Source organism: Pseudomonas sp. RC2C2, from assembly GCF_018390435.1.
Classification (GTDB): Bacteria; Pseudomonadota; Gammaproteobacteria; order Pseudomonadales; family Pseudomonadaceae; genus Aquipseudomonas; species Aquipseudomonas donghuensis.
The window spans coordinates 1,029,453-1,259,352 of the sequence record NZ_JAHBAX010000002.1 but is presented as its reverse complement, the minus strand read 5'-3'; the positions used below and the strand labels follow the sequence as shown (position 1 = coordinate 1,259,352).

The 229,900-nt window shown below is 62.6% G+C and carries 188 protein-coding genes and 8 pseudogenes (1 of these 196 running past the window's edge); 88 read left to right on the top strand and 108 right to left on the bottom strand.

Annotated elements, in window-relative coordinates:
• Positions 1 to 34: 34 nt before the first annotated feature.
• Together KHO53_RS24430 and KHO53_RS24425 are read left to right on the top strand one after the other, a co-directional pair.
• A complete protein-coding gene (locus KHO53_RS24430; protein WP_010226863.1) occupies positions 35 to 1,411 on the top strand; it encodes an L-serine ammonia-lyase in 1,377 nt (458 codons plus the stop codon).
• A gap of 114 nt (positions 1,412 to 1,525) precedes the next feature.
• Positions 1,526 to 2,824, top strand: a complete 1,299-nt coding sequence (locus tag KHO53_RS24425; RefSeq protein ID WP_026001545.1) for a serine/threonine transporter — start codon at positions 1,526 to 1,528, stop codon at positions 2,822 to 2,824.
• 20 nt (positions 2,825 to 2,844) lie between these two features.
• Here the strand turns inward: KHO53_RS24425 and KHO53_RS24420 are convergent, their stop codons facing one another.
• The gene (locus KHO53_RS24420) at positions 2,845 to 4,503 is read right to left on the bottom strand and encodes an alkaline phosphatase D family protein (protein ID WP_036997101.1); all 1,659 of its coding nucleotides are present in this window, start codon (positions 4,501 to 4,503) and stop codon (positions 2,845 to 2,847) included.
• Between the two features lie 174 nt (positions 4,504 to 4,677).
• On the opposite strand from KHO53_RS24420, the gene KHO53_RS24415 reads away from it, so the two are divergent.
• Positions 4,678 to 5,085, top strand: a complete 408-nt coding sequence (locus KHO53_RS24415; protein WP_100783101.1) for an OsmC family protein — start codon at positions 4,678 to 4,680, stop codon at positions 5,083 to 5,085.
• Here KHO53_RS24415 and KHO53_RS24410 read toward each other — a convergent pair.
• Positions 5,082 to 5,759: a DUF3313 domain-containing protein gene (locus KHO53_RS24410; protein ID WP_100783100.1), complete on the bottom strand. Its 678-nt coding sequence runs from the start codon at positions 5,757 to 5,759 to the stop codon at positions 5,082 to 5,084. The genes KHO53_RS24415 and KHO53_RS24410 overlap by 4 nt on opposite strands.
• A 161-nt stretch (positions 5,760 to 5,920) precedes the next feature.
• Between KHO53_RS24410 and KHO53_RS24405 the strand changes: the two genes are divergently transcribed.
• Both KHO53_RS24405 and KHO53_RS24400 read left to right on the top strand, forming a co-directional pair.
• The gene (locus KHO53_RS24405) at positions 5,921 to 6,421 is read left to right on the top strand and encodes a GNAT family N-acetyltransferase (RefSeq protein ID WP_051636828.1); all 501 of its coding nucleotides are present in this window, start codon (positions 5,921 to 5,923) and stop codon (positions 6,419 to 6,421) included.
• Between the two features lie 304 nt (positions 6,422 to 6,725).
• Positions 6,726 to 7,028, top strand: coding sequence for a DUF6124 family protein (locus KHO53_RS24400; RefSeq protein ID WP_213571120.1), 303 nt, complete (start codon positions 6,726 to 6,728; stop codon positions 7,026 to 7,028).
• A 120-nt stretch (positions 7,029 to 7,148) separates the two neighbouring features.
• Here KHO53_RS24400 and KHO53_RS24395 read toward each other — a convergent pair whose 3' ends face one another.
• From KHO53_RS24395 to KHO53_RS24385, 3 genes are read right to left on the bottom strand one after another with little or no spacing between them, the layout of a single operon-like run.
• Positions 7,149 to 7,895: an enoyl-CoA hydratase gene (locus KHO53_RS24395; RefSeq protein WP_036997104.1), complete on the bottom strand. Its 747-nt coding sequence runs from the start codon at positions 7,893 to 7,895 to the stop codon at positions 7,149 to 7,151.
• 24 nt (positions 7,896 to 7,919) lie between these two features.
• Positions 7,920 to 8,525, bottom strand: a complete 606-nt coding sequence (locus KHO53_RS24390) for a helix-turn-helix domain-containing protein (RefSeq protein WP_213571118.1) — start codon at positions 8,523 to 8,525, stop codon at positions 7,920 to 7,922.
• Positions 8,526 to 8,571: 46 nt separating this feature from the next.
• Positions 8,572 to 10,521 carry an oxidoreductase gene (locus KHO53_RS24385; protein ID WP_213571116.1) on the bottom strand — a complete coding sequence of 650 codons (1,950 nt, stop codon included), beginning with the start codon at positions 10,519 to 10,521 and terminating at the stop codon, positions 8,572 to 8,574.
• 184 nt (positions 10,522 to 10,705) lie between these two features.
• Between KHO53_RS24385 and KHO53_RS24380 the strand changes: the two genes are divergently transcribed.
• From KHO53_RS24380 to KHO53_RS24290, 19 genes are all read left to right on the top strand, one after another.
• Positions 10,706 to 11,743, top strand: coding sequence for an ABC transporter substrate-binding protein (locus KHO53_RS24380; RefSeq protein ID WP_213571114.1), 1,038 nt, complete (start codon positions 10,706 to 10,708; stop codon positions 11,741 to 11,743).
• 75 nt (positions 11,744 to 11,818) lie between these two features.
• Positions 11,819 to 12,574, top strand: a complete 756-nt coding sequence (locus KHO53_RS24375; RefSeq protein ID WP_213571112.1) for a class II aldolase/adducin family protein — start codon at positions 11,819 to 11,821, stop codon at positions 12,572 to 12,574.
• 124 nt (positions 12,575 to 12,698) lie between these two features.
• Complete coding sequence (locus tag KHO53_RS24370; RefSeq protein WP_010226876.1) at positions 12,699 to 13,343, top strand: TetR family transcriptional regulator C-terminal domain-containing protein; 645 nt, start codon at positions 12,699 to 12,701, stop codon at positions 13,341 to 13,343.
• A 69-nt stretch (positions 13,344 to 13,412) separates the two neighbouring features.
• The gene (locus KHO53_RS24365) at positions 13,413 to 14,129 is read left to right on the top strand and encodes a response regulator (RefSeq protein ID WP_213571109.1); all 717 of its coding nucleotides are present in this window, start codon (positions 13,413 to 13,415) and stop codon (positions 14,127 to 14,129) included.
• Positions 14,130 to 14,133: 4 nt separating this feature from the next.
• On the top strand, positions 14,134 to 14,907 hold the full coding sequence (locus tag KHO53_RS24360) for a substrate-binding periplasmic protein (RefSeq protein ID WP_159388713.1): 774 nt from the start codon (positions 14,134 to 14,136) through the stop codon (positions 14,905 to 14,907).
• A complete protein-coding gene (locus KHO53_RS24355) occupies positions 14,904 to 17,171 on the top strand; it encodes an ATP-binding protein (protein WP_213571107.1) in 2,268 nt (755 codons plus the stop codon). Before KHO53_RS24360 ends, KHO53_RS24355 begins: the two co-directional genes overlap by 4 nt.
• 202 nt (positions 17,172 to 17,373) lie before the next feature.
• The gene (locus KHO53_RS24350; RefSeq protein ID WP_100783094.1) at positions 17,374 to 18,777 is read left to right on the top strand and encodes an amino acid permease; all 1,404 of its coding nucleotides are present in this window, start codon (positions 17,374 to 17,376) and stop codon (positions 18,775 to 18,777) included.
• 146 nt (positions 18,778 to 18,923) lie between these two features.
• Positions 18,924 to 25,169 carry a hypothetical protein gene (locus KHO53_RS24345; RefSeq protein WP_213571105.1) on the top strand — a complete coding sequence of 2,082 codons (6,246 nt, stop codon included), beginning with the start codon at positions 18,924 to 18,926 and terminating at the stop codon, positions 25,167 to 25,169.
• A gap of 244 nt (positions 25,170 to 25,413) precedes the next feature.
• Positions 25,414 to 26,205 carry an enoyl-CoA hydratase/isomerase family protein gene (locus KHO53_RS24340; RefSeq protein WP_213571103.1) on the top strand — a complete coding sequence of 264 codons (792 nt, stop codon included), beginning with the start codon at positions 25,414 to 25,416 and terminating at the stop codon, positions 26,203 to 26,205.
• A gap of 31 nt (positions 26,206 to 26,236) precedes the next feature.
• The gene (locus KHO53_RS24335; RefSeq protein ID WP_115086548.1) at positions 26,237 to 27,397 is read left to right on the top strand and encodes an acyl-CoA dehydrogenase family protein; all 1,161 of its coding nucleotides are present in this window, start codon (positions 26,237 to 26,239) and stop codon (positions 27,395 to 27,397) included.
• Positions 27,398 to 27,411: 14 nt separating this feature from the next.
• Positions 27,412 to 29,502 carry an acetate--CoA ligase family protein gene (locus KHO53_RS24330; RefSeq protein WP_213571101.1) on the top strand — a complete coding sequence of 697 codons (2,091 nt, stop codon included), beginning with the start codon at positions 27,412 to 27,414 and terminating at the stop codon, positions 29,500 to 29,502.
• 10 nt (positions 29,503 to 29,512) lie between these two features.
• The gene (locus KHO53_RS24325) at positions 29,513 to 31,120 is read left to right on the top strand and encodes a 5-guanidino-2-oxopentanoate decarboxylase (RefSeq protein ID WP_213571099.1); all 1,608 of its coding nucleotides are present in this window, start codon (positions 29,513 to 29,515) and stop codon (positions 31,118 to 31,120) included.
• A 28-nt stretch (positions 31,121 to 31,148) separates the two neighbouring features.
• Positions 31,149 to 32,339 carry a pyridoxal phosphate-dependent aminotransferase gene (locus KHO53_RS24320; protein ID WP_213571097.1) on the top strand — a complete coding sequence of 397 codons (1,191 nt, stop codon included), beginning with the start codon at positions 31,149 to 31,151 and terminating at the stop codon, positions 32,337 to 32,339.
• Positions 32,332 to 33,747: an aldehyde dehydrogenase family protein gene (locus KHO53_RS24315; protein ID WP_213571094.1), complete on the top strand. Its 1,416-nt coding sequence runs from the start codon at positions 32,332 to 32,334 to the stop codon at positions 33,745 to 33,747. The genes KHO53_RS24320 and KHO53_RS24315 overlap by 8 nt, the downstream gene beginning before the upstream one ends.
• 50 nt (positions 33,748 to 33,797) lie before the next feature.
• Positions 33,798 to 34,499 (top strand): NAD(P)H-dependent oxidoreductase, encoded by a 702-nt coding sequence (locus tag KHO53_RS24310; protein WP_159388704.1) that lies wholly within the window; start codon positions 33,798 to 33,800, stop codon positions 34,497 to 34,499.
• Positions 34,500 to 34,659: 160 nt separating this feature from the next.
• Positions 34,660 to 35,763: a polyamine ABC transporter substrate-binding protein gene (locus KHO53_RS24305; RefSeq protein ID WP_036997128.1), complete on the top strand. Its 1,104-nt coding sequence runs from the start codon at positions 34,660 to 34,662 to the stop codon at positions 35,761 to 35,763.
• A gap of 31 nt (positions 35,764 to 35,794) precedes the next feature.
• Positions 35,795 to 37,213 carry an aminotransferase gene (locus KHO53_RS24300; RefSeq protein WP_213571092.1) on the top strand — a complete coding sequence of 473 codons (1,419 nt, stop codon included), beginning with the start codon at positions 35,795 to 35,797 and terminating at the stop codon, positions 37,211 to 37,213.
• Between the two features lie 134 nt (positions 37,214 to 37,347).
• Positions 37,348 to 38,169: a LuxR family transcriptional regulator gene (locus KHO53_RS24295; RefSeq protein ID WP_036997140.1), complete on the top strand. Its 822-nt coding sequence runs from the start codon at positions 37,348 to 37,350 to the stop codon at positions 38,167 to 38,169.
• A gap of 23 nt (positions 38,170 to 38,192) precedes the next feature.
• Positions 38,193 to 38,948 (top strand): phytanoyl-CoA dioxygenase family protein, encoded by a 756-nt coding sequence (locus KHO53_RS24290; protein ID WP_213571090.1) that lies wholly within the window; start codon positions 38,193 to 38,195, stop codon positions 38,946 to 38,948.
• A 3-nt stretch (positions 38,949 to 38,951) separates the two neighbouring features.
• Here KHO53_RS24290 and KHO53_RS24285 read toward each other — a convergent pair whose 3' ends face one another.
• From KHO53_RS24285 to KHO53_RS24260, 6 genes are read right to left on the bottom strand one after another with little or no spacing between them, the layout of a single operon-like run.
• Positions 38,952 to 39,848, bottom strand: coding sequence for a universal stress protein (locus KHO53_RS24285; protein ID WP_213571088.1), 897 nt, complete (start codon positions 39,846 to 39,848; stop codon positions 38,952 to 38,954).
• Between the two features lie 45 nt (positions 39,849 to 39,893).
• Positions 39,894 to 41,030, bottom strand: coding sequence for an AI-2E family transporter (locus KHO53_RS24280; RefSeq protein WP_213571086.1), 1,137 nt, complete (start codon positions 41,028 to 41,030; stop codon positions 39,894 to 39,896).
• A gap of 30 nt (positions 41,031 to 41,060) precedes the next feature.
• On the bottom strand, positions 41,061 to 41,600 hold the full coding sequence (locus KHO53_RS24275) for a PqiC family protein (protein ID WP_100783085.1): 540 nt from the start codon (positions 41,598 to 41,600) through the stop codon (positions 41,061 to 41,063).
• Positions 41,601 to 41,616: 16 nt separating this feature from the next.
• On the bottom strand, positions 41,617 to 43,269 hold the full coding sequence (locus KHO53_RS24270) for a PqiB family protein (protein ID WP_213571084.1): 1,653 nt from the start codon (positions 43,267 to 43,269) through the stop codon (positions 41,617 to 41,619).
• Positions 43,262 to 43,888: a paraquat-inducible protein A gene (locus KHO53_RS24265; RefSeq protein WP_010227113.1), complete on the bottom strand. Its 627-nt coding sequence runs from the start codon at positions 43,886 to 43,888 to the stop codon at positions 43,262 to 43,264. The genes KHO53_RS24270 and KHO53_RS24265 overlap by 8 nt, the downstream gene beginning before the upstream one ends.
• On the bottom strand, positions 43,885 to 44,484 hold the full coding sequence (locus KHO53_RS24260; protein WP_010227115.1) for a paraquat-inducible protein A: 600 nt from the start codon (positions 44,482 to 44,484) through the stop codon (positions 43,885 to 43,887). Before KHO53_RS24260 ends, KHO53_RS24265 begins: the two co-directional genes overlap by 4 nt.
• Positions 44,485 to 44,877: 393 nt before the next feature.
• Here KHO53_RS24260 and KHO53_RS24255 point away from each other — a divergent pair, with 393 nt between their 5' ends.
• From KHO53_RS24255 to KHO53_RS24245, 3 genes are all read left to right on the top strand, one after another.
• Positions 44,878 to 45,393 carry a DUF4142 domain-containing protein gene (locus KHO53_RS24255; protein ID WP_010227117.1) on the top strand — a complete coding sequence of 172 codons (516 nt, stop codon included), beginning with the start codon at positions 44,878 to 44,880 and terminating at the stop codon, positions 45,391 to 45,393.
• 202 nt (positions 45,394 to 45,595) lie between these two features.
• Positions 45,596 to 45,946 carry a DUF3302 domain-containing protein gene (locus tag KHO53_RS24250; protein ID WP_010227119.1) on the top strand — a complete coding sequence of 117 codons (351 nt, stop codon included), beginning with the start codon at positions 45,596 to 45,598 and terminating at the stop codon, positions 45,944 to 45,946.
• Positions 45,947 to 45,949: 3 nt separating this feature from the next.
• A complete protein-coding gene (locus KHO53_RS24245) occupies positions 45,950 to 46,909 on the top strand; it encodes an HlyD family secretion protein (protein WP_010227121.1) in 960 nt (319 codons plus the stop codon).
• A 763-nt stretch (positions 46,910 to 47,672) separates the two neighbouring features.
• Here KHO53_RS24245 and KHO53_RS24240 read toward each other — a convergent pair.
• Genes KHO53_RS24240 through KHO53_RS24220 form a run of 5 tightly spaced genes read right to left on the bottom strand, consistent with a single transcriptional unit; the run spans position 47,673 to position 55,971 of the window.
• Positions 47,673 to 49,076, bottom strand: a complete 1,404-nt coding sequence (locus KHO53_RS24240; protein WP_036997147.1) for an ATP-binding protein — start codon at positions 49,074 to 49,076, stop codon at positions 47,673 to 47,675.
• Complete coding sequence (locus KHO53_RS24235; RefSeq protein WP_010220141.1) at positions 49,043 to 50,884, bottom strand: DAHL domain-containing sensor histidine kinase; 1,842 nt, start codon at positions 50,882 to 50,884, stop codon at positions 49,043 to 49,045. Before KHO53_RS24235 ends, KHO53_RS24240 begins: the two co-directional genes overlap by 34 nt.
• Entirely contained in the window at positions 50,881 to 51,840 is a 960-nt protein-coding gene (locus tag KHO53_RS24230; protein ID WP_036997149.1) for a cytochrome-c peroxidase, read from the bottom strand. Before KHO53_RS24230 ends, KHO53_RS24235 begins: the two co-directional genes overlap by 4 nt.
• A gap of 10 nt (positions 51,841 to 51,850) precedes the next feature.
• Complete coding sequence (locus KHO53_RS24225; protein WP_213571082.1) at positions 51,851 to 53,725, bottom strand: putative bifunctional diguanylate cyclase/phosphodiesterase; 1,875 nt, start codon at positions 53,723 to 53,725, stop codon at positions 51,851 to 51,853.
• Positions 53,722 to 55,971 carry a GGDEF/EAL domain-containing response regulator gene (locus KHO53_RS24220; protein WP_010220138.1) on the bottom strand — a complete coding sequence of 750 codons (2,250 nt, stop codon included), beginning with the start codon at positions 55,969 to 55,971 and terminating at the stop codon, positions 53,722 to 53,724. Before KHO53_RS24220 ends, KHO53_RS24225 begins: the two co-directional genes overlap by 4 nt.
• A 209-nt stretch (positions 55,972 to 56,180) precedes the next feature.
• Here KHO53_RS24220 and nosR point away from each other — a divergent pair, with 209 nt between their 5' ends.
• Together nosR and KHO53_RS24210 are read left to right on the top strand one after the other, a co-directional pair.
• Positions 56,181 to 57,524 carry a response regulator c-di-GMP phosphodiesterase, NosR family gene (gene nosR / locus KHO53_RS24215; RefSeq protein WP_213571080.1) on the top strand — a complete coding sequence of 448 codons (1,344 nt, stop codon included), beginning with the start codon at positions 56,181 to 56,183 and terminating at the stop codon, positions 57,522 to 57,524.
• Positions 57,525 to 57,642: 118 nt separating this feature from the next.
• Positions 57,643 to 58,092 (top strand): YMGG-like glycine zipper-containing protein, encoded by a 450-nt coding sequence (locus KHO53_RS24210; RefSeq protein WP_010220135.1) that lies wholly within the window; start codon positions 57,643 to 57,645, stop codon positions 58,090 to 58,092.
• A gap of 54 nt (positions 58,093 to 58,146) precedes the next feature.
• On the opposite strand, the gene KHO53_RS24205 is transcribed toward KHO53_RS24210, so the two are convergent.
• Positions 58,147 to 59,046 (bottom strand): LysR family transcriptional regulator, encoded by a 900-nt coding sequence (locus tag KHO53_RS24205; RefSeq protein WP_213571078.1) that lies wholly within the window; start codon positions 59,044 to 59,046, stop codon positions 58,147 to 58,149.
• Between the two features lie 226 nt (positions 59,047 to 59,272).
• On the opposite strand from KHO53_RS24205, the gene moaB reads away from it, so the two are divergent.
• On the top strand, positions 59,273 to 59,812 hold the full coding sequence (gene moaB / locus KHO53_RS24200; RefSeq protein WP_213571076.1) for a molybdenum cofactor biosynthesis protein B: 540 nt from the start codon (positions 59,273 to 59,275) through the stop codon (positions 59,810 to 59,812).
• 78 nt (positions 59,813 to 59,890) lie between these two features.
• On the opposite strand, the gene KHO53_RS24195 is transcribed toward moaB, so the two are convergent.
• A complete protein-coding gene (locus KHO53_RS24195; protein WP_213571074.1) occupies positions 59,891 to 60,790 on the bottom strand; it encodes a bestrophin family protein in 900 nt (299 codons plus the stop codon).
• Positions 60,791 to 60,796: 6 nt separating this feature from the next.
• On the bottom strand, positions 60,797 to 61,801 hold the full coding sequence (moaA, locus tag KHO53_RS24190; RefSeq protein WP_010220131.1) for a GTP 3',8-cyclase MoaA: 1,005 nt from the start codon (positions 61,799 to 61,801) through the stop codon (positions 60,797 to 60,799).
• 342 nt (positions 61,802 to 62,143) lie between these two features.
• On the opposite strand from moaA, the gene KHO53_RS24185 reads away from it, so the two are divergent.
• The 9 genes from KHO53_RS24185 to KHO53_RS24145 all read left to right on the top strand — a co-directional run bounded on the left by KHO53_RS24185 (position 62,144) and on the right by KHO53_RS24145 (position 73,129).
• On the top strand, positions 62,144 to 64,468 hold the full coding sequence (locus KHO53_RS24185) for an FdhF/YdeP family oxidoreductase (RefSeq protein WP_213571072.1): 2,325 nt from the start codon (positions 62,144 to 62,146) through the stop codon (positions 64,466 to 64,468).
• A gap of 98 nt (positions 64,469 to 64,566) precedes the next feature.
• Positions 64,567 to 65,943: a cytochrome ubiquinol oxidase subunit I gene (locus tag KHO53_RS24180; RefSeq protein WP_036997164.1), complete on the top strand. Its 1,377-nt coding sequence runs from the start codon at positions 64,567 to 64,569 to the stop codon at positions 65,941 to 65,943.
• 14 nt (positions 65,944 to 65,957) lie between these two features.
• Positions 65,958 to 66,974, top strand: a complete 1,017-nt coding sequence (gene cydB, locus KHO53_RS24175) for a cytochrome d ubiquinol oxidase subunit II (protein WP_036997167.1) — start codon at positions 65,958 to 65,960, stop codon at positions 66,972 to 66,974.
• Positions 66,975 to 67,076: 102 nt separating this feature from the next.
• Positions 67,077 to 67,394 carry a DUF2388 domain-containing protein gene (locus KHO53_RS24170; protein ID WP_010220126.1) on the top strand — a complete coding sequence of 106 codons (318 nt, stop codon included), beginning with the start codon at positions 67,077 to 67,079 and terminating at the stop codon, positions 67,392 to 67,394.
• 134 nt (positions 67,395 to 67,528) lie between these two features.
• Positions 67,529 to 69,787 carry a sigma 54-interacting transcriptional regulator gene (locus KHO53_RS24165; protein ID WP_159388690.1) on the top strand — a complete coding sequence of 753 codons (2,259 nt, stop codon included), beginning with the start codon at positions 67,529 to 67,531 and terminating at the stop codon, positions 69,785 to 69,787.
• A 45-nt stretch (positions 69,788 to 69,832) separates the two neighbouring features.
• Positions 69,833 to 71,029: an S-methyl thiohydantoin desulfurase domain-containing protein gene (locus KHO53_RS24160; RefSeq protein WP_159388689.1), complete on the top strand. Its 1,197-nt coding sequence runs from the start codon at positions 69,833 to 69,835 to the stop codon at positions 71,027 to 71,029.
• Complete coding sequence (locus tag KHO53_RS24155; protein ID WP_010220123.1) at positions 71,029 to 71,745, top strand: aspartate/glutamate racemase family protein; 717 nt, start codon at positions 71,029 to 71,031, stop codon at positions 71,743 to 71,745. The genes KHO53_RS24160 and KHO53_RS24155 overlap by 1 nt, the downstream gene beginning before the upstream one ends.
• A 178-nt stretch (positions 71,746 to 71,923) precedes the next feature.
• Entirely contained in the window at positions 71,924 to 72,610 is a 687-nt protein-coding gene (locus tag KHO53_RS24150; protein WP_010220122.1) for a RhiA family protein, read from the top strand.
• A gap of 75 nt (positions 72,611 to 72,685) precedes the next feature.
• On the top strand, positions 72,686 to 73,129 hold the full coding sequence (locus KHO53_RS24145) for a hypothetical protein (protein ID WP_010220121.1): 444 nt from the start codon (positions 72,686 to 72,688) through the stop codon (positions 73,127 to 73,129).
• A gap of 36 nt (positions 73,130 to 73,165) precedes the next feature.
• Here KHO53_RS24145 and KHO53_RS24140 read toward each other — a convergent pair whose 3' ends face one another.
• Positions 73,166 to 73,789, bottom strand: a complete 624-nt coding sequence (locus KHO53_RS24140) for an FMN-dependent NADH-azoreductase (protein WP_213571071.1) — start codon at positions 73,787 to 73,789, stop codon at positions 73,166 to 73,168.
• Positions 73,782 to 74,243: a GNAT family N-acetyltransferase gene (locus tag KHO53_RS24135; RefSeq protein WP_010220119.1), complete on the bottom strand. Its 462-nt coding sequence runs from the start codon at positions 74,241 to 74,243 to the stop codon at positions 73,782 to 73,784. Before KHO53_RS24135 ends, KHO53_RS24140 begins: the two co-directional genes overlap by 8 nt.
• Positions 74,244 to 74,330: 87 nt before the next feature.
• Here KHO53_RS24135 and pdxR (KHO53_RS24130) point away from each other — a divergent pair, with 87 nt between their 5' ends.
• Positions 74,331 to 75,743, top strand: coding sequence for a MocR-like pyridoxine biosynthesis transcription factor PdxR (gene pdxR, locus KHO53_RS24130; RefSeq protein WP_010220118.1), 1,413 nt, complete (start codon positions 74,331 to 74,333; stop codon positions 75,741 to 75,743).
• A gap of 29 nt (positions 75,744 to 75,772) precedes the next feature.
• Here the strand turns inward: pdxR (KHO53_RS24130) and KHO53_RS24125 are convergent, their stop codons facing one another.
• Positions 75,773 to 77,164, bottom strand: a complete 1,392-nt coding sequence (locus tag KHO53_RS24125) for an aldehyde dehydrogenase family protein (protein ID WP_010220117.1) — start codon at positions 77,162 to 77,164, stop codon at positions 75,773 to 75,775.
• 103 nt (positions 77,165 to 77,267) lie between these two features.
• Here KHO53_RS24125 and ptrR point away from each other — a divergent pair, with 103 nt between their 5' ends.
• Entirely contained in the window at positions 77,268 to 78,155 is an 888-nt protein-coding gene (gene ptrR, locus KHO53_RS24120) for a putrescine utilization regulator PtrR (RefSeq protein ID WP_010220116.1), read from the top strand.
• Here the strand turns inward: ptrR and KHO53_RS24115 are convergent.
• Positions 78,133 to 78,438 carry a hypothetical protein gene (locus tag KHO53_RS24115; protein ID WP_010220115.1) on the bottom strand — a complete coding sequence of 102 codons (306 nt, stop codon included), beginning with the start codon at positions 78,436 to 78,438 and terminating at the stop codon, positions 78,133 to 78,135. The two genes, ptrR and KHO53_RS24115, sit on opposite strands and share 23 nt — an antisense overlap.
• 132 nt (positions 78,439 to 78,570) lie before the next feature.
• Between KHO53_RS24115 and KHO53_RS24110 the strand changes: the two genes are divergently transcribed.
• The 3 genes from KHO53_RS24110 to KHO53_RS24100 all read left to right on the top strand — a co-directional run bounded on the left by KHO53_RS24110 (position 78,571) and on the right by KHO53_RS24100 (position 79,899).
• Entirely contained in the window at positions 78,571 to 79,308 is a 738-nt protein-coding gene (locus KHO53_RS24110) for a TraX family protein (RefSeq protein WP_213571069.1), read from the top strand.
• 89 nt (positions 79,309 to 79,397) lie between these two features.
• Positions 79,398 to 79,544 carry a hypothetical protein gene (locus tag KHO53_RS24105; RefSeq protein WP_213571067.1) on the top strand — a complete coding sequence of 49 codons (147 nt, stop codon included), beginning with the start codon at positions 79,398 to 79,400 and terminating at the stop codon, positions 79,542 to 79,544.
• A gap of 82 nt (positions 79,545 to 79,626) precedes the next feature.
• A complete protein-coding gene (locus tag KHO53_RS24100; protein WP_010220113.1) occupies positions 79,627 to 79,899 on the top strand; it encodes a PepSY domain-containing protein in 273 nt (90 codons plus the stop codon).
• 18 nt (positions 79,900 to 79,917) lie between these two features.
• Here KHO53_RS24100 and KHO53_RS24095 read toward each other — a convergent pair whose 3' ends face one another.
• Positions 79,918 to 82,302, bottom strand: coding sequence for a DUF3772 domain-containing protein (locus tag KHO53_RS24095; RefSeq protein ID WP_213571065.1), 2,385 nt, complete (start codon positions 82,300 to 82,302; stop codon positions 79,918 to 79,920).
• A 278-nt stretch (positions 82,303 to 82,580) separates the two neighbouring features.
• Between KHO53_RS24095 and KHO53_RS24090 the strand changes: the two genes are divergently transcribed.
• The gene (locus KHO53_RS24090) at positions 82,581 to 82,991 is read left to right on the top strand and encodes a VOC family protein (RefSeq protein ID WP_036997178.1); all 411 of its coding nucleotides are present in this window, start codon (positions 82,581 to 82,583) and stop codon (positions 82,989 to 82,991) included.
• A gap of 70 nt (positions 82,992 to 83,061) precedes the next feature.
• Here the strand turns inward: KHO53_RS24090 and KHO53_RS24085 are convergent, their stop codons facing one another.
• From KHO53_RS24085 to KHO53_RS24055, 7 genes are read right to left on the bottom strand one after another with little or no spacing between them, the layout of a single operon-like run.
• Positions 83,062 to 84,420, bottom strand: coding sequence for a sensor histidine kinase (locus KHO53_RS24085; RefSeq protein ID WP_100783070.1), 1,359 nt, complete (start codon positions 84,418 to 84,420; stop codon positions 83,062 to 83,064).
• Positions 84,417 to 85,079: a response regulator gene (locus tag KHO53_RS24080; RefSeq protein WP_036997182.1), complete on the bottom strand. Its 663-nt coding sequence runs from the start codon at positions 85,077 to 85,079 to the stop codon at positions 84,417 to 84,419. The genes KHO53_RS24085 and KHO53_RS24080 overlap by 4 nt, the downstream gene beginning before the upstream one ends.
• 11 nt (positions 85,080 to 85,090) lie before the next feature.
• Positions 85,091 to 85,738 (bottom strand): tetratricopeptide repeat protein, encoded by a 648-nt coding sequence (locus KHO53_RS24075; RefSeq protein ID WP_036997185.1) that lies wholly within the window; start codon positions 85,736 to 85,738, stop codon positions 85,091 to 85,093.
• Entirely contained in the window at positions 85,735 to 86,544 is an 810-nt protein-coding gene (locus tag KHO53_RS24070) for an SDR family oxidoreductase (protein ID WP_036997188.1), read from the bottom strand. Before KHO53_RS24070 ends, KHO53_RS24075 begins: the two co-directional genes overlap by 4 nt.
• A complete protein-coding gene (locus tag KHO53_RS24065; RefSeq protein ID WP_036997190.1) occupies positions 86,531 to 87,205 on the bottom strand; it encodes an iron-containing redox enzyme family protein in 675 nt (224 codons plus the stop codon). Before KHO53_RS24065 ends, KHO53_RS24070 begins: the two co-directional genes overlap by 14 nt.
• A complete protein-coding gene (locus KHO53_RS24060) occupies positions 87,202 to 88,683 on the bottom strand; it encodes an AMP-binding protein (protein WP_213571063.1) in 1,482 nt (493 codons plus the stop codon). The genes KHO53_RS24065 and KHO53_RS24060 overlap by 4 nt, the downstream gene beginning before the upstream one ends.
• Positions 88,673 to 89,350 (bottom strand): thermostable hemolysin, encoded by a 678-nt coding sequence (locus KHO53_RS24055; RefSeq protein WP_036997194.1) that lies wholly within the window; start codon positions 89,348 to 89,350, stop codon positions 88,673 to 88,675. Before KHO53_RS24055 ends, KHO53_RS24060 begins: the two co-directional genes overlap by 11 nt.
• 222 nt (positions 89,351 to 89,572) lie before the next feature.
• On the opposite strand from KHO53_RS24055, the gene KHO53_RS24050 reads away from it, so the two are divergent.
• Together KHO53_RS24050 and KHO53_RS24045 are read left to right on the top strand one after the other, a co-directional pair.
• Positions 89,573 to 90,007 (top strand): YeeE/YedE family protein, encoded by a 435-nt coding sequence (locus KHO53_RS24050; protein ID WP_159388681.1) that lies wholly within the window; start codon positions 89,573 to 89,575, stop codon positions 90,005 to 90,007.
• Positions 90,008 to 90,009: 2 nt separating this feature from the next.
• Entirely contained in the window at positions 90,010 to 90,429 is a 420-nt protein-coding gene (locus KHO53_RS24045) for a DUF6691 family protein (RefSeq protein ID WP_213571061.1), read from the top strand.
• Position 90,430: 1 nt separating this feature from the next.
• On the opposite strand, the gene KHO53_RS24040 is transcribed toward KHO53_RS24045, so the two are convergent.
• From KHO53_RS24040 to KHO53_RS24030, 3 genes are all read right to left on the bottom strand, one after another.
• Positions 90,431 to 91,672 (bottom strand): MgtC/SapB family protein, encoded by a 1,242-nt coding sequence (locus KHO53_RS24040; RefSeq protein ID WP_026001125.1) that lies wholly within the window; start codon positions 91,670 to 91,672, stop codon positions 90,431 to 90,433.
• Positions 91,673 to 91,765: 93 nt separating this feature from the next.
• Positions 91,766 to 91,960: a hypothetical protein gene (locus KHO53_RS24035; protein WP_081492750.1), complete on the bottom strand. Its 195-nt coding sequence runs from the start codon at positions 91,958 to 91,960 to the stop codon at positions 91,766 to 91,768.
• An 18-nt stretch (positions 91,961 to 91,978) separates the two neighbouring features.
• The gene (locus KHO53_RS24030) at positions 91,979 to 93,052 is read right to left on the bottom strand and encodes an NAD(P)-dependent alcohol dehydrogenase (protein WP_036997196.1); all 1,074 of its coding nucleotides are present in this window, start codon (positions 93,050 to 93,052) and stop codon (positions 91,979 to 91,981) included.
• 269 nt (positions 93,053 to 93,321) lie between these two features.
• Between KHO53_RS24030 and KHO53_RS24025 the strand changes: the two genes are divergently transcribed.
• Positions 93,322 to 94,248, top strand: coding sequence for a universal stress protein (locus KHO53_RS24025; protein WP_213571059.1), 927 nt, complete (start codon positions 93,322 to 93,324; stop codon positions 94,246 to 94,248).
• Between the two features lie 54 nt (positions 94,249 to 94,302).
• Here the strand turns inward: KHO53_RS24025 and KHO53_RS24020 are convergent, their stop codons facing one another.
• From KHO53_RS24020 to KHO53_RS24005, 4 genes and pseudogenes are all read right to left on the bottom strand, one after another.
• Complete coding sequence (locus KHO53_RS24020; RefSeq protein ID WP_010220096.1) at positions 94,303 to 94,872, bottom strand: GNAT family N-acetyltransferase; 570 nt, start codon at positions 94,870 to 94,872, stop codon at positions 94,303 to 94,305.
• A 76-nt stretch (positions 94,873 to 94,948) separates the two neighbouring features.
• Positions 94,949 to 95,245 (bottom strand): annotated as a pseudogene (locus tag KHO53_RS24015) (aminotransferase class I/II-fold pyridoxal phosphate-dependent enzyme); the annotation flags it as partial.
• A gap of 13 nt (positions 95,246 to 95,258) precedes the next feature.
• On the bottom strand, positions 95,259 to 95,822 hold the full coding sequence (locus KHO53_RS24010) for a histidine phosphatase family protein (RefSeq protein WP_036997200.1): 564 nt from the start codon (positions 95,820 to 95,822) through the stop codon (positions 95,259 to 95,261).
• 57 nt (positions 95,823 to 95,879) lie between these two features.
• Positions 95,880 to 96,269 (bottom strand): MerR family transcriptional regulator, encoded by a 390-nt coding sequence (locus KHO53_RS24005; protein WP_036997202.1) that lies wholly within the window; start codon positions 96,267 to 96,269, stop codon positions 95,880 to 95,882.
• Positions 96,270 to 96,342: 73 nt separating this feature from the next.
• On the opposite strand from KHO53_RS24005, the gene KHO53_RS24000 reads away from it, so the two are divergent.
• Positions 96,343 to 97,419: an SDR family oxidoreductase gene (locus tag KHO53_RS24000; protein WP_036997204.1), complete on the top strand. Its 1,077-nt coding sequence runs from the start codon at positions 96,343 to 96,345 to the stop codon at positions 97,417 to 97,419.
• 21 nt (positions 97,420 to 97,440) lie between these two features.
• Here the strand turns inward: KHO53_RS24000 and KHO53_RS23995 are convergent, their stop codons facing one another.
• Both KHO53_RS23995 and KHO53_RS23990 read right to left on the bottom strand, forming a co-directional pair.
• Positions 97,441 to 98,166, bottom strand: a complete 726-nt coding sequence (locus tag KHO53_RS23995; protein WP_213571057.1) for a hypothetical protein — start codon at positions 98,164 to 98,166, stop codon at positions 97,441 to 97,443.
• Positions 98,167 to 98,294: 128 nt separating this feature from the next.
• A pseudogene (locus tag KHO53_RS23990) lies at positions 98,295 to 98,696 on the bottom strand (GNAT family N-acetyltransferase); the annotation flags it as partial.
• A gap of 375 nt (positions 98,697 to 99,071) precedes the next feature.
• Here KHO53_RS23990 and eprS point away from each other — a divergent pair.
• The 3 genes from eprS (at position 99,072) to KHO53_RS23975 (ending at position 106,622) form a co-directional block, all read left to right on the top strand.
• Positions 99,072 to 102,071: an autotransporter serine peptidase EprS gene (eprS, locus tag KHO53_RS23985; RefSeq protein ID WP_213571055.1), complete on the top strand. Its 3,000-nt coding sequence runs from the start codon at positions 99,072 to 99,074 to the stop codon at positions 102,069 to 102,071.
• Positions 102,072 to 102,262: 191 nt separating this feature from the next.
• Positions 102,263 to 105,262 carry an autotransporter domain-containing protein gene (locus KHO53_RS23980; RefSeq protein WP_213571282.1) on the top strand — a complete coding sequence of 1,000 codons (3,000 nt, stop codon included), beginning with the start codon at positions 102,263 to 102,265 and terminating at the stop codon, positions 105,260 to 105,262.
• Positions 105,263 to 105,455: 193 nt separating this feature from the next.
• Positions 105,456 to 106,622, top strand: a complete 1,167-nt coding sequence (locus KHO53_RS23975) for a M50 family metallopeptidase (protein WP_213571053.1) — start codon at positions 105,456 to 105,458, stop codon at positions 106,620 to 106,622.
• On the opposite strand, the gene KHO53_RS23970 is transcribed toward KHO53_RS23975, so the two are convergent.
• A complete protein-coding gene (locus KHO53_RS23970) occupies positions 106,549 to 107,580 on the bottom strand; it encodes a hypothetical protein (RefSeq protein ID WP_213571051.1) in 1,032 nt (343 codons plus the stop codon). The genes KHO53_RS23975 and KHO53_RS23970 overlap by 74 nt on opposite strands.
• A 238-nt stretch (positions 107,581 to 107,818) precedes the next feature.
• On the opposite strand from KHO53_RS23970, the gene KHO53_RS23965 reads away from it, so the two are divergent.
• The 3 genes from KHO53_RS23965 (at position 107,819) to KHO53_RS23955 (ending at position 111,231) form a co-directional block, all read left to right on the top strand.
• Entirely contained in the window at positions 107,819 to 108,430 is a 612-nt protein-coding gene (locus KHO53_RS23965) for a dTMP kinase (protein ID WP_010220085.1), read from the top strand.
• Between the two features lie 187 nt (positions 108,431 to 108,617).
• A complete protein-coding gene (locus KHO53_RS23960) occupies positions 108,618 to 109,478 on the top strand; it encodes a CAP domain-containing protein (protein WP_213571049.1) in 861 nt (286 codons plus the stop codon).
• Positions 109,479 to 109,764: 286 nt separating this feature from the next.
• A complete protein-coding gene (locus KHO53_RS23955; RefSeq protein ID WP_010220083.1) occupies positions 109,765 to 111,231 on the top strand; it encodes a glycosyl hydrolase family 18 protein in 1,467 nt (488 codons plus the stop codon).
• Positions 111,232 to 111,318: 87 nt separating this feature from the next.
• Here KHO53_RS23955 and KHO53_RS23950 read toward each other — a convergent pair whose 3' ends face one another.
• A complete protein-coding gene (locus KHO53_RS23950) occupies positions 111,319 to 113,172 on the bottom strand; it encodes an ABC transporter ATP-binding protein (protein WP_213571048.1) in 1,854 nt (617 codons plus the stop codon).
• A gap of 134 nt (positions 113,173 to 113,306) precedes the next feature.
• Between KHO53_RS23950 and KHO53_RS25745 the strand changes: the two are divergent.
• The 4 genes and pseudogenes from KHO53_RS25745 to KHO53_RS23940 all read left to right on the top strand — a co-directional run.
• Positions 113,307 to 113,402 (top strand): annotated as a pseudogene (locus KHO53_RS25745) (RNA polymerase sigma factor); the annotation flags it as partial.
• Between the two features lie 28 nt (positions 113,403 to 113,430).
• Positions 113,431 to 113,526: pseudogene (locus KHO53_RS26085) on the top strand (hypothetical protein); the annotation flags it as partial.
• Positions 113,526 to 115,094: an SNIPE associated domain-containing protein gene (locus KHO53_RS23945; RefSeq protein WP_249684652.1), complete on the top strand. Its 1,569-nt coding sequence runs from the start codon at positions 113,526 to 113,528 to the stop codon at positions 115,092 to 115,094. The pseudogene KHO53_RS26085 and the gene KHO53_RS23945, both read left to right, overlap by 1 nt.
• A gap of 169 nt (positions 115,095 to 115,263) precedes the next feature.
• The gene (locus tag KHO53_RS23940) at positions 115,264 to 115,611 is read left to right on the top strand and encodes a hypothetical protein (protein WP_100783060.1); all 348 of its coding nucleotides are present in this window, start codon (positions 115,264 to 115,266) and stop codon (positions 115,609 to 115,611) included.
• A 152-nt stretch (positions 115,612 to 115,763) separates the two neighbouring features.
• Here KHO53_RS23940 and KHO53_RS23935 read toward each other — a convergent pair whose 3' ends face one another.
• The 3 genes from KHO53_RS23935 to KHO53_RS23925 all read right to left on the bottom strand — a co-directional run bounded on the left by KHO53_RS23935 (position 115,764) and on the right by KHO53_RS23925 (position 118,839).
• Positions 115,764 to 116,039, bottom strand: coding sequence for a type III PLP-dependent enzyme domain-containing protein (locus KHO53_RS23935; protein ID WP_244993519.1), 276 nt, complete (start codon positions 116,037 to 116,039; stop codon positions 115,764 to 115,766).
• A gap of 169 nt (positions 116,040 to 116,208) precedes the next feature.
• Complete coding sequence (glyA, locus tag KHO53_RS23930; RefSeq protein WP_010220079.1) at positions 116,209 to 117,447, bottom strand: serine hydroxymethyltransferase; 1,239 nt, start codon at positions 117,445 to 117,447, stop codon at positions 116,209 to 116,211.
• Between the two features lie 186 nt (positions 117,448 to 117,633).
• The gene (locus KHO53_RS23925) at positions 117,634 to 118,839 is read right to left on the bottom strand and encodes a benzoate/H(+) symporter BenE family transporter (protein WP_213571046.1); all 1,206 of its coding nucleotides are present in this window, start codon (positions 118,837 to 118,839) and stop codon (positions 117,634 to 117,636) included.
• A 349-nt stretch (positions 118,840 to 119,188) separates the two neighbouring features.
• Between KHO53_RS23925 and KHO53_RS23920 the strand changes: the two genes are divergently transcribed.
• Together KHO53_RS23920 and KHO53_RS23915 are read left to right on the top strand one after the other, a co-directional pair.
• Complete coding sequence (locus KHO53_RS23920; RefSeq protein ID WP_010220077.1) at positions 119,189 to 120,577, top strand: aminotransferase-like domain-containing protein; 1,389 nt, start codon at positions 119,189 to 119,191, stop codon at positions 120,575 to 120,577.
• 276 nt (positions 120,578 to 120,853) lie between these two features.
• The gene (locus tag KHO53_RS23915) at positions 120,854 to 121,054 is read left to right on the top strand and encodes a hypothetical protein (RefSeq protein WP_100783058.1); all 201 of its coding nucleotides are present in this window, start codon (positions 120,854 to 120,856) and stop codon (positions 121,052 to 121,054) included.
• A 72-nt stretch (positions 121,055 to 121,126) separates the two neighbouring features.
• On the opposite strand, the pseudogene KHO53_RS23910 reads toward KHO53_RS23915, so the two are convergent.
• Positions 121,127 to 121,412: pseudogene (locus KHO53_RS23910) on the bottom strand (isochorismatase family protein); the annotation flags it as partial.
• A 112-nt stretch (positions 121,413 to 121,524) separates the two neighbouring features.
• Here KHO53_RS23910 and KHO53_RS23905 point away from each other — a divergent pair.
• From KHO53_RS23905 to KHO53_RS23895, 4 genes and pseudogenes are all read left to right on the top strand, one after another.
• A pseudogene (locus tag KHO53_RS23905) lies at positions 121,525 to 121,832 on the top strand (IS66 family transposase); the annotation flags it as partial.
• A 53-nt stretch (positions 121,833 to 121,885) separates the two neighbouring features.
• Positions 121,886 to 122,281 carry a VOC family protein gene (locus KHO53_RS23900; RefSeq protein WP_010220075.1) on the top strand — a complete coding sequence of 132 codons (396 nt, stop codon included), beginning with the start codon at positions 121,886 to 121,888 and terminating at the stop codon, positions 122,279 to 122,281.
• Positions 122,282 to 122,364: 83 nt separating this feature from the next.
• Positions 122,365 to 122,580 (top strand): annotated as a pseudogene (locus tag KHO53_RS25740) (metalloregulator ArsR/SmtB family transcription factor); the annotation flags it as partial.
• A gap of 20 nt (positions 122,581 to 122,600) precedes the next feature.
• Positions 122,601 to 122,693: pseudogene (locus KHO53_RS23895) on the top strand (arsenate reductase/protein-tyrosine-phosphatase family protein); the annotation flags it as partial.
• 9 nt (positions 122,694 to 122,702) lie between these two features.
• On the opposite strand, the gene KHO53_RS23890 reads toward KHO53_RS23895, so the two are convergent.
• Positions 122,703 to 123,593, bottom strand: a complete 891-nt coding sequence (locus KHO53_RS23890) for a LysR family transcriptional regulator (RefSeq protein ID WP_010220074.1) — start codon at positions 123,591 to 123,593, stop codon at positions 122,703 to 122,705.
• 166 nt (positions 123,594 to 123,759) lie between these two features.
• Here KHO53_RS23890 and KHO53_RS23885 point away from each other — a divergent pair, with 166 nt between their 5' ends.
• The 5 genes from KHO53_RS23885 (at position 123,760) to KHO53_RS23865 (ending at position 130,760) form a co-directional block, all read left to right on the top strand.
• Positions 123,760 to 124,842 carry a 4-oxalomesaconate tautomerase gene (locus tag KHO53_RS23885; RefSeq protein WP_010220072.1) on the top strand — a complete coding sequence of 361 codons (1,083 nt, stop codon included), beginning with the start codon at positions 123,760 to 123,762 and terminating at the stop codon, positions 124,840 to 124,842.
• Between the two features lie 43 nt (positions 124,843 to 124,885).
• Complete coding sequence (locus tag KHO53_RS23880) at positions 124,886 to 126,217, top strand: dicarboxylate/amino acid:cation symporter (RefSeq protein WP_100783057.1); 1,332 nt, start codon at positions 124,886 to 124,888, stop codon at positions 126,215 to 126,217.
• A gap of 139 nt (positions 126,218 to 126,356) precedes the next feature.
• Positions 126,357 to 127,661, top strand: a complete 1,305-nt coding sequence (locus KHO53_RS23875; protein WP_010220068.1) for a CitMHS family transporter — start codon at positions 126,357 to 126,359, stop codon at positions 127,659 to 127,661.
• A 91-nt stretch (positions 127,662 to 127,752) separates the two neighbouring features.
• Positions 127,753 to 129,006 carry an OprD family porin gene (locus tag KHO53_RS23870; protein WP_036997213.1) on the top strand — a complete coding sequence of 418 codons (1,254 nt, stop codon included), beginning with the start codon at positions 127,753 to 127,755 and terminating at the stop codon, positions 129,004 to 129,006.
• Positions 129,007 to 129,086: 80 nt separating this feature from the next.
• Entirely contained in the window at positions 129,087 to 130,760 is a 1,674-nt protein-coding gene (locus KHO53_RS23865; RefSeq protein ID WP_213571044.1) for a methyl-accepting chemotaxis protein, read from the top strand.
• 28 nt (positions 130,761 to 130,788) lie between these two features.
• Here the strand turns inward: KHO53_RS23865 and KHO53_RS23860 are convergent, their stop codons facing one another.
• The 4 genes from KHO53_RS23860 to KHO53_RS23845 form a co-directional block, all read right to left on the bottom strand.
• The gene (locus KHO53_RS23860; RefSeq protein ID WP_502937795.1) at positions 130,789 to 131,040 is read right to left on the bottom strand and encodes a hypothetical protein; all 252 of its coding nucleotides are present in this window, start codon (positions 131,038 to 131,040) and stop codon (positions 130,789 to 130,791) included.
• Complete coding sequence (gene tcuB / locus KHO53_RS23855; RefSeq protein WP_213571042.1) at positions 131,037 to 132,194, bottom strand: tricarballylate utilization 4Fe-4S protein TcuB; 1,158 nt, start codon at positions 132,192 to 132,194, stop codon at positions 131,037 to 131,039. Before tcuB ends, KHO53_RS23860 begins: the two co-directional genes overlap by 4 nt.
• Positions 132,181 to 133,632 (bottom strand): FAD-dependent tricarballylate dehydrogenase TcuA, encoded by a 1,452-nt coding sequence (tcuA, locus tag KHO53_RS23850; RefSeq protein ID WP_213571040.1) that lies wholly within the window; start codon positions 133,630 to 133,632, stop codon positions 132,181 to 132,183. The genes tcuB and tcuA overlap by 14 nt, the downstream gene beginning before the upstream one ends.
• A 173-nt stretch (positions 133,633 to 133,805) precedes the next feature.
• Complete coding sequence (locus KHO53_RS23845) at positions 133,806 to 134,741, bottom strand: LysR family transcriptional regulator (protein WP_010220063.1); 936 nt, start codon at positions 134,739 to 134,741, stop codon at positions 133,806 to 133,808.
• A gap of 804 nt (positions 134,742 to 135,545) precedes the next feature.
• On the opposite strand from KHO53_RS23845, the gene KHO53_RS23840 reads away from it, so the two are divergent.
• Complete coding sequence (locus tag KHO53_RS23840) at positions 135,546 to 136,067, top strand: hypothetical protein (RefSeq protein ID WP_213571038.1); 522 nt, start codon at positions 135,546 to 135,548, stop codon at positions 136,065 to 136,067.
• A 245-nt stretch (positions 136,068 to 136,312) separates the two neighbouring features.
• On the opposite strand, the gene KHO53_RS25735 is transcribed toward KHO53_RS23840, so the two are convergent.
• The gene (locus KHO53_RS25735) at positions 136,313 to 140,566 is read right to left on the bottom strand and encodes a DUF5801 repeats-in-toxin domain-containing protein (protein ID WP_249684651.1); all 4,254 of its coding nucleotides are present in this window, start codon (positions 140,564 to 140,566) and stop codon (positions 136,313 to 136,315) included.
• Between the two features lie 423 nt (positions 140,567 to 140,989).
• Here KHO53_RS25735 and KHO53_RS23830 point away from each other — a divergent pair, with 423 nt between their 5' ends.
• From KHO53_RS23830 to KHO53_RS23820, 3 genes are read left to right on the top strand one after another with little or no spacing between them, the layout of a single operon-like run.
• Positions 140,990 to 142,231, top strand: coding sequence for a type II and III secretion system protein family protein (locus tag KHO53_RS23830; RefSeq protein WP_100783234.1), 1,242 nt, complete (start codon positions 140,990 to 140,992; stop codon positions 142,229 to 142,231).
• A gap of 26 nt (positions 142,232 to 142,257) precedes the next feature.
• Positions 142,258 to 142,995 carry a tetratricopeptide repeat protein gene (locus KHO53_RS23825; protein WP_010227155.1) on the top strand — a complete coding sequence of 246 codons (738 nt, stop codon included), beginning with the start codon at positions 142,258 to 142,260 and terminating at the stop codon, positions 142,993 to 142,995.
• A gap of 2 nt (positions 142,996 to 142,997) precedes the next feature.
• A complete protein-coding gene (locus KHO53_RS23820; protein WP_159388659.1) occupies positions 142,998 to 143,258 on the top strand; it encodes a DUF3613 domain-containing protein in 261 nt (86 codons plus the stop codon).
• 87 nt (positions 143,259 to 143,345) lie between these two features.
• On the opposite strand, the gene KHO53_RS23815 is transcribed toward KHO53_RS23820, so the two are convergent.
• The 12 genes from KHO53_RS23815 to KHO53_RS23760 form a co-directional block, all read right to left on the bottom strand.
• Positions 143,346 to 144,314 carry a type II secretion system F family protein gene (locus tag KHO53_RS23815; protein WP_010226140.1) on the bottom strand — a complete coding sequence of 323 codons (969 nt, stop codon included), beginning with the start codon at positions 144,312 to 144,314 and terminating at the stop codon, positions 143,346 to 143,348.
• A 27-nt stretch (positions 144,315 to 144,341) separates the two neighbouring features.
• Positions 144,342 to 145,328 (bottom strand): type II secretion system F family protein, encoded by a 987-nt coding sequence (locus KHO53_RS23810; protein WP_213571037.1) that lies wholly within the window; start codon positions 145,326 to 145,328, stop codon positions 144,342 to 144,344.
• A gap of 2 nt (positions 145,329 to 145,330) precedes the next feature.
• Entirely contained in the window at positions 145,331 to 146,764 is a 1,434-nt protein-coding gene (locus tag KHO53_RS23805) for a TadA family conjugal transfer-associated ATPase (RefSeq protein WP_010226136.1), read from the bottom strand.
• Positions 146,765 to 146,767: 3 nt separating this feature from the next.
• Complete coding sequence (locus KHO53_RS23800) at positions 146,768 to 147,985, bottom strand: AAA family ATPase (RefSeq protein ID WP_213571034.1); 1,218 nt, start codon at positions 147,983 to 147,985, stop codon at positions 146,768 to 146,770.
• On the bottom strand, positions 147,979 to 148,482 hold the full coding sequence (locus tag KHO53_RS23795) for a TadE/TadG family type IV pilus assembly protein (RefSeq protein ID WP_100783273.1): 504 nt from the start codon (positions 148,480 to 148,482) through the stop codon (positions 147,979 to 147,981). The genes KHO53_RS23800 and KHO53_RS23795 overlap by 7 nt, the downstream gene beginning before the upstream one ends.
• Complete coding sequence (locus KHO53_RS23790) at positions 148,482 to 148,952, bottom strand: TadE/TadG family type IV pilus assembly protein (protein WP_010226131.1); 471 nt, start codon at positions 148,950 to 148,952, stop codon at positions 148,482 to 148,484. Before KHO53_RS23790 ends, KHO53_RS23795 begins: the two co-directional genes overlap by 1 nt.
• Before the next feature lie 8 nt (positions 148,953 to 148,960).
• Complete coding sequence (locus KHO53_RS23785; RefSeq protein WP_081839659.1) at positions 148,961 to 150,304, bottom strand: TadE/TadG family type IV pilus assembly protein; 1,344 nt, start codon at positions 150,302 to 150,304, stop codon at positions 148,961 to 148,963.
• A 109-nt stretch (positions 150,305 to 150,413) separates the two neighbouring features.
• The gene (cpaB, locus tag KHO53_RS23780) at positions 150,414 to 151,214 is read right to left on the bottom strand and encodes a Flp pilus assembly protein CpaB (RefSeq protein ID WP_010226127.1); all 801 of its coding nucleotides are present in this window, start codon (positions 151,212 to 151,214) and stop codon (positions 150,414 to 150,416) included.
• Positions 151,215 to 151,230: 16 nt separating this feature from the next.
• A complete protein-coding gene (locus KHO53_RS23775) occupies positions 151,231 to 152,559 on the bottom strand; it encodes a DUF8689 domain-containing protein (protein WP_036995609.1) in 1,329 nt (442 codons plus the stop codon).
• A gap of 14 nt (positions 152,560 to 152,573) precedes the next feature.
• On the bottom strand, positions 152,574 to 153,092 hold the full coding sequence (locus KHO53_RS23770) for an A24 family peptidase (protein WP_010226125.1): 519 nt from the start codon (positions 153,090 to 153,092) through the stop codon (positions 152,574 to 152,576).
• 29 nt (positions 153,093 to 153,121) lie between these two features.
• A complete protein-coding gene (locus KHO53_RS23765) occupies positions 153,122 to 153,313 on the bottom strand; it encodes a Flp family type IVb pilin (protein WP_010226124.1) in 192 nt (63 codons plus the stop codon).
• Between the two features lie 661 nt (positions 153,314 to 153,974).
• On the bottom strand, positions 153,975 to 154,166 hold the full coding sequence (locus KHO53_RS23760) for a Flp family type IVb pilin (RefSeq protein WP_036995610.1): 192 nt from the start codon (positions 154,164 to 154,166) through the stop codon (positions 153,975 to 153,977).
• A gap of 179 nt (positions 154,167 to 154,345) precedes the next feature.
• Here KHO53_RS23760 and KHO53_RS23755 point away from each other — a divergent pair, with 179 nt between their 5' ends.
• Both KHO53_RS23755 and KHO53_RS23750 read left to right on the top strand, forming a co-directional pair.
• Entirely contained in the window at positions 154,346 to 155,221 is an 876-nt protein-coding gene (locus KHO53_RS23755; protein WP_036995611.1) for a response regulator transcription factor, read from the top strand.
• Positions 155,222 to 155,378: 157 nt separating this feature from the next.
• On the top strand, positions 155,379 to 155,696 hold the full coding sequence (locus KHO53_RS23750; RefSeq protein WP_010226121.1) for a hypothetical protein: 318 nt from the start codon (positions 155,379 to 155,381) through the stop codon (positions 155,694 to 155,696).
• A 7-nt stretch (positions 155,697 to 155,703) separates the two neighbouring features.
• Here the strand turns inward: KHO53_RS23750 and KHO53_RS23745 are convergent, their stop codons facing one another.
• Positions 155,704 to 157,320 (bottom strand): ATP-binding response regulator, encoded by a 1,617-nt coding sequence (locus tag KHO53_RS23745; protein WP_213571032.1) that lies wholly within the window; start codon positions 157,318 to 157,320, stop codon positions 155,704 to 155,706.
• Positions 157,321 to 157,435: 115 nt separating this feature from the next.
• On the opposite strand from KHO53_RS23745, the gene KHO53_RS23740 reads away from it, so the two are divergent.
• Together KHO53_RS23740 and KHO53_RS23735 are read left to right on the top strand one after the other, a co-directional pair.
• Positions 157,436 to 158,047, top strand: coding sequence for a LuxR C-terminal-related transcriptional regulator (locus tag KHO53_RS23740; protein ID WP_010226118.1), 612 nt, complete (start codon positions 157,436 to 157,438; stop codon positions 158,045 to 158,047).
• Positions 158,048 to 158,267: 220 nt separating this feature from the next.
• Positions 158,268 to 161,786 carry a P-loop NTPase fold protein gene (locus KHO53_RS23735; RefSeq protein ID WP_213571030.1) on the top strand — a complete coding sequence of 1,173 codons (3,519 nt, stop codon included), beginning with the start codon at positions 158,268 to 158,270 and terminating at the stop codon, positions 161,784 to 161,786.
• 84 nt (positions 161,787 to 161,870) lie between these two features.
• On the opposite strand, the gene KHO53_RS23730 is transcribed toward KHO53_RS23735, so the two are convergent.
• From KHO53_RS23730 to KHO53_RS23695, 8 genes are all read right to left on the bottom strand, one after another.
• Positions 161,871 to 163,346 (bottom strand): TolC family protein, encoded by a 1,476-nt coding sequence (locus tag KHO53_RS23730; RefSeq protein WP_213571028.1) that lies wholly within the window; start codon positions 163,344 to 163,346, stop codon positions 161,871 to 161,873.
• Between the two features lie 52 nt (positions 163,347 to 163,398).
• Positions 163,399 to 171,486: a DUF4347 domain-containing protein gene (locus tag KHO53_RS23725; RefSeq protein ID WP_213571026.1), complete on the bottom strand. Its 8,088-nt coding sequence runs from the start codon at positions 171,484 to 171,486 to the stop codon at positions 163,399 to 163,401.
• A gap of 93 nt (positions 171,487 to 171,579) precedes the next feature.
• On the bottom strand, positions 171,580 to 172,119 hold the full coding sequence (locus KHO53_RS23720; RefSeq protein ID WP_100783240.1) for a phage tail protein: 540 nt from the start codon (positions 172,117 to 172,119) through the stop codon (positions 171,580 to 171,582).
• A 38-nt stretch (positions 172,120 to 172,157) separates the two neighbouring features.
• Positions 172,158 to 172,502, bottom strand: a complete 345-nt coding sequence (locus KHO53_RS23715) for a DUF6916 family protein (RefSeq protein WP_100783241.1) — start codon at positions 172,500 to 172,502, stop codon at positions 172,158 to 172,160.
• Positions 172,499 to 172,999: a GNAT family N-acetyltransferase gene (locus tag KHO53_RS23710; protein WP_213571024.1), complete on the bottom strand. Its 501-nt coding sequence runs from the start codon at positions 172,997 to 172,999 to the stop codon at positions 172,499 to 172,501. Before KHO53_RS23710 ends, KHO53_RS23715 begins: the two co-directional genes overlap by 4 nt.
• A 114-nt stretch (positions 173,000 to 173,113) precedes the next feature.
• Positions 173,114 to 175,213 (bottom strand): efflux RND transporter periplasmic adaptor subunit, encoded by a 2,100-nt coding sequence (locus KHO53_RS23705; protein WP_213571022.1) that lies wholly within the window; start codon positions 175,211 to 175,213, stop codon positions 173,114 to 173,116.
• The gene (locus KHO53_RS23700) at positions 175,210 to 176,529 is read right to left on the bottom strand and encodes an efflux RND transporter periplasmic adaptor subunit (protein WP_213571020.1); all 1,320 of its coding nucleotides are present in this window, start codon (positions 176,527 to 176,529) and stop codon (positions 175,210 to 175,212) included. The genes KHO53_RS23705 and KHO53_RS23700 overlap by 4 nt, the downstream gene beginning before the upstream one ends.
• A complete protein-coding gene (locus KHO53_RS23695; RefSeq protein WP_414867812.1) occupies positions 176,526 to 177,266 on the bottom strand; it encodes an efflux RND transporter periplasmic adaptor subunit in 741 nt (246 codons plus the stop codon). The genes KHO53_RS23700 and KHO53_RS23695 overlap by 4 nt, the downstream gene beginning before the upstream one ends.
• A 263-nt stretch (positions 177,267 to 177,529) precedes the next feature.
• Here KHO53_RS23695 and KHO53_RS23690 point away from each other — a divergent pair, with 263 nt between their 5' ends.
• Positions 177,530 to 179,296, top strand: coding sequence for a GMC oxidoreductase (locus KHO53_RS23690; RefSeq protein WP_036995613.1), 1,767 nt, complete (start codon positions 177,530 to 177,532; stop codon positions 179,294 to 179,296).
• 61 nt (positions 179,297 to 179,357) lie between these two features.
• On the opposite strand, the gene KHO53_RS23685 is transcribed toward KHO53_RS23690, so the two are convergent.
• The 7 genes from KHO53_RS23685 to KHO53_RS23655 all read right to left on the bottom strand — a co-directional run bounded on the left by KHO53_RS23685 (position 179,358) and on the right by KHO53_RS23655 (position 190,367).
• Positions 179,358 to 181,004, bottom strand: a complete 1,647-nt coding sequence (locus KHO53_RS23685) for a fatty acid--CoA ligase (RefSeq protein ID WP_100783274.1) — start codon at positions 181,002 to 181,004, stop codon at positions 179,358 to 179,360.
• Positions 181,005 to 181,015: 11 nt separating this feature from the next.
• Positions 181,016 to 182,788 (bottom strand): acyl-CoA dehydrogenase C-terminal domain-containing protein, encoded by a 1,773-nt coding sequence (locus KHO53_RS23680; protein WP_213571018.1) that lies wholly within the window; start codon positions 182,786 to 182,788, stop codon positions 181,016 to 181,018.
• On the bottom strand, positions 182,781 to 185,255 hold the full coding sequence (locus KHO53_RS23675; RefSeq protein ID WP_100783247.1) for an efflux RND transporter permease subunit: 2,475 nt from the start codon (positions 185,253 to 185,255) through the stop codon (positions 182,781 to 182,783). Before KHO53_RS23675 ends, KHO53_RS23680 begins: the two co-directional genes overlap by 8 nt.
• Positions 185,256 to 185,270: 15 nt before the next feature.
• Entirely contained in the window at positions 185,271 to 186,299 is a 1,029-nt protein-coding gene (locus KHO53_RS23670) for a YCF48-related protein (RefSeq protein ID WP_213571276.1), read from the bottom strand.
• A 78-nt stretch (positions 186,300 to 186,377) separates the two neighbouring features.
• Positions 186,378 to 187,736: a DUF1329 domain-containing protein gene (locus KHO53_RS23665; protein WP_010226092.1), complete on the bottom strand. Its 1,359-nt coding sequence runs from the start codon at positions 187,734 to 187,736 to the stop codon at positions 186,378 to 186,380.
• A gap of 22 nt (positions 187,737 to 187,758) precedes the next feature.
• Positions 187,759 to 189,714 carry a DUF1302 domain-containing protein gene (locus KHO53_RS23660; RefSeq protein ID WP_213571016.1) on the bottom strand — a complete coding sequence of 652 codons (1,956 nt, stop codon included), beginning with the start codon at positions 189,712 to 189,714 and terminating at the stop codon, positions 187,759 to 187,761.
• Between the two features lie 86 nt (positions 189,715 to 189,800).
• A complete protein-coding gene (locus KHO53_RS23655) occupies positions 189,801 to 190,367 on the bottom strand; it encodes an RBBP9/YdeN family alpha/beta hydrolase (RefSeq protein WP_026001482.1) in 567 nt (188 codons plus the stop codon).
• A gap of 276 nt (positions 190,368 to 190,643) precedes the next feature.
• Here KHO53_RS23655 and KHO53_RS23650 point away from each other — a divergent pair, with 276 nt between their 5' ends.
• On the top strand, positions 190,644 to 191,660 hold the full coding sequence (locus KHO53_RS23650; RefSeq protein ID WP_213571014.1) for an AraC family transcriptional regulator: 1,017 nt from the start codon (positions 190,644 to 190,646) through the stop codon (positions 191,658 to 191,660).
• Between the two features lie 199 nt (positions 191,661 to 191,859).
• Here the strand turns inward: KHO53_RS23650 and KHO53_RS23645 are convergent, their stop codons facing one another.
• The 7 genes from KHO53_RS23645 to KHO53_RS23615 all read right to left on the bottom strand — a co-directional run bounded on the left by KHO53_RS23645 (position 191,860) and on the right by KHO53_RS23615 (position 198,219).
• Entirely contained in the window at positions 191,860 to 192,870 is a 1,011-nt protein-coding gene (locus KHO53_RS23645; protein WP_213571012.1) for a YeiH family protein, read from the bottom strand.
• Entirely contained in the window at positions 192,867 to 193,193 is a 327-nt protein-coding gene (locus KHO53_RS23640; protein WP_010226083.1) for a Rieske (2Fe-2S) protein, read from the bottom strand. Before KHO53_RS23640 ends, KHO53_RS23645 begins: the two co-directional genes overlap by 4 nt.
• Positions 193,190 to 193,843: a DsbA family oxidoreductase gene (locus KHO53_RS23635; RefSeq protein WP_010226081.1), complete on the bottom strand. Its 654-nt coding sequence runs from the start codon at positions 193,841 to 193,843 to the stop codon at positions 193,190 to 193,192. Before KHO53_RS23635 ends, KHO53_RS23640 begins: the two co-directional genes overlap by 4 nt.
• Positions 193,840 to 195,156, bottom strand: a complete 1,317-nt coding sequence (locus KHO53_RS23630; protein WP_010226079.1) for an MFS transporter — start codon at positions 195,154 to 195,156, stop codon at positions 193,840 to 193,842. Before KHO53_RS23630 ends, KHO53_RS23635 begins: the two co-directional genes overlap by 4 nt.
• A gap of 122 nt (positions 195,157 to 195,278) precedes the next feature.
• A complete protein-coding gene (locus KHO53_RS23625; RefSeq protein WP_159388648.1) occupies positions 195,279 to 196,331 on the bottom strand; it encodes a beta-keto acid cleavage family enzyme in 1,053 nt (350 codons plus the stop codon).
• Between the two features lie 45 nt (positions 196,332 to 196,376).
• The gene (locus KHO53_RS23620; protein ID WP_010226075.1) at positions 196,377 to 197,225 is read right to left on the bottom strand and encodes a TauD/TfdA dioxygenase family protein; all 849 of its coding nucleotides are present in this window, start codon (positions 197,223 to 197,225) and stop codon (positions 196,377 to 196,379) included.
• A gap of 13 nt (positions 197,226 to 197,238) precedes the next feature.
• Positions 197,239 to 198,219, bottom strand: a complete 981-nt coding sequence (locus KHO53_RS23615) for a quinone oxidoreductase family protein (protein WP_010226073.1) — start codon at positions 198,217 to 198,219, stop codon at positions 197,239 to 197,241.
• A 189-nt stretch (positions 198,220 to 198,408) separates the two neighbouring features.
• Here KHO53_RS23615 and pdxR (KHO53_RS23610) point away from each other — a divergent pair, with 189 nt between their 5' ends.
• The 3 genes from pdxR (KHO53_RS23610) (at position 198,409) to KHO53_RS23600 (ending at position 202,365) form a co-directional block, all read left to right on the top strand.
• Positions 198,409 to 199,905, top strand: a complete 1,497-nt coding sequence (pdxR, locus tag KHO53_RS23610; RefSeq protein WP_213571010.1) for a MocR-like pyridoxine biosynthesis transcription factor PdxR — start codon at positions 198,409 to 198,411, stop codon at positions 199,903 to 199,905.
• 104 nt (positions 199,906 to 200,009) lie between these two features.
• On the top strand, positions 200,010 to 201,074 hold the full coding sequence (locus KHO53_RS23605; protein ID WP_010226069.1) for an IolE/MocC family protein: 1,065 nt from the start codon (positions 200,010 to 200,012) through the stop codon (positions 201,072 to 201,074).
• A gap of 34 nt (positions 201,075 to 201,108) precedes the next feature.
• Positions 201,109 to 202,365, top strand: a complete 1,257-nt coding sequence (locus KHO53_RS23600) for an MFS transporter (protein WP_213571008.1) — start codon at positions 201,109 to 201,111, stop codon at positions 202,363 to 202,365.
• An 8-nt stretch (positions 202,366 to 202,373) separates the two neighbouring features.
• Here the strand turns inward: KHO53_RS23600 and KHO53_RS23595 are convergent, their stop codons facing one another.
• From KHO53_RS23595 to KHO53_RS23585, 3 genes are all read right to left on the bottom strand, one after another.
• Positions 202,374 to 204,275 carry a potassium transporter Kup gene (locus KHO53_RS23595; RefSeq protein ID WP_036995628.1) on the bottom strand — a complete coding sequence of 634 codons (1,902 nt, stop codon included), beginning with the start codon at positions 204,273 to 204,275 and terminating at the stop codon, positions 202,374 to 202,376.
• A gap of 260 nt (positions 204,276 to 204,535) precedes the next feature.
• On the bottom strand, positions 204,536 to 205,285 hold the full coding sequence (locus tag KHO53_RS23590) for a carbon-nitrogen hydrolase family protein (RefSeq protein WP_213571006.1): 750 nt from the start codon (positions 205,283 to 205,285) through the stop codon (positions 204,536 to 204,538).
• A 24-nt stretch (positions 205,286 to 205,309) separates the two neighbouring features.
• Positions 205,310 to 206,191, bottom strand: a complete 882-nt coding sequence (locus KHO53_RS23585; protein WP_213571004.1) for a Dyp-type peroxidase — start codon at positions 206,189 to 206,191, stop codon at positions 205,310 to 205,312.
• Positions 206,192 to 206,318: 127 nt separating this feature from the next.
• On the opposite strand from KHO53_RS23585, the gene KHO53_RS23580 reads away from it, so the two are divergent.
• Complete coding sequence (locus KHO53_RS23580; RefSeq protein ID WP_213571002.1) at positions 206,319 to 207,212, top strand: bile acid:sodium symporter family protein; 894 nt, start codon at positions 206,319 to 206,321, stop codon at positions 207,210 to 207,212.
• Positions 207,213 to 207,261: 49 nt separating this feature from the next.
• On the opposite strand, the gene KHO53_RS23575 is transcribed toward KHO53_RS23580, so the two are convergent.
• The 8 genes from KHO53_RS23575 to KHO53_RS23540 all read right to left on the bottom strand — a co-directional run bounded on the left by KHO53_RS23575 (position 207,262) and on the right by KHO53_RS23540 (position 215,522).
• Positions 207,262 to 209,247 carry a hypothetical protein gene (locus KHO53_RS23575; RefSeq protein ID WP_213571000.1) on the bottom strand — a complete coding sequence of 662 codons (1,986 nt, stop codon included), beginning with the start codon at positions 209,245 to 209,247 and terminating at the stop codon, positions 207,262 to 207,264.
• A gap of 134 nt (positions 209,248 to 209,381) precedes the next feature.
• Positions 209,382 to 210,191: an AraC family transcriptional regulator gene (locus tag KHO53_RS23570; RefSeq protein WP_036995635.1), complete on the bottom strand. Its 810-nt coding sequence runs from the start codon at positions 210,189 to 210,191 to the stop codon at positions 209,382 to 209,384.
• On the bottom strand, positions 210,192 to 211,109 hold the full coding sequence (locus KHO53_RS23565; RefSeq protein ID WP_010226056.1) for a pyridoxal-phosphate dependent enzyme: 918 nt from the start codon (positions 211,107 to 211,109) through the stop codon (positions 210,192 to 210,194).
• Entirely contained in the window at positions 211,106 to 211,582 is a 477-nt protein-coding gene (locus KHO53_RS23560; RefSeq protein ID WP_213570998.1) for a RidA family protein, read from the bottom strand. Before KHO53_RS23560 ends, KHO53_RS23565 begins: the two co-directional genes overlap by 4 nt.
• A 138-nt stretch (positions 211,583 to 211,720) precedes the next feature.
• Positions 211,721 to 212,185 (bottom strand): sterol desaturase family protein, encoded by a 465-nt coding sequence (locus KHO53_RS23555; protein ID WP_010226054.1) that lies wholly within the window; start codon positions 212,183 to 212,185, stop codon positions 211,721 to 211,723.
• 54 nt (positions 212,186 to 212,239) lie between these two features.
• Positions 212,240 to 213,181, bottom strand: a complete 942-nt coding sequence (locus tag KHO53_RS23550) for an HlyD family secretion protein (protein ID WP_010226053.1) — start codon at positions 213,179 to 213,181, stop codon at positions 212,240 to 212,242.
• A gap of 3 nt (positions 213,182 to 213,184) precedes the next feature.
• Positions 213,185 to 213,385 carry a DUF1656 domain-containing protein gene (locus tag KHO53_RS23545; protein WP_010226052.1) on the bottom strand — a complete coding sequence of 67 codons (201 nt, stop codon included), beginning with the start codon at positions 213,383 to 213,385 and terminating at the stop codon, positions 213,185 to 213,187.
• On the bottom strand, positions 213,375 to 215,522 hold the full coding sequence (locus KHO53_RS23540) for an FUSC family protein (RefSeq protein WP_100783258.1): 2,148 nt from the start codon (positions 215,520 to 215,522) through the stop codon (positions 213,375 to 213,377). The genes KHO53_RS23545 and KHO53_RS23540 overlap by 11 nt, the downstream gene beginning before the upstream one ends.
• 463 nt (positions 215,523 to 215,985) lie before the next feature.
• On the opposite strand from KHO53_RS23540, the gene KHO53_RS23535 reads away from it, so the two are divergent.
• Positions 215,986 to 216,693 carry an MgtC/SapB family protein gene (locus KHO53_RS23535; protein ID WP_213570996.1) on the top strand — a complete coding sequence of 236 codons (708 nt, stop codon included), beginning with the start codon at positions 215,986 to 215,988 and terminating at the stop codon, positions 216,691 to 216,693.
• On the opposite strand, the gene KHO53_RS23530 is transcribed toward KHO53_RS23535, so the two are convergent.
• On the bottom strand, positions 216,690 to 216,905 hold the full coding sequence (locus tag KHO53_RS23530) for a hypothetical protein (protein ID WP_010226049.1): 216 nt from the start codon (positions 216,903 to 216,905) through the stop codon (positions 216,690 to 216,692). The two genes, KHO53_RS23535 and KHO53_RS23530, sit on opposite strands and share 4 nt — an antisense overlap.
• Before the next feature lie 192 nt (positions 216,906 to 217,097).
• Between KHO53_RS23530 and KHO53_RS23525 the strand changes: the two genes are divergently transcribed.
• Entirely contained in the window at positions 217,098 to 218,009 is a 912-nt protein-coding gene (locus KHO53_RS23525) for a LysR substrate-binding domain-containing protein (protein WP_010226047.1), read from the top strand.
• Positions 218,010 to 218,078: 69 nt separating this feature from the next.
• Here KHO53_RS23525 and KHO53_RS23520 read toward each other — a convergent pair whose 3' ends face one another.
• The 8 genes from KHO53_RS23520 to KHO53_RS23485 all read right to left on the bottom strand — a co-directional run bounded on the left by KHO53_RS23520 (position 218,079) and on the right by KHO53_RS23485 (position 227,155).
• Positions 218,079 to 219,119 carry a gamma-aminobutyric acid-binding protein gene (locus KHO53_RS23520; RefSeq protein WP_213570994.1) on the bottom strand — a complete coding sequence of 347 codons (1,041 nt, stop codon included), beginning with the start codon at positions 219,117 to 219,119 and terminating at the stop codon, positions 218,079 to 218,081.
• A gap of 54 nt (positions 219,120 to 219,173) precedes the next feature.
• Entirely contained in the window at positions 219,174 to 220,556 is a 1,383-nt protein-coding gene (locus KHO53_RS23515) for an aspartate aminotransferase family protein (RefSeq protein ID WP_036995642.1), read from the bottom strand.
• On the bottom strand, positions 220,553 to 221,992 hold the full coding sequence (locus KHO53_RS23510; RefSeq protein ID WP_213570992.1) for an APC family permease: 1,440 nt from the start codon (positions 221,990 to 221,992) through the stop codon (positions 220,553 to 220,555). Before KHO53_RS23510 ends, KHO53_RS23515 begins: the two co-directional genes overlap by 4 nt.
• Before the next feature lie 85 nt (positions 221,993 to 222,077).
• Positions 222,078 to 223,571, bottom strand: coding sequence for an aldehyde dehydrogenase (locus KHO53_RS23505; protein ID WP_213570990.1), 1,494 nt, complete (start codon positions 223,569 to 223,571; stop codon positions 222,078 to 222,080).
• 16 nt (positions 223,572 to 223,587) lie between these two features.
• Positions 223,588 to 224,751 carry an acetylornithine deacetylase gene (gene argE, locus KHO53_RS23500; RefSeq protein WP_010220458.1) on the bottom strand — a complete coding sequence of 388 codons (1,164 nt, stop codon included), beginning with the start codon at positions 224,749 to 224,751 and terminating at the stop codon, positions 223,588 to 223,590.
• Positions 224,744 to 225,418 carry a DUF1028 domain-containing protein gene (locus KHO53_RS23495; RefSeq protein ID WP_213570988.1) on the bottom strand — a complete coding sequence of 225 codons (675 nt, stop codon included), beginning with the start codon at positions 225,416 to 225,418 and terminating at the stop codon, positions 224,744 to 224,746. The genes argE and KHO53_RS23495 overlap by 8 nt, the downstream gene beginning before the upstream one ends.
• Positions 225,419 to 225,428: 10 nt before the next feature.
• Positions 225,429 to 225,839: a RidA family protein gene (locus KHO53_RS23490; RefSeq protein ID WP_003201555.1), complete on the bottom strand. Its 411-nt coding sequence runs from the start codon at positions 225,837 to 225,839 to the stop codon at positions 225,429 to 225,431.
• Entirely contained in the window at positions 225,839 to 227,155 is a 1,317-nt protein-coding gene (locus KHO53_RS23485) for a flavin-containing monooxygenase (protein ID WP_036995647.1), read from the bottom strand. Before KHO53_RS23485 ends, KHO53_RS23490 begins: the two co-directional genes overlap by 1 nt.
• Before the next feature lie 328 nt (positions 227,156 to 227,483).
• Between KHO53_RS23485 and KHO53_RS23480 the strand changes: the two genes are divergently transcribed.
• Complete coding sequence (locus KHO53_RS23480) at positions 227,484 to 228,005, top strand: GNAT family N-acetyltransferase (protein WP_213570986.1); 522 nt, start codon at positions 227,484 to 227,486, stop codon at positions 228,003 to 228,005.
• Here the strand turns inward: KHO53_RS23480 and KHO53_RS23475 are convergent.
• Positions 227,990 to 228,961 carry a DNA-binding protein gene (locus KHO53_RS23475; RefSeq protein ID WP_213570984.1) on the bottom strand — a complete coding sequence of 324 codons (972 nt, stop codon included), beginning with the start codon at positions 228,959 to 228,961 and terminating at the stop codon, positions 227,990 to 227,992. The two genes, KHO53_RS23480 and KHO53_RS23475, sit on opposite strands and share 16 nt — an antisense overlap.
• A gap of 178 nt (positions 228,962 to 229,139) precedes the next feature.
• On the opposite strand from KHO53_RS23475, the gene KHO53_RS23470 reads away from it, so the two are divergent.
• A protein-coding gene (locus tag KHO53_RS23470; protein ID WP_010220464.1) for a site-specific integrase crosses the window boundary here: on the top strand, positions 229,140 to 229,900 show its 5' portion. It continues 199 nt past the right edge of the window; the window shows 761 of its 960 coding nt (coding positions 1-761); its start codon is at positions 229,140 to 229,142; its stop codon lies beyond the right edge, outside the window.

Here is a 229,900-nt window from a genome sequence, read left to right as displayed (position 1 = left end):
GTGACATGGAATGTTACCTCGGTCAGGCATTAGCATGGCTATCAGTGTTTTCGACCTTTTCAAAATTGGCATCGGGCCGTCCAGCTCCCACACCGTAGGGCCCATGCGTGCAGCGGCAACCTTTGCCCGGGCGCTGCGTGAGCACGGTGTGCTGGAGCAGGTGAACCGGGTCGAGGTGCGCCTGTACGGTTCATTGTCGGCCACCGGCGTCGGCCACGCCACCGACCGGGCCTGCCTGCTCGGGCTGATGGGCGAATGGCCCGACCAGATCGACCCGCAGAGCATCGAGCCGCTGATCGCGCAATTGCAGCAGAGCCAGGTACTGATGCTCGACGGCCGCCGGGCGATCCCGTTCGACTGCGCTACCGACCTGCTGCTGCTCGACGAAAGCCTGCCGTATCACCCCAACGCCATGACCCTGGAAGCCAGCGGTGCCAGCGGCTCGTTGCTGCAGCAAACCTATTACTCGGTCGGTGGCGGTTTTATCGTCGAGGCGGCGCAAGTGGGCGAGGCGGGCAACAGTGCCGAGCAGGTGCAGTTGCCCTATGACTTCGACAGCGCCGCCGAGCTGCTGGCGCTGTGCAAGCAGCACCAACTGCGGGTCAGCCAGGTGATGATGGCCAACGAGTTGGCCTGGCGTGAAGAGGCCGAGGTGCGCAGCGGCCTGCTGAAATTGTGGGCGGCCATGCGCGAGTGCGTCGACAACGGCCTGCGCAACGAGGGTGTCTTGCCCGGCGGGCTCAAGGTCAAGCGCCGCGCCGCCAAGCTGCACCGCAGCCTGCAGGAACTGGGCAAGCCCAACGTGATCGGCTCGACCCTGAGCGCCATGGAGTGGGTCAACCTGTTCGCCCTGGCCGTCAACGAAGAGAACGCCGCCGGCGGGCGCATGGTCACCGCGCCCACCAATGGCGCGGCGGGGATCATCCCGGCGGTGCTGCATTACTACATGAAGTTCAACCCCGATGCCTGCGACAACGACGTGGTCGACTTCCTGCTCAGCGCCGCCGCCGTGGGCATCCTGTGCAAGAAGAACGCGTCGATCTCCGGGGCCGAGGTGGGTTGCCAGGGCGAGGTCGGTTCGGCCTGCGCGATGGCTGCTGCCGGCCTTGCCGAAGTGCTCGGGGCAACGCCGATGCAACTGGAAAACGCCGCCGAGATCGCCCTGGAACACAACCTCGGGCTGACCTGCGACCCGGTTGGCGGCCTGGTCCAGGTGCCGTGCATCGAGCGCAATGCGATTGCTGCGGTGAAGGCCATCAACGCCGTGCAGATGGCCTTGCGTGGCGATGGCGAGCACTTCATCTCCCTCGACCGGGTGATTCGCACCATGCGCGACACCGGCGCCGACATGCATGCCAACTACAAGGAGACTTCGCGCGGCGGCCTGGCGGTCGCGTTCGTCGAGTGTTGATCCCATCGCGGGTCAAGCCCGCTCCTACATGTGGGAGCGGGCTTGACCCGCGATAGCTGCACCCCTGTTCCAAAGTTATTCATACGCAACAAAAACAACTACAAGGCAATATCGATGACTGATTTAAATAGCACCACGACCGTTCGTGTGGACTCGGCCGCGCCTGCGCAAAGCCGTGCCTGGAGCCGTCACGACACCACCTGGGTTCTGGGCCTGTATGGCACCGCCATCGGCGCCGGCACCCTGTTCCTGCCGATCAACGCCGGGGTAGGGGGCTTCTGGCCGCTGCTGGTGTTGGCGGTACTGGCCTTCCCGATGACCTTCTATGCCCACCGTGGCCTGACCCGCTTCGTGCTTTCGGGCAAGCGCGGCGCCAGTGAAGACATCACCGAAGTGGTCGAAGAACACTTCGGCGTCGGGGCCGGCAAGCTGATCACCCTGCTGTACTTCTTCGCCATCTTCCCGATCCTGCTGGTGTACAGCGTTGCCCTGACCAACACCCTGGGCAACTTCATGGAACACCAACTGCATGTGACCCCGCCACCGCGGGCGCTGCTGGCCCTGTTGCTGATCTGCGGGTTGATGATCGTGGTGCGCAGCGGCCAGGGCATCATCGTCAAGGTCATGAGCCTGCTGGTCTATCCGTTCGTTGCCGCGCTGTTGCTGCTGGCTCTGAGCCTGATCCCCAACTGGAACGGCGCCTTCTTCGCCCAGGCCAGCGAAGGCATGCCCCTGGACCTGTTCTTCAAGACCTTGTGGCTGGCCATCCCGGTGATGGTGTTCTCCTTCAACCACTCGCCGATCATCTCGGCCTTTGCCGTTGACCAGAAGCACCGCTACGGCGAACAGGCCGACGCCAAGAGCGGCAAGATCCTCGCCAGTGCCCACGTGATGATGGTGCTGACGGTGATGTTCTTCTGCTTCAGCTGCGTGTTGGCCCTGAGCCCGGCGGATCTTGCCGCAGCCAAGCAACAGAACATCTCGATCCTGTCGTACCTGGCCAACCACTTCCAGACCCCGGTGATCGCCTTCGTGGCGCCGTTGATTGCCCTGGTGGCAATCACCAAGTCGTTCCTCGGCCACTACATCGGTGCCAGCGAAGGCTTCCAGGGCATGATCGTGAAAAGCCTGCGCAGCCGCGGCAAGCAAGTCTCGGCCAAGCGCCTGGAGCAAATGACCGCGCTGTTCATGGTCATTACCTGCTGGGCCGTGGCGACCCTGAACCCGAGCATCCTCGGCATGATCGAGAACCTCGGCGGGCCGATCATCGCCTGCCTGCTGTTCCTGATGCCGATGTACGCCATCCACAAGGTGCCGGCGCTGCGCAAATACTCGGGCAAGGCCTCGAATGTGTTTGTAGTACTGATCGGCTTGATTACCCTGTCGGCGATCCTGTACTCGTTCTTCGCTTGACCCGAGCACCAAGCGCCGGGTTACTTGAGCACCACCCGGCGCTTGGTCAGCTCACCATCCTCGCCACTGGGCCAGTGCAGCTCCACCAGCACTTCGGTCTGCTGGCCATCCAGTGACGGGCGCACGCTGAGCAGGGCGAAGTTCTTAGCGCCGGCCATGGCGTACCAGCGCTCGCAGACCATGTTGGCAATGCCCGGCATCTCGCCACCGCCGCTGATGGCCATCTTCAGCATGTCCGGCGCCGGTAGGCGCGAGATGGCGCTGGAGGTGACCTGGAACACCTTGGCCGCCGGGTATTGCTTGTGCAACAGGCGAAACACCGCCGCGCAGTGCACGTCACCGCTGAGAAACACCACTGGCTTGGCGCTTTTGCCCAACGCCGCATACACCTGATCGAGCAGTACCTTGCGTTCGGCCAGGTTGCTCTTGTGGTCCCACTCATCCATGCAGTCATCCTTCAGCGAGCCGAAATCGGCGCCGTTGGTGACTGCGTTGTTCCAGTGCATCACCGGCACCGGCGAGACAATGAACACCGCCTTGGCGCTCTGCACCACGGCACTGTTCAACCAGTCCTTGAAGCGCTTCATTTGCGCGCTGCCGAGGATCTTGTGCGGGTCGTTGGCCTCGATATCGTGATGGCCGCGCATGTCCAGCACATAGAAGGCCGAGCCGCCTTGCTCGAAGGCGTAGTCCCAGTGGCAGTCGTCGGGCTTGTCGAGGTTGATCGAGGTCACAGGGTTGTGGCTGTGCTCGTATTCATAATAAGCGCGGCAGGCGGCGCGCCACATGAGGTCGACGAGCATCTGGTTGGTGGGGCCGTTGCTGGTGCTTTCAAACAGCAGCGAGATGCGTTTTTGCCGCTCCTTGTTGGTCAGCGAGCCCCAACCGTCCATGATCTCGTGATCGTCCCAGATCATGTACTGCGGGAACTGCTCGTACACCTCGCGCAGGGTGGGGATGTTCCAGTACACCCGGTAGTACCAGCGGTAGATGTTCAGCAGGTACTGCTCGATGCCGGGTTTGTCGTAGCTGTTGCCTTTCTTGTAGTGGGCCAGCAGGGCCTGCTTGTTTTCTTTCAGCCATTCCCAGATATCCAGGAAGCCGTTTTTCTTGTTGGTGTCGACGTACATCTGGTCGCCACCGCCGATGACGAACTGCGCGCGCTGGTCGATCAGTTGCTGGTGCAGCAGCGGCCAGGCGCCGGCACTGCCGTCGGCGCTGATCGGGTCGTGGCAGCTGTAGAAGCCGAAGGTCAGGGTTTCGGGATTGATCGCCGGGGTGATGAAGTTTTTCGGCGAGTCGGCGCCGATTTCGGTGCGCCGACGGATGATCAGGTGGTCGGTTTCGCTGCTGATCAGGGCATAGTAATAGGTGCTTTGCGCCTTCAGGCCAGTCACTGCAAAGACACCGGTGAGGTCGCTGTCGAAGCTGAATTTTTGCGCCTGGACGAACACCGGCTTGATCTTGTGTTTTTTCAGGAAATCGGCCACGGGCAGCTCATCCAGGCGCTGCAGGTCGCCGCTCAACGGCGTGGTGGTGACCACCAGCACCCACTCGCCGGGCATGTACACGCGAAACCACAGGCGCACGCTGGTCGGCGTGATCGCACCGATGATCGCGGCGCTGGCAAGCTTGGCGTATTTGCTTTCATTGGAGGTGGGGTCCAGGAGCTGGGACATGGTCGATTTCCTTATCAGGTTGAGTGGTTGTCCCGACAAGTAAAGTGCATGGGCGCGGGGTTGCCAGCCTCGATCGTTCTGCCGGCAGGACGCTGAAGTTCAATGGCGCGACTGGCGATGATCGGTGTCGAGCGCTAGGGTAGGCGGGTGTTCCCATCCCCGATAAGGAAGCTCATGAGCGCATCAACCGTTTACGCCGACCTTGGCGATGTCCCGTATCAGGTGAGCCTGTCTGCTGGTGCCCAGCAGTGGCTGGCCGATGAGCGCCGCGAGCTGGGCGGCCATGACAGCGGCCCCAACCCGCACCAATTGCTGCTCTCGGCCCTGGGGGCGTGCACCGCCATTACCTTGTCGATGTATGCACAGCGCAAGGAATGGCCGCTGCGCCATGTGCATGTGCAGCTGGATATCCTCAGCGAAGTGAAAACCCCTGAGGCGCGCACCGAGATCAAGCGTGTGATCGAACTGCACGGTGATCTCGATGCGCCTCAGCGCGAGCGGCTGCTGGCCGTGGCCAATGCCTGCCCGGTGCACAAGCTGCTCAGTGGCAGCATTGTCATCGACAGCGAACTTAGCAGCTAGCGCGACTCGCTCTTGAGCTTGGCAAAGCTTTTGCGCAGGTCACTGGCCCAGCCGTCGAGCACCGGCTTGACGTTTTCCAGGGCCAGCTTGGCGCTGTCATTCTCCAGGGCCTTGCCGCTGCCTTTGCGTACCACCTGGGCCACCACCTTGTTGCTGCCACCGTCGAGGAACGCCGCCTCGGTGGCGATGTCCACTTCCTGGTCGCGACCGCCGGCGGCGGTGTTGACGGCGGCGGCCACCAGGGCGATCGGGATCACTTCGTAAGGCTTGAGGCCTTCGGTCTTGGTCGACACCGCGGTGATGGCCGGGCGCACCACCAGCACGCCAGGCCCCGGCCCCTGGGCCAGTGGCAACACGGCACCGAGTTCACGCTTGAGCGCGGTATTGTAGTACTGGGTGATCTGGCCCAGGGCTTGCGCCGAGATCACCGCGGTGGGCTGTGGCTTGGGGTAGAACTGGCTGGGTTCGATATACACCTGGGTGAAGCGCGCGGCTTTCACCTGCGGATCGATCCAGCGCATCACCGGCTGGCCGGAGATGCTTTCGGCGGGCTTGAGGCGGCTGTAGTCCTGGAGGAACCCGGAGTACTGGCTGGGGTCTACCCGGGAGCTGGCGCAGCCAGCCAGCACGACAAGGGCGGAGCAGAGCAGGGTGGAGCGCAAGGTGGGCTTCATCGACTTTCGTATCCTTGGCAATGACCGCACGGGACAGGGAGTTGATCGCCTGAACAACGCTAGCAGCTCTTGGCCGGGCCGCCAGCGATCGAGCGCAAAGCGCTCGTAAAGGATAGGTCTATGCAATACTTGTCGGTCCTTACCCATCCCAGGACCCCGCAATGGACTTGCCCCGCCGCCTGCGCAGCAAACAGCTGAAACTCCACGCCCCGGAACTGACCTTTGCCGCGCAACTGCAGGCTGTGCTCAACGCCAACTACGGCTTCCACCGTGAATTCCTGCCCTGGGCCCGCGACGACTGGACCCTGGAGCAGGCGCGGCAAAGCCTGCTCCAGGCCCGGCAGAACTGGGCAGCGCCCCAGGGCGAAAAACGCTACTACCTGTTCCTGGCCAGCGGCGAACTGATCGGCTGCCTGGGCGTGCGCCCGGATGCCCAGGGCAAGGTCGGCTTGGGCTACTGGATCGCCGAGGTCCATGCCCGGCAGGGCTTGATGACCGAGGCGCTGGAAACACTGCTGCCGGTGCTGGAAGGCTCGCTGCTGTGGCTGACCACGTCGCCGGCGAATGTGGCCTGCCAGCGGCTGGCGGAGAGGTTGGGGTTCCGGCGGGTGGCTGCGGCGGGTGGGGCGAATGCGCGGTTGCGGTATGAGTTGAGGTGCTGATTCAAAGTCGGCGTTGCCTGGGTTTACGAGCGCTTCGCACTCGATCGCTGGCAAGGCCAGCTCCCACAAGTTCAGCGTTACGCCGGCCACTGTGGGAGCTGGCTTGCCAGCGATGAGGCCGGCAAAGCGCTAGCCAATCTCAGGTCCTAGGACCTATCCTAACCATTACGCTCTATGGTGGCTGTGCGCGGGAGGGCTTCGGCCCTGCCGGGTTCCTAACTTACCGGTTCGCCAACCCGCGTACAGCTGCCACCCATTTGTTTGGCGACGAAAGCGTGGCGGCTCCACAAGTTAGGAGTTGACCATGAAAAAGCTCGTCCCCGATCCCCCAAGCCTGCACCTCGCTGAAACCGTCGAAACCCCTGTCAACAGTTGCCCGGAGCACCCACCCTTGTTCAGCGTGTGCGCAGGTGTCAGCGCCGAAGACGCGCTGGTGCATGCCTTGCTGTACCTCAAGAGCGCCAGCGCCACTATTGGCCAGGCGGTGCAGCACTGCAGTGAGGAAGGACGAGGGTTTGTCTGCTCGGCCCAGCAATCGGTGGAGCTGGCCAGGGCACTGGTGGATGCGTTGTTGGACGGGATTGAGTGGAGGGTGCTGAAAGACTGACTCGGTGTCGCCTGAATTTACGAGCGCTGCGCACTCGATCGCTGGCAAGCCAGCTCCCACAGGGTCAGCATGTGGGAGCCGGACTTGCCGGCGATGGGCTGCAAGGCAGCCCCGGGAGCGTCAATCCTTGACCAGTGCCCGCAACGCCGCTTTCGCCTCTGGCGTGTGCAGCCGCTCGATAAACAGCAAGCCTTCACGTTGAACAGTGACCTCCAGCTCCTGCCGATGGGCATCCTTGAGCAAGCGCTTGCTGATCCGTAGCGCATCCTGGGGCAAGGCCTGCAGGCGCTGGGCCAGTTTGCGTGCGGCCGCCAGGCACTGTTCGCCATCCTCATGCAGTTCATTGGCCAGGCCCCACTCGACGGCCTGTTCGCCCGTGAGCAGCTCATTGCACAGCAACAGTCGCGCCGCCCGCGCATGGCCGAGCAGCCGTGGCAGCAACAGGCTGGAACCAAATTCCGGGCACAAGCCCAACGGCACGAACGGCAGGCGCAGTTTGGCCGAGCGGCTGACCAGCACCTGGTCGCAGTGCAGCAGCAGGGTGGTGCCGATGCCGATGGCCGGCCCCGCCACCGCAGCGATCAGCGGTTTGTCCAGGGCCATGATCACCCGCATCAGGCGAAACACCGGGCTGTCCATGGCAGTGGGCGGGTTGTCGAGAAAATCCTTCAGGTCGTTGCCGGCGCAAAAGCACTGTGGGCCACCGGTGAGCAGGATCACCTCGACTTGCGCATCCTCGGCCGCTGCCCGCAACTGATCGCCCAACTGCGTGTACATGGCCGTGTTCAGCGCATTGAGCTTATCTGGGCGGTTGAGGGTCAGGGTCAGCAGGCCCTGGTGCAGTTCGCGTGTGATCAACTCGTTCATGGCGTGCCTGTGTTGTTGTAGGTATCAGAACGTCGGCGGGGTGATCACCCAGATCACCACCGCATCCACCTTGCCAGGGTTGCCGTAACGGTGCGGCTCCTGGCTGGAAAAACTGAAGCTGTCGCCTTCGCTCAGCTGAAAATGCCGCTCGCCGACCCACAGCTCGAAACTGCCGGACAGCAGGTAGCCGGCTTCTTCGCCATCATGGCTATAGCTTTGCTGGCTGTAGGTGCCCGGTGGGAAGCGCGAGTGAAGAATCTCTAGTTGGCGGTTGGGTTGCGGGGTGAGCAACTGGTCGACGATGCCGTCTTCGTAATGCACGCTCAGGCGGCTGTTCTTGCGTACCACGTAACCGTTGTCTTCCGGGGCGGTGCTGGCTTCGCTGGCGAAGAACCACTGGATGGTCACGCCCAGGCTGCGGGCGATGTTGAACAGCGCCGGGATCGACGGGAAGGAGAGGTTGCGCTCCAGCTGGCTGATGTAGCCGGCGGTGAGCTCGCTCTGTTCGGCAAGCTCGGCCAGGGTCATGCCGCGGCGCTTGCGCAGGCCGCGGATGCGGGTGCCGAGAAAATGCGGGGCGCTGGCACCTTCCTGGCTGGCGGCGGGCGGCGTCTTGCTGCTGTTGCTCATGGCGTGCTCCGAACCGCACTGTCAAAGCCCCGGAGTATAAACAGCCTTACAGGCTCCAGGCGACCTTCAAACCGTCGTAGACGGCTTCTTCAACCGTGCGCGGGGCCAGGCAGTCGCCGATGCGTTTTACCTCGACCAGGCCGTGCAGTTGCGCCGCCAGGGTATCGACCGGCTGATGGCCCTGGCACAGCACCAGGGTGTCGATGTCTTCAAAGATCATCGGCTCGCCGCTGGCGGTGTGTTGCAGGTACACGGTGTTGTCGTCGCAGCCGTACAGGCGTGCATAGGGGGTGATCGGGATGCCCAGCTTGTGCAGTTCGCCAGCCATCTGGTCGCGTACGTACAGCGGCAGGCTTTCGCCGCAGTGGGTGCCGTTGACCGCCAGTTGCACCTGGTGGCCTTCACGCACCAGGCGCTCGGCGATGCCCGGGCCGATCCAGTCGCAGCGCCAGTCGACCACCAGCACCGAGCGCCCGGGCTTGGCCTCGCCACGCAGGATCTGCCAGGCATCGACCACCTGCAGGTCGCCGCCGCGCTCGAAGGCCGGCCAGTAAGGTTCGGCACCGGTGGCGACGATCACCAGGTCAGGCTGCTCGCGCTCGACCAGGGCGCGATCCACGCGCGTGTTGCGCACCACCTTGACCCCGGCCAGGTGCATCTCGCGCTGCAGGTTGGTGCTGGCGCCGCCGAACTCGGCCCGGCGCGGCAGCAGTTGCGCGAGCAGCACCTGGCCGCCGAGCTGGGCGCTGGCTTCATACAAGGTGACGTCATGGCCACGGGCTGCGGCCACCGCCGCGGCCTTCATGCCGGCCGGGCCGCCACCGGCGATCATGATGCGCTTGCGTGTAGTCGCCGCCTGCAAGGTGCCGAACTGTTGCTCGCGCCCGGTTTCCGGATGCTGGATGCACGAGATCGGCAGGCCCTTGTGAAAATGACCGATGCAGGCCTGGTTGCAAGCGATGCAGGCGCGCACGTCTTCGACGCGTTCGCTGCGGGTCTTGTTGGGCATCTGCGGGTCGCAAATCAGCGCGCGGGTCATGCCGCAGACATCGGCCTGGCCACGGGCGAGGATCAGCTCCGCTTCCTGCGGCTGGTTGATGCGCCCGGTAACGAACAGCGGAATGTTCAGCTGTGCCTTGAAAGTCCCGGCCTCTCGCGCCAGATAGGCCGCCTCGATGGCCATGGGCGGGACGATGTGCACCGCACCACCGAGCGACGCCGAGGTGCCGGCGACGATGTGCACATAGTCCAGCTCGGACTGCAGCATTTTTACCGCCGCCAGCGATTCGTCCTCGGTCAGGCCCTCGGCATCGCGCTCATCGGCGCTGATGCGCAGGCCGATGATGAAATCGTCTGCCGTTGCCGCACGTACCGCGGCGATCACTTCGCGGACAAACCGCAGCCGTTGCTGCAACTCACCGTTGTAGCCATCGCTGCGGCGGTTGACCCGTGGGTTGATGAACTGCGCCGGCAGGTAACCGTGGCTGGCAACCACCTCGACACCGTCGATGCCGGCCTGGTGCAGGCGCCGGGCCGCGGCGGCGTAACCGGCGACGATCTCGTCGATCATGCCCTGGTCGAGCGCCCGCGGCATCACCCGAAAACGCTCGTTGGGCACTGCCGACGCCGAGTAGGCCACCGCCAGCAGGCCATCGCGGGATTCCATGATTTCCCGCCCCGGGTGAAAGATCTGCGACAGCACCACGGTGCCATGGGCATGGCAGGTCTCGGCCAGCTGGCGGTAACCCTCGATACAGGCGTCGTCGGTGGCCATCAGCACGTGGGAGGTGTAGCGGGCGCTGTCGTGCACCCCGGCCACCTGCAGCACGATCAGGCCGACGCCACCGGCGGCGCGGGCCTGGTGGTAGGCGATCAGGCGCTCGTTGACCAGGTTGTCGGTGGGCATCGAGGTGTCGTGGCCGCTGGACATGATGCGGTTCTTCAGGCGTTTGCCCCGGATTTGCAGCGGTTCGAACAGGTGCGCGAAGGTCGACATGCGGGTCAGGCTCCAGCGGGGTGTTGTTATTATTTTTCTATAGAAGTGTACCGCCAGTAAAAAATCAACTTTTTTTTTTACTCGCCTTTGACTAGTTTGCAATCACCCCCGGGTCCTGGGGCACACTTCACAACAACAAGAAAACGGGCCACGCATCACGTGGTACCGGCAAGAGGAACCATTGATGAAATCGAACCTGCTCAAGCGCTCTCCCTGGCTGTTCGCCCTTGCTGTCGGCGCCGTCCAGGCAGCACCGGACATGGTCGTGGTCGCCTACGGCGGCGCCGGCCAGAAAGCTCAGGATGCGGCGATCTTCAAGCCGTTCAGTGCCCAGGACGGCAGCACGTTGATCCAGAGCGAGTACAACGGCGAAATGGCCCGGATCAAGGTCATGGTCGATACCGGCAACGTCGACTGGGACCTGGTGCAGATCGAAGGCCCGGACCTGATGCGCGGCTGCGACGAGGGCATGTACGAGCGCCTCGACTGGACCCGGCTCGGGCGTGCCGAGCAGTTGATCCCCGATGCCGCTCAGGAATGCGGCTCGGCGGTGCTGGTGTGGAGCGTGGCGATCGCCTACGACCGCAACAAGCTGGCCCAGGCACCGACCTCATGGGCGGATTTCTGGGACGTGAAAAAAATCCCCGGCAAACGCGGCCTGCGCAAGCGGGCGGTGTACAACCTGGAGTTCGCGCTGATGGCCGACGGGGTCAAGGTCGAGGACGTGTACAAGGTCCTGGCCACCCCCGAGGGCGTCGACCGCGCCTTCAACAAACTCAGCGAGCTCAAGCCCTATATCCAGTGGTGGGAAGCCGGCGCGCAACCGGCGCAGTGGCTGAGCGCCGGCGATGTGGTGATGACCTCGACCTACAGCGGCCGGGTCGCCGTCGCCGCTCAACAGGGCAGCCCGTTGGCCCTGGTGTGGCCGGGCAGCCTATACGGCATGGATTACTGGGCGATCATCAAGGGCTCCAGGCATGTCGAGCAGGCCAAGCGCCTGATCGCCTTCGCCAACCAGCCCGACACCCAGGTGCGCTATGTGAAGGAGATTCCTTACGGGCCGACCAACATCCAGGCCGCCGCCGAGCTTGATCCGCAGCTGGCCAGCTGGGTGCCGACCTCCAGGCAGAACCTTGAAGGCGCGCTGTCGATGAACGTCGAGTTCTGGGTCGATCATGGCGATGAACTGGAAGAGCGCTTCAACGCCTGGGCCAGCCGCTGAACCCTCGCCGAGGCTGGACATCGCACGATGTCCAGCCCTATTGTCTGGCCAGCCTTTCGCCTGAGGACAACAATAATGACCGAGACCGAAATCCACCTGCGCCAGGAGCTGGCCGCCTGCTACCGGTTGATCGCGCACTTTCGCATGACCGACCTGATCTTCACCCATATCTCGGTGCGCATTCCCGGCCCCGAGCATCATTTTCTGATCAACCCCTACGGCTTGATGTTCGATGAAATCAGCGCCTCCAACCTGGTCAAGATCGACCTTGAGGGCAACGCGGTGCAAGCGTCGCCGTACCCGGTCAACCCGGCCGGTTTCGTTATTCACAGTGCCATTCATGGCGCCCGCGAGGATGCCCAGTGCGTGCTGCACACCCACACCAAGGCCGGTTGCGCGGTGGCGGCGCTCAAGTGCGGGTTGTTGCCGGTGAACCAGATTTCCATGGAGTTCCATGGCAAGGTTGCCTACCACGATTACGAAGGCATCGCCCTGGACATGGCCGAGCAAGCGCGCCTGGTCGATGATCTGGGTGACAAGGCGGTGCTGATTTTGCGCAACCATGGCTTGCTCAGCGTCGGGCGCAGTGTCAGCGAGGCGTTCCTGCGCATGTATTACCTGGAAAAAGCCTGCGAGATCCAGCTGACGGCGATGGCTGCCGGCGAGCTGGTGTTGCCGACGGAAGAGGTTTGCGCCCACACCGAACGCCAGTTCAACGAACCGGCGCGGCCGCTGAAGGAAGGTGAGCTGAGTGACCCGGATGGCATGCAACTGGCCTGGTCGGCGTTGCTGCGCCTGCTCGATCGGGTGGCGCCGGGCTATCGCGACTGATCGGGACTTGTTGTACAGTTGTTCAACAGCATCGCGGGGCAAGCCCGCTCCCACCGGAATTGCCCATCCCCCTGTGGGAGCGGGCTTGCCCCGCGAAAAGTCTCCCACCCGAAGAGAACCGCCAATGAGCCAGGAAGCCCGTTACAGCCGTATGGTCCCGGAGTTGCGCAAGGCCAACCTGGTCGAAGCGACCCTGGTGTGTTTGAAGCGGCACGGCTTCCAGGGCGCCTCGATCCGCAAGATCTCCGCCGAGGCCGGGGTCTCGGTGGGGCTGATCAGCCACCACTATTCAGGCAAGGACGAACTGGTCGCCGAGGCCTACATGGCAGTCACCGGCCGGGTCATGGGCCTGATCCGCGAAGCCATGGCCCAGGCCGCGCCCAATGCCCGCGAGCGGCTGTCGGCGTTTTTTCGCGCCTCGTTCTGCGCCGAATTGCTCGACCCGCAGCTGCTCGATGCTTGGCTTGCGTTCTGGGGCGCGGTGAAAACCGCCGAAGCGATCAACCAGGTGCACGACCACTCCTACGGCGAATACCGCAACGAACTGGGCCGGCTGCTGGCGGACCTGGCCAAGGAGGAGGGCTGGCAGGCCTTCAACGCCGACCTGGCAGCCATCAGCCTGAGCGCCTTGCTCGACGGCCTGTGGCTGGAATCCGGGCTCAACCCGGGCACCTTCACCCCGGAGCAGGGCGTGCAGATCTGCGAGGCCTGGGTCGATGGCCTGCAGGCCGGTGGCCGCCGGCGCTTCACCCTGACCGAGGGCTGTTGATCGGTCGTTCAGTAATGGGTACGCTGCTGTCGTGAGTCATACAACAATTCCTATAAGAGACAACACGCAATGACGCCTCGGGTACTGGTCGTCGATGACGATCCGCTTATTCGCGACTTGCTGCACGCCTACCTGTCCCAGGAAGGCTACGACGTGCACTGCGCCACCACCGCGGAGCAGGCCGAGCATGTGCTCGCCGAGCAGGCCGTCGACCTGGTCATGCTCGACATCCGCCTGCCGGGCAAGGACGGCCTGACCCTGACCCGCGAACTGCGGGTGCGCTCGGAGGTCGGCATCATCCTCATCACCGGCCGTAATGACGACATCGACCGTATCGTTGGCCTGGAATGCGGCGCCGACGACTACGTGATCAAACCGCTGAACCCGCGCGAACTGGTGTCGCGGGCCAAGAACCTGGTGCGCCGGGTCCGCCATGCCCAGGCCGGCAAGCCGCCCAGCGCCGGCAATCACCCGCTCAAGCAATTCGCCGACTGGGCCCTGGACACCGACCGTCGCCGCCTGATCGATGCGCAAGGTGGCGAAACCCTGCTGACCCACGGCGAATTCCAGCTGCTCAGTGTGTTCCTGCGCAACAGCGGCCATACCCTGAGCCGCGACCAGCTGATGGACCAGATCCGCAACCGCGAGTGGGTGCCCAACGACCGCTCCATCGACGTGCTGGTCGGCCGCTTGCGGCGCAAGCTGCATGACGATCCGGCCGAACCGCAGCTGATCATCACCATTCACGGCGCCGGTTATCTGTTTACTGCCAGCGTGGCGGCCTGATCACATGTGGCGGCTGCTCTGGCTCGCCATGCTGATGCCCGGCGCCCAGGTCCAGGCGGCCGAGCGCATCCGCTATTGCGACTACCCGGTGTACCCGCCGATTTCCTGGAGCGACGGCAAGCAGGTGCGCGGCCTGGCGCCGACCGTGGTGCGCCAGTTGTTCGCGCGCCTGGGCTATGAGGTGGAGATCGTCGTGCTGGGCAACTGGAAGCGCTGCCTGCTCGACGCTGCCGCCGGCCGGGTGGATGTGGTGCTGGCCTACAACAGCGATCAGCGCGACCAGGGCATGCGCTTTTCCACGGTGCCGGTGCTGCGCGAGGAAGTGGCGGTGTTTTTCAATCGCCAGCGGCCGGTGACCTTCGAGCGCCTTGAAGACCTGGCCAGCTACCGCGGCGGGCTGTTGTTCGGTGAAAGCTACGGCGCGGACTTCGACCGCTTCGTGGCCCGTCACCAGAACATCGAGTGGGTCTCCGACAGCCAGCAGAACTTCGGCAAGCTGATTCGCGGGCGTATCGACTTCGTCATCCAGGAGCGGCGCACCGGCCAGCTGTTCGTCGAGCATTTGCCCGGCGCCGAGGATATCCAGGCCTTGCCCACCGCGCTGAGCGTTGACTACCTGCGGGTGGCGGTGTCGCGGCATTCACCCTTGAGCCAGCACATGGCGCAGATCGACGAGCAACTGCAGCGCATGCGCGACAACGGCGAGATCCAGCGCTGGCTGGAGCAGAGCGAAGTCACCTACCGCGACATGGTCAACCTGCCGGCAGACGCCAAATGATGCGCCTGCAACCCGGTGGCCTGCTGCGGCGCCTGCTGCTGTTCATCCTGTTGTTCAGCCTGTGCTTTACCGTGCTGGCCAGCACCGTGCAGCTGTATTTCGAGTACCGTCGCGAGATGCGCGACATCGACGCGCGCATGGCGTTGATTCGCGCCGGTTACCTGGCAAGCCTTGAACGCAGCCTCTGGGACCTCAACCAGGAGCAGTTGAACGTGCAGCTGCGCGGCCTGGTGGACTTCTCCGATGTGGCGCGGGTGCGCCTGAACAGTGCCGACTTCGACTTGCTGCAGGGCGAAGCGACGCCACAAGGGCCGCTGCGCATCGAGCGTTTCGCGCTGGACTATCAACCGCCTTCGGGACCGTTGCGCCACCTGGGTGAGCTGGAGATCAGCATCGACCTGGGGGCGGTGCACCGGCGCCTGTTCGCCACCGGGCTGACCAGCCTGCTGTGGATGAGCGTGTTCCTCTGCGGCCTGGCGGTGGCGTTGTCGGGCTTGTTTTACCGCCTGGTCACCCGCCACCTGCAAGTGATGGCCGAGTTCGCCCGGCGCATCGGCGCGGGCGACTGGCAGGAGCCGCTGCGCCTGGACAAGCGCCGCTCAAGCCGCGAAGACGAAATCGACACCGTGGCCCACGCACTGGACGACATGCGCAGGAATATTCTCAGCGACATCGACCGCCGCGAAGTCGACCGCCTGGCCTTGCAAGGCAAGCGCGACGAACTGCAAAAGAGGGTCGAGCGGCGCACTGCCAGCCTGATGCGCGCCAAGGAGGATGCCGAAGCGGCGAACCTGGCCAAGTCGCGCTTTCTGGCGACCATGAGCCATGAACTGCGCACCCCGCTCAATGGCATCCTGGGGATGGCCGAATTGCTCCGCGAAGCGGATTTGGACGCCCGCGACAGCAAGCGCCTGGATGCCCTGTACAAGGCCGGCGAAGGCTTGCTGAGCATCCTCAACGAAGTGCTGTACTTTGCCCGCCTGGAGGAGGGCGAAAGCCACCCGGAAGCGGTGGATTTCTCCCTGCGCCAACTGTGCGACGAGGTCATGACCCTGCTCGAACCGCGGGCCCTGAACAACGACACGGTGTTGCGCTGTCGTATCGATACGCAGTTGGCGCCACGTCAACACGGCGCCGAACAGTTCCTGCGCCAGGTGCTCAGCAACCTGCTGGCCAATGCCATCAAGTTCACCGAGGCCGGTGAGGTGAGTGTCGAGGTCCAGGTGCTGGGCCAGGAGCAGGGCCTGCAGCAGGGCCTGCAGCAGTTGCGGATCAGTGTTAGCGACAACGGCATCGGCATCGCCCCGGCGGTGCAAGGGCGGATTTTCGAGCGTTTCGTCCAGGCCAGCGACGCTGTGGCCCGCCGCTATGGTGGCACCGGCCTGGGCCTGGCGATCTGCAAGCACCTGGTGGAACTGCTCGGCGGGCGCATCGGCCTTGAAAGTGTCGAGGGGCAGGGCAGTTGTTTCTGGTTCGAGCTGGAGCTGCAAGCGGCGGCGGCCGAGGCGCCGCCGCTGCTGCCGGCAGCAGCGATCCAGGCCCTGGATATCCTTGTGGTCGAAGACGTCGAGCTCAACCGCGAGGTGGTGCGCGGCCTGCTGCAGCGCGACGGGCACCGCCTGTGGATGGCCGAGGACGGTGAACAGGCGCTGGAGCTCTGTGCCCAGCGACGCTTCGACCTGATCCTGCTCGATGTGCACCTGCCGGGTATCAGTGGCGTCGAGCTGTGCCGGCAGATCCGCCGCACCCCCGGGCCGAACCGCGCTTGCCGGATCCTGGCGCTGACCGCCAGCGTGCAGCCGGCGCTGGTGCGCGGATTCCTTGCGGCCGGCATGCAGGGCATCCTCGCCAAGCCGCTGAAGCTCGACAGCTTGCGCCAGGCTTTGGCGCAACAGGGGCAGGTGATCGAGGCCGCAGCGGCCGGGCAGGGCATGGACTGGGCGCTGCTCGATACCCATCGCAGCCTGCTCGGTGAGCAAAAGCTCCAGGGCTTGCTAACAGTTTTGCGCGATGCCATCGAACAGCACCAGGGCGCGCTGGCCGAAGCGCTCAAGGCCGGCGACTGCACCGAGGTCGCGCACCTGGCCCATCGCCTTGCCGGCAGCAGCGATTCCCTGGGTTTTCGCGGACTGGCGACGGTACTGCGCGCGCTGGAAGAAGCAGCGCTGGGTAAGCACCAGGCGACCCTGAACGCCCTGCAAGTACCCTTGGCCGAGCAGATACGCCTGGCCGGCGAGACCCTGAAACAGCTGATCCAGTGCTGACGTACAAAAAACTTACGACTTTTTACATCTTCGATCTTCAGGTACAACGCCACCTTACATCGCTTTCCAATAATCGACGGCAACCGCTGCCCGCGGTCTTCGAAGCTTATTGGAGATAATAATAATGAACTGCCGTAAAGCTCAGCCGTCCCCGCACCACCGCCTGTCCCTTCCGCGCTTCAACCACTGTTGAGGTGCCGACATGACTGACTCTACCGAACGTAAAGGCATCCACCTCACCCGTGCGCTGAAAAGCCGGCATATCTTCATGCTGTCGCTGGGCGGGGTGATCGGCACCGGGCTGTTCATGGGCTCGGGGGTGACCATCAACCAGGGCGGGCCCATGGGCGCGATTCTCGCCTACCTGGTGGCGGGTTTCCTGATGTACCTGGTGATGGTCTGCCTGGGCGAACTGTCGGTGCAGATGCCGGTGTCCGGCTCGTTCCAGACCCACGCCACCAAATTCATCGGCCCGGCCACCGGCTTCATGATCGGCTGGGTGTACTGGATGAGCTGGGCGACCACCGTGGGCCTGGAGTTCACCGCCGCCGGCATGCTGATGGTGCGCTGGTTCCCGGAGGTACCGATCTGGTACTGGTCGGCGCTGTTCGTGGTGGTGCTGTTCGGCCTCAATGCCCTGGCCACCCGCGCCTTTGGTGAAGCCGAGTATTGGTTCTCGGGGATCAAGGTGGCGGCGATCCTTGGTTTTATCATCGTCGGCGTGCTGGTGATCTTCGGCGCGATTCCACTGACCAGTGGCGCGCCGGCGCCGATGATGAACAACCTGATCGGCGACTCGATGTTCCCCAACGGCCTTTCAGCGGTGTTCGCGGTGATGATGACCGTGGTCTATGCCTTCCAGGGCTGCGAGATCATGGGCGTGGCCGCCGGTGAAACCGACCAGCCGGAAAAGAGCATCCCGCGCGCGGTGCGCAACGTGGTGTTCCGTGTGCTGATCTTCTACGTGCTGGCCATTGTCGTGCTCTCGGCGATCGTGCCGTGGCAGCAGGCCGGCCTGATGGAGAGCCCGTTTGTGCAGGTGTTCGACATGGTCGGCATTCCCTACGCGGCGGACCTGATGAACTTCGTCATCCTTACCGCGATTCTGTCGGTGGGCAACTCCGGCCTGTATGCCTCCACGCGCATTCTCTGGGCCATGTCCAAGACCGGCATGGCGCCGAAAAGCCTGTCGCCCTTGAGCAAGCGCGGCGTGCCGTTGCGAGCGCTGAGCATCACCCTGTGCTTTGCCCTGGTGTCGCTGATGACCAGTTTCGTCGCCGCCGATACCTTGTTCATGGTGCTGATGGCGGTGAGCGGCATGTCCGGTACCGTGACCTGGATCGTCATTGCCCTGGCCCAGTACAAGTTCCGCCGCGCCTACCTGCAGGGCGGCGGCAAGCTTGCCGACCTCAAGTACCGCGCGCCGCTGTTCCCGCTGGTGCCGCTGCTGTGCATCGCCCTGTGCAGTTCGCTGTTCGTGTTCCTGGCGCTGGATGAGACCCAGCGGCCGTCGCTGTATTGGGGTTTTGGTTTCATCGCAGTGTGTTACGCGGCGTACTTCATCATTCACCGCAAGCGCCAGGGGGTGTTGGCGCCGTCGGTGTAAACCCGGCCACCTAGCATTTTTGTCAGTTGTTGGCCTCGATAACGAGGTATTGAATAAGGGTCGACTTTAACCAGGTCGGCCCTTTTTCATGGCGGTATGCACGCAGGGCCGAAACGCTGTTCCCCCTGCTACTGAGGCTGTTTGCCATGAATGACTTGCAAACCGATACCATCGAATCCACGACCACCAGCGAGCTGCCGGCACTGTCCCTGTTCGCCTCGGTCGCGCCGGTCAGTGGCTATGACGCGGGCGTCAACCTCCATACTCTGAGCACCGACGAGCGAGGTGTGCTGGCGACCGTGCCGCCTTTCACCAACGTGCGCGGCGGTGACGAACTGCGGGTGTACATGGATGCCGACAGCATGCCGGTCGTCGCGCCGCTGGTGCTCGAAGGCTACGACCTCGGCCGGGCCCTGCTCCTGCACCTGCCCGCCGAGCGGTTTACCCCGGGCGCGCATACAGTGCACTACCGCTTCAGCCGCAACAACATCGAGTATGGCACTTCGCGCGACCTCTCGGTTCTGGTCAAGCTGGATCGCCCGGGCGGTTCCGAACCCGGGCACCAGGGCCTGGTCGCGGCAGATGTCGGTGTCAATCCGGTCACTGCTGAACACCTGGAGAACGGCGTCCAGGTGCAGGTCTATTTCTACGAGCACCGCGCCGTTGGCGATGTGATCCGCCTGAGCTGGGGCGGGGTGATGCTGAGCTATACCCTGGTCGAGGCCGACCTCAACCAGCCGGTGGTGTTCACGGTGCCCGGCAGTGTCATTCGCCAGGCCGGCGACAGCCCCAACCTGGTGGTGACCTGGGAAGTGCACGATATTGTCCACAACACCAGCCAGACCTGGGCTCCGCATGTATCGGTGGTGGTCGACACCGGTCATGCGCAATTGCCGGCCGTTTCGGTACCGGGGCTCGATCATGAGGGCTATATCAATCTCGAGGTACTGGGTAGCGATGACCTGCTGATTCAGGTGCAGGCCAGCGCACCGGCGTTCGCCATCGGCGACACGGTCAGGTTGCGCTTTACCGGCTACATCGATTCGGGCCTGCCGACCCATATCGACCTGGACCAGACCCTCCGCGGGACCTTGCCGCAGACCCTGACGTTCACCATTGCCAATGACAAAGCCTGGGCCCTGGCCAGTGGCCTGGCGGTCGTGGGCTACAGGCTGGTGAAGGCTGGCGGCGAGCAGCACTCGCAGCGCCTGAGCATCGGTTTCAAAGGGCAGCCCAAGGCGTTGACTGTGCCGAGAGTGGCGCAGGCGGAGGAGGGCGTACTGGCCTACGATATTGCCCGGGCTGCGGTGATGATCCCTCATTACCAGGGACGTACGGCGGGCCACCAGATTACTCTGGTGTGGCAAGGCACCCAACTGGATGGCAGACCGACCCTGCATGAGGTTCGGCGTGTGGTGACCGCCTCGGAGGGGGCAGGGGACCGCGAGGTGGCGATCAATGTCGGCACGGAACACATCCGCCTGCTGGAGTCGGGCACGGTCAAGGTCTACTACCAGGTGCGCATGCTTAGCACGCGCAGTGTCGGCTTTCGGCAATCGGACCCGCTGGAGCTGCGCATCAGCGCCGCCGGACTGTTGCCGGCGCCGGAGGTGGACGAGCCGGTCAATGAACTGGACCCGCATTTCTACCCTCTCGGGGTCCAGGTGACAGTCAACTACCCGGGCAAGCACGTAGGCGACAAAGTCACGTTCACCTGGCAAGGCGCCGGACCGGAGAGCAGCTACAGCGAAGCCAGGACAGTCGACAGCAGCGGTGCGCTGCCAGCGTTCCGGGTACCCCAGGCCATCGCCAACGCCGGCCTGGGTAGCACGGTATTGATGCGCTACGAGGTCGAGCCGGCGCTGGGCGGGCGGCCGTTGCCGTCCCAGGAGCGGGCGCTGGCGTTGCGCTCGGTCGCGCCGGTGCCTGAACTGGCGCAACTGCTCGGTATGCAGGATGGCAGCTACGACCCGATGCTTGGCTTGCATGGCGCCCAGGTGCTGATCAGCTACCCCGGCATGCGCGCCAGTGACCGTATTGTCTTGTACTGGAAAGGCGCTGCGGGCGCCGGCTCACCGGTACTGCCTGAGCGCCCGGGCAGTGATACCGGCAGCATCACCATCAGCGTGCCGGCGGCGGCGGTGGCGGCGAACTTCAACGGCGCGGTGCAGTTTTACTATGAGGTGCTGCGCAATGAACTGGCGGCGCTTGAGTCGCCCAGGCAAACCGTGCAAATCGGCGCGCCGAGCGCCGATGATTTACCACGCCCGAGGATCGATGAGGCTAACGGCAGCGAACTGGACCTGGACCTGTTCGAGGGCAATGCCCACATCAGCGTCAGCGCCTGGCCGTTCATTGCCCTGGGCCAGCGGCTGTGGCTGGAGGTGCGCAGCGCCAATGCCACGCTGCCCTTGTTGGTGGACAGCCCGGTAGAGCAGGTGTCGGGGCTGACCGTGGCGCTGCCGCGCGAGTTTCTCGACGAGCTCGACGATGGCAGCGCGTTGTCGCTGCACCTGAGGGTCAACTTCGGCGGCGCTGCGACGCTGGATTTCCCGGTCAGGACCTACACCGTGCGCCAGGGGCAACTGCACATTGGTGTCTCCGATTCGGGCCTGGCCAGTTCCGCGTTGCCCGAGGACTGGGCGCTGCCGACCCAGACCTGTGCGGTGAACCTGGTCGGGCGGCCGGGCGCGCAAGGCAGCCTCAGCGTCAATGGCTCGGCACAGTTCGACAACGACAGCCAGCAGTTGGACTTCACTCTGGATGCCAAGGGTGAGTTCACCGCCTGGCTGGGCGACCGCTATGCCGAGACGGTGCTGGTCAGCGCGGCGATCGGCACCGGCCAGGCCCAGCATGTGCCGGTGCGCTTTAGCGATGTCTTCCCGTTCGATCAACAGCAGGACGATCAACACGTACGCGCCCGTGCGGCCAGCGGTGCGCTGGCCAACGGCCGCGCCGCCAACCGCGTATGTTTTGAGGCCGACGGCTTCACCGATGCCACTTACGTGCAGGTTGAGCTCAGCGGCAGCGCACGGATTGTCGGCCACCCCGGCCAGGTGGTCAGCCTGCCGTTGACCGAGCTGACCGGTGATTGCCAGTTCGACGTGGTCGACAACGTCGCCGAAGAAGTGACGCTGACCTTTCAACTACCCCAGGGCGGCAGTTGGACCCGCTTCAGCAAGACCCTGTACTTCTCCAGCCTGGCTTCACGCTATGCGGCCCGGGGGGTGGCGGCCGACGGCATTCCCTGGTTCATGCGCGTCAACCAGATCACCAGCGTCGAAACCAGCCATGTGCGCATCCCGCACATGCGCGAGTTCAGCGATCATCCCGCAGGCCTTGATGGCGGCATTGGCGTGCGGGCCATGGAAGCTGACCGCAAGGGGTTGCTGGTGCTGGTCGAGCCTTACCTGCAAATGGCCGCCGGCGACAAGATTCACGTGCACTTTGGCGACGAAGAGGTGCCTGCCACGCCCTTGCCGATCGTGGTATTGCCCGAGGAAGTGAACAACCTGGTCACCCTGTTCGTGCCCGCTGCCCGCATTCCCAAAGGCGTCAGCGAGGTATGGTTCACGGTCGAGCCGCTCAGCGGCAACAAACGGGCGTCGGCGCGCTTGCGGGTCAAGGTCAAGGTCACCTTGCCCGGCGGCCCTAATCAAATGCCTGGCAGCCCTCATAATGCCAACTTGATATCGCCGGACGTGCCCTTCGGCCTGATCGACTGGGAGATGGCCCAGGACGGCGTCACGGTGTATGTCAACCGCTGGCGCTATATGGAAGTCGGCGACACCCTCAACTTGAGCTGGGGCGGGGCCAAGGTCACTCACGTCGTCCAGGAAGGCGAGGTGGGCAAGACCATACCGGTATTCGTCGACTATGCCACCATCGAGGCGGGCGGCGATGATGAGCGCCTGCTGGTGCTGTACTGGCTGGAAGACGAGGTGGGCAACGAGTCCGATGGTGCCTCGTTGCCCAGCTATGCCTTTGTTGAAGTCAGCCTGGTGTTGTTGCCACGGCCAGGGGTGGCCGGGATTGACGAGGAAGGTTTCCTCGACCTGGGGGCTCTGCAGGGCGCCGATGTCGAGATCTCGGTAATTGCCGATCGGCTGGATTTTCGCGTTGGCGATCAGGTGGTTTTCACCTTCCGCGGTTACACCGAAGACGTGGCGGCGATCCCGCCACATGTCTCCCCCGCGTACCCGGTGGGCATCATTCCACCCCCGCGGACCATTACCCACAAGGTGCCCAACAGCATCGCCGAGTCGATCGCCGGTGGCCTGGCCTATGTCTCCTACAAGGTCACCCGCGACGGGCAGCAGGTACCGTCCAGAACCACTGCCGTCGGCGTGCGGGGCAAGGCGGCCGAGTTGCTGCCGCCGGATGTCGACGATCGCCAGGAAAACTTCCTGCCCGACACATTGCCGCAAGCCGTAGTGTGGATTCCGCCGTGGGTGGGCATGTTCGCCGGTCAGCAGGTACGCCTGGTCTGGCAGGGCAAACGGGCCAATGGTCACACCTACGCCTTTGTGCGCGACTGGAACCTGACCGGGTCCCAAGTGGACAACCCGGTCGTGCTTATCGTACCGGCCGAGCATATTGCCGCGCTGTCGGGCGGTAACCTGGAACTGTTCTACCGGGTGTACTTCGGCAGCAGCGAGCCGCGGGAGTCCCAGGTGTTGCCATTGTGGGTCGGTGAGCCGGCGCCCGAGCTGGTCGCCCCGAACGTGCCGGAGGCCGAGAACGATACCCTCGACCCGATCGGCATCGTCGTGGCTACCGTCGAGGCTCCCCTGTACGAAGGTATGGCCCCTGGGCAGACAGTGTGGATGGAGTGGCTGAGCCCGGTCGCGGGGGCGGACATCATCGACTTCTTCCCGGTGCAAGTTGCCGATGATGTGGCGTTTTCCGTCTACGAGGAGGATATCGTGCCCAGCCTGGGGCACGAGGTGCGTATCCGCTACTATGTTAGCGAGCCTGCGGAACGCCGGCGCTATTCGGACTTCCTGCACCTGGGCATCGGCCCGGTGCTGAGCAACCCGCCACGGCCACGAATCGAAGAGGCCAATGGCGATGTGCTCGATTTGCTGAGTTTTCAGGGCGATGCGCTGGCGACGGTGGCGAAATGGAACGGGATCAACGAGCGTCAGCGTTACTGGTTTCGTTGCCGTGGAACCGATGCACAAGGTAATGCCAAGACTATCGTCCTGGCTGAAGGGCAACGGGTGTCCGCAGGGGAGGTCAACCTGGGTGTACGCGCTACGCTGAACCGGGCCGATTTGCAGGCATTCGCCCATCAGAGCCGGATCACCCTGGAGATGGCGGTGGCGCTGCGTGAGGATGCCGAAGAATCGCAAGCTATCAGGTTCCCGGTGCGCGAGTACCAGATCCTTCAGGTGCAGATCAGCCTGACCGATCCTAAAATTCTCGAGGCGAGGGGCCAAGTGCTGGAACTGGCCGCCTTCTCCGGTAACGCCACCTTGAGGATTGATCGCTGGCAGGGGATTGTTGCAGGTCAGCAGGTCTGGGTGACGCTTGAAGGCAAACTTCAAAGTGGAGGAGACTGGACGCTACCGCTGCTTGTAGCGCATCCGGTGTCTCCGGCTGAGGTGACGGGCGGCATTACTCGCCCGATTTCGCGCTCGGACCTTGAAAAGCTCTCTGACCGTTCGCGTTTGAACATCCACTTGCGCGTGGAAAACATCGAAGCGCCGGTGATTGCTTATGAGATGCGGGTGCGCAGTACGGCGGCGCTGGCGGTCTCTAACGGAGGCTATACCCGTAATATGGTGCCCTTTGTTTTTGAAAAGGGCCCCGAATCAAATGGTGTAACGGTCTTGGGAACACCGGGACAGCGAGTGACACTGCGTGTCAATCCTCCAGCGGGTTTTGTTGGCGGCGCAATCCAGAAAGATGTCACCTTGGACGGGTATGGCGAATGGCATGAAAAGGTTGGTATTCACGGTGCTACCAGCACGACATTTACCGCCGTGCCCCATGGGGGCGTTGCGGTCACCGCGCAGTTGCACTTCCGAGATAAAATGCCCCCAGACATAAGTAACTCCTATCTCCAAGCCTCTGGGGGCTCGGCTAATGGGGCAAGAGCCGACGGTCGAAGCTCGAATCGGGTCTTTTTTTCTAAATTTGCCTACCCTAATCGTCCGGACACCCATAGACGTTTTGTCACCGTCACAGTCTCGGGGGGAGCCAGGATTATCGGGCATCCCGGATCCACTGTGGTAATGCCGCTGTATCAAACGGGGACGGGCACCGGGCAGTACGGCCTATGTTGCGAATTTGACGTTACCCATACTCGAGCTGAAGAGGTTGTCATCACCTTTGGAGTATTCGACGGTGTATGGGGGTCGTTTAGTAAAATTATGAGGTTTACTTGATTTAAGCCAGCGCGTGCTGGTGAAGGCCGCCCATTGAGGCGGCCTTTTTTGCCTGTAGCGAGTTGTTCGAAGTTGTAACAAGTATAGGGTAAGTAATAGGTGAATATTACTATTAATCATTTATAAACAAAGTGTTATAGGTACTTTTTAGGTTTTTACATTAAGATTGGTCGCACTCTTTTCGCTTGTTGAACACTCGTTTAGTATGGCCTCACGCCCCACCCCTAATAATTCGAGGCCACCCATGACCCCTCCTGCGTCGCTGCTCAGCCAGGTCGAAGCCGGCATTGCCTGGATCACCCTCAACCGTCCGGATCAGCGCAACGCGCTGGACATCCCCAGCCTGAAAAACCTGCATGCCTTGCTCGATGCCCATAACGCCGACCCGGCGGTGCGCGTGGTGGTCTTGACCGGCACCGGCCGCAGCTTTTGCGCAGGCGCCGACCTTGCCGAGTGGGCCGAAGCCGAAGCCCGCGGCGCCCTGGAGAGCTACGGCTGGACCGAAACCGCCCACGCCCTGATGCAGCGCCTGCACAGCCTCGACAAACCGACCATCGCCGCCATCAACGGCACTGCCGTCGGCGCCGGCATGGACCTGACCCTGTGCTGCGACCTGCGCGTGGCCGCCGCCTCGGCGCGGTTCAAGGCCGGCTACACCAGCATGGCCTACAGCCCGGATGCCGGCGCCAGCTGGCACCTGCCACGGCTGATCGGCAGCGAACAGGCCAAACGCCTGCTGTTTCTCGATGAGCTGTGGGGGGCCGAGCGCGCCCTGGCGGCCGGGCTGGTGGGCGAGGTGTGCGCCGATGAGCAGTTGCTGGCGGTGACGGCCGAGCTGGCCGGGCGCCTGGCCAAGGGCCCGACCTTCGCCTTCGCCCAGACCAAACGGCTGATTCGCGACGGCGCCCAGCGCACCCTGGGCGAGCAGCTACAGGCCGAGCTTGCCGCCGGGCTGCTGTGCGGGCGTAGCGAGGATGGCGCCGAAGCGTTGCGCGCCGCTGTCGAAAAACGTGCAGCTAAATTCGTTGGTAAATAAATACTTACACGCACTTCTTCAGGATCGACTCATGAATTTCCAACTGACCCAAGAACAACAAATGTTGGTGGAAGCGGTACGCAGTTTTGTCGCCAAGGAGTTACTGCCCCATGAGGAGGCCGTCGACCGCGCCGACGAAGTCTCGCCGGAGCTTGCCGCACAGATCCGCGGCAAGGCCATCGCCGCTGGCTTCTATGCCTTCAACATGCCCGAGGAAGTCGGCGGCGGCGGCCTCGATTACCTGTCCCAGGCGCTGATCGAGCGCGAGCTGTCGAAGGTGTCGTGGGCCCTGCATGTGTTTGTCGCGCGGCCGTCGAAGATCCTCATGGCCTGCAAGGACGAACAGATCAACGATTACCTGCTGCCGTGCATCCAGGGCGAGAAGACCGACTGCTTTGCCCTTACCGAGCCGGGCGCCGGCTCCGATGCCAATGCGATCAAGACCCGCGCCGTGCGCGAGGGTGACAACTTTGTGCTCAACGGCAGCAAGCACTTCATCAGCCATGCCGGGCATGCCGATTTCGCCATCGTCTTTGCCGTCACCGACACCTACGAGCACAACGGCAAGACGCGCAACGCGGTGACCGCCTTTCTGGTCGACCGCGGCACCCCGGGCATGACCATCCGCCGCGGGCCCAAGTGCGTGAGCAACCGCGGTTATCACACCTTCGAGCTGTTCTTCGATGACTGCACGGTGCCGGCCAGCAAAGTGCTGGGTGAAGTCGGCAAGGGTTGGGAAGTGGCCAACGCCTGGCTCACCGCCGGGCGGGTGATGGTCGCCGCTAACTGTGTTGGCCAGGCCCAGCGCGCCCTTGACGTGTCGCTGCAGTGGGCGGCCGACCGCAAGCAGTTCGGCCAGCCGATCGGCACTTACCAGGGTATCTCGTTCAAGCTCGCCGACATGGCCACGCAGATTCGCGCCGCCGAGCTGTTGACCCTGCACACGGCCTGGAAGATGGACCAGGGCACGATGACCGATGGCGAGGCCGGCATGGCCAAGCTGTTTGCCAGTGAAGTGCTCGGCAAGGTTGCCGACGAGGCGGTGCAGATCTACGGCGGCATGGGCCTGATGGATGAAGGCCCGGTCGAGCGGATCTGGCGCAATGCGCGCATTGAGCGGGTCTGGGAGGGCACCTCGGAGATCCAGCGGCACATCATTTCCCGTGAACTGCTGCGCCCGCTGTTGCGCTGATCAGGAGCCTGCTCATGTTACGAGACAATCTCAAACGTCTGCTCGCCCCGCGTCACCTGGCGTTCGTCGGCGGGCGCAGCATGGCCCGGGCGCTCAAACGCTGCGCCGAGGGCGGTTACCAAGGGCCGATGTGGCTGGTCAACCCGCAGCACGACAGCCTCGACGGCGTGCCGTGCGTGCGCAGCGTCGCCGAGCTGCCCTGTGCGCCGGATGCGGTATTTATCGCCACCAACCGCGAGCTGACCCTGACCTGCGTGGCCGAGCTGGCCGCCAAGGGTGCCGGCGGAGCGATCTGCTACGCCTCGGGCTTTGCCGAAACCGGCGCCGAAGGCCTGGCCCTGCAGCAGCAACTGCTCAAGGCTGCCGGCCACATGGCGCTGCTGGGCCCCAACTGCTATGGCCTGCTCGACTACCTGCACAGCTCGGCGCTGTGGCCGGTGGCCCATGGCGGCAAGGCGGTGGAGAAGGGCGTGGCGGTGCTGACCCAGAGCGGCAACTTTGCCTACAACCTGTCCATGAGCGACCGCTCGCTGCCGGTGGCCTACATGGCCTCGGTGGGCAACCAGGCGCAGATCGGCATCGCCGAACTGATGGACGCGCTGCTCGATGAGCCGCGGGTGACTGCCATCGGCCTGCACCTGGAAGGCCTGAAGAACGTGCCGGGCTTTGCCCGCGCCGCGCACAAGGCGCTGCAGCTGGGTATCCCGATCATCGCCCTGAAAACCGGGGTGTCGCAAATCGGTGCGGAACTGGCGCTGAGCCACACCAGCTCGCTGTCCGGCTCCGATGCGCTGTACGACAGCCTGTTCGAGCGCCTGGGGGTGATCCGCGTCAGCGGCCCGGTGAGCTTTGTCGAAACCCTCAAGGCCGCTGCCTGCGGCCACTTGCCCAAGGGCGGCAGCCTGATCGCCCTGGCTTGCTCCGGTGGCGATGCCGGGCTGATCGCCGACTATGCCGAACGCAACGATCTGAGCCTGCCGAAGCTGGAAGACGGCCAGGTCCGCGAGCTGGCCCAGGTGCTGCCAACCTATGCCAACCTGGTCAACCCGCTGGACTTCACCACGGCGATCTGGGGCGATGCCGCCGCGCTTGAGCGCATGCTCGACAGCGCCCTGCGCACCGAGGCCGATGCCGCCATGCTGGTGCTCGACTACCCGGCCGAGTTTACCGGCGAGCGCAAGGAGTGTGACCTGCTGCTGGAGCTGTACTGCGCGGCGCTCAAGCGTCATGGCAAGAGCGGTTTTGTCACCTCGGCCTTGCCTGAACTGCTGCCGGCCGTTGCCCGCGAGCGCCTGCATGCCCATGGCATCGCCGCGTTGCAGGGCGTCGAGGACGGCCTGGCGGCCTGGGGGCGGATTGCCGCTTACCAGGGCAAACGCCAGGCGCTGCTGGCGCTGGGCGAGTCGGCGTTGCCGCCGCTGTGCCCGCAGGCGCTGCAGGGCGAGGGCACACTGCTCAACGAGTGGCAATCCAAGCAAGCCTTGCAGGCGTTCGGCCTGCCGGTGCCCACGGGCGTGTTGAGCACCCCGGAACAGGCACTCAAGGATGCTGAAAGCGTTGGCTACCCGCTGGTGCTCAAGGCGGTCAGTGCGCAACTGCCGCACAAGACCGAAGCCGGTGCCGTCGCCCTCAACCTGCGCGACGCCCAGGCCCTGGGCGCGGCGCTGGAACAGATGCGTACGCGGATTGCGGCCTATGCGCCCGGTGTAGCGTTCGACCAGGTGCTGCTCGAACCCATGGCCAGCGCGCCGCTGGCCGAGCTGATCGTCGGTATCAAGCGCGAGAACGACTTCGGCCTGGCCCTGGTGATCGGTGCCGGCGGCATCCTCGTCGAGCTGCTCAAGGACAGCAAGAGCCTGTTGCTGCCGACCACCGACGGCGCCATCCGCAAGGCCGTGCTCGGCCTGCGCAGCGCCGCCTTGCTCCAGGGCTTTCGCGGCCGCCAAGCGGCTGACCTGGAGGCGCTGGTGGCAGCGATCCGTGCGGTCGCCGACTACGCCTGCGAAAACGCCGCGCAATTGCTGGAACTGGATGTGAACCCATTAATGGTCAGTGCCCAGGGCACCACCGCGGTCGATGCGTTGATTCGCCTCGGCCAGGTATAAGGAGATGAACATGCACAACAGCCCATTGACCGGTGGCCAGGCCCTGGTGCGCCTGTTGGCCAACTACGGCGTCGATACCGTGTTCGGCATTCCCGGGGTGCACACCCTGGAGTTGTACCGTGGCCTGCCCGGCAGCGGCATCCGCCACGTGCTGACCCGCCATGAACAGGGCGCAGGCTTCATGGCCGACGGTTATGCGCGGGTCAGCGGCAAGCCTGGGGTGTGCTTCGTCATCACCGGCCCCGGCGTCACCAACGCCGCCACCGCCATCGGCCAGGCCTATGCCGACTCGATCCCGATGCTGGTGATTTCCAGCGTCAACCATACCGCGAGCCTGGGCAAAGGCTGGGGCTGCCTGCACGAAACCCAGGACCAGCGCGCCATGACCGCGCCGATCACGGCGTTTTCCGCCGTGGCCCTGAGCGCCGAGGACCTGCCTGAACTGATCGCCCGTGCCTACGCGGTGTTCGACAGCGAACGCCCGCGCCCGGTGCATATCTCGGTGCCGCTGGATGTGCTGGCCGTACCGGTCGCCCGCGACTGGAGCACTGAAGTGGTGCGCCGCCCGGGCCGGGGCGTGCCGGCCAGCAGCGTGCTGGATCAGGCTGCCGGCAAACTGGCAGGTGCCAGGCGGCCGATGATCATCGCCGGTGGCGGCGCCCTGGCCGCTGCGCAGGAGCTGCAACAGCTGAGCACCCGCCTGGCCGCGCCGCTGTTCACCAGCGTTGCCGGTAAAGGTCTGCTGCCACCGGATGCGCCGCTCAATGCCGGTTCGTCCTTGTGCGTGGCGCCGGGCTGGCAACTGATCGCCGAGGCCGATGTGATCCTCGCGGTCGGCACTGAAATGGCCGACACCGATTTCTGGCGTGAACGGCTGCAGCTCAACGGCGAGTTGCTGCGGGTGGATATCGATCCGCGCAAGTTCAACGACTTCTACCCCTGCGCGGTGGCTTTGCAAGGCGATGCCCGGCAAACCGTCGCCGCCTTGCTCGAGCGTTTGCCGCACGCGCCGCGCGATGCTGGCGCCGCCATGGATGCCGTCGCCAGCCTGCGCCAGGCGGTCAAGGCCAGCCACGGCCCGCTGCAGGCGATCCACCAGGCGATCCTTGACCGGGTCGCGGCCGAGCTGCCGGCCAATGCGTTCATCAGCACCGACATGACCCAGCTGGCCTATACCGGCAACTATGTCTATGCCAGCCGGGCCCCGCGCAGCTGGCTGCACCCGACCGGTTACGGCACCCTCGGTTACGGCTTGCCCGCCGGTATCGGCGGCATGTTCGCCACAGAGGACCGCCCGGGCCTGGTGCTGGTCGGCGATGGCGGCTTCCTCTACACCGCCCAGGAACTGGCCACCGCGGTCGAAGAGCTGGAGCGCCCGCTTGTGGTACTGCTATGGAACAACGATGCCCTGGGACAGATTCGCGACGACATGCTCGGTTTGGATATCGAACCGATCGGCGTGCTGCCGCGCAACCCGGACTTCATCGGCCTGGCCCGGGCCTTTGGTTGCAGCGTGGCGCAGCCGCAAAACCTGGATGACCTGCAACGGGAACTGCGCAGCGGCTTTGCCCGCAACGGCGTAACCCTGATCGAGCTCAAGCACGCTTGCGCGCGCTGAACTTCAACCGCTTTTTTGGGAGACTGCCATGCGCTTTTCCGATCTGACCCAACGTATCGCCGGTGACGGCGCCGCCGCCTGGGACATCCATTACCGCGCCCTGGAACTGCTGGACAAAGGCGAAGACGTGCTGCTGCTGTCGGTTGGCGATCCGGATTTCGACACCCCGGCGCCGATCGTCCAGGCCGCCATCGACAGCCTGCACAACGGCCACACCCATTATGCCGACGTGCGCGGCAAGCTGGCCCTGCGCCAGGCCATTGCCCGCCGCCATCAGCAGCGCAGCGGCCAGCCGACCGGCGCCGATCAGGTGACGGTGCTGGCCGGGGCACAGTGCGCGCTGTTCTGCGTGGCCCAGTGCGTGCTCAACCCTGGCGATGAAGTGATCGTCGCCGAGCCCATGTACGTCACCTATGAAGCGGTGTTCGGCGCCTGTGGCGCCACGGTGATCCCGGTCCCGGTGCGCCCGGAGCACGGCTTCCGGGTGCAGGCCGAAGATGTCGCCGCGCGCATCACCCCCAAGACCCGTGCCCTGGCCCTGAACAGCCCGCACAACCCCTCCGGCGCCAGCCTGCCGCGCAGTACCTGGGAGGCGCTGGCCGAGTTGTGCATTGCCCATGACCTGTGGATGATCTGCGATGAGGTCTACAGCGAGCTGCTGTACGACGGCGAACACATCAGCCCCGGCAGCCTGCCGGGCATGGCCGAGCGCACGGCGACCCTCAACAGCCTGTCCAAGTCCCATGCCATGACTGGCTGGCGGGTCGGCTGGGTAGTGGGCTCGCCAGCGCTGGCCACGCACCTGGAGAACCTGGCACTGTGCATGCTCTATGGCTCGCCGGATTTCATCCAGGATGCGGCGGTAGTAGCGCTGGAGCAGCAATTGCCGGAGCTGGCAGCCATGCGCGAAGCCTACCGCCAGCGCCGCGACCTGGTCTGTGAGTGCCTGGCCGACTGCCCGGGCCTGCGTGCGCTCAAGCCCGATGGCGGCATGTTCGTGATGGTCGATATCCGTGAAACCGGCCTCAGCGCCCAGGCGTTCTCGAATCGCCTGCTCGATCACCATGGCGTGTCGGTGCTCGCTGGTGAAGCCTTCGGCCCCAGCGCCGCCGGGCATATCCGCCTGGGCCTGGTGCTCGGCGCCGAACCGCTGCGCGAGGCTTGCCAGCGCATTGCCCGTTGCGCCGCCGAGCTGATGGAGGGCAAAACCCATGCGTGACTATTCGCGGCTGTTTATCGATGGCAGCTGGCAGGTGCCGTCGGGCCAGGGCCTGGCCGAGGTGATCAACCCGGCCACCGAAGCAGTGGCAGGCCGGGTGCCGCTGGGCGACGAGCAAGACGTCAACCGGGCGGTGGCAGCGGCTCGCCACGCATTCGGCCGCTGGTCGCAAACCCCGTCGAGCGTGCGCGCCGGCTACATTCGCGCCCTGGCCGAACAGCTCAAGGCCCGCGCCGATGAGATGGCGGCCGTCATCACCCGCGAGCTGGGCATGCCGGTGCAGTGGTGCCGGGCGGTGCAGGTCGATGGGCCGATTGTCGGCCTTGAGCAGTACATTGAACTGGCCGGGCTGATGGACGAGGTGCGTGAAGTCGGCAACTCGCGGGTGGTGCGCGAGGCGGTCGGTGTCTGCGCCTTCATCAACCCCTGGAACTACCCCCTGCACCAGTTGATCGGCAAACTGGCCCCGGCGTTGGCCGCCGGTTGCACGGTGGTGGTCAAACCGAGCCAGGAAACCCCGCTGCACGCGTTTTTGCTGGCCGAAATGATCGAGGCCATTGGCTTGCCGGCCGGGGTGTTCAACCTGGTCAGCGGGCCGGGGGCCAAGGTCGGTGAGGCATTGGCTCGCCACCCGCAGGTGGACATGGTCTCGTTCACTGGCTCCACCGGCGCCGGCGTGCGCGTGGCCCAAGCCGCGGCGCCGACGGTCAAGCGCGTGTGCCTGGAACTGGGCGGCAAGTCGCCGCTGCTGATCACCGCCGACGCCGACCTCGACGCCGCGGTGCGTTATGGCGTGCAGGACGTGATGATCAACTCCGGGCAGACCTGCACGGCCCTGACTCGCATGCTGTTGCCGGCCAGCCGCTATGAAGAGGCCGTGGCAATCGCCCTGGATGAAACCCGCAAGCTGGTCATGGGCGACCCGCAAGACCCGAACAGCTTCCTCGGACCCATGTGTTCGGCGGCGCAGCGGCGTACCGTGCTGGACTACATCCGCATCGGCCAGGAGGAGGGCGCACGGCTGCTGTGTGGCGGTGACACGGGGCCGGGCTTTGAGCGCGGCTTCTATGTGGCGCCGACGCTGTTCGCCGACGTCGATAACCGCATGCGCATTGCCCAGGAAGAGATCTTCGGCCCGGTGCTGTGCCTGATCCCCTATGCCGATGAAGCCCAGGCGCTTGCCCTGGCCAACGACTCACCCTTCGGTTTGTCCAGCGCGGTGTGGGCGGCGGACCGCGAGCGGGCCCTGCAACTGGGCCGGCAATTGCGGGCCGGGCAGTGCTTCGTCAATGGCGCGGGGTTCAATTACCAGGCGCCGTTTGGCGGCTACAAACAGTCGGGCAACGGCCGCGAGTGGGGCGAGGAAGGCCTGGCCGAGTTCGTCGAAGTTAAAGCGATTCAGTGCTGATGAGCCTGAAGGCGTCCCGTATTGCTGTGCACACCGTTTAAGGACTCCCCATGAATGTACTGATCGTTCACGCTCACCCCGAGCCGCAATCCTTTACCGCCGCCTTGCGTGACCAGGCTATCGAAACCTTCACCGCCCAGGGCCATCAGGTGCAGGTCAGCGACCTGTACGCGATGAACTGGAACCCGGTGGCCAGCGCCGATGACTTCGTCAGCCGCGAGAACCCCGATTACCTGGTGTATGCCCTGGAGCAGCGCCTGGGGGTCAAGAGCCAATCGATTGCCGCCGACATCCAGCAGGAGCTGGACAAGCTGTTGTGGGCCGACCTGCTGGTGCTCAACTTCCCGATCTTCTGGTTCTCGGCACCGGCCATGCTCAAGGGCTGGATCGACCGGGTGCTGGTCTCGGGGGTGTGCTATGGCGGCAAACGCTTTTACGACCAGGGCGGGTTGGTGGGCAAGAAGGCGCTGGTGACCGTGACCCTGGGCGGGCGCGAGCACATGTTTGGCGACGGGGCGATTCACGGGCCGCTGCAAGACATGCTGCGGCCGATTTTGCGCGGCACCCTGGCGTACGTTGGCTTCGAGGTGCTGGAGCCGTTTGTGGCCTGGCATGTGCCATATATCAGCGATGAGGCGCGCAAGGACTTCTTGCGTAGCTACCGGCAGCGCCTGGCGCATTTGTCCGATGACCAGCCGCTGGAGTTTCCGCGCTTGGCGCAGTTTGATGAGCAACTGTATCCATTGGCTTGAGGGTGGCTGTAGCGGCCTCATCGCCGGCCTTGCCGGCGATTGGCCGCAAGGTAAATGCTGCGCACCTACCCATTCGGGGTATGGTCCCCATTACCGGCTCCCTCGATAGTAACCCCGTCGGCTCACACCGAGCAGATCCTGGTGACACGACGGAGTGGCTATGCGAAAGACACTGAAGGTGATTTCCAGTCTGTTGCTCGCGCCCCTGGCAACGGCGGCGCTCGCCGCCGAGGGAGAGGCGGCCAACACACTCAGGCTGTACAACTGGACGGATTACATCGGCGAAACGACCCTCGCCGACTTTGAAACAGCCACCGGCATCAAGGTGATCTACGACACCTTCGACGGCTACGAAACGGTGCAGACCAAACTGCTGACCGGGCGCTCGGGCTACGACCTGGTGGTACTCAACGCCTCCCTGGTACCGCCGCTGATCAAGGCGCAGGTGTTCCAGCCGCTGGACAAAACGCAGCTGCCAAGCTGGAGCAATCTCGACCCGCAGGTCGTGAGCAACCTGCAAGGCTACGACCCGGGCCTTGCCTACTCGGCGCCCTACACCTGGGGCAGTTCCGGGGTGACCTACAACGTCGACAAGATCAAGGCACGCATGCCCGACGCGCCCATCGGTTCGCTGGCCATGCTCTTTGACCCCAAGATTGTCTCGCGCTTTGCCGACTGCGGCGTGACCCTGATGGACGCGCCCAGCGAAGTGATCCCGCTGGCCCTCAAGTACCTGGGGCGCGACCCCAACAGCGCCACAGCCGATGACCTTGAAGCCGCCCAGGCGCTGCTGCTCGGCGTGCGGCCATTCATCAAGAAATTCGACTCGGTCAATTACCTGACCAGCCTGCCCAATGGCGATACCTGCCTGGCCCTGACCTGGTCCGGCGACTACGCCACCGCACAGGCGCGGGCAGAGGAGGCGAACAAGCCCATCAAGCTGGCGTTCTTCATCCCCCAGGAAGGCTCGCTGATCTGGTTCGACAACTTGTACCTGCCCAGCGACGCGCCGCACGCGGCCAACGCCCATCGCTTCATCGAGTTTTTGCTGCAGCCGCAGAACATCGCCAAGGTCACCAACTACATCCATTACGCCAACAGCAACGCCGCCGCCACGGCGCTGGTGCAGGCCGAGATTCGTGACGACCCGGCGATCTACCCGGACGCCGCCACCCGCCAGCGCCTGTTCGCGCAGAAGACCCAGAGCGGCAAGGACATGCGCGCCATTACCCGGGTCTGGAGCACGGTCAAGACCGGTAGCTGATTGCCATTTTCCCCTCGCCAAGGACACTGCCATGGCCACCCCAAACAAAACCTTTTCAGCACCCGCCGCCAATGATTGCCTGGTGGCGGCCGACAAAGCCCACTACATGCACGGTTACCACGTGTTCGATGAGCACGCCGAACACGGTGCGCTGAACATCGTCGAAGGCCAGGGCGCCTATATCTACGACACCGATGGCCAGCGCTTGCTTGATGCCGTCGGCGGCATGTGGTGCACCAACATCGGCCTGGGCCGTGAAGAGATGGCCCTGGCCATCGCCGACCAGGTGCGCCAGTTGGCCTATTCCAACCCGTTCTCGGACATGGCCAACAACGTCGCCATCGAACTGTGCGCAAAGCTCGCCAGCCTCGCGCCGGGCGATCTCGATCATGTGTTCCTCACCACCGGCGGCTCGACGGCGGTCGATACCGCCTACCGGCTGATCCAGTACTACCAGAACTGCCGCGCCAAGCCGCACAAAAAGCACGTGATCGCCCGCTACAACGCCTATCACGGCTCCACTTGCCTGACCATGTCGATCGGCAACAAGGCCGCCGACCGCGTGCCCGAGTTCGACTATGGCCATGAGTTGATCCACCACGTCTCCAACCCCAACCCGTACCGGGCACCGGATGGCATGGACGGGGCGGCGTTTCTCGACTTTCTGGTGGCCGAGTTCGAAGACAAGATCCTGTCCTTGGGCGCCGACAATGTCGCGGCGTTCTTTGCCGAGCCGATCATGGGCTCGGGCGGGGTGATCATCCCGCCCAAGGACTACTTCCTGCGCATGTGGCAGGTGTGCCAGACCTACGACATCCTCTTCGTTGCCGACGAGGTGGTGACGTCCTTTGGCCGCCTGGGCAAGTTTTTTGCCTCGCAGGCGCTGTTCGGCGTGCAGCCGGACATCATCACCACCGCCAAGGGCCTGACCTCGGCCTATTTGCCGCTGGGCGCGTGCATCTTCTCCGAGCGCATCTGGAAGGTCATCGCCGAGCCGGGCAAGGGCCGCTGCTTTACCCACGGTTTTACCTACAGCGGCCACCCTGTTTGCTGCACCGCGGCGTTGAAAAACATCGAGATCATCGAGCGGGAGAACCTGCTGGCCCATGTCGATGAGGTCGGCGGCTACCTGGAGCAGCGCCTGCAGAGCCTGGCCGGGCTGCCGCTGGTGGGCGAGGTGCGCTGCATGAAGCTGATGGCCTGTGTCGAATTCGTTGCCGACAAGCGCAGCAAGGCGCTGTTTGCCGATGAGGTCAACATCGGCGAGCGCATCCACCGCCGGGCCCAGGCCAAGGGCTTGCTGGTACGGCCGATCATGCACCTGAACGTGATGTCGCCGCCGCTGATCATCACCCATGCCCAGGTGGACGAGATCGTTGAGACCTTGCGCCAGTGCATTGTCGAAACGGCAGAAGAACTGGTCAGTGAAGGCCTGTGGGAGCGGGCTTGACCCGCGATGAGGCTAGTCCATTCAATGCATCAAGTGTTGGCTGGACTACGACCGCTTCGCGCTCGATCGCGGGTCGAGCCCGCTCCCACAGGTCCGGCTACACAAACCCGCTGTGGGAGCCTAGACTGCCGGGCATGAGCCGAGCCACCGCCGACACCCCGATCTGCCTGTCTTTCTCTGCCCTGCAGCAATGGCATGCAGCGCTGCAGCACGCCTTTGCCCGCAGTCACGAGACGGACGCCCTGGCAACCCTCGCTGCCGCCCTGAGCCAGTTGGTGGCGGTCGAGTCGATGATGATCAGCCTCGAACGCCAGGGCCAGCCGCCGCAGCTGCTCTACCAGCAAGGCATCCCCGAGCGTTACCGCGATGCGATCCTCAACCGCTACTTCACCGCCGGTTACCTGCTCGACCCGTTCTGCCTGGCGGTGGAGAAGGGCCTGGCGCAAGGCTTTTACCACCTGCAGGAGATCGCCCCGGACCACTTCTTCGACAGTGACTACTACAAGACCTACTACCTGGGCACGGGCTGCACCGAAGACAGCTACTACATCGTCGACATCGACCCACACAGCAAGATCTCCCTGAGCCTGTTCCAGGGCTACGGCGCCAGCCCCCTGAGCGTTGAGCAACTGCACCTGCTGCAGGCGGTGGAGCCGATGGTGCGTGAACTGATCAGCCGCTTCGCCCAGCACGGCCTTGCGCAAACCCGCGAAGCGGATAGCCAGGGCAGCGTCCAGGCGGCCTTCGACAGCTTTGGCTGCCAGGTGCTGACCGAGCGCGAGCGCGAAGTGGCGCAGATGATCCTGCGCGGTCACTCGGTGAAGTCCACCGCCGGCGAAATGGGCATCTCCCCGGAAACCGTGCGCATGCACCGCAAGAACCTCTACCTTAAACTGGAGATAAACTCCCAGTCCGAGCTGTTTGCGCGCTTTATCGACTGGTTGCGCCAAGGCTGACCCTCGGCCTTGTGGAGGCCCTGATGAACCGCACTACCGCGCAGCACCTGCAGGCCTTGAGCCGCGACGGCTTCGTGGTGTTGCCGGGCGTGCTCGACAGCGCGCAGGTCAACCTGCTGCGTCACGCCATCGACCGGCTCAAAGCGTTTCACTGGGATTACAGCGGCGGCCTGATCGAGCACTACAAGTGTGTGTTCAACCGCGACCCGCTGTGGCTGGCGTTCCTCGATCTGCCCGGGGTGATCGAACTGGCCGAGGGGGCGTTGGGTGAGGATTGCCATATCATCGGCCAGACCGCCTGGCGCTGCCATCCGGGTTACCAGGGCATGCTGTTGCACCTGGACTACCTGATGATGGAGGCCGCCCCGGCGCTGATGGCCGACCCGGCCTTTGAGCTGCCGATGCAGATCTGCACCGTGCAGTTGTACCTGGATGACATCGACGCCGACCTGTGCCCGACCCGGGTGATTGCCGGGAGCCACAGGGCAGGGCGCGCGCCACGCAAGGATGAGCACAGCTGGCAGGGCCGTCCCCCGCAGCCGGTGCTGTGCCAGGCCGGCGACGCCCTGGTGTTTCGCAGCGAGCTGTGGCACGCCGGTAGCGACAACCGCAGCGCAGAGCGCAGCCGTTACATGCTGCAGGTGCACTACGGCCGACGCATGGTCGCGCAAAAATTTTCGCCCTACCTGCACTTTCAGTTCAACCCGGCGGTGCTGGCCGCCGCCACGCCGCGCCAGCGCCGCTTGCTCGGCGACCACGCCGAAGCCGAGTACGACTGAAGCTCAAGCCGCGCCGCGGATCGCCAGCACGTTGCACAAGCGCTGTTCCAGCACGTGCTCGGTGGTGCTGCCGGTCAGGCGTTCGAGCAGCTTGCGCGGGTGATTGCCCATTACCAGCACGTCGGCGCGGCTGTGGCTGACGAACTCGGCGATGCTGCGAGTAATAGGCGCCGACAGAAAGTGCTGGCGCTCAACCGGTACCGCGTGGCGCTCGGCCAAGCGCTCGAAGGCTTTGTGAATCGACTTGCGCACATCATCGCCAAAGCCCGGCATGGTCACGGTGCCAGCACCGAAGTCGGCCATGTGGGTGTGGGCGCTGTCGCACACATGCAACAGGTGCAACTCGGCGCTGCATTGGCGAGCCAGGTCGGCTGCGGCCTGGATCACGCTTTCATTGAGGTCGCTGTGCGGGTGTTCGGGGTGGGTCGGGTCGACAGCGGCGACAACAATGCGCGGCAGCGGGCAATGCACGTCGGTGACCAGGTGCACCGGGCACGGGCACTCGCGCAGCAGTTGCCAGTCCAGCGGCGCCACCACCAGGCGCTTGAGCAGGGCTTCGTGGTGTACATCCTTGATCAGCAGGTCCGGGCCGATTTCGGCCACCTGGGTCAGTACCGCTTGCAGCACCTCCCGGGCCAGGATCACGTCGGTGGTGACGCGGATGCCGTTTTCATGCAGCAAGGTGGCTTCATCGGCCAGCCACTGGCGGTTGTCCTGCATCAGCTTGTCCAGGTGCTGCTCGTCGCCGCTCATCAGGCCCAGGGTATCGACCTCGTCGATAAAGGCGCAGATATGCAAGGCGGCGCCCGTGGCGTGCGCCAGGGCGGCGGCACGTTCCAGTGCCGGGGTGTGGCGCAGGTCGCAGCCGACCATCAAGAATAGGCGTTGGTACTGGCTCATGGGCACCTCCGGTAGCGTTGTGTTGCCAGCCCCCGTGCTTGAAGTCTAGTCCATGGTGCTGCCCGAAGCGCCTGGCGGCTCCAGTGCAGGCTCCTCGGCCGGGCTGTCGGCGGCCAGCGGCTGCGCCACCCAGCTCATGAACAGCTCGTAGCCCACGGCCAGCACCACCGGGCCGATGAACAGGCCGATGATGCCGTTGGTCAGCATGCCGCCAAGCGCCCCGATCAGCACCACCGGCATCGGCACGGCAACCCCGCGGCCCAGCAGCAACGGTTTGAGGACGTTGTCGCACAGCCCGGCGAGCAAGGTCCAGATGGCGAAGATCACCGTGCTGACGCCAACCCCGTCATGGGCAAACACGTAGATCACCACCGGCAAGGTAACCAGCAGTACCGGCAGTTGGGTGATGCCCAGCAGCAGTACCAGCAGGGCCAGCACGCCGGCCGCGGGTACGCCCATGACCACCAGGCCGATGCCAACCAGCAGCATCTGCACAAAGGCGACGCCGACCACGCCCTGGGCCACGGCGCGAATGGTCGCGGTGCACAGCGCGGCCAGTTGCTCGCCGCGCTGCGGCCCGGAAATGCGCTTGGCGATGGCCACGGCCGTGCGCTGGCCATTGTCGCCCTTGGCCATGATGACCCCGGCCACCACCAGGGCAACCACGAACACCAGGATGCCCGAGCCGATTCCGGCCAATTGGGTCAGCAAGGTCTTGCTCACGCCCTTGAGGTGCGGGGCCACCTGCGACAGCGCCCAGCTCAGGTCGCTGCTGGCATGGGCCCAGATACCGTACAGCGGCGCGCCGATCAGCGGCCAGTCGCGCACGTTGTCGGGCGGCGGCGGGATTTCGATGTGTTGGTCCTCGAAACCATGGATGCCCTGCTGCACAGTGTCGGCCACCGAAGTACCAAGCAGGCTCAACGGCCCGATCAGGCAGGCCAGGCCAATGATCACCAGCACTACCGCCGCCCAGCCCGGGCGCCCGCCAAGCCAGCCGCCCAGGCGCTGGTTGAGGGGGTAGAGGGTGATCGCCAGGATCACCGCCCAGAGCATCAGGCTGAGAAACGGTCGGAAGATCTCGAAGCAAAACATCACCAGGGCGGCGATCAGCCCGGCGCGGATCAATACATCGAGCAGTTCCCGGGCAGTGCCCAGGTGGAGTGGGTGATTGTTGGCCATCAGCGTGTCCTCGGGCAGGCAGTCCGGTCTTCAGCGCAGCGCCGGGCAGTGGCTGGCGCCGCCGCTGGCAGCCTGGCTGACCAGCTCGGTGAAGCGTTTGAGGTTCTGTTGGTGGGCCAGCACCAGATCGTCGATGCTGGTGCCGGCCGGGGTCTGGATCACGCTGCGGCAGTTCAGCACCGCGTTGCCGGCACGCAAGCGCCAGCGGGCATCGAACAGGGCGTATTGCCCCGGCACCGAGTCAAAGCGCTGGACCTCCACGCGCAAGCCCTGGCGCGGTTGGGCAGTGCTGCTGACGAACTGGTTGACCAGGGCATTGCGCAACTCGTCGGCGAGGCTTGCGCCCCACCATTCGGTCTCGAGGATCGCCAGGCCGCTGTTGCCCTGGCGAATCACTACCTGTGGCCGATCGACCTGGGGCGGCACGCTGACCTGCTCCAGCTGGATATCGACGCTGCTGGCTGGCACCGGTTGCTGCGGGATCAGCGTGTGGTAGTGGATCGGGTCGCTGCGGCAGGCGGCCAGCAACACCGCCAGGCTCAACACTGCAAACGGGGAGGCATGCGCCATAGGTGTGCTCCTGCGGTCAATTGCGCGACGAAGGTTTCAGCGAGTCAGCGGGTGCATCCTTGGGCCGGCCACGCAGCAGCGATTCAGGATTGCGTCCCAGGTAATCGGCCAACTCGCGCAGCGAGCGCGACATGCGCCCCAGCTCGTCGAGGGTCTGGGTCAGTTGCTCGCGCTGCGGCGAGTCCTCGGCCAGGGTCGAGTTGGCCGACTGCAGGGTCTTGCTGACTTCCTGCAAGGTGCCCTGGACGCCCGGCAAGGTGCGGTTGTTGAACTGCTGCAAGCTTTTGCGCAATTCCACCAGGTTGGCGTCGAGGTTGTTGGCGATGCGCTCGAGCGGCAGGCGGTTGAGCTTTTCGACCATGGCCTGGAACTGCTCCTGCAGTTGCTCCAGGCTACCCGGTACGGTGGGGATGGTAATCGGCCGGGCTGTGGGGTCGAACACCACCTTGGGCGCCTTGGGGTCGAAATCCAGGGCGATGTACAGTTGCCCGGTGAGCAGGTTGCCGCTGCGGGCCTGGGCGCGCAGGCCGTTGTCGACGAAAGAGCCGAGCAATTGCGCGGCGGCCTTTTCGTCGTCGGGGTCGTGGTTCAGTGCCTTGAGCAGCTTGGTGTGGGCCCGGCCCAGGCGTTGCGGGTAGATGACGATACCGACATTGACCGGGAAGGTGCGCTTTTCGACGTCGAAGTCGAGGTTCACCGAAACCACCGAGCCGATTTCCACCCCGAGGAATTCCACCGGGGCACCGACCTTGAGGCCGCGCAGGGCCTGGTCGAAGCGCAGGCTCAGGTACTGTGCCTTGCCATGGGGCGGGGCGAGCGCCCGGGCGCGGTCGTCGAACAGCTCGAACTGGCGGTCTTCGGCGGCCACCTGATCGTCGGGGCTGTAGTCCGGGGCGCGAAAGGCGATACCGCCGACGATCACCGATGACAGCGACTCGGTGCGAAAGGCAAAGCCGTTGGCGCCGACTTCGACATCGACACCGCTGGCGTTCCAGAACCGGGTGTTGTCGGTGACGAAGGCATCGTTGGGCGCGTTGATGAACACCTCGATACTGACCCCTTTGCCGTTCTCGTCGAGGCTGTAGGCCACTACCTGGCCGACCGGAATCTTGCGGTAGTACACCGGCGAGCCGACGCCCAGCGAGCCAAGGTCGCTGGCATGCAGGAAAAAGCGCTTGCCCGGTTCGCCATAGGTGATCGGCGGTGGCGATTCGAGGCCGATGAAGGCCTTGGCGCGGGTGTTCGATTCGCCGGAGTCAGCGCCGATGAAGTCGCCGGACAACAACGTATCGATACCCGACACGCCGCCGGCGCCGATGCGCGCGCGCACCACCCAGAACTTGGCGTCTTCACGGGTGAAGTTTTCGGCCTGCTTGACCAGCTTGACCGTGGCGGTGACGTTCTTCTGGTCCTTGCTCAGCTCCACGGCGGTGACCTGGCCGATCACCACGTTGCGGTACTTGACCGCGGTTTTGTTGGCCTCCAGGCCCTGGCCGGTCTTGAAGGTGATCTCGATGGTCGGGCCTTGCTGCATGACGTTGTGCACCACCAGCGACAACCCCACCAGTACGGCCACCAGCGGCACGATCCATACCAGCGAGATGCTGAAACGGCGGGTCTTGACCGCGGGTTGGCCGGGTTGTGGGCTGTCTTGGCGGGTATCAGTCATCGGCCTGCTCCTTGTCGCGCTGCCAGATCAGTCTAGGGTCGAAACTCATTGCCGCCAGCATGGTCAGCACCACGACCATGCCGAAAAACAGAATGCCCGGGCGTGGCGCGATGTCGCCCAGGGCCTGGAACTTGACCAGCGCCGCCACCAGGGCGACCACCAGCACATCGAGCATCGACCAGTAGCCGATCAGCTCGACGAAGCGGTACAGACGTGCCCGTTGCGTCTGCGCCCAGGTGCTCTGGCGCTGCACGGTGATCAGCAGCAGGGCCAGGGCGACGAACTTGGTCGCCGGCACGGCGATGCTGGCAATGAAAATGATCAGGGCGATGTCCCAGGCACCGTGCTCCCAGAACTCCATGACCCCGCTCATGATGGTGCTGTCGGCGCCGCTGCCGAACAACGTGGTGTTCATCACCGGCAGCAGGTTGGCGGGGATGTAGAGCACCAGCGAGGCGATCAGGTAGGCCCAGGTACGGGCCAGGGAATCGGGCTTGTGCGCATGCAGCGGCGCACCGCAGCGCTCGCACTCGTGCGGCTGGTTGCTGTTGTCGCAGGCCATGCCGCAGGCGTGGCAGAGCACCAGGTTGAGTTCGGCGGCGCGCGGCGGGCGGTTCATGGCAGCAGGTCCCAGAGTTCACGGATATCGCGCCCGGCGATGCGCAATATCAGCAGGCTCAGGGCCGCCAGGGCCAGCAGGCCGATGCCCGGCAGCACATCGAGCATGCCGGCCAGCTTGAACACCGCGACCATGGCGCCGAGCAGGCACACCTCGAGCATGCTCCACGGGCGCAGGGTTTCCAGCCAGCGCATGCACAGGCTGAAGCCCGGGGCGCGGCCGCCGGCCAGGGCAAAGCCGAGCACCCAGATCAACAACAGCAACTGGAACACCGGGGCGATGATGATCGAGATCGCCGCCACCAGGGCGATGAAGGTGATGGGCCCGGTGGCCAGGGCCTTGACCGAATCCCACAGGGTGGCGCTGTTGTGCAGGCCTTTGAGGCTGATGCTCATGATCGGGTAGAAGTTGGCGAACACCCAGAGGATCAGCGCAGTGACGCTCAAGGCCAGGCGCTGCTGTACGCTCAGGCCGTTATAGCGCTGCAGCACGGCGCCGCAGCACTGACACAGGGCTTTCTGGTGCTTGCCGAGGCTGGCCTTCTGGTACACGCAGTCGCAATGTTCGCAGATGATCAGCTGATGGGTATCCAGCATGGCGCGCGCTCTGGCTGCGGGCGGGGACTAGGTCAATATAGTCGGCGCTGGCGCGGGGCTGCGGATTTTTTCCCCCGCAGGCTCCCCACAGGTGCTGGCGTGGTGAAGCGGGCAGGTGCGCCAGTTTCAACGCCTGGGCAGCGGCGCGCGGCAGTTGGGCGAGAAACTCATCGAACCGCGCCTTGTCGGGGACATAGCGCCAGCCCGAGATACCGACGTGCAAGTGCGCTTTGCCAGGCTTCATAGGGTTCGGTCGCTCAATGTCCAGGACGCAGCCACCGGCACTTGTGAGTTCCATTGGAAAAACCGGAACCTCTGTCGTTGTCTGCGGTTCAGAACAGATAGTGGTCACAAAAAACCACCAAGCACCACTCCCAGACGAGGATTTTCATGATGAGTACACTTTTGCGCACCGGGGCCTTTGCACTGGCCTTCAGTCTTGTCGGCGCCGTCCATGCCGCCCAGGATGCCGACGACTTTGTCGAAGACGCCTCGGCCAAGGGCGTGGCCGAGGTTGAAGCGGGCAAGCTGGCCCAGGAGAAAGGCACCAGCAGTGACGTCAAGGCGTTCGCCGACATGATGGTCAAGGATCATCGAGCGGCCAACCAGAAGCTCAAGGTGCTGGCCACCAGCAAGGACATAAAGGTCTCCACCGATGCCGACCTGATCGACAAGGCCAAGGCCATGATCCTCGAGCTGCGCGGCGCCAAGTCCTTTGACCAGGCCTATGCCAACAACCAGGTCAAGGCCCACGAAGCGGCCATCGAACTGTTCCAGGATTACGCCAAGGACGGTAAGGACGCTGAACTCAAGGCCTTCGCCACCCAGGCCCTGCCGACCCTGCAGGCCCATCTGGAAAAAGCCCGGGCACTGGCCGCTGCGCACGGCGGGGATGAAGCCAAGCCTTGATCTGAAAGCCACGAAGACCGTCGCCGCAACGACGGTCTTCGCCGCCTTGCTATGGCCGTTGTGGCACTTGCGTGAGTCGTTCGCCTTGAGCCGCGCCCCGACCCTGTGGCACGACCAACGGTATGGGTGACCTGCCGGTTGCCAAGGCGTTGGGTGAACTACACTCAAGCCACTTCTCACAGCGCTGCGCTGGTAAGCAATCATGCTTGATTACTTCGCCTTGGGTTTGTTGATTTTTGTCGGCCTGGTGCTGTTCTACGGGATCATTGTGTTGCACGACATCCCTTATGAAATCGCCGTGCACCGCAACCACCCGCATCAGGACGCGATCCACGCCACTGGCTGGGTCAGCCTGTTCACCCTGCATGCGCTGTGGCCATTCCTGTGGATCTGGGCGATGCTCTATCGCGAAGATCGCGGCTGGGGGTTTGGCGACGGCAAGTCGCCGCAAAGCCATGTGCTGCGCCTGGAGCAGCAGGTGGTCGAGCTGCAGCAGCGCATCGACCGCCTCGAGGGAACATCCGCCACTGTCGATGCCGGCGAAGGCATCTGAGCCATGGACCTGTTGCTGATCCTCACCTACGCCGCGATCTGTGTGGCGATTTTCAAGCTGTTTCGCATCCCGCTGAACAAATGGACGGTGCCCACTGCGGTGCTCGGCGGCATCGTCATGATTGGCGCCCTGATCTTCACCATGAACTACAACCACCCGTATTCGGAGGTGGCGCGGTCGTATTTCGTCTCGGTGCCGGTGATCCCGGTGGTGACCGGCCAGGTGATCGAGGTGCCGGTCAAAGGCAACCAACCGCTGGAGAAGGGCGATGTGTTGTTTCGCATTGATCCGACGCCGTTCGAGCACCGTGTGCGCTCGCTCAAGGCGCAGATCATCGCCGCCAGGGGCGACCTGTACCGCATCAACGAGCTGATCAAGCGCAACTTCGGTACCCGCCGCGAGCAGGAAGCGGCCATCGCCCGGGTCGACGACCTGCAGGCGCAACTGGACAACGCCCAGTTCGAACTCGACAGCACCGTGGTACGGGCGCCAAGCAAGGGCTATGTCACCCATGTATCGCTGCGCGCGGGGATGATGGCCAGTGCCTTGCCGCTGCGCCCGTCAATGGTGTTCATCCCTGACGAAGGCCAATACTTCGCCGCCTGGATGCGCCAGAACAGCTTGTTGCGCCTGGTGCCGGGCGATGAAGCGGAAGTGGCCTTCGACGGCATTCCGGGCAAGGTCTTTCGCGGCAGGGTCAAGAATGTCATCGCGGTGATTGGCGAAGGTCAGGTGCAGCCCTCCGGCAACCTGGTCAGCTACACCGGTTCGCCCCCGCCCGGGCGCGTGCCGGTGATCATCGAGATCGACGATCCGGCGTTCGCCCAGTACGCCAAGCAGATGCCGGGCGGTGCCTACGGCCAGGCGGCGCTGTACAGCAAGCACTTTCCGCATATTGCCACGATGCGCAAGATTCTCCTGCGCATGGCGGCATGGATGAACTACATCTTCCCGTTTCATTGACGGCGTGCAAATGTGCGACCTGTGGGCGCTATGAGGCCGGTACAGCCAGCACATCAGGTGGCGTCTGGATTACGACCGCTGCGCGCTCGATCGCGGGCAAGACCCGCTCCCACAAGTCCGGCGTACACAGATCCACTGTGGGAGCTGGCTTGCCAGCGATGGGGCCGGTACAGCCAGCACATCAGGTGGTGTCTGGATTACGACTGCTGCGCGCTCGATCCCGGGCAAGGCCAGCTCCCACAAGTCCGGCGTACACAGATCCACTGTGGGAGCTGGCTTGCCAGCGATGGGGCCGGTACAGCCAGCACATCAGGTGGTGTCTGGATTACGACCGCTGCGCGCTCGATCGCTGGCAAGGCCAGCGCCCACAAGTCCGGCGTACGCAGATCCACTGTGGGAGCTGGCTTGCCAGCGATGGGGCCAGTACAGCCAGCACATCAGGTGGCGTCTGGATTACGACCGCTGCGCGCTCGATCGCTGGCAAGGCCAGCTCCCACAAGTCCGGTGTACACAGATCCACTGTGGGAGCTGGCTTGCCAGCGATGGGGCCAGTACAGCCAGCACATCAGATGGCGTCTGGATTACGACCTCTGTGGGAGCTGGCCTTGCCGGCGATGAGGCCGGTACAGCCAGCACATCAGGTGGTGTCTGGATTACGACCGCTTGGCGCTGGATCGCTGGCAAGGCCAGCGCCCACAAGTCCGGCGTACACAGATCCACCGTAGGAGCGGGCTTGACCCGCGATGAGGCCAGTGCTGCAGAACTAGGCCGCCCGCGCCTGACGTATTGGCAGCTCGATCCTGAATGTAGTGCCGGCACCGAGCTCGCTGTGCACGCGGATTTCCCCTCGATGGCGCTTGATGATCCCGTACGACAACGACAGGCCCAGCCCCGTCCCCTGGCCCACAGGTTTGGTGGTGTAGAAAGGGTCGAAGATCTTTTGCAGGCTGTCGGCGGCAATGCCACTGCCGGTGTCGGCCACTTCGATCCACACCTGTTCGCCATCGCAGCCGGTACGCAAGGTGATGGTGCCGCGCTCTGGGCCTATGGCCTGGGCGGCGTTGACCACCAGGTTCATGATCACCTGGTTGATTTGCGAGGGCAGGCACTCGACCTCCGGCATTACCCCATAGTCTTTGATCACATCGGCCTTGTACTTCAATTCGCTGGCAACGATGTTCAGGGTCGAGTCGATCCCCTGCTGCAGGTTGGCCCATTGCCAGTCATGGTTCGAGTCCACCCTGGAGAAGTCCTTGAGGTCTTTGACGATTCGTCCGACTCGGCTGATACCGTCCTTGGACTCGCGGATCAGCAGCGGGATGTCATCGAGGATGTAGTCCAGTTCGATCTCGGTGCGCAGTTCTGCCAGGTCCGCGCTGAGTGTTGTCGGGTCGATGGCCGTTTCCGCCTCGCGGTAGGCCTTGAGCATGCCCTGCAAGCGGCTGAAATACTCGTCCAGTGCACCTAGATTGGACGAGACGAAGCCGATCGGGTTGTTGACCTCATGGGCGACTCCTGCAGCCAACTGGCCCAGCGACGCGAGCTTTTCCGATTGCACCAGCTGGCTTTCCAGCAGCTTGCGCTCGTCGATCTCGCGCTGCAGGGCGGCGCTGGCCTGGGTCAGGGCCAGGGTGCGCTGCTCGACGCGCTGTTCCAGTTCGTTCATCTGCAACTGGGCACGGGCGGTCATTTCCCATTTGGTGGTGAGGGTGTTGGCCATCTGCAAGACTTCGATGTTGTCGAACGGCTTCTTCAGGATCAGCAGGCGGTCATGGCCGTTCAGACGGTCGAGCAGTTCATCCCAGGAATAGTCCGAGTAGGCCGTGCACACCACCACCTGCAGCAACGGGTCGTGCTGCCACAGCGCTTCAATGGTCTGCGCGCCATCCCAGCCATCGGGCATGCGCATGTCGACGAAGGCCAGGGCGTAGGGGCGCTGACGGCTCGCTGCCTCGAGCAGTTTGCCCAGGCCTTCCTCGCCGCCGTAGGCCGAATCGAGTTCGAACACGGTGGCGGCGGCCTTGGGCGTTTCGCCGAACAGGGCGCTTTCCAGGGCATCGAGGTCGGCGTTGACGGCGGATTGCGGCGCCAGGATCTTGCGAAAATCGTCATGGATCGCCGGCGTGTCATCGATCAGCAGGATGCGCCGGTTGCAGGGCTCGGACATGATTCACCTTCGGCGATTATCAACGGGATTTGCAGGACGAAGCGCGCACCCTTGCCAGGCCCGTCGCTGTACGCAAGCAGATGGCCGTTCATTTCCACCGCGGCCAGGGCGCAGCTGTGCAAGCCGAAGCCGTGGCCTTCCTTACGGGTGGTAAAACCGTGGGCAAAGATCCGCGTGATGTTTTCCGGGGCGATGCCTTCGCCTTCGTCGGTGACGCTGATCTGCAGGGTGTCGTCATCGAGCCGTTTTACCCCCAGGGTCATGTTGCGGGCGTGGTTGCATACGTCCGACATGGCGTACTTGGCGTTGCTGATCAGGTTGATCAGAATCAGCAGCAGGCGGTGTTTGTCCCCCATGATCCGCGGCACCTCGTCGTATTCCTTGAGCACCGTGACGTGGTGGCGGGTGAGGGCGCCGGCGTTCATGCGCAGGGCGTCTTCGAGCAATGTGCTGACCTCCAGCGGCTCCAGCAACGTGCTGGCCCCGGCATAGGATTGCTGGGTGGCGACGATGTCCTTGATGTGATCGACGCTCTTGCTCAACTGGGTCAGCTCGTCGGCCATTTCCTTCTGTTCAAGGCTGATCGCCTCGACCAGCTGGTTGAGGTAGCCAGGGAGCATTTTGCCTTTGGCGTCTTCACTGAGGAAACGCCCCAGGTCGTCGGGGTGCTCATTGATCAGCTGCATGGCCTTGCCCAGGCCCAGGGCCTTGCTGGTGCGCAGCTTTCGGGTCACCAGGTCGGCGGAAATATTCACGCTGTTGAGCACGTTGCCGACGTTATGCAGAACGTTGGTGGCGATTTCCGCCATGCCGGCCTGGCGTGCGGTATCGAGCAGTTCGCTCTGAGTGTCCTTGAGCTGGCGGGTGCGCTCCTCGACCCGTTGCTCAAGCTCGTCGTTGGCACTGAGCAGGGCGCGGTTGACCCGGTTGATCTCGCTAAAGCTGCGCATCAGGCGTATGGCCATGTAGATCAGCAGCAGGACCAGCAGGGTGGAGAACACCAGCAGGTAGAAATGGTACTGCTGGTCGACCAGGGCCACGGCGCGCTCGTCGCGATCGAGCATCAAGGTGATGTCGTCCAGGCGTACCGCCACCGGCACCGCCTCGATCTGTTCAAGCAACTGGTTGACCCTGGGTTGCTCGCGAAGGATCAAGGCGATGTGGTTGCTGAGGATGTCGATGGGGGCGTGGAACTCGATGGGCAGGCGGTCTTTGTTGATGGCCAGCTTGTTCAGCCCGACCAGTATGTCGGCGGCCTTGTCGTCGGTGGTCATCTGGGCGAATTCGAGGCTGCTGAGCATCAGGTCGTAGGTGTCGGTGGCGATGTTGTGCAGGCGCAGTTTGTCGGCATCGGCAAGCTGCCCCAGCTGGGCCTGGATACCATCTTCGGCGGTCGGCAAGAAGGCCAGGGAATTGCGCAGCACGGCGTTATGCGACTTGAACTGCTCCACCAGCCGGGACTTCTGCGCCAGCGCATCCCGGTAATCGGCATGGGCTGTGCGCCAGGCGGGTGTGTCGCTTTGGCCATGCAGGGCCTCTGCGGTCTCGAACGCTTGCCACAAGCGCGTCATCTCCACCAGCGGCGACACCAGCGGATCATAGTTGTGGCTGATGGTGATGCGCGCCTTGAGGATCTCGTTTTCCCATTGGGAGTTGTACTGTTTGATCTGCCGGACAAGGTCGCGCGCCTGGGCGTAGTTTTGTGTTTCGTCGGCCTTGGACATGAAGTACAGGTACACCAGGACCGAGGCCAGCAGCGCCGCACTGACGCCCAGCAGGAGCAAACCGCGTCGGTGGGTCAGTTTCATAATGGCTTGCCCTCCCATTCACCGGTCAGGGTCTTGAGGAACTGGACAATCAGCGCCTTGTCTTCGGCGCTTGGCGTGCGCCCGAGCTGGTAGCGGAACATGACATCGACTGCCGCTTCCAGGGTCGCCGCCGAGCCGTCATGAAAGTACGGTGCGGTGACCGCGACATTGCGCAGGCTGGGCACTTTGAACACATGCCGGTCGTCCTCCTCGCCAGTGACGTTGTAACGGCCCAGGTCTGCCTCGGTCGGGTTGCCGCGGTCTTTGAAGTAGTCACCCAGCACACCGAACTTCTGGAACATGTTGCCGCCGATGTTCACCCCTTGGTGGCAGGCGATGCAGCCGTACTCCTGAAAGCGCTGATAACCGTGTTTTTCTTCGGTTGTGAGGATCTCGGTGTTGCCTTGCAGGTAGCGGTCGAAGCGCGAGCCGGGGGTCAGCAAGGTGCGCTGGAAGGTGGCCAGGGCATTCTGGATGCTGTGCTCGCTGACGCCATCGCTGTAGGCCTGGGCAAAGCTGCTGCGGTACTGCGGGTCGGCGGCAATGCGTTGCACCACTGTCGTCCAGTCGCTGCCCATTTCAGTCGGGCTTTGCACCACCAGGTGCGCTTGCTGCTCCAGGGTTTGCGCGCGGCCATCCCAGAACTGGCGAAAATTCAGCGCGGCGTTGAACACGCTGGGCGTGTTGACCGGCAAGGGTTTGCCATCGACGCCGAGCGAGTGCGGCAAACGGTCGGCGCCGCCGTGGTCGAGTTGATGGCAACTGGCGCAGGACAAGTCGTTGTTGCTCGACAAACGGGGATCGAAGAACAGCTTGCGACCCAACTCGACTCGTTCGGCGGCCACCTGCGGTAGCACCGGCAGTGGCATGAGTGGGCCGCCAACGCTTTGTGCCAGGCTCGTGGCGCTGCTGCCAAGGGTTGTTGCCAATACCAGCAAGGGGAGCAAGTGTGCCATCCATGTGCTCTCAGTCGTGGGGTTCGATGCGCTGTCCGGCGGCGAGCAGCAAGCGGGAAAACGCTACAGGGTCGAGCGGTTTGCTGAAGAGGTAGCCCTGGCCTTGCTCGCAGTCCTGGGCTTTAAGAAGGCGCAGTTGCTCGGCGGTTTCGATCCCTTCGGCGATAACGTTCAGGTTCAGGTTCTTGCCCAGGCTGATGATGCTGCTGACCAGCCGCGCATCGTTGTTGTCGCTGCCCATCTCGCGGACAAAGGACTTGTCGATCTTCAACACATCGACGGGAAATTTCTGCAGGTAGCTGAGGCTGGAGTAACCGGTACCAAAGTCATCGATGGCCAGGCGCACGCCCAGTTGCTTGATCGCCTGCAGGGTGACGACCGTGGCATCGACGTTGTGCATCAACACGCTTTCGGTGATTTCCAGCTCGAGCAGCGATGGCTCGAGGCCGCTGTCGTTGAGGACCTCGGCGAGGTTGTCGACAAAGCCGCGCTGGCGAAAGTCGATGGCCGAGACGTTCACGGAAACACTCAGTGGCGCCATGGCTTGCGCTTGCCATGCGCGTGCCTGGGCACAGGCCCGGCGTAGCACCCACTGGCTGAGGGCAATGATCAGGCCGCAGTCTTCGGCCACCGGAATGAAATCGTCGGGGTACACCCAGCCGTGGCCAGGGCGTTGCCAGCGTATCAGCGCCTCGGCACCGACGATGGTGCCGCGACGCAAGTCCACCTTGGGTTGATAATGCAGAACAAACTCATCGCGCTTGAGGGCCAGGCGCAGGCCGCTTTCCAGTGACTGCTGGCGGCGGGCGCGCAGGTTCATGTCGTCGATGAAAAAGTTGAAATCGTTGGGGCCGTTGTCCTTGACGTTGCGCATCGCGGTCTCGGCTTTCTTGATCAGCATCACCGGGTCGCTGCCGTCATCGGGATAAAGGCTGATACCCATGCTCGCGGTCACCGTAAGGTCATGGCCCGCCAGGGCATGGGGCAGGCTGATCGAGGCCAGGAGCTTTTCGGCAACACCCTGGGGCTGCTGCGGATGCACGATGTCGCTGAGAATGACCACGAATTCATCGGCGCCGTAGCGGAACACCGAGTCCGATTCGCGTACGCTGCTGGTCAGCCGGGCAGCGACCTGCTTGAGTACTTCATCGCCGACCGGATGGCCAAGGGCGTTGTTGATTCGCTTGAAACGGTCCATGCCGAGGAACATCACCGCGGCCTTGCGCTCGTGACGACGCGCCTGCAACAGATGCTGGGTCAGGCGGTCGCCGAGCAGGGTGCTGTTGGGCAGACCGGTAAGCGCGTCGTAGTGCAGCAGGCGGGACACCTGCAACAGCTCCTGCACCCGCTCCTCGACGGTGCGCTGCAGATCATGCAGCTTGCGCGTGGCGTCCTGGGCCAGTTGCCACTTCCAGCTCAGGGCATTGGCCATCTGGCGGATTTCCAGGCTGTCGAAGGGCTTTTTCAGAATCAGCAACTGGTCGCCGAACTCGATGTGCTCGGCCAGCTCGTCCCAGGAGTAGTCCGAGAACGCGGTGCACAGCGCAATCTGCAGGTGCGGGTCGGCCTTCCACAAGGCCTTGACGGTTTGCAAGCCATCCCAGCCGGGCGGCATGCGCATATCGGCGAATGCCATGGCGTAGGGCCGGCCTTGCGCGCGTGCGCGGGTGACCAGCTTCAGCGCTTCTTCGCCCTGGTAAGCGGAATCGAGTTCGAAGCTCAGGCGTTGCCGGGCAGGTGAGCCGAACAGCAGCGCCGTGGTATCTTCCAGCGAATCAACGCCCATCGGTTCGGGGCTGAGGATCTTGCGAAAGTCCTGATGGATTGCCGGGGTATCGTCAATGATCAGGATTCGCCGGTTGGCCGGTTGGCTGAGCGGGTTCATCGCTTTACCTGCATCAGTTGCGCGCTGTCGAGTTTCAGTAGCGCCAGTGCCTGGGCGCTGTCGAGGCACTGGCTCAAGGTATGGCCGAGCGGTTGGGCAGGCTCGCTACCGAGGCCATCAGGCACCTGCGGCAAGGCTTGCCGGTCGGTGATGATGCCGATGCCGACGTCACGGGCAAAGTTGATGATGGCGCGTAACGTCTGCGCGCAATCAGGGTCGTTGCTGGCACTGTCGAGCAATTGCGGCGCCAGCTTGAGATGGTTGACCCGGTAGGTCTTGAGGTAGTCGAACGAGGAATACTCGCTGCCAAAATTGTCGATGGCGATCGTCACCCCCAGTTCGCAAAGCCGGGGGAGAATATCGTTGTGGGTCCATTTGGTTTGCGCCAAGGTCGCCTCGGTGACGTCAAAGCGCAACTCCCAGGGGCAGAGGCTCCAGCGAGCGGTGGTGCGCAATACGTCGTAGATCAGGTCGGCGCCAGACTTGAGCTGGGTCAACGAGACCTTCAAGGCAATCAACGGTGGCGCGATACCCAGGTCATGCCACTGGCGCATCTGCCGACACGCCTGGTCCAGCAGCCAATGGCCAAGGGCAATGCTGACGCCGGTTTTTTCGGCCGCCGGCATGAACACCTCGGGGGCCAGCCAGCCGCGCTCGGGGTGCAGCCAGCGCACCCGGGCGGCCATACCGAGCACCTTGCCATTACTCAGGTCGACCTCCGGCAGGAACTGCAACTGCAGTTCATCGCGCTCCAGCGCCTGTTTCAGGTCGTTGGCCAGGGTGACCCGCTCGGTGACTTCGCGGGTGATCTCTTCGCTATGGAACTGGAACTGGTTGCGGCCTTTTTCCTTGGCCCGGTACAAGGCCATGTCCGCTTGTGCCAGTAAACTATCGGCGCTCAGGCACTGGTGGCTGTACAGGCTGATGCCGATGCTGGTCGACAGGCGCACGGCATTGTTGTCCAGCTGGTAGGGCTGGGCGAGGGCATCGCGGACCTTGCCGGCCAGGGCGGCGCAGTGGGTCGGCTCGTCCACGTCCAGTTGCACAATGGCGAACTCGTCGCCACCGAGGCGGGCAACCACATCGTTCTCGCGGGTGCAGGCGCTGATGCGTCGTGCCGCTTCCTGCAGTAACAGGTCACCGATCGGATGGCCCAGGGTGTCGTTGATCCGTTTGAAGTGATCCAGGTCCAGGTAGAACATCGCAAATGGCGCTGCCCCTCGTCTGGCGGCGGCAAACGCCTGGTGCAGGCGCTCAATCAGTGTGGCCCGGTTGGCAAGGCCGGTGAGGCCGTCAGTGCGGGCCATCAGGGCGAGGTTCTCTTCGGCCAGGCGGCGCTCGGTGATGTCGAGGATGATGCCCTCGATTTCCACCAGTTGGCCCTGGGCGTTGCGCACCGGAATGTAGCGGTTCTCGACCCAGCGCAGGCCGCCATCGGCGGTGCGCAGGCGAAACTCGATGGAGGCTGCGGCGGCATCACGGTCCAGTACCCGCACCATGGCCTCGTCGAGCTTGCCCAGGTCATCGGCATGCACCAGGGTGCTGGCCCAATCCGCACTGCCGACCAGCTGGGTTGCCGAGTGACCGAACTTGGTGATGTTGTGCGAGATGTACATCAGGGCGAATGGCGGCTCGCCCCTGAGCCGGTAAAGAATGGTCGGGCTGTTCTGCACGATGATGTTGGCATCGGCCAGCTCCCGGGTGCGCGCTTCGACCGCCTGCTCCAAGCGTTCGGTCTTGAGTTCAGCCTGTTCGGTCATCTGCCATTTGACCGTGAGGGTGCTGGCCATCTGCCGGATCTCGATGGCATCGAAAGGCTTTTTCAGGATCAGCAGGCGGTCGCCCAGATCAAGCTGGCCGGCGATGTCTTCCCAGGAATAGTCGGAATAGGCGGTGCAGAGTGCGACTTGCAATTTGGGATCGACTTGCCAGAGCCGTGCGATGGTCTGCAGCCCGTCCCAGCCAGGCGGCATGCGCATATCGATGAAAGCCATGGCATAAGGCGCCTGGGCGTCCAGGGCCGCCTCGACCTTGGCCAGCGCCTGCTCACCCTGGAAGGCGGAGTCGAGGACGAAGGGCTGGGCCGGCGCCGTCGGCGTGGCGCCGAACAGGGCGTATTCGGTTTCCCCCAGTGCATCGAAGGCGCTGGAGCCGCCGCCGAGGATCTTGCGAAAGTCCTCATGAATTGACGGCGTATCGTCGACGATCAGGATCCTGCGATTGATGTCGGTCAATGGCTGGCTCATCGCAACGCTCCGACGGCGCGCGTAACCGGCAAGTAGACGTGCATCGGGCAACCCTCCCTGGTAGCAATGCTTATGAATGCCTTCAGGGCCAGCATAGTCAGGCAAATGCCGGCGCGCGAGCCCGGACACAAAGGTCGACCGTTTCGGCAAATGTCATCTAGCCTGTGCTGAGGCGTTGTTGCGCTTGCCCACGGTACAAGGACGGCATCATGGAAGAACCCCTAGCGGATAGACCCAGCGTGCTGCTGGTCGACGACGAAGCCTCGATTCTCAACAGCTTGCGCCGCCTGCTGCGCAGTCAGCCTTACGAGCTGTTGCTGGCCGAAAGCGGCGCCCAGGCCCTTGAAGTGCTTGAACAGCGCCCGGTCAGCCTGGTGATCAGCGATGCACGCATGCCCAACATGGACGGCGCCACCTTGCTGGCGCACATCCACCAGCGCTTTCCCGCGACCTTGCGGATCCTGCTGACCGGTTATGCCGACATGGATACCATCGCCAAGGCGATCAACGACGGTCAGATCCACCGCTACATCAGCAAACCCTGGAACGATGAAGAACTCCTGGTGACCCTGCGCCAGGCCCTGGCCTACCAGCACTCGGAAAGCGAACGGCGGCGCCTGGAGCAGCTGACCCAGGCGCAAAACCAGCAACTCAAGGCGCTCAACGCCAGCCTCGAACAGCGCGTCGCGGCGCGGACTGCAGAGCTGCAGCAAACCGCCGACATGCTCGACCTGGCCTACGAAGAGCTCAAGCGCAGCTATGTCACCGGCACTGAAGTGTTTTCGCTGCTGGCCAACCTGCGCCTGCCCAAGGCCAAGCAGACCAACCGCCAGGTCATCGAACTGATCCGCGTGTACTGCCGCCGCCACGGCCTGGACGAAAGTCGCAGCCGCGACCTGAGCATGGCGGCGGCGTTGTACAACATTGGCAAGATGAGCTGGAACGACAGCATGCTGACCTGCCCGGCAGACCTGCTGCCGCACGCCGAGCGTGACCTGTACCGGGCCTACCCGAAACACAGCGAATCGCTGGTGATGACCCTGGAACCGATGAAGGAAGCGGCGCGAATCATCCTCCACCATCAGGAGCGCTGGGATGGCAGTGGCTTCCCCGCACGCCTCAGGGGCGAAGCGATTCCAGTGGGGGCGCGCTGGTTGAAACTGGCGGTGGATTTCATCGAGCTGCAACGCGGCTTGATCCTCGAGCGGCACATGAACAGCGACGAAGCGCTGGTGTACATCCGCAAATACGCCGGCAAGCTCTACGACCCGGGGCTGGTGGAGGATTTCGTCAAGGTCTGCGCCGAGTTCCTCAGTGACGTGACCCTGGCCGACCCGTCGGTCAAGGTCATGACCACCCGAGAGCTGGCCGGCGGCATGGTCCTGGCGCGCAATCTCAATGCGGATAACGGCATGCTCCTGCTCAATGCCGGCAAAGTGCTGAGCGAGGCGCTGGTGGAAAAGCTGATTGCCTTCGAAGAGATGGAGGGCGGCAAGTACAGTGTTTTCGTCAAAATCCCCGAAGAGCAGGCGCTGCCTGTCGTCGCGGGGTAGACGGTTGATGCGCCGGAGTACAAATGTACTCCTGGGTGCCGGGCCACTCCTCGCGCCGCGCCGCCGCTCCCGCAAGGCGGCTACACTGTTTCTACTGCCCGCTACCCCGGAGTCCATCATGAACAGGTTGCCATCCGTTGGCCTGTGCCTGGCTTTGTCGGCTGTGTGCGCCCAGGGCTGGGCCGAGACCGTGGTGCCGATCAAGGGCCAGAGCGCCGAGCAGGTACAGATCGATATCAACGATTGCCATAACATTGCGGCCAGTTCGGCCACCACCGAGGCGCATGTCGGTGGCCGGGTGCGCGGCGCTGCCGTCGGTGCCGCGGCCGGCGCGGCGGGCGCCGAGGTGCGGGGCCGTCAGCATGACGAGCTCTACGACCGGGTCGACGATGACGTCAAGCAGGACTACCGGCAGAACCGCGCGCAGGAGACCGCTGCTGCCGGGGCTGTGGTGGGTGGCGCGCGCCAGCGTCAGGAACGTCGTCAGGACCGGCGCAGCACTGCATCGAGCAGTGCCTCGGCCTACACCAGTTGCCTGCAGGGCAAGGGTTATCAGGTCACGCCATAAGCGCCGCTGGTCGGCTAGTCTGCTGGTTTTGACCGGTAGGCAGGCAGCCGAAGATTACGCCGGTTTCAATTCGCTGCTGAGCAGTGATTGAACCTCGGCAAAGCACTTCTCGGCAATCGCCGAACGCGGTTCGGTTCGGCGCAGCAGCAAGCCGATCGGTGCGTGCACACTGGCAGCACTGATCGGCACGATGCGCAGGTGCTCGCTCAAGCCTTCCAGGCCGTAATCCAGCGGCATGATCGCGCAGCACATGCCGGCGCAGGCCGCCTGGATCAGCTGATAACTGGAGTCGCTTTCCAGCACCGCATGGGGCTGCAGGCCGCGGCTGCGAAAGCTCAGGTCGACCGACTGGCGATAGTGCATACCCTTGCTCAACAGCCCCAGGGGCACTTCGCTGACCGCTTCCCAGGGCAGTTCAGCCTGCTCGAACTGAAAATGGCGCACGTCATACAGCAGACCCATGCGCGTGGTGCCCAGCTCGATCACCTCGAAGTAGGTACTGTTGATCTGGTCCAGGTAGCAGATGCCCAGGTCCAGCTGGTTGCGGCTCAGGCCATCGGTGATCTGCTCCGAGCTCAAGGACGACAGCTGAAACTGCAGCTCCGGATAGCGCTGGGCCAGGGGCTGGAGAAACTGCATGGGGTTGAAGCTCGACAGCGGCACCATGCCCAGGCGCAGGCTGCCGACGATCTGCCCACGGCAGCTGGCCGCTTCGGCCTGCAGGCCGTCATAAGCGGCCAGCAGGGTACGGGCCCAGGCCAGGATGCGCTCGCCAGCCTCGGTAAAGCCTTCAAAGCGCTGGCCTCGGGTCACCAGTACAAGGTTCAGTTCGTCCTCCAGGTTGCGCAAGCGCATCGACAGTGTCGGCTGGGTGATGTGGCACAGTGCTGCGGCCTGGCCGAAGTGGCGGGTATGGTCCAGGGCGAGGAGAAACTTCAGTTGTTTGATATCCATGGCACAGCCTGGCAAGTCAGTGGGGGCGGGTGGCAAAACGGTAAAGCAAAAGGGTCTGGGCCGTCCAATGAGCATTAGTGACCGGGTGATAGAGGCGCTTGATCAGCGGCGCTGTGCATAGACGATAGATCAACTCGATAAGCCGGTCGGATCTATCGATTGGACGCTGTTGGTGTTTGCCTCTAGCGTTGCTCGCAACTTCCTGTCTGCTGCCAAGGGGCTTTGCATGAGTATCAAACTGGATGCGGCGTTCGTGCCGTTGAATATCGCCGTACTGACCGTCAGTGACACCCGCAGCTTCGACACCGACACCTCCGGCGAGCTGCTCGCCAGCCGCGCGGTGGAGATGGGCCATCGCCTGGTTGCGCGGGAGTTGCTCAAGGATGACCTGTACAAGATTCGCGCCCAGGTGGCGGGCTGGATTGCCGAGGATGACGTGCAGGTGGTGCTGATTACCGGTGGTACCGGTTTTACCGGGCGCGACAGTACCCCGGAGGCGGTGGCCTGTTTGTTCGACAAGCACATCGACGGTTTTGGCGAGCTGTTCCGCGCCTTGTCGATCCTGGACATCGGCACCTCCACCGTACAGACCCGCGCCCTGGCCGGCCTTGCCAACGGCACCCTGGTGTGCTGCCTGCCGGGCTCCACCGGCGCATGCCGCACCGCCTGGGAAGGCATCCTCGCCGAACAGCTGGACGCCCGCCATCGCCCTTGCAACTTCGTCGCCCACCTCAAGCCTGGCACGCTGTGCGAATCGCGTCAGTGAACTGATCGCGGGGCAAGCCCGCTCCTACAGGTCTTGCACTGATTCTGTAGGAGCGGGCTTGCCCCGCGATGAGGCGCTTCAGCTCAAGACAAAATCCACCGGCAACAGCGGCGGCGGCAGGTCCTTGCGCCCGGTTGCACCCAGCAGCTCGCGCTCCAGCGTACGCACCATGGCATCGGTGGGCAGGTCGTTCTCGTCACGGCCGAACGGGTCTTCCAGCTCGTCGCTGATCGCATCCAGGCCAAAGAAGGTGTAGCTGACGATCAAGGTGAAGATCGGTGCCAGCCAACCCAGTGGTTCGGCCATGGCGAATGGCAACAGGATGCAAAAGATGTAGATGGTGCGGTGCAGCAGCAAGGTGTAGGGGAAGGGCAGCGGCGTGGTCTTGATCCGCTCGCACACCGCCTGCGCTTGTGACAAGCCGCGCAGGCGCTGCTCGAGGTTGACGTAGCGCCACTCGCTGATCTGCTGTTGCTCGGCCAGTTGCGAGCAGGTCCTGCCGATGCCCTGGAGGATACCGTCGCTGATGTTGTGCAGCGGCAGGTTCCCCGCGTCTGCAACCCAGGGCCGCGCGGCGTGCAGCTCATCTTCGCCACGCAACCTGGCATTGAGCGCATGGGCATAACCACACAGCGCCAGCAGCAATCCATCGCGGGTCTGGCGGTCGGCAATCACCACGCTTTCGCGAATGAACGAGCGCACCTCGATGATCATCTCGCCCCAGGCCTTGCGCCCCTCCCACCAGCGGTCGTAGCAGGCGTTGTTGCGAAAGCTCATGAAGATCGACAGGGAAATACCCAGCAAGGTAAAGGGGGTGGCGTTGACCTTGGCGAAGAACGCCGGGTGCAGGTTCTCCACCAGCACGATCAGTGACGCCAGGGCGGTGACCATCACGCTGCGCCGGGCAATACGCTTGGCAATCGAGCCTTTGAGGGACACCAGGACGTTGAGCAGGTTGGGTTTGGGATGGACGATCATCGGAGTCTAGCCGCCAGTCATGTTCATGAAGCGCAGGATCTGCACCTCACCGTTGATATCGAAGGTGTGGCTGTAAGGCTTGAGGGTCATGGCCTGGCGGATGGCCTTGTCCAGGCGTTCGGTATCGCCCGGGTGGGCACGCAGGACCTGCTTGAGGTCCGCGGAGTGTTCATTGCCCAGGCACAGCAACAGCCGCCCTTCGACGGTCAGGCGTACGCGGTTGCAGGTGCCGCAGAAATTGTGGCTGTGGGGCGAGATGAAGCCGATGCGGATCTCCGGGGCTTCGGCCAGGCGCCAGTAACGCGATGGGCCCTGGGTCGATTCGGCCGACTCGAGCAAGGTGAAGTGCTCGGCGATACGCGCACGCACTTCGTCGCTGGAGCAATAGGACTCGCTGCGCTGGTGTTCGTTGATCACGCCCAGGGGCATTTCTTCGATAAAGGAAATGTCCAGTTGGCGGTCGATGGCAAAGCGCACCAGGTCGACCACTTCATCATCGTTACGGCCCTTGAGCACCACGCAGTTGAGCTTGGTCCGGCGAAAGCCTGCGGCATGGGCGGCATCGATGCCGGCGATCACCTGGGCCAGGTCGCCGGTGCGGGTCAAGGCCTTGAAGCGCTGGGCATCGAGGCTGTCGAGGCTGATGTTCAGGCGCGACAGGCCGGCATCGAACAGCGGCTGGGCCAGGCGCGTGAGCTGCGAGCCGTTGCTGGTCATGCACAACTCGCGCAGGCCGGGCAGGGCGGCAATGCGTGCGCACAGGCCGACGATGCCGGCGCGCACCAACGGCTCGCCACCGGTCAGGCGGATCTTGCGCGTGCCCATGGCGACGAAGCGTTCGGCGACCTGGTACAGCTCCTCAAGGGTGAGGATGCGCTGGCGCGGCAGGAACTGCATGTCTTCGGCCATGCAATAGACGCAGCGAAAATCGCAGCGATCGGTCACCGACATGCGCAGGTAATCGATTTTACGACTGTAGCCGTCGACCAGTTGTTTGCCGGTTGCACTCATGATGGGCAGGGCCTCTTATATCGCGGCAGTGTTGCTGTTTGCGGAATAATTCTTTGCTGTTTATCGAGGGTAAATAGCCTGGGCAAGTGGGTCAAATCACTAATAATGACCAAACGATAAGGTTCATCTATCGGCGGCTTGAGAGCCCCGTATCCAGGGGCTTTCGGCGCGCTGATAGAGGGTTTTGATCAGTCCGTCAGTTCTTTTGATTAGACGCAAAAGTCCACGCTCAATAGGCTCAAAAGGGAGAAAACGAAGTTCGTCATTAACCACGATGTCATTAACACGTTGTGCGTTGGCGACACGTTAAAGATGCCCTGCGTGCCAAGCGAGGAAGCCCTGATGAGCCAAGATGAACATATAAAAAACTATGACGCCCCCGCCGCCGGTTGGGGCGCGCTGAAAAGCGTGACCAAGAGTTGGCTGGGCAGTGAAAACGCCTTCAAGAACCTGCGGGTGATGCTCAAGACCAACCAGAACGGCGGTTTCGACTGCCCCGGCTGTGCCTGGGGCGAGTCGCCGGAAAGCGGCATGGTCAAGTTCTGCGAGAACGGCGCCAAGGCGGTCAACTGGGAGTCCACCGGGCGCCTGGTCGATCCGGATTTCTTTGCCCGCTACAGCGTCACTGAGCTGGCCCGGCAAAGCGACTACTGGCTTGAGTACCAGGGCCGCCTGACCCACCCGATGCGCTACGACGCCGCCACCGATCACTACGTCGAAACCAGCTGGGAAGACGCTTTTGCCCTGATCGCCAAGCATCTGAACGGGCTCGAATCCCCCGATCAGGCCGAGTTCTACACCTCGGGCCGGGCCAGCAACGAAGCGGCGTTTCTCTACCAGTTGTTCGTCCGCGCCTATGGCACCAACAACTTCCCGGACTGCTCGAACATGTGCCACGAGGCCAGCGGTGTCGGCATGACGGAAACCCTCGGGGTCGGCAAGGGCACCGTGGTATTTGACGACCTGGAGCACGCCGACGCGATCTTCGTTATCGGCCAGAACCCTGGCACCAACCACCCGCGCATGCTCGAACCACTGCGTGAAGCGGTAAAACGCGGTGCCCAGGTGATCTGCCTGAACCCACTCAAGGAGCGTGGCCTGGAGCGCTTCCAGCACCCGCAGCACCCGTTCGAGATGCTCAGCAACGGCTCGGAACCGACCAACACCGCGTACTTCCGCCCGGCCCTGGGCGGCGATATGGCGGTAATGCGCGGCATCGCCAAGTATCTGCTGCAATGGGAACGCGAAGCCCAGGCCAAGGGCGAGCCCGCGGTGTTCGACCATGCCTTCATCGCCGAGCACACCTCGGGGCTCGACGCCTACCTGGCCGAAGTCGATGCCACCCGTTGGGCGCACATCGTCGAGCAGTCGGGCCTGAACCTGGCCGAGCTGGAGCTGGCCGCACGCATGTACCGCCGCGCCGAGCGGGTGATCATGTGCTGGGCCATGGGCGTGACCCAGCACCGTCATTCGGTGCCGACCGTGCAGGAGATCATCAACCTGCAGTTGCTGCGCGGCAACGTCGGCAAGCCTGGCGCCGGGCTGTCGCCGGTGCGCGGCCACAGCAACGTGCAAGGTGACCGCACCATGGGCATCGACGAGCAGCCACCGGCACGCCTGCTCGATGCCCTGGAAGCGCGTTTCGCCTTCAAGGCCCCGCGCCTGCACGGGCACAATGCGGTACTGGCGATCCAGGCCATGGAAGAACAGCGTGCCAAGGTGTTCATCGCCCTGGGCGGCAACTTCGCCCAGGCCACCCCGGATACCCCGCGCACCCACGCCGCCCTGCGCAACTGCGAACTGACCGCGCACATCGCCACCAAGCTCAACCGCTCGCACCTGGTGACTGGCCGCGATGCACTGATCCTGCCGTGCCTGGGCCGTACCGAAATCGACGTGCAGGCCGAAGGGCCGCAAGGCATCACCGTCGAAGACACCTTCAGCATGGTGCATATCTCCCACGGCCAGCTCAAACCCTGTTCGCCGCTGCTGCGCTCGGAGCCGTCGATCGTCGCCGGTATCGCCAAGGCGACCCTCGGTGACCGACCGATCGACTGGGAGTGGACCGTTGCCGACTACAGCCGCATCCGCGACCTGATTGCCGACGTCATCCCCGGCTTTGCCGACTTCAACGCGCGCCTGCAGCACCCCGGCGGCTTCCACCTGGGCAACACCGCGGCGCTGCGCGAATGGCACACGCAAAGCGGCAAGGCGCAGTTCACCCCCAGCGTATTGCCGGCGCAACTGGTCAACGAAGAGGTCCTGGCCCGTGGCGACACGCCGGACCTGATTCTGCAGACCCTGCGCTCCCACGACCAGTACAACACCACCCTGTACGGCCTCGACGACCGCTACCGAGGGGTGTTCGGCCTGCGTGACGTAGTCTTCGTCAACGCGCAGGACATCCAGCGCCTGGGCTTCAAGCCCAATGACAAGGTCGACCTGGTGTCGCTCTGGGAAGACGGCCGCGAGCGCCGGGTCAGCGGTTTTGTCCTGGTCGCCTACGACATCCCGCCAGGGCAGGCAGCGGCCTACTATCCGGAGACCAACCCCCTGGTACCGCTGGAAAGCTACGGCGACCGCACCTTCACCCCGACCTCGAAGTTCATCGCGATCAAACTCGAGAAAGCCAGCGCCGACAACCTGATTCCTTCAGCGCACGTCTGACGCCTTACTCGATTTCCACTCACTGACTGAAACCCGGACCCTGCAGCCGCCATTCGCTGGCGGTTGCAGGTGGGCCGGCGCTTTCTCGGGATACTGTCATGTTCAATCTGGATGCGTTGGATCTGGCGCGGATTCAGTTCGCCTTCACGGTCTCGTTCCACATCATCTTTCCGGCGATTACCATCGGCCTAGCCAGCTTTCTGGCGGTGCTCGAAGGTTGCTGGCTGAAAACCAGTAACCAGGTCTACAAGGACCTCTATCACTTCTGGTCCAAGCTGTTCGCGGTCAACTTCGGCATGGGCGTAGTCTCCGGCCTGGTCATGGCCTATGAGTTCGGCACCAACTGGGCGAGGTTCTCCGACTTTGCCGGGAGCATCACCGGGCCCTTGCTCACCTACGAGGTACTCACCGCGTTCTTCCTCGAAGCGGGCTTTCTCGGCGTGATGCTGTTTGGCTGGGACCGGGTAGGGCGGCGCCTGCACTTTTTTGCGACGATCATGGTGGCGATCGGCACGCTGATCTCGATGTTCTGGATTCTCTCGTCCAACAGCTGGATGCAGACCCCGCAAGGCATCGAGATCGTCGACGGCCGCGTGGCGCCGGTGGACTGGTTCAAGATCGTCTTCAACCCGTCGTTCCCCTACCGGCTGATGCACATGGCGCTGGCGGCGTTCCTCTCCACCGCGTTCTTCGTCGGTGCCTCGGCAGCCTGGCATTTGCTGCGGGGCAACAACACGCCGCAAATCCGCACGATGCTGTCGATGGCCATGTGGATGATCCTGGTGGCCACGCCCGTGCAGATCGCGGTCGGTGATGCCCATGGCCTGAACACCCTGGAGCACCAGCCGGCGAAAATCGCCGCCATTGAGGGCCACTGGGACAACACCCCCGGCGAGCCGTCGCCGCTGGTGCTGTTCGGCCTGCCGGACATGCAGGCCGAAACCACCCGTTACAGCCTCGAAGTGCCGTACCTGGGCAGCCTGATCCTGACTCACAGCCTGGACAAGCAGATCCCGGCGCTCAAGAGCTTTGCCAAGGAAGACCGGCCCAACTCGACGATCATCTTCTGGAGCTTCCGGGTCATGGCCGGGCTCGGCATGTTGATGCTGCTGTGCGCTGTGGCTGCCCTGGTGCTGCGCCGCAACGGCGCGCTGTACCGCAACCGGGTCTTCTTGTGGCTGGCCTTGCTGATGGGGCCGTCCGGGCTGATCGCCTTGCTGGCCGGCTGGTTCACCACTGAAATCGGCCGCCAGCCCTGGGTGGTGTACGGGTTGTTGCGCACCACCCAGGCGGCCTCCAACCACGGCGCCGTGCAAATGAGCGTGACCCTGGCGTTGTTCGTGGTCATTTACTTCTCGGTGTTCACTGTCGGCATCGGCTACATGATGCGCCTGGTGCGCAAGGGGCCGAACGCCGCCGATGCGCTGCACACCGTTGATGCCACCGCGCGCAGACCGCTGTCTGCGGCTGATTGAGAGAGGGTTTCAACATGGCAATTCAAGGCATTGACCTGTCGATCATCTGGGGCGTGATCATCGCCTTCGGGCTGATGATGTACGTGATCATGGATGGCTTCGACCTGGGCCTGGGCATCCTCTTTCCGCTCATTGAGGATTCCCGCGAGCGTGACGTGATGATGAACACCGTGGCCCCGGTGTGGGATGGCAACGAAACCTGGCTGATACTCGGCGGCGCGGCGTTGTACGGCGCCTTTCCGCTGGCCTATGCGGTAATACTCGAAGCGCTGTACCTGCCGTTGGTGCTGGTGCTGGCCGGGCTGATCTTTCGCGGCGTGGCCTTCGAGTTCCGCTTCAAGGCCCAGGCGCACAAGCGTCACCTGTGGGACAAGGCGTTCATTGGCGGCTCGATCGTTGCCACCTTTTTTCAAGGGGTGGCGATCGGCACCTATATCGGCGGCATCCCGGTGGTCGACCGCCAGTTCGCTGGCGGCGCCCTGGACTGGCTGGCGCCGTTCCCGCTGCTGTGCGGCGTCGGCTTGCTGCTGACCTACGCCTTGCTCGGCAGCACCTGGCTGCTGATCAAGACCGAGGGCATGCTCGAGTCGCGCATGCGCCATTACAGCCGGCCGCTGACTTACCTGCTGGCGTTGGTGATTGTGCTGATCTGCGCCTGGACGGCGTGGCTGCACGCCGATATCGCCCAGCGTTGGCTGGCCGGCAGCCACTGGATGCGCTCGCTGCTGATTGCCGTGCTGGCCGTCGGCGCAGTGGTGGTGATCCAGAAGACCCTGCGCAAACGTCACTCGCACCTGCCGTTCATTGGCGTCGTGGCCCTGGTGTTTCTTGGTTACCTGGGCCTGGCCATCAGCATCTGGCCGAACATCGTGCCACCCGGCGTCAGCCTCTGGCAGGCCGCTTCGCCGCCGTCCAGCCAGCTGTTTGCCCTGATCGGCGCGCTGTTCATCATCCCGGTGATCCTGGTTTACACCTTCTGGAGCTACCACGTGTTCCGCGGCAAGGTGAAAGTCGGCGACGCCTATCACTGAGGCCCATGGTGAATTTTTTTACCGGGGCACCAGGCCAGGGAACTCAAGGCTACTTGCGGCAATCCTAGTTGAGGTAGGTACACGTTATCCGGAGGCACCATCATGCGCCGTTTACTGTTCGTTTCCTCGCTTGTGCTCTGTCTGCCCTTCGGCTCGGCCCTGGCCCGTGTCGACGCGGGTGATGTTGCCACCTCGGCGGGGATTTCCGCTTCGCTGTATTCAACGTTCAAGGATGACAAACGGATCATCCCGGCACGTGACGACGCGTCGTCGTTCATCGCCAGTGGCGGTGCAATCCGCGGGGTGTATCTGGAGTCGATGCTGCAGAGCATTCGCGCGCAGAACCCGGACCTCAACGCCAGCGATGAAGCGTTGGCCCGGGCGATCCTGCTGCAGGACGCGTTTGGCGCCGGGCAGTAAAGCCCTTGTGGGTGCGGCGCCACGCCACGGCAGTGGCCGCACCGCACGTCTAAATCCCCAAGCCTAATGGCTACCTGCCATTGCGCTTCTGCTATACCTCTATCCCTGCCAATACCACTTCAGGAAGGATTCCGATGGGGGCATCCAGCAGGGAGCAGGGCGCCGAAGCCAACGGCGTGATGGGGCCGTCGCCGGCCATGCAGGCTTTACATGCACTGATGGAGCGGGTAGCTGCAAGCGACCGGCCGGTGCTGATCTGTGGCCCCACCGGGGCTGGCAAGGAAGTCATCGCCCAGCGACTGCATCGCCTGAGTGCGCCAGGCAAGCCGTTCATCGACCTCAATTGCGGGGCGATCCCCGAGTATCTGCTCGAAGCGGAGCTGTTCGGTCATGCGCGAGGGGCATTCACCGGGGCCGTTGGCGAGCGGGCAGGGCACTTGCAGATGGCCGGTGCGGGCACGCTGTTTCTCGATGAAGTGGGCGAGCTGCCACTGGTCCTGCAACCGAAGTTGTTGCGTGTGCTTGAAACCCGCCAGTACCGTCCGCTGGGCAGTAGCGAAAACCGCCACTTCGCCGGGCGCGTGATCGCCGCCACCCACCGTGACCTCAAGGCGTTGGTGCATGAGGAGCGCTTTCGCGAAGACCTCTACTACCGCCTTGCCGTGTTCGAGCTTGAGCTGCCGAGCCTGGACGCCCGGCGCGAAGACATCCCCGGCCTGATCCAGTACTTCTGCAGCCTGCAGCCACGCCCGCTGACGTTCGACGCCAGGGCGACGGCGCTGCTGTGCCAACGGGACTGGCCTGGCAATGTGCGCGAGCTGCGTAACCTCATCGATCGTATCGGCGCCCTGGCCCAGAGCCCCGAGATCGACTGTGCCGCACTGCAGGCCTTTCTCGAACCTGTGCAGCACTCGCCGCAGAAATGGGCAAACCTCGCCGAGGCGCTGCTGCAACTGGAAGGCAACGACAAGCTGGCCGCCGCCGAGAACCTGCTGGTGGAACATGCGTTGCAGCGTTGCAAGGGTAATAAAAGCGCGGCCGCGCAGTTGCTTGGGGTCAACCGCAAGGTCATCGAGCGGCGCCAGAAATTGCGCGCAGACAAGCGCCAGGCGGTAGAGCGCTACCTTGCCCAGGGCCGCCTGCTGATCGAAGACGCCGACTTCCGTGGCGCCTTGCCGGTATTGCAGAAAGGCTTGCAAGTGGCAGGTGACGTCTTCGACTGCAAAGACCTGTGGCGCCTGCAGTTCGAATTGCACCGCTTGCTGGGTGTGAGTTTTCGCAGCATCGAGGGCTGGCTCAGCGCTACCAGCCAGGCCAGCTACCGTAGCGCCCTGGCCCTGGCGGCGGAACAGGGCACTTCAGACGAGCTGTCGTCGGTGCAGTTCGGTGTCTGGACCACCCAGTTGATGGGCCTGGAGTTGGGCAAGGCACGGGCTACCGCCCAGGACATGCTGCAGCGGGCGCAACAGGCCGGCCTTGGTGCCTTGCGCATCGAGGCCCATGTGGCCATGGCCAACACGTTGTTCTGGCTGGGCGATTTCGAAGAAAGCCTGGCCTGCCTGAACCGCGGTGAGCTGCTCAGCGAATACCAGCCGGACTGGCCCCAGACCCAGGGCCTGGACCTGATTGGCCTGGCAATCACCTTCGAGGGGCTGTCGGCCTTCGAGTTGGGCCGCTTCGCTCAAGCCCGCCATGCTCAGGCCCAACTCACGGCCCGTGCCGGGCAGACCGATGCCAACGCCTTCAACCGCGCCGTGGCCTTGCAGGGCGCGGCCTGGTTGGCGGCGGTGCTGGGCTTGCAGCCAGCCCTGGGCACCCTGGCGCGGGAGCTGGAGCAGTTGTCGGCGCGTCACGAGTTCTCGTTCTATCAGGGCGTCGGGCAGATCCTGCGCGGTTATCACCAAGGCTTGGAAGGCTTCTACGATGAAGGCGAGCGCGCCATCGCCGATGGCTATCAGCATCATGTCCTGCGCAACGGCGGTCAGCTGTTCCATGCGTTCCAGGCCTGGAAGCGCGCAGAAGTGTTGCTGCTGGCCGGACGGGTACGTGAAGCACTGGCGCTGGCAAACAACGCCCTGGACCTTGCCCAGGACCATCAGGAGCGTGCCTACCTGTGCGAGCTGATGCTGCTCAAGGGCCGTGCCTTGCTGGCTGCCGGCGAGCAGGATGAGGCCGAAAGCACTTTGCGCAACGCATTGTCCACCACCCTGACCCTCGGCAGCGTACCGGCGCGCCTGCGCACCGGCCTCGAACTGACCCGCCTGTTGCAGCGCGATGGTCGCCCGGAACAGGCCGCCCTGGTCCTGGAGCGGGCCTTGCGCGGCATCGAGGCGGATTGCGGCTACCCACCGGCGCAGCAAGCCAGTGACTGGCTGGCACGGCTGCGGCGCTGAAACCTCTACGGCGATTCACCCATAGACAACACCAGGAGCAAGACCATGGCTTTCGAGCTGGAACACAAGGATATGCGTGCGTTGATCGATGGTGGCTGCTTTTTCGGTAGTGGTGGTGGCGGCACGCGCACCTCGGCCCTGCACTTGCTGGAGTACTTCAAGGTCGGTGATTTTTATCCCACCAACCGGGTCACAGTGGTCAGCGTGGAAGAGGCACGGGAGGGGGACGCTGCCGTACTGGCCTACATGGGGGCGCCGGAAGCCATCGCCGGTTGCCGCTACCCCCTTGGGCCGGTCCAGGCGTTGCAGAGTATTGCCCGGCGCCTGGCCAGCGAGGGCCGCAGGCTGGCTTATGTGGTACCACCCGAGAGCGGTGCCCTGGGCTTTCTGGTGGCCTGCCTGGCGGCTGCGCGGCTTGGCCTGGCGGTGATCGATGCCGACGGTGCCGGACGCGCAGTGCCGTCGTTGCCGATGCTGACCTTCGCCGCCGTCCAGGTGCCGCCGCGGCCGGCCTTCGTGGTCAGCCACAACGGTCTTGAGGTGGAACTGAACGTAACCCCACCCACTGACGCTACAGATTACAACGATGATGCCAGTGTGATCGCCGAGCAAATGCTGCGGCCGATCGTCGCTTCGACGGCCTTTGGCGAGTTCGGTGGCTTGGCGCTGTGGGTCATGAGCGCTGAGCAATTGCCCCGGGCATTGCCGATTCGCGCCACCCTCAGCCGCGCCCTGGACCTGGGCCGGGCCTTGCATGCCGGCGAGCTGGGCAGCACCGAGGCACTGCTGGCATTCCTTGCCAGGCGCTGCGGCATCCAGGCCCGGATGCTGTGCGGGCCTGCGCGTATCGACCACGCCGGGGCCAACACCATGGGCGGCTTTGATGTCGGCACCATCGACCTGCAAAGCGCCGATGCCAGCCTGCGCCTGTGCTACGAGAACGAGTCCTTATTGTTGTGGGACAGACACCAACCGCAACCGCTGGCCATGGCCCCGGACAGTATCAGCTGGTTTTTCCCGGGCCCGGGCCCGCAGGTGGCCTCCAACGGTGACCTGGTCGGCAATGACGGCCGCCTCGCTGCGCACTACGGCGGGCGGCCTGTCTGCCTGCTCGGCTGGCAGGCCGAGGCGCCGTTGCGGGTGCCTGGCGGGTTGATCCTCTGGAGCTTCGAGCAGTTGCTGGCAAGCCTGGGCTACCCCGGCCCGTACCGCAGCATCGGGCAATTGCAGGAGGTCCGCTGATGAGCCTGCGAATCGCCATGCTCGCACCGGTCAACAGCAGCGCCTACAACACGGCCCTGATGGCCTGCATCGCCCCGGTGGTACCGGCGGATGTCAGCGTACAGGTGTTCAACCTCGACCAGGGCAGCCCCAGCATCGAAAACCGCTTGAACCTGAGTGAAAATGCCCCGGCAGTGGTAGCGCTGGCCCAGCGCCTGGAGCAGGAAGGCTTCGACGGCATCTGGCTCAGCGACTTCGACATGTGCGGGGTGGAGGCGGCCAGGGAAGTCATCGACATCCCGATCATTGGCGGCTTCCCCACCTCGGCGTTCACCGCACTGGGGCTCTGCCAGCGGTTCTCGATCATCACCATCCTGCAGAGCACCCTGGCCCTGCAGCAAGGTCATGTGGCCGCCTACGGCCAGAGCAACAACTTTGCCTCGATCCGCGCCATCGACTGCCCGGTGGCGCGCTTGAGCGATGTCGATGTGGTGCTGGTCAAGGCACTGGAGGCGGGCTTGGCGGCCGTCCGCGAGGATGGTGCGCAGGCGTTGTTGCTGGGCTGCACCGGTTTCATGGGCGTCGCCGAACGGCTGTCGCGCCTGCTTGAGCAGGACCTGGGCTGCTATGTACCGGTACTGGACCCCAACCAGTGCGGCTTCAGTTTCCTGCTTTCTCTGGTGCGCATGGGCTTGCGCCCGAGCCGTTTGTGCTACAGCAAGGCGAGCCTGGGCTGAGGTGGTCGATTGCGTCCCCGGCCACGGGGACGCAATGGACGAAAACGGCCAACCCTCTTTTGTTGCATACAGCCAAGCTATTGATTTTACGGCCATTAGAGGCTTGGCACAGATGCTGCTGTTCTCTCCTGGCGTGGCAGACGACCTGCCCGCATACAACACGACAATGGAGAGTGTCATGCCCAACTACTACGTGGACTTCAATAACAACACCAGTGAAACCTGGACCATGGGGGTGTATCAGGAACTGCCAGGATCGGTCGGATTGGAGAGTGTTTCCTGGAAGCAGACCACTGTGCCGCAGATGGGTGAAAGTGGCGTGGAATGGGAGGTTGACTACAACGTCGCCATCGCCAACTACAAACAGAACGGCGGGATTGGCGTGTACAAGGCCAGCCAGACCCTGGGCGCCAGCCTGGGCTCGGTGTGGGACTGCGTGTTCGAAAACAACGTGCAACAATTGCGTCTGGCCAGCGGATCCACCTTGCCTGACTCGATTCTGATTCGTAACGCCTCCAACCAGCTTGCCAACCTGGGCATCGGCATGAGCGGCCAGGGGGCGGTGTACAAACGCAATGTCGTCGGTGGCGGCTCAGCTCAGTTCCAGGTCACTCCGACCTATTACTTCGGGCTGTTCAATAACCTGGTGCTCGGTGAAGTGATCAGCAGCAACGTGGTGGTCGGTCCACAGAAACTGGTGTTCCCGTCCGGGTTGAACTGCGCCACCGTCACCGCCCGGATGGACGGTGCCAATATCAAGTTGAGCGTTGCCTATTCGCAGGTGTCCTCGGTGTCTTACGAGGTGGTCAATCGCCTGCGTGCCATCCAGCTGGAACGCACCGGCGAACTGCTCGAGCGCGCCTAAGCCTTGCCCTCGGTGTGCTGCGCGCATGCGCGGCACACCCGGGGTGCGGTTTGCCATTTCTGCAAGGAGCTGATCATGAACGAAGCTGTTAAATCCCAAGCCCTGACCCAAGACGGCCCGCTGGCTTTCACCAGCGACAAGGGTGTCTCGCCCACGCAACTGGAGAAGTTCGTCGCAACCGTCGACCTGCAGGCCGCCGAAGTGGCTCGCGGGCTGCTCGACAGCCTGAAGAAAGAAGGGGTGAAAGCCCGCGTGGAGCAGCGCCAGAACCAGTACCTGATTATTCAGGAATCGCTCAGCCCCAGTGTCGCCGAGCTTGCGGCGGTCGACCCGAACAGCCGGCCATCACGGATCCGGCTGTTTATCCGCAGTGCCGACGCACCGCCGACGATCAACGCCTTGCGGCTGTTTTTCCGCGACTGGCGGGCGGTGGCCGGGCTGGTCGCTGTCGGTACCGCCTGGCAGGCCGGCCAATGGCTGATGACGGTGCGCCGGCGCGAAGGCCCAACCCAGCACTGAGGCCCTGTGAGTTACAGGATGCTGCTCAAGCAGGGTTCAGGCCGGCGCGGCCAACTCGGCAAACAACGGGTGACCTGCAAGCACAAGCCTGGCCTGAGTAGTGGCGGCAAGCACCGCTTGCTCATTGATGGCCAGGCCCTCCAGGTAGACGAAGTGCACATCCTGCAGGCCCAGTGTACCGAGCACATGGCGCAGGTAGGGGCTGAGAAAATCCGGCTGGCGGGCCCGCGCTCCCCGATGAAAACCACCTGAACTGACGATCACGTAGACTGGCCGATCCCCCAGCAGGCCGACCTTGCCGTCAGGGCCGGCAATGAAGGTGCGGTGGATTCGCAGGACATGATCGATCCATAGCTTGAGTGCTGCCGGTACGCTGAAGTTATGCATGGGGGTTGCGATCAGCAGTACCTCACACCGTTCCAACTCGCTGACCAGTACCTCGGAGTGGGTAAATACCGGGTCGTGTGCGGGCGTCAGCCGGGTCAGTGCAGTCGCGTAACCCGCGCTCAGTGGCGCCAGTGGCGCTGCAGCCAGGTCACGCAGGGTGACCTTGAGCTGAGCGTGCCGTTGGCGGATACAGTCGACCATTTCACCGGCAAGGCGCAAGCCAATCGAGGCGCTGCCACGCATGCTGGCATTGATCAGCAGCAGGTTATCCATGGCGCTGCCCCTCGGCTGCGGGCAATGCCTGGACGAAATGCATGCCTTTGGCCAGCAGTCCCTCGCGATAGTAGAAGCGCTGAGCCAACGGCATATGCAAGCCGGTATCCAGCACCAGGTACGCATGGCCGTAACGCAGGCCCTCTGCGCGTGCCGCATCGAGCAAGGCTGCGCCCACGCGCAGGCCGCGCATTGCGGGGGCAACGACCAGATCGTCGACGTAGGTAAAGCGCCCATAGAGCAGGTTTTCGCTGATCCGCACACCGGCCAGGCCCAGCAGTTGCTTACCGTAAAAAGCCCCGAGCAGCCTGTAGCCTTGCTGCGCTTGGCGCCTGACTTGCTGAGCGAACGCGTCGGCGTCAACCAGGTGCGGCCGCAGCTCGCGCATGAGCTCGAATGCCGCCTGCTGTTCGGCACCTTCTTGCAGGTATCGGATGGTTGCCTGTTCGCCCACGGGTATCTCCCTGATCAATTTGAGGCGTTACTTTACGGCCGCGACGGACTACCTTATAGGTCCAAAAAATGCACAAATGACTAGGACATGCCGAATTCCTGCCCGCCACCCAACCCGCATGCGGCGACGCCGATCTATCGTCAGGTTTATCTGCGTTTTCGCCACGCCATCAGTGCCGGGCGCCTTCAGCCTGGCGAGCGTCTGCCGTCGGTTCGGGCCTTGGCGGCGGAACTTAACCTGGCGCGCGGTACGGTCGAGGCGGCTTACCAGATGCTCGCCGGTGAAGGCTATGTGCAGACCCGAGGGCCGGCCGGTACGGTGGTAGCGCCGTTGCTGAGCCCGACCCCGGTTGATGCCGGTGAGCGGCGGCTTGACCCGCCACAGACATTCCCTAAGCCTGCAGCGCTTGCGCCAATGCCTTTGCAGATGGGGCTGCCGGCGCTGGACGCGTTCCCGCGCAAACTGTGGACGCGCCTGCTCGGTCGCACCTTGCGCCAGAGCGGCCTGGATGGCCTGGTATACCCGGACCCTCAGGGGGACCTTGCACTACGCCGTGCGTTAGCGAGCTACCTGGGGGTGTCGCGGGGGATTTCCTGTACAGCGGAGCAGATTTTTATCTGTGCCGGATACCGTGCCTGCCTCGACCTGATATGCCGCAGCCTGCTGCACGATGGTGATCGCTGCTGGTTCGAAGACCCGGGTTACTTCCAGGCCAGGCGCTTTCTTGAGCAAGCCCGGGCGCAGTTGATTGCGGTTCCGGTGGATGCCGACGGCCTGGATGTCGAAGCCGGCATGGCGCTGGCGGGTGACGCGCGCTTCGCCCTGGTCACGCCTCATCACCAAAGTCCCCTTGGGGTCACGCTCACGCTGCCCAGGCGCCAACGCCTGCTGGAATGGGCCAGCAGCCAAGGCAGCTGGGTCATAGAGGACGACTACGATAGCGAATACCGTTACCGCGGTCGTCCGGTGCCGGCACTGAAGAGCCTCGACACGCAGGGGCGGGTCCTGTACTGCGCCACCTTCAGTAAAGTGCTGGCGCCAGGCATGCGCCTGGCTTACCTGGTGGTACCGCAGGCTCAGGTGGCCCGCTTCGCCACGGTGGCAGGGGACATGCAGAACCACTGCCCGCAGCTTTTGCAGGCGACGGTGAGCGCATTTATCGAAGCGGGGCACTTTGCCAGGCACTTGAGGAGGATGCGTGGCCTCTACGCCGACAGGCGCAGGTACCTGGTCGACGCCTTGCAGGCCGAGGTGGGCGAGCACCTGCAACTGGACGACAGGGCGGGTGGCATGCACCTGGTGGCACATCTGGCCGGCGGCCTTGACGATTGCACGATCGCCAGGCGCGCGCACCACCTTGGCCTGGCGATTGAACCCCTTTCCAGCTGGTATCGCGGGCACGGGCAACGGCACGGCCTGTTGATCGGCTTTACCAATGTCAGCAGCCGCGAGCAAGCCGCTGAGCTGGCCAGGCGGTTACGCCTGGCGATGGACCTTTAGCCGGGCGCGTGCGCTCGTGCTGGCGGCGATCAATTGCGATCGATCCACACCGTCTGCGCGTTGCAGAACTCGCGCACGCCGAAGTGCGACAGCTCACGGCCAAAACCGCTTTTCTTCACGCCGCCAAAGGTCACCCGTGGGTCACTGGCGCAGTAGCCATTGATGAACACGCCGCCGGTGTCCAGCTCAGCGGCCAGTTGTTCGGCCAGCGCGGCATTGTTGGTGTAAAGGGTCGAGGCCAGGCCGAACTCGCTGTCGTTGGCCAGCTCCAGGGCATGGCGGGCATCGCGGGCGGTGATGATCGAGGCCACCGGGCCAAACAGCTCCTGCTTGAACGAGGTCATCTGGTCGGTGACGTCTGCCAGTACCGTCGCCTGGTAGTAGTTGCCATTGCCTTCGACCTTGCCTCCACCCAGCAGCAGTGTTGCACCCTCGGCCAGGGTCGCCTGGACTTGCTGGTCCAGTTCGTCGCGCAGGTCAAAGCGCGCCATCGGGCCGATGTAGGTGTCGGCGGCGTGCGGGTCGCCCATCACCAGGGCTTTGGTGGCGTCGACGAACTTGCGGGTGAACGCCTCGACCACGCCTTGCTCGACGATCAGCCGCTTGGCGGCGGCGCAGACCTGGCCAGTGTTCTGGTAGCGGCCGATCACCGCGGCCTTTACCGCTTCATCGAGGTTGGCATCGTTGAGCACGATGAACGGGTCGGAGCCGCCCAACTCCAGTACGCATTTTTTCAGCGCGGCGCCGGCCTGAGCGCCGATGGCGGTGCCGGCCCGCACGCTGCCGGTCAGGGTCACGGCGGCGATGCGCGGGTCGGCGATGGCCTTGGAGACGCCATCGGGAGTGACGTTGATCACCTCGAACACCCCTTCAGGGAAGCCGGCGCGCTTGAACGCCTCGAGCAGCAGGTAGGCACTGCCCATCACGTTCGGTGCGTGCTTGAGCACATAGGTGTTGCCGGCCAGCAGCGCCGGCACGGCGCCGCGCAGCACCTGCCAGATCGGGAAGTTCCACGGCATTACCGCCAGCAGCGGGCCGAGCGGACGGTATTCGATGCGGGCCTTGCCAGCGGGTACCTGGGCAGGCTCGGCCTGGAGCATGGCCGGGCCGTTGGCGGCGTACCATTCGCACAACTGGGCGCATTTTTCGAGTTCACCCCGCGCCTGGGTGACCGGCTTGCCCATTTCGTCGGTGATCATTCGGGCCATGGCTACGGCGTTGTCGCGCAGGGCGCCGGCCAAGGCCAGCAAGCGCTCGGTGCGGGCCGCTACCGGCGTGCGGCGCCAGGCGGCAAAACCTTGGGCAGCCCGGGCCAGGGCGGCATCCAGAACGGCGTCGCTTTCATAGGCGTAGTGGCCGATCTGCTCGCCGCTGGCGGGGTTGATCGACAAAGCATGGGTCTGGAAGTTGATCGCGGTCATCACGGCGGTCCTGAGGGGAGAAGAACGGCTTCAGACTACTGCGTTGTATCTTTGCCTGAAACTGAATAATACTGAGCAAAACATTCACGCGGAGAGAATGAGCATGGACCTGGTGCAACTGGAGATGTTCAAGGCGGTGGCCGAACAAGGCAGCATCAGCGCTGCGGCCCAGCATATCCACCGCGTGCCGTCGAACCTGACCACGCGGATCAAGCAGCTGGAGCAGGAGCTGGGTGCCGAGCTGTTCATTCGCGAGAAAAGCCGCTTGCGCCTGTCGCCAGCGGGCTGGAACTTCCTCGACTATGCACGGCGCATTCTTGACCTGGTGGCTGAGGCGCGGCTGACCGTGGCCGGTGACGAGCCGCAAGGCGCCTTCGCCCTCGGCTCGCTGGAAAGCACCGCCGCTGTGCGTATTCCGACGTTGCTCGCGGCGTACAACCAGGCCTACGCCAAGGTCGAACTGGACCTGACCACCGGTCCTTCAGGCGCGATGATCGATGGCGTACTCGCCGGGCGCTTGAGTGCGGCGTTTGTCGATGGGCCGGTGCTGCATCCGGCGCTGGAGGGCGTGCCGGTGTTCGTCGAAGAGATGGTGCTGATCGCGCCGCTCAACCATGCGCCGATCACCCGCGCCAGCGAGGTCAATGGCATGACCATTTACGCCTTTCGCGCCAACTGCTCGTACCGGCATCATTTCGAAAACTGGTTTGCCCAGGACGAGGCGGTGCCGGGCAAGATCATCGAAATGGAGTCGTACCATGGCATGCTCGCCTGCGTCAGCGCCGGTGCAGGCCTGGCGCTGATGCCGCGCAGCATGCTCGAAAGCATGCCCGGGTGCAGTACGGTCAGTGTCTGGCCGTTGTCGCAACGCTTTCGCTACCTGCGTACCTGGCTGGTGTGGCGGCGGGGCACGGTGTCGCGCAGCCTGAGGACTTTTGTGCAGTTGCTGGAGGCGCGGGGCGAGGTGCTCAAGGTCGAGGAGGCGCAGTGAAGTGTGCGGCGGCGCCTGGATTTGCGAGCGCTGCGCGCTCGATCGCCGGCAAGGCCGACTCCCACAGGTTCGGTGGCGTCAGGATGTCCGCGCTGCGCACACCCCGTAACTGGTCCGCAAGCTCGGCATTGATCGCCACCAGCTTGGCAATGTTCTGCCGGGCCTTGAGCAACTCGGTGTTGAGGTACTCGGCTTCGTTGGTCATCAGTACCACCTGATGCTTCCACATTTCCACCAGGGTCGGTGAATCAGGCGCGGCGAAGTCTTCATCGTAGTCGTTCATCATGTGTACTCGTTGATGCTGTATGCATATACAGTAATCCATGTTTACAACCTTTTGCCAGCCCAGCCGACAAACTGCGAGTGCTGGGCACCCGGGTGTGGCATTGTCAAAGCAGCAGCGTTTTTACCCGGAATGGACATGAGCGAACAGCGCACCGCCCCGCGCAACATTGGCCTGGACCTGCTCAAGTGGCTGGCGATCATCGCCATGGTCGCCGATCACCTGCGGTTTATCTGGCCCGCCGCGCACTGGCTGTTTGTCGTCGGCCGCCTGGCGTTCCCCTGGTTCTGCCTGGCAATTGCCGCCAACCTGGCGCGCAACACGCCCGGGCACGCCTATACCGCCGCCAATGCCCGCTACGTGCAAGGGCTGGTGGTTTTCGCGCTGCTCTCGGAGTGGCCCTATCGCTGGCTCAATGGCCCGTCGCCGACGCTCAACGTGATGCCGACCCTGGCGCTGGGCTTTTTGGTCGCCTGGGGGCTGCACCATCGCACCCGCAGCAGCGGGCTGGTTGCACTGGCGACGGTAGCGGCCGCGGCGCTGCTGTCGGAGTGGTTGATGTACGGGTTGCCCGGGGTGTTGTTGCCGGGCGCTTTTCTGTTGGCCATGCGCTACCGGTCGCTGACCTGGCTGCTGCCCGCGGTGCTGGCATTGGCAGCGAACCTGACCAACCTGTGGCTGCGCGAGCACCCGCTGCAATTGATCGCGCTCATGGCCCTGGGCACAGCGTTCGTCTCTGCGCCCCTGGGGCTGGCGTTGTTACGGCTGGAGGTGCGGCAGCACCTGTGGCGCGTCGGCCGCTGGGGCTACTGGTTCTATCCATTGCATCTGGCCCTGATCAAAGTGGCCAGCGGCATTGGCTATACTTGAACATCAAGGTACTGGCTCACCGGTCGAAGTAGCGCGGATCCAGGAATATCGATCAGTGAGGGCTTGTTCGGGGCCCCAGGTGGCGCAGCATGATAAAGGTTCACTGGGGCTACTTGTTGTTGGCGGCGATGCTGATCGCCTCTGCCGGCGTGCTGGCCTGGGGCGCTGCGGTGGTCCGGCGACGGCGGCGTGAGGAGCGCATAGCCCGCCAGCATGAGACCGGCAACGACAAATAAGTCGTCGCTGGGCGAGCAGTTCGAACCCACTCGCGAGCCAGAGGTCTATCGACTACCTGCATGCCACACAGGAAACCCTGCGATGAAACCGCTGACCACGATGTTTGCCGGCCTGGCCCTGCTCGGCGCAATGGCCGCCACGCCAGTGTGGGCCCAGCAGCCTGGCGACGACTGGAAAGTCGACCAGGCCGAAGCCGAGGCGACCCTCAAAGCCGCCGGCTACACCAGGATCATCAAGATTGAGGCCGAAGAGGACCACTGGGAGGGCGAGGGCATCAAGCAAGACGGGATGAAGTATGAATTCAACGTCGATGCCAACAGCGGCAAGATCACCAAGGATGAGAGGGAGTACTGATCCTTGTCTGTGCGCAGCTCAGGTTGTAGCCGCAGGCTTGGCCAGTTGGATGCCCGCCGCCGCCAGCCGCTTGAGAATCTCGAACAACAGGTCACTCTTGGTCGTGGCGACAATGCGCGGGCTGCTGACGTAGCCGGTGACCTTCAAGGTGATGCCCTCTGCGGTGAGGTTACTGAAGCGTACGAACGGCGCAGGTTTGTCGAGGATCGTCTCGTGCTCCAGGTAGGTGTCGTAGAGCAGGGTCTGCACCTGCTCGGGGTCGATGTCCAGGGGGAACACCAGCTCCAGGGTCGCCACCCCCTGGGCACTGCCGCCGAGGGTGACGTTGCGCAGGTTCTGCGAGATCAGTTGCGAGTTGGGCACGATGACGATCGAGCGGTCGCTCAGCTGGATCTCGGTGGCGCGTACGTTGATGCGGCGGATGTCGCCCTCGACCCCGCTGATGCTGATCAGGTCGCCAACCTTGACCGGGCGCTCGGTGAGCAGGATCAGGCCGGAGACGAAGTTCTTGACGATTTCCTGCAGACCGAAACCGATGCCCACCGACAGCGCGCTGACGATCCAGGCCAGGTTGGTCCATTTGACCCCCAGCGACGACAGGGTCAGGAGGATCACCAGGGCATAGCCGATGTTGGCGAACAGGGTGCTGAGCGAGGCGCACATGCCCGGGTCCATGTCGGTCTTGGGCAGGAACTCGTTATCCAGCCAGCGGCGCAGGGTGCGGATCAGGTAGATGCCCAGCATCAGGGCCAGCGCCGCATTGAACAGGTGCCCCGGAATGATGTTGAACTGGCGCAAGCCGGCGCCGCTGAGAAACGCGGCGATGTTGCTGATCAGTTGGCCGAGGGTGGTCCCGATACCACCGACGAACAGGGTGATGACCGCCAGCAACAACAACCCAGCCCGACCGAAACCGCAAATCAGGGTCTCGATCTGATCCAGGCGCCGGTCACCGATGCCCAGCAATTCCTTGAGCGCCTTGCCGCTGGCCTGCCTGGGCGAGAACAGGTATTCGCAGCCGTCCTTGAACGCCTGCATCAGCAGGTAGAAACCGGCCAGCAGGATAAACACCCAGACCACCTCATAGGTGACAAAGCGCGCCAGCGACACATAGCCGGTGAGCAGGGCAATCACCGAGGTGAGCATGGCGATGCTGGCGATGGTGTAGATCACCCCGGCCATGGTCGAGGCGGCTTCCGGCGCGTCACCGGCGGCAGCCATCGCCCGGCGGGTGCTGCTGGTGCGCACCAGCAGGGCGATGATCAGGCCGGTGATCACCGAGGCAGCGATGCCGCGCCCGGCAATGACCAACGGGTTGCTCATGCCGGCGGCGTTGCAAATCTGCACCAGGGTCACCAGCACCAGCAGGGCGCCCGCCAGCCAGCGGGCAAACGGCTGCAAGGCCAGCGCTACCGGGTCGGCGATATCGGGTAGCCGCCAGGAGGGATGCTGGGTCGACAGCAACGCCCGGCTCAACCCTGTGATCAGCACACAGGTATACGCGAGCTTTTCGAATTCCTCCGAGAATGTCGCCAGCATGGCAGGCAACGGCAGGTGGCGGGTGCAGGCGTAAAACAGCAGCTCCAGGGCAACGCCGGTGGCCAGCAGGGTTGCCAGTACCGAGGCCAGGGCCAGCGAGCTGCGGCGCAAGCGGCCCTCGGGCACGCGGTTCATGCAGGCCCAGGCCAGCCAGCGCTCCACCAGCCGGCGGCCCAGGGTCCAGACCAACAGGGCGAGCAACACCAGCACCACGGTGGAGACGCGCTGGCCGGGTTGCCAGACGGCCCCGGCGGTGCTGCCAAGCTCAGCGAAGAACGCCTGCAGGCGCTGGCGGTCGTCGGGCAAGGGGTTGAACACCGGCAACCAGAATGCCGGGTTGAGCAGGCTGTGGGTGCTCAGGGTCAGTTCGCTTTCGAGCATGGTGCGGCGAATGCCGGCAATTTGCGTCAGCAGGTTGGTGGCACTTTCCTTCAGCGTCGCCAGGGTGGTGAGGGTGGCATCCAGGCTGTCCTTCTGTTCGGTGAGTGCCTTGCGTTGCTCGGCAATGTCCGAGGTGCTCGCTACCGGGGCGTCGACCTGCGCCGGGCCCAGCACCTCCAACTGCGCGCGCAACTGCGCCTGTTCAGGTAATAGCGCAGTGGACAGGCGGTCGATATCGACGATCAGCGCCTGCAGTCGATCCTGCGGGCCTTCGAGCTGGTTGTAGTTGTTGGCTTGGGAAATCTGCTGCTTGAGGCTGTCCAGGCGCAGTTGCAAGGCTTGCAGGTCGTTCTGCGTCACCTTGACGGCCGGCGCGGCAGCCGTGGCGGTTGCAGGCGCGGGTGGTTCGGCGGCCTGCCCAAGGGCACTCAGCTGCAGCAGGGCGAGGGTGATGATGCCGATGATCTTAAAAGCATTGCGCATGGTAATGCCCGGTTCGGTAATTGATCTCCCAGCTTTTGAGGGTAGGTCATTACAAGGTATTTGCGCGGGGCATCGGTTGAGGGAAAGCCTTCATTGGCGCTGCTGTGAGGGCTTGCGGGTATGAGAGCGCCGTTCAACCGCCACCACGGCGTTGGCCAGGGCTACCACGCCAGCTTGTAAAAAATATTAATAAGTCATGTCCTTTTAGCCCCGTTTATCAGGGACTTTCAATAACCGATCATCTCGACATCCGTCCCAGGCCTTGCGAGGTGCTCAGCATGTCCCTTGATTTTCAGTTCGATCATTTAGCCTTCAACACATCCGCCGACGGCGATCTTCAGGCTGCGCTGCAAACCTTGCTGGGCGTCGAGCCTGGGCCGAGGCCGGCGTTTCCGTTCCCGGGGCACTGGTTGTACCAGGGTGGCCAGGCGCTGGTGCACCTGATCGAAGGTGAGCACACGCGCTTCAACCACCTGGCCTTGCGCACCGCGCATCCCGCGTCGGCCGTGCTTGAGCGGGTGCGTGCCAGCGGCTTGCCGTACCAGGTCGCGGTGTTGCCGCAAGAACGTGTCTGCCAGGTCTTTGTCAGCCTGCCCGGCGGTCTGGTGCTGGAGCTGGACTGCCCGCTCGACCGGGACGACATCGGCATCAGCCACCACTACCAGCACAGTACCTACGCCCCGGTCTGAGCATCCCCAATCGGAGCACTGCGGTGCTTCTTCGATGCGAGACCACTATGAACAACAAGACAACGCTCGGTCAGAACGCCAGGGTCACCCGCAGCCCGCCAACGTCACGGTTGTGCAAGCGGACCTCCCCGGCGAGGCGATCGGCAATGGTTTGCACGATGGTCAAGCCCAGGCCCGCACCTTGATCGTTGCCGCGGCTGTAGAAGCGCTCGAACACCCGCTCGCGTTCGGCCTCATCGATGCCCGGTCCCTGGTCTTCGACCGACAGCTCGAACCGGCCTGCCTGCTTGCTCAAACGCACGGTGATGACGCCATGGACAGGCGAAAAGGTGGCGGCATTGCTCACTAGGTTGTTCAAGGCGATGGTGATGGCCGAGGCGTCGACGCGGGCCCGGTAGGTGCCTTCTTCGTGGTCGAACACCAGCTCCAGGCCTTGATCGAACAACCAGGGCGTCAGTTGTGCCAAGGCTTCGCGGACGGTATGGGCCAGGTCGATTTCCTGCGCCTGGCGGCTGCCGGTTTGCGGTTCCAGCCGAGCCATGGTCAGCAGTTGGTTGACCAGGCGGCTGGTGCGGTCGACACCGGTGATCAGGTGCTCGAGCGATTCGCGCCGCTGCGCTTGGGTTCCGGCTTCGAGCAGGTTTTGCGCATGGACGCGCAGCACCGCCAGAGGGGTACGCATTTCATGGGCAGCATCGGCAATGAAGCGCCGCTCGCGTGCCAGCACGTCCTGGATCTGCGCCAGCATCCGGTTGAGGGCTGCCTGCATCGGCTCAAGCTCGGTCGGCAGAGGCACCAGTTGCAGCGGTTCGAGCGAGCCTGAATGGCGCGCGCGCAAGGTTGCCGCCATGTCCGCCAGCGGTTTGAGGCCCCAGCCGATGGCCAGCCATACCAGGCCCACCAGTATCAGGCTGCCCAGCACGTTGGGCCACAGGGTATGGCGCACGATGCGGCTCACCAGGTCCGTGCGCACATCATCGCGCTCGCCCACCCAGATCCGCAGGTCGGTCTGTTTGTCTTCAAGCAGGAAGGCGCGCCAATGGCGATGCTTGAGGTCAGTGATATCGCTGAAGCCGGTCGTGCTCGGCGGCACCTCGAAGCTGGGCGCGCTAGCGGTATGCACTAGGCGCTCGCCCTGCGGGTTCCAGACCTGAAACGCCAGCTTGCTTTCGTAAGGATGGCCGTCGACCTTGGGTTCCGCCTCGCCCAGTGCCTGGTTGAAGGCCCGGTACAGCGCGGCATGTTCCTCGCTGGTTAGCGGCATACGCATCACACCCTGGAGCAGGCGTGCGTTCTGGGCCAATTGGGCATCATATACTTCGGCAATCTCATGGTTGCTGTCGTGCAGGTTGAGCGCGCTGATGATCAGCAGCCCGGCCAGCATCAGGCCGATGATCAGGCTCAGGGTACGGCGCCGGATCGAGGTCATGGGCGGTCCTCCACCAGGTAACCGACACCGCGTACGGTGCGGATCAGGTCAGTGGAGAACTTCTTGCGCAGGTGGTGGATGTGCACCTCGAGGGTATTGCTCTCGGCCTCTTCGTTCCAGCCATACAACAACTGGACCAGCCGCTCACGGGTCATCACCCGTCCCGGTGGCGACAACAGTTCGTGCAGCAATTGGTACTCTTTGGGGGTAAGCGCCACGGCCTGGCCGTGGTAGGTAACCTGTTGGCTGCCAGGGTCCAGGGTGATACCGGCGTGCTCGATCAATGCCCGGGCGCGCCCGGCGCTTCGGCGCAGCAGGGCCCGCAACCGGGCTTTCAATTCGGCCAGGTCAAAGGGCTTGACCAGGTAATCGTCGGCGCCGGCATCCAGGCCGGCAATACGGTCTTCGGTGGCATCCCGGGCCGTGAGGATCAGTACGGGCACCGTCGCTCCGTTGTGACGCATGCGCCGCAGTACTTCCAGGCCGTCCAGGCGCGGTAAGCCGAGGTCGAGAACCACCAGGTCGAAGGTTTCGCTGAGCAACGAATGCAGGGCGCTGCTACCGTCGTGCAGCCAGTCGACGGTATAGCCTTCACGGCTCAGCGCGTGATCGATCCCTTCGCCAAGCGCGGCATCGTCCTCAATCAGTAATAGGCGCACTGCAACTCCACTCAGTCGATGTTCTTGTTGACGTCGCCCAGCAAGGTCTCGATCTCCTTGCGCCGCCCGGCGTCGGCACTTTCGCGACCTGGACGGGGCGCCGCCAGCAGGGCTTTTTGCAAGGCAGAGCGGGCTTCGCTGTATTTCTTCTGACGGTAGAGGTGATCCCCCCAGAAGTACAGGCTGTCGATACCGTCAGGGTTGATGTGCAGTGCCTGTTGGAGCAATTGTTCGGCTTTGTCGGTATCGCCAAAGCCAATGGGCCAGCCCGGTACCCGGTCGTACAGCGCGGCCAGGCTGGTGTAGGCCGAGCCCTGTAATGCTTGCGGGTCCAGGGCCAGGGCTTTTTCCAGGTCGGCCCTGGCAGCCTTGACCTTGCCCAGCGCGCCCAGACCACCCTGAGCACCGGCCCAGCTACTGATGACAATACCAGACCAGATCCATGCTTCAGCGGCGCCGGGGCGCTCCCGGGCGAAGGCCGAGGCTTGGCTTGCGAGCTGTTCAAAGGCGACGCTGCGCTGCTCGGCAGGCAGCTGATACTGGATTTGCGCCCAGCGTTGCTGGATATCATTCAGGCGCTGCTGGTCGGGAGCGTCCAGCGCGGCCCAGGCGCCTTGGCTGAGCAGGCCGAGCAGCAGGCAAGTGGCAAGTGTTCTCATGGTTTGAAGTGCTCCTTGTCAGGCTTTTGGCTCAGGCGGCGGATCAAGGGTAGTTGCTTGCGCAAGCCGCGATCCACCAGATGGGGCAGCAAGCTGTTCAGACGCACGAAGAAGCGTTCTGGCCAGCCCAGGTACAAGTCCCGGCGATCACCGGCAATAGCGTTCAACACCGCTGAAGCGACGGTTTGCGGGTCATCGACACTGGACTTGAGCGCGTCATTGAGGGCCTGGGCTGCGGTGCTGTTCATGGCCGTGCGGGTGGCCCGGGGCGCGACGTACAACACCGTGACGCTGGTGTCGGCCAGCTCGCGTCGCAGCGCTTCGGAAAACCCGCGCAAGGCAAATTTGCTGGCGCTGTAGCTGGCATAGCCGGGGTAGCCAATGGAGCCGTAGGTCGAGCCGACGTTGACCACCATGGCACTCTTGGCTTTGCGCAGCAGGGGCAGCAAGGTTTTAGTTAGGCAGATCGGTGCGCCGATGTTGACTGCTAGCAAGGCATGAATCTCGCTGTCGTCCAGTTGTTCGAGCATGGCGAAGTGGTTCACACCTGCGGCGTTGATCAGCAAGTTGATACCACCCATGGCCTGGGCCATGGCCAGTACTTTCTTGCGATCGCTGGCAAATGTCAGGTCGGCATCTACCCAGCAGAGGTTGTGCGCGAAGCGCGCAAGCAACGGTTCCAGGGCCTGACGATGGCGGGACACTGCCAGCACCTGGGCACCGCTGGCGCACAGCCCTTCGCAGATCGCCAGGCCAATGCCGCCCGAGGCGCCGGTCAATACCACGCGAGCTTCAGACAGGCGCATGCTTGGGCTCCCCGTCTCGCGGCAAGCCGCGGAACATATCGGTATAGAGCGCGTAGACCACTTTTGATGCATGAATGACCGCCTGCTGGTCAAGCGGATCGTCCAACCTGTCCATGAGTCGGCGGTAGGTCTGCATATGTTCGATGTCCAGCGCACCATGGGAGTCGAGGTAGCTGAAGGCGCTCTCAGGCAGGCCCAGGTGTTGGCGAATGCTGCCAGCGGCATGGGTCGCCAGGGCGATGCTGGTGCCTTCCAGAACGTTGACCATGCCGAACAAGCCAACCGGGTTGTCCCGGGCGATCAGGTCGTAGAGGTAACTAACCATCAGCTCGATCGGCAGCGACGGACGCCCGTCACGCACCGCCGCCGGGTCGCCACCGCAGGCCTGAATGTCATTGAGCACCCAGGCCTCGTGCCCGTATTCGTCCTCGATGTACTCGCAGACCGCCTTGCGCAGCCATTCCAGGCGCATTGGCAGGCGTGCGCCGCAGGCCATCATCAACGGCACGGTGTGCCGCACGTGGTAGTAAGCCTGGGCCAGGAACGCCTGGTAGCTTGCCAGGCTGACCTGGCCATCGAGCGCATCGCGAATGATTGGCAGGTTGAACAGCGTCTGACGCTCGTGGTGGGTGGCCTGTTGCAGGGTGTCGAAAAAACTCATGATGTGCTGTCCTCATCGCGGAAGGTGTCAGTTAGCTGCGCGCGGTAGCGTTCGACAATCTGCTCACGGCGCGCCCGGCCATTGGCCGTGAGCAAGCCATTGGCGCAGGTGAATGGTTGCTCCAGGCGGCTCCAGCGGTGAACCCGGGCGTAGTCGGGCAGCGCCTGATTGGCTTGGGCGACGGCGGTGGCCAGCTCGCAGTCAGTGCAGTCCGGACGATGGGGCCAAAGCAAGGCATGGTTGTGCGCCATGGCTTCGCCGTAGACGAAGGCCTGAGCGATCGGGCCGCGTTGGGTCAGTTCGGTCTCGACCCATTCCGGGTTGACGTTACGGCCGAAGCTGGTGACGAACTGATGTTTTTTGCGACCCTTGAGGTAAAGAAAACCTTCGTGGTCGAACTCGCCCAGGTCGCCACTGGGCCACCATTCGCCGCTGTACGGGGGCTCACCGAGGTAGCCGAGCAAGTTTGAGCCCTTGATCAACACTTCACCGTCGTCGGCCAAGCGCACCTGCAGATGAGGCAGCGGCTGGCCAACACTGCCTGGGCGCAACGCCTGAGGTCGATTAAGGCACACTACCGATGCGCATTCCGATAAACCGTAGCCTTCGTACACGGGGATGCCGACGCATTGGGCGCGCTTGAGCAGCGCGGCCGATACCCGCGCACCGCCCACCGCGGCAAACCGCAATGAACGCGGGTCGAAGCGATGCTGTTCGGCGGCGCTGACCAATAACAGCAGCAGTTGCGGCACCAGGATCACACTGTGCGGTGCTCGGGCTGCCAGTACCCCGAGCAGGCGTGGCACATCGACGCCGCTGGCGCCCTGGATACCCAGGGTGTGCAGCCCGGGCACACTCAAGGTCGCGCCGCTAATCAGGGCGGCGTAGCACCCCAGGTTTTCCAGGAGAATCGCCAGTGATAGCAGCGCCAGGTGATGACGCGGGTCGGTCAGCGCGCTGGCCGCGCTCAGTTCGCGGGCGACGCTGAGCATGCTATCGGCGCTCAAACACACCCCTTTGGGCGTGCCCGTGGTGCCGGAGGTAAAGGTCACCTTGGCGGTGCCTGCCGGCAGCCGTTGCGAGCCGTCATAGTGCTTGTGCCAGAACGCACCGACCTTTTCATAACCGCTTGCCTGCAACTCGACTTGCAGCGCAGGTTCAGCGATGACCAGGCTGGCCTGGCTCAGTGCCAGGCAATGGCTGCGTTGCGCCATGCTGAAGAACGGCGGCAAGGGCAGGCAGGTCACCCCCTCGAACAACAACGCCAGGTCCCAGAGCAACGCGTCGACGCCATTGTCCAGCGCCAGGGCAACCACCGTAGCCCGCTCATCGCGCAATTGTTGCTGGCGGTACAGCACTTCGGCGTACAGCGCGGCATAGCTCAGCTTCAACTCATCGCCCCACAGGGCGATGACAGTGGCGTTGTGCTTGGCATGGTGGCGCAGGGTCTGCGCGAAGCGCTGCAGTTCAGGCGACATGACCGCCCTCCAGATGAGCGCTCGGCAACCCGAGTCGATTGAACAGGCCGGTGTTGTGCAGATGAACGAAGCCTGCGCGGATGTTGCCGACATGCACCTTTGGCTGGCTTTGGTAGTAGCTGCCCCAACTGTGGCGCTCTTCGCCCAGTCGTAGCGGGTCTGCGGTGCACAGTGTCTGAGGCTTGAGGCCCAGGCGATGAAAGCTGTTGACCAGACCGATGCTGCCGGTGAACGTGACCCACTCCAGCCCGCCCATGGCCAGCAGGTAGGTTATGGTGATGATGCTCAGGCGTGCGCTGCCGGTGTCCGCAGCGGCCAGGTTGCCGACTTCGACAATTGCCCCGCGCTCTACCGACTGCGCCTGAGCGGCGCTGATCATGCGCTCGATCGGCTCGTCCAGGTAACACTCGAGAAACAGCGGCTCGGCGCCTGCCAGGCGTATACCGGCCACGGCACAAAGCGTTCCTGCCACGCTGCTGAGCGCAAACAGTTCGGGCATGAAGTGGCGGATCTGCGCGCCATGGACTTTGCCAAAGCGCTGCTGGATGAAGGCTTCAAACAGTGGGCGAGGGCCTTCGCCGGGGAGCGCCCTGGCCAGCATCATGGTTGTCGCGTGCGCAGTACCGAAGCACAGGGGCAGGGGAATATTCCAGTCAAAGTCCGGCATGGGTCGATGCCTCCCACAATTAGCAATGGCAGGAGTATCCGGGGCAATTCTTAACGGAGTCTGAAGATGGTCAAAGCAGCAGGGCGGGGCGTTCTTGAGCGTGCCTGCGGTTCTGGATGTGTTTGGATCTATGCTCAAGCGTATGCTAGCCAAGCGCCAGGCACATGCGTGGATCGAGCGTGTGGCGGCCACCTTGTTTCTAATTGGCAGAGAGGAATGCGCATGACCATCGATTGGATCAACTTCACCCCCTGGACGGCATTGCTCGGCGGTCTGTTGATCGGTGGCGCGGCCAATTTGTACATGCTCTTGAATGGGCGCGTGGCGGGTATCAGCGGGATGCTCGGCAGCCTTCTGGAAAAACACGGCGAAGGCAAAGGGGAGAAAGCGCTGTTCCTCCTCGGGGTGGTGCTATCGCTCTTGCTGTGGTGGGTGTTCGCCGAGGGGCCGGTCGTGCAGTTTGAGACCGGTTGGCTTGGCTTGCTGGTGGCCGGCGTTCTGGTCGGGGTGGGTACCCGCTACGCCGCCGGTTGCACCAGCGGGCACGGTGTCTGCGGCGTGGCGCGGCTAGCGCCTCGTTCACTGCTGGCCACGCTGTGTTTCATGTCCGCAGGCTTTGCTGTGGTGTTCATCGTTCGTCACCTGCTCGGAGCCTGATCATGCTACGGCTTATGGCCTTTATTTGCGGCGTACTGTTTGGCCTTGGCCTGTTGCTGTCGGGCATGGTCAATCCGGCCAAGGTGCTGGGTTTTCTGGATCTGGCCGGGCAATGGGACCCATCACTCGGGATGGTCATGCTCGGTGCGATCGGGATTGGCTTGATCCCCATGCAATGGGGCCGCAAGCAAACACGCTCGCTGCTGGGCGCGCCGATGTGCATGCCGACGTCGCGGACCCTGGACCGCAGGTTGGTGGGCGGCAGCCTGCTGTTCGGCGTCGGTTGGGGGATTGCCGGTATTTGCCCCGGGCCATCACTGGCGCTGTTACTGAGCGGCCACTGGCAAATCACTATTTTTGTGCTCGCGATGCTGGCGGGCATGGTGCTTTTCAATGCCCTGGAAAGCCGGCGTACGCGCTGATCTACTGCAACAGCAGGCCTGCCCACATCGAGGTGATAATCAGCAGTTGTCCAACAATGACATAAGCGCCGAACCTGGGCCCACCGCTGGTCCAGGCCAGCACGCACTTGGTCAGCGTATTGCTGCTCATGGCTGTCAGTGCGGGGATCGCGATGTCTGCCACTGGCAGTTGCCCTGACTTCACCACCGAGGCGATCGACGCTGCCGTTGCATGCGCATCGGCCAGGCCGCTCAGCAACGCGGCGATCAGTACACCTTTGTGTCCAAGGCTGGCTAGAAGCGCCGATGAGAGCAGGGTGATGCCGGTCACTGCCGCCGTGACCACAAGGGCGACCTTGAGATTGAAAGCGCCGTCCCCAACCTTGCTTGCAGCCGGCACAAGCGAAGGATTCCAGGGGGCTAGCAGCAGGGAACCGCAGACCACTGTCGTCAATGCCGCCAACAGCATCGGCGCCCATAACGCCCCCACGTACGCCGGGTCGACGGCCCCCAGCACCAGACCGAGCAAGGCAACAGTCGCCAGGTTGGAAAACAGCGCTGCAGCGCTGAGCGCTTTGACAGATGATGGTTCCCTTCGGGCTAAATGCCCCATCAGGGCGATGGTCGCCGAGCCAGAAGCAAATCCTGATGCAATGGCACTCAAGGTATAGCCATAGCGCTCGCCCACCATGCGCATGGCAATATGGCCCAGTGCCCCGGCCCCCATCAGCAGCACGGTCAGGGTGCAGATGGTGCGCGGATTGATGGCGCCAAACGGGCCGAAGAAGCGATCTGGCGTCAAGGGCAGGATGACCAATGCCCCAGTCAGCAGGATCAACCCGTCGCGAACTTCGGTTTCGGTCAATTGCTGGAGGGCAAAACGGTGCAGTTCTTGCCTGAGCGCCAAAACAACCGTAAGCACCACGCCGATGGCGATCGCCAATTCTGGCTGCTCATGACACAAGGCACCGAGCAGCAAGACGAACAGCAGGGCGATTTCACTGGTGATGCCTGGATCCTTGCCAGCGTGTTTCCAGTAGGCGACGGCAATGATGAGAGCCAGCGCGATACTCATGACAGCCACTAACATCGCCCCCGCGACGGCCATGCAGACGTAGCCCAGCACCGAGGTGATGGCAAAGGTCCTGAGGCCGGCAAATGCGCGATGCTCGCCGCTGCCTTTCTTGCGTTCACGCTCAAGGCCAACCAGCATTCCTATGCCCAAGGCTGCAGCGAGGTGCGTAATGTCCAGGGTTTCAAGCATGATGGCGGCATCGAGGCACAGGGGAGGGCAGGCGTGCTAACCGCTTGGGTTGAGCTGCAGTCCTTCCCGGATTATAGCGTTGTCGCCGGGCCTTCACCGTAGCGTTGACTTACCAACTACCTGCGCACGCTCAGCTAGCATCGTCAGGGAGTGCGGGGCGTTGACTCGAGCATGGAGGCGATCGACGAAGGTTGTCGCTTCTTCAAGACTTTGAAAACTCACCCTCCAGACATCCAGGTGCACCCACCAACGGTTCTGACGTGGATGGCTTTCAATGTAGATGTTCATTGAGGCTACTCCGTTCATTCAGGGCGTAATGGCGACCTTCATGACGCCGTCGCGTTGATGGGCAAACAGGTCGTAGGCGGCTTCAATGTCGTCCAGCTTGAAGCGGTGGGTCACCAATGGCGCCAAGTCAATGCGTGCGCTGGCGATGACTTCCATCAAGCGTCGCATACGCTCCTTGCCACCGGGGCACAGCGTGGTAACGATGTTGTAGTCACCCAGCCCGGCCGCAAAGGCATCGAGGGGAATGCGCAAGTCTGAAGCGTAGACACCGAGGCTGGACAAGGTGCCTGCGGGCCGTAACACCCGCAGCGCGGATTCAAACGTCGATTGGCTGCCAAGTGCTTCAATCGCGACATCGACACCACGGCCGTGAGTTATCGCCATGATCTGCTCGACGACATTGCCCTGGGTGTAATCGACCAGGTGTGAAGCGCCAAGCTGGCGGGCCACGCTCATGCGCGCGCTCACGCTATCAACACCGATAATCGTGCCGGCACCTTTCAAGCGGGCACCGGCGACCGCACACAAGCCAATAGGGCCCAGGGCAAAGACCGCGACCGTATCGCCGATTTTCACATCACCGCGTTCGGCACCGCTGAACCCGGTGGACATGATGTCCGGGCACATCAGAACCTGTTCATCACTGAGGTTATCGGGTATCAACGACAGGTTGGCCATGGCGTCGGGTACCCGAACATACTCGGCCTGGCAGCCATCGATGGTGTTGCCGAACTTCCAGCCACCGATGGCCTTGAAGCCATGGAGGGTGCCGGGCCCATCCTGGGAAGAGCACCCACACAGGCAGGCATTGCTATAGCCGCTTGGGGTGATTGCGCCGGCAATGACCCGCTGTCCTTCGCTAAAGCCTTGAACCTGGGCGCCGAGCTTTTCAATGATGCCAACGGGCTCATGACCGATGGTCAAACCCTTGGCGACAGGGTATTCACCGCGCAGGATGTGGACATCGGTGCCACAGATGGTGGTGGTTGTGAGGCGCACCAACGCGTCACTCGGGCCGATGTCGGGAATAGGCTTTTGCTCCAGCACTATCCTGTTTTTCTCCACAAAAACTGCAGCTTTCATGGTCGCCATGGCATCGGTTCCTCTTCGGGAGCGTGGCATTCACCTTGGTTTAGCCTGCGCGCAAAACCAGCGAATCGATTGACCCGGATCAAGGATCCAAGGCTATTTTCACTAGTCGGGTTACCGTGCGTCGGACGACATCGCCTGGTATGGCCTTCAGCAACGCAGTGGGCCATTGCGCGTTGCATTGCATCGCGAGCTTGATGCAAATCAATCGTTCAGCGTTGGACGGATGCAGGATGGTATGTACCTGCTCATTACTTCGCCCGAGGTGAGTCATGTCTGACGTTCAACGCTTGTTGCTGATTGCTCCGTCCCTGATGCGTCGCACTGACGCTTATGACCGTGCTGCAGCCTTGGCCAAGGCTAAAGGTAGTGCGCTGCATATAGTGGCGTTTGATTACCTTGAAGGGCTTGCGACTGCGGGCCTGGTCAATGAACAGGCGCTGGCGGTGATGCGCCAGGCCTATGTCGAGAAACATCATCAATGGCTTGAAGCCCAAGCCGCTCCCCTGCGTAGAAATGGGCTTACGGTCACAACTGAAGTCGTGTGGGTAGAGAATGTCCTGGAGGAAATGCTGACTCACTTGAAAGAACAGCCCTTTACCATGCTGGTAAAGGATATCGAGCAGGAATCGCGCCTGATGCGGGCGATGTTCAGCACGCTGGATATCCGGCTGTTGCGCGAAAGCAGAACACCGTTGCACTTTGTCAGCGAGGCCAGCCACGCCCTACCGCGCAAAATACTGGCAGCGGTTGATCTGTCACGCCCTGAGGATCAATTCCAAGGGTTCAATGACCGTATCATCAATGAAGCGTTGAAATTGGCCATGCAATGCCAGGCGCAAGTGGAAATCCTGTATGCCTACGACCTGACCGCTATGCAAACGGATGCAGAAAACCTGGGGCGTAGCGCCTTTGTGTTTGGCTCCAATGTGGCCGAACGTCTGCATGAAGCCCAAAGCGATGCCTTTCGCCAGTTGGCCGCGCGCAATGGTATCGATCCAGAGAGTTGCCACATGATCATGGGCGACCCGACAAAAGTCTTGAGTGCCTTTTGCCGGGATCACGGCACCGATATCGTGGTGATGGGGCGGGTGCACCACCGTGGTTTGGCCAAGTACATTGGTAGCACGGTTGAAAGGGTACTCTACAAAATGCCCAGCAGTGTCCTGGTGATCACGCCGGATGCTCCGGTGGCCTGACAATGGCGTGCCTCAGCGTGGTTCCGCGGCCCGGATGCTGCCTGGCAACGCTCATCACAGCAATGAAAGCCGATGGATAACCTGGCACGCATCGCTGGGGTCACGCACGGTCGAGAAACCAAACTCGCGAGCCAGATCGCGCATCGCCGTATTAGCCGCCGAGTCGATCGAGAACAGGCTTGTGTAGCCGTTCGCCCGCGCCTTGTCGATGAGGTGGCCAAGTAGCAGTGACCCCAGGCCGCGATGCTTCCATTGATCATCAACGGTAACCGCGCATTCACACTCATCCGCTTCAGGGCTGGCTGCATAGCGACTGATACCGACCTCCAGGAGTTCGCCATTGACGTGTGCCAACGCCACGTACGCCACATGCTGACGCATGTCGATGGTCATCAACTGATCCAGCATCGCTTGCCCCGGCTCTGTGATTTGCGACAAAAAGCGAAAGTGCCGCGACTCTGGAGAAAGGCGCATGATGAAGGCTTTTTCTCGCTCGCGATCCTCGGCGCGCAACGGCCTGATGAGGACATGTCCACCCTCCTTTAGCGGCTCGATCCAGTGTTCGCCTTGTACAGGCGCAAAGGCGGGGGTAGAGGGTGTTTGCGCAGAGGGCTGGGGTGCCATGGGGGTTACTCCGAAGCGATCGAGAGGTTGGAAAGCACCTCCCTTGTCTACACCTGTCACAAACTGCGTGTTTGATTTACGTCAAGTGAAGATGCATCGACGACTGCCTTATGAGCGCTCGGCAGAACCGCGCCATCGCCGCGCACGCTGCGAGCAGCGATGGGGCGTCCAGGGCGTAGGCAATGCGCAAGTAAGGTCCAAGGCCGAAGGCGCTGCCATGCACCACGGCAACCTGCGCCTCTTCCAGCAAGGCCAGCGCCACGTCTTCATCACTGGCCAGATAACGGCCAGCCGGGGTGGTCTTGCCGATCAGCGCCGCGCAGCTGGCAAAGGCATAGATGGCAGCATCCGGCGTTGCGCAATGGATCCCCGGCATGCCAGCGAACTTACGCCTGCCTCATGCGATAGGTCGTGGCGCTCCAGTAGCTATTGCCATTGCGCTGTTGGCGAACCCAGCCGGCAGCTTCCAACTGCTTGGCGATCAGCTGATTCATGATTCCGTGGCCAAGCAGTAGTACGGGCCCCTCATCCGCAAGGGATTGAAGTCGTTGCGCTGCTTGGTTGGCCCGCAGTTTGGCCTTGCGGGCAGACTCAACCGTGCCTGAGAAACCGCACAACCATAAGACACGAAGAATGAATGCCCAGGTGAAGGGGGAAAGACGCGGCAGCGCCCAGCGGCCATGAGGCAGTTGCGCCTCGCAGAAAACCGCGTCGACCAGAATGGGCTGCAAGCCCAGCGCTCGCACGGAGGTCAGTGCCCGGGGCGCGGTGCTCGAGACAATCACTTTGGCGGTAGCCGCCAGCTCAACGCTAACCTGTGGTGCGGGCTGGTTTTTGACTTCGGAGCATTCGTACTGCTCGATCCAGCGCTGCATCTCGAGCGCTGAAATCTTGCCGGAGGTGGCCAGGTCTGGCTGACCATGACGCATCAAGATGATTTCCCTATGCACGGTGTTCCAATCCTTGATTTGTTCTTGCGTGAGAAGGCGTTACCTACAGGTTTTCTCTCAGTTGGGAGAGCTGTTCAGCTTCTGCAGCTCAATTTGCTCGGCGGCACTGCGTTCAAGGTTGATGCGCTCCTCATCGAGATACTGATAAATACTCTGGAGGCTGACGATTTTCTGTTTGATCTCTGCCATCTTCTTTTCAATCAGCTTCGCGCCGGCCGCACAGTCGATCAGCTTGTTGCGCTGCGCATCGAGAATCTCGCCAATTTCCCCGAGGGAAAACCCCATGCCCTGTGCGCGCTGGATAAAGTCCAGGTCCTGCAGTGTTTGCGTGGTGTAGATGCGGTAGTTGTTAGTCCGCCGCTGGGGCGAGATCAAGCCGATTTGTTCGTAGTAACGAAGGGTGTGCCGACTTGCCCCGCTACGAGCCTCCAGTTCGCCGATTCTCATGAAAACACCGCTTGACTGTAGAGTTGGGTCGATAGTTTACGCTTGATTTCTCACCTTACCAAGGAGCAGGAAAATGAGCGTGGAGTGCTTTGTCACAGGGGGTACCGGCTTCATCGGTCAGCATCTGGTGGCGCTCTTGAGTGCACAAGGGCATACGGTCCGGGTCTTGATGAGGCGCCCGGAGCGACTGGCCGCATTGCGTGAGCACGTCGCCAGCCTGGGGGGAAATGCCGCCCAGGTGTTCGCCGTATCTGGCGATCTGCAGCGGGATAACCTTGGCCTGAGTCATGTCGACCGAGCCGTGCTAAGAGGTGCCCGCATCGTGTTTCATCTGGGGGCCCACTTCGCCTGGGGGCTTTCGCTGCAACAGTCACGGGCAGTGAACGTCGAGGGGTCGAGGCAGGTGGCGCTGTTGGCCGCTGAACAAAACAGCCGGTTGGTGTTGATCGGCGGCTATATGCTGAAGAATCACCAGCATCTGCGCAACATCGGTATTGATCCCCGTCGTCCAGAGCTGACCAACTGGCCCGCCGTTTACCGCAAGGTCGGTGGTTACGAGGCAAGCAAGCTGGAGGCGCATTTTGCGACCCTGCAGGTTATGGCGGCCCAGGGCGGGGAGATTACCGTTGTCCACCCTGCGACAGTCTGCGGCCACAGCCGCACCGGACACATCCTCGAGGGGCAGCCCCTGATGGAGCTGATACGCAACCTGGTGCAAGGAAAGCTGGCGGCAGTGCCGGGGACCCCCGAGCACTGGCTGCCGTTGGTCAGCGTGGATTACCTGGTCGAACTGGTGGCGGCCTGTGCGTTTGATCCCGCCATGGTGGGGCAGGAACTGCTGGCGCTTGATGACCAGACGCCCAATTTGCGAGAACTCCTGGCCCAGGCGGCACACCCGCTTGGCGTGAAAGCGCCGAAGCATCACATGCCGCTGCGACTGATGAAGTTGCTACTCAGCGTTCGTCCCATTGCGCGGTTGTTGAATACAAACGTCGAGGCCTTGGACTTCATCCAGACCACCCGTTTTGATACCGCGGCGGTCGAGCAATTTGCTGGCAGGCATGGCATTGCCAAACCGGATATCCGCGAAGCGCTGCGACACACCGCGACGTTCGTCAATGCGCATTGTCTGGGCAAGGATATCCAGTGACACCTGAAGCGAACTCGCCGCTCAGGCTGGGAACTGCTCTATGTATTGCTCCACCCATTCGTACAGGCGCTCGTCGAGCTGCGGCCGCTGCTGGCTGAAGCTGTCCTGGCAGGCGTTGAACAACGGATCCTGATTGACCCGCACGGCCAGCTCAATGGGGCTTTCGCGCTCGGTATGGGCTGCCCGTAGCCGTTGCTGGTGCTGATCGGCCTGTTCCAGGGTGTCCGCCAGGGCATCCAGTTGCAGGTGCCTGAGTTGGGCGATGGCCTGCGGCAGATGAAAGTGCAGGGCACTGTCAAAGCCTTCCCAGTCCTCAAAGGCCAGCCATTCGTGGAGCACCATGAAGCAACGCGGTGCCGGGGCCAGTTGTTCCAGCCGCTCGAAGGCCAGCCAGTACTGGCGCGGCAGTTGCTCGGCGGTTTCTATCGCCTGGGCGATCAGGTCCAGGGCCCGGGCCTTGTCCTGGTGATGTGTGCGCAGGATGCGCTGGGTCAGGGTGAAGCGCGCTTGCTCTACCGCGCTCAAGGCGCGATTCAGGTCATAGCCTGCGTTGTGCAGATGCGCCTGGGCTTGATCGACGGGCAGACCGGACTTGTCCACCAGCACCTGCAGCAGCTCGGTCTTGTAGCGCTCGGCGGCCTGCTGGGGGTTGCCTGCGCAGTGTTCCAGCAGGGCCTGGGCGTGGCGCAGGCTGATGGGGAGCACGCTGCGTAGCTGTTGAAGGGCCTGGATGTGCGTCGGGTCCATCGACTGCGGTGCCTCGGTGTTTGCTGGCGTTGGGGATGGCGGGCCGAACCTGTCACGGCTCGACAGCGTCGATGGGGGGCGGTGTTTGCGAGGTATTGGTGGTAAGTCACGAATTCGCCTTCCCGTTGATAGCCCAGTGACTCGTACAGGGCTTGCGCGGCCTTGTTCGAGGTAGCGGTGTCCAGGCTGATGCGGTCCGCGCCTTCGGCGCCGAGGAGGGTGGTCAGGTGGTTCATGAGATGGCGGGCGTAGCCGGCTTTTCTCGCGTGCGGGGCGACGAAGAGGTCGTAGAGCCAGTAGAAGCGCTTCATTGCCAGGGAGCACATGGCTGGGTAAATCTGAGCGAAGGCTACGGGGTTTTGCTCGTTGTCGAGGGCGAGGAATATTCGCGAGAGGTTGTTGTGCAGGTTTGATTGGAGGAAATCGCGGGATTTCTCCAGATCGTCCGGCAGCTCATAAAAGACCCGGTATTGGTTGAACAGAACGGCGGCCTGTTCCACGTCCTTGAGGCTGCATTCGATGATATGCATATGAAACTCCAAAAAAACGGATAGTGCGGTGTGAGTGTAAAAAATGCCAGCCCATACCTTCTTACATCCGCATTCGTTAGCACTCTGTTGATCCGTTAAGGTCAGCCGGGGTGAGTGAAGGGGGAGAGCGCTATCCAGTTGTTTGCATGGAGTACAAATGTACTCTTTGCGCTGCGCTTCCTGTTCGAATCGCCACCGCGAGCGTTTGTATGCTGTTTCAGCTCTAGGTTGAACGCTCGTGCACGGTAGGTGTTGCACAAATATTTGACGTGGGAGCAATATTTGCAGCCGCAGGCTTGCGGCCGAGCAATGCAGCGACACACCGGTTGACCCAGGACGGGCGACCCGACAACAAAAACAAGAGAAGTCATCGACATGGATGTGAGATGTGATCAGCTCAAGACGCTGACGGGCACCCTGTGCCTGGCGTTCGCCACCGGACTGCCGCTGTCGGCTGCGGCGGCCTATCAGGAGACCGGCCGCCCGGGCGACCCCGCCAGCTGGCGGTCGGCCGAATACCAGCAGGACTGGGGCCTGGAGCGCATGCAGGCGAGCCAGGCCTATGCCGCCGGGATCACCGGCGCCGGGGTCAGCATCGGCGCCCTGGACTCCGGGTTCGATGCCGCCCATCCCGAGGCCAGCCCCGGACGTTTTCATTCGGTTACCGCCACCGGCCAGTACCTGGACGGCACCCCGTTCAGTGTGTCTGGGGTGCTCAATGGCGCCAACGACAGCCATGGCACCCATGTCACCGGCACCATGGGCGCGGCCCGTGATGGCGTTGGCATGCAGGGCGTGGCCTTCAATGCCCAGGTTTACGTGGGCAACACCAACCACAACGACAGTTTCCAGTTCGGCACCGGCCCCGATCCGCGGTATTTCAAGGCGGTCTACGGTGCCCTGATGGATGCCGGGGTACGGGCCATCAACAACAGTTGGGGCAGCCAGCCCAAGGGGGTCAGCTACCAGACCCTGAGCGACTTGCGCGCGGCCTACGCCCAGCATTTCCAGCAGGACACCTGGCTCGACGCCGCCGGCGACGCGGCGCGACGTGGTGTGATCAACGTGTTCAGCGCCGGCAACAGCGGGTATGCCAATGCCAGCGTGCGCTCGGCGCTGCCGTACTTCCAGCCGGAGCTGGAAGGCCACTGGCTGGCGGTGTCGGGCCTGGACAAGAACAACCAGCAGAAATACAACCAGTGCGGCATCGCCAAGTACTGGTGCCTGGCGACCCCGGGTGCGGCGATCACCAGTACCGTACCCGGTGGCGGCTACGCCACCTACAACGGCACCTCGATGGCCGCGCCCCATGCCACCGGGGCCTTGGCCCTGGTCATGGAGCGTTATCCCTACCTGAACAACCAGCAGGCCCTGCAAGTGCTGTTGACCACCTCGCGCCAGCTCGATGGCTCGCCGACCCAAGGGCCCAGCGACCGGGTGGGCTGGGGCGTCCCGGACCTGAGCTGGGCGTTGCACGGCCCCGGGCAGCTACTGGGTGAGTTCGACGTCAACCTGGGGCGCGGGCAGGGCGATATCTGGAGCAACGGCATCTCCGACCAGGCCCTGGTGCAGCGTCAGGTCGAGGACGCCGCGGAACGCCAAGCCTGGCAGCAGACCCTCAAGGATCGCGGCTGGGAGAATGGCCTGGCACCGGGAGCCAGCCAGCAGGATCGCAGCGACTATGCCCTGGGCATGGCCCGGGACGCGGCTGCCGCGCAGCGGGTCTACCAGGGCAGCCTGGTCAAGTCCGGGGCCGGCTGGCTGGTGCTCACGGGTGACAGCAGCTACCGCGGCCCGACCCGGGTCGATGACGGGTTGCTGGCGGTCAACGGCAACCTGCAATCGGCGGTGACGGTCAACGCAGGCGGTACCCTGGGCGGCAACGGCCGGATCGGTGCCCTGACCGCCAGCGTCGGGGGCGTGGTGGCCCCGGGTAACTCCATCGGTACCTTGAATGTCGTCGGCAACCTGGACTTGCAGCCGGGCTCGACCTATCGGGTGGAGCTGTCGCCCACGGCCAGCGACCGGCTCGTCGTGGGCGGCCAGGCCAGTGTCGGTGGCGCCAATCTCAGCCTGGTGCCCCAGGCTCAGCCGAACCTGTTGGCCGGTGGCCCGGTATCCAGCCTGGTGGGGCGCCAGTTCGACATCCTGCAGGCAGCGGGTGGCGTCAACGGGCGCTTCGCCCAGGTCCAGCCCGGCTACCTGTTTCTGGGGACCGTACTCGATTATTCGGCCAACGGCGTGCAGCTGGACGTGACGCGCAGCGGCACGACGTTCGCCAGTGTCGGTGCCACCGCCAACCAGCGCTCCAGCGGCGGCGCCGTGGAGCGGCTGGGACCGGGCAATCCCGTGTATGAAAGCCTGCTGCTCTCGACCTCGGTGGACCAGGCCCGGGACGGCCTGCGGCAGCTGTCCGGGGAGATCTACCCGGCGCTGGACTCGATGCTGCTCAGCCAGGGCTCGGTCTTGCGCGATGCCCTGGGCGAGCGTGTGCAAGGTCCTGCACTGAATGCCAACGCGCCTGGAACGACTGCGAGCGAGCCAGGCTCGACCCAGCTCTGGCTCAAGGGCCTGGGCAGTTGGGGACGCATCGAGGGCGTGCAGGGCAGCGAGTCCTATACCAGTTCCCTGGGCGGGATGCTGCTGGGCCTGGACCATGACCTTGACGAGCAGACCCGCGCCGGCCTGGCCGCAGGCTACAGCGACAGCTCCCTGGGCATGGGTGGCAGCCACTCCCGGGCCACGGTCGACAGCTACCACCTGGGCGCCTATGCCCGCCACGACCTGGACCAGCTGCGCTTGAGCCTGGGCGGCAGCTACAGCTGGCACCGTGCCGAGGTCCGGCGCGACTTGGCCTATGGCGAGGTGTCCGGCCGCCAGCGCGCACGGGTCGATGCCCGCAGCCAGCAGCTGTTCGCCGAGGCGGCCTATCGCCTGGCTTTGCCGGCGGTACAGTTGGAGCCCTTCGCCAACCTGACCTACCAGCACCTGGACCGCGATGCCTTTCATGAGAAGGGCGACGCCGCGGCGCTGCAGGCTCGCGACGAGCAGCGTGATGCCTGGCTCAGCACCCTGGGCCTGCGTGGGCGCCAGCAATGGCAACTGGGCCCGCAGCAGGACCTGCAACTGGCGGCAAGCCTGGGCTGGCAGCACCGCCTGAGCGGGACCCAGGATCGCGAGCACCTGGCCTTTGCCGGTAGCGACCTGCCGTTCCGGGTGGAGACTGCGCCGGCCTTGCGCGATGCCGCGCTGGTGGGGCTCCAGGCACGGGTGGGGCTGACCCGCGACCTGGACCTGAGCCTGGACTACCAGGGGCGCCTGGCCAGTCGAGAGCAACAGCATGGCGCGGGACTCAACCTGCAATGGCGTTTCTGAAGCGCCGTGGCGCTGGTGGTGCCAAGGGCTCGCCGGCCAGGCGTTGCAATACGGAGTTTGACCAACGCGGTTTTTCATCAATGCAACTAAGGAAGGTCGTAGTGAAGCAAGTCAGAAAGGATGACAGCGTGCTCGGGCAGGGCTGGCCCCTGGCCCCACTGGGTCGCGCATTGGTGGGCTGGGCGGCGCTGATGGGCACGGCCCAGGCCGCACCCTACGTGGAGAGTGGGCGCCTCGGCGACGCCAGCAGCTGGCGCAGCAGCGAATTCAAGGCCGATTGGGGGCTTGGGGCGATCCACGCCGACAGCGCCTATGCCGCCGGCTACAGCGGCAAGGGGGTGAAGCTGGGGATCTTCGACCAGCCGGTATACGCCCAGCACCCCGAGTTTGCCGGCAAGGACAAGATGGTGACCCTGGTCACCACCGGTATCCGCCAGTACACCGACCCCTACATCCCGGTGAAGGTCGGCGATGTTTTTCGCTATGACGGCAGCCCGTCGGTGGGCTCGGATGGCAAGCTCGGTTCCCATGGCACCCACGTCGGCGGGATCGCCGCCGGCAACCGTGACGGCGTGTCGATGCACGGCGTGGCCTTCGATGCGCAGATCATCAGCGCCGACAACGGCGACCCCGGCCCCGAGGATGGCATCGTCCTGGGCAACGATGGCGCGGTGTACAAGGCCGGCTGGGACAGCCTGGTGGCCAGCGGCGCGCGGATCATCAACAACAGCTGGGGCATCGGCATCACCGATCGCTTCGCCAAGGGTGGGCGCAATCCGGAGTTCCCGCATTTCACCGTGGACGATGCCCGGGCGCAGTTCGCGCAGATCCAGCCACTGCTGGGCACCTTGCCCGGTGGCGCCTATGACGGGGCCATCGCCGCCGCCCGCAGCGGGGTCATGACGATCTTCGCCGCCGGCAACGACTACAACCTGAACAACCCCGATGCAATTGCCGGGCTGGCCTATTTCGTCCCGGAGATCGCCCCCAACTGGCTGACCGTGGCGGCGTTGCAGCAGAACCCCGACACCAGCAGCGCCAACCCGTACCTGATCAGCACGTTCTCTTCCCGTTGCGGCTATACCGCAAGCTTCTGCGTATCGGCCCCCGGCACCCGGATCTACAGCGCGGTGATTGGCGGCACCAGCCTGGAAGACCTGACCCAGGGCTATGCCAACAAGAACGGTACGTCCATGGCCGCGCCCCATGCCGCCGGTGCGGCGGCGGTGCTGATGGAGCGCTTCCCCTACATGAGCGGCGCACAGATCGCCAGCGTGCTGCGCACCACCGCCACCGACATGGGCGCACCCGGCATCGATGCCTTGTACGGCTGGGGCATGATCGACCTGGACAAGGGTCTGCGGGGCCCGGGCATGTTGGTCACCGAACAGGACATTCCCGAGGCGTTCCGCATCGCCGGTGGCTACGGCCCGAGCCAGTTCGTGGTCGATCTGCCGGGTATCGGCGCCCTGGTGGATGCCGGCAAGCCGACCCAGCGGCGCTGCAACGACCTGGGCTGCGGGCTGGACCTGTGGAGCAACGATATCGCTGGCCATGGCGGCCTGACCAAGCAGGGCATCGGTACCCTGGTGCTTACCGGTAACAGCACTTACTCCGGCCCGACCCTGATCAACCAGGGACGGCTGGCGGTCAATGGTTCACTGCAATCGGCGGTGACGGTCAATGACGGCGGCGTGCTGGGCGGCAATGGCCGGATCGGCGCGCTGGTGGCCAACGCCGGCGGCGTGGTGGCGCCAGGCAACTCCATCGGCACCTTGCACGTGAGTGCCGACGTGACCTTCCAGCCGGGCTCGACCTATGCCGTGGAGGTGGATGCCGCTGGCAGCGACCGCCTGGTCAGCGATGGCAAGGCTTTCCTGGACGGTGCGAACCTGGCCCTGGATCTGCAGAACCCCGGGGTTTCGCTGCAGTCCCAGCGGGCTACGAGCCTGGTGGGGCGTCAGTACGATATCCTGGATGCCGCGGGCGGCGTGCAGGGCGGTTTCGCCAGTGTGCAGTCCAACTCACTGTTCCTCGGTGGTGGCCTGGCCTATACCGGCAGCGGGGTGCAGCTGGCAGTGCAGCGTAACGCCACTTCTTTCGCCAGTGTCGGCTTGACCACCAACCAGCGTTCGGTGGCCGCGGCCGCCGATCAGCTCGGCGCGGGCAACCCGGTCTACGAGAGCCTGCTGTTGTCGGCCAATGCCGGCAGCGCCCAGCAGGCTTTCGATCAACTGTCCGGGGAAATTCACCCGGCGGTGGGCAACCTGCTGCTCAACGACAGCCGCCAGTTGCGCGACGCCGTGGGCGAGCGTACCCGCCAGCAGGGCGTCGCCGCCGCGCCGGCCGTGGAAGGCCAGGGCAACGGCCTGTGGGTCAAGGCCCTGGGGGCCTGGGGCAAGGCCGAGGGTGATTCCGCTCGGGCGCGCTATAGCAGTTCCATTGGCGGCATGTTGCTGGGGATCGACGGGCAGATGAGCGAGGACACCCGCGTCGGGGTCTTCACCGGCTACAGCGACAGTTCGCTGAGCATGGGCGATGGTCGTCATTCCTCGGCCAGCGTCGATAGCTACCATCTGGGTGCCTATGCAGGCAAGGAACTGGAGCAGATGCGCCTGAGCCTGGGCGGCAGCCACAGCTGGCACCGGATCGAGACCAAGCGCGAGCTGCAGTACAACGAGGTCAGCGATCGCCAGAAGAGCAAGCGCGATGCCCAGAGCACTCAGGTGTTCGGCGAGGCCGCCTGGAAGGTCGCACTGCCGAGCATGGCGCTGGAGCCGTTCGCCAACCTGGCCTATGTGCATATAGCCAGCGACAGTTTCAAGGAACATGGCGGCGCTGCTGCGCTCAAGGGTGGGCAGGATAACCGGGATGCCTGGCTCTCGACCCTGGGCATGCGCGCCGGCAAGCAACTGCAATTGTCCGGCGGCCAGGCGGTGGAGCTTTCCGCCACCCTGGGCTGGCAGCACAACCTGAGTTCCACCGGGGCCGACCAGCACCTGGCCTTCGCTGGCCAGGGCGATACCTACACGGTCCAGGCGCTGTCCCTGGATCGTGATGCGGCGGTAGTCGGTGCACGGGCGGGGATCGCCCTGGGTCGCCAGGCCCGGGTCAACCTGGACTACAACGGACTGCTGGGTAGTCGCGACAAGAGCCACGGGGTCGGCCTGACCCTGGACTGGGCGTTCTGAAGCCCCGGCAACAGACATGCAAGGTGTTGTACCCGCCCCGCGAACCTGGAAACGGGTTCGCGGGTGCAAGCTACCTCGTTCAGGTTGTGCTTGAATGTGCGTCAACGCCGCGTCGTTGCAGGCTGCGAATGAACATTGATGTCGGTCCAGAACCGGTGCTTCAATGCGCGGCCCGTTTATCAAGGACTGGATAATGCTGCTCAGAGGAATACATCGGCTGTTGGTACTGCTGCAACTGGCCATCGGCATTGCGGGTTTTTTACTGTCGGCGCTCATCCTTGGCGAGAGCATCAAGGTCGGTTTGCAGCCGTTTTCAGCCATGTTCATGGCCTGCATCCTGGGCGTGGTCAGCCTCTGCGTACACGAAGGCGGGCACTATCTGGGCGCCAAATGGGTTGGCATGACGGTGCTGGCGGCGCGGGTGCTGGCCTTGGAGATTCAGCCGCTGCAGCGTGGCTGGAAGGCTCGCTGGTCGCGCCTTGGCAAAGGCCAGCCACTGGCCGGCTATGTCATGGCAGCGCATGCCCCGCACCAGCCATTGCGTCGGCCCATGCTGGTTTTCACGCTGATGGGGCCGTTGCTCAACCTGTTGTTCGCGGGCCTGTGCCTGGTGCTGTATCCGCTGCTGGGCGGCGAGTTTGCGGCGCTGGTACTGGCGCTCGGGGTGTGCAATCTGACCACCGGCCTTGCCAATCTGCTGCCCACGGTCGCGCCGGGCCGGGTCAGTGATGGGGCGGTATTTCTGGCCTGGCTCTACAAGCCTGATGAACAGGGGCAGGCACTGGCCGGTGTGCGCCTGATGGCCTTGGGGGCTGCGGGTATGCAAGCCGAAGACCTGCCCGGCGCCGATCTTGATCACCTGAGTACCCAGCCGATGCCGGCGCCGTTGAGTGCGCTGGGCTATCGCTTGTATGCCCGGCAGAATCAGGCGGATTGGGCGGGCGCCGTAGCGCTTGGGAAGGAGCTGGAGGCCATGTTGGCGTCGCCATCCCTGGTGCTCAAGCAGTGCATGGTGCTGCTGGCGATTCTGCGGGCGGAGCTGGCCTTCTCCCGAGCCATGCTTGAGCGCGATGCCCGCGAGCTGCATGACCATTTGTTCAACGAAGAAACCGACTGGTACGCCCCGAGCTTCCGGCCGCGCTGCCTGGCACTGCGCGCTGCTCTTGCCGGCGATGCCAGCCACCTGGCGCACCCTGTTGAGCAGGCCGTGCGCCTGGCCGGTAACAGTCAGGATCGGTCCCAGGGCCCGCGTGAAGAACGGCTGGCCGGTTACATCCAGGCGTTGCTCACGGCACCTGCAAGCTTGGCAGCGCTGCCCGACCCTGTGCCGAGAGCAGCGGCTCCACCTGCTTCCAACTGAAGGTCACATCTACGTCACAGCCATCGCCGGTGGCCTGGTTGGCCAGGCGCATGCCCTGGGTGTCGAAGCTCAGGTCGTAGGAGGCGTAGCTCGCCACGCCGGGGCAGTCGCTGTCCGCTGTGGCCTGGGTCTGGAGCCAGGTGGCGAATTTTTTCGGCAGGTTGACATGCCCGGAGAACGGGCTGTACCACTCAAAGCGCGTACCGATCCAGGTCCAGGGATCGACGCTTTCACCGGTCTGCAGGTTCCAGGTGTGCAGGCCCCAACTGATGCCGCCGCGACCATAGCCTGCGGTCCAGCGGTAGAACTTGACGGTGATCCACTGAGACGACCAGTACGTGGGGGTAACGCTGATCTCGCTGGTTTCAGCGGAGCCGCCGCGGCCCAGGTATTCGCGTCGCTCGCTGAAGAACGCTTGCTGGCCCTCGGGGCTGACGGCTAGGCGTGCCAGGTGTCGATTGATCTTGTGGATGGCTGGGCCATCTCCCTCCAGCTTCAAGGTGACCTGGGCGCCTTGGGTCCTGACCTGATAAGCGTGCTCGCCAAAGGTATTTTTCTCTACCTTGACGGGCAACGGTGCCGCCTCCATTGGCGCGTTATAGGCGTCGCCACCACAACCTTCGGCACTCGACCGCGTCAGCGCCAAGGGCAACGGCGTACCGCCTGCGGCCTTGGTCCAGGTTCCGGTCAGCGTATCGCCCTGGAGGGCGTCCAGTTGCCAGAACCCGGTCTTGCCGTCTTCGGCCCAGGGTTCGCCGGGCTTTTCCCGGGTTAGCTGGATCGGCGTGAGGAAGCGTTGGTAGTAGTAGCTGCCGTTGCTGTTGGGGGCGGCGTTAAAACAGGCGGTGATCGGGGCCTTGCCGAGGGTGCCTTTCCAGACGCCGGTGAGGTCGGTGGGCGCGGCATTGGCGTAGCCAGAAGCACAAGCGAGGGTCAGTACGGCCAAGGGCTTGAGCATGAGGATCGGACTTCCAGTTGTCTGACGGGTAAGCATCATAATTGCTGTCGCCTCATTTGGGCGAGGCGATGCTCATAAGCGGCTGTAGCCCGAGATTTTGAGACCTGTCAGCCAGAAACCAGTAGAGTGTTCATCACTGTCTGTTCATCACGGCCCTCCATTCGATTCGCGTAGTCGCGCCAAGCGCGTGCAGCGAGCGAACTGGGCAAAAAACTGTATATCAAGCGTTGTTTGAAGAATGAATCGTCCGCTGTTTGTTTCTCTCGATGGGCCCAAGGGCACCGGCAAAACCACACTGTTGGAGGCCGTGACGAAAGTACTGCGGGCAGACAACAAAAAGGTGATCCGACTCTGCGAGAAAAAAAGCGACCCTTATCGGGGTGAAACAATGGCCCTGGTTAACACGCTCGTCAGAAATCCCAGCCGGGATCTGGAGTTGGGGGTGTGTGAGCGCTTTGCTGATAGCCGTACCTGGATTTCCCAGCACGTGCTGACCAAACAACCAGCGGACAGCATCATCCTGATCGATCGCTGGTACCCGTCCGATGCCGCGTTTCGCCGGATGGTCCCGTTTGCAGAGATTCTACAGTTGAACATGGATCGCAACGTGCGAGTGCCAGACCTGCATGTCGGGGTCGTCACCCCCCCTGAGGTTTCATGGGCGAGGGCAGCGGCACGTACCCGTGGGCTGAACAGTACGGTGATGCATAAGCTGGAGGAACATGTGGCTAGTACCAAGGCGTTCGAGCGAGCAGTTGCAGATCACGGCTGGGTTTTATGCCGTAATGAAGGAACGGTCGAAGACGCAACGATGCAGGTGGTTTCTGAGATTTATAGCGTCCTTCGCTAGGGAAACGGACAGGGCCTATGGCCGCTTTTTGTACCGGTCCGACTAGAAGGCGTCAGCCTGGAATGGAGGCATTGCTCCAACAATAAATTTGTACCCTTTGCGCGTGAACCTTGTGTTGAGGATCGCAGTCTTAGCCGAGCCCTTTTTTCGGCATTACCGCCGTCATCCCATCAGAGCTGTTCGCCCCATGCGCCAAGCCGTCCGCTGCTCCCGCTTTGTCTCGCTCTGCCTCATGCCTATATTCCCCTTGCTCGCCAGCCCCGCCCATGCCAGCGGAGAAAGGCAATTGGTGGAGGCCATCAACGATTACCGCGCCCAGCCCCAGCGCTGCGAGAGGCGCGTGGTTCGGGTCTCGACGCCGCTGACGTTGAAGTCGAACCTGGCGTTGCCGATCGGTTATAGCGGCGGTTTGCGGGAAAGGTTGAAGGCTGCCGGCTATCAGGCAGTGACAGTGCGAACCATCCGCCTGGTCGGCGCGCAAGATGCCGAGGAGGCCTTTGACATGCTCCAGAGCGACTACTGCGCGGCCCTGCTCGATAGCCAATTTGCCGATATCGGCGTCAGTCGCGCCCGGAACGAGTGGCGGGTGGTGCTGGCGCGCCCCTTGCTCGATGCTCAGCTCGGCGATGGGCGATCTGCGAGCACAGCGTTGCTGGCACAGGTCAACGCAGCACGGGCGAAGCCGCGCCTGTGTGGTCGCCAGCGCTTCGCCGCGGCACGTCCGTTGACCTGGAATAGCGCTTTGGGGACGGCGGCGCAGAGACACAGCCGGGCGATGGCCAACGGCAATTACTTCGCGCATCGTGCCCCCAACGGTGATTTGCCGGCAGATCGGGCGTGGGATGCGGGCTACCGTGGCCGTCAGATCGGCGAGAATATCGCCGCAGGGCAGGGCTCACCGAGCAAGGCGATGGCAGGTTGGCTGGCCAGCCCCGGGCATTGCGCCAATCTGATGAACCCGATGTTTACCCAGGTGGGCGCGGCCTACGCCGCGAACTCGCGTAGCGACGAGGGCGTGTATTGGACGATGCTGTTCGGCGCGCCTTGAGGGGGCGCGAGCCCCGGCGGGTCCGTTTATTTTCGGCGGGGAGGGTGAAGTGGCGGGTGGTGGGAGCGTTTCATTAGCGTGTGTTCTTCTGCTTTTGTAATCGTATTTTCATGGTGGACAATCCAAAACCTTGCGCTAGCCTGAAAGTTCTCCTCTAGGGAGCAGATCAATGCCTTGCTTTGGCGTGTTGCTGATACCGGCACTGCACTCCATCAGGCGTTTGATGTGAACTTTGAGTCAGCGCGGGCCATGTACGGCCCTCATACAGTTCTGAAGGAATAGAACAATGTCTACGATTGATTTTTCATTACTGAAGTCCAACGTAAATGACTCAGCATCATTGATGCCTAGTATTGCCAATAAAAAAATCCTCATGGGTTTCTGGCATAACTGGCCAGCCGGCCATAGTGATGGTTATCAAGGTGGGCAGTTTGCCAATCTGAATTTGGTGGATGTACCCAAGGACTACAACGTTGTTGCTGTAGCGTTCATGAAAGGCCAAGGTATTCCTACCTTCAGACCTTACAACCTCTCCGATGAAGAGTTTCGCCGTCAGGTAGGCGTGCTGAACAGCCAGGGACGGGCGGTGTTGATCTCATTGGGCGGCGCCGACGCTCATATTGAGTTGCACAAGGGGGATGAGCAGCCACTGGCGAATGAGATCATTCGCTTGGTTGAAGTCTACGGTTTTGATGGGTTGGATATCGACCTGGAGCAAAGCGCCATTGATTTTGCTGACAACAAGACGGTGCTGCCGGCGGCCTTGAAACTGGTGAAGGATCACTACAAGGGCGAAGGGAAACATTTCATCATCAGCATGGCACCTGAGTTTCCCTATCTCAGAGTTGGCGGCAAGTACGTTGGTTACATTCAGGCCCTTGAGGGGTACTACGACTTCATCGCGCCTCAGTACTACAACCAAGGTGGCGATGGGATCTGGGTGCAGGAGGCCAACGGTGGTCAAGGTGCCTGGATTGCACAGAACAATGATGAGATGAAAGAGGATTTCCTCTACTACCTGACCGAAAGCCTGGTGACTGGCATTCGGGACTACATCGCCATCCCCGCAGATAAATTTGTCATTGGCTTACCGGCCAATAATGACGCTGCGGCCACTGGCTATGTGATCGATCCTGCTGCAGTTGTAAATGCATTCAAGCGTCTCGACGCTGCCGGCCATTCCATCAAAGGGCTGATGACGTGGTCTATCAACTGGGACGACGGCGTTACCAAGCACAATGTTCCCTACAACTGGGAGTTCTACGATCGTTACTCCCCGTTGATTCACGGCGGGTCGGCGCCTGGTGACCGGCCAACGGCGCCGGCGAACTTGTCCGCCAGGGACGTAACCGAGATCAGTCTGACCTTGAGTTGGGGGGCTTCAAGCGGCCCTCGTCCGATCGAGACATACACGCTATACCGAAATGGGGCTGCGATAGGCCATGCGGCAGCTTTAACGCTGAAGGACTCAGGCCTAACGCCGAACACTCAGTACAGCTACTTTGTCACGGCAACAGACTCTCAGGGAAATGAGTCGCTGCCGAGCAAGAGCCTGAGCGTTCGAACTGCTGGAGACATCCCTGACCCAGAGTTCCCCGAGTGGCAGTTGAACCATCGGTATCGCAAGGAGGATGGCGTGACTTACGAAGGCAATCATTACGTGTGCCTGCAAGAGCACGTATCAAACTCAGGCTGGACACCACCAGTCGCCTTTACCCTTTGGTCGAAGGTCGCAATCAAACGGCGCGCTTAGAGCGCTATGCAAAGCCCGGCTTCAATGCCGGGCTTTCATTGCTTGCGGATAAGCGGTCAACGCTAGCCAGTCATGGCCGCGCCATGACTACTCCACGGCTTGGGCCAGCCCCTGATCCTCGCCCAGAAACCCACCACTCTGGTGCTGCCACAGGCGAGCATAGGTGCCGTTCCTGCCGAGCAATTCGGCGTGCGTACCTTGCTCGATGATGCGCCCCTCATCCATGACGATGAGCCGGTCCATAGCCGCGATGGTGGACAGCCGGTGGGCGATGGCGATGACGGTCTTGCCCTCCATCATTTCGCCGAGACTTTCCTGGATAGCGACTTCCACCTCGGAATCCAGCGCGCTGGTGGCCTCGTCGAGCAGCAGGATCGGGGCGTTCTTGAGCATCACCCGGGCAATGGCAATGCGTTGGCGCTGGCCGCCCGAGAGCTTGATGCCGCGCTCACCCACCAGGGTGTCGTAGCCGCGATGGCCCTGCTTGTCGCTCAGCTGGTTGATAAAGCCATCGGCCTGGGCATGGATCGCGGCAGTGCGAATTTGCACATCGGTTGCATCGGGACGGCCATAGGCGATGTTGTCGCCAATGGAGCGATGCAGCAGGGAGGTATCCTGAGTGACCATGCCGATGGCGCTGCGCAGGCTGTCTTGCGTTACCTCGGCGATGTTTTGTCCATCGATGCGGATCACCCCCTTGTCCACGTCGTAAAAGCGCAGTAGCAGGTTGATCAGCGTGGACTTGCCGGCGCCGGAGCGACCCACCAGGCCGACCTTTTCACCTGCGCGTATCTTCAGGCTCAGGTCATCGAGCACCTGGCGCTCACCGTTGTAGTTGAAGCTTACATTGTCGAAGCTCACCGCGCCGCCGCGTGTCTGCAGCACACCCGCGTTCGGCGCATCCTGCACCTTGGGGCCACGGGTGAGGGTGGCCATGCCATCCTGAACGGTGCCGATGTTCTCGAACAGTGAAGTCATTTGCCACATGATCCAGTGCGACATGCCATTGATGCGCAGGGCCATGGCGGTAATCGCCGCCACCGCCCCGGTACCGACTTCACCCTGGTGCCACAACCACAGGGCATAGCCGCCTGCGCCCACAATCAGTGCTACCACCAGCATCTGGTTGACGATCTCGAACTGGCTGACCAGGCGCATCTGGCGAAAGCCGGTTTGCTTGAAATCCTCCATCGCCGCACGCGCGAAGTGCGCCTCACGTTTGGAGTGGGAGAACAGTTTCACCGTGGTGATGTTGGTGTAGGCGTCCGAGATGCGACCGGTCATCGATGACCGCGCATGGGCCTGTTCCTGCCCGACTTGCCCCAGGCGCGGCACGAAGTACAGCATGGCCAGCCCGAACAACGCGACCCAGGCAATGAAAGGCAGCATCAGCTTCAGGGCGAAGCCACCGGCCAGGGCGATGATGGCGATGAAATACACCCCGATCCCGGGGGCGATCTCGATCACCGTGAACAGCACTTCGCGCACGGCGAGTGCCGTCTGCATCACCTTGGTGGTCACCCGGCCGGAGAACTCATCGGAAAAGAACGAAAGGCTTTGCCGCAACATCAGGCGATGGAAGTCCCAGCGCAATCGCAGCGGTAGATTGATCGCCAGTATCTGGTGCTGCACCAGGGTGCGCAGCGCCACCAGCCCAATGCTGCTAAACAGCACGATAGCGATACCCCAGAGCACGCGACGTTCCTGGCCGTCGGCAGCGCCGCCTGCCTGCCAGGACGAGAGCAGGTCGACGACCTGGCCAAGAAAGGAGAACAACCAGGCTTCGTAAATCGACACACTGGCACTGAGCAGCGCGAGCGCAAGCACATAGCCACGCGCGCCGCGCGTGCAGGCCCACATAAAGCGCAACAGGCCCACCGGCGGGGGTGGTACTTCGTCGGGCGGGAAAGGGTCGAGGCGTCGTTCAAAAATCTGAAGCATGGCGGTTTCCGAGTGATGATGGACATCGTTGAGCAGAGATTGTTGTATTTGCTTTAAATGTAAAGTATTCGCATTTATGCTGCGCGACCACGCCTTCCTTCCAGGCATTCGCTCCCCCCTTCGCGCAGGTCATCGTGCAGGTCGAGCCTAGCAAACCCCCACTCCTGGCAACATTGGTTCGCCATTATGACGAGCTGGTGGATCATGTTCGCCGACGTTTCGGTGAACGGGTCTCCGTAGCGAGCGTCGACGCCAGATCCGCTCTACAGTCAACTGATGCGTAACAGCAACAACACCAGCCACCTGCCAGCGCCGGGTACGGTGTTGACGGCGACTTATACGCATCAGTGGTAATGAACAAACCCTCTGCGCCGATCGGTGTAGCGAACTGTGTGGTGATCATGGGTGGAAATGCCGCTCCAAGCAGATACGGCGGCGCCGATAAAAGCAATAACATGCTTGATCTCCAGCAATTGCCTTGCGATGGCACTGAGGGGAATGGATGTTCCCCGTTGGGTCTCTCCGATCAAGGGTGGTGGCGGTTAGCCATGACGGCAATGTACGATTCAGGTTTCGTCTCCGACATGAAAACCAGGCTGGAGCGCGATCAGCTCTTGCAGCAAGCACAGTCAAAGGTGAATCAAGCTGAGAGCCGACTGCAGCAGGCCATTGCTGATGCCGCCAAGATCATTGCCGATGCCCAAGAACGTGCCGAGCAGGTGGCTGGGGATGCCTTGGCCGCTATGGGCAAAGCCAAACATTACGCTGATGCAGCCCAGGCCATGAAGAATGTCGTAGAAGGGTATGGCGACGCGTACATCGTGCCGACCTACAACCTCCTGGACGACCTGGCGGAAGAATTCGGCTTCACTGAGGCTGGTCAGAAGCTCAAAGCAGCTCGGGACTTCACGCGTTTCATGGTCAAGGCGGGAAGGGCGGCTGCGTGTGATTATGTTGAGGCAAACCGTCGCGATACCGCGGTTCGGTTCGTCGTAGACGCATTCAACGGAAAGGTCGACTCCATCCTTTCTCGTTCCAAATCTGACAATCACGGCAAGCTTGAGCAAGAGATCCGCGATGCCGCTGCCTTGGTCAACCTCAATGGAGCACCGTTTCGCAACGCGCGGATCACAGAGGAGTATATGAACTCCCGCCTGGAGGAGCTGCGTTGGGCGGTAACGACAAAGCTGCTCAAAGACCAGGAGCGTGAAGAGCAACGTCAACTGCGCGAGCAGATCCGCGAGGAAGAGAAGGCTCGCCGGGAGTATGAGCGAGCGATCAAGGATGCCGCTAAAGAAGAGGCCACCTTGCGCAAAGCCCTGGAGAAAGCACAGGAGCAAGTTGCCGCCGCCAGCGCCGTTGAGCGTGCCGAATTCGAGGCTCGGCTGGCTCTTCTCCAAGAGCAGTTACAGGCTGCCGAGGACAAGAACCAGCGCGCGCTCTCCATGGCGCAGCAAACACGTGCAGGCCATGTTTACATCATTTCCAACATCGGCTCGTTCGGAGAGCAGGTGTTCAAAATCGGCATGACGCGCCGGCTCGAACCGCTGGACCGGGTGCGCGAGCTCGGCGATGCCAGCGTGCCCTTCGAGTTCGACGTCCACGCCATGATCTTCAGCGACGATGCACCTGGCCTTGAAAAACAGCTGCACCGTCACTTCCTGCGGGAGCAGGTGAACAAGGTCAATCCGCGCAAGGAATTCTTCCGCATTGGGCTGCCTGCCATCCGCGCTGAGCTCGAGCAATTGCGAGTCGAGACGCAATGGACGATGAGCGCCAAGGCGCTTGAGTTCAAAGAGACTCAGCGCATCGAGCAGCAGATCCTCGAGAATCCTGCCATCGCCGCAGAGTGGACGCGCCATCAGCTTGAGATTGAAGAAGCCATTGATCACTCGGAGGAGGAAGCTTTGGCTTCAGCCTAAACGCTCCTTGCCAACATCGGAAAAGGATTCATCACTCCAGTAACCTCCGGTACGACGTATGACGATGTACTCTTGGGAGTTAGATGAAACCCATCGGGGGCTACGGGCTTGCCGCTAGAGGATTGCAGCGCTAAGCCCCATCCACTGGATGTCCTTCAAGAAGGCTTAGGTGATCAAGAATGGCATATCGCCCGGATGCAGTTGGGGAGGTGAGATTTTCCAAACTCCCGTATTAACGTTTCAGGATGGAAGTCAGGGGCAGGGCCGATGGTACAGCTCTGGTGGCCAGCTTTCCGCCTTCTACGATGACATTCAGCAGGAGGTGCACGCACTCCTCGTTGGTTATCTGACCTATCGAGCGACAGAAGAGCCTGAGGTTGCAGCGGTTGAGATTCTCGCTCAGATGTCTAGGCATGAGCGTGTGGCATGTGAGAGAGGCAAAATGCTGCTGGAATGGTACGGCAAAGTGCTGGAAGAGGCTGGCACAGCAAATCAGCAAAGCCAGGTTGGCGCTTGATCCCTCCCGCGCTCTGCGGCTTCACAGATCTTAATATCATCCTGGAGGCGGCATTACTCCGCAGCAAGCTGTGCGCACCTGATAACTCCAAAAATGGCCGTAGCCGGCTGCGGCTGTCGGCTGTAACGGATTCAGATCTGTGTAATTGATCCTCACCATCCGTTTAGGCGAGACCAATGGCTGATCTCTCCATTTTCCTCCAAAGCCTCGTAGGCTTGGTATTGAGCACCCGTGGCGCAGGCATGGTTGGGCAGAATACGCAGCCGGGTTCCAATAGGAAACTGCTGCTCGATTTCTACCTTTTGGCCTTCCTCGAAAGACGCCACACCGTGCTCTTGGTTGGCTGAGCGCAACTGAAGCCCGTCGATGAGCTTGCCCTCAGCATCGCAAACCAGGCCGTAGCCGACATCGCATTGCTGGGACGTCAATGACGCAGGCCAGTGTCTCGGAAGGCTCGCTACCCAGGTGGCCAGTTACGACGTAAGCAGCGGCGCGCGCCAGGCCAGCGGCATAACCGGCCGTCGAGAAATTTTCAGATGTCGTCAAGCGCGATCGCCAGAGTCTCTTGGCTAGGTAAACCGCGGACTCCTCCAGCAATCAGCTCAGCGTATACACCGGAAAACATTCACACAAATGCATTACCCGGCGCCGGGTGTTATCCAGCCGCGTCGCGTTGTTCGGCTGTTCCAGCAGGTCGGCGATCAGGTTCGCCACTTCGGCACATTCCGCTTCACCAAAGCCACGCGTGGTCAGCGCCGGCGTGCCGATGCGAATGCCGCTGGTGATCGCCGGTTTCTGCGGGTCATTGGGAATCGCGTTCTTGTTCAGCGTGATGTGGGCGCTTTCCAGCAGTGCTTCGGCATCTTTGCCGGTGATGTTCATCGAGCGAAGATCGAGCAGGAACATGTGGCAGTCGGTGCCGCCGGACACCACTCGCAACCCCCGCCGGGTCAGGATGTCGGCCATGGTCCTGGCGTTGTTGATCACCCGCTGCTGGTAAAACTTGAACCCATCGTCCAAGGCTTCATTGAACGCCACGGCTTTGGCGGCGATGACGTGCATCAGCGGGCCACCTTGGTAAACCGGGAAAATCGTCTTGTCGAGCAGGGCGGCGTATTGCGCCTTGGCCAGAATTAAACCGCCGCGCGGGCCGCGCAAGGTTTTGTGGGTGGTGGAGGTGATGAAGTCAGCGATTCCGACCGGCGACGGGTATACGCCCGCAGCGATCAGTCCGGCGTAGTGCGCCATGTCCACCATCAGGTAAGCGCCGATTTCATCGCAGATGTTGCGAAAGCGTTGGAAGTCGATGGTCCGGGAATACGCCGAGGCCCCGGCGATGATCATCTTCGGCCGGTGCTCCCTGGCCAGGGCTTCCATTTCTTCGTAATCGAGCGTCTCGGTTTCCTTCTCCAGTCCATAGGAAAACGTCCGGTAGAATTTGCCGGAAAAATTCACGGAGGCGCCGTGGGTCAGGTGACCGCCGTGGGCCAGGGACATGCCTAGAATCGTGTCTCCGGGGTCAAGTACCGCCAGGAAAACCGCTTGGTTGGCCTGGGACCCGGAGTGCGGCTGAACGTTGACGTATTCGCAGTTGAACAGTTTGCGGGCGCGTTCGATGGCCAGGTTTTCGATCTCGTCGACGACCTTGCAACCCCCGTAGTAACGCTTACCTGGATAGCCTTCGGCGTACTTGTTGGTGAGCACCGAGCCCTGTGCCTGGAGCACTTCTTCGCTGACATAGTTTTCTGAAGCGATCAGCTCCAGGTGGGTTTCCTGGCGATTGCGTTCGCGGTCGATCAGGCGTGCGATGGCGGGGTCGAAATTTTGCAGGCTCATGGTGTGATTCCTTAAGTAAGTGCTTCGGCCGACGGCGCAGGCACGTGATGTCGCAGCCCTCGTGACTGGCTTGCGGTCGAGCCGGAGAGAAAAATGGAGGTGTCTTTCAAGCCGCTAGCTTTCCATCGAGATTGCCGCCGAACGGCCAGTGGTGTGATAGGCCAGTTGCTGTTCCTGTTTGTGCCGTCATGGTCGGCTGCCCTCGGCGATGGCGGCCGCTCTGTTTTCCCGGGTGTAGGTCAGTACGAAATGCGCCACAAGGCCGAAGATCAACCCCCAGAACGCGGCGGCCAAGCCTAGGAAACTCATGCCCGAGGCCGTCACCAGAAAAGTGATCAGCGCTGCTTCCCGTTGTTTTTCGTCGACCATGGCGCCGGTCAGCCCGGCACTGATCGCGCCGAACAAGGCCAAGCCAGCGAGGGAAGCAATCAACTCTTTCGGCAGCGCGGAAAACACCGAGGCCAGGGTCGCGCCGAAGGTGCCCATCAGAATGTAGAACACCCCGCAGGCGATCCCGGCGATGTAGCGTTTGTCGCGGTCTTCGTGGGCTTCGCGGCCGGTGCAGATCGCGGCGGTAATGGCTGCCAAATTAAAGCCGTGGGAGCCGAACGGTGCCATCAGGATCGAGCCAATCGCGGTGACCGAAATGATCGAGCGCGCCGGCGTGTTGTAGCCCGAGGTGCGCAACACGGCCATGCCCGGCACGTACTGACCGGTCAAGGTCACCAGTGCCAGCGGCAGGCCAATGTTGATGATTGCGTGCCAGCTCCATTCAGGGGCGATGAAGACTGGGTGGGCCACTACGATGGTGATCGAGCTGCTGTTGAGTTCACCGAACGAGGCGGCCACGGCGCAGCCGACAATCAGTACCGACAGAATCGCGTAGCGCGGCGAAAAGCGTTTGAAGATCAGGTAAACCGCGATCATTGACAGCACCAGCGCCGGTTGCAGCTTGATCGAAGTGAACAGTTCAGCGCCGAAGCGGAACAGGATGCCAGCGAGCATGGCTGCTGCGATGGCTTTGGGCAGGCGACTCATCAGTTTGTCGAACGCCCCGGACAAACCGATCAAGGCAATGATCACCGACGCCACCACATAGGCGCCTATGGCCTGGGGCAGGGTGACGGTGGGCAGCATCGACACCAGCAATGCTGCGCCCGGTGTCGACCACGCCGTGATCACCGGAATCCTCAGACGCCAGCTCAGGAGCAGGCCGGTAATCCCGCTGCCAATGGAAATGGCCCAGATCCACGAAGACACCACGTCATTGGGCAGGTGCGCTTCCTTGGCTGCCTGAAACACGATGATTAGGGGGCCGGCATAGGAAATGATCACGGCGATAAAGCCCGCAATGACGGCTGACAGGGATAGATCCTTTCTGAGTGCGTCCATGATGTCTCGACTTGGCGCGGCAGAGGCGCGCAGTTATCAGGGGAGGATTGACTCGATTGATGCGATTGGAGGCGAGTGTATTTGAAAGAATTGAGTTGATTCAATAGGCTGGGTGATTGTTGCGAGGCATATTTTTGCTATCAGCGCCTTTTTTTTGGCTATGGTGTAGCTAAACAATTGATTTATATGATTATTTACTAAAATAGAAATATATTCCCATTACGATGCATAGCGATTCAAAAATCGATTCAATCGACTCAATGTCTTGATTTGACCGATTTATTAATTGCCTAACCTCCATGTGATATGCTCGCATATTCATCATTTCTACGATTGGCAGTGATCATTCATGTGGGTTCCCCAGCTAAGCGAGTTCAGCCAGCCGATGTACTTGTCGATTGCCGACGCGTTGGCGCGCGATATCAGCAACGGCGTGTTGAACGAAGGTGATCGCCTGCCGACCCTTCGGGAGCTGGCCACCACGCTGAATGTCACACCGGGCACCATCAGTCGGGCCTATAGCGAAGCCCATCGACGTCGTCTGGTTCAGGGGGAAGTGGGGCGTGGTACTTATGTGCTCAACCAGAAGCAGCTGGAACTGCCGGCGAGCAATAGCGCCGCGCCGCTGAATCTGGGGCAATCCGAATTAATCGATCTTTCAATCATCAAGCCCTACGGCGAAACCCTGGAATACTGGTTGCGCGGCGCTCTGGTGGATATGGCCAAGAGCACCGATTTCGCTAGAACCCTGGATTACGCGCCGGACGGCGGTCATCCGGCACATCGCGAGGCGGGTGCGCAGTGGTTGCGCCATTCGTTTCCCGATGCGCAATGGCAGCAAGTGGTGATTACGGCCGGGGCCCAGCATGGCTTGATGGTCGCGATGAGCGCCCTGACCAACGCCGGTGACCTGGTGCTCTGTGAAGAGCTTTGCTACCCCGGCATCATTTCCATGGCCCATGGCCTTGAGCGCCGCCTGCGTGGTGTGCCGATGGACGACGAAGGCATCATTCCCGAAGCGTTGCGCGAACTGTGCCTGCGAGAGAAACCGGCGATGCTGGTTTGCGTGGCGACCTGCCAGAACCCGACGGCGGCGATCATGTCGCAAAAACGTCGGGCCCAAATTGCGGCACTGGCCGAAGAGTTCGATTTCATCATCCTGGACGATGACATTTATGGCTTCCTCGCCACCGATCCGTCGATCAAGCCGCTGTCGGCGTTTGCGCCGGATCGTTCGGTGTACCTGACCAGCCTGTCGAAGTCGGTCATGCCGGCGCTTCGCATCGGCTATATCTATAGTCCGCCGAAACTGCTGTCGCGCCTGACCTCGATGGTGCGCAGCAGCGTCTGGATGCCGTCGCCGTTGACTGCGCAACTGGCCAGCAATGTGATCACCGAGGGCCTGGACAAAAAGCTGATCCGCATCCAGCGCAACGAAGCCTCCGGGCGGCAAGCGATTGCCCGGGAAATTTTTGCCAATTTCGAGCTCAAGACCCAGCCCTATTCGTACCACGTCTGGTTGACGCTGCCCGAACCCTGGACCAGTGACGAATTCAGCATGCTCGCCCGGGCCAACGGTGTGCTAGTGCTCAGTGGCACCCAGTTCCAGGCTGAACGGTCCGGGAGCACCCGTTGTGTGCGACTGGTGTTGATGTCGCCCACCAGCCAGGACGAACTGCGCTTTGCCCTGACCAAACTGGCCAGCCTGATCGATTCCGATCCGCGACGTTACTACTGAGTCGCCGCAGGCTGCAATATTTCTCGTTTCCAACGAAGGTCCGAAAAACCACTCAATGTGGTGAATCGGTTCTCCGGAGGTGGTCGTGCCCGGGTTCAGGCGATCTGAAAATCCGACTTTTTCAACAGAATCGGCCGATTGCTGCCTGTGAACGGCGTTAGTTATGAGGCGACTGTTCCTTCTGGTTTGGGTTCAGTAACGACTCTTGATTCTGGTACACGCATTCCACATCGATGGCTCAGTTCTACGGCTGCGCGCGCAGAAGGTGCAAGGGAGTTGATCGCCCAGCAGCTTGAGACGAAGACAAAAGAGGCGATCGAAGCCCATTTGGTCGCAGCAGTAGCACAGCGCAGGGAGGGGGATTTGCAGGTGCAACTCGAACGGTCTGAGGCAGAGCTCGGAGCACTGCGCACCTCGATCAAAGCCAATGGATCGGTGAAAGAGTGGCAAAACTCATGTGACGATGACGCCACATGAGAAGGAGTACAAATGTACTCCGTCGGTGTTTCAAGCAAATGAGTTTCTCTGTGCTTCAACGTAGGGGTAGTTACCTATGAATTCGCAGTTCTCATGCTTGATGATGACAGCCTCGCCTTCTACCGGAGCCACCTCTTTTTTGATTCCATTCCAGGGGCCATGAACGTGATAGCTGGAGGTGGGATTCTTTTCATCATGCTTTACATGAAGGACTGACCAGCCATTTGATCGCCAGTGGCGCAGAAGACGTTGGATCACGGACAAATAACCAGGATGGCTTTTGCCATCCCAAACCGGGCGATCAATGGCATCCTGAACATCGAGGATAATCAGGGGGGAGGCTAGGTGTGTCCTTCATGTGGGGTCGTCTCCTTACGATGGAGGCTTAGTGTGCTGCGACTCCCTCAGCCCCGATCAAGGGCGGAGCGGCGGTGACGCTTCGTCAGCACAAGAACCACGCCTCTATCAGCAGAGCACTGGATTACAGCCTGAAATGCTGGACGACGCTATCGCGCCATCTCGATGACGAGGCCGTATCCATTGACAATAATTGAGCGGAGAACCAGATCCGGCCGTGGGCGTTGGGACGCAAGAACTGGCTCTTTGTAGGATCGTTGCGCAGCGGCAAGCGGGTAGCGGCGATCATGAGTTTGATCCAGTCGGGGCGGCTCAACGGGCATGAACCGTACGCCTATTTGAAGGACGTCCTTACGCGCGTGCCGACCAGCGAGCGAGTGAAATCGGTAACCTTTTACCGCATCAATGGGTGCCGGCCTAACTTACACAAGGTAAGTTGGGTAGACGCATACCCTAATTCCATCGGAGCGCCTCATGTTCAGCCATGTCACAATCGGCACTAACGACCTCGCCCGTGCGACAATCTTCTATGGGCGGCTACTCGCACCGCTAGGCATCACGTTGCTTGCCCTCAAGCACAATCCTGAACGCGCTCTATTCACCCAAAGTACGACTGACTCAGGTACGGCGTTCTGTATCTATAGCCCGCTAAATGGCGAACGCGCGACACCAGGTAACGGGTTGATGGTTGCGTTCGAAGCCCAAACGCGGGCGCAGGTTGATGACTTCTACGCGATCGCTATGGCTAACGGGGCATCAGACGAAGGCACACCAGGGCTGCGTCCTCAGTACTCTCCGGATTATTACGGTGCTTACATCAGAGACCCCGATGGCAACAAAATATGTTGTGTATGTCACAGCGCTGACTGACCGTCGACCTCTGCGCTGATGAGGTTGCCGATTCAGCGGGTTCTTACCTGAGTCACGCAAGGTGACTTGGGTAGACGCTTACGGTATCTCGCCATCTGGCCCAGCTGCGCATTTGTGGTTTGCTGGAGGATCGTCGCCAAGGTCAATGGGTCTATTGCCGGCTGCATCCGAGCCTGCCGAATTGGGTGCGCGAGATCCTGATGGCGACATTGGAAGCTAATCGTCAATGGCTGAGTGACAGCTCCACCTGTCTAGACGACATGGGTGATCGTCCTCAGCGTATTGCCACCTGCTGCTAATCAACAGTTGGGACGATTCGATGAAAGTTCTTTTTATCTGCACCGCCAATAGCTGCCGCAGCATAGTGTGCGAAGCAATGTTCAATCACCTATCTCAACTCAGGCCAGCGGGAAGGGTGAGGTTATTTCTCCCACTGTTCCAGCAGTATCGAGACGAATTTTTCCGCAGCCGGGGAGAGGGAGGCGCCTCTTCGGTAGACCAGTCCCAACGATCGGTTAACCACGGGCTCTATCAACGGGACGCTCACCAATGTTGGATGATCCACAGCAGGCATTGCGAGGCTCGGCATTGCCGATACGCCTAATCCAGCCTCTACCAGACCCAGCGACGTTGATAGGTGTTGCACCTCATAGAACCACTGTGGACGCCAGCTCAAGCCCGACAAAGCGTGGTCAAGCAACATGCGGTTGCCGCTCAGACGACCGACTCCGATCAGGCGGTAATTACTGAGTTCAGACCAGGTGACGGCGCTTCGTTTGGCCAACTCATGATCGCGTCGACACGCCAGGACAAAAGGTTCGTTGACCAAAGGTACGAACTCTATGTCCGGGTGCTGGCCGCTCATCATGTTGATGCCAAAGTCGGCTTCGCCACGCAGGACAGCCTCCAGTCCTTCGTTCGCACTCAGGTCAAGCAAGCGAATGCGAATTTGTGGATAGCGCTCGTTGTAGAGGCGGATGACCGATGGCAGAAAGTAGAAGGCTGCGGTTGGGATGCAGGCGAGGGTTACCCGGCCGCTCTGGCGCTCCGCCAGCTCTCGGATGTTGAGTATCGAGTCATCGAAATCATCCAGTAAGCGTCGTGCCTTGGGCAGGAAATCTCGCCCCACGCTGGTGAGGCTGACCCTTCTGGTGGTGCGATCAAGAAGCGCTGTTCCCAATCCCTCTTCCAGTTTTTTCATTCTCCGGCTCAACGCCGGTTGAGAGAGATGCAATGCATCGGCAGCTTCGTGAAAGCTGCCAAGCTCTGCGATCTTCACGAAAGATCGGATGTCATTGAGTTCATAATTCACTTTTTTATCTCAGCAGACGAGGGTGGTTGCGCCTGGGAATCCTAGAATCTTCATTCGTTAAACGCAATAATCAGGCTGATATTTGCATTGGAAACAATTTTCAAAGCCTGCGACTCTTGCTCTCAGCACATCAATTACCCCGATTGATCAATAAGAGTCAGTATTCATGCAACGAATTCCCTGTGTGCTCATGCGCGGTGGTACTTCCAAGGGCCCGGTATTTCTCGCCTGGGATCTACCTGTTGCGATCGAAGAACGTGATGAGCTGCTGCTCAACCTGATGGGTTCCGGCCATGAGCTGGAAATTGACGGCATCGGTGGCGGAAGCCCACAAACCAGCAAGGTGGCGATCGTCAGCCCGTCGCTGCATCCCGACGCCGATGTCGACTATCTGTTCGTTCAAGTTATGGTTTCCCAGCGTCGAGTCGACACCGCGCCCAATTGCGGCAACATGCTCTGCGCTGTTGGCCCCTTCGCCATCGAGCAGGGGTTGGTAAAGGCCGGCAAAGACCTGACCTGCGTGCGTATTCGCAACCTCAACACCGGGACGTTTGTGAACGCCGAAGTCCAGACCCCAGGCGGCAAGGTCAGCTATGAAGGCGATACCGCCATCGATGGTGTGCCAGGTACCGCCGCGCCTGTGCAACTGACCTTTCTCGACGCTGCAGGCAGCAAGACCGGAAAACTGTTCCCGACGGGTCAAACACAGGATGTGATCGACGGTATTGCGGTGACGTGCATCGACATGGCGATGCCAATGATGATTGTCGAAGCCGGCCAACTGGGTAAACGTGGTGATGAAAGTCCTGCTGAATTGGATGCCGACAAAGAGTTCCTGCGTCGCCTGGAGTCCTTGCGACTGCAAGCCGGCCTGGCAATGGGCCTGGGTGATGTCAGCGACAAAGTGATTCCCAAGCCAGTACTGGTGTCACCGGCCAAGGCTGGCGGCACAATCCAAGTGCGCTACTTCATGCCACACAACTGCCACCGGGCCTTGGCGATCACCGGCTCCATCGGCCTTGCCACCGCTTGTGTCACTGAAGGCAGTGTGGTCGCGCAATTGCTCGGCGGGGTTAGCGAGCCACGCTTGAAGCAAGTACGCATTGAACATCCAAGTGGCGGGATAGATGTCGTATTGTCCTACACCGGCGATCAGGGTGAGACAATTCGTGCTTCGGTGGTGCGTACATCGCGCCGGTTGTTCTCCGGTTTTGTCTACGCCGCGGCTTCCCAACGACTTGCCGGATAATTTCCCTAGTCATTGCCGTTATTGCATCAGCACAATTCTAAAAATGGGTGATGCCATGAAAGTTGTAAAATCGCTCTACTTCCAGATTCTCTTCGCCGTGCTGTTGGGTGTGCTGGTTGGGCATTTTTGGTCACAACAGGCCATTGCCTTGAAACCGCTAGGTGATGCCTTCATCAAGCTGATCAAGATGATGATCGCTCCGGTGGTGTTCTGCACCATCGTCACGGGTATCGCCGGCATGAGCGACAAACACTCCCTCGGGCGTCTGTTGAGCAAGACCATGCTGTTGTTCCTGGCGCTAACCGTGATCAGTCTGATCATCGGCCTGGTGGCGGTCTACCTGTTCAAGCCCGGTGTGGGCATGAACATTGACCCCACCCAGTTGAGCACCAAGGGCCTGTCGCAGTACACCGATTCCGCCGCGAAGCTGGGCGTGGTCGAGTTTTTCATGCACATCATCCCCGACACATTCATCGGTGCTTTCAATAAAGGTGAAGTGCTGCCGGTGTTGTTCATCGCGGTGCTTTGCGGTTTTGCGCTTTCGGCCATAGGTGAGCGTGGCAAGCCGGTACTGGATGTACTGGAATCCGCCTCGCACATGGTGTTCAAGATCTTCTCCTACTTGATGCGCTTCGCTCCGATCGGTGCCTTTGGCGCTTTGGCCTTCACCGTGGGCCAGTACGGTATTACCTCGTTGGGCTCGTTGGCCAAGCTGATCATGACCTTGTACATCGCCTGTGCCTTCTTCGTCTTTGTGGTGCTGGGGAGCATTTGCCGGGCGAATGGCTTCAGTCTCTGGAAGTTGCTGCGCTACTTGCGCGAAGAATTCCTGGTGGTGCTGGGGACTTCCTCCACCGAGCCTGTGATGCCACGGATGTTGGAAAAGCTGCAAGCCCTGGGTTGCAAAAAAGGTGTGGTGGGGCTGGTGCTGCCAACGGGTTATTCGTTCAACCTCGACGGTACGGCGATCTACCTCTCGCTGGCAGCGGTGTTCATTGCTCAGGCCTGCAACATTGAGCTGAGCCTGACGCAGACCGTGACCATGCTGGCAATCATGCTGTTGTCCTCGAAGGGCGCGGCAGGCGTCACCGGCTCCGGTTTTGTCGCGCTGGCTTCGACACTGACTGTCATCCATGACATTCCCTTGGCCGGCCTTGCCCTGCTGATCGGCATCGACCGCTTCATGTCAGAGGCCCGGGCTTTGACCAGTCTGGCAAGCAACGCCGTGGCCACCGTAGTGATGTCCATCTCGGAGAATGCCTGCGATCGCGAAACACTGATGCGGACACTGGACGGCAAACCTTCGCCCGCAGCGACCCCAACCCAAGCCCAGAGCGAAAACTGGGATGGCCTGAAGGTTACGGAACACGTCTGACCGGTCACGGCTGAATCAAGCCCCCTAAATACCTCAATGAATACCCCCGCCAGGCACCGTTGATCGTGCCGTCTGGCGGGTACGGGGTCGTGCGCCTGTGCGTCGGCCACGCTACTCATAAGAACAAGAGAACTTACCTATGCTCGCATTGCTTGGCTTGGCCATGGTGGTGGTCTTCACCGTCCTGATAATGACCAAACGGTTGTCACCGATAGTCGCCCTGACGGTGGTGCCGATTGTCTTTGCCGTCATTGGAGGCTTCGGTGGCACTACCGGCAAGATGATGCTCGATGGCTTGAAAATGGTCGCTCCTTCGGCCGCTCTCCTGCTGTTCGCGATCTTGTTTTTTGGCTTGATGATCGACGCCGGCCTGTTCGACCCGCTGATTCGCAAGATCCTCAAGCGCGTCAACGGCGACCCGATGAAAATCGCTGTCGGCACAGCGTTGCTGTCGCTGCTGGTTGCCCTGGACGGTGATGGCACCACCACCTACATGATTACCTGCGCGGCAATGCTTCCCCTATACAAACGTATCGGGATGAATCCGATGATTCTGGCGACCATTGCCATGCTTTCTCTGAGCATCATGAGTGGTATGACCCCTTGGGGTGGCCCAGCGACCCGGGCGATCGCGGCGTTGGGCCTGGATGCCGGTGCCTACTTCGTTCCCTTGCTGCCGACCATGATTGGCGGTGCTATGTGGGTGGTGTTCACCGCGTTTTTGCTGGGCCGTGCGGAACGCAAACGGATCGGAAATATCCAGTTGGAAAGCGGCGGGGGAGATTGCTACATCAAGGCGATTCTTGAAGACACTCCGCACAAGCGACCGAAACTGGCCTACGTTAACCTGTTGTTGGTTATCGCGGTGATGGTCGCACTGGTGATGGGGATCATGCATTCCGCGATCCTGTTCCTGATCGGGTTCGTACTGGCGCTGATGATCAACTATCCGCAACTGGATATTCAGAAGGAACGCATCCTTGCCCATTCGGGCAACGCCATGACCGTCGTACTTTTGGTGTTTGCCGCCGGTATCTTTGCCGGGATCTTCTCGGGCACCAAGATGGTCGACTCTCTGGCGCAAACCCTGGTTGACTGGATTCCACCGTCCTGGGGGCATCTGTTCCCGCTGGTAGTGGCGATTACCAGCATGCCGCTGACCTTCGTCCTGTCCAACGATGCTTACTACTTCGGTGTGGTGCCCATCTTGGCGAATGCCGCTGCGGCCTATGGCATTGATCCGGTGGAGATCGCCCGTGCATCGATTCTCGGCCAGCCAGTACACCTGATGAGTCCGTTGGTAGCTTCAACCCTGTTGCTGGTGGGTATGGTTGATCGCGATATCGGCGACTTCCAGAAAGCCACCGTCAAATGGGCGGTGCTCACTTCCCTGGTGATTACCGCGCTAGCCCTGCTGACCGGGGCGATCAGTCTCTTCACCTGATTCCCCAAAACCACCTGCTTTTTCCTGACGTGCCTCGCCAGTGAGGCGCGCGCTGTCCTGCACTCTAAATAACAACAATGAGTAGTTCGCTATGAAGACTTTGTTTACCCGTGGCGTTTCATTCCCTCTTCTTGCACTTTTGCCATTGGCCAGCGTTAGCGCTGAAGGTTTTATCGACGACAGCAAGCTCAAGCTGCAATTGCGCAACGTCTATTTCAATGAGAATTTCCGCGACGAGCATGGCTTGAGTACCAAATCGGCAAGGACGGCGAAGAGCGAGCGAACCGAGTGGGCCCAGGGATTTCTGTTGGATTACCAATCGGGATTTACCCCCGGCACCATTGGGTTTGGTGTGGATGCCCTTGGCCTGCTCGGGGTCAAGCTCGACTCCGGTCGTGGCCGCAGCGGCACGGGCTTGTTGCCCGTCCATGATGACGGTCGAGCGGCTGACGAGTTCGCAAGTCTAGGCATGACTGCCAAGGCCCAGCTGGCCAAGACCACGGTCAAATACGGCACCTTGCTACCCAAGACTCCGGTGCTGATCTACAACGATGCGCGTCTGTTGCCGCAAACGTATCAAGGCACACAGGTCAGTAGCGTGGACATCGAGAACCTCACCCTCACCGGCGGCTACCTGGATCGATTCAAACTGCGCGATTCCACCGACAGCATGCCGATTGTGCCCGACGGTTATGGCGGTGATAAATCAGGGGACTTCAGCTACGCAGGGGCCGAATACAAGCTGGGGAAAAACGTCCGCTTGAGTTACTTCTACGGCGAACTGGAAAACTTTTACCGTCAGAATTTTGCAGGTATCCAGCACGACCTACCCTTGGGCGGCGGTGTGCTGACCAGTGATTTGCGCTACTTCAACAGTGTCGATACCGGCTCGGCCTACGGTGGCAAGATCGACAACAACATGCTGAGCGGACAACTGTCCTACGCTATCTCCGGCCATACTTTCGGTGGTGGGTACCAGACCCTCAGCGGCGATGCCGGTTTGCCCTTCATCAGTGGTGCGACTGTCTACTCGTTCAGCAACGCCGGGATAGGTAAGTTTGTCGAGGAGGATGAAAAAACCTGGATGCTTAATTACGGCTATAACTTTGCTGCCCTCGGCGTGCCGGGCCTAACGTTCTCCACCCGTTATCTGAGCGGCAACGATGGTAAGTCCACCACCACGGTCAAAGAGTGGGAGCGTGACGCTGAACTGGCTTACATCGTGCAACAAGGTACCTTCAAAGGTCTGGGGGTGCGGTTGCGTAACTACGTTTATCGCTCTGATTATTCCCGTGGCCGTGACAGCAACCGGATCTACTTTACCTACGACATCGCGCTCTGGTGATTCCCTGATCGCGGCCTCGCGATGTTCGCAGGCCGCCTCTTCAGTGGCGGCTGCATAGGATTGGGTGAAGGATTTCAACGATGTCATTCAAAACCAAAATACTGTTGCTGACCTTACTACCAGTGATGTTGTTTGCTCTGGTTTTAGGTTTGAGCACCCGCGGCACTTTGCAGTCCCAGGCTGAGCAAGAAGTCGCTCACACCCGCGAGCGACTGCTTGAGGACAGCCGCATACGGCTCAAGGATTACGCGAGCATTGCTCGCACTTCTGTAGCCGAGCTTTATGATCGGGCAGCTCCCGGAGATCCCACCAGCCGAGCCTTGGCGATCAGTCGTTTGTCGAAAGTGAAGTATGGTGATGACGGTTATTTCATTGGGTATGACAGCCAGGTTGTACGCCTGTTTCGTGGTGACAGCAGCGAAGGCGTCGGCATTAACATGAGTGATCGCAAGGACATCAACGGGATTTTTTTGAACCGTGAAATGGTTGCAGCGGCAAAAAATGACACTCACTTCGTCAACTATTCAGGTGGCGTGGTCAACACCGATAAGGTGGTGCCTAAGCTCGCATACAGTTTTTATTTGCCCAAGTGGGACATGATCGTGGTCACCGCGGTCAACCTGGACAGCATTGAGGTTCAGGTCGCCAAGGTACGGGCCGATGTTGATCTACGGGTACGCAACTTGATGTACAGCATAGCCATCACCGCTACCGCACTGATTGGCATTATTGGGGCACTGACTCTACTGCTGGTCAGGCGCAGTTTGCGTCCCCTGACCCTGATCCGAATCCATCTTGACGAAATCGCTGCGGGTGAGGGTGATCTGACAAGGCGTCTGCCGCTTGTAAGTCGAGATGAGCTGGGACAACTTGCCGGTTCGTTCAATGCGTTTATCGAAAAGATTCACAGCCTCGTCAGCCAAATCGTTGCCATGAGCGAGCAGTTGAATGGATCTGTGAGCCATGTGGCCGAGCAGAGCAGGCAAATCGACCGCACTATGGATAAACAGCGCCAGGAAGCCGACCAGGTGGCCGCGGCGATAAACGAGATGTCATCGGCAGCGCAGGAAGTGTCGGTCAGTGCGCAAAATGCTGCAGACGCAGCCGTCGAAATCGACAGACAGTCCCGACACGCGGGGCAAATAGTCAATGGCAGCATGACTCGAATCCAGGCGCTGACCGTGGAGCTTGATGAGAGTGGTATCTCCATGAAGAGCCTGCAAAACGACGTAGCTTCTATCGTCACCGTGCTGGATGTCATTCGCTCGATTGCTGAACAGACCAATCTTCTGGCACTCAATGCGGCCATTGAAGCAGCCCGTGCCGGTGCTGCCGGGCGCGGGTTTGCGGTGGTTGCAGATGAAGTACGAGCCCTGGCCAGTCGTACTCAGCGCAGTACCCAGGAAATCCAGGCAATGGTTGAGCGTCTCAAGAGCACTACGGGTGGCGTAGTCAGTGCCATGCGCCAATCCACTCAAGCCGCTCAAGGCGCTAACGCTCAGGCCGATCAGGCGGCTGAATTTCTGGGCAATACGGTCGAACTGATTGCTACTATCAATGCGATGAACGCACAGATCGCGAGCGCTGCGCAGGAGCAGACCTCAGTGGCTGAAGAGATCAACCGCGGGGTGCATCAGATCGCGCGCGCAATTGACAGCGTAGCCGGTCAGACTCAGCTCGGGGTCAAGACAGTCGATGAGATGTATATGATCGGCAATCGCCTGCAAAGCTTGCTGGGGCAATTCAAAATTTGATGCCGTCCTGCACAGCACTTGTCAGGGCCTATGCTGGCCCGGAACCAAGGCGATCAAGACCGTGCCCGCGGCCATGATCGACAGCGTCACGATCAGCCCTGATGTAAGTTGCATAGAACCCGAACAAAAAGAAGTCGAATTGTCCGAGAAAATTGCCGCTAGTGACCCGCAGGATGGCGCCCAGTTTCGACCCCTTGGATCGGGTGTCTTGAGTTGTTGTTTTCATCATGGCTACCGTGGTGATCACTATTGTTTTTGGAATGAGTGGATCGCCGATCAATCGCTACCTCCGTTGATCGGGCTGGGTTGGCGTTTTTCGATGGCGTGCTTGAGCAGCGCGGCGCTGCGGAAGATGCCATGGGCGAATTTGCTGTAGGGCATAGTCAGGAAAAACGCCATGACCAGGCCGAGATGGATCGCCAGCATCAAGCCTAGGGCCGCGCTTTCGCGAAACGCCAGGAGTGCCAGGCCGCTGGCACTGACTAGAAACAGCAGCGCGATAAAGCCACGATCCATGGGTTTCTGATTTTCGTCGCCGTGCTCAGGGTTGCGACGCAGGTTCAACCACAACAGACCTGCGGGGCCTATCAGCAGGCCGACTCCACCTGCGATGCCCAGCATCACCGGCAAGCTCAGAACGGGGTAGGGCGCCGACCAGTCCAGCAGGAAATGGTAAAGCGTGGCGACACCGGTGGCGGCGAAGCACAGCATGAAGCCGTAGAAGGTGAAGTGGTGCAAGCGCCGCCGCCATAGGGTGAACTGATCATCGGCATTATTGCAGCCCTCGCCATGACCCCCGTCCAGGTATTTGAGTCGGGCGACGTTGGCCGCGGCCTCCAGTGCAGCGGCTGTCTTTTCCTGCCGGGGGGCATCCGCCGGTGAAACGTTGCGCCAGAAGCGCCGCACGCCAATCGTCAATGCAAGTACCGAGAAACCGAAAACCGCACCGAACATCAGTGCCAGGGTGTTATGCGGGAAGATCCCGTAGAAATTCCCCCCGGGCATTGCGGTAAATAGATTGCCCATCACCATCAGCGTGAGGCAGAGGAACAGTGCCAACCCCGCACCGGATGCCAGCGCCAGCGCCAGCCCGTTGCGCCGGTACAACTTGCCCATCACCTGTGGCCAGGCGTACTCGGCATAAGTGTCGAGGCGGACTTTGGCCATGGCCTTGGGCACATTGATTCCGAATTCGTGAGGGGCAGCGTACTGACAGGCATGCAGGCACGCACCGCAGTTATGGCAAAGGTTCGCCAGGTAATGGATATCCGCCTGAGAAAACTCCAGACGCCTCGTCATGGCTGGGAATACAGCACAGAAACCTTCGCAATAACGGCAGGCATTGCAAACACTCATCTGTCGCTGAACTTCGCTTTCATCAAGGTTGAGTACGGGAATCGAATTACCCGGTGCCTTGGGATCAAACAGCTGCATGTTGGGGCTCCGTGGATGAAGGGGTCAGGAAGCCGGCCGCAGCCGCGGCTTGCACACCGGCGATGCGACCGAATGCGGTACCAATGGCCATGCCGATGCCGGCGGTATAGCCCTTGCCCAATACGTTGCCCGCCATCATTTCTCCTGCGACAAACAGGTTGGGGCTAGCCTCACCGTTGAAGTGAACGGCCGCGGTATCGTCGGTAGCCAGCCCCAGATAGGTGAAGGTCACGCCTGGCTTGAGTGGGTAGGCGCAGAAGGGGGGCTTTACCAATGGGCGGGCCCAATGGGTTTTGGCGGGTGTCAAACCTTCGGTGTGGCAATTGTCCAGCGCGGTGTGGTCGAACGTGCCGACGCGGCAGGCGGCGTTGTATTGCTCGATGGTTTTGACGAATTGCGTAACGGGAAGCTTCAACCGGCGGGCCAGATCTTCCAGCGAGTTGGCTTTAGTGCCCGGAAATACCGGCGGCATGAACCGTCCGAGGGCTTGTTGGTCGATGATCGAGTAGGCCTGTTGGCCGGGTTGACCCGCGACCAGGCGCCCCCAGATCGCATAGCGCTTGGGCCAGAAGTCTTCGCCCTCATCGTAGAAGCGTTCGCCGTCGCGATTAACCACCACGCCCAGCGATACGCAATCGATACGGGTACAGATACCTCCGTCATACAGGGGCGCGCGGGCGTCGATGGCCACCATGTGCGCTTGCGTCGGGTCACCAATGAAATCGGCGCCCAGGTTCTGCATGCGCCGAAGCAGTACGCCGGTATTGAAGCGCGTCCCGCGAATCAGAAAATTGTCTGAGGGCCATTCTCCGCGCTCGTTTTGACCCCAAGCTTCGCGGAGCCATGCGCGGTTCGACTCGAAACCGCCAGCTGCCAGAACGCAGGCTTTGGCCTGAATACGCTCGGCGGGTAAACGCTGACCATCGACCTCTCGTTCACCGATGTACGCCGCGACGAACTCTGCGCTCTTCAACTCAATGTCAGTGACTTGAGCGTTGTAGCGGATCTTGATGCCCAGCCGCTCGGCGCTGCGGAAGTACGCATTAACTAACGCTTTGCCGCCGCCCATGAAAAACGCATTGGTGCGCGCAACATGTAGGGCACCCGACAACGACGGCTGAAAATGCACACCATGGCAGCGCATCCAGTCACGGCAGTTCGACGAGGCGCGGATGACAATACGTGCAAGCTTTTCGTTGGTAATCCCACCGGTGACTTTCAGCAGATCCTGCCAATATTCTTCTTCGGGATAGGCATCGACCAACACATCTTGCGGTGCGTCGTGCATGCAGCGCAGGTTTCGGGTGTGTTGCGAGTTGCCGCCGCGCCAGATTTTTGGTGCACCTTCCAGCAACATGACGCTAGCGCCGGCCTCTCGAGCCATCAACGCTGCACACAAGGCGGCATTGCCACCGCCAATCACCAATACATCGATCATCATCACTCCTCAATCGCAAGGAGGCATGAACGAAGTGCTCCTCGCGAGTGGGGAGAAGGTAGAGCTGTCAGCTTATTGTCGAAAGGCGCGAAATGAATCTGGGTGTTTAGTTTTCGTAAAGGCTTTGGCGCGGATACCCCAGTATTGGAAACCGGGAAGAGGGTGCGCCGGGATCATGACGCGACGTCCTCAATCCACGACGCTCCCGGCCATTGTTGATCAACGACCAACTGTCGAGCGACATCGGTGATGACCAGTCGCGCCGCCAGAGCAGCGGGAGACAGCTCATCATCAGGCAGTGTCGCCAGCAGGTTCCGTCGACCTACGTGAGCATCGGAAATTTCCACCACTGAAAGTCCCGACTCACCTTTGAGCGCCGCTGCCGCACCGGGCTGGATGGTGGCAGCATGACCTGCGCGTACGGTGTTCATCAATACGGCAAGGCCATCCACTTCCATGATGATGTTGGGAGCCAATCCCGAACGTTCAAACGCAACCATCAGCGTAGAACGCAAACCGTGTTGCGCACTCGGCATCACCAGTGGAAGTTGCCCCAGATCCGACAGTTGCACGCTGATTCCTTGTGGTGCGTGGGGCAGGTGCGGTGCGCTGATGACAAATAGTTTCTCGTCGAGCAGCGGTGTCACGCTCCAGCGCTTACCACCTTCAAGTTGAGACAGAATGGCCAGGTCGATCTGGCGAGCATTGAGTTGCGTGGCCAAATGCCCGGACAGCATCTCGACCAGGTGCAATTGAATATCCGGGTAGCGCTCTCGCATCGCATTGATCAATGGCAGGGCAAGAACAGTGGCAGTCGTGGGCGCCATTCCGACGGTGACATATCCACTCATTCGCCCACGGTGAGCGGCCATGATCGCATTTTCGGCTTGCCGCAAACATAGCTGGGCATGGTGCAGGAACGCCATACCGGAGCAGGTCGGTGTGACGCCAGTAGTAGTGCGATTAAGGAGGCGGGTTGACAGTTCACTTTCAAGTTTCGCGATCTGTTGGCTAAGGGCTGATACGCCGACGTCCAGTTCAAGAGCTGCGCGTCCCAAGCTGCCGTGTTCGAGGATTTTTACGAAATAGCGCAGTTGTCTCAATTCCAAGCGTTGCTGCTCCACGTCAAATTGTTGTTGGAGTGCCTATCGATCCTCACATCAGTGCCTTACGAGGCTCATGAACATTATTAACATGGCACCTCGTTTAACAAGTGGGCGTTCTCATATGTTCATAAGCCACTCACGGGCCGGAGATTGCGGACTCAAAGTCCTCGAAACGAATGCGGCCGTTCATCGATTGATGTTCATAAACCTAGCTTTATTGGCCTCAGTACAAGGCAAAGAGGTGTCTACGAAACCCAGGGCGATTCACGCGATGGTGCCGATCGTCGAGCAAACCGCAGGCATGACGGCAGAAGACTAAGCTTGGGCAGTCGTCAGCTCGGTTCTGTGAAGCCTCAGTTTCAGTAGTAGACCGAGAGCGATGGTCGAACTAGACGATGAGATTTGAGATGGGATCTCTAGCTGCTGGATTATGGTTTTCAAACCGGGCAATCAGGGACGGCGGGACTGGTGAATCGGAGGAGGTACTGGAGGGATGAAGCGTAACGGGTTGATTCGAGGGGTGTATGGTCAATTCAGGCAAAGTCTGGTTCTCGGTGGCTGGTGACATCATGAACATTTCTAACATAGCACATCATTTAACATAATATACATTATGCGAAGCTTCCTATGCAGACGCGGGAGAGTCTGGAGGCCAAATTTGAAGCCAGGCTCAACCTAGTGCGGCTTGCTGTCAGTGCATCAGGTCTCTGTTCCCTTCGTTGTCTTGCTTGGCCTGCACACCTCCGCGTGCTTGAATGCCGGACGCCACAGGTTGGACTGTCTTTCAACGATTGCCGGGGAAATTGTATGATTTGGACTGTTTTAGCTACCATCGGAGCTGTGATAGCTGCTGTCATTCCGCTTATGGTTTGGTCTCAAAATAAACGTGAGCAGTCTACAGGCTCTCAGCTGTTAGCCCAGATGATGATTACGCCAATTGGAGCCACTCAAGTCGAAATTGCTAAATTCAGGTGTGCCGTAGTACCTCCTAACGGAGATCAATCCTATCTGGTGAGCGTGCTGAATAGCCAAGAAGCACGTAAGGATCTGGCATCCAGAGCCTCACGTATCCCGCTCGATTTGCCACAACAGTTTCTAGACAAAGCCGGCGTTTTTAGTGAGTTGACCAACAACAAAATCGCTTTTGCTTTATCTCAAGTTAGTCTTTTGAAAAGTATGTCCCTGCTGGTGGGTGATCTATCAGATTCCGCTAGCGAGGAAGAAATTAATGAGCATGTGTTGGCAATGCTTACGCAAATCCAGGAGGCCGAGAAAGCTACTGGAGAGGCTTTTCAGGTTCTGCTAAAGGCTGGCAAAGCCTCTGTTTAACACCTATGAACTCAGGTGTGGTGTGGACTAGCCCATTCCACCCATTAATAACAATTGAGTATAACTCAACTAAATAGTCATTTAGTTGAGTTATAAGAGTCAAGCAATACAAGGGGCCGTGGCGGATAGCCACAGGCCCCCTGCTCCTCCTCCGGCCTCCTGCCAACCACAGGCCGGAATTCGGCTATCTGGGCGCTACCGAGGGTGGTTTCCATACCACCCTCGCCTGTCACACGTGCGCTGCCTCAGGCGCCGCCAAACACAATGTCGCTATTGAGCAGATCGACTCCGACCAAGGTGATGGTCGTTGTCTGTCCACCCGTCTCGGCAACCGTCACGATGCTGTCTGCACCGCTGTTGTCGATCGATTGGACAACGGCGGTCTGGTCGCCGTTGAGCACCAGCGTGTCGCGCAGGCTTAGGCTCACATCGAAGCCGGTGACCTGGTACAGGTTCTCGGCGACAGACAGATCGATGTTGAAGGCATCCCGCTCACCGCCCGTGCCGACCAGGATGAAGTCGAACGTTGCGTTGGCCGCCTCGTTGGCGAACAGGTTGGCGTCGAACGCACTGGTCGCTGTGTCCCCGTCCTTGTCCGTCAGCGTCGCGTTGAACGCCAGCTTGATATCGCTGGCCAGGCTCTCGGTCTCCTGAATGAACTGGATCACCGGGATCTTGATCTCGCCCCTGGCCATCGTCAGCTGCACCGCATCGATCAGCGCCGTGCCCTGCTTCTCAATGAGGAAGGATACCTGCCCACCGGCCTCCGGCGTCAGGGTGTTGACCTCGATGAGGTTCGAGAATGTGCCATCCTCGTAGTAGATCCTGTAGTACAGGTCCTCGGTCGCCGTGTTGTATCCCCCCACGGAGTTGTCGATGAACACCTTCATGGCTGTCAGCAGGCTCTCCGGGTTGATGACGAAGCTTTCATCGGCGTTGCTGATGGCTGCCAGGTTGTCCCCTTGGAAGAGGTTATTGGCGACGCCGATGCCGGATGTGCTGACGTTCATGGACGCCGGGTCTATGTACGCTGGCAAGGGGTTGGTCTGCAGCGCAGCTTCAGTGGGGTCGGGTTCTCCGAGCCCGATGCCGGTCAGGATGTCCGCCGTAGACGCAAGCGCCTTGGCGGAAAAGAACACAATCTCCTCGGAGGGCGAAGGGATAGCCGGGTCATCCGGCTCTGGAATCAACAAGGTGCGCACCGGGTCCGGGCCGCCGGCAGCGAGTGCGCCGTCGGCACTGCTGAGCACGATCGTCGAAGCAAAGCCTTGCACCAGATCCAATGCATAGCTGCCATTGGCAAAGGCGGTCAGCGTGTAGTCGACGGTGGTGTTCGCCGTTGCGGCGTTGTTGTCGAAGTCACCGGTCAAGGTCCCGGCGAACTGGTACGCACCATTGAGGTCCGGCGAGGGCACCAGCTCGGTGAGCGTGCCGGTCCCGGTCGTGGTCGTGTTGTCGGGCCTGACGAGGGTGAACTGGCCATTGACCAACGAGATGTTCAGGCCCGTCGCCCCCAGCCCATCGGCGCCGGCCGACTTGCTCCAGAAACCGTATTGCGCAAGGACGCTACCGGTCCCGATCAGGTTGCCGAATGCGAGTGCCGGGCCGTCGTCCTTGATCACCAGGTTCTGCCCGATGTTGAGGGTGGCCTGGGCGCTGTCGCCGTCCTTGTCGGTCTTGGTCGCCGTCAGGGTCACCAGGTTGTCCGAGGCCAGGCTGGTGGAGTCATCCGGATTGGTCGCGTCGGGATGGATCACGGCGCGGAGCTGGTCGAGGGTGACGTCACCGTTGGCGGCAACGCTGACGGTGAGCACCAGTTGATTGGTCGTCGCCGTGCGGCCTTCCACCACGCCGCCGTTGAGCGACAGGTTGACCGCCTCACCGGTGGCGGAATCGGTCAGCCCGGAGGCCCCCGCTACCACGCCCAGCGCATAGGTCAGGGTGCCAGCGCCATCGGCGCCGAACGCCGAGGTGAAGTTGGCGGCGAAGTTCTGCGTGGCGTTGGTCGCCAGCACCGTTTCGTCCACTGTCAGTGTCGGCTCCGTACCGGTGGTGTTGATGCTTGGCCCATCATCCTTGAACACCAGGTTCTGCCCGATGTTCAGAGTGGCCTGGGCGCTGTCACCGTCCCTGTCGGCTTTGGTTGCCGTCAGGGTCACCAGGTTGTCCGAGGTCAAACTGGTGGAATCATCCGGATTGGTGGTGTCGGAATGGACTACGGCGCGAAGCTGGTCGAGGGTGACGTCACCGTTGGCAGCAACGCTGACGGTGAACACCAGTTGATTGGTCGTCGCCGTGCGGCCTTCCACCACGCCACCGTTGAGCGACAGGTTGACCGCCTCACCGCTGGCCGTGTCGGTCAGTCCGGAGGCCCCGGCCACCACGCCCAGCGCATAGGTCAGCGTGCCGGCGCCATCGGCGCCAAATGTCGAGCTGAAGTTGGCAGCAAAGTTCTGCGTGGCGTTGGTTGCCAGTACGGTTTCATCGACTGTCAGTATCGGCTCAGTGCCAGTGGTGTTGATGCTTGGCCCGTCATCCTTGAACACCAGGTTTTGCCCGATGTTGAGGGTGGCCTGGACGCTGTCGCCATCTCCGTCGGTTTTGGTTGCCGTCAGGGTGACCAGGTTGTCCGAGGTCAGGCTGGTGGAGTCATCCGGATTGGTGGTGTCGGAATGCACTACGGCGCGAAGCTGGTCGAGGGTGACGTCACCGTTGGCAGCAACGCTGACGGTGAACACCAGTTGATTGGTCGTCGCCGTACGGCCTTCGACTACTGTGCCGTTGAGCGACAGGTTGACCGCCTCACCGGTAGCCGTGTCGGTCAGCCCCGAGGCCCCGGCTACCACACCCAGCGCATAGGTCAGGGTGCCGGCGCCATCGGCGCCAAACGCCGAGGTGAAGTTGGCGGCAAAGCTTTGCGTGGCGTCGGTTGCCAGCACGGTTTCATCGACGGTCAGCGTTGGCTCGGTGCCAGTGGTGCTAATGCTCGGGCCGTCGTCCTCGAAGATCATCTTCGAGCCGATTTCGGCGGTCGTAGTCGAGGCTTGGAGCAGCTTGAAGCCACCGATATCGAAATCGGCGTGGTTATTGCCCTTGGCGTCGACGGCCGCGCCGTTCTCGATGAGCACGCGGTTGTGGTCTGCCGTTGTGGTGTATTCAATCCTGTAGCCGGCTTTAACGCCGGTGATGGTCGCAACCCCGGAAGCAAAGCTGATGACAATGGCCGGATCATTCGCCGAGCCGTCCGAGTTCTCGATCACCAGCCCGGTGCTGATGTTGATGACGCGAACATTGCCGATTGCAACCGACGCATCACCCACATAGCCGTTGATGAAATTCGCGCCAGGTTCAGCAGCGGTGCTGAATGCGCTGATTTTTACCACCGCGCTCTTGCCGCTTTGCAACTGCACGACGTCGAACGTGGCCGACCTCGTATTGAAGACATTGGTGAAGTCGATGTTGGCTTCAACATCTGCTTCGTTCTGATCCAGGTTGGGAATGGTCACATTCTGCCTGGCACCGGTGACGAACGAAAAGCGGATGCCCTCCTGTTCAACAATCATCTGGTTGTTAGTGCCGAAGGTGGTCGGGCCACCTGCCTGGCTGGTATTGATCGTATCGCCCGTCGTTATATTGGCGCCGCTCGATTGGTCGGCGGGGTTCTTGCCGGTGGCGATAATGGTCGGGTCAGTGATCCGCAAGACCCCACCGTCGTCAACCACGGTCGGGTTCGCCGTCGTGAACATCAGGAACAGGTTCTGCCCGGAAGGCGCATTGGCCAGGCTGAATACCAGGTCCTGGCTGGTGCCGATGAACACCTTGTTCAGCAGGTTGAGGGCATCGTCCGGGTTACTGGCGTCCGGATGCTTGAGTGGCTGGTATTCCACGGTCCAGATCTTGCCGCCGGTGACCGGCGATCCGCTTTCTTGAATGTAGGCCGCGAACACGATCGCGCCGGCTGGCCCCCCGGCTCGTCCCAACAGGATGTTGTTGTTGGTATCGGTATAGAGAAGGATATCGGTGCCATTGAGGGTATCGAGTCCGCTGTCCAGGCCATTGAGCGGTGCGCCCAGGCTGTCGGTGAAGCTGACATCGGTAACGCTGGCTCCGGGTGCCGCGGTGATGGTGAACGCATCGCTGCCGGTGTTACCCACCGCACCCGTATAGCCACTCAGGGCTGCACCTGTTGCGGTACCGGCCCCCAGCGCTGTCAAGCGGGTAGCGAAGGCCGAGGGCAGCGCCGAGATCAGAATGTCATTGTCGTCAGCGTCTCCCGCAGGGCTTGCGGTGGCCGTGCTGTTCTGCAATCCGGCGGTTTCGTCCAACGAAACGTTCACCCCCGTCGCCGCGACACTCAGGGTGCTGGCCACGGTGATGGCAGTGCTGGCGGGGGCGGCGTCTGTCGGGTTGGTGGAGGCGATCGTGATGGGAAACAGGCCGGCATCAGCGTCATCGGTAAGGTCGCTCGTCGGCGATGTGGTTTTTTTGCGGATTGTCATAGCGTTCTCCCGAGCAAGCCCAGCCACAGAGGCCGGAGCGTGGACCTTTACTGCTAGATGCCATCACTGTGAACACGCGTCGGGAATTGCGCATCGGCCGATACTCCCAGGCCGGATGGGAGTTTCAGCCTACCTGGGAGGGCAAACGAGATGATCTGGGAGCGCGCTACCGATCTGATTGGTGAATTCGGCGTCCCTCTCCCCACGAGGTTGATCGTTTGCGGGTTTCAGGGGCTGTCGAGGGTAGTCCGACTGGGAATCGTTTTTTTACAATTCATAGCATTTTGACCTTTCTGCGCTAACGTCAATTAACAACGACAGTTATTCAAACCAGAAGAGCAATCCCCTCTCGGGATCGCCAGACGAACAATAGGTGTGAGCAATCTGTAACAAGCAGACCTAAACCAGACAAGGAAGCAGTGAATGAACAATGATTACGTGAAAGTACTCAAGCGAGCTGCGTGGACTTTGGTTTTCACTGGATTACCTGCCAGCATGGCCCTGGCAGCCCCCGGCAACTGTTCAACATTGGCCCCCCTACCCGCCGTCCTCGAAGTCGGTGAAGGCATGCAAACGGTGATGGGCTCGGAGGTGGCCATCACTCGATTGGCTGTCGGCGATCCGAAAATCGCCGACGTGCACCTCAATAACAATAGGGACTTCCTGGTGACCGGCATTGCCCCCGGCGCTACCAGCCTGATGGTCTGGACCGCATGTTCCAGCTCACCTCGCCAGAGCATGGTGTTTGTCCAGGGCAAAGGCGCCGGTTCGCTGGTGAGCACGGTGATGCCGCCCTCGGAAGACCCACTGCTGCCCAGCCAGGTACAGACCGACATCCGCTTTGTCGAAGTCAGCCGTACCAAGTTGAAAGAGGCCAGCACGTCGATCTTCGGCAAAGGCGGCAGTTTTCTGTTTGGCTCCCCCGGCACCGTCCCCCTGGTCACCGTGTCGCCCGGCCAGCTTGGCAACACGGCAGCCCGTATCCCGCTGGATAATGGCAGTTTCAATATCGGCTTCGGTGGCGGCAACGTGCTGGGCTTGATCAACGCGCTCGAAGGCAGTGGCTTTGCCTACACCCTGGCGCGTCCGAGCCTGGTGGCGTTGAGTGGTCAGAGTGCGAGCTTCCTGGCCGGCGGCGAGGTGCCTATCCCGGTGCCCAGTAGTGGTAGCGACACGGTCACCATTGAGTACAAAGAGTTCGGGATTCGCCTGACCCTGACGCCAACCATCATTGGCCGCGATCGAATCGCCTTGAAGGTGGCACCGGAAGTCAGTGAACTCGACTATGAAAATGGCGTGAGGATCCAGGACTTTGTCGTTCCCGGGTTGCGGGTGCGCCGCACTGACACCAGTATTTCCCTGGCTGACGGCGAGAGCTTCGTGATCAGCGGCTTGATCAGTTCGACCAATACCTCATCGGTGAGCAAGTTCCCTGGCCTGGGCGACGTTCCGATTCTTGGGGCGTTCTTTCGCGACTCCACCATCAGCCGCGAGGAAAAGGAGCTGCTGATGATCGTGACCCCGCGCCTGGTACAACCGTTGGCGGCGAATGCCCGACTGCCTTCGTTGCCGGGCGAAAAACTGCGTAATTACGACCCGAACTGGTTCCGTATGTATTTCCTCGAAGACGGTAACTTCGACAAGCTCAGCGGCTTGTCGAAATGAGCACCAGGACATTGCAGGAGCACAGCATGAAGACAATGATTGCGGCGTTGGGACTGGTGATGCTCAGCGGCTGCGCCACCGATGGAGGCGCACGATGGTCGGGCATGGGCTCGGCCTCGTGCGCCAAGCCTAGCCCGGATCAGGAGCTGTCGCTGAGCATGGCGGATGACATGATCAGTGACGGCAAGTTGCATGCAGGCTTGGCCAATTTGCAGAACCTGCCGCCTGATCTTGCGGCCGTGCGCCTGCGCAAGGCCAAGATCTACCGCATGCTTGGGCAAAACGAGGCCGAGCCGCTGTATCGCAGTTTGCTGGGGACTTGCCTTGCCGCCGAGGGGGAACACGGCCTGGGCCAATTGGCCGCCGCGCACACCGATACCGAGCAGGCGCTAAAGCATTTGCAGCGGGCCGCGCAACTGTCCCCCACTGACGAGAAGATTCGCAACGACCTGGGCGTGGTCTACCTCAAGCAATTCAAGCTCAAAGAGGCACGTTTCGAGTTCATCACCGCCATGGAATTGAAGCAGTCCGATCAGTTGGCGGCCGTCAACCTGGTGACCTTGTTGATTTATCAAGGTAACTGGAAGCAAGCCTCGGAGCTGGTCAGTCGTATGGGCTTGAGCCCCGAACAAGTCAGCGAAGCCCAGGTACGCGCCGAAAAACTCAAAAGCTCGGCCAAGGCTGTAGCAGTGCCCAGTGATCGGGTAGCAACAGCGCTTGATCCGTCGCCGTCCGGTGTCAATCCGCCAACAACGCAGAGGTAGTGATGAAACAGAACATACTCAGCTACCTGGGACTGTTGCTTGTTCCGCTCGCAGCCCAGGCCATCGAACCCGGTCCTTCATCGAAATATCAGCAGGAAACCGAACAGTGGTTACTGCTGCAGTCTCGCGGTCAGGCCGTTTCGCCTATCCCGCAAACAGCGGCGGCCAGCGAACGCGACCTGAGCCTGCAACGCTGGCTGGAGAGTTACAAACATCCCATCCCCCCGTTCTACAAGGAATACTCCGGCGGACAGAGGAAGTAACCCTTAATAGTAATGGGGCCTCTGCCTCCAGCGGGTAAACCCGCTGGAGGCAGAGGCCCCATGTCGTTGAAGCTTGCCCGCCTCTGCTTACAACTTCCCGAAGACCTTGAACACGCCAATGATTGCTGGGCCGATCGCCACCAGGAAAAAGCTCGGCCACAGGCAGAAAATCAGCGGGAACATCAGTTTTGTGCCGATCTTAGCCGCTTTCTCTTCCGCCAACTGGGTACGCCGGTCGCGAAACTCTTCAGCGTAGATACGCAAGGTAGCCCCGACACTGGTACCAAAGCGGATGCTCTGCGCGAGCAAGCTGACCAGCCCGCGAATGTCTTCCAGGCCAGTCCGTTCGGCCAGGCGCTTGAGCGCTTCGGTACTGGGGATCCCGGCGCGGACTTCGGAGTTGACCAGCGCCAGTTCCACGGCCAGATCGGGTTGGCTGACCGCCATTTCCTCGGATACCCGCTCGATCGCCTGGGGCAAGGCCAGGCCCGACTCCACACACACCACCATCAGGTCCAGGGCATCCGGGAAGGCGACAAGCAAGCGGGTCATCCGTGCCTGTTTGCGCGCGTTGACGTAAATGGACGGTGCCAACCACCCCACCCCCAGCGCCACTAGCAGCACGACCATACCGACGAGCAGCGACAGTTTTGGAATCAGCGGCAATGCCAGCACCGCAAGGCCCACCATGGCCAATGGCGACAACAGGCGAATGGCCCAGTACATCTGCACCGCTGCGTGCGAGCGATAGCCGGCATGGGTCAGCAGCGTTCGGGTCGCCGAGGGCTGGCCCTGCTCTACCGAGGAAAAGCGCTGGCCGACTTGCTCCAGCAACAGTTGCAGGTTGCTGGGCGTGCTTTGCCCGTAACTCTCCCCGCCATGACCGCGTTTAATCAGCAAAAGACGCCGCTGTACCGGGTCTTGCAACCCCTGCACCAGCAGCACCAGCGTTGCCACCGCGAGCACTACGCTCAGGCCGATGGCCCCCGCGAACAACAGGCGTGCCAGTTGCTCGTCGCCCACCACACTGTTGATCAAGCTCAGCAGATAGTTCATGACCCCCTCCTCGACACCTGGCGATGTTCAAACCTGGATGCGGATGATTTTGCGGATCCAGAAAATCCCGGTCAGCATCGCCACAAATGCCCCGATCACCATTTTCTGGCCCAGGGGCTCGTTGAGCAGCATCGGCAGGTAGGTCGGGCTCGACAGCACAATCGCCGCGGACAATACAAAAGGCACGGAGACCAGTATCCAGCCCGACATGCGCCCTTCGGCCGACAATGTCTTGATCTTGCGTTGAAAGCGAAAGCGCCCACGAATCAGGCTGCTCAACCGTTCCAGCACCTCCGTCAGGTTGCCGCCGGTTTCGCGGTGGATCAGCACCGTTGTCACCAGCATCATCACGGTCATGCTCGGCATGCGCTCAAGCAGACCCAGCATGGCCCGACGCACATCGTTGCCGTAGTTGATATCGGCGAACGTCAGGCCGAACTCATGGGCGACCGGCCCCTTATGCTCCTCGGCCACCAACTGCAGGGTTTCGTTGAACGGATGACCGGCACGCAACGCCCGGCACATCGCATCCAGGGCATCGGGCAGGCCTTCCTCGAACTGGGCGAAGCGTTTGCCACGGTCGCGGGATATCTTCAGCACCGGCAGCCAGAATGCCAGCATGGCCGCAGGGACAGCCACCCACCAGAGTTGGCTGAACAGCCAAACCACGAGCCCGGTTGCCACCGCCAGGACCAGCCCAAGCAACAGTACCCGGTAGGCGCGGTAGTCATGCCCGGCCTGTTCAATCATCTGTGCCAGCGACTCCATCGCCGGCAACTGCTCCAGACGGGCTTCCAGCGGTGACAAACGGCGCAGGTATTTCTGGCGCAGCACCGACTGCATGTTCGCCTGGTTACTGGCGGTCTCCAGCAGATTCAGGCGGCTACGGATACGCTTGCGCACCTTGCTGGCCTCGCCAAACACCGGAACCGCCAAGCCCTGGCTGAGCAGAAACATGGCCGTGAACACCATGCCGAGGAACGCCAGAATAAACTCGCCGGGGATTTGGTTCATGTTTATCCCTCCATCCAGTCAGGCCGAAACAGGCTGAGCGGCAGTTCGATACCGCGCCTGGCGAGCACATCGCGAAACGCCGGCACCATGCCGGTGGGGCGAAATTCGCCGAGGACTTCACCGTGCTCACCGATACCGTTGCGCACGAAGGCGAAAATCTCGGTCATGGTGATGATCTCGCCCTCCATGCCGTTGATCTCCTGGACGCTGACCAGGCGCCGTGTGCCATCCTCCTGACGCTCCAGCTGGATGACGACGCTGAGGGCCGAGGCTATCTGCTGACGCATGGCCTTGATCGGAAAGGTCGCGCCGGTCATCGAGACCATGTTCTCGATCCGCCCCAGAGCGTCGCGCGCGGTGTTGGCATGGATGGTGGTGAGCGAACCGTCGTGTCCGGTGTTCATCGCCGTCAACATATCCAGCGCTTCGGCGCCACGCACCTCGCCGATCACGATGCGGTCAGGGCGCATACGCAGGCTGTTACGCACCAGTTCGCGCTGGCTCACCTCGCCCCTGCCCTCGATATTCGCCGGACGGGTTTCAAGGCGTACCACATGGGGCTGTTGCAACTGCAACTCGGCCGAGTCTTCGATGGTAACGATCCGCTCGTTGTGCGGGATGAAGCTGGACAGCACGTTGAGCATGGTGGTCTTGCCACTGCCGGTACCGCCCGAGATCAGCACATTCATGCGGCCACGAACGATTGCCTTGAGCATCAGGGCAATGGAGGGCGTCAGGGTGCCCATCTTCACCAGGCTCTCCGTGTTGAGCAGGTCCACGGCAAAGCGCCGGATCGACATGCTCGGCCCGTCGATGGCGAGCGGCGGGATGATGGCATTGACCCGGGAACCGTCCTTGAGCCGGGCGTCCACCAGCGGTGACGACTCATCAATGCGCCGGCCCAGGCTGGAGACGATACGGTCAATGATGTTCAGCAGGTGGTGATTGTCGCGAAAATGCACATCGGTTCTCTGCAACTTGCCAAACCGCTCGACATACACCGAGTCAAACCCGTTGACCAGGATGTCGGACACGCTGTGGTCGGCCAACAGCGGTTCCAGGGGGCCAAGGCCAAGCACTTCGTCCGTGATCTGCTTGATGATCATTTGACGGCTGCTGGCACTGACCGGCGCCGAGTGCTCGTCGAGCAGGCGCTGACAGATCTCGCGGATCTGCCGCGTCGCTTCGGCAGGCTCCAGGGAATCGAGCAATGACAGGTCCATGACCTTGAGCAGCAATTGGTAGATCTTCTCCCGCCAGTCGGTCTCCACCTGATTGAGTTTGGTCCGGGTTTCGTAGAGCACGTCCGGTATGGCGGCCTCCCAGGCCATGAGTACACTGACGCAGTTTTCACTGTCGGCCTGTACATTCTGCTCGTCTGCCGGAGCATTTTTGCCGGCATGCTGACGCAGGCGATTACGAAAGTCGCTGAGCATGGCTTAACCTCCGAACAAACGGCTAAAGGTACGTTTAAACAGCCCCCGCTCGCTGGCCACCACCCCGATCAGGTTCTGGTTCAGCTCACGCATGGCTAAAGTCACGGCTGCACGCGGCGCGTGGACCTCCAGCGGTACACCGCTGTTCTGGCTTTCACTGACCACCGAATAGTCGTTGGGGAGCTTCTGCACGTCGGTGCAGCGCAGGGCCTCGGTAATGTCCTTGAGGCTGACCGGCGAGGTTTTGTTGTAGCGATTGACCACCACCTGCAAGCGATTGCCCTGCACACCCAGGTCGTCGCGCAGGATGCGTGTCAGGCGCGTGCCGTCTTTCAGGTGGCTGAGACTCTGTTGCATCACGATGTAGATCCGGTCCGCCTGCTCCAGCGTGACGCCTGTGAGGTGGTCGATTTGCCGCGGCAAATCCACCACCACCCAGTCATAGGTACTGCGCGCCAGCCGCAACAGGCTTTCCAGTTGTTCCAGGCGAACATCCTGCGACAGGCACAGTTCACCCGTACGGCCACTGAGGACATGCAGGGTCGGGCTGAAGTGGCTGCAGAAACCGCGCAAGGCGATGCTGTCCAGCTCGTCGACCTGTTTCAACACTTCCATGTGGCTGTGTGTCGGCTGTACATCCAGGCAGTGGGCCACCGTGCCGAACTGCAGATCCAGGTCCAGCAGCAGGGTTCTGCCACCGCGGATGCTCAGCTGATGGGCCAGATTACAGGCCAGCATGGTGGCGCCCGATCCGCCCTTGGCATTCATCACCGCCACCAGCTTGCCGCCTGTGCCCTGTTCGGCATGGACCTCCAGCAACATGCGGTTGATTGCCGCCTGCAGGTCGTCAGCCGCCACTGGCTCGGGCAAGAAATCCCGGGCGCCGGCCTGCATCGCCATGCGCATGCCTTCACGCTCATCCAGCGGGCCGCAGACCAACAATGGCGGTCGCTCTTTGAGCGGATGCTGCAGCAGGGCCGCCAGCTCCTCGCGCCACAAGTGGCTGACCCGCAACAGCAACAAGTCAGGCATTTGCTCCAGCCCATACAGCGGGTCGGTGTGACCGTTGCTCACCAGGCGCGTGTTGACGTTCAGGTTGGGCAAACCCTGGCTCAACGCTTTCAGATGGTTCAACGCCGTCACGTCACGTCCACTGATCAATAGGCGCATGCCTGCTTTTTCAGTCACGCTGGCGACGGGAGCTTCTTTGGTATTTAGCATGGCGTAATCTCCGGGGTGACTCCCGCCTCGGGTTGCCGACCAAGGCTTTCACGCGGCACGGTCGACCTGTACACCGGCAGGGTGAACCCCCCACCGAACCCGGGGATCAACAGCTTGAAGGTGAAGTTGCTCAGTTGTAACTGGATATAGCGAATGGCTCGAAAGCCGCTGGCGCCGCTGAGGTCGCCGGGGCTTGCGACCACCGCACCGTCCTCGTCCAGGTAGACCAGGTTCAGGTTGGCCGTGGCCAGGTTGCCGATCAGACTGCTCGTACCACTGTTAGTGGCCGCATTGAAAATGGCCCGACGCAAAATCACCGGGTCATGGATATCGCACACCGCCGCCAGGCGAGCACCGCGGCGAACGCTTTCATTCAGTGCGTTGACGGTGAAATACAGTCGGCCCATTTCCAGCACGCCGAACAGCAAGGTGAAAAACACCAGGCTGGTAATCGCGAACTCGACGACATACACACCGCGCATACGCTTGAGATTCATCATAAGGCCCTCATCACCACGGTAGAGGTCAACGTCAGGCCAAGCGGTTCGCTCTGGCCATAGAACGCAGGTAGTGCGCTACCGATCACCGGCAAGAAGGTGTAGTTGATACTGACCTGGACGTGATCAGTGCCCACTACCGTCACCGAGACTTTTCCGGTGGTCAGCCCCGGTACCACCGCCGGGTAGCCATTGGGGTTGGCCGGCACACCGTACACCGCAACGCTCTGGGCCTGGGCGCGAAGCGTGTCGCTCACTTCGACCTTGCCCAAGGTTGCATTCCAGGCCTGGCCGGCGACAAAACGTCCAGCATCCCGACTGGCTTGCATCAGGCTGTTGTACTGGAACAGCATGCGGCCGAACTCACCGAAGGTGAACAGCAGCAGTACCAGCAGTGGCAGCGTAATCACCATTTCCACCATCGCCAGCCCACGCTGGGCCTGCGGCGGCTTGCGTCCACGGTGTCCCATAAGGCCTCCTAAGAGTCGGTACTCGGTGTCTGGCTGTTATCGATATAGGTTTTGTACAGCTGAATGATTTGCGGGCCTGCGTCGTTGACAGGATTGGGGCCGGGCACATTGTCGCCCTCGCACTGTTTGACGAACTGGCCGAATATCTGCGCCGAGTTGCCCTGTTGATTGGCCGGTTGCATCACGTAATAGCAGCCGAAGCTCAACACCGGAATCGACGACGCCCCGTCGTTCTTGCCGGAGCAATCGCCGATCACCACTTTCAGGATCCGCCGCTCGAACGCGCCGTTGCCCAGGCAGCCGCCGCCGGTGCCGGCAACACACGCGGCAGAGGCCCGTGCCCAGTCGTTGTAGTCGTACAGGGCTTCACCACCGGCGGTGACGAGGTTGCCATTGGTGGAGGTGACGGTCTGGTTGTTGTACTGGATCTGTTCCGGTGTACCGGTGTACGTCAACGACTTGGCATTGACCGCAATCACCAGGTCCGGCGGATAGTCCGCAGCACTGAGGCCACCTGAGTATTCGTTGAAGCGCGTATTCAGCCCTTGAGAGGCAGGCCCTACGGTGTTGCCCGGCTTGGTCAGGACGTTGTCGCCGACGCTATTGCACTGATTGATTCCGCCCGCCAGGCCTTGCCTCACGGTGTTGCCGCCCGAGCCGAAGTCGAGCAGCTGAAAATTGCCGGGGCCGATTGCCGAACTGTTGTTCGCCGCCGTTTTCAACACTTGCAAATCACCGAACTTGAACCCCCAGAACATCCCGGTAGCGGGGTCGTTCTTGCTCGGGTCGCCACACACCATCAGCGGCGTGATATTACACGGGCTGGCAGGGCTGGGGCCGGCGGTGGCCACCGCGGCCACGGCCTTGTTCGGGGCAACGCCATCGCCGATCGCCTTCAATATGCCCCAGAAAAAACCGCTCAGCGGGTAATTGGGCACCGAAACCCGTACATAGCTCGCATTGGCCGGGCCCGGAAAGGAAAAAGGCCCATAGACACTGGCAGACAGCTCTACCGTGGCGAAGCCGGAAACATTATTGCCAACAGCGCTGGCCAGTTCCTTGTTGCCACTGGCGTTGGCATTAAGCGTCAGTGTGCCCAGGGCAGCGGCTTGCGTAAGGCTGGCCGAGCCGGTTGCACCGTATACCTCGCTGAGCGTCTTGGCCCCGCTCAGGGCTGCGGCATCGACAGCATTTTGCAGCCGCGCCTTGTTTACCAGCATATGCCCGCCGTCCAGCGCAAAAGCCCCCATCACCAGGATGGCGGCCATGGCGATCACCGCCAGCACAATAATCGTTCCGCGCTGTTGCCCTGGAAACGCACGGAGTGGTTGGTGGATACGTGCTCTCATCATCAAGCCCTCCAGAGTTCTGCCGACCTTGATCTGCCGGGTGCCGTCGCCCACCACCGCCAAGCGGCGACGCTACCTGGCGGGCGATGCCTGCAACGGTTGCGCCTGTCAGCTACAGAGTGTTCACGCGTTTGACTTCGATACCGCGGATCAGCGTGATACCACTGACGTCAGATCCGCCCTTGCGCTGGACGATCTGCTTGACCGGCGGCACTGGCGCAACCTGGGCCAGCTCCACCGGTTTGGTGACCGGTAGCTTGTTGTTGTCCAGTGGATTGCGCAGGGCCAGTTGCAGCTTCCCGTCCGTCATGCCCTTGACCAGCAGTTCCGCTTCGTCGGGCGTCATTTCCAGGGTGACCGCACGTACCACCACCGGCTGGGTCTTGTCGGTACTGGCGGTCTGGTCCACTGCCAGTACCCGCAAGTCCTCCAGAATGGTGCGGGACTCGGCGTTACCGGTATTACCTGTCTGCTTGGTCGCCAGGACATCGACGCGATTACCCGGCAAGAGGAACCCGCCCACCCCCACCACATCATCCACACGTACCGAAATCGCACGTTTGGTGGGTTCGATCAGCGAGGCCAGCGTGCTCCCGCCCAGGTGCGCGGCCAGACGCGCACCGCGCACGATATCGCCGTTCAACATGGAGAACGTGGCGATTTTGCCGACGACCTTGTCGATGGCATCGAAGGCATCGTCGGGTACCGTGTCCTTGGGCATGCGCACCAGTGTCACCTGTTGCGCCTCGACCATTTGCCCGAAAGCGATTTCCACGGTGGCCACCACCACGTTCTGCTGATTATCGTCGGGGCTGGCGTTGAGCCGGGCACTGAGCCAGGTGTTGGCCATCCATGCGGCGCCCAACCCGAGGATCACGGACAAGGCAATCAAGATGAAAGTACGAGAACTCATGGCGATATCTCCTTACCTATCCAAGGAAGTCGAGCTGTACGAAATAGTTGTGCCATGCCCACTCCAGCTCCTGCGCCGACAACTGCCCTGTGCCGCCTAGGTAACGCTGGCGGTCGAGGGCCATGTTCAACAGGTCACGTGGGTGGCAAGGCACCAGCGGCATGTTTTCAACGCCGTAGAGTTCCTCAAGCACGTAGTGCAGTAGCTGCGGGTCGTGAGACATACCCAGGCGTTCACTTTCCTGGCGCCAGATGCGTTCGTACTCTTCGGCTTTCAGGTAGCCGAATTGCAGCTTGTAGCCAATGCGCCGCAAAAACGCTTCGTCGGCCAGCTCCAGCGGATTGAGGTTGGTGGAAAACACCAGGATCAGGTCGAACGGCAGCTCACAGTGCCGCCCACCGCCGAGGTTAAGAAAATCACGTTTCTCCTCCATCGGCACGATCCAGCGGTTGAACAGCTCGGCCGGCGACATGCGTTGACGCCCCATGTCATCGATGACAAACAGGCCATTGCTGGCCTTGAGCTGCAGTGGCGCCTGGTACTGGCGCGTGAAAGGGTCGTAGCGGACATCCAGCTGCTCCATGCTCAATTCGCCGCCGGTAATGACGATCGGGCGTTCACAGCGCAGTAGCCGGCGATCGACCCCTTCGTCGAGCAGCAGATTGCTCTGCAGTTCATCGTCGCCAACCAGGCGCCGGTGTACCTGTGGGTCGTAAATCTCGATCACCGCATCGTTGATTGCAATGGCATGAGGTACCCAGATGGTTTCGTCAAACAGGCGTATCAAGCGGCTGCTGACATAGGTTTTGCCAGTGCCCGCCGGCCCGTAGATCATGATGGCGCGGCCGGAATTGAGCGCCACACCCAGTTGGTCGAGCATGCTTTGCGCCAGGACCACCCCGCCAAAGGCGTGTTGCATGTCTTGGGCATTGATCCGACCGTGGTGAATGGTCTGCAGCTTGAGCAGCGCGCGATAGCTACTCACCGGAAAAGGCGCCGCACCGATATAGCCGCTGCGCGCCAATGCATCACGGGCGGCGCTGCGACCGCGTTCAGTCAACCCGTAGCGCAATGTTTGACCACCGGATTGCCCCAGTATTTCGACACGACCGTCTTTGCGCAGAAAGGTCAGTACTTCTTCAAGCACCGCGCCTGTCAGTGCCAGGCGTTCCACCAGCCGCGACATGTCCAGCACACCGGCATCGTGCAGATGCTTGCAGACCAGGTCACCGAGCAAGTTGTCCGCCAACCCGGTTTCACGGATGGTGCGTGGCTGTGGCGCCAGCCGCTGCACAACTTCTTCGCGCGCATCGTGAGTAACGCTGCTGTTGCTGATGGCGTACATAGTGTTCTCCTGACCTACTGGCCGAGGGGCAGCCAGAAGACACTGGTCAAAGTGCCGAGCAGGACTGCGACTGAATAGGGAAAGGGCTTGCCTGCCACTTCATCAACCGCTGGCGAGAAATAGGCCCTGGCTTTCAACATCAGCCAGTAGCGCCCCATGGTCTGCTGTACTTGACCACGCACGAGGACAATCAATACTCCGCATAGACCGCCGGCGATAAGGCTGAACAGCGCGGTCCACAGGGCATCGTGGGGAGTAAGAAAGGCGCCGACCATGGCCATTAGCTTGACATCACCGGCAGCCATCCCCCCAAAGGCATACATCGGGAGGAAAACGGCAAAACCGATCAACATACCCAGCGCCCCATAGCCAAACCCGATGACACCCAGGGTGTAAACCTGGCCGGCCAAGCCCAGCCCCAAACCCAGCAAGACCAAGAGGTTGGGAATGCGGTGATGGCGAAGATCGCTCAGCACCGCTATACCCAGCAGCCCCAGCAACGATGCAATAACGACTGATTGCTCCATGCCCATGGCTGCAACCCTCTGTGGACGGTGGGGTGTTAGCAAGTGGTGCCTTTGACTGCGCAGCCCAGGCTTTTAATGGCTGCACTGACGTTACCGCCCAGGGTGACAAATGCGGCAACAGCGCCCAGCGTTATCAACCCACCCGCCACCGCATACTCGACAATGGTCAGGCCATCTTCGTCTTTGATGAACTTCACTACCGACGTCTTGATCGATTGCAGATTCATTTTGCTCACCTCGTTCAGTGTGTTGTTTTTAGAGCAGCACTTCTGGTACTGCCTGGGTGAACATTAGTCAGAAGCACAACGCAGGGGTTAGGAGTTTTTTGCTCAACGCTAGGAGTTTTTTGCGGTATTTAGCGGCGCAAGAAAAAATACTAAGTACGCCGTCTTAAACCCGAACGCACGCGATCAATAGGGAATAACTTACATAACGTTGCAACCTAATCGCAGGCGAAACTCGGTCGCCTCCCGCTACCCTGCAAAGACCCGAAACAGCGCCAATGCGCCGAGAAACAAATCTCGCCAAACGGTCTAAGCAAGCGCTTTCTTATCAGGATTTGATCTGCTCACAGGCAACACAACGACGATACTGGTCAACGAGGAAGAAATATCAGGAGCGGGGCCAGGACAGTGAAGTCCGACGCGCCAAGAGACTGGATTGTTGGGGGGCTCGGCACGCAGGCCTTTAGCCTGCGGCGCCACGGCTGAGAAGACTCCACCTTGTCCGAACGGGATCATGGTTAATCAACCAGGCAGAGTCCATATGATGCGTTTTTATCCTCGCGACACGTCCCTCAGCCTGCGGCAAGGTGTTCGTCGCCGCCACGGCCCAGAGGCTAGCAAGCTGCTGGCGCTCTGGGCGGGGCCGACGATGCGTGTTGTGCCGCTAGCAGGTGGTGCCTTTGACTGCACAACCCAGGCTGGTAATGGCGGTAGCCACGTTACCGCCAAGTGTCACGAAAGCAGCCACGGCGCCCAGTGTAATCAAACCACCCGCTACCGCATATTCAACAATCGTCAGGCCTTCTTCGTCCTTGATGAATTTCAGCACCGACGTTTTGATCGATTGCAGATTCATTTTATTCACCTCATCTAAGTTCTATTGGCCGAGGCGGTGACTTAGTGTGCCGCCTGTTTGCATCCTAGTCAGGAGACATAACGAGGGGTTAGGAGTTTTTTATTGATTACTAGGATTATTTTGCAGCGCTGCCTGCCCGGCGAGGTTAAGAAAACGAGAAACAAGGAAGGAATGAGAAAATGAAACCTGAATCGGCCAACTTGCCATTTCTGCTGTGGTTCGATCGCACCCGGGATCGATCGGCCGAGGCGTTGGTTGCGCATTTTCGCCCGACCTGTGAATGCCGTATCGCCAAGAACGGCGAGTTGTCCGAGCTTGCGGGTGAGCGCCAGCCAGACATGGTCTGCATCCATTATGACCGCCCGGACATGCCTGGCCTCAACCTGCTGCTGGAGATCAAGCACAAGTCCCCCTCGATACCGATCGCCATGTTCACCGTACAGCACTCCGAGGAGCTTGCCGTATGGGCCATGCGCTCGCGTGTCTGGGAGTACATCGTGCTGCCCCTGTGCAACAGCGAAAAAAGCCGCTTTCTGCACGCACTGCAGCAACTCTGCGAACTGCGCCGCAGCACTCACTTCCATGCCAAGAAGCCACTGATCGAACATGGCCCGTCGCTGCCGGACAGCATCCGGCTGACCGCTGAGCACCACAAGCACCAGGCACTCAGTAACGTATTGCTCTACATCGACCAGCATTTGCGCGACAGCATCGACCAGAAAGAACTGGCAAAGCGCTGCGGCATGACCACCTTTCGCTTCAGCCGCCTGTTCAAGGAAGTCAATGGCCTGGGGTTCATGGAGTACATCCTGAGCAAACGGATGGACTTTGCCAGGGACCTGCTCGACAACAGCCAGATGCCCATCACCAGCATCGGTTACGAAGTCGGATTCAAGGACCCTTCTTATTTTGCCCGTGCCTTCAAGCAATTCGTCGGGTGTACACCTAGCGAGTACCGGCAGCTCCCTCGAGCTGAAAGCTCCGGGGCAGAATCGACCTCAACGGAAGAACTCTCGGAGGTCGTCGAAAGCCTGCGACTGGGTGCCAAACGCTGAAAGATGGCCACTGGCCATTAGCCCGTTTGTGCTAATCGACCCCCCTCTTTCCCGGCGCTATATTCCTCTTCACCCCAGTGTTCCCCAGTGCCGCTGCTTTGCGGCGCGAGGGATCGCCGTGCCTGCAACAACACAACAACACCAAGGAAGAAGCGCCATGAAACCTGCATTCAACAAGCTCACCCTGCTCAGCGCCCTGCTCGTCGCCCTCGCCGGCTGCCAGACTATGAAACCCAACGAAGATCGCCTGAAAACCACTGCCCAGACGACGATCGGCGAGCCGGTGACCAAGATTTCCAACGTGCGCAACGACAACAGCGCCACTTACTTCATCGCCAGCACCGCTTCAGGGGATTACAACTGCGAGCTGCCCAGCGGCGTCATGGTCGGGATCGCGTCGATGGGCATGGGGATGAGTGCCCACTGCTACAACAAGAACAGTGGCCGGCCGCAAAATCCGCTGCAGCGCTATTGATCCTCAGCTAAACCGGTTCTGTGCGGGGTTCACGCAACGAGCGCAAGGTGGTGCGTAACTCGGCCGGGCGCACCGGCTTGGACAGAATCGCGATCTGGCGGTCATGCAGGGCCGCCTGGATCTTCTCCACCTCATGCCCGGTGAGGATCAGCGCCGGCACCGCCCTGCCCCGTTGCGCACGTAGCTGGTCGATGCACTCGATGCCAGTGGCCTGATTGCCCAGGTCATAGTCGGCGACGATGATATCGCAGTCGCTGAGCAGGTCCTTGCCACTGGATTCGGCCTGCACCTCGCAGCCCCAGCGTTCAAGCAAGGCTTTGGTGGCCAGCAGCACGTTGCGGTCATCCTCCACCAGGCACACTTTCAGGCCGGTCAACAAGCCGACCTGGCTCGCTTGCTCTCGGGTGACCGGCTGCCGGGGTGCTTCAACCTTGCGCAAGCCCAGCAGGCTCACCGCCGTGCCATGGCCGACCCGCGAACGTATCGCCACCTGCATGTCCATCATCCGGCCCAGGCGTCTGACGATCGACAGGCCCAGGCCCACGCCTTCAACGTCCTTGTCGCGCAACTGGCGCACGCGGTAGAACTCCTCGAAGACCTTGGGCAATTCATCGGCATCAATGCCACAGCCCTGGTCATAAACGACAATGGCCAACCCATTCCCACGCTTGCGCACAGCGATCAGTACCGGCCGCTGCGGTGCGTACTTGAAGCAGTTGGACAGCACGTTCTGGACCATGGTGGCCAGCAGCGCCGGGTCAATCTGCACCCAGTGCTCGGCCACCCGCAGGCGCAGTTCGACGCCGGCCCAACGCGCCGCTTCGGCGTTCTGGCGCACCAGGTCGTGGAGCAGATCAGCCAGCTGTACGCATTGCAGGCGGGGTTGCAGGCGCCCGTTGTCGAGGGTGTACAGGTCGAGAATCGAGCGAAACAGTTGTGCGACGTTGAGCAGCGAGCGGTCGATGTTGTCGACCAGGCGCCGCTCCTCCTCGCCCAGGCGCGCTTCGCGCAGGCAAGCGGTGAACAGGCCGATCGAGTGAATCGGTTGGCGCAGGTCGTGACTGGCCTGGGCCAGAAAGCGCGACTTTTCCAGGTTGGCGGCGGTCGCTTCTTCGGAGGCCTTGCGCGTGCGCTCAAGCAGCAGGTGCGCGTACATGGGGATGACCGTACTGGTGATCATCAGCATCAGCACCATGAACGGTTGCGCCTGCCAGTAAGGGGTCAGCCGGTAAACGCAGAGCAAGGCCAACAACGCCAGGGCGGTGGCGATCGCCAGGTACCGCGAGCCATAGCGCATGCCATTGCCCAGGTTGACCCAGACCATCACCGCGTACAGCGGCAGCGCGGCCTCGCCACCCACCACCAGGCCGAAACAGGTGCCGGTGTAGTCCTGGACCATGCTGAAGATACGCCGGGCCGGATAGTGGCCCGGCCAGCGCACGATGACCTGGCGCAGGACGATCGACAGCAACAGGAACAGGACGATGTAGATCATGATCGGCAGGTACATGTTGACCTGCTGCCCGGGCAGAAAACCCAACACGCTGATATAGATCATGGCAAGGCCGGCGACAATGATCCGCAGGTTGGCCTGGTCGAGCTCGGTATTTTTCTCGAACTTCATCGGGAACATCCTTGTGCGACAGTCGTCATATCCAGTACGTACACCGGGCAGCGTCCGTGCCCGGTGGTAAAGTAACACGCCTGTAAGGAACGCCAGGCCCAGGGAGGCACTCGACATGGCATGCCGGATCATCATAGCTGACGACCACCCGCTGTTTCGCGAAGCGATGGTGGGGACTGTCCAGCGCCTGTTACCTGATGCGCTGATCGAACAAGCCGGGGATTTCGACAGCGTCCTGGCACAGGTTGCACGCGGCGCGGAGCCCGACACCCTGCTCCTTGACCTGCGCTTCCCGGGGCTTACCTGCATCACTCAGTTGGTCGACTTGCGTCAACAGTTGCGCCGCACCACCCTGATTGTGGTGTCGATGGTCGATGACCCGGAGCTGATCAGCGAAGTGATGGCCGCCGGTATCGACGGTTTCATTGGCAAGAACATCGCCCCCGACGAGATCGGCCAGGCGATTCTGGCCATTCGCGAAGGCGAAGTGCTGGTGCGTTTTGCTCCGTCCGGGTTGCTGCCGCTGGACACCAGTGCAGTGGCCACCACCCTGACCGCGCGTCAGCAAGAGGTGTTGCGCCTGATCGCCGAGGGCAAGACCAACAAGGAAATCGCCCGCGCGCTGGATATCTCGCCCTTTACCGTGCGCATTCATGTGTCGTCGTTGTTGCGCACCCTCAACGTGCCGTCGCGGGCCGCCGCGGTGAAATACGCTGTCACACCATAGGGGCCGGCTTGCCCCGCGATTTCACTACTGAAGCCCAGGCTCGTCAGGCTTTCGTCCGCTGTCGCAGTGTGAATACCCAGCATTTTTTTATCGCCAGCAAGCGTGAATCCGTCCACCGACTATATTGATAAAGCCGCCCGCTGCGGCAGGTGGGAAGCGCAGCCGTCCGTTTTTTCCACACCTTGGGACATCACCATGGACTGATATCGAGACGGCGAACATGCTCTCCAGCCAATCCTCCAGGATCACGCCTGAATCGACACCCTCATCACCGCCACTCAAATTCAACCTGAGCTGGGGGCTGCTGGCGATTGTAATGACCGTTGCAGCCGGTGTCTTGGCTCACTGGCAACCACCCTACCCTTACCCGGCCACCCCCGTTTCCGAGCGAAGCTTGGTGGACCAGCTGCTGTACCCCCTTGAGGCGAATGGTGAGTTACGGCTATGGCAACCCGCCCGCAAACTCAACTCCATCGCGGCCTCCGCAACTGGGCAATACCTTCTGGCTGTTGGCGACAGCGGCGCCGCCCTGTTCTCTGACGATAGCGGCAGGCATTGGCGCAACCAGGTCAGCGGGTTGACCGAGAACCTGACATACGCGTGGATCTCCGATGATGGCAAGCAAGGTGGTGCCGTCACGTTCTCCGGTTCGGTCTATGAGATGCGCCCCGACAGCGGCGCCTGGATATCGGATACGCGCTCATCTGCAATTCCGATAGGTTCTGCACCGCTGCCATCACCATCGCCGTACTTTAACAATCGTTCACCTCGCTGGCCCCAAGGCCTGCCACCCGGAACACAGATAAAAAGGTCCCAGAGCAAGGACAGCTCGCAAACCTCCAACGATAGTCCGTGGGGGCTGGTGGTGTCTCCAATACCTACCGACTGCAAACACGCATGGGCCGTTGGCGACTTTGGCAGCATCGTCACCAGCGCAGACTGCGGGAAAACCTGGAAGGTTAAGGCCAGCGCATTGCCTGGCAGCCTCTTCGCCATAACATTCCTGGCCGATGGCAAACGCGGCTGGGCGGCCGGGTATGCTGGCGTACTGCTGCGAACCACCGACGCGGGTGAGCACTGGCTGCCGACCGTCACCGGCATTCACTCCACGGTGACCTCGATCATGTTCCTCGAAAATGGCCACGGATGGATGGCCACCGAGGATGGGGAATTGCTGTCGAGCACGGATCTAGGGCGCTCCTGGCGTTTGATGGAACCACAACCCCAACTGCCAGGGCTACGCTGCGTCCACTTTCAAGCGGATGGACTGCGTGGCAGGATCAGCAATGGCGAGGGAGCGTCCTTGTCTACCGCAGACGGCGGCTTGACGTGGAAAAGTGTTGCCAGGGACAAGCCTGCGGACCTGCACACCATTACGTTCTCTCCAGACGGCCTGAAGGCCCCTCCCAAAGCAAAGGACGGGACGATGGTGTCCAACGATTGCGGCGCTACCTGGCACTTGCAGCCCACGCCTGATGTCGAGATGACTGCAACCGCGACCTACAGCACTGGCAACGGCCTTGGCTGGATGGCGGGCGAGGACGGCCAGATGGTTGCAAGCGTCGACGGCGCGGCGCAAAAAAGCTACTCGCCGGCACGCTCCATGCGCTTGGCCATGTGGTTCAGTGACGCCAACAACGGCTGGGCCGTCGGCCTGCACCCTGCCCTCACGCGCACCCGGGACGGCGGCAAAACCTGGGCAATCGTGCCCACTCCGATTCAATACTCCCGCTACCCTGCGCCGTGGTTCTGGGCATCGCTGCTGCTGATCGCCTGGATGTGGATGCGTGCATTCCAGACCCGACCGCCCCCCGTGGAGGATGGCGTCGCCACCATGGCCGCGTCGGATGCGCCAACCCAAGACTTCTGCCAAGACCGCCTGCGCTTCGGCCCACTGGCCAAAGGCATTTCGCGTTTTCTGCGCAACGAGGCCACGGAGCCGCCGCTGACGCTTGCTGTTTCCGGCGACTGGGGTACCGGCAAGAGCAGCCTGATGACGTTGATTTGCAAAGACTTGCAGAACAACGGCTGCCGCCCGGTATGGTTCAACGCCTGGCATCACCAGAAAGATGAGCAGTTGCTCGCCGCATTGCTCAGTGCCGTGCGCGAGCAGTCGCTGCCTTCCTTTTTCGAACCGAGCGGGTGGATATTCCGCTGGCGACTGCTGGTACTACGCACGAAAAGGCATTGGTTCGTGGCCAGCCTGTTGGCACTGTCCGCGGTCTGGTTGGGGGCCTACCTGTCGGCTCATGAGGCAGGTCAATGGCAGTCGCTTTCGACACTGCTCGATAAAGCCTCGGCGCCCCAGGACGACGGGATCACGCTGGCGTTTCTCGGATCGCTGAATCTGGGGCCACTGGCGGCGAAACTGGCAGGGCTGGTTACAGCGTTCGTTGCCTTGCGCAAGACGCTAACCGCCTTCGGCGCGGATCCGGCCGTGTTGCTGTCCAACTCGGTAGAACAGTTTCGACTCAAGGAAGCGAATGCCCTGACCAGCTTCCGCTCACGGTTCGCCAAGGAGTTCGAGGAGGTCACCCAGTGTTTGCCCGGGCGCTTGGTGGTGGTGATCGATGACCTGGACCGTTGTCGCGCAGAGGCTGTTCTGGAGGTAATGGAAGCCGTCAATTTTCTGGTGTCATCAGGCAAATGCTTTGTCATCTTTGGCATGGCTACCAACCGGGTACAGGCGGCGCTGGCGTTGTCCTTTGAAAAGATCGCCCAGGAAATGACCGAACTCGACAGCTCTAGCCAAGCGCCGCTCACGGCTGAGGCAAAAGCCGAGTTGGAACGTATGCGGCGACGCAAATACGCCCGTGACTACCTGGAAAAGCTGATCAATCTGGAGATCGCAGTACCGGATACTCCCAGCGATAAACCGCACTCCTTGCTGGAGGAAACCGCAGCCGACTCAACGCCACAGACGGCCCTTTTCAAACGACTGAAGATTGCAGTCACTACGGCTTTTTGTCTTGTTGCACTCGGCTATGCATGGCATTCAGGCCAGCACTTTCAACTCCCGCTGGCCTCGGCGCAAGCTTACGAAACCACGACAAACAAAACAGCTGCGACACCCCCTGCCAGCGTACCCGACGACAACAAACAAGGCAGCTCCGCACTGCCTGAAAGCAATCTTGACAGCGCCGTCACAGCCAACCCCTTCCCGCCGAACGAAGCGTTGGATGCGCGTAACGATATCGCCTTTACGGTCGTAGCGATCATCGTGCTGCTGGTTACCACGGGTTTGACCTATGCGCTTTGGCGTTTGCGCCGCACTCTGTACAGGGTACAGGACTCACCAGCGTTCAAAGCGTCCCTGGTGGCATGGTCGCCATTGGTCCAGAAGCATCGCAGAACACCTCGAGCGCTCAAGCGTTTTGCCAATCGCTTGCGTTACCTGGCGATGCTGCAGCAGGCCCAGCGGTTCGATCAGTCCGGTTGGGACATACTGCCAAGGCGTCTAAGGGAGTGGCTAGGGCTGACAGTTGCATCCGGATCTACGGCGGCCGAAGCCAGTATTGCTGAACACCGGATCGTGGCCCTGGGCGCGCTCTATGAGGTGTTCGGTAGCGACTGGAAGAACTGCGCCAAAGACCATCTCCCCGAGAGTGAACTCGCCGACCTGGCCAAGGTGTCGATCAAGGCCTACTGTGCGCCAGGCCTGGGGGTCACTTGGCCGCCCTCGGAGGAGGAGATACAGCGTTTTGCCCAATCATTGGCTGGGGTGCGTATTCCTTCTTGATAGCTTTTTCCAACGAATCTCGGCCTCATGGGCAGGACCAGATCGAATGCCAGTGTTCGACCTGGTGAGGCCCTCCCCCAGCCATCAACGCACCCAGCGCGACTCGCTGCTTTGCAATGCCGCGGCAATGGTATCGAGGCGGTTGTTCGGCAGGGTCTCGGGCAGCAGATCGGTCCCGGCGCTGACGAACAGCTGCGCATGGGCATTGCGCAGTTCGGCATAGGCCAGGTCTCGCTTGAGCTGGGTCTGCAGGTTGTTGAGCTCGCCCTGTATCAGTTCCAGCTCACCGATGTTCTGGGTCTGATAGCGGTTGCGCAACTGCCCGGCAATTTCCCCGTCCAGGGTTGCCAGCTCTTCGCTGGTACGGAACTGCCGGGTCGCCTCGTTGAAGTTGGCGTTGGCCACATACAGTTGTGCCAGGACCGCCATCGACATCGCCTGGCGCCGGGCTGCCGCCACGTCCTCACCGGCCTTGGCAACCTTGATGGCAGCCGGTGCCGAGAGCACATTGAACAGGTTCCAGGTGACCTTGACGCCGTAGTCCGCCCAGCTCTGGTTGACCAGGAAGGAGTTGCTGTCGTAATGCCCACCGGCGGAAAACTCCAGGCCCGGCAGCAAGCGCAACATGGCCTTGCGGGTTTCCGCCGCGCTGATGCGTGCCTGGTAATCCTGCTCGCGCAGTTCCGGCCGGCTGGCCAGGGCCTGCTGCTCAAGCTGGGCGAAATCGCCTTTGAACTGCGGCAGCGCATAGCCCTCCTGCGGCGCCAGGCTGAAATCGGTGTTCAACGGCAGGTTGATCAGCGCCGCCAGTTCGGTCTTGGCCAGCGACAAGGCGCGGCGCTGTTCTTCCAGCTGGCGGGTCGCTTCGATCAGCGCACGCTGATAGCTGAGCACCTGTACCGGGTCGCCCAGGCGCTGCGCACTCATGTGCTGGCTATTGCTGCGCGCCTCGGCGATGCGCCCCATGAGGCTGTCGATCTGGGTCAGCAAACGCTGCGCCGCCACGGCGCGCCAATAGGCCGAGCGTACATCCTGGGTGATGGTATGGATGACCTTGCGCCGGCGCTCCTGGAGAATCAGGCGCTGGTCGGCCTGCTGCTTGGCGCTGACATAGCTGACACCGAAGTCGAGGACGTTCCAGACCATGGTCAGGTCGGCCACCTCGCGATCGCGGTCCTGGGAGGTCGAGGGTTCCAGGGACTGGGTACCCGTTCGCACGCTCTGGCTGCTGGACGCACTGACATTGTTACGCCCGGCATAACCGGCTTCCAGTGCCATGCGCGGCAACATGTCGAAGCTCGCCAGGTCGACCTGGCGCTTGGCCAGCGCTTCTTCCATGACTTTCAGCCGCGCCTCGAGGTTGTACTTCACCGCCCGTGCCATTGCCTGATGCAAGGTCAGCGGCCCCCTGAGCGGTTCCTGGTCCTTGAACATCGCGCTGATATCGGCACGTGCACGGTCCTCGCTGACCTGCCTGTCTATCGGCTGGCTGGTGACCGCACAGCCGCTGATGGCGAATGCCAAGACGCTGACCCCGAGCAATTTATGGTTATTTTTCATCCTTGGGCCGCCCCCTGGTACGGCTCGATCTTGAAAGTGTTGGTGCCGTCCATCATGCCCGCGGTCCGATCTGCGTCGGTTGCGCCAGGGCCAGGGCCAACTCGCGTACGGGACGCTGGTCGGCCTCGTTCAGTGCATGCAATTGCTGACCCAGGGTCGGTGCCCCGGAGACACCGCGGCCATCACCGCCGCGCCACTGCTTGCCATCGAAGACGCTCATCTGGACCTCCTCCGACGGCGTTTGCCGGGTGAAAATATTCGAGAAGCTGCTACTGCCAAACACCCCGCCATCGCCACCGCCAAAACCCAGGAACCCCGTGCCCGTGCCCTCGCCAGGAGTGTTGCTGCTGGCAAAGACCTGGGCGATGAAGCTCGGTGCGCTGGCGCCGTTGTGTATGAAGACGCTACCCAAGGGGGCGATGCCGCTGCCCAGCGTGCGCACCTCGAACAACGGCGTCGGCAACAAGGGTGAGGTCGTCGGCTGCGTTGGCATCAGCGGTACTTGTGGTTGCGCCAAGGTGCTCGAAGGCACGGTGCTCGGCTCGGGGACCTTGACCCGGTACTCAGGATCCCCGGCGTCCTGCGCATTGATGACATAGGCCGGCCCCGTCAGCGACACCGCCAATGCATTGCCGGCCTGGTCCTGAATGCCGCTTCCCAGCGCATTCAGGCGCAGGCCAAGGCTACCCTGGCCGCTGACATTGGCCACACTGATGCGGTAGGTGCGGGCATCGACTTGCACCAGCGACTGCACGTTACCGCTGGCACTGCCGGTGCTCGCCACACTGAAATCGCCAGCGTCCACGCCGCTGACCGCTTCGTCGAAGGTCAGGGTGAAGCTCAGGATCTGTTCCGCCGTCGGCGAAGGGCCATCGAGGGTGATCGTGCTTGGCCGCGGCGCCCGCGCGTCAATCAGCACCGCATCGGTACTGGCGACATTATTGAGCGCGGCCTCCAGGTCATTGCCCAGGGCATCGCGCAAGCTGCCACCGTTGAGATCGATGAGCGGCCCGACACTGATGCCGTTGTTGCCTTGCTGGCCGCTGCTGACGGTCATGCGGAACACCAGTGCAGTGCTGCCGGAACCGGAGAGGTAGTCGGCATAGGCGACCCGGCCGTTGCCCAGGCTGATAGCCAGGCGCGGCAAACCGTCGGCGGTATCGACCAGCACGGCTTCGTCCAGCTGCACGGTGAAATCCAGGGTCTGCCCGGCGACATAGGTGCCGTTGGCCGGAACCTGCACCGCCGTCACCGAGGGGGCGACCCGGTCGATGCTATAGACACTGCCTTGCAGGCCACCACCGAGGTCGTTGCCGGCACTGTCGACGATAGCGGTGCCGCTGCCCTTGAGATCAAGGCGCAACGTGCCGAGCCCGGCGAGGCTGTCGACCAGTACGGTGTAGGTCCACCCGTTGAGCGCCGTCACGCTGGCGATACGTCCGCTGGCCGTGCCGCTGAACACCAGCGCGAAGTCGGGGCTGTCGACGCCGCTGACGCTTTCATCGAAGGTCACGGTGTAACGGACCGAACTGCTGGCGACGGGGCTGACGTCGACCCGCACGATATCGGCCACCTGCGGCGCTACGGTATCAACCCGTACCGACGAGGTACTGCCAAGGTTGTTGAGCGACAGGTTCAAGGCATTGCCCGCCCCATCGCGCACGGCCCCGCCGTTCAGGTCCAGGGTGCCTGCCACGCCAATGCCGTTGGCGTCGTTGTTGCCTGCCTGCACGGTGTACTGGAACAGCAGCGCGCCGGTACCGGAGCCTGACACATAGGTTGCGTGGCGGGTCACACCACCGATGTTGAGCAACAACCGTGGCGTCCCCCCGCTGGTATCGACGATCACCGCTTCACTGGTATTGACCGTAAAACTCAGTACATCGCCACTGTTATACGCGCCGGCAGCCGGTACCGAAACCGTGGCCACGCTTGGCACCACGGCATCGATCAATACACCGCTGGTGCTGCCCACGCCGTTGAGCGTGGTCACTGCAGTGTTGCCGACGCTGTCACGCAAGGCACCGCCGTTGCTGTCGATGGCACCGGCCACGCTGATGCCGTTGCTGTCCAGTTGCCCGCTGGCGACGGTCAGGCGGAACACCAGGGCGCCGGTACCGGAACCGGACAGGTAGTTGGCGTAGACCGTGCCGCCGGTGTCCAGGGTGATCGCCAGACGTGGCGTACCACCGCTGGTGTCGACCAGCATGTTCTCGCTGAAATTGACGGTGAAATCCAGGTGTTGGCCGGCGACATAGGTGCCATTGGCCGGCACGCCGACACTGGCGACCGTCGGCACTACGCCATCGATGACGATGCTGTCCTGGCCGGCGATGGAGTTGGCGCCACCCACGGTGGGCAGGGTCAGCACCGCGTCGTCGCTGTGCACGCTTTTGATCGTCGCGCCGTTGAGGCTCAGCGCGCTGGTGGAGGTGTAATCCAGATCGCTGCTCAGGTCACCGGCCTGGACTACATAACTGAACGTCAGGGTCGTGCTGCCGGAGCCCGATACGTAGGACGCCAGGCGATCGACCAGACCGGTTTCCAGCAACAGGCTCGGTGCGCCGCCGCTGGTATCGACGACCACCGTCTGGTCGAAGCTGACGGTCACGCTGATGACGTCACCGACCTTGTAGCCACCATTGGGGTTGCTGACCTGGACGTTACTCACCCGCGGATTGAGCGGGTTCACGTTCAGGTTGATGGTGTCGCTGTCGGTCTGCGCACCGCCGCTGCCGCTCAAGCCCTGGTCGTTGCTGATGATCTGCAATGACGCCAGGCCGTTGAAGCCCGGTGTCGGGGTAAAGCTCAGTCCATTGAGCGCCGCGTTGATGCTGGCCAGGCTACCAGTGAAGACCATCGTCGTATCGGCCGTGCCGTCACCGCTGGTGAAGCTCAGGCCGGTAGTTGTGGAGAGCGTGATCAGGCCATTGGTGGCCACAAGCGTTACCTGCAGCGCACCGCCGCCGGCATCCACGTCACTGATGCTGATCAGGTTGCCGTTGCCGGTCGAGAACACCAGCACGCTGTCCTGGGCGAACGACTGGGTGCCAGGCACCGCGTTGAGCGGCGCATCGTTGATGGCGGTCACGGCCAGGGTCAGCGTCGTGCTGCTGGCCTCGGAGCTGCCGGTACCGGAGTTGCCGGGGTCGACGCCAGTGTTGCCGCCGTCGTCGATGGCCACCGTCAGGGTGACGTTGCCGACCGAGTTGGCGGCGGTGAGGAAGTTCACCTGGCTGGCGGCGATGAAGGCGTTGATATTGGCCAGGCCGCCCACCAGGGTCAGGCTGCCGGTGCCGGAACCGCTCACCGTAACACCGCTGCCGCTGGTTGCGTTCAGGCTGCCACTGGGCACCGAGAGGACGACCGTGACCGCGCCGCTGCCGGCGTCGGCGTCGGTAAAGCTGATGCCGGTGATGGCGCCAGGCTGGTCCTCGTTCACGGCAATGCTGCCCGGCGCGCTGATACTCGGTGCGTCGTTGACCGCCGTGACCTGCAAGGTCGTGGTGGTCGAGGCCGTGGCGATGCTGGCGGTGTCGATGCTCACCGTCAGGGTCACATTGGCGGTGGCGTTGCTGGCAGTGGTGAAGCTCAGGTTACTGCCGGCAATGAAGGTGTTGATGTTGGCGATAGTGCCGGTCAGGGTACGGGCCGAGCCCGTACCACCGACCACCACCCCGCCACCACTGATGGCCGACAAGGTGCCGGAACCCACCGTCAGGGTTACCGTGGCCATGCTTGAATCGACATCGCTGAAGCTGATGCCGGTGACTGCGGTAGCCGTGTCTTCGCTGACCGACAGCGTCGCCGGGGCGCTAACCTGCGGCGCGTCATTGATCGCCGTGACGCTGACTGTCTTGGTCGCCACGCTACTGTCCAGGCTACCGTCGTTGACCTGGAAGCTGACCGTACGGGTAGCGCTGCTTGGTGCGTCGGACAGGTTGCTGTAGGTCACCGCGCGCAGTGCCGCCTGCCATTGCGCCAGCGTGGCCGAGGCACCTGCCGAGGTCAGGGTCAGCACGCCGCTGGCAGCATTGTAGCTGGCGCTGATATTGCCCATGGTCGCCGGGTTGTTGGTGAACGCCAGGCGGTCTTCAGCCGTCTGCAGGTTGCCGGTGATGCTCACCGTGGCGCTGGCCAGGCTAAGGTTGTCGGAATCCGCCAAGGTCAGCCCGCTATCGATAACCACAGGCGTGGAGGCGACATTGTTGCCTTCGGTAAACGCTGTGGTGCCGCCACTGGTGGTGACCTGCGGGGCGTCGTTGACGGCGGTGACGGTCACACTGGCCGTGTCGCTGGCCAGTGAGAAGGCGCCGCTGCCGCCGGACAAGGCGGTGTCCACCTTGGTGCCCTGCTGCCCCGCGGTCACGCCCGTCTGGTCCCAGGCGTTGTAGGTCAGGGTGGCTGTGGTGCCATTGGCGCCGTCTGGCACAAAACGCACTTTGTCGGTGGCCCGCAACAGCAGCGCGCTGTTGGCCGCCACGCTACCCATGGCGTTCCAGGTGCTGCCGTCGAGGCTGTACTGCCAGGTGCCGTTGCCACTGGTGAGCCCGGTGATGGCAATGCCTTGCAGCGCACCGCTGTCGACATCGCTGATGCTGGCGCCAAGCACGCTGGCAACCGTCTGCCCGGGGTTGTTGATCGCACCGTCGGTCAATGGTGTGAGCGCAGGTGCGGCCGGGGTCAGCACCGGGGCATCGTTGAGTGCGGTGACGCTCAACGTGGCCTGGGCGATACCGCTGGAGAACGCGAGGCTGCCACCGTTGCTGCTGGTGTCGGCGCTATTGCGGGTGCTGTTGGTCGAAGCCGTGCCGCTGGTCTGGTCCCAGGCGCGGAACGACAGGCTGACGTTCTCGCCATTGCCCTGGTCCGGCACATAGCGCAGGTAGCTGCTGCTCGACAGCAGCAAGGCGGCATTGCCTGCGACCGCGCCCACCGCGTTCCAGGTCAGGCCATCGGTAGAGTACTGCCAGGTGCCGTTGCCGCTGCTGCCGGTCAGGGCAATCCCGGACAGCGCACCGGCATCGTCATCTGCATAGGTCAGCCCGCCGAGGAGGGTCGAGACCAGCACGCCGGAGGTCGGTGTGTTCTCGTCGGTGCCGGGCAGTGCGTACGGCCCGCCGGACAGCGTCGGCGCATCGTTGACCGCCACCACCGTCACTGTGCTGGCGATCGCCAGCACCTGGGTGTCGACGCCGCCATTGCTGGTGCCGCCGGTGTCGCGGATGCTGGTCAGGGTCACCACCCGGCTGGTGGTGTCCGGGGCCTGGCTGCTGTTGCGGTAGGCCAGGCCGTCGACCAGGGTCTGAGTCGCCGCCGTGGTGATACCGCCAACCTTGCTCAGGGTCACGGTAGCGGTGCTGCCGGTAATGTTCACCAGGTAGCTCATGCTATTGCTGGCGGTGGTGCCGGTCGCGCCGTTGAGCAGGACAATGGAGGTGCCGTCGACCACCAGCAACTCGTCGCTGCCATTGCCCAGGTTGCCGACCGTGAGGATCAACTGGTCGATATTCTGCCCCGCCTCCAGCGCACTGACGGTGACGCCGCTGAACAGGTCCGCCGCGCCACCGCCCTCGGTAAAGGTCGGGTTGTTCGGCGTCGCCACTACCGTCGGCGCATCGTTGATCGCGGTGATGGCGACGGTGACGTTGGCATTGCTGCTGGTACCGCCGTCGCCATCGTTGACGGTAACGCGCACGGTCCGGCTGGCACTGGCGATGTCGCCGGTATTGCTGTTGCTGTAGGTCAGGTTGCGCAGCAGCGCTTCGACGATGGCGGGCGTCGCGCTGGCGTTGAGGCTGATGACCAGGTTGCTGCCCCCGGTACCGCCGGCAACGGTGCCGATGGTCACCCCGGCATAGGTGATGTTGCTGCCCGATATGCCAATCTGGCCGGCACCCACGCCCTGGTTGCGAACACTGAGCACGTCCTCGCCCGCCACCCCGTTGCTGACGATCGACACGGTGACATTGCCGCCGTTGAAGTCCGCCGAGTCGGCATCGCTGAGCGTGGCATTGCCGCCCAGATCGATCAGCACGGCACTGCCGCCTTCGTTGAAACCGACCGAATCGCCATTAAGGTTGCCGACCACCGGCACGGCATTGCTGAGGGTGGTGAAGTTCAGCGTGGTGTTGTTCTTGATGCCCTTGAAAATCGCGCCATCGAGGTCGGCGAAGGTCTTGCTGTCGAAGCGGATGGCGTAGCCGGTCCCCATCGCCAGGGTGATCGACGGGTCGATGGTCCAGGTCGAGCCGGAACCGGTGATCTGCCCACTGCCTACCGCGATGGTCTCGACAATGACGTTGTCGGAAGTCCGCACGATATAGAGGTTGCCGTTGCCCTTGACCACGCTCTCGTTGAAGGTCAAGACGATATTGGCGGTGGGCGAAACGTTCACCCCGTTGTCGCTCGGGGTGGAGCTGACCACGATGGGCGGGCGGTCGTTCTGGATGACGTAGGTGCCGGTGGAGGTGTTGATCCCGGCATACAGGTCGACGTCACCGTCACCATCGAAATCGGCGACCCGGTAGTTGGTGCCGCTGGTGTCGGTCAGGGCCAGGCCGGCAAACGGTGAAGCGGCCTGGGTCATGAGGGTGAAGGTGCCGTCGCCATTGCTGCGCGCGTACTGCCAGGCCGTACCGTTGCCGCCGGTCTGGTAGAGGATGTCGGTATCGCCGTCGCTGTCGAAGTCGCCCACCACCAGGCGCGCACCAAAGACCGGTGCCGGGAAGGTGCTGCTGGACTGGCTGCTGAAACTGCTGCCGTCGTTGCGATAGTAGTTGCCGGTGGCGCCGTTGACACCGGTAAGAATGTCCAGGTCGCCGTCACCGTCGAAATCACCGACCCGGTAGGCGTTGCTGTTGTGGTCGGCGAAGCTCAGGCCGGCGAACGGCGACACGTTCTGGGCCATGAGAGTGAACGTGGCATCGCCATTGTTGAGCGCGTACTGCCAGGCCGAGCCATTGCCGCCGGTCTGGTACAGGATGTCGGCGTCGCCGTCGTTGTCGTAGTCGCCTACCACCATGCGCACGGCGAAACTCACCGACGGAAAGGTTGTATTCGACTGGCTGCTGAAACTGCCACCATCGTTGCGAAAGTAATTGCCCTGGCCGCCGTTGATCCCGGCCAGCAGGTCGATATCGCCATCGCCGTCGAAATCGTCGGCGAAAAAGTTGTTACCCGCGGTGTCGCCCAGGCTCAGGCCGGCAAAGGGCGAGGCGGCTTGGGTCAGAAGGGTGAAGGTGCCGTCGCCGTTGCTGCGCGCATACTGCCAGGCCGTGCCGTTGCCGCCGGTCTGGTAGAGGATGTCGGCATCGCCATCACCGTCAAAATCGCCCGCCACGGTACGCACACCGAACAACGGCGCCGGAAAGGTAGCGGTAGAACCGGAGCTGAAGCTGGTGGCCAGCAGGCTCTGGTAGCCGCTCAACTGGGCGCCCAGGGAGGCGCTTTGCAGCACCCCGCTGCTGCGCTCCAGGGTCCAGTTGCCGCCCAGGGCCTGGGCCCCGGTGTCATCGGTGGAGGCCGCGATATCGGCCCCGGTCAACGCCGCCAGCTGATCGACGAACGCCTGGCCGGCGCTGTCCTTGCCGACGCGACAGCCATACAGCATCAGGTCGCCATCGGCCTTGAGCGCCGAGCCGATGCCTTGCAGGGCTGCGCTGTGCTCGGCCAGGTTGCTGCTGTCGAGCCAGACATTGCCGAGCTGTACGGTGCCCGATGCCCCATGGGACAGCAAGTGGATGGCGTCCAGGCCGTCGCGCCCTTTCAGGTAGTCGGCCATCTGTTGCAGGCCGTCCTTGCTCGGGTCGAGGATTACCACCTCGGTGCCGGCAGGCAGGCCGTTGATTAACTGTTGCGAGTCCTTGACCTGGCCATCGACGAACACCACTTCGTGGCGTTGTCCGGCCTGTTGGCTGCCAATATCGGCGGAGGCCAGCGCAGCCTGTGCGTTGTGCTCGGCAGAGACGCTGTCCTTGGCCGGCTCGGCCGTCGCCTCGGCCTCCTGGGCAACGACCGCCACGGAGGCATCGAACATGATCCGCGGCTCCAGGGCGAACAGCAATGGTGCTTGGCCGCTGCCCGCAAGTGGCGTGGATTGCTGCGCCGCCTGACGCTTGAATCGCTCGATCAACTTCATGCCCCGCCTCCTGCTGTGCAACCGCCCTGCCCACAGGCAGCAAACGGTGGAAAGTGGCGGCGGCCCGGCGGGGGCGCCACCGAACTGCGCTGATCAGCTACGCGTAGGGAAGGTGCCTTCCAGCGCAATGATGTAGGTGACGCCCAGGTACGGATTACGGTTGCCGAATGGCTGGCTGCCGCCGGCCAGGCTCAGCGAGTTGGGGGCCAGGGTCACCGCACCGGTCATGTCGCTACCGTAGATGTTCACGGTGTTGCCGGCGGTATCGGCCGCGCGCGCCAGGTACAACGATTCGCTGCCCACGTCGCTGCTGCCGCCAACCGTCGAGATAACCTGCGCATGGCCGTGACTCGGCAGCTGGTTGTAGGTCAAGGTAATGTTCTCGACCCCGCCCACCTCGCCCAGATCGATATCGCTCAGGCCCGGTCCCTGCCCGGTTCCAATCGGGCTACGCCCGCGCAGGTCCGGCAGGCCAAAGGTGTTCTGGCCATTGCCGCCGTAGATCGTGCCAAGGATCGAGAACAGCGCCGCGTTCTGCGCGATAGGCAGGATCTGGGCCTGGCAGAGGGCATATCCGCGAGGCGCGAAATTGCCGCCGAACATCTTGATTTCACCGAGAAATGGTTCGCTCATCGGGCATTTCCTTACGTTGCGTTGTTGGAATGACGGGCCTAGCCGCAAACCGCCTGCGGCGACGATTGGCATTCGCGATGGATCACCGCTTCGAGGGTATGGCGCCCGTCTGCCTCAGGCATTACCGGCGTCATCAGCAACACCCACTCCTGCCCCGCCGGGCCGCCCAGGCGATAAACCGCCTGGGGCAAGCTGACCGCGGGAGGCAAGGCGAAGACCACGGAAAAACATTCATAGCGGGCGCTCATCGGCGTCCCGTCGAGCAACTGCAGCAAGGTCAGCGGCAGCGCCTGGTCCGCTCCGATCCAGAGGACGAAGCCATCCGCGGCCGCTTCGGCCAGCTCGTTGCGGCTGGGGATGGCATAGAGAACCTGTTCGCTCATGAGGCAATCCTGCTGACAGAAGCCCGGGCTTGGCGGCGCATGCGCAGGTAGACACCGGACGTGTTGATGACCTGAAAACCGAACCGGGCATACAGCCGCTGCGCCGGGTTGTAGGGCTCGACCGACAACTCCACCGCCAGCCCGTGGTCATCGGCGCGCTGCAGCAGATCCGTGAGCAAGCGGGTGCCGAGCCCCTGGCCACGGTAAGGCGGCAACAGGGCGATATCGATGAGGTTGAGCGTGGTCTGGCCCCAGAACAGGTAGAGCCGGCCGCAGGCCTGCCCGTCTTGTTCGATGATGGAGAACTCGGCGTCGGGGAAATGTGCCTGGTAGTACTGGTGCTGGGCGTGGAACTGCTGGGCGAGAAAGGCTTCTATGGCCTGCGCGGACCAGCCACTGGGGGCCATTTCCTCGGTGCGGGTGCTGGCATAGAGCAGCCGCAGAAAGTCCAGATCGCCAGCTTCGGTCCCACGAAGAGACACCGCGAACTTCATCATGAACGCAAACTTCCCTGTTTGGTGGAACCGCCGTGGCCTGGAGCTGGATGATCTGCTGATCAGAGTGACATTAAACTGATGGCAGATTACTCCAACTGTCGGACAATCACACTATCAAAATCCGCTTTCCCTTACACCGAGTGCGGCCATTCGTCGCCAGGCCGCTCCCAGAAGGGATTCGCCGCGGCCTTCAAGCACCACAAGCCCACGAACAGGGTGCGAAATGCCTGTCTGCACCGCCTCTTCCAGGCTAAAACGCACGCCGTATTGGGCCTGCAATGGCTGGGCCCGCTTCTGCTCATCGCGGCGCACGGCAATTGGCCCCTGCTGTTCGGACACCAGCGCTTCCTGATCAATATAGGCCACGCCCGTGGCGTCGACATCATCCAGGCTCACCTTTAACGAGGCACGCACCGGATCGTCCGCGACAAAGTGCCCGAGCGTCCCCGGCCGGACCCGCCATAAGTCGGCCTCGGCCAGGTAGCCACGCAGGCGCATGCCCTGCTCCACCACGGCAGCCAGCGGCAACTGCGCTGGGACCCAGCGGCCCGGGGCGAGGTCGCCGACCAGGTCACGCACGATGCCTGCATGGGGCGCGCGCAGGTTCAGGCGTTCGCGCTGGGCCACCAGGCCGCGGTATTCGGCGACGGCTTCGGCCAGGCGCTGCTCAAGGATGCCGCTGTCGGCGGCGGTTTCGCTGCGCCCGGCCTGACGACGCAGTTGCAGCTGGAGAATCTCGATTTCGCGACGAATGATGCGCAGGCGCGAGTCCAGGTCCGGAGACTCCAGCTCCAGCAACAGCTCATCCCTGGCCACCACCTGGCCGTCGTGGACCCGCACCTGGCGAATACGCGCCGCAGTTGGCGCATGCAACGCGCTGCTGCGCGATGCCTCAAGCATCGCCGGCACTTCGACGTCGCTGCGCCAGGGCACCAGCAACAGCGCCAGCACCCCCAGCAGGCCCAGGCCCAGCCACAGCACCCGCTGCGGCCGGGCATGCTTGCGCTGCTGCCACCAGTGACGCCACTCGCGCCAGATCGGCAAGCCGATGAACCAGGCAAGCTCCACCAGCATCAGGAAGATACCCAGGACCTTGAAGAACAGGTGGTAAACCGCCAGGGCGATGCCGAAAAACAGTACTGCCCGCCATAACCACGAGGCATAGCCCCAGACCAGCAGGCGCCGACGCATGCCCGCCGACCAGGGTTCGGGCGCCGGCTCGCGGTAGCCGAACAGGGTTTCACGCAGGTGCCAGCGACACAGGGCGTAGGCGCGGCCCTGGAGGTTGTCGACCGCCCACAGGTCGCTGAGCAGGAAGTAGCCGTCAAAGCGCATCAACGGGTTGAGGTTGATCGCCAGGGTGGTGAGCCAGGTCGCACTGGCGAGCATGAACGCCGCCGTGCGCCCTGCGCCGTCCGGCAGCAACGACCAGGCCAGCAAGGCGATGCAGGCCAGCAGTAGCTCGGCGAGCACGCCGCCGGCGCCGATCAGCAGTCGGCTGCGGCGATCGCGCACGCGCCAGGCATCGCTGACATCGGTGTAGAGCATCGGCAACAGCACCATGAACGCCAGCCCCATGCTCGGTACCCGGCAGCCAGCGCGCTTGGCCATGTAGGCATGGCCGAACTCGTGACACAGCTTGGCGAAACCCAGGGCAATGGCAAAAGCCAGCACCCCGCCGAGGCTGAGCAAATGCGGAAACGTTGCGAGAAAGCGCTCCCAATCGCGCACCACCAAGAACACCCCCAGCCCCAGCACCAATGGCAGACCATAACGCAAGAGCCCGGGCCCGAAACGCGCCAGCCACGGCCAGGTGCGATTGAGAAAGGCATCCGGGCGCCATAGCGGAATGCGGAAAAACAGGTACTTGTGCAGCAGTTGGGTCCATACCCCCTGGCGCTGACTCGCCGCCTTGGCGGCGTAGCCTGCGCGCTGCTCATCATCGTCGGGCGCAACCAGGTCGTGCCCGCGCAGAAAGCGCAGCAGCTCTTCCACGGCAGCCGCCGGCAGTGGCCCGCCGGGTTCGGCATTGGCGGCTGCCAGCACCCGCCGCGGGTCGCCCAGGGCCCAGTGCCGCAACAGGCGCATGGCCGGTGCGCCGAGCTTGAAGTAGCGCCCGCGCAACGGGTCGGCCAAGGTCCACTGCGGCGCCCCGTCCAGCCCCGGCGCACTGGCCGAGAGCTGCAGGTCCTGGCGCAGGGCGGGCAGGCTCAAACACCCACCGCCTGACGCAGCGCCGCCAACGGCCGGCGCAACAGGTACAAGGCCAGCGGGGCGCGCTGGCCGAAGAGTTTGGCCGTGCCGCGCAAGCCGATACGCGGAGGCGCATCGCTGAAGCTTGCGTCCAGCCGATATGCCAACTGCCCGGCCGGCGTGCTCTGGGCCTGATAAGCGGCTCGTTGCAGGTGTGCACTATGGCGGTGTAACGGGTCGCTATCGAGAAACAGGGCTACCTCGGCGCCCGGCTCCAGGCTGATGGCATCGGCCACGGGCAGTTCGATTCGTAACTCGGCCTGGGTCGGGTCGGCGATGTCCAGCAGGCGCTCGCCGGTTTGTACCGGCTTGCCGGTCCAGCGCTGGGCATCGGCGAATACCGCAATGCCAGCCCGCTCGGCACGCACCTCGGTGCGCGCCAGCAGGTCGCGGGCATAGTCGCGTTCCGCACGTTTTTGCTCGACCCGCGCCGCCAGCAGGTCAAGCCGGGCACCGGATTCGGCATCGGAGAAGGCCCGCTGGGTATTGGCCTTGAGTTCGGCCTCGGCCACGCCAAGGGTGCGCTCGGCCACATCGGCTTGCGCCTTGAGGCTGGTGGCATCAAAGCGTAGCAACAACTGGCCGACGGCCACTCGCTGGTTGGGTTTGACCAGGAACTCGGCGATCACCCCGTCCAGTGGCGCCGCCACCACCTGCGCGTTGCGCGGGACCACCTCGGCCGGGGCCAGTACCGACTGGCGCACAGGCACGAACAGCAACAGCAGCACGATACTGGCAAGCGCCCAGCGGGTCCGTAGCGGCCAGCGCAGGCGCCACGGCTTGCCAGGTTGCAAGGCTTGCCAGGCATGGCTGTAGCAATCACCCAGCTGCACCAGCAGGGCTTGTTCGGCCTCGCTCCAGGGCGTGTCGCGGGCCAGCCAGAGGCCACCGAACACCTCGCCTTGACGGTCCTTGAGCGGTAGCCAGAACGCTTCGGCCGCCGACAGTGCCTGCCAGTCCTCGCGGCTGGCCGCATCCAGCGCCTGCGCGAGCACCGGAGCAGCCACGGCCAGCTGCTTGGCGTTCTCCAGGCAGCCGACCGCCCGCTCGATGAACGCCACGAACGGCGCATTGGGCTCGATCACACTAATGCCGGTAAGCGCCCGGACCTTGTTGGCGATCAGCAGCACGGCATGGCGGTAGCCGAACAGCGCCTGGCCATCGTTGACCATGGCGAACGCCAGGGCCTCGACGGTGGTAGCAGCCCGGGCCTGGCGCTCCAGGCCCAGGTAATGGGCCAGTAATTGCTCGAGCACACCCGGGGCCGGGGCGTTCATGGCTGCTCGGCGAAATGCGCGGTACCGCTCATTCCCGCCAGCAGCCCCGGGCTGTTGGCCGGCAGCGTGCCGATCAACAACAGGGTCTGGCTGCCTTCGTCAATACGCGCGCCAAGGCGCTTGACCGAGGCCTCCAGGGGTTTGCCGGTTTCGTCGGGGGTAAAGCTGAACCTCTGCTCCGGCTTGAGCCGCCCCAGCCAGCGCGAGGGCACCAACAGGTGGATTTCCAGGGAGCGATTGTCGACGATTTCCAGCAGTGGCGCACCGCTGGCGACACTTTCGTGGGCCTGGACCTTGCGTGCGACCACCTGGCCATCGAACGGTGCCTTGACCTGGCAACGCTGAACGTGCACCTGATACACCTGCGCTTCAGCCTGGGCCTGGGCCTGACGGGCCTCGGCCAGGGTGACCTCGAAACGCCCGACGGAATTGAGCGCAGCCAGCTGCTGCTTGTTGCGCAGCTCTTCACGGGCGGCACGTACCGCTGCGTTGGCCGCGCTCTGTTGCGCCTGGTAGGCGCTGCAGTCGAAGCGCACCAGCACATCGCCCTTGGTGAACGACTGGCCTTCGGCATAGGGTATCTCCACCACCCGCCCGGCCAGCTCACTGGCCAACAGCGCCTGGGAGCGCGCCCGCAACACGCCACGGACCTCACTGGCGGTGGAGGTAGCACCTTCGAGCAACGGGTCAGGGTCCGTCGCGGCCTGAGCCCATCCGCTGGCCATCACCAGCACCATCCACCACGCTGATCGCTTCATGTTGCTGCATCCTTGCGGTTATGGCCGGATGCTATCAATCTTTTCGGCCATCCGGAAGTCGGATGCCGGTCCATCCGGCTGGACTGCATGCCCCTTCCCACCCCGACCAAGTGATCTTGAAATGCCACTTTGCTCTGCTAGCGTTAGCAGCGCACCAACGCACCAGCGCATCCCCGCGTTCGCGGGTTGCAACCGCGGTACAAGGACGATAGACCCTCTGCCAACAATGATTGGAGGCAACAATGAGCGCAGTCACCAGTTCGACCAATTTCGGTCATGGCTACCCCACCCCCGGCCCACAAACACCCAACGCACAGAAGGTGCTGGACCATGTGTTCTTTCTCTCCGAGTCCGCCTGGAAACAGGTCCGCGAAGAGGAGCAGTTCGACTTCATCATCATCGGTACCGGCTTCTGCTCCCTGGCCTTCGCCGAGCGGATCCTGGGCAGCAACCCCAAGGCGCGGATCCTGATGGTCGAACGCGGGCCGTTCTTCCTCCCCGAGCACTTCCAGAACCTGCCGATCCCCTACCAGAAAACCCTCGGCGGCTTTTCCGAAACCTTCCCCTGGACCCTCTCGGCCCGCACCGCCAGCCAGCCACCGGGCAACATCGGCTGGCAGCACGGCATGGTGCCGTTCTTTGGCGGGCGCAGCATCATGTGGAGCGCCTGGTGCCCACGGCCGACCAAAGATGAAATGGCCTTCTGGCCCGAGCAGACCATCGCTGCCGCCGAGGCCCGCTTCGAGTCGGCCGAGAAGCTGCTCAACGTGATCCCGGCCGACAAGATCGACACCCAGCTCGACCCGCAAGTGCGCGCCCATGTTACCGAGCAGCGCCCGGTCTACGGCACCCTGCAGCTTGAGCTGCAGAAAATGCTCGAGCACAACATCGGCAAGATCGACTCGGCCACGCGCTGGTTACCGGCGCCACTCGCTGCCGCTGCCGATCGTGCTGGCGGCGTTGACTTCGCCAAGTTTTCGACCCCGGCCTCGATCATGGAACTGGCGGGCAAACAAGCCGACCTTGCCGCCGCCGGCAGCGGCAGCCCGCTGCGCATCATTACCGAGTGCGTTGTCGAACGTATCCACCAGCAGGATGGCGTAGCCACTGCGCTGCAAACCTCGCGCGGGGTGGTCAACATCGGCAATGCCAAGCTGATCCTGGCCATGGGCACCCTGCCGCCGGCGACCTTGCTGATGAACTCGTTCCCGCAGGTCAAGCGTGCTGGCGATCGCTTTACCGCGCACTTCATCACCTCGGTGGTGGCGCGGGTGCCGCGCAAGGACTACCCGTTCGCCGCCAAGCTGGCCGAGCTGGAACTGGCGGCGATCTACCTGGCCGGCAAGAACCGGGACAACGGCATGCAGTACCACGTGCAGCTGTCGGTGCTGTCTGACCGCGAGCCTGCAAAGAACGCGCAGAAAGCCGCGCGCTACATGCCTGACGTGGTGGCCACCGCATCCATGGCGCAACTGGAATCGTCGAAGGATTACCTGGTGTTCGTTTGCGCCGTGCTCGGCGAGATCGACTTCCGCAACCCGGAAAACCACTTCCACCTCAACGGCCAGGCCGACCCGACCACCAACGTCAACCTGCAGGTGCTGGCCAGCGAAACCGACCGGCAAACCTGGGACACCATGGATCAAGGGACCTTCCAGATGATGGAACGGGTGTTTGCCCCCGAGGGCAAGGTCGAATACTGGCATGGCGACCCGAACCTGGGCCATTGGACCAGCGAGCGGCCAAGCATTCCCGAGCGCCGGGTGGCCGGGCTGGTGCACGAAGGCTCGACACTGTGGATTGGCGACAAGGACGAAGGCGTCGTTGGCCTGGATTACCGCCCCCATGGTGTGGAAAACGTCTACGTCACCGGTGGCGCGCTGTGGCCGGCCAGTGGTTCGTGGAACCCGACCATGACCATGGTGGCCCTTGCCCAGGACCTGGCTGACCAGCAACTGCACTGCATCAATGCCGTCCAGCCGCTAACCTCGGACCTGACCGAAGTCTGACCGAAGCCTGATCTGTAGGAGCTGACAACTCCTACAGAGCCTTCCCCCTCAACGCCGTCTTTCAGACGCTGCCGTGGCGTTCGCGAATCAGCTTCTTGTTGATCTTGCCGACGCTGGTTTTCGGAATCTCACTGACAAAGCGCACCAGCCGCGGGATCGCCCATTTATTCAGGTGGCCACTGTCGACAAACGGCTGCAGGTGGCGGGCCAGCGCTGGCTGGTCCAGCTCGACGCCGGCAACGCAGACCACCAGGGCCAGCGGCTGTTCGCCCCATTGCGCATCGGCCACCGCCACCACCGCCACCGACTCGACACCGCTGTGCTGGCTGATCAGGCTCTCCAGCGCCACCGAGCTGATCCACTCGCCGCCGGTCTTGATCACGTCCTTGATCCGATCGCGAATCTGCACCACGCCGTGTTCATTGATGCAGGCCATGTCACCGGTGTGCAGCCAGCCGCCGGCCCAGAGCGCGGCGCCCTGCTCCGGCTCTTTCAGGTAGCCCTGGGTCAGCCACGGCGCGCGGACGACGATTTCCCCGAGGCTTTCGCCGTCATGGGCCAGCGCCTCGCCGTGTTCGTCGACGATGCGCAGGTCCACCAGCGGGATCGGCACCCCGGCATTGATGCGTAGCGGCAGTTGCTCGTGCATCGGCAGCGCCAGGTCCGCAGCGCTGAGGCGGGTGACGCTGAGCAACGGGCAGCTCTCCGACATGCCGTAACCGCAGTGCACGCGAATGCCCCGGGCACTGGCCCGCGCCGCCAGGCCCTGGGTCAGGGCACTGCCACCGAGCAGCATCTTCCAGCCGCTAAGGTCGGTGCGCTGACCCTCTTCGCAGTCGAGCATCATCTGCAGCAGGGTCGGTACGCAGTGGGAGAAGCTCACCTGCTCTTCACGCATCAAGCGCACCAACTGGTTGGGCTCGTAGCGGCCGGGGTAAACCTGTTTGATCCCCAGTGCCGTGGCCACGTAAGGCACGCCCCAGGCATGCACGTGGAACATCGGTGTAATGGGCATGTACACATCACCCGAGCGCAGCAGTGCCTCGCCTCCGCTGGCGGCGAAGGTGCCCAGTTCGTTGAGGGTGTGCAGCACCAGTTGCCGATGGGTGAAGTACACGCCCTTGGGGTTGCCGGTGGTGCCGGTGGTGTAGAACAGCGTGGCGACGGAGTTTTCGTCGAAATCGGCGAAGTCGAACGAGGTCTCGGCGCTGGCCAGCAGCGCTTCGTACTCACCCAGCAGCGGCAGATTCGTGTCGGCGCCAGGGCCATCGCTCAGGCCAATGTAGCCCTTCACCGTCGGCAACTGATCGCGCAACGGCGCAATCAGCGGCAGAAAGTCGTCATGCACCAGCACCAGGTGATCCTCGGCATGGTTCATGGTGTAGCGCACCTGCTCCGGTGACAGCCGGACGTTGACGGTATGCAGCACCGCGCCGAGCATCGGCACGGCAAAGAAGCACTCCAGCGCGCGGTGGCTGTCCCAGTCGAGCAAGGCCACGGTGTCGCCGGGTTTGACCCCGGCTTGGCTGAGCACATTGGCCAGGCGCTGGATGCGTTCGAGCAAGGTGCTGTAGCTGTAGCGCAGCTTGTCGGCATAGACGATTTCCTGGCCGGGCTGATAGCGCACCCCCGAGAGCAGCAGGCGCTTGATCAGCAACGGATAAGCATAGGCCCCGGGGGCCGGTTCGATGATGCGGGTGGTGGTCATGTGCGCCTCGTTCACAGTTGTTCGGCCTCCAGCAGGTACAGGCTCTGGCTGCCGGCCTTGACGCTGGCACTGAGCGAGCGGATGCGCGGCAGCAAGCGGGCGAAATAGAAGCGGGCGGTGCCCACCTTGCTCTGGTAGAACGCGCCGTCCTGCGCCAGGGCGACGTCCGCCATCTGCGCCCATAAATAGGCATACAGCGTGTAGCCGAACACCTGCAGGTACTCCACCGCCGCCGCGCCAATTTCCCTCGGGTTGCCCTGGGCGCGATCGAGCACCCAGGCGGTCAGGTCATCGAGGTTGGCCACGGCCAGTTGCAACGGCGCCTTGAACTCGCCACGTGACGGCGCCAGCCCCTCGGCGAAGGCGTTGATCTCCTGCGCCAGCGCCGCGTAGGTGCGGCCACCGTCGGCAACCAGCTTGCGCCCGAGCAGGTCCAGGGCCTGGATACCATTGGTGCCCTCGTAGATCTGGGTGATGCGACAATCACGAATCAGTTGTTCCTGGCCCCATTCGCGGATGTAACCGTGGCCGCCGAACACCTGCTGGCCGTGCACGGTGGTCTCCAGGCCCATGTCGGTGAGAAATGCCTTGGCCACCGGGGTCAGTAGTGCCACCCGCGCTTCGGCCCGGTTGCGTTCATGGGCGTCTTCGCTGTACTTGGCCAGGTCCAGTTGCAGTGCTACATAGGTGGAAAACGCTCGCCCGCCTTCATTCAGCGCTTTCATGGTCAGCAGCATGCGCCGAACATCCGGGTGCACGATGATCGGGTCGGCCGCCTGTTCAGGCGCCTGCGGCCCGGTAGATGCGCGGCTTTGCAGGCGTTCGCGGGCATAGGCAACGGCGTTCTGGTACGAGCGCTCGCCCAACGCCAGGCCCTGGATACCCACGCCCAGGCGCTCGTAGTTCATCATCGTGAACATGGCGTTGAGGCCTTTGTTGGCCTCGCCCACCAGATAGCCGATAGCACCGTCGAAGTTCATCACGCAGGTGGCCGACGCCTTGATACCCATCTTGCGCTCGATGGAGCCGCAACTCACCGCGTTGGCCTGGCCCAGCGCACCGCCCTCCTCGACCAGCACCTTGGGTACCAGGAACAGCGAGATACCCTTGGCGCCGGCCGGTGCATCCGGCAGCTTGGCAAGCACCAGGTGAATGATGTTCTCGGTCAGGTCCTGTTCGCCGCCGGTAATGAAAATCTTCGTGCCGCTGACCTTGTAACTGCCATCCGCCTGCGGCTCGGCGCGGCTGCGGATCAGCCCCAGGTCAGTGCCGGCATGGGGTTCGGTCAGGCACATCGACCCCGACCAGCGCCCTTCGTACATCGGCGGCAGGTAACGTGCCTTGAGCGCCTCGCTGGCGTGGTTGAGCAGCGACAGGCAGGCCCCGGCGGTCAGCATCGGGTACAGCGCGAACGACAGGTTGGCGGCGTTGAGCATCTCCTCGACCTGGGCGGCGATGACCTTGGGCATGCCCATGCCGCCATACTCGGTTGCCCCGGCCACGCCCACCCAGCCGTCGTCGGCGTAGTTGCGGTAGGCCTGGGCAAAACCGTCCGGGGTACTCACGCGGCCGTCTTGCCAGCGGCAACCCTGCTCGTCGCCACTGCGGTTGAGCGGCGCCACCTGCTGGGCGATGAGCTTGCCGGCCTGTTCCAGGATGGCCCGCGCGGTGTCGGCATCGACCTGCTCGGCCAGGGCCGGTATCCGCGCCCACTGGCCGGGGATGTCGAAGACTTCGTTGAAGAGGAAATCCATGTCGCGCAACGGCGGTAGGTAGTCAGACATGCGATGAACACTCGGCTGGTTGGGTGTTGAGGTGCAGCCCCTCGACATTGCCGGGGCTGGGTGAAGGCGCCCGCGCCTTGCTGACGGGCAACAGAAAATGCGACAACGCCGGAATCAGGATCAGCGCACCGAGCATGTTCCACAGGAACATGAAGGTCAGCAGGATGCCCATGTCGGCCTGGAACTTGATCGGCGACCAGGCCCAGCCCACCACCCCGGCGGCCAGGGTGATGCCGACCAGGCCCACCACCCGGCCGGTAAAGGCCACGGCGTTCTTGTAGGCCTGGGCCAGCGACAGGCCCTGGCGCTGGTAGTGCAGCTGCACGCTGAGCAGGTACAGCGCGTAATCCACGCCAATGCCCACGCCCAGGGCGATCACCGGCAAGGTGGCGACCTTGACGCCAATGCCCATGGTCACCATCAGCGCCTCGCACAGCACCGAAGTGAGCATCAGCGGCAGCACCGCCACCAGCGTCGCGCGCCAGCTGCGGAAGGTGATCAGGCAGAACAACGTCACCGCCAGATACACCAGCAACAGCATGCTGCGGTTGGCCTCACGCACCACGATATTGGTCGCCGCCTCGATCCCGGCGCTGCCGGCCGCCAGCAGGAACTGGCGATCCTCGCCGCTGTTGGCCTGGGCAAAGCGCTCGGCAATCGCCACCACCTGATCCAGGGTGTCGGCCTTGTGATCCTTGAGGTAGGCAATCACCGGCATCAGCGAGCAGTCGTTGTTGAACAGCTCCGGGGCGTTCACCGAGGCTTGCTGGGCGGCGTAGTTGAGCACGTCCTGGTTGCGCTGAATGCTGCTCAGCTTGGGGTTGCCCTCGTAGGTGCCGGCGGTGATCTGCCGTACCGCATTGGTCAGCGACAGGGTGGTCTGCACCTGCGGGTGCTGTTGCAGTGCCCAGGCCAGGCGGTCGGCGAGCACCAGGGTCTGGTAGCGCAGGCAGCCTTCCGGCGCGGTCTTGATCATCACCGCGAAGGTGTCGCTGGACAGCGCGTAGTGGCCGGTGATGTAGGCGTTGTCGCGGTTGTAGCGCGAGTCGGCGTGCAGCTCCGGGGCGCCGCTGTCGAGGTCGCCGATTTTCAGTTGCAGGCTGAGCCAGAAGCCACCAGCGCCGAGTAGCACAGCCACCAGCACCGCAGCGGTGGCCCACTTGCGTTCGGTAAAGCGGTCGAGCAGGTCCCAGAGCTTGCCAAAGCCCCGGTGCTCGGCCGCGCGCAGGTCGATGCGCAAGGCCCGTTCGGCCGCCTTGCGCCCGACGCCGACGTACGACAGCGCCACCGGCATCAACAGCAGCGAGGTGAAGATCAGCACCGCCACACCGATGCTGGCGGTCGTCGCCAGGTCCTGGATCACCGGGATATCGATCAGCATCAGCACGGCAAAGCCCACCGCATCGGCCAGCAAAGCGGTGACCCCGGCGACGAACAAACGCCGGAAGGTATAGCGCGCGGCGATCTGCCGGTGGGTGCCGCGGCCGATGTCCTGCATGATGCCGTTCATTTTCTGCGCGGCGTGGGAGACGCCAATGGCAAAGATCAGGAACGGCACCAGGATCGAATACGGGTCGATGGCATACCCCAGCCAGGCGACGATACCCAGCTGCCAGACCACCGCCGTCAACGAGCACAGCACCACCAGCAAGGTGCTGCGCACGCAGCGGGTGTAGAGGTAGATGATCAGCAGCGTGGTCAGCACCGCCAGGGCGAAGAACAGCATCACCTGCAGCAGCCCGTCGATCAGGTCGCCCATCAGCTTGGCGAAACCGATCACGTGCAGCTTGTACACGCCACCTGCTTCGTACTGCTGGCGCAGTTGCTCAAGCTTGGCGCTGAAGCCGTGATAGTCGATGCTGGCGCCAGTCGCCGAGGCCTGGTCGAGCAGCGGCACGATGAGCATGCTTGATTTGAAGTCACGTGCCACCAGGCTGCCGAGAATGTTGGCCCGCTCGATGTTCTGGCGCAGTTGCTGGATGTCGGCGGCCGAGCCCTGGTAGGCGTCGGGCATCACCGGGCCGCCCTGAAAGCCCTCTTCAGTGACCTCGGTCCAGCGCACCGCCGGGCTCCACAGGGATTTCATCCAGGCGCGGTCGACGCCCTGGCTGAGGAACAGTTCGTCGTTGATCTGGCGCAGGGTCTGCAGGTAGGCCGGGTCGAAGATATCGCCGCGGGTATTTTCCACCACCACCCGCAGTGAATTGCCCAGGCCGCGCAACGACTGGCGATTGTCCAGGTAGTTCTGGATGTAGGGATGGCTCTGCGGGATCATCTTCTCGAAGCTGGGCCGTAGCTCCAGACGCGTCAGGGCCATGTAGCCCAGCACTAGGGTGACCAGCAGCATGCACAGCATGAACGGTAACCGATGGTTGAACACCAGGCGTTCGAGACGATTGCCGGAGCGCGTATCGAAGTCGCCGAGGTTGCGGATCACCGGCAAGGTGTCTTGTTGGATGTCGGCCATCAGGGTTTTCTCTTGTTATGGCTGCTGCGGTTGTTCGAGGGCCAGGGTGCGAATGCCGCGCTCACCGACCAGCACCAGGTCGGCGGCGCTATCGAAGGCCACGCCGCTCACCGGGGCGCGTTCGCTCTGCGCCACGGCGCTGAAACGTGCGCCGTCGTTGCTGCTGACCAGCAGATCACCGGCCTGGCTCGCCAGCCAGAAGCGCCCGCTGGCGTCGAGGCTGGCGGCGGTGATGCTGGTATTCAGGCCGGTATTGACCGGCTGCCACCGGGCGCCGCCGTCGCTGCTACGCAGCACATGGCCGCGTAGCCCATAGGCCAGCAGCGTCCCGGGCTTGCCGATGACGCCGAAGTAGCTGCCGGCATACGGCGTGTGCAGGCGCTGGAAGCGTTCGCCATCGGCGCTCAGTTTGAGCAGCAGGCCCTGCTCGCCGCTGATGTACAGCGCACCGTCGACACTGGCCAGGCCAGTCAGGTGCAGGCCTTGCGGGTTGTCGCTGCGCTCAAGCCAGGGGGTCCAGTGCTGGCCGCCGTCAGCGGTGTGCAACACCAGGTTGAACACCCCGACCGCATAGCCATGCAGCGGGTCGCTGAACCAGACATCCAGCAACGGCTTGTCGGCACCCTCCGCGACCAGGCGCTCGCCCTCGCCCACCCAGGCGGCCCACTGATCGCCCCCTGTCTGCGCCCGTGCCTGGTAATAGGCCAGCGCCTGCGCACCGAGCTGTCGCCCGTCCAGCTGTTTTTCCCAACGCAAGCCACCGTCGCGGCTGTGCAGGATCACCCCGTCGTTGCCCACCGCCCAGCCAAGCTCAGGGGTCGGAAAACTCACGGCATTGAGGTCGGCGCTGACCGGCACCTGCGCTTGCTGCCAGTGGCTGCCAAGGTCATCCGAATACAGGATGTGCCCCCGTGGCCCCACGGCAACCAGGCGGGCGCCGGCGCGGGTGACATCGCGCAAGGCGCTGGACGCTGCCAGCGCGCTGGGCAGCGCCGGCAGGTCGAGTACGTCGACGTAAGCCTCGGCCTGGGCCGCGCCTTGCAGCGCCCCAGGCCAGCAGCATCACGCTGCAGCGTTTGAACACATTCATCCCTGATCCTCCACGGTGTGTGATCATCAGGCTCAGCGAATGCCGGCCCCGGCCAGGGATTCGGGCGACCACTGGGTCCGTGACAATGGCTCGATGTAGCGGATGCCACCGTAGGCACCGACCACGCCATTGAGGTTGTAGGTGCCGCCGATCAGGTCGTAGATCATGAACGGCGTGGCATCCGGGGTCTGTTTGTCGTAGCTCTGGCTAAGGAAGGCGAAGGAGCCACGGTACAGCTGGCCACGGGCGTCATACTGGTCCGAAGCAAGGGCGATCCAGCTGTCCTCGTCGAGGTAGAAGCGGCGCTTGTGATAGATATGCCGCGCGCCATCCTTGAGCTTGCCTTCCACCACCCAGACCCGGTGCTTTTCCCAGCGCACGAACTGCGGCGCCAGGTGATTGGCCGTGGTCAGCTGCTTGACGTCGGTGTTGTAGGTCAGCCGGTAGGTGTTGTACGGCACGTACATTTCCTGCTTGCCGACCAGGGTCCAGTCGTAGCGGTCCAGGGCGCCATTGAAGACGAACACGTCATCGTAAGTGCCCGAGCCCGAGGTGCCCGGGTTGGGCGTGTCGTAGGCCAGGTTCGGTGCCAGCTTGACCCGACGCTGCCCCGGCAGGTACTGCCAGGCGCTGCGTGGCTGCACCAGCGGGTTGGCGGCATCGCGCAGCATCATCGCCTCACCGGCGCGCCGGGCCGGCGCGGTGTAGGTGAGTTTCATCTGGTAGTAGGTGTCCTTGGCGCCGATCGGCTTGGCCATGTCTTCGTAGATCGGGTAGCTGATGTTGGCCTGGCCGGTGGTACTCAGGGTCGCGTTGCCGGCGGCATCGACGTTCCACGAGTCGTACTTGGCGGTCATGCTCACGCCCTGGTAGCGCAACAGGAAGTTCCACATGGCCTCGGCGCCGCTCTGCGGGATCGGGAACGGAATGCCCGGCAGCACGTTGTCGACCGCACTACCGCCCTCCTGGCTGCGGGCAGCCACGGCGTTCTTCAGGGTGTTGTCGAGCACCGGTTGCGGCAGCGCCACGCTGCGATGGGTGGGGTAGACATCGACGCGAAAACTTGGGAAGCGCTTGAGCAGTTCCTGGGTGGTGGCGGTCAGTTGTCCCTTGTATTGGTCGGCATTCTTGCCATCGATGACCCGCAGCGGTTTTTCCTCGGCGAACGGGTCCGGGCGCATGCTCGCGCCGTTCTTGAACGCCGCCGGCGGGGTCAGCAGGCCGCCCTGGTAGGCGGGGATCGAACCGTCGGCGTTGGCGGCCTTTTCTGCGCCAATCGGCGTCAGGCTGGTGCCCAGGCGCGCGGCCTGTTCGGGGGAGACAGCGGCGTCAGCCGCGTTCAGGGCAGCCAGCGACAGGCACGTGGCCAACAGGGTGTGCACGTAGTTCATGATTGTTGTTTTCCTGTGTGACTCAGAAGGTGGTTTTCAGGGTCAGGTACAGCGCGCCACGGTCCTCGGTGGTGGCGGCGCCGCCAGAGAACGCGGCGTATCCGCCGCCGTAGCAGGTGTAGTCTTGTTCGCCGTCCAGGGCGTTGGGGGTGGTGCCGTCGGTCTGGCCGTTGTTGCAGGACTGGGTCTTGCCGAAGCCGTCGACGTACTTGAGGTCGACGAAATACTGGTTGTAGATCGCCGCGCTCAGGCCCACGGCGTAGTTGCCGGTGTTCTCGGCGCCACCGCCCTGTACCGGCGACACGCCGTCCAGGCCGAGGTTGATCGACAGCGGCATGCTCAGGTCCATGCCTGGAAACACCTGGTACCAGGTCGGCGTGAAGTTGACCGCGATGCCCCAGTTGTCGCGGGTCGGCTGGTCGATGCCGCGGTAGCTGCCCTTGCCCTTGTACAAGGCCTCGTTGTGGCTATCGAGCTTGAGCAGGTTGCTGTAGAACAGCTCGCCGAGCAGGGTCGCCGAGTCGAACAACGGCGTGTCGCCAAGGGTCATCAGGCCGTTGAGGGTCCAGTGCAGGGTGTCGCCGGTGGCACTCATGCTGTCGCCGTCCGACGGCACCTCATAAACCACGCCGCTGCTTGGCAAGCGCGCAGGCAAGAGCCCGAAACCGCCGCCCAGGCCGGCCGGCCCCGGTGCGCTGAGGATCGCCGGTATACTCGCCAGAGGCATGTTGTGGCGAATGTTCAGGTCGCTGCCGACGCTGATACCGCCGACATCCTTGGACAGGCTCAAGCCGTAAATGTCGATGTCGTCGGCATAGGCGAACTGGTAGGTGGCGCTTTGCAGCGAGTTGTAGAGGTTGCCCACCGCGCCCTGGGCGCTGCCCGGCGGGTTGCCGAACGGGCCGTTGGCGACGGTCAGGCCACGGGCGTCGAGCCAGGCCTGGGGCAGAATCTCCGAGCTCTTGCGGTAATAGATACCCAGGGTGCCGCCGAGCCATTCGGGCGACCACTTGGCCATGACGCCCCAGTCGCCGCGCTTACCCGGGGTCAGGTCGTGGCCACGGCGGATGCTGGTCAGCGCGCCACGTACCGGAATCAGCCCGGGGGTGCCGGTATGGCCGAGCAACAAGCTCTGTGCGCCCTCGCCCACCAGGTCCGAACCACCGTAATAGGTGCCGGCTTCCGGCAGCCGCGCGGCATCCCAGTCGAAGAAATACTGCGCGCCAACGGTGAGCTCGGGGTTGAGCAGAAACGCCGCCGAGAGTTGATTGCGCGGCACGAACAGTTCCTTGGCTTCGGTGCCGGGTGACGCGGCCAGCTTGGCCAGGTCCAGGCCCGACTGCCCATAGCTCAGCGAATGCACCGGGTTGAGCAGGGTTTCGCCCCAAAACAGGTTGTGCTGGCCGAGCTTGGCGCTGATCTCGGATGAGTCGCCCACTTCACGGCGCATGAACACAAAGGCATCGAGCACTTCCCCGGACGGGCCGCTGTAGTAACGCTGGGCGTAGTTGCTCAGGTGCGGGCTGCCCAAGGGCACGCCGGTGCCGGGCAAGCCGTTGAGGCTGGGGTTGATGCCCGACTGGCCACCGTTGCCGTTGACGAACGGGTTGGAGTTGGAGCCGGTGTTGTCATAGGCCTTGTCGTACCAACTGGCGGCGCTGACACGAAAGCCCATGTTGCCCTGGTAGATCACGTCCAGTTCGGTGAGCAGGTCCACGCGGTTGGTGACGGTGGTTCCGGCCTTGCGGAAGTTGTAGTCGCCGTCGTTGTTGTTGGGGGTTGCCAACAGACGCTTGTCGGCGCTTTCGGTGCGCACGCCGTAGTTGTACTTGACCGTGTTATCCAGGCGCACGGCCCAGTCTTCACTGCCGGTATCGACTTCAAAGGCCTGGGCGCCGGGCAGTGCCAGCAGGCCGATGGCGCAGGCCAGCAGGCAGCGCTGTGGTTTCACAGCACGGTGAATGCGAGGGTTTGGCATCGCGATGACTCCACTTATTGTTATTGTTTTTTTTCGCCGCCCGTCGTTTGCGGGCTTGGCTCAAGCGTCCGTGCGCTACTGCAGGATTAGCGATCCAGGGCCTGGATCAGGGTTTCGGCCTGGGGCCAGGGGCCGTAGCCGGCTGCCGGGTTGAGGTGGCCGACGGCGCCAAGTTCGAGCAACTGGCTGCCCCAGCCGCGCGCCATGTTGCTGACCGCCTCAAGGCTGGCCAGATGATCATTGCTACTGGCGGCGACGATGCTTGGGAACGGCAGCGGCGTGATCGGCAGCGGGCTCCAGCCGTTGGCGCGCAAGCTGTCCGCGCTTGGGTAGGCGGCGGGCCACGCCGCCTCAAGGTCCGGCGGCGCCGCCAGCAGTGCGCCCTTGATCGGCCGCTGATAGCGCGCCGCCCAATGGGCCACCATCAGCACGCCGGCGCTGTGCGCTACCAGCACTACCTCGCCGTCGATCTGCTCCAGCGCCTGCTCGATGGCCTCGACCCGGGCATTGCAGTCCAGGCCGTTGCGCTGCAGCGGTGGCACCGTATGGACCTTGGCCAGGCGCGCCGCCAGCAAGGTCTGCCAATGCTCGGCGACATGCTCGCGCAGGCCGGGGACGATCAGGACAGTAGCGGTGGTATGCAGTTTTTCCACGTCGGCACCTATGCTCAAGACAGTGCGCTCGCAGGTCACCTGGAGCGTTTGCACAGTCACAGTAATCAGCCCTCCCCCGAGGCGCTTTACATTGCGCGTCAGCGACTTTTCATTTGATGACAGGGTTTCTGGCTTACCACCGAGCGGCCCGTGATCAGGGCCGTTGCGCTGATTTCACTCGCCGAAAACGGCTTCTCATTTGACGACACCCGCGCTATAACGAACCACCCGCCACAGAAGCGGAACGCCAGATGAGAACGCGTGGAAAACAATAAAATGACCGCCCTCGTACGTGCTGCAAGCCTGACCAACTACCTTGAGGTGTCCCGTCACTTGGGGCTCAACCCTCATGCCCTGTTGGCCCACGTCGGCCTGAGCGCCGCCCTGCTCGACGATCCCAACCAACGTATTGCGGTCTCCAGCGTGGTGACCCTGCTGGAGGAGTCGGCGCGGGTCAGCGGCTGCGAAACCTTCGGCTTGCGCATGGCCGAATTGCGCCAGTTGTCGGATTTCGGCGAAATCAGCCTGCTGCTCAGCCACCAGCGCACCCTGCGCGATGCCCTGCAGGTCATCGTGCAGTACCGCCATCTGCTCAACGACGCCTTGGCCATCCATATCGAAGAGGCTGGCAAGACCGTGATCATTCGTGAAGAGGTGGTCACCGACCTGCCCCAGCGCGGCCGTCAGGCGACGGAACTGGCCATTGGCGTAATGCTGCGCTTGTGCGCCGCCCTGCTGGGTGCCCACTGGCATCCGATCAGCGCCAACTTCACCCATGCCGCGCCCGCGGACCTGGCGATTCATCGACGGATCTTTGGCTGCACGCTGGTGTTTGGCAGCGAATTCAATGGCATCGTCTGCCCGGCCGCCGACCTCGACACGGCCAATCCGTTGGCCAACGAAGCCATGGCGCGCCTGGCGCAGCGCTACCTGGATACCCTGCAGGCCGGTGGCAAGCTGTCGCTGGAGTTGGAAATGCGCAAGACCATCTACCTGCTGCTGCCCATGGGCCGGGCGACCATCGAGCAGGTAGCGCAAACCCAGGGCATGAACGTGCGCACCTTGCAGCGGCGCCTGGAGGAATGCGGGGTAACCTTCAGCGACCTGGTCAACGGCGTGCGCCGTGACCTGGTGATCCGCTACCTGGAAAACCCCAGCTATTCGCTGGGGCGGATTGCCGACATGCTCGGCTACTCGATGCCCAGTTCATTTACCCGCTGGTTCATCGCCCAGTTCGGCATGCCCCCGGCCAGTTGGCGGGCGCAGCATGATCGCCGGCACAGTCAGCGCTGACCGGACTACGACCGCTGCGCGCTCGATCGCGGGTCTAGCCCGCTCCTGCAGGTTCGGCGTACACAGATACATTGTGGGAGCTGGCTTGCCAGCGATGAGGCCAGTTCAGCCGGCACATCAGGCGCTGCCTGGACTACCATCGCTGGCAAGCCAGCTCCCACAGGTTCGCGGAGCATGCAGAACGGTTGTGGGCAACCGTCTACAACCCCCAGTGCATCAGCGCCAGCACCAGCAACACCAGAAACACCGTCTCCCCGACCATCAGCGCAATCGGCTTGAAGCCCACCGCTGCCAGCTCCTTGAGCTGAGTCTTCATGCCCAGGGCGCTGATCGCCACCACCAGGCACCAGCGCGACAGGTCATTGACCCCGCCCTGCACGGCCGCCGACACCCAGCCGGTACTGTTGATGCAGGCCAGCAACACGAAACCGACGGCAAACCACGGTAACAATGGCGGTCGCTGCCCACTGGCATCGCCGCCGGCGCGGCGGGTGATCATCGCCGCACAGACAATCACCGGCAGCAACATGGCCACGCGCATCAGCTTGACCACGGTGGCCACATCCCCGGTCTCGGTAGACATGCTGTACCCCGCGCCCACCACCTGCGCCACATCATGAATGGTCGCGCCGAGAAACACCCCGGCCTGCTGCGGCGACAACTGCAGCCAGCCGGCAATCATCGGGTAGACGATCATCGCCAGGGTCGACAGCGCTGACACACCGATCACGGTAAACAAGGTGGCGCGCTCTTTCTGCGGGTGCTGGGGCAAGGCCGCGGCCAGGGCCAGGGCCGCCGATGCACCGCAGATCGCCGTGGCACCGCCGGTAAGCATGCCGAACAAGCGCTGAAAGCCCAGAGCACGGGCGGCCACTACTGAAACCAGGATGGTCACCACCACCAAGATCACCACCAGCGCCACCGGTTTCCAGCCCAGGCTGGCGATCTGGCTCAGGGTAATGCGCATGCCCAGCAGCGCCACCCCCAGGCGCAACACCGTGCGCGCAGTAAATTCAATCCCGGCCTTGCAACGGCCATCGGCCGCAAGAAAGTTCAGGGCCATGCCCAGCAACAAGGCAAACAGCATCACCGGGGCATCGTAGTGCTCACTGAGAAAGCTGGCCGCCGCCGCGGCGATCAGGCTGACGATAAAGCCCGGCGCCAGTTCCCGGGCACGAAGATTGACGGCGGTAATTGCGATCACGCTCATTGGCCCGGTTCCTTGCACGCTAAAACGATGAACAGTTGCTCGCCCTGGCGCTCGACCGGGTAGCTGGCAACCTTGAGTTGATTGGAGTTGAGCAAGTAGCCGCTGGCCAGATCAAAGCGCAGGCCATGGGCGCAGCACTGGATCACCCGCCCGTCCAGGCGCCCGCCGCACAGCGAGGCGCCCTGGTGCGGGCAACTGTCGTCGATGGCGTAAAAGGTGTCAGCGACGTTGAACAGCGCCACGCTCCTGCCTTGCCATTCGAGCAGCACCCGCCCGCCACGCGCCGGCACTTTGTCGGCCGGTACCGGATAGCGCAGGCTCATGCCGGGGCCGCCTCTTCCAGGGCGTCGCCCATGGCCTGCAGCAGCACCGCGACCGGCTGCGCGCCCGACACCCGCAGGCGCTGATTGAAACGGAAACACGGCACGCCATCGGCGGCGCGGTCATTGGCGCCAATGAACGGGCTGGCATCGCCGCGCAGGCAATCGGCAACCTGGGCCGGCTCCAGGCCACAGGCGCGGGCGATGTGCAGCAAGGTAATCGGATCGCCCAGGTCCTTGCCCTGCTGAAAGTAGGCGGCAAACAGCCTGGCCAGCAGGGCTTGGGCCTGTTCCGGCGAGCCCAGCGCCACGGCGCGCTGCAGCAAGCGGTGGGCGTCGGCGGTATTGGGCATGCGACTGATACGGGAAAAATCGATATCCACCCCTGCCGCCTCGGCGGCGGCGCGCACCTGCGCCTGGCGCAGGCGTACTGCCTCATCACTGCCCAGGCGCTTGCGGTAGAACGCCTCGAACGGCTGGCCGGTCCTGGCCATCTGCGGCAGCAGTTGCACCCCGCGCCAGTGCAGACTCACCTCAACTTCCGGCTGCTCGCGCCGCAACTGCTCAAGGGCCCGTTGCAGATGAGCCTGGCCGATCAGGCACCAGGGGCAGATAAAGTCGAAGAACACTTCGATCGACAGCACGTGCTTCACGGTTTCAACTCCCGGGCCGCACCAGGCTCAACCGCGTGCGGGTTGTCCAGGCGGGCCATGTCATGGTGGTAATGCCGCTTGGCGATGAAGAACACCGCCGCGGCGCCGATGCTGATCAACGGCACCAGCTGGAAGGCGCCATGCAGGCCGATCAGGTCGGACACCCGGCCGGTGATCAGCGGCCCGGTCGCCAGGCCAAGCAGGTTGTTGGCCAGGGTCAGGGTGGCGAACGCCGTGCCGTGCACCGAGTAATGAGTCAGGTTGGCGACCATGGCGCTGGACGGCCCGTTGGTGCCGGCGGCAACCATCATCCCCAGGCAGATCAGCACCAGTTGCGCGGTGCCCGACGGCAGCGCGAAGGCCAGCGACAGCAACAGGCAACTGCCCAGGCAATAGCCGATGGCCAGGCTGATCTTGCGGTCCGGACGCTGGCGGCCCAGGCGGTCGCAAAGCATGGCGCAGAGGATCATGCCGATGCCGCTGCACAGCACGATGATGGCGGCCACCACCCCGGCCTGGTCGGTGCTCATGGCGTAGTAGCGGTTCAGGTAGCTGGGCATCCAGACGATCACCGTGCCGCCGACGAACAACTGCAAACCGCTGCCGACATAGGCGGCGATCACCGAACGGCTGCCGTACAGGGTATGCAGTGGCCGGCTGACCTTGTCGGCGGCAGCCTGCACACGCTGGGGAGCGATCTTTGCCTCCTTGACGATCAGCGGGTACAGCAATGCCAGCAACAGGCCGAACAAGGCCATGCCGGCAAACGCCCAGCGCCAGCCGAAGTGCTGGGCCATCAAGCCGCCCAGGGCCATGCCCAGCACCGAGCCGAACATGCCGCCGGCCATGAAGGCTCCGGCCAGGGTGGCGCGCATGTCACGGGGGAACACCGACACCACCACGGCGATGCCGACGCTGCCGTAGGCGGCCTCTCCGACGCCGACCAGAAAGCGTGCGGCAAACATTTGCGGGTAGTTGTCGGCCAGGGCGCAGCCGAGGGTTGCCAGGCTCCAGAGCACGGCCATCAGCACCAGGCTGCGGATCCGCCCGAAGCGGTCGGCCAGCAGCGACAAGGGGAAAGTCAGCAGCCCGACCATCAGCGCGACAATGCCGCTGAGCAGGCCCAACTGGCTGTCGCTCAGGGCCCATTCGGCCTTGAGCAGCGGGAATACGGCGTTGAGCACCTGCCGCGACATGTAGTCGGAAATCAGCAGGCCGAAGGTCAAGGCGAAGACAATCCAGGCATAACGCCGTGGAATGCCCCGTGAAGTGTCGGCGCCATCGTCTGTGGCATTGGCAAGATAGGCGGCCATGCTGCCTCCTGTGGTTGTCTGGCGTGAGTCTTGTTCTTGTTTTTATTGAAAAGCTGAAAAGCCCGACGGACAGCGCTGCGGATCGGCGGCCCGGCTCGCACAAGCGTGCCGGACCTGTCCAATCAGGCGCGCTGCGGCACACCCTTCTGGCCCGGCTGGCGGTTAGGCGCCATGCCGTTGGCCTGGAGGGTCTGCTCGATGCTGCTGTACTGCTCACCGATGCGGTAGATGGCCCGCGCCTCCTTGCCGTTGGCGATCTCGCGGCCCAGTTCATGGGCCACGCGCACGGTCTGCTGGATCTGCTGCACCGAACCGAAGCGCTTGCCGTGCTGGTCGATGATGGTGTCTTCGTTGCCGCAACGCGGGTGCAGCCCCATGGCCAGGGCCATGGTGTTGAACGGCAGGACGTTTTTCAGCAACGATTCGGCGGTCAGCGTGCAGCCGTTGGGCGCCCGGTGAATGAAGTTGAAGAAGTTGAACGGGTTGGGCCCGTCGAAACCGCCGCCAATGCCGATCCAGGTCAGGTTCAGCGGGCCCATGTAATCGCCCTTGCGCACGATGCGCTCAAGGGTTTCCAGGGCGTGCATACCGGTCAACTGGAAGTGCGGCTGGATACCGCTCGCCTGCAAACGGCGCAGGTGTTCGCGCACCCAGGCGGGACCGGCCGGTACGGTCATTTCGCTGTAGGCGGCCTGGATCGCCGGATGGGCCAGGGAGGTGCCTTCCAGGTACTGCGGGTACAGCAGCTCCATGATGTTCATCTGCGTGGTGTTGATCGCCACGGTGACCTGGTCGGGCTTGGGCGTCAGCTCCGCGAGCATGTGCCGGGTGTCGTCGGACAGCCACTTGGCCGCCTCGCCATCGCTTTCCGGGGCGAACGAGATCGAGCCGCCAACCTGGATGATCATCTGCGGCACCGCCTCGCGCACGCCGGCAATCAGTTCGTTGAATTTCGACAGGCGCTTGGAGCCCTTGCCGTCCAGTTCGCGCACGTGCAGGTGGAGCACAGTGGCACCGGCCTCATAGCAATCGACCGCCTTTTGTACCTGTTCGTCCATGGTCAGCGGAATGTCTTCGGGAAAGTCCTCGGGCATCCATTCCGGGCCGTACGGGGCCACGGTGATCACCACTTTTTCCATGTTTTCCGGGTGCAACGAATCGTCGAAGAATTGCATGCTGTAGTCCTCGGTCTTGTTATTGTCCTGGGGTGTTGCAGGCGCTCAGAAGGTGCGATCGCCCTTGATTCCGGCGCGCTCCATCTTGCGGTGACAAGGCGGGTAGTCCATCACCGCGTAGTGCTGGGTGCTGCGGTTATCCCAGATCGCCACGCTGTTGGGTTTCCAGCGCCAGCGCACCTGGTATTCGGGCAGGTAGGCCTGGCTGATCAGGTAGCGCAGCAGGTCGCTGGCACCGGGGTTGGCATCCTGGCCGAAACGCACCCGCTGCGGCGTGTGGTAGTTGCTGAAGTGGGTGGTGAAGGCGTTGACGAACAGCACCTGCTCGCCCGTTTGCGGGTGGGTGCGCACCACCGGGTGCTCGGCATCGGGGAACTGCGCCTTGAGCGCCAGGCGTTTTTCCAGCGTCATGGCGGCGCCAAAACTGGCCTCGATGCTGTGCCGGGCACGCAGGCCCTCGATCTTGACCTTCACCTCCTCCGGCAGGTTCTGGTAAGCCAGCACCATATTCGCCCACATAGTGTCGCCGCCTACCGGCGGGCATTCCAGGCAGCGCAACACGCAGCCCATGGGCGGTGCCTCGCGCCAGGTGGCGTCGGTGTGCCAGGCGTTTTCGTAGCGATCGGCCGGCTGGTCCGGGCGCTTGTAGATCTGTACCAGGCCCGGGTGCTCGGGGTCGCTGCCGGCCACCGGGTGGTCCTCCAGCTCGCCGAAGCGACTGGCAAAGGCCACGTGCTCGGCGCGCGTGATGTTCTGGTCGCGCAAGAACAGCACCCGGTGCTTGAGCAACTGCGCACGCAGTTGCTCGAACAGGTCGTCATCATGAATCGCATCTGCCAGGTTGACCCCGATGACTTCGGCACCGATGGCGCAGGTCAGTTGTTCGATGTGCATGCTGTTGCCCTCTTCAGATGACGAAGATCGACGAACCGGTGGTCTTGCGTGCTTCCAGGTCACGGTGGGCCTGGACCGCGTCCTGCAACGCATAGTGCTGGTTGATCTCGATCTTGATCCGCCCGCTGCTGACATGCTCGAACAGCTCGCCGGCAAGGTCGGCCTTCTCGGCCGGATCTGCGATGTAGTCGGCCAGCGCCGGACGGGTCAGCTGCAACGAGCCTTTGATCGCCAGGATCTGCGGGTCGAACGGCGTGATGCTGCCCGAGGCGGTGCCGACGCAGACCATCAGGCCGCGGCGCTTGAGCGAGTCCAGCGAGGCCATGAAGGTGCTCTTGCCGACGCTGTCGAACACCACGTTGACGCCAACGCCGTCGGTGAGCTCGCGCACACGCTTGGCCACGTCTTCATGGCTGTAGTTGATGGTGTGGCTGCAACCATGGGCGCGGGCCACTTCGGCCTTGGCCTCGGTGGACACGGTGCCGATCACCGTCAGGCCGAGCAGGCGCGCCCACTGGGAAACGATCAGGCCCACGCCACCGGCGGCAGCGTGGAGCAGAATCGTGTCACCGGGCTTGAAGTCGTACAGGCGGCGCATCAGGTAGGCCGAGGTCAGGCCGCGCATGGTCATCGCCGCCGCGGTTTCGAAGGCGATGGTTTCCGGCAGCTTGATCAGCGCCGCCGCCGGGATCAGGCGCTCGGTGCAGTAGGCGCCGAGGGTGTTGAGAAAGCCGGTATAGGTCACCCGGTCGCCGACCGCGACCTGGGTCACGCCCTCGCCGACCGCCTGTACCACCCCGGAGGCTTCCACGCCCATGCCGTTGGGCAGCGCGATCGGGTAGGTGCCGTTGCGAAAATAGGTGTCGGCGTAGTTCAGGCCCACCGCCACCTGGCGCAGGCGAACTTGCCCCGGGCCCGGTTCGCCGACCTCGGCATCCTCATAGCGCAGAACCTCGGGGCCACCGGTTTCATAGAAGCGTACGACTTTGGCCATGCATGTCACTCCAGTCATCCTGACGCAGTGCGTCAATTCTTGTTGACTGGACTCTATGCCCAACGCTTGCCGGGTGCTTCGCATCGGACGACAGGCTGTTTTCATTTGATGACAAAACCCCGTGGGCTGGCTGCCTGGCGGGCTTTCTCGTAGCATAGCCAGGCCCTCCTCCGTGCCTGCGAGCCCTTGATGAAGTCCCCCGCCGGTTTATTGTTCTCAGGTATTGAACTGGACCGTGACAGCGCGACGCCGCTTTACCGCCAGCTGTACCTGCAGATCCGCAAGCAGATCCTCACCGGTCGCCTGCAAGGCGGCATTCGCTTGCCATCGACGCGGACCCTGAGCCAGGAATTGCAGCTCTCGCGCATTACCCTGCTCAACGCCTTCGACCAGTTGATTGCCGAGGGCTTCCTGGTGTCGCGTACCGGCGCTGGCACCTATGTCAGTGACGAGTGGCAGCGCAGCGCCGGTGCCGAGCTGCAAGCTCCCGCGCCACCCAAGCTCTCGGAGCTGAGCCAGTCGATGCTGTCGCTGCGCAGCGATCATTTTCGCGGGGTGTCCTACGCCCACTGCGGCGCCGATACACCGACCTCGTTCCTGCCCAGTCATGGCGCTTTCGAGGCCTTTCCCCAGACGTTGTGGAAGCGTCTGCTCAACCGCCACGGGCAGAAACCGAGCAAGGCCATGCTCGGTTATGGCGAACTGCAGGGCTTGCAGACGCTGCGCCAGGCGATTGCCGAGTACGTTTTCGACGCCCGCGGTATCGACTGCAACGCCGAGCAAGTGGTGATCGTCTCCGGCGCGCAGCAGGCCTTCAACCTGCTGGCGATGCTGCTGCTCAACCCGGACGAGCCGGTATGGATGGAAGACCCTGGTCATATCGCCGCGCGTATCGCCTTTCAGGCCCATGGCTGCCGGGTGGTGCCCGTCCCCATCGACGATCAGGGCCTCGATGTGCAACACGCCATTGACGAATGCCCCGAGGCGCGCCTGGTGTTCACCACCCCGTCACGGCAACACCCGCTGGGTATGACCCTCAGCCACAACCGGCGCCTGGAACTGATTGACTGGGCGGCGGCCAGTGGCAGCTGGATCATCGAAGACGACTGCGACAGCGAAATGCGCTACCGCGGCCGGCAATTGCCGGCGCTGTACGCCATGGACCGAGGCGACCGGGTGATCTACGTCGGCACCTTCAGCAAGGTGCTGTTCCCTTCCCTGCGCCTGGGTTACGTGATTCTGCCCCCGGCACTGGTCGAACCGTTCTGCACCTTGCGCGCGGTGCTCGACCGCAGCCCGCCGACCCTGTTGCAGGCAGTGACCGCCGACTTCATGAGTGAAGGCCACTTCATTGGCCATATCCGCCGCATGCGGACGTTGTACCAGGCCCGCCAGCAGTGCTTGCTGGAGGTGCTGCAACGGCGCCTGGGCGGCTTTTTGCAGGTTGCCCCGGTCGAAGCCGGCATGCACCTGATTGCCTGGCTCCCGCCGCAGCTGGATGACCAGGCACTGGCCCGGCAGTTGGCCGGGCATGGCGTGCATACCTACGCCTTGAGTGACTACTGCCTCACGCGCTACTTGCCACCGGCGCTGCTGCTCGGCTTTGCCGGCACGCCCCAGGATCAGGCCGAGGCCAAGGTCGAGGCGCTGGTGCAGGCCCTCAGGGCGATTGGCCACCCGGTCTGAGCAGTGGCCTTATCAATTGATTGGTAATGGATCTATCGAGTGTTCCTCGGCGGCGCGATAAAGAACGCGCCGGTAAACCGGTGCCCGCACCAGGAACGACTCGAATGAACACAATACAAAAACGCTTCGCTACGTTGCTGAACCACAATGCGCAAGGTGCTGACGCACCCCTGCTGACCCGCGAGCTGGCCACCCGCCTGCTTGAACGCCTCGACCAGGCGCGACTGTTTGCCCACGCCTACCCGCTGCTGACCAACCTCACCCACGGGCGCGTCACCCCGTTCGACCTGCTCGACTTCGCCTATCGACATGAACTGGCCGGCCTGAGCCTGCACATGCTCGACGGTGAGCACAACAGCCTGGCGCAAATGAACACTACGCAGTTGTGCGCCTTTGCTGAAAAGGCCCGGGCCCTGCAACTGGACGTGCACCTGGAGATCAGCAGCACGCGCAAGGCCGACGTCGATGCGGTGGTTGCCGTGGCCAAGGTCATCGGCAGCCGCAACATTCGCGTGTACTCGCGCTATGAAGGCTTGCTGTCGCAGGTGATGGACCAGATCGGTGGCGACCTGCTGTACCTGGCCCACCAAGCCGATGCCCACGACCTGCACTTCGACTTCGAGCAGCACGAGGAGCTCAAGAGCGATGAAATTGCCCAGCTGCTGCGCCAGGCCAACCATCCGCGCCTCAATGCCCTGTTCGATTTCGGCAACATGATCAATGCCTGCGAGCAACCGCTGCAGGCCCTGCGCAACCTCGCCCCGCATATTCGCCAGAGCCACCTCAAGGGCGTACGGGTGGTGGCCGAAGACCAGGGCTTTGGCCACTACGGTGTGCTTCAGGGCAGCGCCGAGGACGAGCTACCCGGCGCGCGCATGCTGTTCGAGCTGCTGATGCTCGGGGACCGGCAGGCGCAAGTGATCGCCTTCATCCTCGAACAGGAGAACCACTACATCGCCCCGGCCTTCCGTCAACACAACGAGCCGGCCGATCCGTTCATTGCCTACCGGGAAATGAGTGACACGCCCCTGCCCGCCGGCTTCACCCTCGAACAGATGCTGGCCGGTGAGCAGCGCTGGGCCAACAACCAGGTCAGCTACGTGAAAACCCTGCTGGCCGAGCTGCGCACCCTCGCCGAGCTGACCCTGGCCAGCTGCGCCACCCCTTGAACGCCACAACCAAACACGCCTGGAGAATAAGAAAATGACAGCGCACGACAAGGCCAAATGGTTCAAATTCCTGGTCCTGATCCTCGGTGGCGGCACCGTCTACAAGCTGGCCAACCTCAAGGACGCGTTCTACGTCCCCATGCAGGACTTCATGGGGCTTTCGCATACGCAAATCGGCTTGCTGCTCAGCGCCAACGCCATCATCGCCACCGGGTTGTTCGTGATCGGCGGCATGCTGGCCGACCGTTACGATACCCGCAAGCTGATCCCGCTGGGCCTGATCGGTACCGGCGCCCTGGGCCTGTACCTGGCCACCTTCCCGCCGTTCAGCAGCCTGATGGTGGTGTTCTGCCTGCTCGCGGTCTGTGCCGACTGCATCTACTGGCCAGCGCTGCTCAAGGCCATTCGCGGCCTGGGCAACGACCAGGAACAAGGGCGCATGTTCGGCCTGCTGGAAGGTGGCCGGGGCGTCGTCGATACGCTGGTGGCGTTTTCCGCGCTGGGCGTGTTCATTGCCCTGGGCAGCGGCGAACATGGCCTGAAAGCGGCGATCCTGTTCTACGCCTTGATCGATATCGCCGCCGGCGTGCTGACCTGGTTTTTGCTCAAAGGCAATCAGGCGCCAGCCCAGACCAGCGCCAAGAACCCGCTGGCCAACCTCATGCAAGCCATCAAGGTCCCGGCTATCTGGCTGGTCAGCTTCAACGTGTTCATGGTTTACATCGTCTACTGCGGCCTGACCTATTTCATCCCATACCTGAAGGAAGTCTATGGCCTGCCGCTGGCGCTGGTCGGTGCCTACGGCATCATCAACCAGTACATGCTTAAGATCTTCGGCGGGCCGGCGGGCGGTTTCATCGCCGACAAACACTTCAAGAGCCCCAGCCGCTACCTGAAATGGGCGTTCCTGGCACTGCTACCGATGATGGCGATCATCCTCCTGGTCCCCAAGAGCCCGGGCTTCATCTATGCCGGCATGGCCGCGACGCTGTCGTTCGCCTTTATCGTGTTTTCCATGCGCGGGGTGTTCTGGGCACCGATGGGCGAAGTCGGCATCGCCCCGCACATTACAGGTTCCGCTTTCGGCATCGGTTGCCTGATCGGCTATGCGCCGGGGATGTTCGCCTATGTCGGCTACGGCGCAATCCTTGACCACTTCCCGGGCCAGCAAGGCTACAACTATGTGTTCATCGCCATGATGCTGCTGGCTCTGATCGGTTTTGCCGTCGCCAGTGCCCTGCAACGACAGGTGCGCAACGCCGCCCCGGTTGCCATACCGGCCGCGGCGTAGCGCCTGGGTTACATCTCGACCTGGGTGCCCAGTTCGATCACCCGGTTAAGCGGCAGGTTGAAGTACTTGAGGTTGCTGTTGGCGTTCTTGAGCAGGAACGCAAACAGCGCCTCACGCCAACGCGCCATGCCGATGCGCTTGGTCGGGATCACCGTCTCGCGGCTGAGGAAGTAGGTGGTGACCATCGGGCTGAAGTCCAGCTCTTCGAGGTGGCACAGTTGCAGCGCGGCCGGTACGTCGGGCTCCTCGATGAAGCCGAAGTTGAGGTTGACCCGATAAAAGCCTTCGCCAAAACCCTGCACTTCGAAGCGCTGCGCCGCCGGTACCCGCGGGCGGTCCTGGGAGACCACGGTGAGCAGCACCACCCGCTCATGCAGCACCTGGTTGTGCAGCAAGTTATGCAGCAACGCATGGGGCACGGCATCGGCCCGAGCGGTGAGGAACACGGCAGTACCCCGCACCCGGTGCGGCGGTTGCGCGGCGATGCTGCTGATGAACAGCGGCAGCGGCAAGGCCGACTCGTCCAGGCGCTCGACGATGATCTTGCGCCCGCGCTTCCAGGTGGTCATGAGGATGAACAAGGCAGTACCGGCGATCACCGGAAACGCGCCGCCCTGGAAGATCTTCGGTGCGTTGGCGGCAAAGTACAGGCTGTCGACCAGCAAGAAGCCCAGCAACAACGGCACCGCCAGCCAGCGCGGCGCCTTCCACAGCAACAAGACCACCGCCGAGGACAGCAAGGTGGTAATCAGCATGGTGCCGGTCACCGCCACGCCATAGGCCGCCGCCAGTGCGCCGGACGACTCGAAGCCGATCACCAGCAACACCACGCCGACCATCAACGCCCAGTTCACCGTACCGATGTAGATCTGCCCCTGTTCCTGGCTGGAGGTGTGCTGGATGAACATGCGCGGCACGTAACCCAGTTGAATCGCCTGGCGGGTCAGCGAGAAGGCGCCGGAGATCACCGCCTGGGAGGCAATGATGGTCGCCAGGGTGGCCAGGGCGATCATCGGCAGCAGCGCCCAGTCCGGAGCCAGCAGGTAGAACGGGTTGCGTACCGCCTCGGGGTTGCCGAGGATCAGCGCGCCCTGGCCGAAATAGTTGAGTACCAGCCCCGGCAGCACCAGCAGGATCCAGGCGCGGGCAATCGGCTTGCGGCCAAAGTGGCCCATGTCGGCATACAGCGCCTCGGCACCGGTCAGGGCCAGCACCACCGCGCCAAGAATCGCCACGCCCATGCCCGGGTGGACGATAAAGAAGTTCACCGCCCAGGCCGGGTTCATCGCCAGCAGCACTTCCGGGCGCTGGACGATGCCGTACACCCCCAGCGCGCCCAGCACGCTGAACCACAGCACCATGACCGGGCCAAAAATGATACCGATGCGTGCGGTGCCATGCTTCTGGATCAGAAACAGCGCCACCAGCACCACCACCGCCAGGGGCACCACCCAGTGGTCGATGCCGTCAAAGGCCAGTTGCAACCCCTCCACCGCCGACAGCACGGAAATCGCCGGGGTGATCATGCTGTCGCCGTAGAACAAGGCTGCGCCAAACAGCCCGAGCAGCACCAGCACCCGGCTCAAGCGCGGGTACGGCGCAGCAGCCCGCCGCGCCAGGGCGGTCAGGGCCATGATCCCGCCTTCGCCCTGGTTGTCGGCGCGCAGCACGAACAGCACGTACTTGATGGTCACCACCCAGATCAGCGACCAGAACACCAGCGAGAGGATGCCGAGCACCCCGTCATGGTTGGCCTGCACGCCATAATGGCCGGCGAAGACCTCCTTGAGGGTGTACAACGGGCTGGTGCCGATATCGCCATAGACCACGCCGGCGGCGGCGATCAACAGGCTAAGTGACGAAGTTTTTACGGGGGAATGGGCGTTTGCGGAGGTTGCGGCTTGGCTCACGGTCAGACGTCTCGAAGAAATGCCAGGGCAGTATCTCTTTCTGCGTAACGGGCCTTCGTAAAAAGTCCGTAAAATTTTCTTACATTCAGCGTGGCCTGCTGTTGTGGGAGCGGGACTTGCCCGCGATCGAGCGCGCAGCGGTCGTAATCCAGGCAACACCTGATGGGCTGGCTGGACTGGCCTCATCGCTGGCAAGCCAGCTCCCACAGGTGCGACGTACACCTATCTACTGTGGGAGCGGGGCTTGACCCGCAATCGATCTACTGCCCGATCACAGTCCCTTCCCACGCGCCGGCACCGTCCTGCCGAGCCACCACCAGGCACTCCCCTGCCCCATCCGCCTTGCAGATCAGTGCGCCATCCCTGGCCCAGATCGCACTCTGCCCCGCCGCTTGCCAGCCACCCGTCTCGCCGCCATGGTTGGCAAGCATCACCATCATCTGGTGTTCGACGGCATAACCGGCCATCTGCTGGCTCTCGGCAACGATGCCCCTGTGGGAAATCAGCATCCCCGCCGCATAGATGTCCGCACCGAGCCTGGCAGCATGAGCCGGGTGGCCGGGCTGCATGGCATCGGCGCAGATGGCCAGGGCCAGCCGTTGGCCCCCCAGTGGCAGCAGATCACCACCGCTGCCGGGGCTGAACACCAGGTCCTCGCCAGGATGCAGATGCTGCTTGCTGTACAGACCGACACTGCCGTCGGGGCGAAAGATCAGCGCCGCCAGCAGCACTTGGCCGCTGCCGGGCACACGCACCGGCGCGCCGACCACGCTGTACATAGCCTGTTGACGGGCCAGGGTGCGCAATGGCTCGAGCAGCGGGTCGTCCGTGCCCAGGGCCAGGTCGGACGCGGCATCGAGCTCATAGCCGGTCAGCGACAGTTCCGGGAACAACAGAAACTGCACGCCCTGTTCGGCGGCCAACTGCATCATCTGCAGATGACGCTGCACATTGCCCGTAATGTCCCGGGCAATGGCAACGGTTTGAGCGCAAGCGACAGTCATTGTCATGCTTTCATCCTTAAGGAGGGGTGTTCAACCCGTGAGCAAAGCACTCAAGTCCAGGCCATGCTCGCCCAGTGGCGGGCACCAGTAGTAGCCGCCGGTGAGCGGCCGGCTGAAGCGGTACAGGGCGTCGACCACGCCGTCTTCCAGGCCGCTCATGCGTCGCAGCTGCACTTCGAAGGCATCGAAGGAGTGGCCGAAGGCGAGGAAGGCCAGGCCCGCGCCGCGCTCGTCTGCCCAAGGCATCGAGCGACGGACGATAAAGGCCTCAGGCTCGAAGCTTTCCTGGGCGGTGCGCTTGACGTGAGCCGACTGCGGCGCGTCGTCGAGTTCTTCGTTGTCGGCCTTGCGGCGGCCGATGATGTCGTCCTGCTCGGCTTGCGGCAATGCCTTGAAACAATTCAGGTCATGGCGCCACAGCTGGAAGGCGGCAAAGCTCGAGCCGTTCAGGCCCGGCACGTCGCTGGAGCGGATGGCGGCGTCGATGGCGGCGTCTTGCACCGGGTTCTCGGTGCCATCTTCATAGCCGGTCAGGTCATGGCCGCTCTTGTGGCGGAAGGCATCGGTGGCCTCGGCCAGGGTGAACGCCGCGGCCAGCAGTTGTTCCAGGTCCTGGCTGAGCAGCCACAGGTCGCCGCGGTCTTCACCGCGCAGCCACAGCCACAGGTGGTGCTGGGTGCAGGGATTGTCGACCGCCGCAGTCAGGCGTGGAAACTCGCGCAGGCCGTCGATGCTGCGGCCCAGGGCCTGCACCAGCGGCGCACCGAAACCGGCCACCACACGGCTGCCATCGACCTGTTGCTGCAGCGCATCGAGCACGCCCGACAGCGCAGCTGGCGAGTGCAAGGTGAAAAACAGGTGGCGGGCCTGGGCGGGAACGGGGGCGGCGAGAATGCCTGGCTGAAACTGCATCGGGAATCGGGTCCTGGGGTAAAAGCGGCGATGCTACTGTCTGGTGGGCATAAACCGCAAGATAAGTAATGGATATTGAAATCCTTTCCTACACTGGCGTACATCGCCCCTTTTAAGAGTCTATGCCATGACTGCATCGCCCTTGCTCAGTGCCTTCCTGCCCATTGCCCTGGGCTTCATCATGCTCGGTCTGGGGCTGACCCTGACCCTGGCCGACTTTGCCCGGGTGGTGAAGTTCCCCAGGCCCGTGCTGATTGGCCTGGCCTGCCAGATCCTGCTGCTGCCGTTGATCTGCTTTCTGATCGCCAAGGGCTTTGGCCTGGCGCCTGCGCTGGCGGTCGGGCTGATGCTGCTGGCGGCCTCGCCGGGCGGCACCACTGCCAACCTGTTCAGCCACCTGGCCCATGGTGATGTGGCCTTGAACGTGACCCTGACGGCGGTCAACTCGCTGATCGCGATCCTGACCATGCCGCTGCTGGTCAACCTGTCGCTGGCGCACTTCATGGCCGCCGACCAGGCCATCCCGCTGCAGTTTGCCAAGGTGCTGCAGGTATTTGCCATCGTCCTGGTGCCGGTGGCCCTGGGGATGCTGATTCGCTATCTGGCGCCGGGATTTGCAACGCGCATGGAGCGGCCGATGAAAATCATTGCCGCACTGTTTCTGGTATTTACGATTGTCCTGGCGATGGTCAAGGACTGGCAGACCGTCGTCGACTATGCCCCGGTGGTAGGCGGCGCCGCGCTGTTGTTCAACCTGTTGAGCCTGAGCATCGGCTACTGGCTGCCGCGCCTGCTGAACATTCCCAAACGTCAGGCGATTGCCATCGGCATGGAGATCGGCATTCACAACGGCACCTTGGCGATTGCCCTGGCGCTGAGCCCTACCCTGCTGAACAACTCGACCATGGCGATACCGGCGGCGATTTACAGTTTGATCATGTTCTTTACCGCGGCTGGGTTTGGCTGGTGGGTGAGCCGCGCTCGCGAGCATATCAGTGTCGGTGAGGTGGCTGACCAATAACAGACAAGCCCGCTGCTTCAAGGCTAACACAGCGCTGAAGCAGCCGGTTTCAACGCTGGGTCAAGTGCTGTTTGAGCGAGGCTGCCCGGGCGACGATAGTGTGCAATAGCTCACTGCTATCGGTGTCGTTGCCAAATCGACGCTCAATGTCTTCGTAAAGGGCAATGGCCTCGTCCTTACGCTGAAGCGTGCTTAATGTGATGCCTTTGAACAACAGCGCTTTGGCAACCTGCTCACGAAGCCCGAGCGTGGTGTCTTGATCGTAGCGCCGGATGGCCTCGTCATAGGCTGCGATCTCATCAGTACTGGATCCCTTCTTACCAAGCATGACACCTTTGTTGACCAGGGCCACCGCCACGCGCTCGCGAAGCTCAACGTTTTCATCCTTGCCGTAACGCTCTTCGACCAATGCGTAGGCGTTGATAGCCTCTTCAATGCGTCCCTGTTCATTGAGCCTTGCACCTTTGGAAATCAATGCCTTGGCAACCGCGATGCGCACAGGGATCGCCTTGTCGTTACTGTATCGATGATCCACGTCCTGGTAGATGGCAATTGCCTCTTCGCCGCGACCTAACTGGTTCAGTCGATAGGCTTTGCTGGCCAATGCCGTGGCGACCTGTTCACGTATTTCAGGGCTATTGTCCCGGCCATATCGCTGGTCAATCAGGTCATAGGTCTTGAGTTCTTCTTCACTGTCGCCGCGCTGCCCTAGAACAATCGCTTTGTTATAGAGGGAACGGGCAACACGCTCACGCAGGTTAGGATTATCGTCACTGCCGTACCGCTGGTTGATCACTTCATAGGTGGCGATTTCTTCGTCACTGCGCTCAACCTGGCCCAAGGTCAGTGCCTTGTTGAACAGTGCGGTGGCAACCAGTGCACGCAACGCATCGTTATTATCCTGGCCGAAGCGTCGATCAATTTCTTCATACACACTGATCTCCTCATCGCTGCGGTTAAGCCAATCAAGGCTGGAGGCTTTGTTAACCAGCGCCCTGGCGACCTGCTCGCGCACATGGGGATCGGAATCGCCGCGATAGCGTTGATCGACACGGTCATAAACAGCGATTTCTTCTTGCCGGCGACCGAGTTGCGCAAGCGTTATACCTTTGTTGACCAGTGCGCTGGCAACCTGTGCTCGCCACGCCCCCTCGGCATCCCCGTACAAACGATCAATTTCATCGTATACGGCAATTTCTTCATCACTACGCCCCAACTCTGAAAGTGATTCCGCACGCCTCAAGAGGAAATCGACAAAGCGCTCTGGTGAAATGTCTTCGACCTTCCCTTTCTCCAACGCTTTATCGAACCAATACAAGGCCGACTCGTAGTGTTTACCCAGCTGTTCACTGAGCCCGCGCGCATAGTTGTCTTCAGCGGTGAAGTCGTTCTCCGCTTTAGACTTCAATGCCTCGCTGACTTGCAGTACGGCACTTCTGTCATCGTTTGCGCTTTGCAAGAGGTGGTCTTTATGGCCCTCTCGAGAAAAAATCTTCTGGTTTTCCTGATCATGCTTGTTGCGGGTTTCCTCGATGAAATGTTTCAGCTCATCAGCGTGATTCTTGGCATCGGAGGTGTGCTGATCAATTTCCCGATGGGCCTGTGCGACTTTAACCTTGAGCGCACTAATCTCGTCTTGAAGGCTTTCGGTATGCTCTTTAAGCCACTGCTCAACAGCCTCTTTGGCCTCGGTGACCGCTTGATTCTTGGCAGTGAAGTACACGAGCAGACCGGCGATGGTGGCAATGATTGCGACGATCACGGTGATACCGATGCCAACCAGTGTGGAAAGGTTCGAGATTTCCCCGATCGCGTTGGCCTGGCCCGCAATGGACAAGCCGACATCACCGATGCGCTTGTCCTGCGCGTCGAGGCGATTGTCGATGACGCTCTTGAGGATGATCGCCTCGTTTTGCAGTGTGCGCACCTGCTCTTGAAGCGCTTGGGTCTGGTTCTGATTAGCCGCGGGTGCCGCGCTGGCCAGAGAGGCAAGGATTACCAGGCAGAAAGTAAGTCCGGTTAGCAGTGTACGCATACTCATTCCATAGACAGCGGGTGCCTCCCGAAGAGCGGGAAGTTATCGACGCAAAAGAAGTTCCGAGAGGTGGCGTCTGGCGCCGAGCGAAGCGGGGTATAGTTCAGTCCTGGCGCGCACATGTCAACTAGCCATTATTGGCGGGGGGCTTTACCCTGCGCCAGGCCGCGCGGCGGCGCGCCATAGGTGCGGCGGAACAGCCGGCTGAAATGGGCCTGGTCGTAGAAGCCCAGGTCCAGGGCGATGGCACTTAACGGCTGGCCGGCCAGTACCCTGGGCAGGGCCCGCTCCAGGCGCAGCTGGGTCAGCCATTGCTGCGGCGGCAGGCCGCAATGGTTGCGAAAGCGGCGCAGCAGTTGCCAGGGGCTGAGGCCGGTGAAGGCGGCCATCTCTTCCAGGCTTGGCGGCAGGTCCAGGCGCGACTCCAGCCAATCACGCAGTTGCCGCCAACGCAGCGGATCGAAACCCTGGCCGTGTTCGCCGACCTTGAGCGTCGAACCCAGCCCGAGCAACAGTGCCAGGGCCTCCCAAAGCTGGCTCTGGAACGCCAGCGGGTCGCGTTGCCGGTGCAGGCCGTCGAGCAGCTGCTGCAGTTGCGGGTGGCGCAGCTGCAAGGCATTGAGACTGGGCAGGCCCTGGCGGCCGTCGCTCAGGTCACGGCTGACCTCGGCCAGCCAGGCAGGGTCCAGGGTCAGGATGCGGATACTGTAGCCTTGGTCATCGGCACTGGCGCCATCGTGCACATGCTCCGGCGCCATCAGCAGGATGTCCCCTGCCCCGGCCAGCTGGCGCGTGCCGCCGGCGGCGTAACGCTGCTGGCCGGTGACGATCAGGCCGATGTGGTACTCCAGGTGAAAATGCCGGGGAAAGGCAAATTGCTGGTAGCGGGCATCGATCAGGCGCACGCCTGGATGCCCGGGGGCCTGGTGGACGACGCTATCCAACTAGCAGGCCGCCCGCCATTGGCGGATCTGGTCGAGGGTCGCGGTCACGCCACCACAGACGATCACCAGCACTTTCTGGTGCTGCTTGAGTGCTGCCGTTGGCGCATATGCCAGGGCCAGGGCTGCACCGCAGGCGGGCTCGACCAGGATGCGTTGGTCCAGCAGGAACTGCTCGCAGGCCTCCAGCGCCGCCTGATCACTGACCACATGGCTGTACACCGGTCGCTGCTGGCTCCACTCGAACGCCCGCTGGCACACCTGTTTGGCCGCCAGCGAGGTCGCAACGGTATTGATGCTATCGAGCGCCACCAGTTGCTTGCGCGCCATGCAGGCTGCCAGCGAGGCGGCGCCGGCGGTCTCGACGGCAAACACCGGCACCTGGCCCCAGCCGTTGCGCGCCAAGCCTTCACAGACGCCGGACAGCAAGCCGCCGCCACCGACTGCGACCACCACGGCATCGGGCTTGAAACCGGTGGCGGCGACTTCGTCGATCATGGTCGCATGGCCCTGCCACAGCAGCGGGTCATCGAACGGATGGATATAGGCGTCGTCCTCGCCCATCAGCGACAGCGCCAGGGCATTGGCCTCGTGCCAGGCCTTGCCGTGCACGATCACCTCGGCCTGCTCCTGGCGAATCAGTTGCTTGGCCCGCTCGGTGGTGGTCTCTGGCACCACTACCGTCACCGGCAGGCCCAGAATGCGCCCGGCAACAGCCACGGCGATGCCGGCATTGCCGCCCGACGACGACACGAAGCGGCGCTTGCCCTGCTTGGCATAGGCTTCACAGGCGGCACCGATGCCACGCAACTTGAACGAGCCGGACGGCTGCAGCGCATCGAGCTTCAGCCAGATGTCCAGGCCGCTGGCCAGGCTCAACGGGCGTGAGGCCACCAGCGGGGTTTCGATGTGCAGGCTCATAAGGTTTCTCCACTGGCCAATTCAACGATCAGTTCTATTTCGACACAGGCGCCCAGCGGAATCTGGCTGGCCCCGAAAGCGCTGCGGGCATGCCTGCCGCGCTCGCCGAAGACTTCTTCGAACAATTCAGAGCAGCCATCGGCGACCAGATGCTGCTGGGTGTAGTCACTGCTGCTGTTGACCAGGCATAGCAGCTTGACCACTTTGGCCACGCGGTTCAAGTCGCCGGTGGCGGCGAACAAGGTCGCGAGCAGGTCGAGGCCGACCCTGCGCGCGGCGAGGTGCCCGCTGGCGGTGTCCAGTTCGCGGCCGAGCTGGCCAACCCAGGGGGCGCCGTTGTGTTTGGCGATATGACCGGAGATGAACAGCAGGTTGCCACTCTGCACCCACGGCAGATAGGCGGCGGCCGGTGGGCTGGGCGGCGTGAGAATGATGCCCAGTTGTTCCAGGCGCTGATGAGGGGATACGGACATGGCAGGTGGCCTTGAGGAGGGAACCTGGCCAGCCTACTGCTACTGGGCTGTGGGAATCTTGTATGAAATTGCGCTCGATCGCTGGCAGGTCCGGCGTGCACAGATCCCCTGTGGGAGCCGGCCTTGCCGGCGAAAATCTCAGCCGCGCTGCCGCGCCCGCAGCTGCTGCCTCAACCTGCGCAGCGGCGGCGCGTAGAGAAAGCCGAACGACACGTTGTTGTCCCGCCCCTTCAACGCATGATGCAGCATATGCGCGCGGTACAGGCGCTTGAGGTAACGGTTGCGCGGCCGTGGCCGGAACGGCCAGTGCCGGTGAACGATGCCGTCATGGACGATCACATAGATCACCCCGAACGCTGCCACCCCCGCCCCCACCCACTGCAGCGGCGCATGCCCGGCCCTGCCCAGCGCGACCAGGGCAAAGGCGATCAGGGCCAAGGCCAGGAGGTAGACATCGTTGGTTTCCAGCGCCCCCAGGTGCGGTTCATGGTGCGAGCGATGCAGGAACCAGCCCCAGCCATGCATGATGTAGCGATGCGCCAGATAGCCGATGCCCTCCATGGCCGTCAGGGTGCAGAGAAATACAACAAGGTTGAGGATCATGCGCTCAAGTTCGCGTGAGTTGGCAAAAACGCCGCAAAGCCTACCACCTCGGCCCTACTCGCGCACCGTCACTGTCGCCGTGGTACCGGCGCGCAGGTTGGCCTTGCCGGCATAAGCCGGGTCTATTTCAATGCGCACCGGGATGCGCTGGGCCAGTTTCACCCAGGTGTAACTGGGGTTGATATTGGCCAGCAGGCGGTTACCGGGGGCGTTTTCGCGGTCGGTGATGGCGTAAGCGATGCTCTGCACCCAGCCCTGGAAGCGCTCGCCGCTCATCAATGCGATGTCTACCTTGCTGCCCTGATGAATGCGCGGCAGCTTGGTTTCCTCGAAGTAGCCACTGATATGGAACGAGCCGCTATCGACCAGCGCCAGCAGCGGCCCGCCGGCGGTGGCGTAATCCCCCTGGCGGGTCAGCAGGTTGGTCACATAACCGCTGACCGGCGCATAGATGCGCGTGCGTTGCAGGTCCAGTTCCGCCTGGGTCAGGGCGGCGCTGGCCAGTTGCACGTTGGCGCTGGCCAGGCTCAGGTTGGCCTGGCCACGCATCAGTTCGGCCTGGGCCACAGCAACGTCGGTACTGGATTTTTCCCATTCTTCACCGGAGATGGCAAAGCCCTGCTTCAAGGTGCGCCGCCGTTGTTCCTCACTCTGGCGCTGCTTGAGCAGGGCCTGGCTGGAGATGATCGCCGCCTGGGCCAGGCCTTCGCTGGCCCGCGCCACCTCGATGGCCCGGCGGGCATGCTCAACCGCCAGGGCATAACGCTCGGGATCGATCTCCAGCAGCAGCTCGCCCTTGTCGACGTGCTGGTTGTCCGCCACCTTGAGGCTGACGATACGCCCGGCGACATCCGCCGACAGCGTCACCACGTCGGCGCGCACCCGTGCATCACGGGTCCAGGGCGCGCGGGTGTAATGCTCCCAGGCAAACCAGCCGAGCACCAGCGCCAGCACCACCACAACCAGGGTTGAGACCTGGGCGACAAGTTTGTTCAAGGTTCAGCTCCCCATGTACAGGATGATCAACGCGCACAGGCAGGCGTACAACGCGCCTTCAAACAGGGCCGGATGCCAGACCCGCTGCATGACCCCCAGCTTTTGCAGCAGCCAGAGCACGGCAATCAACAGCGGTATAGCCAGCAGCAACGCCTGGGCAATCGGTGGCAGGTAGACGCCGCCAATCTCGAAATCAATGGGCAAGGGCCGGGGCTCCTTCATCTGCAGGTTGAAGATAAGAGCTGTAGTGACGCAAGAAACCGGCGATCACCAGCAAGGCCACACGGATCCGGAACAGCGAGCGTAGCTGTTCGGCCGGCGCCTGCAGCTGTTCGCCGTGCAGGTTGTCGAGGCGCTCACCCAGGTCCTGCAGGGTCTGCAGCAAGGTTGGCAGCACCACCGCAGTACGCCCGGCAATGTACCGGCCAGTATTGCGCAACACCTGCTCAAGCTGGGTGCGCATTGCCTCCGGCAGCAACGGGTTGACCCTGCCCTGCTCCTGCAACTGGCGCAAGGCCACGCCCAGGGCCATGCACGCCAGGTTGACCTCGAACAGCGCCCGCGAACGCGCATCCGTTGTGGCCGGCAGCAGGCCGATAATCAGGGTCAGGCGGTCGACCATGCGACTTTCGAAGGCGAACTGGCGTTCATCCGAGGCCGGGCCCTTGAGCAAGGCATAGACCTGTTCACGGGTTTCGCGAAACAGCCGTTCGATGCGCAACTGCGGGTTGAACGGGAATATCCACGCATACACCATCAATGACAGCGCCGCGCCACAGGCATAGGCACCGGCGAATTCAAACCACTGCATCGCGGTGTTCTGCCAGGCGCCGATGTTCTGCGGGCCGAACAGCAAAAAGCTCGACAGGCCCAGGCCCATGCCGATCCCCGCGGTCATCGGCCCCGACAACCCTACCGCCACCACATAGAGCAACGGCACCAGCAACAGCGCGAGCATTTCGAAGTCGACCACCTGCGGGATCAGCCAGAACTGGTACAGCGCCGACACCACCAGCGCCAGGCCCAGGCCACGGGCGTAGTTCTGCGCGGCCATCAGCGGGCGCGGAAAGGTCGCCATCAGCGAGCACAGAATCCCTACCAGGATCATTCCGGCGCGGGCGCCGTCCCAGGCGGTCTCGATCCAGATCAGCCCGGCAGCGACCAGGGCGATAAAGGCGCGGCTGGCATTCATTGCCGCCAGGCGCCAGTCCAGGTGCAAAGGGTTGGTGCGCCCTTGGCGGTACAGGCAGTCGCCGGCACGGCCTTCCTGAATGGCATCGCTGAGTTCGAGCATTTCCCCCAGCTGTTCAAGCAACCGCGCTTGCTCCCAGCGCAAGGCCCAGGCCAGCGAGCGCAATGGGGTTGGCAGGTCGCTTTGCAGCTGCTCGGCTTGCAGCGCGGCCTGGTCGAAGCGCCGCTGCAGGGCACTGAAATGCTCACGGGCCGGTGCCGGCAAGGCACGGCCCTGCTGCGCCAACTGGTCGAGAAAGGCCAGCTCATCGGCCAGCAGGCGGCTGATGAACTCCGGGTAACTGCCCTGCCAACGCTCGGCGATCATCAGCTTCTGGTTACGCAAAACCGTCAGCCGCGAGCTGAGCAGCACCAACTGGTTGCCCAATAGCTGCACCAGGCCGTTGGCCCCGCGCAAATGCGGCGCATCGAAGTACAGGTGCCGGCGCAGGCCTTCCAGGGCGCTGATCTCACCAAGGATCTGCATCTGCCGCTTGGTGAACTCGGCAGCGCTTTGCTCACCGCGAATCGCCGCCGCAGCATGGCTGGCCATGAGTTTGATCAGGTTGTCGATCTTGGCAAAGTACCCCGTGGCCACCGCCTGCGGCCGCGCACTGAGCAGGCTGACCGCACACACACAGGCCACCGCCAGCAGGGTTTCGGTGACCCGGGTAATGGCCAGCATCAAGGTGTTGTCCTGCTCGGGGATCGCCAGCATCGCCACCACCACGGCGGTAAAACCACTGAGCACGAAGGCATGCGAGCTGGTGTAACGCAACAAGGTACCGCCGGCGGTACACAGGGCCAGCCACAGCGCCAGGGTGATGATGAACGGCAACGGCGCCTGCGGGAACAGCGCCATGATCAGCACCGCCACCGCCGCCCCGAGGGTGGTGCCGAGCACCTGAGCGAAGCTGCGTTGCAAGGTCATGCCGCCCAGCGGCTGGCTGACGATGAACACCGCCATGATCGACCACTTGGGTTGGTCCAGGTCAAAGATGAACGCCAGGTACAAGGTCAACAGGCAGGCGACGATGGTCCGCAGGGCGAAGCGCAGCGTATCTGCCCCCGGATGCAGCACCAGCCGCCAGTAATTGATCAATGGTTGCACACCGGTCTCTCGAAAGTCCTTTCAGCGAACACTAGCCATAGAAGCGCTCCAGGGAAAGACCACGATATGACCCAGAGCGTTGCAAATCCGGAACGATAAACCGCTATCAAACAACAAATGTCATGTTTTTACCCTTGACCCTGCCAGGCCCGAGGGTTAGTTTCTCGCCCGCATTTTTGCATGCCTACACAGGAGTCCTGCATTGGACAGTAGCTCTGGTCGATTGCGACAGGTCCACACGGCGCGCTAGTTCAGCAGGTTGCTTCTGCCACTGGCACGCCGAACATGGCGGTTAGTGGCGATTCGCATCCCTTGCGGATGACAAATCCTCATTCTCCCTCCCGCACACCTGGCACCTTCAATGGTGTTGAAGGTTCGTGGCCCTGCGCATTCTCTTTGTTCACGAGTATCACCTTTGGGGTCGATGCCAAAGCGACGCATTGCCGTGGATTCGAGGTTTGCTATGGATTGGAAAGTATTTCTGCTGCGCGTCACCGTCGCGCTGGTACTCGGGGCGCTGATCGGCGCCGAGCGTCAACTGCGTCAGCGCCTGACCGGCCTGCGCACCAACGCGCTGGTCAGCACCGGCGCCTGCCTGTTCGTGCTGATGACCCAGGCGGTGCCGGGCATGGCCGCGACCGATGCCTCGCGCGTTGCCGCGTATGTGGTCTCGGGCATCGGCTTTCTCGGCGGTGGCGTGATCATGCGCGACGGCCTCAACGTGCGCGGCCTGAACACCGCCGCCACGCTCTGGTGCACCGCGGCCGTTGGCGTGCTGTGCAGCCTGGGCCTGCTGCTGGAGGCCGCGCTGGGCAGTTGCGTGGTGCTGTGCGCCAATATCCTGCTGCGCGACATCGCCCAGCGCCTGAATCATCAGGACGTGCTGCCGGCCAACGAGGCCGAGCAGCGCTTTGAAGTGCGCATCACCTGTCGCGCCGAGGACGAGATCCAGGTGCGCAGCCTGATGCTGCACAGCTTCGGCAACGGCGGTCTGCGCCTGCAGTCGCTGCACAGTGAAGACCTGGCCAACCCGGCCAAGCTGGAAGTGCGCGCCGAACTGATGGGCAGCCCCGATGCGCCCACCCAGCTTGAACGCCTGGTCAGCCGGGTGAGTCTGGAAAAAGGCGTGAGCTCGGTGCGTTGGCAAGTGCATGAGCTCACGGCCGATTAACGGCGATCGTCCGACAGCGGGGTGGGCTGATCAGGCTTGGGCAGGGGGTCGTCCAGCGACGGGGCATCGGGCATGCGCTCGATGTCCTGGGACGGGTCGCGCCGTTGCCGGTCATCTGCTACGTTGGGGTCACTGACCGGGTCATGTTCGCGCTGCGGGTTGTTAAGTGGATCCTTCCAGAGGGGATCACTTTCGGGACGTGGCTGGCTCATGACAACTACCTCGCAATAGCGGCGCAAAAGTATGCGCACCGTACAGTTTCGAGGTGTTTTGAGTGCCTGCAGTGCCGTCCAGGCGATCAACGGCAGGCCCGCAAAAATATGCCCAGTGGCAAGTAAAATCCGCTGCAGCACCCAGCTGATCAAGGGGTATCGTGTAGCAAAATAATCAGCCAGAGGTGCACTGTGGCGTCCTATACCTTGCGTCAGTTGAAGTACTTCGTCACCACCGTTGAATGCGGCAGCGTCGCCGAGGCGTCGCGCAAGCTGTACATCGCCCAGCCGTCGATCTCCACGGCGATCAAGGGCCTGGAAGACAGCTTCGGCGTACAGCTGTTCATCCGCCATCACGCCCAGGGCGTTTCACTGACCCCAAGTGGTGCACGCTTCTACCGCAAGGCCCAGGAACTGCTGCGCATGGCCCGCGAGTTCGAACAGAACGCCCTGGCCGACAATGACGTGGTCTGTGGCCAGATCGACATCGGCTGCTTCGAGACCGTCGCCCCGCTCTACCTGCCGCGCCTGATCGCCGGCTTTCGCCAGCGCTTCCCGGGCGTGGAGATCCGCCTGCAGGACGGCGAGCAGCAGGAACTGGTGCAAGGCCTGACCGGCGGGCGTTTCGACCTGGCGATCTTCTATGAGCACGATTTGGACAGCACCATCGAAGTCGAAGCCCTGACCGCCCCGCAGCGCCCCTATGCGCTGGTGCCGGCCGGCCATCGCTTTGCCGGGCAGGCCCAGGTGTCGATCCGTGACCTGGCCCTGGAGCCAATGATCCTCCTCGACGTGCAGCCCAGCCGAACCTATTTCGTGAGTATTTTCGAAGAGCTGCAACTGAGCCCCAACATCGTCTTCAGCTCGCCATCGATCGAGATGGTGCGCGGCATGGTGGGCCAGGGCTTTGGCTTTGCCCTGCTGGTGACCAAGCCCCATGGCCATAGCACCTATGACGGCCAGGAGGTGGTCTGCGTGGAGATTGCCGAAGATGTCACCGGATCGGCGCTGGTGGCTGGCTGGCTCAAGCGTGCGCAACTGACCAAGCCTGCGCAGCTGTTTGTCGATTACTGCAAGGAGCAGTTTGCCGCGTGGCTGGCTTAGGGTTCAACAGCATCGCGGGGCAAGCCCGCTCCCACATTATCTGTGGGAGCGGGCTTGCCCGCGATGAACTCAGCGCGCCGCCCAGGCGTTGAAACGCTGCTCCAGTTCCTCGCCATGGTCCACCCAGAACTCGGCATCCACCGCCCGCGCCCCGGCCAGGTTGGCTGCAGCGGTCGGCAACTGCTGCTGGACAGTCGCAGGCAACAGCTTCAACGCCTCGCGATGTACCGGCCCGTAAGGGATCTGCTCGGAGAACACCTTCTGGGTCTGTGGCTGGCTGGCAAAGGCAATGAAATCCTCGGCCAACGCTTTGTTCGGCGTGCCCTTGACCACCGCCCAGTACTCCGGGTCGTACAGGCTCTGCGGCCAGACGATGCTGAGCTTCATGCCCTCCTTCTGCGCCGAGGCGATCCGGCCGTTGTAGGCCGCGCTCATGACCACGTCACCGGCGATCAGCCACTGCGCCGGTTGCGCGCCGGCTTCCCACCACTGGATATTGCCTTTGATCTGGTCCAGCTTGGCAAAGGCGCGGCTGACGCCCTCGGCGGTGCCGAGCACTTGATACAACTGCTCGGGCTTGACGCCGTCGGCGAGCAAGGCGATTTCCAGGGTGTACTTGGCGCCCTTGCGCAAGCCGCGCTTGCCAGGGAAGTCGGCAACGTTCCAGAAGTCCGCCCAGGAGCTCGGCGCCCTGGCCAGCTTGCCGTTGTCGTAGGCCATGACCATCGACCACACATAGGTGGCCACCCCGCATTCACTCAGGGTACCCGGCACGAACTGCGCCGGGTCGCCGAAGCGCGCCGGATCGAGGCGTTCGAACAGGCCCTCGTCGCAGCCGCGCAGCAGCTCCGGGCTTTCGACTTCGACCACATCCCAGCTGGTATGGCCGACATCGACCATGGCCTTGATCTTCGACAGCTCACCGTTGTACTCGCCGGCAACCACGCGTCCTGCACCGCTGGCGTTGAAAGGTTGGAAGTAGGCCTTGTCCTGGGCCTGCTTGGTGGCACCGCCAAAAGAGATGACGGTGAGGTTCTGCGGCGCAGCCGACACGGCACTGCACAGCAAAACCAGGGCAAAGGGAACACAGCAACGCAAGGATCTGGACATGAAGCGGTTCCTCTAATAGGCCGACGCGCCCGCACGCGCCGGCCGCTTGTGGGCTTACAGGCGACCGAATTCGCGGGCGGTACGGTCTACGGCGGTACGGGTCTTGTCGACCAGTTCATCGATGTCGGCGTGGCTGGCCACCAGGGCCGGGGCCATGATCATTCGGCCCAGGGTCGAGCGGATGATCAGGCCTTCTTCAAAACCGAGGGTGCGGCAACGCCAGGCCATGTCGTTTTCGTTGGCGAAGCGCTTGCGGCTGGCCTTGTCTTCGGCGAACTGCAAGGCGGCAACCAGGCCGGTGCCCTGCACCTCGCCAATCAATGGGTGGTTGCCGAACACCTCACGCAGGCAGCGCTGCAGGTACGGGCCGGTCTGCTGCTTGACCCGGCTGACGATGCCTTCGTCGCGCAAGGCCTTGAGGTTGGCAATCGCCACCGCGGCCGCCACCGGGTGGCCGGAATAGGTCAGGCCGTGGGCGAACACCCCGCCCTGCTCCACCAGCACTTGCGCCATGCGCTTGGAGAGGATCAGGCCGCCCATGGGGATGTAGCCGCTGGTCAGGCCCTTGGCGATCGACAGGGTGTCGGGCTCGAAACCAAAGTGCTGGTGGGCGAACCACTCGCCGGTCCGGCCAAAGCCACCGATCACCTCATCGGCGCACAGCAGCACGTCGTATTGACGGCAGATGCGCTGGATTTCCGGCCAGTAGCTTTCGGGCGGGAAGATCATGCCGCCAGCGCCCTGGAACGGCTCGGCAACGAAGGCCGCAACGTTCTCGGCACCCAGTTCGAGGATCTTTTCTTCCAGCTGGCGCGCCGCGCGCAGGCCGAATTCGGCCGGGGTCAGGTCGCCTTCGTGGGCGAACCAGTACGGCTCGTCGATGTGTGCAACATCGGGGATCACCCCGCCCATGTCGTGCATGAACTTCATCCCGCCCAGCGCCGTAGCGCCCAGGGTCGAGCCGTGGTAGCCGTTCCAGCGGCCGATCATGATCTTCTTCTGCGGCTGGCCGAGGATCTGCCAGTAGCGGCGCACGGTACGGATCAGCACCTCGTTGGCTTCGGAGCCGGAGTTGGTGTAGATCGCGTGGCTGTAGTGCGCCGGCAACAGGCTGAACAGCAGCTCGGACAGCTCGACCACCGCCGGGTGGGTGGTGTGGAAGAACATGTTGTAGTACGGCAGTTGCTCAAGCTGCTGGCTGGCGGCCGCGGCCAGGTCCTTGCGGCCATAGCCGAGGTTGGTGCACCACAGCCCCGACATGCCGTCCAGGTAGCGTTTGCCGTCGTTGTCCCACAAGGCCAGGCCTTGGCCACGGACGATCACCCGTGGGCCTTCGGCGTTCAGTGCCTTCTGGTCAAGAAAGGCATGAATGTGGTGCGCGGCGTCCGCTGCCTGGTAATCACCGGTGCTACGGACAGGTTTCTCTTGAGCGGTCATTGCGAGTCTCCTTGCGGGTTTTTATCGTGTTGAGTGCCGAGTGCGCGCTCTAGCGGCTCCGGCTTGAACAGTGGCTTGCCCATCACACCCTTGATCCACAGCACGGCGATGATCGAGACGATCAGCAGCACCAGGCCTGCGTAGGCAAAAATCGAAAAGGTCATGTCCGGGCTCGGCGAGACGTTCCAGATCGCAAACAGCATGCCGGCGATGCCGAACAGCTGCGGCAACGGGTAGAACGGCGTGCGGAACGGCCGCGCCACCTGCGGGTAACGCCGGCGCAGAGCGATGACGTTGACGTGGGTGATGATGTAGGCCAGCAACCAGGCCAGGGCGGCGGACAACAGCAGCTGGTTGATCGCATCGGCATGGTCGTGCATCAGCAGCAACGGCAGGCCGGTGACCGCAGCGATGAACAGCACTGCCACCCAGGGCGCACCGGTGCGCTTGCCCTGGCGCTTGAACACGCCAAAGGCCTGGCCGTTGCGGGCCATGCCCAAGAGCATGCGCGGGATCGCCGCCAGCGAGCTGTTGAGGGTGCTGCAGGTGGCGGTAATCGCGGCGGTGACCAGGAACACCTTGCCGGCCTCACCGAACACCGTGGTGGCGAACAGGTAGTGCGGCAGGCCGTTGCTGGCCAGTTCCGCCTGCGGCACGGTGAGCAAGGCACCCAGGCCGTACAGGCTGATGATCACGAAGATGATGGTCAGGCCGAGCATCATCGACCCCGGGATGTTGCGCTCCGGACGGCGGGTTTCTTCTACCAGCGGGCAGACGAACTCGGCGCCGACAAAGCCCCACACCGCCATCGCCGTCAGGGCGATCACCCCCAGGCCCAGCGGGTTCCAGTGGGCACTGTCGAACAGCGCCGGGTTGGGCGCGACGATATCGCTGTTCATCGCGCTCAGGCCCATCACCAGCAACACCACGGTCATCACCACCGCCAGCACCGTTTGCAGGCGGGCGAAGATGTCGATGTTGAACAGGTTGAGCACGGTGAACAGCGCCAGCACCCCGAGGGCCACGGTCAAGGGCGGCATGGCGTGCGGGTAGACCTTGTCGATGATGAACTCCATCAGCAACAGCTCGGCCGACAGGGCGAACATCGCCACCACCACATAGCCGGAGAAGGTCGCCAGGATCGCCGGGAACTGACCGATGGCGACTTCGGTGTAGCTGCTCAGGCTGCCGGCGCGGGGGATCATCAGTGCCAGCTCCGAGAACGAACAGGCGTAGCTCAGGGCCAGCAGATAGGCCAGGCCCAGGGGCACGATAAAGCCCAGGCCGGCGATGCCGACGCCTTGCAGCATCAGCACCATGACGCCCTGGGACACCACCAGGCCGATAGCCACCGCCAACAGCGCAGTGAGGCCGAGTTTCTTGCGACTTGCAGGCGGCGCCAGGGCGCCGGTTTGCACGCTTGCATTGCTGTTCATCGGTTGCTCCGAGTTGTTGTTATTGGAAGAACAGAGTTGTTGCCTGTGCTGGCCTCATCGCTGGCAAGCCAGCTCCCACAGGCCTTCAGCCACGCAGCTGAATCCAGGTGGTTTTAAGCTGCGTGTACTTGTCGAACGAATGCAGTGACAGGTCGCGGCCAAAACCCGACTGCTTGCCGCCACCAAAGGGCACGGTCACATCCAGGGCATCGACGGTATTGACCGACACCGTGCCGGCATTCAGCCGCCGGGCGACGCGGTGGGCACGGTTAAGGTCGTCGGTCCACAGCGAAGCCGCCAAGCCATAGATATGGTCATTGGCCATGGCCACTGCCTGGTCTTCGTCATCGAACACGCTGACCGCCAGCACCGGGCCGAAGACCTCTTCGCGGGCCAGGGTCATTTCAGCGGTTACGCCGGTAAAGATCGTCGGCTCGATGAAGTTGCCGGAGCCGTCGAAACTCAACTGCCGACCACCACACACCAGCTGCGCGCCCTCGGCCTGGGCCTGCTCGATGTAATGCATGATCCGCTGCGCCTGGCGGCTGTCGACGATGGCCCCGGCGCGGCTCGCCGGGTTCAGCGGATTGCCCGGCTGCCACTGGCGCGCCTTGTCGATCAGACGCGCAATGAACGCATCGGCGATCGAGCGCTGCACCAGCAGGCGCGAATTGGCCGAGCAGACTTCGCCCTGGTTGAAGAAGATCCCGAACGCGGCTTTCTCGGCCGCCAGGTCCAGGTCCTGGCAGTCGGCAAACACCAGGTTCGGGCTCTTGCCACCGCATTCGAGCCACACCTGCTTGAGGTTCGACTGCGCGGCGTACTGCATGAAGTACTTGCCGACCTCGGTGGAGCCGGTGAACGCCAGGGCATCGACGTCCGTGTGCAGGCCCAGAGCGCGACCAGCCTCCTCGCCCAGGCCCGGCACGACGTTGAGCACGCCCCTGGGAATGCCCGCTTCAATCGCCAGCTCGGCCAGGCGCAGCGCCGAGAACGGCGATTGCTCGGCCGGTTTGAGCACCACGCTATTGCCCGCGGCCAATGCCGGGGCAAGCTTCCAGGCGGCCATGTCCAGCGGGAAGTTCCACGGCACCACGGCGCCGATCACCCCCAGCGGCACGCGGGTGATGGTCGCCAGGGCATTGCTGGCGGTCGGCGCCACCTGATCGTAGAGTTTGTCGAGGCTTTCGCCGTACCAGGCAAACACATGGGCGGCGCCCGGCACGTCGATGTTCCAGGCATCCATCACCGGCTTGCCCATGCTCAGCGAGTCGAGCAATGCCAGCTCATCGCGGTGTTCGAGCATCAATTGCGCCAGGCGCAGCAGCACGGCCTTACGCTCGGTCGGTGCCCTCTTCGCCCAGGAGCCTTGCTCGAACGCCTGGCGAGCACTGTGCACGGCCTGGTCGACCTCGACCTGGCCGCAGGCTGCAACCTGGGCCAGTAGCTTGCCGGTGGCCGGGTTGATGACATCGAATCGCGCCCCGCTGCGCGCTTGACAGGCCTCGCCGTCGATAAACGCGCTGTCGATCAGGCGCTGCTGTTGCGCCAGGGTTGTCCACTCGTTGCAGTTTTTCACCGCAGACTCCTTATTGTTATCCGTTGTTGGAGAGGTATTCGGCCAAACGGTCCATCAGGCGGTCACAGGCCGCCATCTGTTCGACGCTGACGAATTCATCCGGCTTGTGACCCTGGTCCATGCTGCCCGGCCCGCACACCACGGCCGGGATCCCGGCCTGGTCGAACAAGCCGCCTTCGGTGCCAAAGGCCACGGTGCTGAAGGCGTCGCTGCCGCACAGCTGCGCAACCAGTTGCGCCGCCGCGCTCTCAGGCGCGGTGGCCAGGCCCGGGTAAGCGGACAGCGGCTCGAAGCGAATCGCCGTGTCGGCCTTGACCGCCTGCATGGCCGGCAGCAGCGTTTGCTGCGCATAACGTTGCAGCTCGTCCACCACCGCCTGCGGCTCGAAGGCCGGCAAGGCGCGCACCTCAAAGTCGAAGCGGCAAGTGGCCGGGACGATGTTCAGCGCCGTGCCGCCGTGGATCACCCCAACCTGCACGGTGGAGAACGCCGGATCGAAGCGCGCATCATGATGCTCCGGCGCCGCCAGGCGCTGGCCGATGTCGCCCAGGCGGCCGATCAAGCGCGCCGCCTGCTCGATGGCGTTGACGCCATACGGCGCATAGGCCGAATGACACGGCGCACCGTGTACGTGGCAGCGCATGGCCAGCTTGCCCTTGTGGCCGAGCACCGGTTTGAGCTCGGTGGGTTCGCCGATCAGGCACAGCGCCGGTTGCGGGATGCGCTGGGGCAGCACGTCCAGCAGGCTGCGCACGCCCAGGCAACCGACCTCCTCGTCATAGGAGAACGCCAGGTGCACCGGCCGGCGCAGGGGGCTGGCGAGAAACACCGGCACCGCCGCCAGCACCGAAGCCAGGTAGCCTTTCATGTCGGCGGTGCCACGGCCGTACAGCTTGCCGTCGCGCTCGGTGAGGCTGAACGGCTCAACCGTCCACGCCTGGCCGTCCACCGGCACTACGTCGGTATGCCCCGACAGCACCACCCCGCCCGCCACTGCCGGGCCGATGCTGGCCAGCAGGTTGGCCTTGGTCCGTTCGTCGTTGTAGATCAGCTCGCAGCTCACCCCCAGGCCGTGCAGGTAGTCGCGGACGAACTCGATCAAGGCCAGGTTCGAATCGCGACTGACCGTGGCAAAGCCGATCAGCCTGGCCAACAAGGCACGACTGCGCAGCTCACTCATCGCCCGGCACTCCGTAGCTCGGCGCCAGGGTCGGGTTGAGGGCGCGGGTCAGGTAGTCCTGCAACTGCGGCTGGTAAGCGGTCCAGAGTGTGTTCAGCTCGCCAATGGGGTTTTCCTCGGCCCAGTCCACGCGCAGGTCGACGATCGGCCAGAGCAGCTCGCCGACCACCGACAGCGCCGCCGAATGCACCACCCCGGCTTCGCCGCCGGCGTCCTGGCCGGCCTGCAGCGCGCTCAGCAAGCGGGCGGCCAGGCAGCCCTCGCTGTTCTCGAAAGCCTCGACCATGCGCTCGATCACCGCACTGCTGGCCAACAGGTTGCCCGCCGCCACGCATTGCTCACCGGCCACGGCATTGTGGATGCCCAACGCATGGTTGCCGCTGAACAGCGCCGTGCGCCCCTGGGCATCGATCACCGCCACCTGGCGGTATTGGCTGTAACCGTTGCGGGTCAAGGCCCGGTCCAGGGCCTGGTGCGGCGCCAGGCCTTCATCGAGGCCGTCGAGTATCTGCGGGCCGAGGGCCGGCAAGGTGATGTTCTGGCTCGACACCGCACCGACGCCGCTGCGCAGCCACGGGCAGCGGGCGCCGACGGCGATGCTCGATGAGCTGATGGCAATGCCCAGTTGGCCGGTGTCGGCGCAGCGGCCAACGATGGAAAAGGTCATGGCACGCTCCTTATTCGGGGATGACCGCAATCACGTCGATTTCCATCAGCCACTGCGGCTGGCCGAGGGCGCTGACCACCAGGCCCGTGGAGATCGGAAACACGCCCTTGAGCCATTTGCCGACCTCCTGGTACACCGGCTCGCGGTAGCGCGGGTCGATCAGGTAGGTGGTGGTCTTGACGATATGACTGAGGTCGCTACCGGCCTCCTCCAGCAACTGCTTGACGTTGCGCATGGCCTGCTCGGCCTGGGCCCGTGGATCACCGAGGCCGACCAATTGGCCATTGAAGTCGGTGCCCACCTGGCCCCGCACATACACGGTGTTGCCGGCACGCACGGCCTGGCACAGGTCGTTGTCCAGGGTCTGGTTGGGGTAGGTGTCTTTGGTGTTGAACATGCGAATACGGGTATGAGTAGGCATCAACGGGCTCCGATCAGGCTGGCAGGTTGGCTGGACGCTTCGCGCTCGGCTTGGCGTTGCGCGGCGTCGCGGTAATTGAGGTAGGTGCGTTGCTTGGCAATGTGCTCGGCGATGTGCTTGGCGTCGTGCCACACGCCCCAGATAAACGCCGAGCCGCGCCGCGACAACCATGGCAGGCCGACGAAATAGACCCCCGGCTCGCTGGACACGCCGCGCTGGTGGCGGGGCTTGCCGTTGTCTTTGAAGGCGTCGACCTGCAACCAGCTGTAGTCCACCGAATAGCCGGTGGCCCAGATGATGGTGCTGACGCCGGCCTTGGCCAGGTCGAGTTCGAGAATCGGCTGGGTCAGGCACTGCGGGTCGGGGAGAATCTCCCGCGCTTGCGGCTCTTGCGGCAGGTCGAGGCCATTGCGGGCGATATAGGCGTCGGCGGCATCGAGCAGCGCCAGGTAGTTTTCGTCACCGCGGGCGATGTTCTCGGCCAGGTTCGCCTCGAAACTGACCACGCCATTGTCAAAGCCCTTGGTCAGGCCGACCAGGGTCATGCCCTGCTGCGCCAGCCTGCGAAAATCGACCGTATGGCCGCCGCGCGCACCGCTGACGGCGATGGTCACGTGCTCCTTGCCCGGCTGCATGGTCTCGGCATCCCACTCGCCGAGCACGCCCAGCCACCAGCAGAAATCACGGTTGCGGTAGGCCCGTGGCGGCCGGTCGTGGGCACCGACCGAGAGGTACACCTGCTTGCCGGCGCGTTGCAGTTCATCGGCGATCTGCACCCCCGAGGAGCCGGCACCGACCACCAGCACCGCCCCTTCAGGCAGCTGCTGCGGGTTGCGGTACGCGGCCGAGTGGATCTGCAGCACGCTCGACTGTTGCGCGGCAATCGGCGGGATCACCGGGCGCTGGAACGGGCCGGTGGCGACCACCACCTGCTGGGCTTCGATCACCCCGTCGCTGGTTTGCACGGTGAACCCCGGGCGATCGCTGTTGCGCACGACCTGGGTGACATCGACGCCGGTGCGGATCGGCGCGTTGAACTTACGGGCGTAGGCTTCGAAGTAATCGGCAACCTGGTCCTTGCCGGCGAAGGCATCCGGGTCCAGGCCCTCGAATTCCAGGCCCGGGAAGCGGTCGTGCCAGGCCGGGCCGTTGGCCACCAGCGAATCCCAGCGGCCGGTGCGCCAGGCTTCGGCAATGCGCTTGCGTTCCAGCACCAGGTGCGGCACGCCCAGGCGGCTCAGGTGTTCACTCATGGCCACACCGGCTTGCCCGGCGCCAACTACAAGCGTATCGATCTTGGTTTTATGGGTTGTCATGTCTGCGCCCTACTGAGTTGTCCCACGCGGGTAGCCGTGGGAGGGTGTAGGGCGCATTCTGGGAGCGCGCGGGAAAACGCGAAATTATGATTTTTGTGGTTGTTAGAGAGTAAAAAACTGGGGCTGCTTTGCAGCCCATCGCTGGCAAGCCAGCCCTCACAGGGATGTTGCACACCACAACTCCTGTGGGAGCTGGCTTGCCAGCGATCGAGCGCGAAGCGGTCGCTAGTACGTTTCTGGCGTTAGTCCAAAAGTGCCAAAAGGCCCACCTGTTGCGGATCGGCCGACGATTGACGACACTGCAGCTTTACCCTGCACAGTTGCCATCATGCCCCTGAACATTCGCCTGGCCCGCGTCGAAGACGCCCCCCTGCTGCCCGCCGTCGAGCGTTCGGCGGCGCAATCCTTTATCCATCATCACGGCCTTGAATGGATTGCCCAGGGGCCGGTCATGAGCACGGCTGAGCACCTGGCCTTTATCGATCAGGGCCATGAATGGGTGCTGGTAGACCCAGACGATCAACCCCAGGGGTTTCTCTGCGCCACGCCGTCGGGTGCCGACCTGTTCGTTCATGAACTGTCGGTTGCCCAGCACGTCCAGGGTCAGGGCCATGGTCGCAGGCTGATCAACACCGCCTGCCAGTGGGCCCGCGAACACGACTTTCAGGGCCTGACCCTGACCACGTTCGCCCAGGTGCCCTGGAACGCGCCCTTCTATGCCCGCCTGGGTTTCGCGCTACTGACCGAACAGCAACTCAGCCCGGCCCTGCACCAGCAATTGACACGTGAACAGTTGCAGGGGCTGACCGGGCGCTGCGCCATGCGCCTTGATCTTCAGCCCTTGTCCTGAGCCTGCTCGCCGGCGCGTTCAGCCTGGCGCAGTTGCGCTTCCTGCTTGCCAATCAGCTGCAACTGGCGGCGCAGCTCCGAGACCCGTTCGGCCAGGCTCAAGGCCAGGTCCTTGTTCTGTTTCTCCAGTTCGTCACGTGATCCGCTGAGCTGCGCAAGCTTCACGTCCAGCCCGTGGATCTGCGCCTGCTGACGCTCGCTCTGGGTCTTGAAGCCACGCTGGGCCTCCTTGAGGGTGCGGATCTGCACCAGCAAGCCTTCGTTGTCGCGGTTCAGCCGGGTCAGCTCGTCCTGTTTGACGATCAGGGTCTGCTGCAACTGGCGCACTTCCACCTGCAGCAACTGCACCTGGGCCTCATGACGGCGCTGATCCTGATCACGCTGCTCGCGGCTGGCGTTGCGGTAATGCTCAAGGGCATCGCGGGCATGCTGGTGCTTGTCTTCCAGCGAGCGGATCTGCTCGTCCTTGTCCGCCAGACGCAGGTTCAGCTCGCCGACGGCCTGGTTGAGGGTGGCGTTACGCGTCTGCTCGCTTTGCAGGGTGCTGCGGGCGGTGGCCAAGGCTTCTGACTCGCCGGCCAGTGCCGCCGCCTGGATCTCGTGCTGCTGTTGCAATGCGGCCAACGCCTGCTGGCTGATCTGTACTTGCGCGAGCAACGTCTGGCGCTGTTGTTCAAACGCGCTACGGGCTTGCTCGATGCGCGCCTCGCCCTCCTCCCGCAACTGTTCAGCCAGTTGCTCGACCAATGTCGCCAGCGTGCCACTGAGGTTTGGCGTACTGGCAGGCACGGCGGGCTGCAGGCTTTCCAGCGCTTTCAGGTAACGGTGAATGGTGGTTTTCGAACCGGTATTGCCCAGTTCGATACGTACCGCATCGATACTTGGATGCTCGCCACGGGCCAGCAATGCTTGCCGCGCCTTGTGCACTAATGCCTGGTTGATGCCGCCACGGGCCATGTCAGCTCCTACGATTTCGTACTGTGATACGTACCATGTATTTACATACTATCTCATCACCTGCCTCTGCGCTTGATGAACCTGCTACTGAGATAAAATAATCACGGCTTATCGCATCTAAGGCGCTAAAATGCCGAGTAAAAGTGCCCGGGCGGTACGACAGGCGAGGAACCAGGCGATGAATACGATCGAGCGCTATCTGCAGGCGGCGGTGCGCGACAACACCCGGCGCAGCTATCAGGCGGCGGTGGAGCACTTCGAAGTGAGCTGGGGCGGTTTTTTGCCGGCCACCGCAGACAGCATCGCCCGCTACCTGGCCGACCACGCCCAGAGCCATTCGATCAGCACCCTCAAGCAGCGCCTGGCAGCGCTGGGCCAATGGCATGTCAGCCAGGGGTTTCCCGACCCGACCAAGGCACCGCTGGTGCGGCAGATGCTCAAGGGCATTCGCACCCTGCATCCGGCAGAGCCCAGGCAAGCCGCACCGCTGCTCATACAGCATCTGCAAACCGCGGTTGCGGTACTGGAAGGCGAAGCGACCCAGGCCCGCGCCCGGCACGATTTGCCTGCGCTACTGCGCGCCAGCCGTGACAAGGCCTTGCTGTTGATCGGTTTCTGGCGAGGATTTCGCGGTGATGAACTGGCGCGCCTGCAGGTCGAGCATATCCAGGCGCAGGCGGGCGTCGGCATGACGATCTTTCTGCCGCGCAGCAAGGGCGACCGCCAGGCGCTCGGCGTGCGGCACCGGGCACCGGCGCTCAAGGTCCTGTGCCCGGTGCAGGCTTACCTGCAGTGGATCGAAGTGGCGGGCATTGCCCACGGGCCGGTGTTTCGCAAGCTCGACCGCTGGGGCAACCTCGGCGAACAGGCCCTCAACAGCAACAGCTTGATCGCTTTGCTGCGACGCATCCTTGAGCGCGCAGGTGTTCCGGCAGCTTT

Excerpts from the sequence above, each read along its gene's own strand:
- cydB (WP_036997167.1), top strand. The coding sequence starts at position 65,958 with ATGGCAATTCAAGGCATTGACCTGTCGATCATCTGGGGCGTGATCATC.
- KHO53_RS23955 (WP_010220083.1), top strand. The coding sequence starts at position 109,765 with ATGTCTACGATTGATTTTTCATTACTGAAGTCCAACGTAAATGACTCA.
- KHO53_RS24400 (WP_213571120.1), top strand. The coding sequence starts at position 6,726 with ATGAAAAAGCTCGTCCCCGATCCCCCAAGCCTGCACCTCGCTGAAACC.
- KHO53_RS23830 (WP_100783234.1), top strand. The coding sequence starts at position 140,990 with ATGAACAATGATTACGTGAAAGTACTCAAGCGAGCTGCGTGGACTTTG.
- glyA (WP_010220079.1), bottom strand. The coding sequence starts at position 117,447 with ATGAGCCTGCAAAATTTCGACCCCGCCATCGCACGCCTGATCGACCGC.
- KHO53_RS23720 (WP_100783240.1), bottom strand. The coding sequence starts at position 172,119 with ATGAGCGAACCATTTCTCGGTGAAATCAAGATGTTCGGCGGCAATTTC.
- KHO53_RS24005 (WP_036997202.1), bottom strand. The coding sequence starts at position 96,269 with ATGAGAATCGGCGAACTGGAGGCTCGTAGCGGGGCAAGTCGGCACACC.
- eprS (WP_213571055.1), top strand. The coding sequence starts at position 99,072 with ATGGATGTGAGATGTGATCAGCTCAAGACGCTGACGGGCACCCTGTGC.
- KHO53_RS23660 (WP_213571016.1), bottom strand. The coding sequence starts at position 189,714 with ATGCCAAACCCTCGCATTCACCGTGCTGTGAAACCACAGCGCTGCCTG.
- KHO53_RS23950 (WP_213571048.1), bottom strand. The coding sequence starts at position 113,172 with ATGCTTCAGATTTTTGAACGACGCCTCGACCCTTTCCCGCCCGACGAA.
- KHO53_RS23715 (WP_100783241.1), bottom strand. The coding sequence starts at position 172,502 with ATGAGCGAACAGGTTCTCTATGCCATCCCCAGCCGCAACGAGCTGGCC.
- argE (WP_010220458.1), bottom strand. The coding sequence starts at position 224,751 with ATGAGTGAGCTGCGCAGTCGTGCCTTGTTGGCCAGGCTGATCGGCTTT.
- KHO53_RS24345 (WP_213571105.1), top strand. The coding sequence starts at position 18,924 with ATGAATGACTTGCAAACCGATACCATCGAATCCACGACCACCAGCGAG.
- moaA (WP_010220131.1), bottom strand. The coding sequence starts at position 61,801 with ATGAGTGCAACCGGCAAACAACTGGTCGACGGCTACAGTCGTAAAATC.
- KHO53_RS23690 (WP_036995613.1), top strand. The coding sequence starts at position 177,530 with ATGAGCGCAGTCACCAGTTCGACCAATTTCGGTCATGGCTACCCCACC.
- KHO53_RS24220 (WP_010220138.1), bottom strand. The coding sequence starts at position 55,971 with ATGAGCCAGCCATTGACCGACATCAATCGCAGGATCCTGATCGTCGAC.
- KHO53_RS23970 (WP_213571051.1), bottom strand. The coding sequence starts at position 107,580 with ATGCTCAAGCCCTTGGCCGTACTGACCCTCGCTTGTGCTTCTGGCTAC.
- KHO53_RS23575 (WP_213571000.1), bottom strand. The coding sequence starts at position 209,247 with ATGCGTACACTGCTAACCGGACTTACTTTCTGCCTGGTAATCCTTGCC.
- KHO53_RS24240 (WP_036997147.1), bottom strand. The coding sequence starts at position 49,076 with ATGTCCGAGCCCTGCAACCGGCGCATCCTGCTGATCGATGACACGCCG.
- KHO53_RS23815 (WP_010226140.1), bottom strand. The coding sequence starts at position 144,314 with ATGAACTATCTGCTGAGCTTGATCAACAGTGTGGTGGGCGACGAGCAA.
- KHO53_RS23880 (WP_100783057.1), top strand. The coding sequence starts at position 124,886 with ATGGGTGATGCCATGAAAGTTGTAAAATCGCTCTACTTCCAGATTCTC.
- KHO53_RS24385 (WP_213571116.1), bottom strand. The coding sequence starts at position 10,521 with ATGTCGACCTTCGCGCACCTGTTCGAACCGCTGCAAATCCGGGGCAAA.
- KHO53_RS24115 (WP_010220115.1), bottom strand. The coding sequence starts at position 78,438 with ATGAACGACTACGATGAAGACTTCGCCGCGCCTGATTCACCGACCCTG.
- KHO53_RS24335 (WP_115086548.1), top strand. The coding sequence starts at position 26,237 with ATGAATTTCCAACTGACCCAAGAACAACAAATGTTGGTGGAAGCGGTA.
- cpaB (WP_010226127.1), bottom strand. The coding sequence starts at position 151,214 with ATGAGTTCTCGTACTTTCATCTTGATTGCCTTGTCCGTGATCCTCGGG.
- KHO53_RS23810 (WP_213571037.1), bottom strand. The coding sequence starts at position 145,328 with ATGAACCAAATCCCCGGCGAGTTTATTCTGGCGTTCCTCGGCATGGTG.
- KHO53_RS23520 (WP_213570994.1), bottom strand. The coding sequence starts at position 219,119 with ATGTCCAGATCCTTGCGTTGCTGTGTTCCCTTTGCCCTGGTTTTGCTG.
- KHO53_RS24040 (WP_026001125.1), bottom strand. The coding sequence starts at position 91,672 with ATGCTTGAAACCCTGGACATTACGCACCTCGCTGCAGCCTTGGGCATA.
- KHO53_RS24055 (WP_036997194.1), bottom strand. The coding sequence starts at position 89,350 with ATGCCGGACTTTGACTGGAATATTCCCCTGCCCCTGTGCTTCGGTACT.
- KHO53_RS24330 (WP_213571101.1), top strand. The coding sequence starts at position 27,412 with ATGTTACGAGACAATCTCAAACGTCTGCTCGCCCCGCGTCACCTGGCG.
- KHO53_RS24405 (WP_051636828.1), top strand. The coding sequence starts at position 5,921 with ATGGACTTGCCCCGCCGCCTGCGCAGCAAACAGCTGAAACTCCACGCC.
- KHO53_RS24100 (WP_010220113.1), top strand. The coding sequence starts at position 79,627 with ATGAAACCGCTGACCACGATGTTTGCCGGCCTGGCCCTGCTCGGCGCA.
- KHO53_RS23640 (WP_010226083.1), bottom strand. The coding sequence starts at position 193,193 with ATGAGCCTGCGCTATCCGGTACCGGCCGACAAAGTGCCGGCGCGTGGC.
- KHO53_RS23605 (WP_010226069.1), top strand. The coding sequence starts at position 200,010 with ATGAACACAATACAAAAACGCTTCGCTACGTTGCTGAACCACAATGCG.
- KHO53_RS23535 (WP_213570996.1), top strand. The coding sequence starts at position 215,986 with ATGGATTGGAAAGTATTTCTGCTGCGCGTCACCGTCGCGCTGGTACTC.
- KHO53_RS24160 (WP_159388689.1), top strand. The coding sequence starts at position 69,833 with ATGGCTTTCGAGCTGGAACACAAGGATATGCGTGCGTTGATCGATGGT.
- KHO53_RS24105 (WP_213571067.1), top strand. The coding sequence starts at position 79,398 with ATGATAAAGGTTCACTGGGGCTACTTGTTGTTGGCGGCGATGCTGATC.
- KHO53_RS23675 (WP_100783247.1), bottom strand. The coding sequence starts at position 185,255 with ATGGCCGACATCCAACAAGACACCTTGCCGGTGATCCGCAACCTCGGC.
- KHO53_RS24320 (WP_213571097.1), top strand. The coding sequence starts at position 31,149 with ATGCGCTTTTCCGATCTGACCCAACGTATCGCCGGTGACGGCGCCGCC.
- KHO53_RS24295 (WP_036997140.1), top strand. The coding sequence starts at position 37,348 with ATGAGCCGAGCCACCGCCGACACCCCGATCTGCCTGTCTTTCTCTGCC.
- KHO53_RS24185 (WP_213571072.1), top strand. The coding sequence starts at position 62,144 with ATGAGCCAAGATGAACATATAAAAAACTATGACGCCCCCGCCGCCGGT.
- KHO53_RS23805 (WP_010226136.1), bottom strand. The coding sequence starts at position 146,764 with ATGCTCAGCGACTTTCGTAATCGCCTGCGTCAGCATGCCGGCAAAAAT.
- KHO53_RS23765 (WP_010226124.1), bottom strand. The coding sequence starts at position 153,313 with ATGAATCTGCAATCGATCAAGACGTCGGTAGTGAAGTTCATCAAAGAC.
- KHO53_RS23585 (WP_213571004.1), bottom strand. The coding sequence starts at position 206,191 with ATGCAGTTTCAGCCAGGCATTCTCGCCGCCCCCGTTCCCGCCCAGGCC.
- KHO53_RS23750 (WP_010226121.1), top strand. The coding sequence starts at position 155,379 with ATGAAACCTGCATTCAACAAGCTCACCCTGCTCAGCGCCCTGCTCGTC.
- KHO53_RS23745 (WP_213571032.1), bottom strand. The coding sequence starts at position 157,320 with ATGAAGTTCGAGAAAAATACCGAGCTCGACCAGGCCAACCTGCGGATC.
- KHO53_RS24145 (WP_010220121.1), top strand. The coding sequence starts at position 72,686 with ATGAACGAAGCTGTTAAATCCCAAGCCCTGACCCAAGACGGCCCGCTG.
- KHO53_RS24355 (WP_213571107.1), top strand. The coding sequence starts at position 14,904 with ATGATGCGCCTGCAACCCGGTGGCCTGCTGCGGCGCCTGCTGCTGTTC.
- KHO53_RS23685 (WP_100783274.1), bottom strand. The coding sequence starts at position 181,004 with ATGACCACCACCCGCATCATCGAACCGGCCCCCGGGGCCTATGCTTAT.
- KHO53_RS23625 (WP_159388648.1), bottom strand. The coding sequence starts at position 196,331 with ATGCAATTCTTCGACGATTCGTTGCACCCGGAAAACATGGAAAAAGTG.
- KHO53_RS23580 (WP_213571002.1), top strand. The coding sequence starts at position 206,319 with ATGACTGCATCGCCCTTGCTCAGTGCCTTCCTGCCCATTGCCCTGGGC.
- KHO53_RS23960 (WP_213571049.1), top strand. The coding sequence starts at position 108,618 with ATGCGCCAAGCCGTCCGCTGCTCCCGCTTTGTCTCGCTCTGCCTCATG.
- KHO53_RS24165 (WP_159388690.1), top strand. The coding sequence starts at position 67,529 with ATGGGGGCATCCAGCAGGGAGCAGGGCGCCGAAGCCAACGGCGTGATG.
- KHO53_RS23875 (WP_010220068.1), top strand. The coding sequence starts at position 126,357 with ATGCTCGCATTGCTTGGCTTGGCCATGGTGGTGGTCTTCACCGTCCTG.
- KHO53_RS23945 (WP_249684652.1), top strand. The coding sequence starts at position 113,526 with ATGAACAAACCCTCTGCGCCGATCGGTGTAGCGAACTGTGTGGTGATC.
- KHO53_RS24110 (WP_213571069.1), top strand. The coding sequence starts at position 78,571 with ATGGACATGAGCGAACAGCGCACCGCCCCGCGCAACATTGGCCTGGAC.
- KHO53_RS24380 (WP_213571114.1), top strand. The coding sequence starts at position 10,706 with ATGAAATCGAACCTGCTCAAGCGCTCTCCCTGGCTGTTCGCCCTTGCT.
- KHO53_RS23755 (WP_036995611.1), top strand. The coding sequence starts at position 154,346 with ATGAAACCTGAATCGGCCAACTTGCCATTTCTGCTGTGGTTCGATCGC.
- KHO53_RS24260 (WP_010227115.1), bottom strand. The coding sequence starts at position 44,484 with ATGCTGGATACCCATCAGCTGATCATCTGCGAACATTGCGACTGCGTG.
- KHO53_RS23700 (WP_213571020.1), bottom strand. The coding sequence starts at position 176,529 with ATGAACGCCCCGGCCCCGGGTGTGCTCGAGCAATTACTGGCCCATTAC.
- KHO53_RS23920 (WP_010220077.1), top strand. The coding sequence starts at position 119,189 with ATGTGGGTTCCCCAGCTAAGCGAGTTCAGCCAGCCGATGTACTTGTCG.
- KHO53_RS23900 (WP_010220075.1), top strand. The coding sequence starts at position 121,886 with ATGTTCAGCCATGTCACAATCGGCACTAACGACCTCGCCCGTGCGACA.
- KHO53_RS23645 (WP_213571012.1), bottom strand. The coding sequence starts at position 192,870 with ATGAGCGTGATCGCAATTACCGCCGTCAATCTTCGTGCCCGGGAACTG.
- KHO53_RS23965 (WP_010220085.1), top strand. The coding sequence starts at position 107,819 with ATGAATCGTCCGCTGTTTGTTTCTCTCGATGGGCCCAAGGGCACCGGC.
- tcuA (WP_213571040.1), bottom strand. The coding sequence starts at position 133,632 with ATGATCGATGTATTGGTGATTGGCGGTGGCAATGCCGCCTTGTGTGCA.
- KHO53_RS23725 (WP_213571026.1), bottom strand. The coding sequence starts at position 171,486 with ATGAAGTTGATCGAGCGATTCAAGCGTCAGGCGGCGCAGCAATCCACG.
- KHO53_RS24270 (WP_213571084.1), bottom strand. The coding sequence starts at position 43,269 with ATGACTGATACCCGCCAAGACAGCCCACAACCCGGCCAACCCGCGGTC.
- KHO53_RS24360 (WP_159388713.1), top strand. The coding sequence starts at position 14,134 with ATGTGGCGGCTGCTCTGGCTCGCCATGCTGATGCCCGGCGCCCAGGTC.
- pdxR (WP_010220118.1), top strand. The coding sequence starts at position 74,331 with ATGCCGAATTCCTGCCCGCCACCCAACCCGCATGCGGCGACGCCGATC.
- KHO53_RS23925 (WP_213571046.1), bottom strand. The coding sequence starts at position 118,839 with ATGGACGCACTCAGAAAGGATCTATCCCTGTCAGCCGTCATTGCGGGC.
- KHO53_RS24025 (WP_213571059.1), top strand. The coding sequence starts at position 93,322 with ATGTCTGACGTTCAACGCTTGTTGCTGATTGCTCCGTCCCTGATGCGT.
- KHO53_RS23560 (WP_213570998.1), bottom strand. The coding sequence starts at position 211,582 with ATGTCCGTATCCCCTCATCAGCGCCTGGAACAACTGGGCATCATTCTC.
- KHO53_RS23490 (WP_003201555.1), bottom strand. The coding sequence starts at position 225,839 with ATGCCTACTCATACCCGTATTCGCATGTTCAACACCAAAGACACCTAC.
- KHO53_RS24235 (WP_010220141.1), bottom strand. The coding sequence starts at position 50,884 with ATGAAACTGACCCACCGACGCGGTTTGCTCCTGCTGGGCGTCAGTGCG.
- KHO53_RS24020 (WP_010220096.1), bottom strand. The coding sequence starts at position 94,872 with ATGGCACCCCAGCCCTCTGCGCAAACACCCTCTACCCCCGCCTTTGCG.
- KHO53_RS23740 (WP_010226118.1), top strand. The coding sequence starts at position 157,436 with ATGGCATGCCGGATCATCATAGCTGACGACCACCCGCTGTTTCGCGAA.
- tcuB (WP_213571042.1), bottom strand. The coding sequence starts at position 132,194 with ATGCAGCTGTTTGATCCCAAGGCACCGGGTAATTCGATTCCCGTACTC.
- KHO53_RS23775 (WP_036995609.1), bottom strand. The coding sequence starts at position 152,559 with ATGTACGCCATCAGCAACAGCAGCGTTACTCACGATGCGCGCGAAGAA.
- KHO53_RS23710 (WP_213571024.1), bottom strand. The coding sequence starts at position 172,999 with ATGATGAAGTTCGCGGTGTCTCTTCGTGGGACCGAAGCTGGCGATCTG.
- KHO53_RS23565 (WP_010226056.1), bottom strand. The coding sequence starts at position 211,109 with ATGAGCCTGCACATCGAAACCCCGCTGGTGGCCTCACGCCCGTTGAGC.
- KHO53_RS23995 (WP_213571057.1), bottom strand. The coding sequence starts at position 98,166 with ATGGACCCGACGCACATCCAGGCCCTTCAACAGCTACGCAGCGTGCTC.
- KHO53_RS23555 (WP_010226054.1), bottom strand. The coding sequence starts at position 212,185 with ATGATCCTCAACCTTGTTGTATTTCTCTGCACCCTGACGGCCATGGAG.
- KHO53_RS23840 (WP_213571038.1), top strand. The coding sequence starts at position 135,546 with ATGATTTGGACTGTTTTAGCTACCATCGGAGCTGTGATAGCTGCTGTC.
- KHO53_RS23760 (WP_036995610.1), bottom strand. The coding sequence starts at position 154,166 with ATGAATCTGCAATCGATCAAAACGTCGGTGCTGAAATTCATCAAGGAC.
- KHO53_RS24390 (WP_213571118.1), bottom strand. The coding sequence starts at position 8,525 with ATGAGCAACAGCAGCAAGACGCCGCCCGCCGCCAGCCAGGAAGGTGCC.
- KHO53_RS23615 (WP_010226073.1), bottom strand. The coding sequence starts at position 198,219 with ATGGCCAAAGTCGTACGCTTCTATGAAACCGGTGGCCCCGAGGTTCTG.
- nosR (WP_213571080.1), top strand. The coding sequence starts at position 56,181 with ATGGAAGAACCCCTAGCGGATAGACCCAGCGTGCTGCTGGTCGACGAC.
- KHO53_RS23975 (WP_213571053.1), top strand. The coding sequence starts at position 105,456 with ATGCTGCTCAGAGGAATACATCGGCTGTTGGTACTGCTGCAACTGGCC.
- KHO53_RS24090 (WP_036997178.1), top strand. The coding sequence starts at position 82,581 with ATGTCCCTTGATTTTCAGTTCGATCATTTAGCCTTCAACACATCCGCC.
- KHO53_RS24420 (WP_036997101.1), bottom strand. The coding sequence starts at position 4,503 with ATGTCCCAGCTCCTGGACCCCACCTCCAATGAAAGCAAATACGCCAAG.
- KHO53_RS23980 (WP_213571282.1), top strand. The coding sequence starts at position 102,263 with ATGGGCACGGCCCAGGCCGCACCCTACGTGGAGAGTGGGCGCCTCGGC.
- ptrR (WP_010220116.1), top strand. The coding sequence starts at position 77,268 with ATGGACCTGGTGCAACTGGAGATGTTCAAGGCGGTGGCCGAACAAGGC.
- KHO53_RS24050 (WP_159388681.1), top strand. The coding sequence starts at position 89,573 with ATGACCATCGATTGGATCAACTTCACCCCCTGGACGGCATTGCTCGGC.
- KHO53_RS24325 (WP_213571099.1), top strand. The coding sequence starts at position 29,513 with ATGCACAACAGCCCATTGACCGGTGGCCAGGCCCTGGTGCGCCTGTTG.
- KHO53_RS24410 (WP_100783100.1), bottom strand. The coding sequence starts at position 5,759 with ATGAAGCCCACCTTGCGCTCCACCCTGCTCTGCTCCGCCCTTGTCGTG.
- KHO53_RS23630 (WP_010226079.1), bottom strand. The coding sequence starts at position 195,156 with ATGGCCGCCTATCTTGCCAATGCCACAGACGATGGCGCCGACACTTCA.
- KHO53_RS24255 (WP_010227117.1), top strand. The coding sequence starts at position 44,878 with ATGAGTACACTTTTGCGCACCGGGGCCTTTGCACTGGCCTTCAGTCTT.
- KHO53_RS24415 (WP_100783101.1), top strand. The coding sequence starts at position 4,678 with ATGAGCGCATCAACCGTTTACGCCGACCTTGGCGATGTCCCGTATCAG.
- KHO53_RS24230 (WP_036997149.1), bottom strand. The coding sequence starts at position 51,840 with ATGGCACACTTGCTCCCCTTGCTGGTATTGGCAACAACCCTTGGCAGC.
- KHO53_RS23735 (WP_213571030.1), top strand. The coding sequence starts at position 158,268 with ATGCTCTCCAGCCAATCCTCCAGGATCACGCCTGAATCGACACCCTCA.
- KHO53_RS24365 (WP_213571109.1), top strand. The coding sequence starts at position 13,413 with ATGACGCCTCGGGTACTGGTCGTCGATGACGATCCGCTTATTCGCGAC.
- KHO53_RS23790 (WP_010226131.1), bottom strand. The coding sequence starts at position 148,952 with ATGGGACACCGTGGACGCAAGCCGCCGCAGGCCCAGCGTGGGCTGGCG.
- KHO53_RS23885 (WP_010220072.1), top strand. The coding sequence starts at position 123,760 with ATGCAACGAATTCCCTGTGTGCTCATGCGCGGTGGTACTTCCAAGGGC.
- KHO53_RS24195 (WP_213571074.1), bottom strand. The coding sequence starts at position 60,790 with ATGATCGTCCATCCCAAACCCAACCTGCTCAACGTCCTGGTGTCCCTC.
- KHO53_RS24315 (WP_213571094.1), top strand. The coding sequence starts at position 32,332 with ATGCGTGACTATTCGCGGCTGTTTATCGATGGCAGCTGGCAGGTGCCG.
- KHO53_RS24075 (WP_036997185.1), bottom strand. The coding sequence starts at position 85,738 with ATGAGAACACTTGCCACTTGCCTGCTGCTCGGCCTGCTCAGCCAAGGC.
- KHO53_RS24340 (WP_213571103.1), top strand. The coding sequence starts at position 25,414 with ATGACCCCTCCTGCGTCGCTGCTCAGCCAGGTCGAAGCCGGCATTGCC.
- KHO53_RS23480 (WP_213570986.1), top strand. The coding sequence starts at position 227,484 with ATGCCCCTGAACATTCGCCTGGCCCGCGTCGAAGACGCCCCCCTGCTG.
- pdxR (WP_213571010.1), top strand. The coding sequence starts at position 198,409 with ATGAAGTCCCCCGCCGGTTTATTGTTCTCAGGTATTGAACTGGACCGT.
- KHO53_RS23730 (WP_213571028.1), bottom strand. The coding sequence starts at position 163,346 with ATGAAAAATAACCATAAATTGCTCGGGGTCAGCGTCTTGGCATTCGCC.
- KHO53_RS24070 (WP_036997188.1), bottom strand. The coding sequence starts at position 86,544 with ATGCGCCTGTCTGAAGCTCGCGTGGTATTGACCGGCGCCTCGGGCGGC.
- KHO53_RS23530 (WP_010226049.1), bottom strand. The coding sequence starts at position 216,905 with ATGAGCCAGCCACGTCCCGAAAGTGATCCCCTCTGGAAGGATCCACTT.
- KHO53_RS24245 (WP_010227121.1), top strand. The coding sequence starts at position 45,950 with ATGGACCTGTTGCTGATCCTCACCTACGCCGCGATCTGTGTGGCGATT.
- KHO53_RS24250 (WP_010227119.1), top strand. The coding sequence starts at position 45,596 with ATGCTTGATTACTTCGCCTTGGGTTTGTTGATTTTTGTCGGCCTGGTG.
- KHO53_RS24085 (WP_100783070.1), bottom strand. The coding sequence starts at position 84,420 with ATGACCTCGATCCGGCGCCGTACCCTGAGCCTGATCATCGGCCTGATG.
- KHO53_RS23785 (WP_081839659.1), bottom strand. The coding sequence starts at position 150,304 with ATGATGAGAGCACGTATCCACCAACCACTCCGTGCGTTTCCAGGGCAA.
- KHO53_RS23795 (WP_100783273.1), bottom strand. The coding sequence starts at position 148,482 with ATGAATCTCAAGCGTATGCGCGGTGTGTATGTCGTCGAGTTCGCGATT.
- KHO53_RS24395 (WP_036997104.1), bottom strand. The coding sequence starts at position 7,895 with ATGAACGAGTTGATCACACGCGAACTGCACCAGGGCCTGCTGACCCTG.
- KHO53_RS23695 (WP_414867812.1), bottom strand. The coding sequence starts at position 177,266 with ATGGTGCTGGTGATGGCCAGCGGATGGGCTCAGGCCGCGACGGACCCT.
- moaB (WP_213571076.1), top strand. The coding sequence starts at position 59,273 with ATGAGTATCAAACTGGATGCGGCGTTCGTGCCGTTGAATATCGCCGTA.
- KHO53_RS23475 (WP_213570984.1), bottom strand. The coding sequence starts at position 228,961 with ATGGCCCGTGGCGGCATCAACCAGGCATTAGTGCACAAGGCGCGGCAA.
- KHO53_RS24180 (WP_036997164.1), top strand. The coding sequence starts at position 64,567 with ATGTTCAATCTGGATGCGTTGGATCTGGCGCGGATTCAGTTCGCCTTC.
- KHO53_RS24285 (WP_213571088.1), bottom strand. The coding sequence starts at position 39,848 with ATGAGCCAGTACCAACGCCTATTCTTGATGGTCGGCTGCGACCTGCGC.
- KHO53_RS25735 (WP_249684651.1), bottom strand. The coding sequence starts at position 140,566 with ATGACAATCCGCAAAAAAACCACATCGCCGACGAGCGACCTTACCGAT.
- KHO53_RS23665 (WP_010226092.1), bottom strand. The coding sequence starts at position 187,736 with ATGAACTACGTGCACACCCTGTTGGCCACGTGCCTGTCGCTGGCTGCC.
- KHO53_RS23485 (WP_036995647.1), bottom strand. The coding sequence starts at position 227,155 with ATGACAACCCATAAAACCAAGATCGATACGCTTGTAGTTGGCGCCGGG.
- KHO53_RS23650 (WP_213571014.1), top strand. The coding sequence starts at position 190,644 with ATGACCGCCCTCGTACGTGCTGCAAGCCTGACCAACTACCTTGAGGTG.
- KHO53_RS23800 (WP_213571034.1), bottom strand. The coding sequence starts at position 147,985 with ATGCTAAATACCAAAGAAGCTCCCGTCGCCAGCGTGACTGAAAAAGCA.
- KHO53_RS24155 (WP_010220123.1), top strand. The coding sequence starts at position 71,029 with ATGAGCCTGCGAATCGCCATGCTCGCACCGGTCAACAGCAGCGCCTAC.
- KHO53_RS24150 (WP_010220122.1), top strand. The coding sequence starts at position 71,924 with ATGCCCAACTACTACGTGGACTTCAATAACAACACCAGTGAAACCTGG.
- KHO53_RS23600 (WP_213571008.1), top strand. The coding sequence starts at position 201,109 with ATGACAGCGCACGACAAGGCCAAATGGTTCAAATTCCTGGTCCTGATC.
- KHO53_RS23680 (WP_213571018.1), bottom strand. The coding sequence starts at position 182,788 with ATGTCTGACTACCTACCGCCGTTGCGCGACATGGATTTCCTCTTCAAC.
- KHO53_RS23620 (WP_010226075.1), bottom strand. The coding sequence starts at position 197,225 with ATGCACATCGAACAACTGACCTGCGCCATCGGTGCCGAAGTCATCGGG.
- KHO53_RS24310 (WP_159388704.1), top strand. The coding sequence starts at position 33,798 with ATGAATGTACTGATCGTTCACGCTCACCCCGAGCCGCAATCCTTTACC.
- KHO53_RS23770 (WP_010226125.1), bottom strand. The coding sequence starts at position 153,092 with ATGGGCATGGAGCAATCAGTCGTTATTGCATCGTTGCTGGGGCTGCTG.
- KHO53_RS24095 (WP_213571065.1), bottom strand. The coding sequence starts at position 82,302 with ATGCGCAATGCTTTTAAGATCATCGGCATCATCACCCTCGCCCTGCTG.
- KHO53_RS24300 (WP_213571092.1), top strand. The coding sequence starts at position 35,795 with ATGGCCACCCCAAACAAAACCTTTTCAGCACCCGCCGCCAATGATTGC.
- KHO53_RS24170 (WP_010220126.1), top strand. The coding sequence starts at position 67,077 with ATGCGCCGTTTACTGTTCGTTTCCTCGCTTGTGCTCTGTCTGCCCTTC.
- KHO53_RS23510 (WP_213570992.1), bottom strand. The coding sequence starts at position 221,992 with ATGAACAGCAATGCAAGCGTGCAAACCGGCGCCCTGGCGCCGCCTGCA.
- KHO53_RS24430 (WP_010226863.1), top strand. The coding sequence starts at position 35 with ATGGCTATCAGTGTTTTCGACCTTTTCAAAATTGGCATCGGGCCGTCC.
- KHO53_RS24275 (WP_100783085.1), bottom strand. The coding sequence starts at position 41,600 with ATGGCGCATGCCTCCCCGTTTGCAGTGTTGAGCCTGGCGGTGTTGCTG.
- KHO53_RS24125 (WP_010220117.1), bottom strand. The coding sequence starts at position 77,164 with ATGACCGCGATCAACTTCCAGACCCATGCTTTGTCGATCAACCCCGCC.
- KHO53_RS24305 (WP_036997128.1), top strand. The coding sequence starts at position 34,660 with ATGCGAAAGACACTGAAGGTGATTTCCAGTCTGTTGCTCGCGCCCCTG.
- KHO53_RS24225 (WP_213571082.1), bottom strand. The coding sequence starts at position 53,725 with ATGAACCCGCTCAGCCAACCGGCCAACCGGCGAATCCTGATCATTGAC.
- KHO53_RS24140 (WP_213571071.1), bottom strand. The coding sequence starts at position 73,789 with ATGGATAACCTGCTGCTGATCAATGCCAGCATGCGTGGCAGCGCCTCG.
- KHO53_RS24350 (WP_100783094.1), top strand. The coding sequence starts at position 17,374 with ATGACTGACTCTACCGAACGTAAAGGCATCCACCTCACCCGTGCGCTG.
- KHO53_RS24030 (WP_036997196.1), bottom strand. The coding sequence starts at position 93,052 with ATGGCGACCATGAAAGCTGCAGTTTTTGTGGAGAAAAACAGGATAGTG.
- KHO53_RS24045 (WP_213571061.1), top strand. The coding sequence starts at position 90,010 with ATGCTACGGCTTATGGCCTTTATTTGCGGCGTACTGTTTGGCCTTGGC.
- KHO53_RS23590 (WP_213571006.1), bottom strand. The coding sequence starts at position 205,285 with ATGACAATGACTGTCGCTTGCGCTCAAACCGTTGCCATTGCCCGGGAC.
- KHO53_RS24035 (WP_081492750.1), bottom strand. The coding sequence starts at position 91,960 with ATGAACATCTACATTGAAAGCCATCCACGTCAGAACCGTTGGTGGGTG.
- KHO53_RS24265 (WP_010227113.1), bottom strand. The coding sequence starts at position 43,888 with ATGAACCGCCCGCCGCGCGCCGCCGAACTCAACCTGGTGCTCTGCCAC.
- KHO53_RS24000 (WP_036997204.1), top strand. The coding sequence starts at position 96,343 with ATGAGCGTGGAGTGCTTTGTCACAGGGGGTACCGGCTTCATCGGTCAG.
- KHO53_RS23515 (WP_036995642.1), bottom strand. The coding sequence starts at position 220,556 with ATGACCGCTCAAGAGAAACCTGTCCGTAGCACCGGTGATTACCAGGCA.
- KHO53_RS23865 (WP_213571044.1), top strand. The coding sequence starts at position 129,087 with ATGTCATTCAAAACCAAAATACTGTTGCTGACCTTACTACCAGTGATG.
- KHO53_RS24280 (WP_213571086.1), bottom strand. The coding sequence starts at position 41,030 with ATGGCCAACAATCACCCACTCCACCTGGGCACTGCCCGGGAACTGCTC.
- KHO53_RS23820 (WP_159388659.1), top strand. The coding sequence starts at position 142,998 with ATGAAACAGAACATACTCAGCTACCTGGGACTGTTGCTTGTTCCGCTC.
- KHO53_RS24290 (WP_213571090.1), top strand. The coding sequence starts at position 38,193 with ATGAACCGCACTACCGCGCAGCACCTGCAGGCCTTGAGCCGCGACGGC.
- KHO53_RS23870 (WP_036997213.1), top strand. The coding sequence starts at position 127,753 with ATGAAGACTTTGTTTACCCGTGGCGTTTCATTCCCTCTTCTTGCACTT.
- KHO53_RS24205 (WP_213571078.1), bottom strand. The coding sequence starts at position 59,046 with ATGGATATCAAACAACTGAAGTTTCTCCTCGCCCTGGACCATACCCGC.
- KHO53_RS24375 (WP_213571112.1), top strand. The coding sequence starts at position 11,819 with ATGACCGAGACCGAAATCCACCTGCGCCAGGAGCTGGCCGCCTGCTAC.
- KHO53_RS24370 (WP_010226876.1), top strand. The coding sequence starts at position 12,699 with ATGAGCCAGGAAGCCCGTTACAGCCGTATGGTCCCGGAGTTGCGCAAG.
- KHO53_RS24060 (WP_213571063.1), bottom strand. The coding sequence starts at position 88,683 with ATGTCGCCTGAACTGCAGCGCTTCGCGCAGACCCTGCGCCACCATGCC.
- KHO53_RS24425 (WP_026001545.1), top strand. The coding sequence starts at position 1,526 with ATGACTGATTTAAATAGCACCACGACCGTTCGTGTGGACTCGGCCGCG.
- KHO53_RS23825 (WP_010227155.1), top strand. The coding sequence starts at position 142,258 with ATGAAGACAATGATTGCGGCGTTGGGACTGGTGATGCTCAGCGGCTGC.
- KHO53_RS24065 (WP_036997190.1), bottom strand. The coding sequence starts at position 87,205 with ATGAGTTTTTTCGACACCCTGCAACAGGCCACCCACCACGAGCGTCAG.
- KHO53_RS23495 (WP_213570988.1), bottom strand. The coding sequence starts at position 225,418 with ATGACCTTTTCCATCGTTGGCCGCTGCGCCGACACCGGCCAACTGGGC.
- KHO53_RS24210 (WP_010220135.1), top strand. The coding sequence starts at position 57,643 with ATGAACAGGTTGCCATCCGTTGGCCTGTGCCTGGCTTTGTCGGCTGTG.